This window comes from Comamonas thiooxydans, assembly GCF_002157685.2.
Taxonomy (GTDB): domain Bacteria; phylum Pseudomonadota; class Gammaproteobacteria; order Burkholderiales; family Burkholderiaceae_C; genus Comamonas; species Comamonas testosteroni_H.
This window is the reverse complement of record NZ_AP026738.1, coordinates 965068-1195753: the sequence shown is the minus strand read 5'-3', so window position 1 is coordinate 1195753 and position 230686 is coordinate 965068. Positions and strand designations below refer to the sequence as shown.

Below are 230686 nucleotides of genomic sequence, written 5' to 3'. Positions count from 1 at the left end.
GAGCTGCGCCCGCCAGGTCGGGATTGGACTGGGTCTTTTGCAATCATGGTCATTAAAGCTAAATATTTGCGTTAAAAAAGAATTAACGCAGAATACGCAAACGCAAAAATTTTGCTTTTATGGTAGCGGAGCCTGCTTTTCCATGTCCACATCCTCTGTATCCCTGACTGCGGCGTCCAGCACTCGCAATATGGCTGCTGTCGCCCTGACCCTGGCCAGTTTTCTGGCGGCGTCCAGCGCTCCCACGCCCTTGTATAGGCTCTACCAGCAGGCCTGGGGCTTTTCTTCGGGCATGCTGACGCTGATCTTCGCGGTCTACGCCTTCAGCCTGCTCGTCGCCCTGCTCACCATGGGCGCACTGTCCGATTACCTGGGCCGGCGCCCCGTCATTCTTGCCGCCCTGGGACTGGAGGCGGTCTCCATGCTGATGTTTGCCCATGCACAGGATGCGCAGGCCCTGCTCTGGTCGCGCGTGGTGCAGGGATTTGCCACCGGCATGGCCAGTGCAGCCCTGGGCGCGGCCCTGCTTGATATGGACCGTGAACGCGGTGCGCTGATCAATACGCTGTCTCCCATGCTGGGCATGGCAGCCGGCGTGTTCGGCGCCAACCAGCTGGCCAGCCACGGTCACGACGGGCTGCACCAGGTCTACTGGTGGCTGCTGCTGGTCTTTGCGGCATCGGCCTGGGCCATTGCCGTGATGCCCGAAACCGTCAGCCGCCGCAGCGGAGCCCTGGCCTCCATGCGCCCTCGCATCCGCCTTCCCGCGCATATCCGCCCGGCCTTCCTGCGCATGGCGCCGCTGGACATCGCAGCCTGGGCGCTGGCGGGCTTTTATCTGTCGCTAGGCCCCACCCTGCTGCGCGTGATCACCGGCTCCACCTTGATGGCAGGCCTGGCTGTGTGCATCAACACCTTGAGCGCCGCATCGGCCATCTGGCTACTTCGCCACTGGACGGCCCAGCGCATGCTGCGCTTCGGTGGTTCGGTTCTGCCGCTGGGCATCGTGATTCTTCTGCTGGGCGTGGCCAGCCACAGCCTGACGCTGATGGTGGCCGCCTCCATCATTGCCGGTGCGGGCTTTGGCGTGGGCTTTCAAGGGGCGCTGCGCAGCGTGCTGCCGCTGGCCGAGCCGCATGAACGCGGCGGCCTGCTGTCCACCATCTATGTGCTGAGCTATCTGGCCTTCAGCCTGCCTGCCATCGCGGCAGGCCTGCTGACCCAGAGCCTGGGGCTGGTGCCCACCACCTATGGCTATGGTCTGATGCTGATCGTGCTGGGCTTGCTGGCACTGGCTGCCACAAGGCAGAAAGCGGTCACCCGGCATGGCGCATAGGCTGTGCGTTGCGATCCTGCTCTGCCTTGTCCAGCTCATTCGTCCCCGGCCTCCATCAAAAAAGCCGTGCAGCAAACGCCGCACGGCTTTTTTGATCGGCATGGCGGCCTCAAGCCTGGATCGACTCGGCAGCCTTCCAGTCCGCGTAGCGGTTCAGAATGCGCTGCACTTGGCCATGGGTCCACTCACCGCCCCTGGCGGCCGCAATGCCCCGGGCATTGAGCTCGGCCGCCATGGCGCGGTGGGTCAGGCCTTGTTGCAGCAATTCGGCGAACAGCGCCTCGTGCTGCCTGGCAAAGGCATCGGCCGCCGATTTACGTTTTTCCACCGTGGCGCGGATATTGGTCGCACCGGCCGTGCCCAGCTTCACGCCGCGCTCACGCGCTTCAGCCAGAGCCTTGCGGGTGCGGGCGCTGATCTCTGGGTTCACTTCGGTAGACGGCGAATCGGCAACTTGGGTCATGGCATTACAGGGGGGATATAGCTCAGGGTCTGACCCAGGAACCATAACAGGAACAGCACCACGGGCGCATGAACCAGCAATTGCACAAAGTTGAAGCCGATCAGATCACGCGCCTTGAGGCCCAGCACGCCCAACAGCGGCAGCATATAGAAGGGGTTGATCAGATTAGGTAGTGCCTCAGCAGCGTTGTAGATCTGCACGGCCCAACCCAGGTGGTACTGCAGGTCATTGGCCACTTGCATCACATAAGGCGCTTCCACAATCCACTTGCCACCGCCCGAGGGCAGGAAAAAGCCCAGTACGGCAGAGTAGGTCCCCATCAGCAGCGCGTAAGTGTCATGCGTGGCAAAGCTGGTGAAAAAGGTCGAGATATGGTGGGCAATGCTGGCACCGCCGTCACCCTTGACGTCCGTCATGATGGCCGCAATCGCGCCGTACAGAGGAAACTGGATCAGCACGCCGGTCGTAGTGGGCACGGCACGTGCCACGGCATCGAGAAAGCTGCGGGGGCGCCAGTGCAGCAGCGCACCAGCCATAAGAAACAGCAGGTTGTAGGTGTTCAGCCCGGAGATCGCCTGAATGAAAGGCTTGCTCGAGAACTCCTCCACCATCCAGCCCACGGTCAGCGCCACCAGCAAGATGATGAGGATGGGGCTGTATTCAAGCCATTCGCCGGGGCGGCTGGGCTTTTTGACTTCCTGCACGACTTCTGTGCCCAGGTCGACCTGGCATTGGGCCGCATCACGCGCGGTCTTCTCACCGGGTGCCGTCATGTAAGCCACGACGATGGAGATCACCATCAGCACGCCCAGCATCACGCCGGACTGCCATAGGAAGATGGTCTGCGTGAACGGAATCACGCCAGTAATGGCCAGAATGCCGGGAGGCAGGCTGGCAGGGTTGGCCTGCAGCTGCGCTGCCGAAGACGAAATGCCCAGCGCCCACACGGCACCCAGCCCCAGATAGACAGCGGCACCGGCTGCACGGTAGTCCATCTTGATATCGGTGCGGCGTGCCAGTTCCTTGACCAGCAGACCGCCGAACACCAGGCTCAACCCCCAGTTCAGCAGCGAGGCGCTCAGCGCCACAAACGCCACCCAGGCCACGGCACCACGGCCGGTCTTGGGGATGCGGGCCAGTGCCTTGATGAGTGCAGATGCAGGCTTGGAGCTAGCCACCACATAACCGCCAATCACCACAAAAGCCATTTGCATGGTGAAGGGGATCAGACTCCAGAAGCCTTTGCCGAAGGCCTTGCTGGTTTCCTGCACCGGCGCACCAATGGCAAACGCTGCCAGCACCACGATGAAGATGCCGACTACGGCAAACACCCAGGAATCCGGGAACCACTTCTCCGCCCAGCTGGCGCAGCGCATGGCAAAGCGCGCAGAGCGGGTCTCCTCCATATTGACGTGAGTTGTCATGAGTAAGTGCTTTCTGTCTTTCTTGTAGAAAGCGCGGATTCTCCAAAATGAATCTCGTCAGATTCACGAAAACACGCCCAGGAAAACCCTAGTAAGCAATCTCACGATCAAGGCTGGCACCTGGAAACCGACAAACAGCAAAAAGGCCTGTGCAAGCGGTTTGCACAGGCCTTCTGTGGGCTTCAGGCTTCTTCAGAAACCGTTTTTAGAGGCTCAAAAGCGCTCAGAGACTCATCAGCCCCCCGTCACTGGCGGAAAAAATGCCACTTCGTCGCCATTGCTGAGCACAGCATCGGCATCACAGATATCCTGGTTCAGCGCCATGCGCACGGCCTTGCTGGCAGCCAGCACCTGGGCAGCCTCATCGCTGCGGCTCATCAGTTGCTCGCGCAATGCTCCCACGGTGGCTGCCGGGGTCTGCAGGCTTTCGCTGCCCGTACCCAAGGCTTCCCGGATAGAGGCGAAATATCGAATCGTAACGGTCTTCATCTCCAACTCCATCAGGCCATGAGCTCGGCAAACGGGATAAAGCGCACACTGTCGCCCATGGCAATCGTGGTGCCGGCAGGGTTGTCCACTACGCCGTCGCCCCAGGCCGTGGAAGTCAGCACGCCCGAGCTCTGGTTTCTGAACAGCTCAAGCCCGCCACGCTCGTTGTAGCGCACCCGTAAAAACTCTCTGCGCTTGTCACCCTTTGGCCACTCGAAATCGGCGCGCGCTTCGATGGCACGCGGCAGCACCTGCTGCACGCCCTGCAAACGCAGCAAAAAGGGGCGCACCAGCACCTGGAAAGTGACAAAGCTGGAGACCGGGTTGCCCGGCAGCCCGATGAAGTGCGCAAAGCCCGTGCCGGACTCGCGATTGACGCGGCCGTAGGCAAAAGGCTTGCCGGGCTTGATGTTGATCTGCCAGAGGTCCAGTTGACCCAGCTCCTGCACGGCAGGCTTGATATGGTCTTCCTCGCCCACCGAGACGCCGCCGCTGGTGACGATCACATCATGGTCCATGGCGGCATCGGCCAGCGCGGCAATCGTGGCCTCGCGGTCGTCGGGAACAATGCCCAGATCCGTCACCTCGCAGCCCATGCGCAGCAGCAATGCACGCAGGAAGAAGCGGTTGCTGTTGTAGATGCTGCCCGCCGGCATGTCCTGCGGTGCAACGGTGCCGGGCATGACCAGTTCGTCGCCGGTGGAGAACAGGGCCACACGCGGCTTGCGTGCCACCTGCAGGCGGGCAAAGCCCATGCTGGCTGCAAGACCCAGGTGGGCTGGCGTGAGGCGGGTGCCGGCTTCGATCACGGTGGCGCCCTGCGTGATGTCCTCACCCGCGCGGCGAATCCACTGCCCAGCCCTGGGCTGAGCCTTGATACGCACGCGGCCGTCCTCGAGTAATTCACAGTCCTCCTGCATGACGATGGCATCGGCCCCAGCTGGCACGGGCGCGCCCGTGAAGATGCGGGCGACGGAGCCAGCAGCCAGCGCCTCGGGCGAGGTGCCGGCGGGAATGCGCTGCGACACCGGCAGCACCGCAGCGCCGTCGGCACATTCGGCGGCGCGCACGGCATAGCCGTCCATGGCCGAGTTGTCCTGGGGCGGCACTTGCAGCGGCGAGACGGCGGCCTGCTGCAATACGCGGCCATCGGCATCAAAGGTGTCCACCATCTGTGTGCCGGCCTGGGGCTGGGCATGGGCCAGCAGCTCCTGCAGGGCTTCATCCAGAGGCTTGAGCGGCTTGCGAGGCGTCTGTGGTGCTTGCATTGCTGTGTCTTTCCTTAGTTCTTGTATTGCAGAGAGTCCGAATGGGCCAGCAGCCATTGCAGCACAAGCTGGGGCTGGTTCAGATCCAGCACAGGCTGGAGAGGCGCTTGCGGCAGGTCATGGGCCGCGTCGGTGGCAACTGCCAGCACCCGAGGGTCATGCGGAAACAGCGGCTCCAGGCTTTTGCCTCTATCCAGCCTGTCCTGCTGCTGCCGCCAGACCTCTATCTTGGGCAGCTCTCCATGCTTGAAGCCTTCGACCAGCACCCAGTCCACGCTGGGATCCAGCTGCGCCAGCATGTCGTGCACGCCCAACTGAGCAGGCTGCTCGTATTCGCGCATCAGCGCCATGCGTCTATCGGACGCGAGCAGCACTTCATAAGCGCCCGCCTTGCGGTGGCGCCAGCTGTCCTTGCCCTCGCGATCCACATCGAAGTCATGGTGGGCATGCTTGATGACCGAGACCCTGAGCCCGCGCTGCTTCATCAGCATCACCAGCGCCTCGACCAGGGCGGTCTTGCCCGCGCCCGAATATCCGGCAAAGCCTATGACCTTCATCTTGATTTCAATATGTTTTTGATAGCTACCAACGCTTTATGGGCAAGCGCAAAATACCAATTTTATCCAAATAAAAAAAGCACCTGTCGCCAAGCCACAGGTGCTTTTCAAGCTTAACGCCCCAGGGCCTTATCTGCAGTTTTCGGCGATAAAGGCCTTGATCTGGTCCACGTCGGAGGCCATGACGACCACCCGCTTGGGCAGGTCTTCGATGCCGTTGAACTTGGCGGGACGGTCGGGCTGGCGGCCCAGCGCTTCTTCGATCGTCGCGGCAAACTTGATGGGCAAAGCGGTTTCCAGCACCAGCATGGGTTCGGCGCCCAGATGCTCGCGCGCCACCTTCACGCCATCGGCGGTATGCGTGTCGATCATCTGATCAAAGCGCTCGAAAGTGTCCTTGATGGTGGCCAGACGGTCGGCGTGCGTGCTCTTGCCGCTCACAAAGCCGTACTTACCGGCGGCATCCTTGAAAGCGGGATCTGTGCTCAGATCGAACTTGCCCGCCTTGGCCACGCCTTCGGCGAACAGCTGCCTGGTGCGCACGCCATCGCGGCCCACCAGGTCGAACACAAAACGCTCGAAATTGCTGGCCTTGGAGATGTCCATCGAGGGGCTCGAGGTCTCGTAGGTGTTGGCCGAGCCACGCACCTGGTAGACGCCGGTGCGGAAGAACTCGTCCAGCACATCGTTTTCATTGGTGGCCACCACCAGCTTGGCAATCGGCAGACCCATCTGGCGCGCCACATGGCCCGCGCAGATATTGCCGAAGTTGCCGGAAGGCACGGTGAAGCTCACCTGCTGCTCGTTGGAGCGGGTGGCTTGCAGATAGCCGGCAAAGTAGTAGACCACCTGGGCCAGCAGACGCGCCCAGTTGATGGAGTTCACAGTGCCAATCTTGTACCGGGCCTTGAAGGCGTGGTCGTTGGAGACGGCCTTGACGATGTCCTGGCAGTCGTCGAACACGCCTTCGATGGCGATGTTGTGAATGTTCTCGTCCTGCAGGCTGAACATCTGCGCCTGCTGGAAGGGGCTCATGCGACCGTAGGGGCTGGTCATGAAGACACGCACGCCCTTTTTGCCGCGCATGGCGTACTCGGCCGCACTGCCGGTGTCCCCGCTGGTGGCACCCAGGATATTCAGTTCCTCGTTGCGGCGGGCCAGTTCGTACTCGAACAGATTGCCCAGCAGCTGCATGGCCATGTCCTTGAAGGCCAGCGTGGGACCGTTGGACAGGGCCTCGATGTGCAGCACGCCGTCCAGCTGGCGCACGGGCACGATGGCGTCGCTGCCAAAGACTTCCTTGGTATAGGTCCTGGCACACAGGACGCGCAGATCTTCGGCAGGAATGTCGTCGATATAAAGCGACAGAATCTCGAAGGCCAGGGCCGCGTAGCCCTTGGTGGCCAGCGTCTCGCGCAGCTGGCTCAGCTTGGCATCATCGATCTGGGGATACTCGACGGGCAGGTACAGGCCGCCATCGGGAGCCAGGCCTTCGAGCAGAATGTCGCAAAAACGCTTGCGGTCAGCATGGCCGCGGGTGGACAGATACAGCATCTCAAACTCGCCAAAAACTAATATTCGGAACGGGCAGCCAAACGGGCAGAAGTCATGCCGCCAAGCCGACCATTATCGGTCAGCAAGCCCGATTTGACTGCGCGCGAATGCAGAGACCGGCCAACGCCATTGCCTCATATCGCGCCGAACGGGGACTCAGGGCTGGAAATAGCGCTGCGCCCCCGGCTTGATATAGGGCTTGAGCTCCTTGAACGGGACGCTGACGCCGCTGCCCAGGCACACGCCCATGGCATGGCCTATGCCTGAAATCACGAAGCTCATCTTGTCGGGCTTGTCGAGCATCAGCGCCATGTACTGGGGCAGCAACTCGGTGCACTCCTTGTCATCCTCGGAATGCCGGTCCACTGCCTTGCTCAGAAAACGAGACAGCCGATCTCCGTATTCCAGCTTGTACTCGCCATATTTCACGTCCTTGAGCAGGCGGGTGAAGTCCAAATAGCCGCCCCTCAGCAGATCCAGCACAAAAGGGTCGTAATGATTGTTGGGGTGCGCGCCGCCGCAACCGGTTGAACCGGACTCCACCACACTCATCAAGGCGCTTGAGAGGTACGTCACCTTGATCGACTCGTTATTGAAGTCCCCCAGTGAGCCTGCCGCCGGGCCGGCGTTTTGGTAGATCGAGCCCACACAGGCCAGTGCCTCCAGACTCATGCCCCAGTGGCGCTGCTCCAGAACGGTATTGGTCTGCGCCAGAATTTTGGTATCCGGATGACGCGTGAGGCGCGGATACCAGAACTGGGTACGCGCATCGCGCACCGGCCTCCAGGCCAGAGTGGGGCTGACCACCACTTCCTTGCCCTGCTCCAGCTTTTGCTCGGCCACTTTCAGGTAGTCGTAGGGAGTGGCCTGTGCCGAGATGGCAACGCCCGATGCAATACCGCTGCCTGCACCTTGCACAATCGCCAACGTCACGGCCTCCACACCGAATGGCGCTATCTTTTCAGGGTCGTACTGCGCAATATGGGTAAGGGCGAGCGGCAGTTTTTTGCCATGAATACCATCCACCCATTCACCTGCCAGAGCACTGCCTTGCTGGCGCAGTTGCCAAACGATGCGGCGCTGTTGGGAGTCGGTCAACACGGGAGGCTCGCCACCGCTTTCACGCGCCCAGTCGTTATTCAAGGGACGCGCCTCAGACAGCGCATTCAGCGCGCCCCTGAGTGGAATATCCACTCCGTGTCGCAGATAGAAATAGCGCCCCTGGCGTTCACCATCCTCACCCGGCTTGCCCAGTTCCATCACCACCGCCGAGCCGCCCAGCGTGCCACGATAGACATCGACGGGCGCCGCTTGCGCACCCGCGGCTACCCAAAGCAAAAAGGCTGGCGCCATAGGGCGCCAGCCTTTGAACGGGTTTGCAATACCGACACCGCACTGAACAGGGAATAAACCGGTTTGAGTGCGACGGTACATGCTCAAGTCCTTAGTTCAGCTCTTCCTTGCGGATGCGGGTGATGGGAGCCAGCACCGTGGGCAGACCCTGGATTTCGGCCAGGGCCTTGTCCATATCCCCCTCGCGCGTGTCGTGCGTGAGGATGATCAGGTCGGTCTGGGTCGAGCCTTCGCCGCCCACTTCGTCGGCTTCGCGCTGCAGCACGGCGTCGATGCTGATGCCGGCACCCGCCAGCAGGCCGGTGATCTTGGCCAGCACTCCGGCTTCGTCGGCCACGCGGATGCGCAGGTAGTAGCTGGTCACGACCTCGGCCATGGGCAGCACGGGCAGCTCGTGGCCTGCTGCGGCCAGGGTGTGGGACTGGAAGGCCAGCGCAGGTACGCTATGAGCGGGGTCTGCGCCATGCAGGCGGGCAATGTCCACCAGATCGGCAACCACGGCCGAAGCCGTAGGCTCGGAACCCGCACCCTTGCCATAGTACAAGGTGGTTCCCACGGCATCGCCATTCACCACCACGGCGTTCATGGCGCCTTCCACATTCGCGATCAAGCGCTTGGCGGGCACCAGCGAGGGATGAACGCGCAGCTCGATACCCTTGTCGGTACGCTTGGTGATGCCCAGCAGCTTGATGCGGTAGCCCAACTGCTCTGCGTACTTGATGTCGGCACCGGCCAGCTTGGTGATGCCTTCCACATAGGCCTTGTCGAACTGCACGGGAATGCCGAAGGCAATCGCGCTCATCAGCGTGGCCTTGTGGGCCGCATCCACACCCTCGATGTCGAAAGTGGGATCGGCTTCGGCGTAACCCAGACGCTGGGCTTCCTTGAGCACCACGTCGAAGTCCAGGCCCTTGTCGCGCATCTCGGACAGGATGAAGTTGGTCGTGCCGTTGATGATGCCTGCCACCCACTGGATGGAGTTGGCGGTCAGGCCTTCGCGCAGCGCCTTGATGATGGGAATACCACCGGCCACGGCGGCCTCATAGGCCACGATCACGCCCTTCTCGGCCGCGGCCTTGAAGATTTCCGTGCCGTGCACGGCCAGCAGGGCCTTGTTGGCGGTCACCACATGCTTGCCGGCCGCGATGGCTTCCAGCACCAGGGCCTTGGCAATGCCATAGCCGCCGATCAGCTCGACCACTACATCGATACCGGGGTTGGCGATGACTTCACGTGCGTCGCCGACCACCTTGACCTTGTCACCCACCACGCTCTTGGCGCGTTCGGTATCCAAGTCGGCGACCATGGTAATTTCAATGCCACGACCCGCACGACGGCGAATCTCGTCTTGATTGCGTTCCAGCACATTGAAAGTACCGCTGCCTACGGTGCCAATGCCCAACAGGCCTACTTGGATGGGTTTCATAAGTTCTAAGGTCAAAAAAGCGCTGAAGCGCTTGAAAATCAAGCGCCATCAGCTATCAAAAAGATGTGTTACGCGGCTTTCTCAGCCTTGGCAGGCTTGAGTGCCTTTTCTGCCGGCACTGCCTTGGGCTTGTCCGTGCCATGACGCTTGCGGTACTTCTCAAGGAAGGCTGCCAAGCGGTTGATGGCCTCGCGCAGATCTGCCTCATGGGGCAGGAACACGATGCGGAAGTGATCAGGCTCGGGCCAGTTGAAACCCGTGCCCTGCACCAGCATGACCTTGGTTTCCTGCAGCACTTCGAGGAAGAATTCCTGGTCGTCCTGGATGGGGTAGACGGCGGGATCGAGGCGCGGGAACATGTACAGCGCGCCCTGAGGCTTGACGCAGCTCACGCCGGGAATGGCGTTGATCAGCTCCCAGGCCAGATCGCGCTGCACGCGCAGGCGACCGCCCTCCTGCACCAGGGCATCGATGCTCTGATGACCGCCCAGTGCCGTCTGCACCGCCCATTGGCCGGGCACATTGGCGCACAGGCGCATGTTGGAGAGCATGTTCAGGCCCTCGATGTAGTCCTTGGCGGGCTTTTTGTCGCCCGAGATCACCATCCATCCGGCACGGTAGCCGCAGGAGCGGTAGGCCTTGGAGAGGGAGTTGAAGGTGATGGTCAGCACATCGATGGACAGGCTGCCCAGCGGCGTGTGCTTGGCATCCTCGTACAGCACCTTGTCGTAGACCTCGTCCGCGAAGATGACCAGGCCATGCTCGCGTGCCAGCTCCACGATCTGCAGCAACAACTCCTTGGAGTACAGCGCACCCGTGGGGTTGTTGGGGTTGATGACGACGATGCCCTTGGTGCGCGGCGTGATCTTGGCGCGGATGTCGTCCATATTGGGCATCCAGCCATTGGACTCGTCACACATGTAATGCACGGGCGTGCCGCCGGACAGACTGGTGGCAGCCGTCCACAGCGGATAGTCGGGCGCAGGCAGCAACATCTCGTCGCCGTTGTCCAGCAGCGCATTGGTGGCCAGGCTGATCAGCTCCGAAGCGCCGTTGCCCAGGTAGATATCGTCCAGCGTCACACCCTTGATGCCCTGGCGCTGGGTTTCGTGCATCACGGCCTTGCGCGCCGCGAAGATGCCCTTGCTGTCGGAGTAGCCTGCCGAGTTGGGCAGGTTGCGGATCATGTCCTGCTGCACTTCCTCGGGAGCATCGAAGCCGAACACGGCCAGATTGCCGATATTGAGCTTGATGATCTTCTGGCCGTCGTCCTCCATCTTCTTCGCCGCGTCCATGATCGGCCCGCGGATGTCGTAACAGACGTTTGCTAATTTGGCGGATTTTTGAACGGTTTTCATGCGAATCAATGCAAAAGGATTTCAGGCACGCCAGGGCGCATTAAGTGCCATGGTGAAACCTATAATTTAAGCACAGTTCCGCGCTGCAGCAATGTCCCCACCCTCTCTGTATGGAGACAGCAGCCATCGCCCCCGTCCAGCGCGCCGATTGCGCACACTCTCCATCATGAAATTTCAGGCAGACAAATCCGATGCGCAAACCATCACCGGCTATGGCCCGGGCTGGATCGCGGTTGACAAGCAAAACCATGAAACCAGTCTGCTGGTAGGTGCCCGCGGCCTGCTGACCGAGTGGAACTGCGCCCGTTTCGAAGACCTGACGGCCGAGCATTTCGAGGAACTCGCCAAGCTGGATGCGGAAGTCGTCCTCTTTGGCAGCGGCAGCAAGAACCGCTTTCCACCCGTGGCCTGGCTCAAGCCGCTGATCGCCAAACGGATTGGCCTGGAGAGCATGGACACCGCCTCGGCCTGCCGTACCTATAACGTTCTGGCCAGCGAAGGCCGCAACGTGGTCGCAGCCCTGCTGCTCGCATAGCCTTCCGAGCTTACATTGAGAGAAATACGTATTTCAGGGTAAAATCGCAGGTTGCGGTTGGGGGCGATCGATTGATAAAAACAAAAATACCACCGACGCCCTCGGCATTTCAACGAACACACCCGAGAGATACAAGCGCATGGCGATCGTTGTCAACAAACCACTCCCAGAATTTGAAGCCAATGCCACCGGCGGCGTCAAGGTGTCCAACACCTCGCACAACGGCCAGATTCTGATCCTGTATTTCTACCCCAAGGACAACACGCCGGGTTGTACCACGGAAGCAATGCAATTCCGCGATAAGTACAAGGATTTCGTGAAGGCTGGCGCCACCGTGTTCGGTGTGTCGCGCGACAACATGAACTCGCACAACGACTTCAAGGAAAAGCTGGAACTGCCGTTCGAGCTGATCGCTGACACCGAAGAAAAGATGTGCCACATGTTTGGCGTGGTCAAGAACAAGATCATGTACGGCAAGAAGGTCAAGGGCATCGAGCGCTCCACTTTCCTGATCGGTGCCGACGGCATCCTGATGCAGGAATGGCGCGGCCTGAAGGTCCCCGGCCATGTGGACGAAGTTCTCAAGGCCGTCAAAAGCCTGAAGACTCAAGACAAGAAGGTGGCCTGAACCCCGCCCCGGACTGAAAACCTTGCAATTATCTACACGCAAAGTATTTCAAAGTCTTTAAACAAGGCAAAACAGGAAATACCGCCTCAGGCCCTCGCGGCCTATGCATAATGGGGCATGCCTCAGTGCTACGCAGTATTCTCTGTTCACCCCACCAAAGCCGCCTCGGTTTCCAGGCGGCTTTGTGCTTTTTGAATCTTGTTGAGAACGGTTCGTCCACTATGCCCCTGCCTCCCGCACCCGGCCACCGCGCCGCAAAGCTTTCCGCAGAAGCCTTTTCGTCCATCCGCAAGACTGCCAAGCAGACTGCAGAACTTGACGAGGATCTGAACCCCTCCAACGGAGCCGCCCTGAATGCGGCTCCAGAGACCGCCCCTGCGGTCACCAAGCCGCGCCGCAGCACCAGCAAGCCCGCCGCCGCCAAGCCGCGCAAGACCGCCACAACGGCTGGCGCAGCGCCGACGGCAGCAGCACCGACTGCCGCAGTACCTGCAAAACCCGCCGACGCAGCTGCCAAGCCTGCCCGCCGCGCCCGCAATACGCGCACCGGCCCGACCACGCTGTTCGTGCTGGACACCAATGTGCTGCTGCACGACCCCAGCAGCCTGTTCCGCTTTGAAGAGCACGACATCTTCCTGCCCATGGTGGTGCTGGAAGAGCTGGACAACCACAAAAAGGGCATGACCGAGGTGGCACGCAACGGCCGCCAGGTCAGCCGCACGCTGGACTCCCTGGTTGCCTCCCAGCCCGCCGATGGTCTGGAAAAAGGCCTGCCGCTGAACGCCACGGGTCAGCGCAGCGCCACCGGCACGCTGTACTTCCAGACCAACCCTCTGGATGCATCCCTGCCCGAGAGCCTGCCACAGGGCAAGGCCGACAACCAGATTCTGGGCGTGGTCGCAGCCTTGCGCGAGCAGCACAAGGATCGCGAAGTGGTGCTGGTGTCCAAGGACATCAATATGCGCGTCAAGGCGCGCGCCCTGGGCCTGGCCGCCGAGGACTACCAGAACGACAAGGTACTGGAAGACGGCGATCTGCTGTACTCGGGCGCACTGGCCCTGCCCCACGATTTCTGGGCCAAGGCCGGCAAGAATGTGGAGAGCTGGCAGGAAGGCGCCATCACCTACTACCGCGTCAGCGGCGCCATCGTCGACCAGTTGATGATCAACCAGTTCGTCTACTACGAAGCACCGGGCGAGCCCAGCCTCTACATGCGCGTGACTGAAATCCGCGACAAGACGGCCGTGCTCAAGACGCTGCGCGACTTCGGCAATCCCAAGAATGCCGTCTGGGGCGTGTCCACACGCAATCGCGAGCAGAACTTTGCCATGAACCTGCTGGTCAACCCCGAAGTCGACTTTGTCACACTGACGGGCACGGCAGGCACCGGCAAGACCCTGCTGGCCCTGGCCGCCGGTCTGGCCCAGGTGCTGGACGAGCGCCGCTATACCGAGATCATCATGACCCGCGCCACGGTGAGCGTGGGTGAGGACATCGGCTTCCTGCCCGGCACCGAAGAGGAAAAAATGGGCCCCTGGATGGGCGCCCTGGACGACAACCTGGAGTTCCTGGCCAAGGGCGACGGCGGCAATGCCGGCGAGTGGGGGCGCGCCGCCACCAACGAGCTGATCCGCAGCCGCATCAAGATCAAGAGCATGAACTTCATGCGCGGTCGCACCTTCCTGAACAAATACGTCATCATCGACGAGGCCCAGAACCTGACGCCCAAGCAGATGAAGACCCTGATCACCCGTGCCGGCCCCGGCACCAAGATCATCTGCATGGGCAATCTGGCCCAGATCGACACACCCTACCTGACCGAAGGCAGCTCGGGCCTGACCTATGTGGTGGACCGCTTCAAGGGCTGGCCCCACAGCGGCCACATCACCCTGGCGCGCGGCGAACGCTCGCGCCTGGCGGACTTCGCCAGCGAGGTGCTGTAAGTGGCGAGCTGGATCACGGCACTCAAGCTCGTACCCTGGGGCGAGGTCATCAAGGCCACGCCTCAGGTGGTGAAGGCCGCCCAGGGCATGCTCAAGAAGAAAGACGCCCAGGCCGAGGCGCGCGAGCAGGACGCCAGCGCGCAAAGCGCTGCGCAGCGCATTTCGCCGCCGGCTTCTGCCGGCGAGCAGGCGCTGCTGCTGATCCAGCAACAGGAGGAGCGCATCGCCCAGCTCGAGCAGTCGCAGCGCCAGTCGCTGGAGATCATCGAGAAGCTGGCCCAGCAAAATGCCCAGATCGTCGCAACCGTGGGCGCGCTGCGCACAGGTGCACAGCGCCTGGCCTGGGCCTGCGGCGTGCTGGGGCTGTGCGTGATCGGTCTTGGCGTCTACCTGTTCAGCCGCTAGCGCCGCAGCTGCTCAAAAAACAAAGCCCGCAAGGTCCGTGCCTTGCGGGCTTTTCTTATGTCCTTCAATTTGATAGCTGGCAGCACTTGATATTCATAGTTTTCATATTCATAGAGTTATGAAATCCATACTCAACAAGCGCTAGCAGCTATGATTTTTAGTATTCGTCCGTGCCGTAGCCCTGCGCCAGGTTCTCGAAACGCGTCTGGTTCTTCTGGAAGAAGAGCTTCACCGTCCCCGTCGGCCCGTTACGCTGCTTGCCGATGATGACCTCGGCAATATTGGGCTCCTTGCTCTCTTTGTTGTAGTAGTCGTCGCGGTAGATGAACATGATGATGTCCGCATCCTGCTCGATGGCGCCCGATTCGCGCAGGTCGGACATCATGGGGCGCTTGTCGGTACGCTGCTCCACCGAACGGTTGAGCTGGGACAGCGCGATCACCGGGCATTGCAACTCCTTGGCCAGCATCTTCAAGCCCCGCGAGATTTCACCCAGTTCGGTCGCACGGTTGTCGGAACTGGCGGCAGATCCCGAGCCGCTCATCAGCTGCAGGTAGTCGACCACGATCAGGCCCAGCTTGCCGCACTGGCGCGCCAGACGACGCGCATTGGCACGCAGCTCGGTCGGGGACAGGCCCGGCGTTTCGTCGATATGCAGCGACACGGTGCGCAAGCGCTCGATGGCCTCGGTCAGACGCGGCCACTCGTCATCGCTGAGCTTGCCGGTACGCAGATTGCCCTGATTGACGCGACCGATGGAGCCGACGATACGAACCGCCAGCTGGGCCGCGCCCATTTCCATGGAGAAGATGGCAACCGGCAAACCCTCGTTGAGCGCCACATGCTCGGCAATATTCACGGCAAACGAGGTCTTGCCCATCGAGGGACGCGCCGCCAGCACCACCATGTCGCCGGCCTGCAGACCCGATGTCATGCGATCCAGATCGACAAAGCCCGTGGGCACGCCGGTCACATCCATGGGGTTGTCAGCCATCTCCTGGACCCGGTCCAGCAGATCCACTACCAGCGTGTCCAGCGACTGGAAACCCTGTTTGTTGCGCGCGCCCTCCTCGCCGATCGCCATGATCTTCTGCTCGGCTTCGTCGAGGATGCGCTCCACCGTCTTGCCCTGAGGATTGAAGGCATTGGTCGCGATGTCGTCGCTGGCCGTGACCAGCTTGCGCAAGATGGCGCGCTCACGCACGATTTCCGCATAGCGGCGGATATTGCTGGCACTGGGCACATACTGCGCCAGCTGGTTCAGGTACATCAGGCCGCCGACTTCCTCGGCCTTGCCCATGCCCTGCAGATGCTCGTAGACCGTGATCACGTCGGCCGGCTTGCTGGCATTGATCAGCTTGCCGATGGCTTCGTAGATCAGCTTGTGCTCGTGCCGATAGAAGTCGCCGTCGCCGAGCAGGTCACCCACGCGCTCCCAGGCATTGTTGTCCAGCAGCAGACCGCCGAGCACCGAAGATTCCGACTCCATGGAGTGCGGCGGCACACGCAGTTGCGCCACCTGCTGGTCTGCAGGCGGAACCGGGGCGAATGCATCATCTTGCAGATCAAGCGGGGGCATTACTGACGACATGAGACTCCTAGAGACAAGTCCTCCATCGTAGCGGGAGGCGGTGGCGACGTCACGGCGGGTGACGAGAAAAACGCTGGCGAGACAAACAATTACCGGAAAACAAAAAACCGCCCGAAGGCGGCTTTTTGCCAATTCAGAACAGTGCCTGAATTAGGAGTGGTCGCCGTACACGGAGACAGCCACTTCTGCAGCCACGTCGGTGTGCAGAGCCACCACCACAGTGGCGTCGCCAACGGTCTTGATGGGGCCGTTGGGCATGCGCACTTGCGACTTGTTCACTGCGAAACCGGCCTTGACCAGTTCTTCAGCGATGTCGGCGTTGGTGATGGAACCAAACAGACGGCCGTCAACGCCAGCCTTCTGAGTGATCTTCACATTGACGCCATTCAGCTTTTCGCTCAGTTCTTGAGCGGCAGCCAGCTTCTCGGCAGCAGCCTTTTCCAGCTCAGCGCGCTTGGCTTCGAATTCAGCCTTGGCAGCAGCTGTTGCACGACGTGCAGCGCCGGAGGGGATCAGGAAGTTACGAGCGTAACCGTCCTTGACCTTGACGATATCGCCCAGGTTACCCAGGTTCACAACCTTTTCGAGCAGAATGATTTGCATAGTCTTGCTCCTTAGATCTTGTGCTGGTCAGAGTAGGGCAGCATAGCCAGGAAGCGAGCGCGCTTGATGGCTGTGTTCAGCTGACGCTGGTAGATGGCGCGCGTGCCGGTCAGGCGTGCGGGCACAATCTTGCCGTTTTCGGCGATGAAGTCACGCAGGGTGTCGACATCCTTGTAGTCGATTTCTTCGACGCCGGCGACTGTGAAGCGGCAGAAACGCTTGCGCTTGAACAGCAGCGACTGGGTGTTGCGCTTAGGACGCTTGTCCTTGTTGAATTTCTTGAACGTGGCCATTGCTGGACCTCTTGAAAATTAATTTTGTTGAATATCCTGAATGTGTAAAACCAGCATCTTGCTATTGCGCGGCGTGGCCAGAAAACCTTGAAAGGTCCATTGGCTACCGGGTGCTTGGCGGGCCAGCTTTTCAGCCAGGGCGCCAAAGGCAACAGCCTTGACAGATGCATTCACGTTGCGCGCATTGCCCAGCTCTTGTTGCTGCGAACTGTGTTCAATCCGCAAATCCAGGGCCGGCAATCCGGCGGGCGTGTAGCGCAAAGCAGCTTGCTCTGCGAGAAGGCCCGTCAATACAACGCGGTTTTCCACTCCTTCAGTGTCTGATGCTATTAAGCGTGCTCAGCCTGGTTGGCCTTGCGGGCTTCTTCGCGCTCAACGCTCTTCATCATGGCGGAAGCAGCTGTATCAGCCTTCTTCTTCTGCACAGTCAGGTGACGCAGCACGGCATCATTGAACTTGAAGGCGTGTTCCAGTTCAGCCATCACAGCCTGGTCGGCTTCGATGTTCAGGCACAGGTAGTGAGCCTTAGCGAGCTTGTTGATCATGTAAGCCAGCTGACGACGGCCCCAATCTTCTTCGCGGTGCACCTTGCCGCCACCAGCAGCAATCATGCCCTTGTAGCGCTCCAGCATCGCGGGAACTTGTTCGCTTTGATCCGGATGGATCAACAAAATGATTTCGTAATGACGCATAACGACTCCTTTTGGGTAAACGCCGCCCACTGCGTCTGTAGCGGTGCGGCAAGGCAAAACGTGAGATTCTAGCCGAGTGGCAGACTATCTGTACACTCTGGGGCCTATAAACCTGCGATTACCATTGGTCAATCAAGGCGAGAGGCGCTGAAATCACAAGTGCTCACTCTCCTGAAATGCCCCGTAAATCCTGCAGGCTCAGCCCAGTCGCTGCGCCCGCCGCCCTTTGTCGGGCGGCACGGGTCTTGAAATAGACCTGGCGGAGCGCATCTGGCAGACAGATTGTCTTAAGTTTTGAGAAACCTTCACCACCTATGACCGAGAACCACAACCCCAACACCATCAACGACGCCAGCCCCGAGGAACTGGAAGCGGCCCTGGCAGCCAATGCGTCGGACGAACTGGGACGTCTGCAGGCCGAGCTGGAAGAACTCAAGGCCAAGAGCGCCGATCTGGCCGACCAATACCTGCGTGCCAAGGCCGACGCCGAAAACATGCGCCGCCGCGCCGAAGAAGAGGTCGCCAAGGCACGCAAGTTCGGCATCGAGAGCTTTGCAGAAAGCCTGCTGCCCGTGATCGACAGCCTGGACGCGGCCCTGTCCATCCAGAACGCCACGCCCGAGCAGCTGCGCGAAGGCTCGGACGCCACGCTGCGCCAGCTGAATTCGGCCCTGGAGCGCAACAAGGTGCTCGCCATCAATCCCGCTGCGGGCGAGAAGTTCGACCCTCACCACCACCAGGCCATCTCCATGGTTCCCGCCGACCAGCCCGCCAACACCGTGGTTGCCGTGCTGCAAAAGGGCTATGTGATCGCCGACCGTATCCTGCGCCCCGCGCTGGTGACCGTGGCCCAGGGCTGAGCCGGCCAGACACCCCAAAAAACCACCGTCAGGGCAAAAAAATGTGAGTGACGGCTCTTGAAGCCGGCCACTACGCCCACAAGTGACGAATCAAGCAAACATTCAACAGATTACGGAGAGAATTATGGGAAAAATCATCGGTATTGACCTGGGTACCACCAACAGCTGCGTTGCCATCATGGAGGGTAACAACACCCGCGTGATCGAGAACAGCGAAGGTGCCCGCACCACCCCCTCCATCGTTGCCTATCAAGAAGACGGCGAAATCCTGGTCGGCGCATCCGCCAAGCGCCAGGCCGTCACCAACCCCAAGAACACCATCTACGCCGCCAAGCGCCTGATCGGCCGCAAGTTCGCCGAAGCCGAGGTGCAAAAGGACATCGACCTGATGCCCTTCCAGATCGTCAAGGCCGACAACGGCGACGCCTGGGTGCAAGTGCGTGACCAGAAGCTGGCTCCCCCCCAGATCAGCGCCGAAGTGCTGCGCAAGATGAAGAAGACCGCCGAGGACTTCCTGGGCGAGCCCGTGACCGAGGCCGTCATCACCGTGCCCGCCTACTTCAACGACGCCCAGCGCCAGGCCACCAAGGACGCCGGCCGCATCGCGGGTCTGGAAGTCAAGCGCATCATCAACGAACCTACCGCTGCTGCCCTGGCCTTCGGCCTGGACAAGGTGGGCAAGGGCGACCGCAAGGTGGCCGTGTATGACCTGGGCGGCGGCACGTTCGACGTCTCCATCATCGAAATCGCCGACGTGGACGGCGAAAAGCAGTTCGAAGTGCTGTCGACCAACGGCGACACCTTCCTGGGCGGCGAAGACTTCGACCAGCGCATCATCAACTACATCATCGACGAGTTCAAGAAGGAACAAGGCGTTGATCTGTCCAAGGACGTGCTGGCTCTGCAGCGCCTGAAGGAAGCCGCTGAAAAAGCCAAGATCGAGCTGTCGAACTCCGCACAGACCGACATCAACCTGCCCTACATCACCGCCGATGCCACAGGCCCCAAACACCTGAACATCAAGCTGACCCGCGCCAAGCTGGAGTCGCTGGTGGACGATCTGATCGAGCGCACGATCGCGCCTTGCCGCACCGCCATCAAGGATGCAGGCATCTCCGTATCCGACATCCACGACGTGATCCTGGTCGGCGGCATGAGCCGCATGCCCAAGGTGCAGGAAAAGGTCAAGGAATTCTTCGGCAAGGATCCCCGCAAGGATGTGAACCCCGACGAAGCCGTGGCCGTGGGCGCTGCCGTGCAGGGCCAGGTGCTGGGTGGCGAGCGCTCCGACGTGCTGCTGCTGGACGTGACTCCCCTGTCTCTGGGTATCGAAACCCTGGGCGGCGTCATGACCAAGATGATCAGCAAGAACACGACCATTCCCACCAAGTTCGCGCAGACCTTCTCCACGGCTGAAGACAACCAGCCTGCCGTGACCATCAAGGTGTTCCAGGGCGAGCGCGAGATCGCCAGCGCCAACAAGATGCTGGGCGAGTTCAACCTGGAAGGCATTCCGCCCGCAGGTCGTGGCGTGCCCCAGATCGAAGTGACCTTCGACATCGACGCCAACGGCATCCTGAACGTGTCCGCCAAGGACAAGGCTTCCGGCAAGGAAAACAAGATCACCATCAAGGCGAACTCTGGCCTGTCGGAAGAAGAAATCCAGAACATGGTCAAGGATGCGGAACTGAACGCAGCCGACGACAAGAAGAAGCTGGAACTGGTGACCGCAAAGAACCAGGGCGAAGCCGCTGTTCACAGCGTCAACAAGAGCCTGGCCGAGCATGGCGACAAGCTGGATGCCGCCGAAAAGAGCGCCATCGAAGCTGCCGTCAAGGAACTGGAAGAAGCGCTCAAGGGCGAGGACAAGGACGCCATCGACGCCAAGACAACGGCCCTGATGACGGTCAGCCAGAAGCTGGGCGAGAAGATGTACGCCGACGCACAGGCCGCTGGCGGTGCCGAAGCTGCTGCGGCCGCAGCAGCAGCCTCCGCCGGTGCCAGCGCATCGGCAGCCGCTGACGACAACGTGGTTGACGCCGAAGTCAAGGAAGTCAAGAAGGACTAAGCGCGGGCAGGTCCTGGCCTCAAACCATTGACCGCTTGCCGCCGCGCCGGGCTCCCAGGAGCTGGCGCGGCGTTCCTGTTCCATCCGACCGAAAACTCACATGTCCAAACGTGACTACTATGAAGTTCTGGGCGTTGCCAAAAGCGCCTCGGACGATGACATCAAGAAGGCCTATCGCAAGCTGGCGATGAAGTTCCACCCTGACCGCAATCAGGGCGAGAAGGCCAAGGAAGCCGAGGAAAAGTTCAAGGAGGTCAAAGAGGCCTACGAGATGCTTTCCGACAGCCAAAAGCGTGCGGCCTACGACCAGTACGGCCATGCCGGCGTGGACCCCAATCGCGGCATGGGCGGCGGCGAGGGCTTTGGCGGCTTTGCCGAGGCCTTTGGCGACATCTTTGGCGATATGTTCAACGGCGGCGGCCGCGGCGGTCGCGGCGGCCGTCAGGTCTACCGCGGCAACGACCTCAGCTATTCCATGGAAATCACCCTGGAAGAGGCTGCCAAGGGCAAGGATGCCCAGATCCGCATTCCAAGCTGGGACAGCTGCGACACCTGTAGCGGCAGCGGCGCCAAGCCCGGCACCAGCACCAAGACCTGCACCACCTGCAACGGCATGGGCACGGTACAGATGCGCCAGGGCTTCTTCAGCGTGCAACAGACCTGCCCGCACTGCCGCGGCACGGGCAAGATCATCCCCGAGCCCTGCACGTCCTGCGGCGGCCAGGGCAAGGTCAAGCGCCAGAAGACGCTGGAAGTGAAAATTCCTGCCGGCATCGACGACGGCATGCGCATCCGCTCGGCCGGCAATGGAGAACCCGGCACCAATGGCGGCCCGGCAGGCGACCTCTATATCGAGATTCGCGTCAAGGACCACGACATCTTCGAGCGCGACGGCGACGATCTGCACTGCAATGTTCCCGTGAGCTTCATCACCGCCGCCCTGGGTGGCGAGATCGAAGTGCCCACACTGCAAGGCAAGGCGGCGATCGACATCCCTGAAGGCACGCAAGCCGGCAAGCAGTTCCGCCTGCGCGGCAAGGGCATCAAGGGCATTCGCTCCAGCTACCCCGGTGATCTGTACTGCCACATCGTGGTGGAGACTCCGGTCAAGCTCACCGAGTACCAGCGCAAGCTGCTCAAGGATCTGGACGAATCGCTCAAGAAGGGTGGCTCCAAGCATTCGCCCAGCGGCGAGAGCTGGACGGACCGTCTGAAGAGCTTCTTCAGCTAAGCCCTGACGCTCACCCCCAAAAGCCCATCGGTCATGCCTGATGGGCTTTTTTCATGGGCAGCCCATCATTCCTTGCCCGGCTTCCAGTTACGCACCTCGCGCTGGACCCTCAGCCGCTCTGCGGGGCTCAATGCCTGCTCGGCCGTCTGCATGCGGCTTTGCAGCGAGGGATCCTTGGCATGGGCGATAGCCAGCCAGAAATAGGCCTTGCCCATGTCTTTCTGCACGCCCTGACCGCTGACATACATGGCGGCCAGGTTCGACTGCGCCAGGGTGTAGCCCTGCTTGGCGGCGCGATCGAACCAGCGTGCCGCCTGGCCTGCATCCTGCGGCACGCCCTGGCCGTTGGCATAGAGAAAGCCCAGAGACGACTGAGCCGCCGCATTGCCTTGACCGGCGGACTTCTCCAGCCACCGCGCCGCGCGCGTCAGATCCTGCGGCACCAGCGCACCTACGGCATAGATCATGCCGGTGTTGTACTGGGCGTCGGCATGGCCTTTCTCGGCCGCCTGTTCAAACCATTGCAGGGCGGCCCGACCATCCTCCTTGACGCCCCGGCCGCCGGAGAGCATCACACCGAGGCTGTACTGACCCGCGGCCTCGCCGCCCTTGGCCGAACGCTCGAACCATTGCACGGCCTGCGCATCATCGGCCGCCACGCCGCGGCCCTCGGCATACATCAGACCCAGATTGTTCTGGGCGATGCCGTCGCCCTGCTCTGCCGCCTTGCGGTACCAGTTCACGGCCTGCACTTCGTCCAGAGTCACGCCCCGCCCGTTGGCGTAGAGCACTCCCAGGTCGGACTGCGCGGGCGCATAGCCCTGGTCAGCCGACTGGCGATACCAGTGCACGGCCTGTGCCAGGTCCTGATTCACTCCTTTGCCAAAACGGTAGCGCGAGCCCAGCAGATACTGGGCCTTGGCGTCGCCCGTCTGTGCTGCCGCACGCATGGAGGCCAGCTCCTTGGCATCTTCGGCCTGATTGTTCCTGGCCTCCGGCGTCCAATGCTCACGACCCAGCGGAGCTGCCGCTGCCGCACCTGCTGCCGCAGCACCAGCGACCGCTGCGTTGCGGCCGGTGCGCCCTTTTTTACCGGCCTTGCCGGCGGACTTGGCCGATGAAGATTTGGCAGCACCTGCAGTCGTGCTCTTGGTGGACTTGGACGATTTGGCTGGCGCGGCCGCACTGGACTTGGCCGGGGTCTTGCCTTTGGCCACAGCTGGCAAGGCAGTGCCGCCCAGCGCCAGCGCAGCTGCCAGCAGGCAAGCCTGACCCCAGCAACGGCTGCGGTGCAAGAGTGGCGCTCCCGAAGCCATAACTGGCAACTCGGAAGGCTCACTGTCGGACATCGGATGGTTGGGAACTCTCATGACTCACATTTTTGCAGCGAATAGCGTCGATTCCTGGCTGCTTTACTGACGATTTACTTTGTAAAAAAATTCCGGCACTCAGGCACCAGGAAGACTTCCGCACCTCAGGCCGGATCAGGCTTGAACGATTCTGGCATCTAGAGTCTTCGCTATGAAAATGCAAGTACGCAAGACTGACAAATGCAACACCGCTTTCTCAAGCCTCGCCAAGTCATCGCAAAGCAAGAAATCACCCATCTCCAAAATTTACCCATCGCCAAGCAAGACATCTCATTCAAAGATGGATGCAGCTAGATTAATCGGTAAAAATGCTGAAAACTTCTCGAAACGAGAAGACTTGAGCCTACCCCATGAAGAATTCAGAGCGCAGTTTTGCGCGCCGCATCGATCTCACCTCGCTTCAGCTGTTCGTCGCCGTGTGCGAACTGGGCAGCATTGGCCGCGCCGCTGAACGCGAGTTCATTGCGGCCTCGGCCGTCAGCAAGCGCTTGTCCGACCTGGAAGCGACGGTGGACACCGCCCTGCTCTATCGCCACAGCCGCGGCGTGACACTGACGCCGGCCGGCGAGAGCCTGCTGCACCATGCGCGCAATGTGCTCTACGGGCTGGAGCGCATGCAGGGCGAGCTCTCCGAATACGCCGACGGCGTGCGCGGCCATGTGCGCATGCACGCCAATATGTCCGCCATCGTGCAGTTTCTGCCCGAAGACCTGGGGGCCTTTGCGCGCGAACACAGCCAGATCAAGATCGATCTGCAGGAGCACCTGAGCCCCGACGTGCTGAGCGCCGTGGCCGAGGGCACGGCCGATATCGGCATCTGCACGCTGGGCAATATCAGGAGCAGCGAAGGCAATCAGGCCACTGTGCAACTGACCCAGGGCAATGTGCCGCTGCAGTACCGCAGCTATCGCAAAGACCGATTGGTCGTCGTCGTGCCCGAGCGCCATGCCCTGGCCGACCGCGAAAGCGTCGCCTTCACGGAAGTGCTGGAATGGGACATCGTCAGCCTGCATGCCGGCTCCTCGATCAGCCTCGCCATGCGTGCTGCCGCAGCCCAGGCCGGCCACCCGCTGCACCAGCGCATTCAGGTCACCAGCCTGGACGCCATGTGCCGCATGATCGACAACGGCCTGGGACTGGGCTTACTGCCCGACCGCGCATTCGAGCTGATGCATGGCGTGGGCCATCTGCGCGCCGTGCAGCTCACCGACGACTGGGCGCACCGCGAACTCTGCGTGGTGGCCCGCGACTTTGAAGCGCTGCCGGTGACCACCCGCCTGCTGGTCGATCACCTCTGCCCCGCCAGTGCCAAGGCTTGAAGCATCGCATCAAGCCGCCACAGAATCCTCCCAACAAACCAACCTCACGAGACCACCATGGGACGCACCCTCTACGACAAGATTTTTGACGAGCACGTCGTTCACACCGAGGAAGACGGCACCTCCGTCCTCTATATCGACCGTCATCTGGTGCATGAAGTCACCAGCCCCCAGGCCTTCGAAGGCCTGCGCATGGCCGGCCGCAAGCTGTGGCGCGTCAGCTCGGTCGTGGCCACGGCCGACCACAACACCCCCACCGACGGCTGGGAGCGCGGCTACGACGGCATTGCCGATCCCATCAGCAAGGAACAGATCACCACGCTGAACAGCAATATCGCCGAGTTCGGCTCGGCCGCCTTCTTCCCCTTCATGGACAAGGGCCAGGGCATTGTTCACGTCATGGGCCCCGAGCAGGGCGCGACCCTGCCCGGCATGACCGTGGTCTGCGGCGACAGCCACACCTCCACCCATGGCGCTTTCGGCGCGCTGGCCCACGGCATCGGCACCTCCGAGGTCGAGCATGTGATGGCCACCCAGACCCTGCTGGCCAAGAAGGCCAAGAACATGCTGGTGCAGGTCAACGGCAAGGTCGCGCCCGGCATCACCGCCAAGGACATCGTGCTGGCCATCATCGGCAAGATCGGTACCGCCGGCGGCACGGGCTACACCATCGAGTTTGCCGGCGAAGCCATCCGCGACCTGAGCGTGGAAGGCCGCATGACGGTCTGCAACATGGCCATCGAAGGCGGCGCTCGCGCAGGTCTCGTGGCCGTGGACGACAAGACCATCAACTACATCAAGGGCCGCCCCCTGGCGCCCACGGGTGGCGAATGGGATGCCGCAGTCAGCTACTGGAAGACACTGCATTCCGACGCCGATGCGAAGTTCGACCATGTGGTGGAGCTGAACGCCGCCGACATCGTGCCGCAGGTGACTTGGGGCACCAGCCCCGAGATGGTGCTGGGCATCGATGCCGCCGTCCCCGATCCCGACAAGGAAAAGGACTCGAACAAGCGCGGTGCCATCGAACGTGCGCTGACCTATATGGCGCTGGAACCCGGCAAGCCCATCAACGACATCTTTGTCGACAAGGTGTTCATCGGCTCCTGCACCAACAGCCGCATCGAAGACATGCGCGAAGCCGCGGCCGTGGTCAAGAACCTGGGCCAGAAGGTCGCCAAGAACATCAAGCTGGCCATGGTGGTGCCCGGCTCCGGCCTGGTCAAGGAACAGGCCGAGCGCGAAGGCCTGGACCAGATCTTCAAGGCCGCCGGCTTTGAATGGCGCGAACCCGGCTGCTCCATGTGCCTGGCCATGAACGCCGACCGCCTGGAGCCCGGCGAGCGCTGCGCCTCGACCTCGAACCGCAACTTCGAAGGCCGTCAGGGCGCCGGTGGCCGCACCCACCTCGTCAGCCCCGCCATGGCCGCTGCGGCCGCCATCCACGGCCACTTCGTCGACATCCGCAAGTTCTCCTAAACCATTCTTTCAGCGAGACAGAGCATGAAGCCTTCCGTCACGATTCTTTTGATCGGCCTGGCCTTCACCATGGCCGCCTGCAACACCGTCAAGGGCCTGGGCCAGGACGTGCAAAGTGCCGGCAGCGCCATTGAACGTGCCGCTCGCTGAACCCTTGATCCCTGGAATTCACGCCATGCAAAAATTCACCGTGCACAAGGGCCTTGTCGCCCCCATGGACCGCGAGAACGTCGACACCGACGCCATCATCCCCAAGCAGTTCCTCAAGTCCATCAAGAAGACCGGCTTCGGCCCCAATCTGTTTGACGAGTGGCGCTATCTGGACCAGCCCGGCCAGCCCGGCGTGCCCGAAGCCGACCGCAAGCCCAATCCCGACTTCGTGCTCAACCAGCCCCGCTTCAAGGGCGCCAGCATCCTGATCGCGCGCAAGAACTTCGGCTGCGGCTCCAGCCGCGAGCACGCGCCCTGGGCCCTGGACCAGTACGGCTTCCGCGCCATCCTGGCCCCCAGCTTTGCCGACATCTTCTTCAACAACAGCTTCAAGAACGGTCTGCTGCCCATCGTGTTGCCCGAGGCCACGATCGACCAGCTGTTCAACGACGTCGCGGCCTTCCCCGGCTACGAGCTGACCATCGACCTGGAGCGCCAGGTGATCCTGAGGCCCCAGGGCGAAGAGATCGCCTTCGACGTCATCGCCTTTCGCAAGTACTGCCTGCTCAACGGCTTCGACGATATCGGCCTGACCATGCGCCATGCCGACAAGATCAAGGCCTTCGAGGCCGAGCGCCTGGCGCAGAAGCCCTGGCTGGCGCATACATTGATTCAGAAATAAAGCTCCCCCTGAGCCGCTTTGCCTAGGCGGCTCCGCGGCTTCCCCCAGAGGGGGACGACATCTTCGCTGCGAGGCGGCTCTTGCTCGATGTCTCTCACTTTGGGGCATGCCTTGCTTGGATTAGCTACCAATAAATGAGCTTCTAGCGCTTTCTATTCATGCATATCAGGATTAATTCAATCTGAAATCTATGAATAACGAGCGCTAACAGCTATCAAATTAATCAAAGGAACATCATGAAGATTGCAGTTTTGCCCGGTGATGGCATTGGTCCCGAAATCGTCGCGGAAGCCGTCAAGGTGCTTGAGGCCCTGAATCTGGGCCTGGAAATGGAAACCGCTCCCGTGGGCGGCGCCGGCTATGAAGCTGCCGGCCACCCCCTGCCTCCTGCCACGCTGAAGCTGGCCCAGGAAGCCGATGCCATCCTGTTCGGCGCCGTGGGTGACTGGAAGTACGACACGCTGGACCGCCCCCTGCGTCCCGAGCAGGCCATTCTGGGCCTGCGCAAGGCCCTGGGCCTGTTCGCCAACTTCCGTCCCGCCATCTGCTACAAGGAACTGACCCACGCTTCCAGCCTCAAGCCCGAGCTGGTGGCGGGCCTGGACATCCTCATCATCCGCGAGCTGACCGGCGACATCTACTTCGGCCAGCCGCGCGGCCGCCGTGTGGCTCCCGATGGTCACTTCCCCGGTGCCGAGGAAGCCTTCGACACCATGCGCTACACCCGTCCCGAGATCGAGCGCATCGCCCATGTCGCCTTCCAGGCCGCCCAGAAGCGCGACAAGCGTGTGACCAGCGTGGACAAGGCCAATGTGCTGGAAACCTTCCAGCTGTGGAAGGACGTGGTCAGCGAAGTCGCCAAGCAGTACCCCGACGTGGCCCTGGACCATATGTACGTGGACAACGCCGCCATGCAGCTGGTCAAGGAACCCAAGCGCTTCGACGTCGTGGTGACCGGCAATATGTTCGGCGACATCCTCTCTGACGAAGCCTCCATGCTGACCGGCTCCATCGGCATGCTGCCCAGCGCCAGCCTGAACGACAAGAAGCAAGGCCTGTACGAACCCAGCCACGGCTCGGCTCCCGACATCGCCGGCAAGGGCATCGCCAACCCCCTGGCCACCATCCTCTCGGCCGCCATGATGCTGCGCTTCAGCCTGGGCCAGGAAGCTGCCGCCCAGAAGATCGAAGCCGCCGTGCAAAAGGTACTGGCCGACGGCCTGCGCACTGCCGACATCTACAGCGAAGGCACGACCAAGGTCAGCACCCGTGAAATGGGCGACGCCGTGGTCAAGGCGCTGGCCGGCGTCTGAGAACGTATTGACGATCCAAGCCCGGAAACCGCTGATGTCCAGCCACTGCCGCAAGGCGGTGGCTTTTTGGTTTGACGCATTTTCCGGCATCAAACAAAACAAAACGTCAAAAATAAATCATTTATTTCGACGTTTTGACTAGAGTTTCGAGCACTTTTAACTCTTCAAGCTTTTTCTCTAGTCGCTAGAATGACAACTCTTATGTTTGCCGCACGCACCTTCGCTTCCGAGATCGACACACCCGCAAAGCTTGCCGGTGTGAATGCGCGCGCAATCACCATTAAGACGATTACAGGCTGACCCAGCCCGGTTCGTCGCGCGCCCCTTCCGGCCCTGACGAGCCGGCCGAAGCAGTCTCAAGCTACTGTTTTCAAAACTGAAAGGGCGTTTCAAATGAGCAAGCAATTGGTAGGTTTGGTGGGCTGGCGCGGCATGGTCGGCTCCGTGCTGATGGATCGTATGCAGGCCGAAGGCGACTTCGCACTGATCGAGCCCGTGTTCTTCTCCACCTCCAATGCCGGCGGCAAGGCTCCGGCCATGGCCACGGTGCACACCGAGCTGAAGGACGCCAACGACATCGCCGAGCTGTCCAAGTGCGCCATCATCATCACCTGCCAGGGTGGCGACTACACCAAGGAAGTCTTCCCCAAGATCCGCGCCGCGGGCTGGAACGGCCACTGGATTGACGCGGCCTCTTCGCTGCGCATGGAGGACGACGCCGTCATCGTGCTGGACCCCGTCAACGACGACCTGATCCAGCAAAAGCTGGCCGCCGGCGGCAAGAACTGGATCGGTGGCAACTGCACCAACTCCATCCTGCTGATGGGTCTGGGCGGTCTGTTCAAGGCCGGTCTGGTGGAATGGGTCTCTTCCATGACCTACCAGGCCGCATCGGGCGGCGGTGCCAACCACATGCGCGAGCTGCTCAAGGGCATGGGCGTGGTGCACGCCGCCGTCGCCGACGAACTGGCAACCCCTGCTTCGGCGATTCTGGAAATCGACCGCAAGGTCGCCCAGACCATCCGCGAAGATGTGCCCACCGAATTCTTCGGCGCACCTCTGGCCGGCGGCCTGATCCCCTGGATCGACGCACAGCTGCCCAACGGCCAGTCCAAGGAAGAATGGAAGGGCCAGGCCGAAGTCAACAAAATCCTGGGCACCGAAGCCACCATCCCCGTGGACGGCCTGTGCGTGCGTATCGGCGCCATGCGCTGCCACTCCCTGGCCTTGACCCTGAAGCTGAACAAGGACCTGCCCCTGGAAGAGATCGAAGCCCTGATCAAGGGCGGCAACCCCTGGGTCAAGTTCGTGGCCAACGAACGCGCCCTGACCGTCAAGGAACTGACTCCCGCAGCGACCACCGGCGGCCTTGACGTTGCCGTGGGCCGCGTGCGCAAGCTCAATATGGGCCCCGAATACGTCTCGGCCTTCGTGATCGGCGACCAGCTGCTGTGGGGCGCGGCCGAGCCTCTGCGCCGCATGCTGCGCATCCTGCTGGCAGCCTGATACCTGCCGCCATCAAGCCTGCTGATGGCTTGATCCAGCACAGCAAAGCGCCAGTCATCCTCGTGATGGCCGGCGCTTTTTTCATGTCCAAGCTCCAGGCTTGGGCGACAATTGCCCGCTTATTCGGGCGAATGCAAACCGTCAGCAAACCTACATTAGGTTTCATCTCGTTGCCAATCGACAACAATTGAGAGCCTTGCCAGCCATGCTTTTGCTCACATTGCAATAGCGTCGTTGACAATGCAAACTGTGTCCGCCGGGCCGAGAGACCTTTGCCGCCTGCTGGAATTTCCAATTTTTATGTGCACCGCAGCCACAAACCCGATCAAGAACAAGAGGGCTGTAGGCTGCACGAATCAAGTCTGAGCCCTATGCAACGCTGGAAACTTTCTGCGCTCGCCGCAGCCACCCTCGCACTGTCAAGCCTCCCGGCCACCGATGCATGGGCATTGGCGCTGGGTCGCATCACGGTGCAGTCGGCTCTGGGCGAGCCCTTGCGTGCCGAAGTCGAGATCCCTCAACTCAGCGCAGCCGAGGCCGACAGCCTGCAGGCAGCTATCGCATCGCCAGCTGCATTCCGTGCCCAGGGCATGGAATTCACTGGCACGGCCAACTCGGTGCGCGTGCAGGTGCAAAAACGCGCCAATGGCTCGGCCGTGCTCAAGCTCAGCAGCTTTCAGCCGGTCAACGATCCCTTTGTCGATCTGGTGATCGATGCCAACTGGGCATCGGGCAAGCTGCAGCGCAACTACACCTTGCTGCTCGACCCTCCTGCAACGCGTCGCCCTGCTCCTGCACCCACCACCGCTGCCCAGGCCACGCCTGCCGCGGCGCCTGCGCCTGCGCGTCCCGCCGTGACTGCACGCCCGGCGTCCAGCCCTGTCAACACGGCCGGCCGGGACCTGCGCAATGACCGCGATCAGGACGAAGCCGCTGCGAAGCCGCAGCGCAAGCGCCAGGCCGGCATTGCAGCACCGGCTGGCAGCAGCGATGAAGTTCGCGTCAGGACAGGCGACACCGCAGGTCGCATTGCTGCAGCGCACAAGCCAGCAGGCGTCTCGCTTGATCAGATGCTGGTCGCCATGCTGCGCAGCAACCCGCAGGCCTTTGTCAATGGCAATATCAACCGCATGCGCAGCGGCGCGGTGATTCAGTTGCCCGATCAGGCAGCCGCCCAGGCTACCTCGGCCAAGGAAGCCCGCCAGATCATGGCGGCCCAGTCTCAGGATTTCAACCAGTTCCGCCGTCAATTGGCTGGCGTGGCACCTGTGGCTCCTGTGGAAGCAGCATCGCGCAGCGCCTCCGGCCAGGTTCAGGCCCATGTCGCAGATGCCAAGGCCACCACCGCCGCCCCCGACAAGCTGACCCTGTCCAAGGGCTCCGTCAAGGGCGTGGCTGCCGATGAGCAAGTGGCCCAGCAAAAACAGGCCGCCGACCAGTCTGCGCGCGCCGATGAGCTCAAACGTAATATGGCCGAGCTGAGCCAGATTGCGGCAGCCACCAAACCTGCAGGTACGGCCGCGGCTCCCACAGCAAGCGCCCCGGCTGCAGCTGCACCAGCGGCAAGCCCTACAGTCACCGTACCCGCGGCCAGCGCCGCCAATGCTGCAGCGCCTGCCCCCGCTCCGGCCGCTGATGCGGCTGCAACGTCTACCCCCCCAGCCACACCCGAGGCTGCGGCAGCCGATGCCGGCAAGCCAGGCGACACCCTACCTGCACCAGCTCCGGCCGAAGGCGAACCGGCACAAGCCGCAGCCGAGCCTGCAGCGCCTGCACCGGCACCGGTTGCACCTCCCAAGCCTGTTGCGGCACCGGCCCCCATTCCCGAGGAGCCCAGCTTTATCGACAGCCTGATGGAAGACCCGACCATCCCGCTGGCTGGTGCAGCACTGCTGGCCCTGCTGCTGGGCTATGGCGGCTACCGTGTTTCTCAGCGTCGCAAAGCCGCTGCGGCAGGCGCGGACAGCACGCTGGGCGACAGCCAGTTGTCGGCGGACTCCTTCTTCGGCGCCAGTGGCGGCCAGCGCGTGGACACCACGACCAGCAGCAGCCAGATGTCGGGCCAGTCCATGCAGTACTCTCCCAGCCAGCTCGACGCCGGCGATGTGGACCCGCTGGCCGAAGCCGATGTGTACCTGGCTTACGGCCGCGACCTGCAGGCCGAGGAAATCCTCAAGGAAGCGCTGCGCAGCGACCCCAACCGCCTGGTGCTGCACCAGAAGCTGGCTGAAATCTATGCCAAGCGCCATGACCGCATGGCCTACGCATCTGTAGCCAACAACGTCTTTGCGCTGACCCAGGGCAAGGGGCCCGAATGGCAGCGGCTGGCCGATCAGGGCCGTATCCTGGATCCGGAAAATCTGACCTACCAGCTGGGCGGAGCTCCCCAGCCCCAGGCAGGCGCAACGGCTGCGCCCAACGCCTTCAGCCCTACCGATCCATCGACCGCCTTGCAAGGCGGTGTGGCCGCCGCCGTGGGCTTTGGCTCGGCATTGGCTGCTGCACAGGCCGCAGAAGCGGCGGCCAGCCGCGAAGGCCCTCCCACGGAGCCCGCCGGCATGGACTTCGACATGGATCTGGAGCTGCCTGCGGACCTACCTGACACCGCTGCCAGCGCAGCGCCTGTGGCCTCCGAACCAGTCTCCTTGCCCAACGAGCAGGACTTCGCGGCACTGGCACAGTGGGACACTCCTGCTGCCACCTCCGCAGAGCCGGCAATTGCAGCCGCAGACAACGGCCTGAACCTGGATCTCGATGATCTGGCCTCGTTCAGCCTGCCCGCCACCGCTTCTCAAGCCCCGGCCCCCGTCACAGCTCCCGCGCCCGCCGAGCAAAGCTCCCTGAATGCGCTCGAGTTCGACCTCGACAGCTTCACCCTGCCTTTGCAGGCACAGCCCGAGGCCGAGAGCGGACAGGAAACCGCGCCACTGGAGCTATCTTCCAGCCAGGAGCGCCTGGACACAGAGCAAGACATCGAAGCCCTGACCTTGCAGCAGCCGAGTGAAGAGGCCGCCAGCCCTGCCGCAGCTTCTGCGCAGGCCGATGTGACTTTCGACCTCAGCGGCCTGTCGCTGGATCTGGGCACATCCGATATCGCTGCGCCAATCGATGCCGTGCCAGCTCCCTCCGAACCCGAAGACCCGCTGGCCACCAAACTGGCCCTGGCCGAAGAGTTCAATGCCATCGGCGACAGCGACGGAGCGCGTACACTGATCGAGGAAGTGATCGCCGAAGCCCATGGCGATCTCAAGGCCAAGGCTCACAGCCTTCTCTCTCAGATTGGTTGATTGATTTGATGCATTCAGACCCCGCGCCGGGAGCCATGCCATGCGCATAGCTCTTGGCGTCAGCTACAACGGTCAGGCCTATCGCGGCTGGCAAAGCCAACCCGATGGCAACACCGTACAAGACAAACTCGAAGCGGCCCTGGGCCGCTTTGCTGCTCAAGAAGTCTCCACCATCTGCGCCGGTCGCACCGATTCCGGTGTGCACGGCCTGATGCAGGTAGTGCACTTTGACACCGAGTTGCAGCGCGCGCCCAACTCCTGGGTGCGCGGCACCAACACCTTCCTGCCCAAGGACATTGCCGTGCAATGGGCGGCCGAGGTGGCCGACGGCCCGGATGGCTTCCATTCCCGCGCCTGTGCCACCGCACGCCGCTATGCCTATGTGCTGCTGCAGTCTCCCGTGCGCCCCAGCGTGGACCAGGGCCGGGTGGGCTGGGTGTTTCAGGCCCTGGATGCGCAGCGCATGCGCGCAGCCGCCGATCTGCTGCTGGGCGAGCATGATTTTTCGTCCTTTCGCGCTGCGGGCTGCCAGGCCAAGAGCCCGGTCAAGACCCTGCGCCGCATCGACATCCACTACCGCCCCGCTGGCCAGGCGCCCATGCGCGATGCGCAGATGGAATGCGGCTACTGGCGTTTCGAGTTCGAGGGCAGCGCCTTTCTGCACCACATGATCCGCAACATCATGGGCTGCCTGATCTACGTGGGCCAGGGCTCCAAGCCCGTGGAATGGATGCAGCAGGTGCTGGAGGCACGCTCGCGCGAGGTGGCCGCCCCCACCTTCTCCCCTGACGGCCTGTACTTTCTCGGCCCCATTTACGATACACGCTGGGGTCTGCCTGCCGACACCCCTCCGTTTGCCTGGCTGCCCTGAGCGGCCACCTGCCAACGATTGCTGCAACGCCAGGGATTAGTCATGCCTTCAATTGCCTCCCGCACCCGCATCAAGATCTGCGGCCTGACCCGAGAGCAGGATGTCGACACCGCGGTGGCCGCCGGCGCCGACGCCATCGGCTTTGTGCTCTATGCGCCAAGCCCGCGTGCCGTGACGCTGCAGCGCGCGGCCGAGCTGGCCCGGCGACTGCCGCCCTTTGTCACACCTGTTTTGCTCTTTGTGAATGAAACAGCTACCAATGTGATAGCTGCCTGCGACCAAATACCGAACGCCTGCGTGCAATTTCATGGTGATGAATCGGCCGCGGATTGCGAAGCCTCCACCCGGGGCGTCCAGCCCTGGTTGCGCGCGGCGCGCATACCCCTTGGAGACGATGCGGCCCGGTTTGACCTCGTAGAATATGCCCAACGTTATTCAAAGGCCCAAGCCATCCTGCTCGACGCCCATGTCGATGGTTATGGTGGCGGCGGCAAGGCATTCAATTGGTCACTTCTGCCAACAAGCGTCGACTCTCACCTCGTTTTGTCTGGTGGACTCACGCCTGCAAACGTGACCGATGGCATCTTGCAAGTGCGCCCTCGCGGGTTGTCTCTGGCCGTTGATGTGAGCTCTGGTGTCGAGGCCGAAGGTCCCGACGGCAAGCCACTCAAAGGCATCAAGGATGCCCACAAGATTCACCGCTTCATTGCTGCCGTACGCGCAGCTGATGCCCAAATTTTGCAGACTGACACATGTTTGAATACCAGTATCCTGACGCCCACGGCCATTTCGGCCGCTACGGCGGCAGCTTCGCCAGCGAAACCCTGACCCACGCACTCACCGAGCTGCGTGAGGCCTACGCAAAGTATCAGAACGACCCCGAATTCATCGCCGAATTCCAGTCCGAGCTGGCCCACTATGTAGGCCGTCCCTCTCCCGTCTATCACGCCTCGCGCATGAGCCGTGAAATGGGCGGTGCGCAGATCTATCTGAAGCGCGAGGATCTCAACCACACGGGTGCACACAAGATCAACAATGTGATCGGCCAGGCCATGCTCGCCAAGCGCATGGGCAAGCCGCGCATCATTGCCGAGACGGGCGCCGGCCAGCACGGCGTGGCCACGGCCACCATCTGCGCGCGTTATGGCCTCGAGTGCATCGTCTACATGGGTGCCGAGGACGTGAAGCGCCAAAGCCCCAATGTCTACCGCATGAAGCTGCTGGGTGCGACCGTGGTGCCCGTGGAGTCCGGCTCCCGAACGCTCAAGGATGCGCTCAACGAAGCCATGCGCGACTGGGTGGCCAATGTGGACAACACCTTCTACATCATCGGTACCGTGGCCGGCCCCCACCCCTACCCCATGATGGTGCGCGACTTCCAGAAGGTCATCGGCGACGAGTGCCTGACGCAGATGCCCGAGTTTCTGGGCGCCGACACACAGCCTGATGCCGTGGTCGCCTGCGTGGGCGGCGGCAGCAATGCCATGGGCATCTTCTACCCCTATATCCCCTACGAGAACACCAAGCTGTTCGGTGTGGAAGCGGCAGGCGAGGGCCTGGAGTCCGGCAAGCACTCGGCTTCGCTGCAAAAAGGCAGCTCGGGCGTGCTGCACGGCAACCGTACCTTCATACTGCAGGACGAGAATGGCCAGATCACCGAGACCCACTCGGTGAGCGCCGGCCTGGATTACCCAGGCGTGGGCCCTGAACATGCCTGGCTGCAGGAAATCGGCCGTGCCCAGTATGTGGGCATCACCGATCAGGAAGCGCTGGACGCCTTCCACTATCTGTGCCGCGCCGAAGGCATCATCCCGGCTCTGGAGTCCAGCCACGCCGTGGCCTATGCCATGAAGCTGGCCAAGACCATGCGCGCCGACCAGTCGATTCTCGTCAGCCTGTCGGGCCGTGGCGACAAGGACATCGGCACCGTGGCCGACCTCTCGGGTGCCGAATATTTCGACCGCCCCTCCATGCGCGGTCTCACCGTCAAGGGCGCTCCCGGACATGATGCAGCCAAGGCTGCAGCAGGGGGCAACAAGTTATGAGCCGAATTACCGCCACCTTCAACAAGCTCAAGGAAGAAGGCCGCAAGGCCCTGATTCCCTATGTGACTGCAGGCTTCCCGTTCGCCGCCATCACCCCGCCCCTCATGCACGGCATGGTGGAAGCCGGTGCCGACGTGATCGAGCTGGGCGTGCCCTTCTCGGACCCCATGGCCGACGGCCCCACCATCCAGCGCGCGGGCGACAAGGCCATCGCCAACGGCGTGGGCCTGAGCCAGGTACTGGCCTATGTGGCCGAATTCCGCAAAAAGGACCAGACCACGCCCGTGGTGCTCATGGGCTATGCCAACCCGGTGGAGCGCTACGACCAGATCCATGGAGAGGATGCCTTCGTCAACCATGCGGCCGCTGCCGGCGTCGATGGCGTGCTGATCGTGGACTATCCGCCCGAGGAGTGCGAAGAGTTTGCAGCCAAGCTCAAGGCCTGCGACATGGACCTGATCTTCCTGCTGGCTCCCACCAGCACCGAGGAGCGCATGCAGCAGGTGGCGCGCGTGGCCAGCGGCTATGTCTACTATGTCTCGCTCAAGGGCGTGACCGGTTCGGGCGCTCTGGACACTTCGGCCGTGGAGGCCATGCTGCCGCGCATTCGCCAGCATGTCAGCGTGCCCGTGGGCGTGGGTTTCGGCATTCGCGATGCCCAGACCGCACAGACCGTGGGCCAGGTGGCCGACGCCGTCATCATCGGCAGCCGCATCATTGACCTGCTCGACAACCAGCCCCACGAGAAGATCGTGCCTCTGGCAATAGACTTTCTGCGTGGTGTGCGAAAGGCTCTCGACGCATAATGCACCCCTGAATAAGCCTCCCCCTGAGCGGCTGCGCCGCTTCCCCCTTGTAGGGGGACGACAGCTTCGCTGCGGGGCGGCCCTTGCTTGCTGTCCTTCCCTCGATGCACCCTGCTGCCCTCAGATGCTTCAGGTGACATGCAGAGCAACGGAAATTGAAAAGGAAATACCATGTCCTGGCTTGAAAAACTTCTGCCTGCAAAAATCCAGCAGACCAATCCGACGGAACGCCACCAGCAGATTCCCGAAGGTCTGTGGATCAAGTGCCCCAGCTGCGAAACCGTTCTCTATAAGACCGATCTGGAAAAGAACCAGAACGTCTGCCCGACCTGCGGCCACCACCACCGCATCGGTGCACGCGCGCGTCTGAACCATTTCCTCGACGCCGAAGGCCGCTATGAACTGGCCCAGGAAGTCATTCCTGTCGATCCGCTGAAATTCAAGGACAGCCGCAAGTACCCCGAGCGTCTGAAGGAAGCGCTGGAGAACACCGGCGAGACCGACGCACTGATCGTCATGGGCGGCTCCGTCAAGAGCATCAATGTGGTCGTGGCCTGCTTCGAGTTCGACTTCATGGGCGGCTCCATGGGCTCGGTGGTCGGCGAACGCTTTGTGCGCGGCGTGGAAACCGCCATCGAGCAGAAAGTGCCTTTCATCTGCTTCACTGCCACCGGTGGTGCCCGCATGCAGGAAGGTCTGCTGTCGCTGATGCAAATGGCCAAGACCAATGCTGCGCTGACACGTCTGGCCAAGAAGGGTCTGCCCTATATCTCCGTGCTGACCGACCCCACCATGGGCGGTGTGTCCGCCGGCTTCGCCTTCGTGGGCGATATCGTGATTGCCGAGCCCAAGGCCCTGATCGGCTTTGCCGGCCCCCGCGTGATCGAAACCACCGTGCGCGTGAAGCTGCCCGAAGGCTTCCAGCGCGCCGAATTCCTGCAGGACAAGGGCGCCGTGGACATGATCGTCGATCGCCGCGAGCTGCGCGACCGCATCTCCAGCTCGCTGGCCATGCTGCAACGCCTGCCTGCGGACGCCGTGGAATAAGCACCGGACGAGCAAAAAGCAAAACGGCTGACGCAGCATTCATCTGCGTCAGCCGTTTTTTTGTCGGTTTATCGCCTCGGGACATTCACAGAGCACCTCAGAACAGTCTTTGGTGCTGACGAGGTTTCGGCGATGCGGCTTTCCCGTCCCGGCGGGCAGCTCCCCTAGCGCACCCCGGCAATCATGGACAGGCCGCCAGCCTGCACATAGTTGAGCACCATCAGCAGCACCTGCAAACCGATCAGGGCAATCAACGCCGAAAAGTCCACATTGCCTATCAGGGGCACCACCTTGCGGATCGGTGCCACCAGCGGATCGGCCAGACGCTGCAGCACGCCGTAGATGGGCGAATAGGGCTGCACCCAGGACAGGATGGCGTAGATCAGCAAGATGCCCATCATGCCGGACAGAATGACCTTGATCAGCCCGCACAGCGCCAGCCACGGCAGCGCCAGAACCGAGCCCTTGGCACCCAGCAGCAGCCAGATCAGCAGCACCTGCGCCAGTTGCAGCAGCAAGGCCGCAATCAGACTGGACTTGTCCCAGCGGCCCTTGGCGGGAACGACCTTGCGCAACGGCATGACGATCCAGTCGCTCAGCGCAAAGACCAGTTGCCCCACGGGGTTGCCAAACGGCACACGCTGCGCCTGCATATACATGCGCAGCAGGCAGGCGCCGCTGATCAACCCGACGACGACATCCAGCAGAAACAAAACGATTTCAAACAGCATGTGACCCAATTCAGAAAACAGTGAGCAACTCACCCATTCGTGGGATGATAGCCGGGCACCATGACCGATACGCAAAGTCTGCATTCCCTGCCCCTGTTCCCGCTGAACACGGTGCTGTTTCCCGAAGGCCTGCTGAGTCTGCAGGTCTTCGAGGTGCGTTATCTGGACATGATCCGCAAATGCCAGCATGCCGACGCCCCTTTCGGCGTGGTGGCGCTGCAGACGGGTCAGGAGGTGCGCAAGGCCGGCGCCCAGACCGAGCGCCTGCACTCCGAAGGCGTGCTGGCCCGTATCGCCCGGCTCGACTCGCCCCAGCCCGGCCTGCTGCATCTGCAATGCAAGGGCACTCAGCGCTTTCACATCCAGCGCTGCTGGCAACTGCCGCATGGCCTGTGGGTGGCCGATGTCACCATGCTGCCCGACGACCCCAAAGTCACCGTTCCCAAGCATTTGCTCAGCACCTCCTATGCGCTGGCTCAGGCCTTGCTGAACCTGCACGACCACGACCCCGATCATGCTCAGTTGCCCACGCCGACGCAGATGCACGACTGCGCCTGGGTTGCCAATCGCTGGGCCGAGATGCTGCCCCTGCCGGTGCGGATCAAGCAGCAGCTGATGACGCTGGACGCCCCGCTGCTGCGGCTGGAGCTGATCGCCGATGTGCTGGAGCAAAGCGGCATTACCGGATCAGGCCCGCAGGAGGACGCCTGAATTTGGCTCCTTCCTTTAACGGCGGTGTAGAAACACTATTTTTTCGGCAGCATTCAGCTGGCTTGCCCGGCTGCAGTCTGGGCCATGGAGACGACATTCCGCAGTTCCTGCGAGAGCTTTGCCCGGTCGCTTACCGCTGACTCGGCAAAAAACTTAAAATCACCGGTTTCGGGCAGCGGCTATCCTTTCCGCGCCCCCATTCCTGGCCTCCAACCGGCGCTTGTCGCTGGCGCTCTCTTTTCATGACTGAACAAAACATCTCTTCTGCGGCAGAAAACACCGCCCCTCAGGACGAAAACAAACTCATCGCCGAGCGCCGCGAAAAACTCAAAGCCCTGCGCGAGTCCTCCAAGGCCAACGGCGGCGTTGCCTTCCCCAACGACTTCAAGCCCGAGCATCGCGCCGCAGCCCTGATCGCCGAGCACAGCGACAAGGATGCCGAAGCTCTGGACGCTGCAGCCGTTGCCGTCAGCGTGGCGGGCCGCATGATGCTCAAGCGCGTGATGGGCAAGGCCAGCTTTGCCACCGTACAGGACGCCACGGGTCGTATCCAGGCCTATGTCACCCGCGATGCCGTGGGTGAAGAGGTCTACGCCGACTTCAAGAAGTGGGATCTGGGCGACATCATCTCCGTCGAAGGCCAGTTGATGAAGACCAAGACCGGCGAGCTGTCGATCAAGGCCACGAAAATCCGTCTGCTCACCAAGAGCCTGCGCCCCATGCCCGACAAGTTCCACGGCATGGCCGACCTGGAGCAGAAGGTGCGCCAGCGCTATGTGGACCTGATGACCGACGAAGAAGCCCGCAAGCGCTTCGTGGCCCGCAGCAAGGCCGTGGCCGGCATCCGCGACTTCATGGTCGAGCACGGCTTCCTGGAAGTCGAGACCCCCATGCTGCACCCCATCCCCGGCGGTGCCAATGCCAAGCCCTTCATCACCCACCACAATGCGCTGGACCAGGAGATGTACCTGCGCATCGCGCCCGAGCTGTATCTCAAGCGCCTGATCGTCGGCGGCTTCGAGCGCGTGTTCGAGATCAACCGCAACTTCCGCAACGAAGGTATCTCGGTGCGCCACAACCCCGAGTTCACCATGATGGAGTTCTACGCGGCCTACTGGAACTACCAGGATCTGATGGACTACACCGAAAAGCTGATCCGCGACGCCGCCATCAAGGCCGTGGGCACGCTGGAACTGAGCTACGGCGGCAAGCCCGTGGACCTGGCCAAGCCCTTCGAGCGCCTGACCATCCCCGAAGCCATCGTCAAGTACACCGAAGCCGGCGACAACGTGGCCAACCGCGAGTGGCTGACCAATGCCCTGAAGAAGCTGGGCATGAAGGAAGACAAGGACAAGCTGTCCACCCGCACCCTGGCCAGCCTGCAGGTGCTGTATTTCGAAGAGGTGGTGGAAGAGAAGCTGTGGAACCCCACCTTCATCATGGAACACCCCACCGAGATCTCGCCGCTGGCGCGTGCCAACGACGAGCGTCCCGAAGTGACCGAGCGCTTCGAGCTCTACATCACCGGCCGCGAATTCGGCAACGGCTTCTCCGAGCTCAATGACGCAGAAGATCAAGCGGCCCGCTTCAATGCCCAGGTGGAAGCCAAGGACGGCGGCGACGACGAAGCCATGTACTTCGACCACGACTTTGTGCGTGCCCTCGAGTACGGCATGCCCCCCACCGGCGGCTGCGGTATCGGTATCGACCGCTTCATGATGCTGCTGACCGACAGCGCCAGCATCCGTGATGTGATTCTGTTCCCGGCTCTGCGCCGAGAACAGTGATGCACGGGGGCTGCTCCGCAGCCCTGCTGCCGACCGGCCGCTGCCGGCACCCATTGGCTAGGTGCCGGCAGCTTTTTTTTCGCGGCACCCGCACTCGGCCATAGGCCTAGGGCGTGTCATCAATCGCACTGACAGAAGCGTTGGAAGCTGGAGTAGAAATCAGCCAAGCCAATGAAACGCCGCTACGCTCTGCGAGACGACCAATGGGAACGCATTAAGGACTTGCTGCCCGGGCGGACCGGCCTTGCCGGAGCAACGGCGCGGGACAACCGTCTGTTCATTGACGCGGTGCTGTACCGCTATCGCGCAGGCATTCCCTGGCGTGACCTGCCCGAGCGCTTCGGGGACTTCCGGGTGGTGCACCTTCGCCACATGCGCTGGAGCCAAAGGGGGGCGCTCGCGCAAGCGATTGGACGCAGCCGAGGGGGCTTGAGCACCAAGATTCACGCTACGGTCGATGCTCTGGGCAACCCGACGGGGTTTCATCTGACGCCTGGACAGGCCAGTGACCTCGAAGGTGCGGATGCCTTGCTGTCGGGCAATGCGGCTCATACGCTCATTGCCGACAAGGCCTACGATGCTCACGAGCGGGTCGTGCGGCCACTGCTGGAGATGGGCAAGACAGTGGTCATTCCTTGCCTGCGCACCCGCAAGATCCAGCGTGACTACGACCGGCATCTGTACAAGGCACGGCACCTGATCGAAAACTTCTTTGCCCGCCTCAAGCAGTACCGAGCCATTGCCACGCGCTACGACAAAACCGCCGCAGCATTCCTGGGAGCCGTGCACTTGGTCGGCGCTATCACCTGGCTCAATTGATGACACGCCCTAGGCGGAGCGCATGTATGTCCGGCTCGATGTGGAACTAGCCTTGTGCGTGCAGGGGAATCCGGTGGTGCCTCTGACCGCCGAATGCCGTTACCGCAAGCTGTTCCTGCAAACGTCCCGAGCAGCCCGCCGATAGGACCGTTGGATCATCAGACGAACAGCGGGCTTAGCAGATGAGGTGCTTCATTCTTGATTAACCGGTATGTTCCCGGCCGAGCATGGCAAGTATCAAGCTGCTCAGCGCGAGGATCCCGCCGGCAACGGGAACTGCGTCATAGCCGAGATTCAGGCTGATGACACCACCACCAACCACCGCACCTACGGCATTGCCAAAGTTAAATGCGCCAGCATTGATTGACGCTGCAAGCCCTGGTGCCTCAGATGCCGATTGCATGACCCTGGTCTGCATGGGGGGGACGATGGCGAAGCTTGCGGCGCCCCATATCAGCAAAGCGAATGCAGTAAAGAGATGGTTTGGAAGTGCGAGCGGCATGGCGAGCATGATGACAACCAGCGTGCCGAGTATGATGCGCGTCGCCTTATCGATGGACCAGTCCGCGAGACGGCCACCGATCCCGTTTCCAATGGTAAATCCAACGCCGGTTAGAACAAGAGCGACGGTGATGAAGTATTTTGAGGCACCGGTAATATTGATCAGTATGGGAGCGATATAGGTATAGAGAGTAAACATCGCAGCGGACCCCGTCGCGGAGGTGGCAATCGCGATGAGCACTGATGGCCGGGCCAGAACGTGCAATTCTTGCCTGACATTGGGTACTTTTCCTGGGGCGCCCATTGGCAGCGTCAACCAGAGTGCCGCAATGGCGAGAAATCCCAGGCCGGCAGTGCCGGCAAATGCCCAGCGCCAGTTGATATATTGGCCAATCCAGGTTGCAGCAGGGACACCGCCGATATTCGCAATCGTTATTCCCATAAACATCATGGCAATTGCACTGGCTTTACGGTGTGGGGGGACCAGGCTCGCGGCCATGATAGAACCCAACCCGATGAATGCACCATGATTGAAGCTGGTCAGAAGCCTCGCGAGTAGCAGTGTCGTATAGCCGGGTGCCAATGCCGACAGCAGATTGCCGAGAGTAAAAATCACCATCGCAATCATCAAGGCAGTGCGCATTCTCAGGCGCATTAGCAGCAGGGTCATTATTGGGCCAGTCACCATAACGCCAATGGCGTACATGCTGACAATCTGCCCCGCCTTCGGAATCGATATCTGCAGGTCATCTGCGATAGACGGCAAAAAACCCATCGGCCCGAATTCCGTCGTTCCGATACCAAAGGTCGCGAACGCCAGCGCTATGAGAGGCCAACGGATACCGCCCCGGGATTTCTCATCATTTCCAGAAGCTACATCTTCTACTGATATTCCAGTTTCTCTCATGTCATGTTTTCTCTGTCGCAGGGGGCTGAGGTGTTTTTGATGGATGGGGGAATGTCATATCGATAAAAGTAAAACGCATATAGTGTTACGCTAGTGCATCCGTATGAACAATCCTGAAAAATGGAACTTAAGGTTCACATGGGCGAACAATTGTTGATTGACGATCTCAACCAGTTGCGTGTGTTCGCGGAAGTCGCGAGGGCCGCGGGCATCACAGGAGCGGCGAAGAGACTTGGCAAACCGAAGTCAACGGTCAGCCGCGACGTGGCGCGGCTGGAGAGCAGTTTGGGAACCCCCTTGCTTGCGCGCAACGGGCGACGGGTGGTACTGACCGAAGCCGGCGTGCTGTTTGCCGAGCGTGCCTTTCGGATACTGGCGGAAATCGATGAGGCAACCGATGCGGTGGCCAGCGCGACCGAAACTGCGCGCGGGGTGCTCACGGTGCAGGCTACCTACTGGCTGGGGCATTCGTTGCTTATTCCACTCCTCCCTAAATTCCTTACGCACTTTCCGAAGATTGACGTGGTTTTGGAATTGAAGGACTTCGCCAATCTTTCAACCCACGATTGGGATGTTCAGATCACGGCAGGAACACTGGCTGATTCGAGCTTTGCTGCCCGGCGAGTCGCAGAGATCAATCTGCGCCTGTATGCAAGTTCCGGGTACATTGCCCGATGCGGGACTCCGCAGTCGTTTGCCGATTTGATCAAACACGAAATCGTCGACAAGCATTGGGCAAACGGGACATCACCCTGGGTTAATTTCACGGGGATGCAACCGGCCGCCATCAAACCGAGATTGCTGGTTAATGACATGATTGCGATCCTGCATGCCGTTCGGGAAGGCGCGGGGATCGGGTGGATACCGTCCTTCTTCGCGGAGCAGGCAGAAGACGTCAATTCACTCATTCATATCCTGCCGGAATTCAAGGTTGAACCGATGCCGGTTTTCGCCATTTTTCCTCGCTGGCGAATCGTGAGTCCCAAGGTGCGGGCATTTGTCGATTTTGTTGCGGAATCGCTGGCCATCCAGGCACCGGTTTATCGCAGCCTAGTGAAATAGATTAAACGTCAGTCGACTGGCAAAGGCCTGGTAGGGTCACCAGGTTTGCTTTCAGACTCTGCTTCAGGCAGCCTGTTCGCGATGATTTGGGCTCAGGTATCCCAGGGGGCTTGCTGCCATCGTGCGGCCAGGAAATCGCTGAACGCGGTCAGGCGCCGCGGCACCGGTTCCCGGCGCGCTCGAACCAGGCTGATTTTGGAGGCCACACCCTCCCATTCGAGGAGCACGCGCACCAACTGGCCGCTACGCAGTTCGTCGTGTACGTCCCATGTCTCGCGCAGCGAAATCCCCAGGCCGGCCATGCACCATTCCCGCAATACCTCACCGTTGTCACTACAGAACGTTCCGTTGATGGTCACGGGTTTTTCGCGCCGGCCCTTGCGCAATGGCCAGGTGTTCTGCAGCAGCCCCGGATAGGCGAACATCAGGCAGTTCAGCCGCTCCAGGTCTTCAGGGCGTTGGGGGTGGCCTTGTGCTTCGAGGAAGGCCGGCAAAGCGACAAGGATGCATCGATTGTCCGCAACACGCCGGGCGAGCAGGCGCGAATCGGCGAGCTCTCCCATGCGGATAGCCAAATCGAAGTCACCGCTGTACAGGTCCTGTACCTGATCGGACAGGCGCAAATCAAAGCCGACCCGGGGGTGCAAGCGGCTGAACTCCGTGATCGCGGCTGCGACGTACTTCCTCCCAAACGGCGCTGGTGCCGTCAGGCGTATGTTGCCGGTCAACTCTTCGCTTCCACCGAGCGCAATTTCCTTGAGTTCCTCGAGGCCAGCAGCTCCTGTTTTTGCATTGCCATCGCAATGTGCTCTACCTCGTAAAAAAACTAAAACCATGGGTTTTGGCCTCTGGCAGCGCATTGACGATCCAGGGTCTGTTTCCTACGCTCACCAGCCTGCAGGCTGCGCCCATCCATGTCCGACAACCAGAACACCGCCGCAGCCGCACCGGCCGTACCCCAAGACGAAAACCAGCTGATCGCCGAGCGCCGCGAAAAGCTCAAGGCCCTGCGCGAGGCCCAGGCACAGGGCAAGGGCGTGGCCTTCCCCAACGACTTCAAGCCCGAGCACCGCGCGGCTGCGCTGCAGCAGGCCCATGGCGAGGCCTCGGCCGAAGCCCTGGATGCCGAGCCCATCGCCGTCAGCGTGGCCAGCCGCATGATGCTCAAGCGCGTGATGGGCAAGGCCAGCTTTGCCACGGTGCAAGATGCCTCCATGGGCCCCACCGGCGGCCGCATCCAGCTCTACGTGACGCGCGATGCCGTCGGCGAAGAAGCCTATGCCGACTTCAAGAAGTGGGACCTGGGCGACATCATCGGCGCCGAGGGCCTTCTGATGAAGACCAAGACCGGCGAGCTGTCAGTCAAGGTGACGCGGCTGCGCATGCTCACCAAGAGCCTGCGCCCCATGCCCGACAAGTTCCACGCCCACCGGCGGCTGCGGCATCGGCATCGACCGCCTGATGATGCTGCTGACCGACAGCACCAGCATCCGTGACGTGATTCTGTTCCCGGCTCTGCGCCGCGAGCAATAAGCCCGAAAATCGATAGCTGCCAGCGCTTGATGGGTGAGATTTTTAGGGTCTCTAGTCCCTAAAAATCAAGCTGAACAAGCGCTATGCGCTATCAAAGAATCAGCGAAGTGCAGGCTTTGCCCGGGTAGCGCCTGAAGCCGATCGGGTCAATCATGGCTTCTTGTCTACAAGGAGATCGCCATGTGTCGCTGGCTGGCCTATACGGGCAATCCTGTTTCCCTGGAAACAATGCTGTTCCACGCGCGCCATTCGCTGATCGACCAAAGCCTGCATTCGAGATTCGGAGCGACGACGACCAATGGCGATGGCTTCGGACTGGGCTGGTACCAGCATCCGCACGATATGCCCTTTCGCTATCGCAGCATCCAGCCGGCCTGGCACGATCACAACCTGCGCGAACTATCGCGTGCCGTGTCGGCGCCCATGTTTCTGGCGCATGTTCGCGCGGCAACGCATACGCCGGTGCAGGAGACCAACTGCCACCCCTTCCGCCACCGGCGCTGGATGTTCATGCACAACGGCATGATCGAGGACTTTCCCCTGGTACGGCGCGATCTGCTCGTGGCCATCGATCCGCAATTCTTCACCTCGCTGGAAGGCTCTACGGACTCGGAGACCATGTTCCTTCTGGCCATGAGTTTCGGGCTGGAGCACACTCCCGTGCCGGCCATTGCGCGCATGGCGGGCTTTGTGGAGGCCACGGCGCTCAGGCACGGAATAGCACACCCGCTGAGCATGACCGTGTGTGCCAGCGATGGCGAGCAACTGGTGGCCGTGCGCTACGCGAGCGAGGGCCAGTCGCCGCGCTCGCTCTATCACAGCACCTCCTTCAAGCATCTTCACGCGCTGTACCCCGACGACCCGCGCATCGCGGCCGTTGGTGACGATGCGTATCTGATCGTGTCCGAACCGCTGGTTGATCTGCCTCAGGCCTGGGCACAGGTGCCCGAGTCGACGGCGATCGTCGTGCGTGGCACGCAGATCGATTACCTGCCGTTCGCGCCCATTCAATCCTGAGAGCCTGCTCAGCCGCGCAAGCCAAGGCCCCACGCCGCGAACAGCAAGCCTCATCGCTTCCCGAACAATAGCAGCCGCCTTCACCAGCAAAGGCTGGCAGCTGTTTTCATATGTGATGCACAAAACAGGCTGGTCACGGCCCATGGCTATACTGGCTCACCATGCATATCCCTCAATACTGGGCACAAGCGCGGCTGCGCCATGCAACCGGCCAACGCCACGGCGCGACCGTCCAGCGTTGGGGCTGGTCCGACCACAGCCAGCAGGAAGCAGAGAACCATGCGCAGCAACGGGCCCAGGAAGCGCTGGACGCCGTGCTGGCCGCACCCGCCCAACGCCACCTCGATGCGGAGTTCGAGCGCATGGAGTGGCGTGGTGAATACGGGCTGGAGGGCGGCACGCCCATTCGCGAAGAGGTGCTGGAGCGGCGCGACGAATCCGTCATGACCCGCAACAGCTATGGCGCACATTGCCTGAACACAGAGAACGTGGCCATTGCCGACATCGACTTTCCGCGGCAGAAAAAGCCTGCCCGGTTCCCTATTATCTCGTCGCTGCTACTGGCGCTGGCCCTGCCCTGGCTGTGGGTGACCCCGCTGACCTGGAGTCTGGGTGCGGCACTGTTGATGCTGCTGGTAGCCAGCATCGGCCTGGTTTTCTGGTCGGGCCTGAAGCAATGGTTGCATGCCCGCCAGACGCTACGCGCCGAAGCCCTGCAGCCACCGCCCATCGATGCCGCGCTGGCAAAGGTTCAGGCTTTTGCAGCCGGGCACCCGGATTGGGGCCTGCGCGTCTACGAAACGCCCAAGGGCTTGCGCGTCATCGTCACTCACACCGAATTCAGTCCTTCCTGCGCAGAGGTTCAGAAGCTGTTCCAGCTGCTGGAAGTGGACCCGCTGTATGCCATGCTGTGCCATCAGCAGCAGTGCTTTCGCGCCCGCGTCAGCGGCAAACCCTGGCGCATGGGCCTGAATGGCCTGTCCACCCAGGAAAGACGCTGGCCCCAGCCTGAGGCCTCCCGAGCTGCACGCCAGCAATGGGTGTCGGCCTATGAGGCCAGATCGGCACGGTTTGCAGCCTGTCGCTTCATTGATCAGCTGGGCGCGACGACGCTGTGCTCGGCGGCACAGACTTTTGTCATCTGGCACGATGAAAGCAGCAAGGCGCACTCCACCCTGGAATTGGCCTGAGTATCTCCGTGACCATTCACAAAGCCTGTTGCTCAAAACCGGCGTATAAAGTAACAATATATTTCCCGGCACATGCCTGAACTACAGATGCGTCCGACCCTGATCTTCCTCCCATGACAGCTCTGCCATCTTCTGCATCAGCTTTGTCTGCCATCGAATCCAGCGGGGCACGGTTCTCGTCACCCGATTCTGCAACGCCGTTCTCCGTACTGGTCGTCGAGGATCAGGCAGTCATGCGAGCTGCTCTGGTGACCGAACTGCGCCAGGCCGGTGTGACACAAGTGCTGGAAGCCGAAAACGGCCGCACCGCGCTGGCACTGTTTCGCAGCGAAAGACCCGATCTGGTGCTGCTGGACATCCGCCTCCCCGGCGAAGACGGCTACTGGGTCGCGCGTCAGCTGCGCGAGGCCGAGCCCGGCGAGTGGACACCCATCATCTTTCTCTCCGGCCTGGACAACGATCTGGACGTCTGGCGCGGTATTGAGGCGGGCGGCGACGATTACCTAGTCAAACCCGTCAAACCCATTGTGCTGGTCGCCAAGCTGCGCGCCATGCGCCGCCTGCTGGACATGCGCCGTCGCCTGGTCACGGTCTCTGCAGAGCTGCATCTGGCGAATCAAAAGCTCAACGAAATGGTGGAGCTCGATGCGCTCACGGGTCTGGTCAATCGTCGAGGCCTCGATCGCATGCTGCATGCCGAAATTGCTGCGGCAAGGCGCGAGAGCAGGCCGCTGACGCTGATGCTTTGCGACCTCGATCACTTCAAGCACTTCAACGATACCTACGGCCATGTCCAGGGTGACGAATGCCTCAAGCAGGTCGGGCGTCTGCTGCGCGAAGTCTGCGTGCGCCCGCGCGACATCGCCGCACGTTATGGCGGTGAAGAGTTTGCCATGATCCTGCCCAATACCCCGCGCTCCGGCTCGATGACGTTCGCACGTGCTCTCGGCCAAATGCTCAAGTTCCTCAAGATTCGCCCGCCAGGAGCCACCGAGGATATTCCGCTGACCCTCTCCGGCGGGATTACCACCTGCATTCCCGACGAGCACACCAGCGCCGAGTCCATGCTGATGCGAGCCGACGAAGCCCTGTACGCGGCCAAGTCTCAAGGGCGCAACCGCTTCTTCAGCTTCGAGATGCAGATGGACACCATAGAGCAGAGACAGATCTAGTAGTTCGCCAGGCAGCGTTGCGGCTCTGGCTGCTGCGGCCTGGAGCCTGCAAGGTCGACACTTGTCAGCTCCGCTCTCAAGAGACGCTAGGATTGGCGCATTGTCCTGTCAGGCCCCTCGGGTCTGACCTCTGCCGTTTTTCTCGAGTGACTGGTTATGCGTCGTCTTCAAATGCACCTGCCCGATTGGATGCAGGACTGGCTTGAAATCCTGATTCCCGGGATTCAGATCTTTCTCATCATCCTGGTGGCCTGGCTGATCAACTGGCTCATCAAGCGCATCATCTCGCGCGCAGGCAAGGCCTATGACCTGCCGCATGAGCTGCTCATGCCGTTGCGCGGCGTGTTTCGCTGGATCATCATCGCCGCCGCCATACTAGCGATTCTGGAGCGCCTGGGCATGTCGGCCACCGTGCTCTGGACGGCCTTCACCGGCTTTGCCACCGTGGGCGCGGTTGCCTTCTTCGCGGCCTGGAGCGTGCTCTCCAACCTGTTCTGTGCGCTGCTGATCGTCACCGTCGGCCCATTCAGGCTGGGCGACTATATCGAGGTGCTCGACACCGCCGAGAAGCCCGGAGCCAAGGGCCGCGTGATCGACCTCAATATGCTCTACATCACCTTGCAGGATGACAGCGCACCGGCGGGCATGCCCAATCTGCTGCAGATTCCCAACTCCCTGATCTTCCAGCGCGTCATTCGCCGCTGGAAAGGCGGCATGCCGGTGGTGACGGAGAACACGCCGGCCACCAGCCAGGAAGAAGCCTGCGCCATGGCCATCACCACTCCCGGCAGCAGCGCCGCTGCCTCGGGCTGAGAGCGACCGATATCCGGCCTCATGCAAAAGGGCTTCCTGAGAAGCCCTTTTTTTGATTCCCTCAAGGCAGGCGTGGCTTGACCTTGCTGGCGGCCAGCTTGGCATTCACGCGGGCCTGCTCCACATCGCTGGCGCGCGCCAGGGCCACGCCCATGCGACGCTTGACAAAACTCTCGGGCTTGCCGAAGAGGCGCAGATCGGTGCCGGGCACTGCCAGGGCTTGCTCCACACCATCAAACACCAGGCCTTCGGCATCCTGACCACCGTAAATCACGGCACTGGCACCGGGATTGCGCAGGCTGGCATCCACAGGCAGACCCAGAATCGCGCGGGCATGCAACTCGAACTCGCTTTGCCATTGCGTGCACAGCGTCACCAGACCCGTGTCATGAGGACGCGGCGAGACTTCGCTGAACCAGACCTGCTCACCCTTGACAAACAGTTCCACGCCAAACAGGCCCAGGCCGCCCAAGTCGTCGGTGACGGCCTTGGCAATCTGGCGCGATTTCTCCAGCGCGGCAGGGTGCATGGGGTGAGGCTGCCAGCTTTCCACATAGTCGCCGGCCTGCTGGATATGACCCACGGGGTCGCAGAAATGGGTTTCGATCTGGCCATCCGCACCCTTGGCGCGCACGGTGAGCTGGGTGATTTCGTAGTCGAAATCGATAAAGCCTTCGACAATCACTCGGCCCTTGGCGACCCGGCCACCGGCCATGGCGTAATCCCAGGCCTTGGCCACATCGGCAGGGCCGTCGATCTTGCTCTGGCCCTTGCCAGAGCTGCTCATCACGGGCTTGACCACGCAGGGATAGCCGATGGCGGGCTGGCCGTCGCTGCCGTCGATCGCGGCTTGCAGCTCGACCAAGGAGTCGCAGAAACGATAGGGGCTGGTGGGCAGACCCAGGGTTTCAGCAGCCAGACGGCGAATACCTTCACGGTCCATGGTCAGACGCGCGGCGCGGGCCGTGGGAATGCAGGTGATGACGCCTGCGGCCTCCAGCTCTTCCAGCATGGGTGTGGCAATGGCTTCAATCTCGGGTACGACCAGATCGGGCTTGACCTCTTCGATCAGCGCCTTGAGCTGGGCCGGATCGCTCATGGTGATGGTGCGCGCATGGTGGGCCACCTGCTGGCCAGGCGCGTTTTCATAGCGGTCCACGGCAATGGTTTCCACACCCAGGCGCTGCAGCGCAATCAGCACTTCCTTGCCCAGCTCGCCGCTGCCCAGCAGCATGACTTTGGTGGCATTGGGAGAGAGAGGGGTTCCTAGGGTGGTCATGGTTGCATCCTGCATATAAGGGGCCGAGCCCCGATCATAGGCGAGCAGGCAAGCCTCTCATGACTGCAGCCTGGCAATTCGGCCGCTTTCAGCGCCGACCGGTGAAGCGCATGGCGCGGCCGATGGAAGATTCAGTGCGGCATCGGCGAGTAATGCTCGATGCGGCAGGCGCCGCGATTCTTGCATTGCCCGTCCAGATAGCGAAAGCGTACCGTCACGGCAGCACCGGGGCTGGGCCACTGCCTGCGCGGCAGCTCGCTTTGATAGTCCGCCGTTTCGGGCCTGAAGCTCAACGCCGTGCCCGGTTGCGGACATTCGGCTTCGCCGCTGGCCTTGGCTTCGAGCACGCGGGTCTGCAGCGCACGGCCACCGCTTTGCTTTTCTCGCACCTGCACCTTGAGATCGCAGATCTGCCAGTCTGCAGCCTGGGCGGCAGCGGCGCAGGCTGTCAAAGCCGTCACGATCAGAATTCGGAAAAGAGTCATCTGCCTACCTGCAAGTGAGTGGTGTCCATGGCCCGCATCTCTATCAAATCGATAGCTTCTATCGCTTTAAGGTAAAAGGATTAAGGCCAATTTCATGGAAATTCCCGGTGAGCATCAATGCGTCAGGCCGACAGCCTTGCCGCCACGCTGCGGAATGCTTCCTGCATCGAACCGCATCTCCGCCGTCCAGACCGCATCGTCCCAGACCCAGGGGCTGCTGGCCTGCTCCAGGCCCAGCACATGCACACCGCTCAAGTCCTTGACGCGTTCCTTGAGCCAGTCGATCTGATCGCTGCGCACAAACACCAGGCAGGCAATCTCCCAGTCGGGCTGCGTGATGCCCAGGCCGTGCAGCTGCGACAGCAGCGGGGCATACCATTTCTCGACCCGCTCGTTGAGACGGTTGACCAGCGCCAGCGGATAGCCGGAAGCCGATACCTCGACCACATAGACCTGGCGACGAGCCGGGCGCAATGCCACGAAAGCCGGGCATTGCCAGCCATCGGCCACCTCGTACTTGGGGGCCACAAAAGTCTCACCGTTGGCCGTGAGCAGCTGCATCACGGCTTCTTCATGTCGGTCCATGCTGAATTTCTCCGGCGCGCCGAAAGTGCGCGCAGGCTCACACCTTAGCGCAGCTCAGGCCTCGCCAAAGCAAATTCCGATATCGCGCGCCATGGTCAGCAGCGGACTGTCCAGCGGCACAGTGCGCTGGGTATTGGCCACATCGGCAATCGCCACACTGCCGATGCGGCCGTTCTGCAGCGTGACCATATGGCCCAGCTGGCCGCCCAGCACCAGTTGCGCCGCATGGTGGCCGAACTGCGTGGCCAGCACCCGGTCAAACGGCGTCGGATCGCCGCCGCGCTGCACATGCCCCAGCACCGTGGTGCGCACCTCGCTCTGGAGATGGGGTTGCAGGCGCTCGCGCAGCACATGGCCTACGCCGCCCAGACGCACGGGGTCGGGGCTGTGCGCAATCCGCTCGCGCACCGTCAGGCTCTGGCCGCTTTCCTTGGCACCCTCGCCAATGCAGATGATGGTGTAGCGCTGACGCCGCTCGCGCTCCTGGCAAACCTTGATGATGGACTGCAGGTCGTAATCGATCTCGGGCAGCAGAATGATGTCGGCAGCACCGGCGATGCCGGACTCCAGCGCCAGCCAGCCCGCGTGGCGACCCATGGTCTCCACGATCATCACCCGGTGGTGGCTCATGGCCGTGCTCTCGATGCGGCGCAGGCTTTCGGTCACCGTGGCCACGGCCGTGTCGAAGCCGAAGCTGCGCTCGCAGTTGGCAATGTCGTTATCGATGGTCTTGGGCACGCCTACGCATTGCAGGCCGACCTGCGCCAGGCCATGGGCCAGGCTCATGGTGCCGTCACCGCCGATGGCGACCACCACATCCAGTGCCAGCGCCTTGACGTTGCGCCCCACCTGGGCCAGCGTGGCCGCATCGCGCAATGGATTGGCGCTGTTGCTGGTGCCCAGGATGGTGCCGCCGATATGCAGAATGCCGCTGACTTCGTCCCAGCTCAGTGCTCTGACGCGCGGGCTCGCATCCATCAGCCCTTCAAAGCCGTCGGCAATGCCCAGCACCTCGCACTGGCCATGGTTGATCAGGGACTTGGTGACCGCACGGATCACCGCATTGAGGCCGGGGCAATCGCCGCCACCGGTCAGCACACCAACGCGCATGGGCTCGCTCTCCAAAGATTCTCGAATGCACATCATCCCACGAGAAAGACGCCGCCAAAGCCTCCCGGACCTGCACCGCGGTTGAGACTGCCTGTCCTCAAACCCGCCTGCTTCAGCGGCTCCCGGGCAGGTCGGCCTCCCGGATCCCTTGCTGCGGCTGCAGCAGCCAGCGGGCCGTGTGGAACTCCGTCACGCTGTCGCGGTGCGCCACCGAGACCAGCGCCCCGTCTTTGCTCTGCACCAGTTGCACCAGCCGACTGTAGATCTGCGCTTCGGCGGCATTGTCCAGCGCACTCGTGGCCTCGTCCGCAAACACCCAGGCCGGACCCTTGAGCAGGACCCGCGCCACGGACAGCCGCTGCTGCTCGCCTCCCGACAGGCTGCTGTTCCAGGCCGCCTGGCTGTCCAGCCGCTCCTGCAGCTGCGGCAGCTGCGCTTCGCGCAAGACCTGTTTGAGCTCGGCATCGCTGTAGCGTGCCGCCGGCTCCGGATAGGCCAGGGCGTCGCGCAGGCTGCCGTCGGGAAAATAGGGACGCTGAGGAATGAACATTGCATCCAGAGGCCGCTCCACCTGGCCTCGCGCATAAGGCCAGATGCCCGCAAATGCCCGCAACAAGGTGGACTTGCCGCTGCCCGAAGGCCCGCTGATCAGAAGCCTCTGACCCGGGCGTATCCGAAGGCTGGCATCCGTCACGATGCGACCGCCTGCGGGCAGGAAAACATCAAGCGCCCGGGTCTGCAACTGGGCCGACGGCACGAGCTGTACACCGGCCTGACTGTCCTCCTGCTCACGCAGGCTCTCGTCAAATCCCGCCAGACGCGCAGTCGTGGCCCGCCAGGCCGCGATATCGGAGTAGTTGTTGACGATCCAGCTCAGCGAGTCCTGCACCTGATTGAAGGCCGAGCCTATCTGCATCAGCTGACCCAGCTGGATGGCGCCACTGAAAAAACGCGGTGCGGCAATGATGAAGGGAAAGACCACGGCCGCCTGGCCGAAGAAATTGGTAAACCAGCTCAGGCTCTTCTGCTTCTTGATCAGGTCCAGGTAGTTGCCCAGAGCATCGCGAAAACGCAAACCGATCTGGATACCCTCCACGCGCTCGCCACCGTCTAGAGCGATCGCCTCGGCATGCTCACGCACACGGATCATGTGATGGCGGAAGTTGGCCTCCAGCTGCTGCTGGCGGTTGTTGAGTCGGACCTGGGGCTTGCCGATCCAGAAGGTGATCGCGCTGCCGACCAGACAATACAGCACGGCCATCCAGACCATGAAGCCGGAGACCTGCAGCTGCCCGCCGCCGAACAGGGCCGGCAGACCGATATCGACGACGGAACTCAGGCTCCACAGAATGCCGACGAAGCTCACAAAGGTGACGGCCGCATTCAGCAGCCCCATGGAAAGCGACACGGTATAGATGGTGAAGAGATTCAGGTCCTCCTGAATCCGCTGGTCGGGGTTGTCGGGAGCCTTGGCATTGCCGTCCACGCCATAGCGCCCCAGCTCCAGCCGATAGAACGCCTTGGCCGACAGCCAGCGCTGCAATATGTGCTCGGTCAGCCAGCGCCGCCAGTTGAGCTGCAGCAACTGCGTCAGATAGAACTTGTAGACCGCGATGACGATATATACCAGGGCCAGCCAGAGAAAGCGCCAGAGCTGATGCCAGAACACATCGGCCTGCTTGTTCTGCAATGCGTCATAGAACACCCGGTTCCATTCATTGATCTGCACCAGCATGAACACCGCGGCGAGATTGAGGCCCACGATGGCGGCCAGCAGCCCCCAGGCCCGCCATTTCTCTTCGGACTGGAAATAGGGCCGGGTCAGGGAAAAGGCCTGGCGCAGCACGCCTGGCAGGTGTTGACGGGACTCGAGTCCCAGGCTTTTGGAATTCATGCAGGCTTTCGGTGATTCATGAACAGCTGGCGCCGCGGCGATGCCGCTGCCAGGCTCCTGAGCTCACCCTAAGCCGGCTAGCTGAGGCCAGACTTAAATGCCTGCAGCCGCCCTGCCCAGCCTTCGAAAGACATAAAAAAATCCGCTGCCCTTGCGTCAAAGGCAGCGGATGGCGGGGCGGGGCCGGGCAAGTCCTGGTCTAGGGCAGCAGATCAAGCGCCTGCAGATAGGCAGGCTGGCGCATCAGGTCGTCCCAGGCCTGGGGTTCGGTGTCGGGCAGCAGCGAGACACGGCGCGATTCGGAGTCGATATCGGGCACCCAGCGGCCATCGCGCAGCGCGGCATCCATGCCGTCCAGCAGCTCGTCCACATGCTCGCCCAGACCCAGGCTCTGGTTGCACAGCAGCACCATGTCGCAGCCCGCATTCAGGGCCGTCAACGCGGCATCGGTGTAGCTGATGAGTGCGCCATCGATGCGGCGCGCGCCCTCCATGCTGAGGTCGTCGCTGAAAATGGCTCCGTCATAGCGCAAGCGGGCGCGCAGGATGTCCTTGAGCCATTTTTCGCTGAAGCCTGCCGGGCGCTTGTCCACCTTGGGATAGATCACATGGGCGGGCATGACAGCGGTGAGCACGCTGGAGAGCCAGGGATAGGGAGCGGCGTCTTCGTCGAGAATGGCCGTCAGGCTGCGCTTGTCGACGGGAATGTCCACGTGCGAGTCGGCCTTCACAAAGCCATGGCCGGGGAAATGCTTGCCGCAATTGCCCATGCCGGCCTGCAGCAGACCCTGCATCAGGCTCCTGGCCAGAGTGGCCACCACGCGCGGGTCGCGGTGAAAGCTGCGGTCGCCGATGACCGAGGATTCGCCGTAGTCCAGATCCAGCACAGGCGTGAAGCTGAAGTCCACACCGCAGGCACGCAGCTCCGTACCCAGCACATAACCGGCGGCCGTGGCGGCGTTCATGGCGCGCATGGCGCCGCTGCCTTCGCGGTGCTTTTTGCCCTTACCGTCATCCATCCACATCTCGCCAAAGGCACGCATCGGCGGGATATGCGTGAAGCCATCGGTGCGAAAGCGCTGCACGCGGCCGCCCTCGTGGTCCACGCTGATCAGCAGGTCGGGCTTGACGGCCTTGATATCGGCACACAACTGGACCAGCGCGCTGCGGTCCTGCCAGTTACGCTTGAAGAGAATGATGCCGCCCACCAGAGGATGGGAAAGGCGCGCGCGGTCCACATCGGTCAGCGATGTACCTGCAATATCAATGATGAGAGGGGCGTGCATGCTCATGAAGTACTTTGTTTTTGATAGCTGCTAGCGCTTATCCATTAAGCGCCAGTACCATATTTCATTCTTTTCTTTCGACGACACAAAAGCTGGCTGCGTAGTCGGACTCATCGGTGACGGACAGGTGCGCCGTCAGATTGTTCTTCTCAAACCACTCCTTGAGTTCGCCATGCAGACGAATCGCAGGCTGGCCGCTGGGCAGCTTGATGACTTCGCAATGGCGCCAGGTCATGGGCATGACCATGCCCATTCCCACGGCCTTGCTGAATGCCTCCTTGGCCGAGAAGCGCGTGGCCATATAGCGGATGCCGCGTTCGGGCCAGCGCTCGCTGCGCGCCTTCCAGGTCGCCAGCTCGCCATCGGCCAGAATCTTGCGGGCAAAGCGCTCGCCATGCTTTTCCAGGCTGGCGCGTATGCGGCGCACATCGCAGATATCGGTGCCAATGCCGTAAATCATCCATGGCTCCTTATAGAGAAAAAGACCTCAAACGCTTTACCATCAAGCGTTGGCAGCTACCTTTTCAGGAATTCTTCTGCGCCATGCCAGCATCGATGCAGGCCTGATAGGCCTTGACGGTCTCGGCATAGCCCAGCTCCAGCGCATCGGCGATCAGCGCATGGCCTATGGAGACTTCGGCCAGGCCGGGCACCCGGGCCACAAAGGCGGCCAGATTGTCGCGATTCAGGTCATGGCCGGCATTGATGCCCAGGCCGGCGTCCAGCGCGGCCTGCGCGGCCCTGGCATAGGTTTGCAGCTGCTGCTCCTGCTCGGCCTGGCCCCAGTTGGCAGCAAAAGGCTCGGTGTAGAGCTCCACGCGGTCGGCGCCGACGGCCTTGGCAGCCGCCATCTGCTCGGGAATGGGGTCCATAAACAGGCTCACGCGCACGCCCAGCGCCTTGCATTCGGCAATCAGCGGCTTGAGGCGCTCGGCATCCTGGGGAAAGCTCCAGCCATGGTCGCTGGTGAACTGGTCTTCGCTGTCGGGCACGAAAGTGGCCTGATGCGGACGCGTCTGACGGATGAAATCCATCAGATTCTGCGTGGGATTGCCTTCGATATTGAACTCGGCGTCAGGCCAGTTCTTGAGCAGCTCATGCAGCTCGAACACATCCTGCGCCCGGATATGACGCTCATCCGGGCGTGGGTGAATGGTGATGCCCTGCGCCCCCGCTTCAAGGCAGATCTGCGCCGCTCGCGTCACCGATGGAATGCCCAGATGGCGGGTGTTGCGCAACAGCGCCACCTTGTTGACATTGACCGAAAGCGCGGTGCGAGGGGAGGCGGAGGTATTCATAGCGATTGCAGATCCATCATCAGCTGGCGGGTGCGCAGCATGGTTGAGCCGCAATGGTATTGCAGAAGATGACGCAATTGCGGCTTCAGGGCCTGGGCCACTTCGGGCTCGGCCAGCGCATTCAGGGTTCGCGGAAATGGCTGCTCGGCCTGCAGCGCCAGCTCTATGGCCTGCCACTGCTGGCCGCTCAGCGCCGCGCGCTCGTAGCCGGCGGCCTGGCGCAGGCCGCCGTCGGCCACCAGGGTGTAACGCAAAACACTATTGAGCTGGCTGAGCGTTGCGCTTTCCTGCCTCAGATCGGGCAGATGGCCGAGTTCACGCAACAGCACCAGCTCGAAGGCCCGCAGCACGGGTTCGATGGCCTCGGTGGTGCCGCCATGCTGGCCAGCCAGCACACGCACCACGCCGGCATAGATATCGAACAGCGCCGTATAAGGGTCATCGCGCGCCAGCAGGCGCAGCAGCAGCTCGTTCAGGTACATGCCCGACCACAGCGCATCGCCCTGGGGCATGACATGGCCGCCCACCCATTCCGCCCCCTTCAGGCTATGAATCTCGGCATTGCCCTCTGCTCCCAGCGTGTAACTGAGCTTGAGCGGCTGCAGCGGCAGCAGCACAGGGCGAAAGTTGGAGGTATGGCGCTTGACGCCCTTGGCCGCAAGCGCCACGCGCCCGCGGTGGCGCGTGAACACCTCCAGGATCAGGCTGGATTCGCTCCAGTCGTACTGGTGCAGGATGTATGCGGGTTCGTCGCCGACGCGTTTGGCGCTAGCCATGACTTGCTCCGTACCACAACAAAAATGTGAAGGGGGCGGTTGTGCCGCCGGGTCGCCCCAAGGCAAAACCCGGCCTAAGCCGGGTCAGGACCCCCTCGGGGGGCAGCGAGCACACGCAGTGAGCGAGCGTGGGGGTCAAAAAGTTTTACTCGTAGCCGAAGGATTTGACCCGGGCCTCATCGTCGGCCCAGCCGGACTTGACCTTGACCCAGACTTCCAGGAACACCTTGGCGTTGAGCAGCTTTTCCAGCTCCTGACGGGTTTCGGTGGAGATGCGCTTGAGGCGCTCGCCGCCCTGGCCGATCACCATGGCCTTGTGGCCATCGCGCTCGACCACGATGGTGGCGGCAACGCGCATGAAGCGGCCGAACTTGGGGCTGGGCTCTTCCTCGAACTTGTCGATGACCACGGTGGAGGTATAGGGCAGCTCGTCGCCCGTGAAGCGGAACAGCTTCTCGCGCAGGGTCTCGGAAGCCAGGAACTTCTCGCTGCGGTCGGTCAGTTCGTCCTCACCGTAGAACCAGGGCTGCTGCGGCAGGTATTTGGCGCAGATGCCATACATGCGCTCGATATCCTTTTTGTTCTTGGCCGACATGGGCACGAACTCGGCAAAAGGATGGCGCTCCTGCATATCGCGCAGCCAGGGCGCGATCTCGGCGCGGCGACCCACGGTGTCAAGCTTGTTGGCGATCAAGAGCGTGGGAATGCCGGGCTTGAACAGGCTCAGCACCTTGGCATCGGCCAGCGTGAAGCTGCCCGCCTCCACCACGAACAGGATCAGGTCCACATCGCCGATCGCGCCCATCACGGTCTTGTTGAGCGACTTGTTCAGGGCGGTGGAATGCTTGGTCTGGAAACCGGGGGTATCCACAAAGACGAACTGGGTCTCGTCCTTGGTACGGATGCCGGTGATGCGGTGGCGCGTGGTCTGGGCCTTGCGCGAAGTGATGGAGATCTTCTGGCCCACCAGCGCGTTCATCAGCGTGGACTTGCCCACATTGGGCTTGCCGACGATGGCGATCAGGCCGCAGCGCTGCTCTTCGGGCGCGTAGACGCGCGCCGGAGCTTCTTCCTCCTGGTCGCGGATCGCGGTCGGCGTGCTACCGGGCTTGGCAGCGGCCAGCATGGCGCTGATGTAGTCCAGGCTGGGGTCGCTGATATCGGTAGTCACAGACTTGGGGCCCTTTGGGCCCTTGGCTTTTTCTGCACCTGCGGTGCCCGCTATCTTTTTCTTAGCAGCATCGGTCATGGATTTTTGGCTTTCACTTTTTCCAGCAAGGCAGCGGCGGCTGCCTGCTCGCCCATGCGGCGGGATGCTCCCGAGCCCTGGGCGCTGATATTCCATTCGGCAATCGTGCACTCGACCTTGAAGGTCTGCTTGTGCGCCGCGCCACTGATTTCCACCACATGGTATTGCGGCAGCTTCATGCGCTTGCCCTGTAGCAATTCCTGCAGTGCGGTCTTGGGGTCTTTGTCGGCCGCACGCATATGGGGGTTGATGTCCACGCCCTCAAAGAGGTGGTGGACGACTTTCTCGCCTGCGGCAAAGCCGGCATCGAGGTAGACGGCACCGATCAGCGCCTCCACGGCATCGGCCAGGATGGACGGGCGCTGCTTGCCGCCGGACTTGGCTTCGCCTTCACCCAGGCGCAGCAGATCGGGCAGCTGCAGCTTCAGCGCAATCTTGTGCAGCGTGCCTTCCTTGACGAGATTGGCCCGAACGCGCGAGAGATCGCCTTCGGGCATGGAGGCCAGCTTGGCATAAAGCAAGCTGGAGATGGCCAGACTCAGCACCGAGTCGCCCAGAAACTCCAGTCGCTCGTTGTTGTCGGCCGAAAAGCTGCGGTGCGTGATGGCACGCTGCAGCAGCGCCGGATTGGCAAATTGATGTTGCAGCCTTTGCTGCAGAGCGACTAGAGCAGGTTCCACCTGAAAGGTCTATTTCTTGAAACGGTAAACAAGGTAGGCAGAGCCTGCCAGATGAATCTCACGGGAATACTCGAAGCCCACGACGATCTTGTCGTTGACCTTGGTCACGTTCAGATCGTTGCCGGAGACGGACTTGAAATCATCAATGGAGGCCGAACGATCGAAGCTGGCCTTGACTTCGGCAACGGTACTGCCTTCAGCGGCGGCCTTGTTGGCCGCCTTGGTGATGGCCTGGTACTCCAGGAAGACGGGCACCGATTGTGCGCCAATTGCGGCAACTGCCACGATGATGGCCACGAGAAACACCAGACCGATGAAGGACAGACCACGCTGCCTGGAGCGCAATGCCAGATTTTTCATGCTTTTCCCCTCTCAAGCCGGGCATGTTTCTGCCCGTGTATCCCAGAAAATGACGAAACGATTGCTGGTGCTCAGTGGAAACGGCCGATACGGCTCAGGTCACCAAAGTTCATCCAGACAAAAAAGGCCTTGCCCACGATGTTCTGGTCGGGCACAAAACCCCAGTAGCGCGAGTCCAGCGAGTTGTCGCGGTTGTCGCCCATCATGAAGTAATGGCCCTCGGGCACCTTGCAGGTCACGCCCTCAACGCTGTAGCGGCAGTTTTCCTTGAAGTCGAAATTGCTCGCTCCCTGGATGAAGGCCGGCACATCGCTGTTGACGATGGCGCGGTGCGGCTGCTCGCCCAGCGTTTCCTCGAACTGCTTGAAGTAACGCATCACGTCACGGTCCAGAAAGTCCGGCAGCTCGCGGGTGGGCAGCTCCTTGCCGTTGATGCTCAGGCGCTTGTTGAGATAGGCCACCTCATCGCCGGGCACGCCCACCACACGCTTGATGTAGTCCAGCGTGGGCTGGGGCGGGTAGCGGAACACCATCACATCGCCGCGCTGGGGCTTGTTGCCTTCGGTGATCTTCTTGTTGATCACGGGCAGGCGGATGCCGTAGGTGAACTTGTTGACCAGGATCAGGTCGCCCACCATCAGCGTCGGAATCATGGAGCCCGAGGGAATCTTGAACGGCTCGAACAGAAAGGAGCGCAGCACGAAGACGATGGCGATCACCGGGAACAGACCGGCGGTCCAATCCAGCCACCAGGGTTGCATGAGGATGCGACCTTTGGCGTCTTCGGAGACTTCGATGTCGGTCTTGGCAATGCCCATGCGGTCCAGCTCGGCGCGGCGCTCGACTGCGGCCTGCTCCAGCGCAGCCGCAGCCGCGCGGCGTCGAGGCCAGAAGTAAAAGCGCTCGGCCAGCCAGTACACCCCGGTCACCATGGTTGCCAGAAACAGCAGCAGTGCGAAGTTGCCTTCGATGGAGCCGGTGTACCAGGCCGCGATATAGCCTACAAAGGCCGCCAGGATGGCGGCCGTGATCCACTGCATGACTTGCATCAATCCTCCACTTGCAGAATGGCCAGGAAGGCTTCCTGTGGCACTTCCACCGAACCGATCTGCTTCATACGCTTCTTGCCGGCCTTCTGCTTTTCGAGCAGCTTGCGCTTGCGCGTGATGTCGCCGCCGTAGCACTTGGCCAGCACGTTCTTGCGCATGGCCTTGACGGTCTCGCGCGCAATGATGTTGGCGCCGATGGCGGCCTGAATGGCCACGTCGAACATCTGGCGGCTGATGATCTCGCGCATCTTGGCCACCACGGCACGGCCGCGATACACGGACTGCGAACGGTGCACGATGATGGACAGGGCGTCGACCTTCTCGCCGTTGAGCAAGATATCGACCTTCACCACGTCGGAGGCGCGATATTCCTTGAACTCATAGTCCATGGAGGCGTAGCCGCGCGAGACGCTCTTGAGCTTGTCGAAGAAGTCCAGCACGATTTCGCCCAGCGGCATCTCGTAGGTCAGCATGACCTGACGGCCGTGGTATTGCATATTCATCTGCACGCCACGCTTCTGGTTGGCCAGCGTCATCACCGGACCCACATAGTCTTGCGGCATATAGAGATGCACGGTCACGATGGGCTCGCGGATTTCCTGGATGCGGCCGATATCGGGCATCTTGGAGGGGTTCTCCACGTCGATCAGCTCGCCGTCGCCCTTGATCACCTGGTAGACCACGCTGGGTGCCGTGGTGATCAGATCCTGGTCGAACTCACGCTCCAGTCGCTCCTGCACGATTTCCATGTGCAACAGGCCCAGGAAGCCGCAGCGGAAGCCAAAGCCCAGAGCCTGCGAGACTTCGGGCTCGAACTGCAGCGCCGCATCGTTGAGCTGCAGCTTTTCCAGCGCATCACGCAACTGGTCGTATTCAGAGGCTTCGGTGGGGTACAGGCCCGCGAAAACCTGGGGCTTGACTTCCTTGAAGCCCGGCAGAGGCTTGTCGGCAGGACCCAGGTTGTTGGGCAGCTTTTTTTCCAGCGTGATGGTGTCGCCGACCTTGGCTGCCTTCAGCTCCTTGATGCCGGCAATGATGTAACCCACCTCGCCGGCCCTGAGCATGTCGCGTGGCTGGTTGGCCGGGGTGAACACGCCGATGTTATTGGCTTCGTAGGCAGCTCCGCTGGCCATCATCTTGAAGCGCTCATTCTTCTTGAGCTCACCATCGACCACGCGCACCAGCATCACGACGCCCACATAGGGGTCGAACCAGCTGTCCACGATCATGGCACGCAGAGGGCCATCGGGATTGCCCTTGGGAGCCGGCACCTTGGCCACGATAGCTTCCAGGATCTCGTCGATGCCCATGCCGGTCTTGGCCGAGCAGGGAATGGCATCGCTGGCATCGATACCGATCACGTCCTCGATCTCGGCCTTGGCGTTCTCGGGATCGGCCTGGGGCAGGTCCATCTTGTTGAGGACGGCGAATACCTCCACGCCCAGATCAAGCGCGGTGTAGCAGTTGGCCACGGTCTGGGCTTCCACGCCCTGGGAGGCATCGACCACCAGCAGACCGCCTTCGCAGGCCGACAGCGAGCGCGAGACTTCGTAGGAGAAGTCCACGTGACCGGGGGTGTCGATCAGGTTCAGGTTGTAGACCTGGCCGTCCTTGGCCTTGTATTGCAGGGCCGCGGTCTGGGCCTTGATGGTGATGCCGCGCTCTTTCTCGATGTCCATCGAGTCCAGCACCTGGGCTTCCATATCGCGGTCGGCAAGGCCTCCGCAGCGCTGGATCAGGCGGTCCGCCAGAGTGGACTTGCCATGGTCAATGTGCGCAATGATGGAGAAATTACGGATGTGATTCATCAACGAGAAAGACAGCTTTGGAATTGAAAAAAGTGGCTTGCAGCAGCAAGAAAAAAGGGCGCGTCCCTCAAGCGGCGCGCCCTTAACCAACAATCTCTGGCAACTGCGATAGTTGGGACTTTATTGTAGGCAAAACTGGCCGCAAGCCAAGACCCAGCAAGGCTTGACAAGTTTCGGTTTGTGATCTTCGAATTCATTTATCAACAGATTATCCACAAACCAGAAAACACCGTTTAGCCATCAGCAGCCGGAGATTGCAAAGGCTTTTGCACCGCTTGAAAACCGCCTGTCAGCGTGATTTTTTGCGTCCAACCACCATGCATTTGCGTGGGATTCTACCCAATGGCATAGGGGCACTGACAGCCTGAGGGCTTGTTGTCATTTCAGATCACGAAATGGCAACAAGCCCATGCAGGCTTTTCACCACAGTTATTTGGCAGGGCGAATCAGCACATACTGCGCCCAGTCACCACGGCGCACCAGTACATTGACGGGCTTGGACTTGTCGGCCTTGGCCCATGCGGCCTCGAAGCTCTTAAGATCGGAGACTTCCACATTCGCCAATTGCAGAATCACGTCGCCTTCACGCAGGCCGGCACGGGCCGCAGCATCCACCGCAGCCGACACGCGCACGCCGCCCTTGATGGCCAGCTCCTTCTTCTGCGCAGCCGTCAGCTCGCTCAGCGTCAGGCCCAGAGCCTTGTTCTCCAGCGTGCCGGCGGGAGAAGTCTTGCCTGTCCCACCGCTGCCGGCCTTGGCCTTGGCCTTGGCAGATTCGTCGGAAGGCACTTCGGCAATCACCATGCTCAGCTCCTTGAGCTTGCCGCGGCGCAGCACGGTGATGGTGCTCTTGGTGCCGGGCTTGGTATTGCCCACGAGACGCGGCAGATCGGAGACCTTCTCGATGGCCTTGCCATCGAACTTGGTGATAACGTCGCCCGGCTCCACACCGGCCTTGGCCGCAGGAGAGTCCGGCTCGACAGCCGACACCAGTGCGCCCTCGGGCTTGCCAAGGCCGATGGACTCGGCCACATCCTTGGTCACGGGGCCGATCTGCACGCCGATACGGCCGCGCGTGACCTTGCCGGTGGCACGCAACTGATCGCTGACACGGATCGCTTCATCCACGGGAATTGCAAAGCTGATGCCCATGAAGCCGCCCGAGCGCGAGTAGATCTGGCTGTTGATCCCCACCACCTCGCCACGCATATTGATCAGCGGGCCACCCGAGTTGCCGGGGTTGATGGCCACATCGGTCTGGATGAAGGGCAGATAGTCGCCGGTATCGCGCTGCTTGGCCGAGACAATGCCGGCCGTCACCGAGTTTTCGAGTCCGAAGGGCGAGCCAATCGCCATGACCCACTCGCCCACGCGCAGCTTGCTCACATCGCCTATCTTGACTGCGGGAAGGCCTTTGGCATCGATCTTGACCACGGCCACATCGGTGCGCTTGTCCGCACCGACTATTTTTGCCTTGAACTCGCGTTTGTCGGTCAGCGTGACGATGACCTCGTCGGCGCCATCGACCACATGGGCATTGGTCATCACATAGCCATCGGCGGTGAGGACGAAGCCCGAACCCACGCCACGCGGCTGCTCTTCCTCGGACTGACCGCCCTTGGGCGTGCGCTGACGCGGCACATTGGGCACGGGCAGGCCGAAGCGGCGGAAGAACTCCAGCATGTCTTCATCCATGCCCAGAGCTTCGGCGCTGTTGTTGGAGACCTTCTCCAGCGTACGGATGTTGACCACCGAAGGGCCGACCTGATCGACCAGATCCGTGAAGTCCGGCAGGCCGCGCGCCGTTGCTGCACTTTGGGCATGAGCGGCGGTGACCGGCAGCATGGCTCCTGCGGCCAGGGCCGCGACCGCCATGGCGCTGGCCAGGGCTGTAGCCGAAACACGGGACTTGAGCGTCATCCGGGCGGGTGTGCGCATCGTTTCTATTCCTTGTTCGAATCGTCTGACACAAGCGGTCGTGAAATCAGACGCATGGGAGAGGCGGGAGGGAGCATCGAGCGTTCATTCTGGCAAAAGCCGGCATCGGCCGAAAGTGCCCTGCCCCATTGAGTTGACCGCAGATGAGACAGCATCTGCGGTCAACTGTATTGAAATCAATAGCAGCTTGCGTAGTCTGCACAAGACTCAAGGCCTGAAAACCATGAATCCCGACTGAGGACTGCCATACCCCGAAACATCAATGGCGGGTCGCCGTGGCAAAGCTTGCATTGCGCAAAAAGCTGGCAGGCATCTGCAGATTGGGCGCGCTGCTTTGCTGAGGGTGAGAAGCCAGCAGTTCGTCCAGACGCGGATCACGCAGCATCACGGTCTGGCCGTTGGGACCAGCAACGGCCACCACGGTGGAGGACTGGGCTTCCGAACCCAAGGGCATGGCGGTCTCTTCACCACCCGAACCGGGCTGACTCAAGCCCAGCGATGCGGCGGGCGCAGCGGCCACTACGACATTCGGGCTGAGAGCAGCGAGCTGCACCCCCCCCTGGCGACCGTACAGTCCCCCCGAGCCCGCAATCATGACCCCCCAACCAACGGCGGCCACGGCAGCAACCGAGGCAAAGCCGGCTGCCATCTTCCAGCGGAAGACCGATGCATTGGCTGCCTGGCGGGCAGGCAGGCTGACCAGGGTTGCGCCATTGCCCAGCGCCTGCCCACGCTCCTCGGCAGCTGTGATCTGCTCCAGACCGCCCACACTCAGTGAACTGGCCGCATCCGCGGTCACACCGGGCAGATGAATGCCGCGGATCGGCTCGCGCTCCATATGCGCGCGCACACCGCTCAAAATATCGTGCTGACTGTGATGTGCCAACTCGGGAGAACGCAGCACATCGCCAATCAGGTGGTACATGGCCCAGGACTGCTGGCCTTCGTCGCTTTCCGCATAGGAGAGCACGGCCTGCATCTGGAACGAGGAAGCCTCGCCATCCACCAGTGCCGACAACTGTTCCTGCTTGATCAGATCGTCATTCATGAAGTTCACCTGCTCGTCTTGCCTGTACTACCAACGCTTTCCACCCTGGCGCTCCAGCAAGGGCTTGACCCTGGCCGAAATCGCCTCGCGTGCCCGAAAGATGCGCGAGCGCACCGTACCTATGGGACAGTCCATCGCCTGCGCGATTTCCTCATAGCTGAGCCCCTCGATTTCGCGCAGCGTGACCGCCTGGCGCAAATCCTCGGGCAAAGCCTCCATGGCGGCATTGACGGCTTCGGCAATTTCACGCGCCGCCAACACTGTTTCCGGGGTTTCCTGAGTCGTTAGTTCCTGTCTGTGAACAGAAGTTTCATCCTCATCATCCCCAGTGTGTAACGCGCTCTCCGTCATCACCGGCGAGCGATGCATTTCCATCAAGGCCTTCTTGGCCGTATTGACGGCAATGCGGTACAGCCAGGTGTAGAACTGGGCCTCGCCGCGGAACTGGTGCAAGGCCTTGTAGGCGCGGATGAAGGTTTCCTGCGTGATGTCAGGCACCAGATCGACATCGCGCACCATGCGGCCCACCAGACGTTCGATGCGACGCTGGTATTTGATGACCAGCAGCTCAAAAGCCCGTGTGTCGCCAGCATTGGCTCGTTCGACCAGAGCCAGATCGCTGTCGGCAGAGGGAGTGGGAAAATCGGGTGGTGTCATGAAAGGCCAAGCGGCGTGCTGCCATAACCGGCGAAGGCCTAGCCTTGCTCTGCCAGCGGCACGATGGAGGAATATACCGCACGCCGCAAGTCTCCCCATTGCTCGGGGCTGTGTCGCTGAGACAGGAAAATCCATAGCACCCTGCGCCTGCCGCCCTTGGCCCTGAGCACCAGAACATCGGAAACGCTGAGCCAAAGCCAGTGGCCGCCATCAAACCCCACTCCCAACCGCACGGGCAATGACTGTGCAGTTGGCAGGTTTTCGGCCTCCAGCAACCAATGCTCGCCATTCCAGAGCAGACGTCCTTGGGGCCAGTTCCGCCACTGCGCGCAAAGCAGCGTCGCAGCCAGCATCAGGGCCGGCAGGGTCAGCAGCAGTTGCAGACCGTTCCCCCTGGCCTGCAGGCACCAGGCCAGCAGGGCCGTCAACAGACCAGCCCCAATCAGCAGCAGCGCCACGGCGGCCCAGACTGGCCGCTCGAAGGCGTAGGCAACTGCGGGAGCATGGTAGCGGGCACTCATGAGCAGACCATGTGCGAAAACCCGGCTGCCGCAAAGCTAGGGAAAGCACGATCAAGCCGCACATGGAACAAAGCCCGCAAGGCCAGGGCCTGTGCGGGCTTGTGCAGAAACGGCTCGAAGCGGCTTAAACGCGCTTGAAGACCAGCGTGCCGTTGGTGCCACCGAAACCGAAGTTGTTCTTCACGGCAACTTCCAGCTTGGCGTCACGCGCCGTGTTGGCGCAATAGTCCAGATCGCACTCGGGATCCTGGTTGATCAGGTTGATGGTCGGAGGAATCTTCTGGTCGTGCAGCGCCATCACGGTGAAAACGCTCTCGATGCCGCCCGCGCCACCCAGCAGGTGACCCGTCATGGACTTGGTCGAGCTGACCACCAGATTCTTCTTCGCAAACTCGCCCATGGCCGCCTTGATGGCATTGGACTCGTTCGCATCGCCCAGCGGCGTGGACGTGCCGTGCGCGTTCAGGTAGTTGACCTGATCCTGGTTCACACCGGCATTGCGCAAAGCGTTGAGCATGGCACGGCGCGGGCCGTCCATATTGGGTGCGGTCATGTGACCGGCGTCGGCACTCATGCCAAAGCCTGCCAGCTCCGCGTAAATCTTGGCGCCACGGGCCTTGGCGTGTTCGTACTCTTCGAGCACCAGCACGCCGGCACCTTCGCCGAGTACAAAACCGTCACGGTCCTTGTCCCAGGGGCGCGAGGCAGCCTTGGGGTCGTCGTTGCGCGTTGACAGCGCACGCATGGCAGCAAAGCCGCCCACACCCAGAGGCGAAACAGTGGCTTCCGTGCCACCGGCCACGACGATGTCTGCATCGCCGTATTCGATCATGCGTCCGGCTTCGCCGATGCAGTGCAGGCCTGTGGTGCAGGCTGTCACTATCGACAGATTCGGCCCCTTGAAGCCAAATCGCATGGACACATGCCCTGCCACCATATTGATGATGGAAGCAGGCACGAAGAACGGCGTGATGCGGCGAGGACCGCGGGCAGCCAGTTCTGCGTGAGTGTTCTCGATCAGCGGCAGGCCGCCAATGCCCGAGCCGATCACGCAGGCAATGCGTGTGGCCAGGTCTTCGGACAGGGCTTCACCTGTGGGCAGGCCTGCGTCCAGAACGGCTTGCTCCGCAGCCGCGATGCCGTAATGAATGAAGGTATCCATGGAGCGCGCATCTTTGGCGCTCATGTATTTCTCCACATCAAATCCCTTGACCTCACCTGCAATCTTGCAGGAGAAGTTCGACGCATCGAACTTGGTGATGAGGTCAATACCGGACTGGCCGGCCAAAAGATTGGCCCAGGCTTCGCCCACCGTGTTACCCACGGGGGAGATGCAGCCCAGACCGGTCACGACAACGCGACGACGGCTCATGCGTTCAAACCTTTAACTGATCGCTGAAAAAAGACCTTAGGCCTTTTGGTGGGTATTGGCGTAGTCGATGGCGTTTTGCACCGTCGTGATCTTCTCTGCGTCTTCGTCAGGGATCTCGATGCCGAATTCATCTTCCAGGGCCATCACCAGTTCCACTGTGTCCAGGGAGTCAGCGCCCAGGTCAGCCACGAAGGCCTTTTCGTTGGTCACTTGGGACTCTTCAACGCCGAGTTGTTCGGCAATGATTTTTTTGACACGTGCTTCGATATCGCTCATGGTTTCCCTCAGGGGGTTGTGAATGAACCCGCGATTCTAGCCGTTTCGGGAGAAGCCCCTTGGCGGCTGGCCGTCGCGAGGAAACGGCCACTGAACTTGCAAAAGTGTTCAGCTTCTGGCAGCAAGTGCGGCAAACACCACGCAAACTGCCGAAATTTCTTACATGTACATGCCGCCGTTGACGTGCAGTTCCTGCCCCGTCACATAGCCAGCGCCGACAGAGGCCAGATAGGCCACGGCATGCGCGATGTCGCTGGGCTGACCCAGATCACCCATGGCGATCTGTGCCTTGAGCGCAGCCTTCTGCGCCTCTGGCAGATCTGCCGTCATGTCCGTGGCGATGAAGCCCGGAGCCACACAGTTCACGGTGATGCCGCGGCTGCCCAGCTCCTTGGCCAGAGCACGGGTCATGCCAGCTACGCCAGCCTTGGCTGCAGCGTAGTTGGCCTGACCGGCATTGCCCGAGGCACCAACCACGCTGGTGATGCTGATGATGCGGCCGAAACGCTGCTTCATCATGGGACGAATAGCCGCACGGCTGACTCGGAAAACAGCCTTCAGATTGGTGTCGGTGACGGCATCCCAATCGTCATCCTTCATGCGCATTGCCAGGGTATCGCGGGTAATACCTGCGTTGTTGACCAGCACATGCAGGCCGCCGTCATTCTTGACGATGGAGTCGATCAGGGCATCCACGGCAGCGCCGTCGGTCACGTTCAGCGTGACACCACGGCCACCGAAGGCAGACAGAGCCTGGCTGATCTTTTCAGCACCGGCATCCGATGTGGCCGTGCCAATCACTTGATAGCCCTTGGAGGCCAGCTCCTGCGCGATGGCGGCACCAATGCCACGGGTGGCACCGGTGACCAGGGCAACCTGGGGCTTGGTCTGGTTATCAGTCATGCGAGCAATTCTTTCACGTCAGCCAGGGTGGCTGTATCAAACAGGGGAACACCCGTCAGGTCGGCGTCAATACGCTTGACCATGCCGGCCAGCACCTTGCCGGGTCCACATTCCACGATATGGGTCACGCCGCGAGCCTTGATGGCCTGGACGCACTCCACCCAGCGCACCGGCCCAAAGGCCTGACGATACAGGGCATCGCGAATCGCATCGGCATCCGTTTGGACGGTGACGTCGATATTGTTGATGACGGGAATCTGAGGTGCGGCCAGCGTCAGTTCGGCCAGCGCAGCCTTGAGCTTTTCAGCAGCAGGCTTCATCAGACTGGAGTGGAAAGGCGCGGACACGGGCAGAGGCAGAGCACGCTTGGCGCCAGCAGCCTTGACCGCTTCGCAGGCCTTCTCAACGGCCAGCTTGCTGCCGGCGATCACTGTCTGACCAGGGTCGTTGAAGTTCACGGCCTCCACCACTTCGGCACCGCCCAGCTGGGCCGTCACTTCGGCACAGACCGCCTTGACCTTATCCGCATCCAGCGCCAGCACGGCAGCCATGCCGCCCGTGCCAACGGGCACGGCATCCTGCATGGCAGCAGCACGCAGACGCACCAGCGGAGCTGCCTGAGCCAGCGTCAGCACGCCGGAAGCGACCAGCGCCGAGTATTCACCCAGGGAGTGGCCGGCCACGGCATCGGGCAACGCACCGCCTTCTGCCTGCCAGACACGCCAGGCCGCAACACCGGCAACCAGCATCACGGGCTGGGTATTGGTGGTCAGCGCCAGAGCTTCCTTGGGACCTTGCTTGATCAGCAGACCCACATCCTCGCCCAGAGCCTCGGAGGCTTCGGCCACAGTCTGAGCCACGACGGGATGATCCCCCCAGCCATCCAGCATGCCCACGGACTGCGAACCCTGGCCAGGAAATACAAATGCGAATTTCTTCATATTTCTTAGTATAAAAATTGCCTGAAACGCTTATTTATATTGCGTCTACAGCTACATCTTGAGGAGCACCGCACCCCAGGTGAAGCCACCGCCAACCCCTTCGAGCAGGACGGTCTGGCCTTTTTTGACCTGTCCGCTGCGTACACCGTGATCGAGTGCCAGAGGAATCGAGGCCGCCGAGGTGTTGCCATGCTGATCGACGGTCACCACCACCTTGTCCATGGACAGCTTGAGCTTGCGCGCCGTGCTTTGCATGATGCGGATATTGGCCTGGTGCGGGATCAGCCAATCGATGTCGGCATCCGTCAGACCCGCTTTTTCCAGCGCGGAGCGAGCCGCCTTGTCCAGCACGCTCACAGCCAGCTTGAAGACAGCCTGACCATCCATCTTGAGCAGGGGGTCACCCAGCACATTGCCGCCGGAGACATTGCCCGGCACGCAGAGAATGCCGACATGGCTGCCATCGGCGTGCAATTCGGTGGACAGGATGCCTGGCTCGTCGGAGGCCTCCAGCACCACGGCGCCAGCGCCATCACCGAACAGCACGCAGGTCGTGCGGTCGTTGAAATCCAGGATACGGCTGAAGACTTCGGAGCCCACCACCAGCACGCGCTTGGCAGCGCCGGTCTGGATCATGGAATCGGCCACCGTCAGTGCATAGACGAAACCGCTGCACACGGCCTGCACATCGAAGGCCGGGCAGCCATTGCTGATGCCCAGCTTGTGCTGCAGGATGGCTGCCGTCGAGGGAAACACCATGTCCGGAGTGGACGTGGCGACAATGATCAGATCGATATCCGAAGCCTCGATGCCTGCGGCCTCGATGGCCTTGCGGCTGGCCTCAAGAGCCAGGTCGCTGCTGGTCACATCGGGCTCGGCAAAGTGGCGTGCACGAATACCGGTGCGCTCGACGATCCACTCGTCCGAGGTTTCCAGTCCGCGCTGAGCCAGCTCGGCTGCGAGGTCGTGATTGGTCAGGCGGCGGGGCGGCAGGTAACTGCCGGTGCCAATGATGCGTGCGTAGCGTCTCATGTCTTCTATCAGGGCGCCGAAGTTCCAGATTCCGTCTGCGCTGCCAGCAGCAAAGGTGCGGCAGCAGCAATACGGCTGCGGACACGGTCAAGCAGGTTGTTGCGTGCCGCATCATACGCGCGGTTCAAAGCATGCTCGAATGCCATTGCATCAGCCGAGCCATGGCTTTTGAAGACCAGCCCGCGCAGACCCAGCAACGCAGCGCCGTTGTAACGACGATGATCAACACGCTTCATCAACGCAGATAACACCGGATAGGCAATGATGGCAGCAATCTTGGTGAAGATGTTGCGCTTGAACTCTTCCTTGAGAATTCCCGAGATCATCGAGGCAACCCCCTCGGTGGTCTTGAGTGCAACGTTACCAACGAAACCATCGCACACGACAATGTCCACCACACCCTTGAAGGTGTCGTTGCCTTCCACATTTCCGTAGAAGTTGAGATTGCCCGCATCACCTGCAGCGCGCAGCAGCTCGCCGGCACGCTTGATGACTTCGCTGCCCTTGATCAGCTCTTCACCGATATTGAGCAGGCCGACACTGGGCGCCTCCGTATTCTTGAGCGCAGACACCAGGGCCGAACCCATGACCGCAAACTGCAGCAGGTGCTCTGCCGTGCAGTCCACATTGGCCCCCAGATCCAGCATGGTGGTGTCACTGCCCTTGGCATTGGGCAAACCAAAGGCAATGGCCGGACGGTCAATGCCATCCAGCGTCTTGAGCAGATAGCGCGAGATCGCCATCAGCGCCCCGGTATTGCCCGCCGACACTGCAGCCTGAGCCGCACCATTCTTGACCTGCTGTACAGCCACGCGCATGGACGAGTCCTTTTTCTTGCGCAGCGCTATTTCCACAGGATCATCCATGCTCACCACCTCCGTGGCGGGAACAATGGTCACGCGCTCATGCTTGAAGCCGGCCAACTCCTCGGCCTTGCCGACCAGCAGCAGATGCGCATCGGGGTGTGAATTCAGAAACTGACGGCACGCGGCCAGCGTGACGCGGGGGCCATGATCGCCCCCCATGCAGTCAACAGCCAAATTAATCATGGGCGACTGACAAATCCAATTAGGCTTGGGATGATGAATTGAAGGATCCGAGGACCACAACAGAAGCTATTTGCAAAACCAGCGTTGAGATTTTGCAGCAAGGCCTGTCATGACAGGCTTTGCAAATATCTCCCATAAAAACAAAAGCCTGTTGCTACAAAAAATGTAGCAACAGGCTTTGCGAATGCAGTCGTCGCTTAGGCTTCGGACTTGTTCTTCAGCACTTGACGGCCACGGTACACGCCGTTGGGGCTGATGTGGTGGCGCAGGTGTGTCTCGCCGGTAGTGGCTTCAACAGCGATGCCAGGCACATTCAGTGCATTGTGCGAACGGTGCATGCCGCGCTTGGAGGGAGACTTCTTGTTTTGCTGAACAGCCATGATGGCTCCTGTGTATCTTGAAAGGGTTGGTAACACGACTCACACAGCAAGACCGGGCAAAAAACTCTGCCTTTCGACGCACCTACCGAGAGTAAGAGTGCGCCCTTGTCCGTGCAAGTCCTAAAAAAACGCGATCAGCCCATTAAAGACACGAGGGGGTTTCGCGCGAAGCTCACGATTATAGCGCAAACGCTTTTCGCGGCCCAGGCAAAATCAAATCCCCACCGTGCTATGGGATGGATCAGTCGGCAGACTTGCCTACATTGAGAGATTGCAGCACGGCAAAAGGGTTTTCCTTTTGCTCGTTGGCCTGCTCGAAGGCGTCATCGCTGACCTCCAGCTTGACGGGGACCGGGCAGACCTCATGGCGAGGCACTACAGGCACTTCCATCAGCAACTCGTCCTCGATCAGCTCCAGCAGATTGAACTCGCTGCTCAATGCCAGCACATCCTCATCGCTGTCATCATCTTCCAGTTCTGCCGTCGCTTCGTCCGGAACGAAGCGAAATGACCGATCCACGTAAAGGGGAATATCGGCCTCGGTCAGGCAGCGCTGGCAGGTCAGCGGCAAAGCCACCTCGGCACTCAGATGCAGCCATACGTGGCCGCTGCCGCCTTTTTGCTCCACCAGTTCGCCTTCGGCCTCCCAGTGCACCAAGGGCTGTTCGCCGGTAATCGCCAACGCATCGGCCGCCAGACGCTTGAAGTCCGACAATGGTGCCTGACCATGCAGATGACCTGCAGCCTGCGCGAAAGCACGCACATCCAGCCGGGTCGCAGAAAAATCCTTGCTCATGCAGCCAGTGTAAGAGAATCCCGCAATGCCCGACTTATTGATTGCCGGACGACTTGAGCGTCCATTGATTCTTGGCTCCACCTCGCGCTACCGCCGTGAGCTGCTCAGCCGCCTGCAACTACCGTTCGAGACGGTGTCTCCCGAAGTGGATGAAACCCCGCTCAGCGGCGAAACACCCCACGATCTGAGTCTGCGTCTGGCCATAGCCAAGGCACAGGCCGTGGCCCAGTTGCACCCCGGCGCCATTGTGATCGGCTCCGACCAAGTACCCGAGCTCGATGGCCAGCCCCTGTCCAAGCCCGGCACCCACGAGCGCGCCACCGAACAGCTGCGCCAGATGAGCGGCCGCCAGATGAATTTCCACACCGGCGTCTGCGTGAGCTGTGCCGAAACCGGCTTCACGGAATCCAGCGTGGTCACGGTGCAAGTGCGCTTTCGTGAACTGAGCGATGTCGAGATCGAGCGCTATCTGCGCGCCGAGCAACCCTATGACTGTGCAGGCTCGGCCAAGAGCGAAGGCCTGGGCATCGCCCTGCTGGATGCCATCGTCAGCGACGACCCCACGGCACTGATAGGGCTGCCGCTGATCCGCACCTGCCAGCTGCTGCGTGCCGCAGGAGTGGTTCTGCCATGAGTGAAACATCGAAAAGCAAAGCAGGTACCCTTTATCTGGTACCTGCTCCACTCGATTTCGGCTGCGAAAGCCAGACCGCTTTGACCGAGGTGCTGCCTGAGGGCACGCTGCGCCGCGCCGCCTCTCTGACTCACTGGATCAGCGAAAACGCCAAGACCGCACGCGCCTACCTCAAGCGCATCGACGCCTTGTTCCCGCTGGCTGCGCCGCTGCAGGCCCAGAACATTGCAGAGTTGCCACGCGAAGCCCACAAAAAAGGCGACCACGGCAACAAGGGCGGCGCCGTCTTCGACCCCAAGCCCCTGCTGGCACCGGCTCTGGCCGGGCAGGACATGGGTTTGATCAGCGAGGCGGGCATGCCCGCAGTGGCCGACCCCGGCAGCTCCATCGTGCGTGCCGCCCATGATCTGGGCATTCGCGTCGTGCCGCTGACGGGACCGGTCTCGCTGCTGCTGGGCCTGGCGGCCAGCGGCCTCAACGGCCAGAACTTCGCCTTTGTCGGCTATGTGCCCCAGGATGGCACCGAGCGAACGGCCCGCATCAAGGAACTGGAGAGCCTGGCCCTGCGCCATGGCCAGACCCAGCAGTTCATCGAAACGCCTTATCGCAATGCCGCCCTCTGGCAGGCCTTGCTGCAAACCTTGCAGCCGAATACCCGGCTGGCCCTGGCCAGCGGATTGACGCTGGAGACTGCACGCATTGAAAGCCACCTGGTGCGCGAATGGCGCCAGCGCAACGCGCCTCCCGACAACCGCACGCCTGTGGTGTTCGCCATAGGCCGTTGAACTCCAAGAAACAAAAAAGCCTGCGGCCAATACCGCAGGCTTTTTTTATAGCTACCAGCGCTTATCCAGAGAGTCCAGCAGCCCTCTGATGTTTGATCAGCGAATGCTTGGCACCAGGCCGCGCATGGCTTTGACCGATCCCTCGCCGATGGCGGCGCCAAAGCGCTTGGCCAGGCGCTCGGCCACATTGTCGCGGCGGGTGTAGTCGATGACTTCCTCGGCCTTGACTACCTCACGCGCCACATAGTCGAGGCTGCCCAGCTTGTCGGCCAGGCCCAGATCCACGGCCTGCTGGCCGGTCCAGAACAGTCCGCTGAACATTTCGGGGGTTTCATGCAGACGGTCGCCACGGCCGGCCTTGACCACGCCGATGAACTGCTGGTGAATCTGCTCCAGCATCTGCAGCGCAAATTCCTTTTGCTGCGCCGACATGGGGCTGAACGGATCGAGAAAGCCCTTGTTCTCGCCAGCCGTCAGCAGTCGGCGCTCCACCCCCACCTTGTCCATCACGCCGGTGAAGCCAAAGCCGTCCATGAGCACGCCGATGCTGCCCACGATGCTGGCCTTGTCGACGAAGATTTCGTCAGCCGCCGCCGCAATGTAGTAGGCCGCCGAGGCGCAAGACTCCTCGACCACCGCATACAGAGGCTTGTTGTACTTGGCCTTGAGACGCGTCATCTCGTCGTTGATGATGCCTGCCTGCACGGGGCTGCCGCCGGGCGAGTTGATCAGCAGCACCACGGCGCGCGAGCCCGAATCTTCAAAGGCGCTGCGCATGGCAGCCACCACGAACTCGGCGCTGGCGTCCGCTCCCGAGGCGATCTCGCCCTTGATCTCGACCACCGCGGTATGCGGCGAGGTGCTGGTCTTGGTGGCCGTGTCCTTGAAGAACACCGCCCACAGCACCAGCAGCACCACCACGGACCACAGCAGACGGCTGAAAAAGCGCCAGCGCCGCGCCGCCCGCTGCTCCTTGATGGAGGCGAACACCAGCTTTTCCAGCACATCGCGCTCCCAGCCCCCGTTCCCCGAGGCCTTGGCCGCGGCAGCGGGCGCCTCAGCGGACGCGGCAGGCGCCTTGGACCACAGGTCCGCGCCCGGCGTCACATGCGACTGGGAATCATGGTTGTCAGGAGTACTCATCTCAAAACTTCAGAGGTTTCAGTTGTGGCCCAGTATGCCAGTGCACCAAGCCGCCGCTTTCGCTCAAGGCGATTTTTACCAGCCCACCACGGCAAGGACCGCCTGCACAGGCACCGCTGTCAGGTTCGTAGGCAGCTCCGTGGGTAGAACACAACAGCCAGCGACCGGAATCGTCAAAAAACTGACCTTCCTGGTAGTCCATTTCCATGGGGATGTGGCTGCAGCGGTTCAGATAGGCATAGACCTGCCCCTGGTAGCGGATGGCAAAAGCGCGGCTGCTCTGACCCGCATAGAGCAACTCGAAGCCCACGGCCCGGCCGCCGTCGACGAGATCGGCACTGGCACACAGCTCCACGGTCTCGGTCATGGCCGCCCTCACGCGTTGGCCAGCAGCCAGACCCGCAGCTGCGCTGCGGAGTCGGCCACGAACAGCGGACCGAACTGGGCAAAGCCGTCGGGAGCATGGGCACCATAGGACACCCCCACACAGGCACAGCCGGCATTCTGCGCCATCTGCAAATCGTGCGTGGTGTCGCCAATCATTAGCGTTCGCTCGGGCTCCACACCGAATTCGGCCATCAGCTCGTGCAGCATCAGCGGACTGGGCTTGCCGGCGGTCTCATCGGCCGTGCGCGAACCGTCGAACAATCCCTTGAGCTGCGGATCCTGCAGCGCATGATTGAGCCCCATGCGGCTCTTGCCCGTGGCCACGGTCAGCCAGTGACCGCGCTCGCGCAGCTCGGCAAGCAGCGGCAATATGCCGTCAAACACACAGATATCGTCCTGATGCTTGAAGAAGTGAAAGCGATAGCGATTGGCCAGCTCAGGATATTTTTCGGGCGGCACATCGGGTGCCGCGCGGGCCAGGGCCGGCATCAGCGCCATGCCGATCACATAGGCAGCCTGCTCGTCGCTGGGCACGGTGCCGCCCACATCACGCACAGCCTCCTGGATGCTGCGACTGATGATGGCCGTGGAATCCGCCACCGTGCCATCCCAGTCGAATGCAATCAGATCGAAGCGGCGTGGTCGCCGGGCGCTATGGTTTTCAGTAGTCATGAAGCCTGTCAGTTCACAAAATCCGCCAGCTCCGGCGGCAGCTCGGCGCGCAGCTCGACACGCTCGCCGCTGGCGGGATGATTGAACTGTAGCCGCCAGGCGTGCAGAAACATGCGCTTGAGGCCCTGCTTTTGCACACGACGGTTGAGATCAAAATCACCATATTTGTCATCGCCCACGATGGGATGCCCCTGCGAGGACAGATGCACTCGGATCTGGTGGGTACGACCCGTCTTGATGGTCACCTCCAGCAGACTCATGGCAGGCAGCCCCTGCAAGGGGCGCGGCTCGATCAGCTTTCTGACCTTGACCAGGGTGATGGAACGCATTCCATCCGGGTCATCGGCCGTGGTCACGCGCACGCGGCGCTCGCCGTCGGCCTGCAGATACTTGTGCAGCGGCAGATCGATGACCTTCTTGTTGGCCGGCCAGGCTCCTTGCACCAGTGCCAGATAGGTCTTGCCGGTCTCGCGCTCGCGAAACTGGTCCTGCAGATTGATGAGTGCGGAACGCTTTTTGGCGACCAGCAAAATGCCCGAGGTTTCGCGATCCAGCCGGTGCACCAACTCGAGGAACTTGGCATCGGGACGCGCCTGGCGCAGTTGCTCGATGACGCCAAAGCTCACGCCCGAGCCTCCATGCACGGCCACGCCGGCAGGCTTGGACAATGCAAGCATGTGTTCGTCATCCAACAGTGCGGGAAAGTCCTTAGCCGGCGCCGGGCGTTCCGCTTTTTCAGCCACCTTGTCGGAAATCCGGACCGGGGGAAGACGCACCACATCGCCGGGCTGAACCCGGGTCTCTGCACTCACGCGCCCCTTGTTGATGCGCACCTCACCACTGCGGATGATGCGGTAGACATGGGTCTTGGGCACCCCCTTGAGGTGGCGCATGAGAAAGTTGTCGAGTCGCTGTCCGGCGGAGTCTTCATCGACCTCGATCAGCCGTACCGAGGCCGTGGCCGTATTCTGGGACCGGTCCTGTGCCGGTTTGCCCTCTATAATGTGTTTCACCTGTGCCGAGCTTAGTTGTAAGTGATTGATTCGCATGGAGTTTAGTCCAAACAATCATTTCCCACCGCACAGGCAGGTCGATGCCCGCCAGTTTTGCACACGCAAATTGCAGTCAAGATGAGCTGCAGCAGCCTGTGAGAGCCTGGCAAAGGCTGACGAATTGAAACACTGATACGGAATCTCATACCGTGCAGTTGTCCAGGCAAAAGCAGCCTGCAACTGTCGGTTCTCTCAACGAGCATGTGGATCTTTTGGACATTGCTGATCAACCTCTGGGGCAAGGCACGGCCGGCCCCCGGGACGAGTCATGTCTCGAAGAAACCACCCACCTCCCTAGCACGCGCGTCGGCTTCTTTTGTACCCCGTCTGCATGCGCGTCCTCTCCCGCTCGTCCCCCGGCCTGTACCTCCGCTACTGACTTGAGATCAGGCCAGTAGCGCCGTCCTGTACCGCCCCAGATTCCTCATCCGTTTCAACTCGTTCGTCTGGCATCACGGCTCCTGTTGAGCCTGTCTTTGATTACCAGTCAAAGGTGCGTTGGTCTGTGACCAACGTGCCTCATAAAACGAATAAAGGAAGTGCATCATGAAACGGATGCTGATTAACGCGACGCAGTCCGAAGAACGCCGCCTGGCCATTGTGGACGGCCAGAAGCTGCTGGACTACGAGATCGAAATCGAAGGTCGCGAACAACGCAAGGGCAATATCTACAAGGCCGTCGTGACCCGCGTCGAGCCATCTCTCGAAGCCTGCTTTGTGGACTACGGCGAAGACCGTCACGGCTTTCTGCCCTTCAAGGAAATCTCCAAGCAATACTTTGCCGAAGGCGTCTCGCCCAGCCAGGCCCGCATCAACGACGTGATCCGCGAAGGTCAGGAGCTGATCGTCCAGGTCGAAAAGGAAGAGCGCGGCAACAAGGGCGCAGCCCTGACCACCTTCATCTCGCTGGCCGGCCGCTATGTGGTGCTGATGCCCAACAACCCCCGTGGCGGTGGCGTTTCGCGCCGCATCGAGGGCGAGGATCGTGCTGAGCTCAAGGAGGCCATGGACCAGCTCGAGTACCCCAAGGGCATGTCCATCATTGCGCGCACCGCCGGCATCGGCCGCTCGGCCCCCGAGCTGCAGTGGGACCTGAACTATCTGCTCAAGCTGTGGAGCGCCATCGACGGTGCCGCCAAGGCCTCCAAGGGTGCTTTCCTGATCTATCAGGAATCCAGCCTGGTGATCCGCGCCATCCGCGACTATTTCAACAATGACATCGGCGACATTCTGATCGACACCGATGACATCTACGAGCAGGCCCAGCAGTTCATGGCACATGTGATGCCCGAGCACGCTGCACGCGTCAAGCGCTACCGCGATGACGCCCCCCTGTTCTCGCGCTTCCAGATCGAGCACCAGATCGAGTCCGCCTACTCGCGCACCGTGACCCTGCCTTCGGGCGGAGCCATCGTGATCGACCACACCGAAGCCCTGGTCTCCGTGGACGTGAACTCGGCCCGCGCCATCAAGGGCGGCGATATCGAAGAAACCGCGACCCGCACCAACCTCGAGGCAGCCGACGAAGTGGCGCGCCAGATGCGCCTGCGCGACCTGGGCGGCCTGATCGTGATCGACTTCATCGACATGGAAGAGGCCAAGAACCGCCGCGAGGTGGAAAACCGCCTGCGCGATGCCCTGCGCCAGGACCGCGCCCGCGTGCAGTTCGGCACCATCAGCAAGTTCGGCCTGATGGAAATGAGCCGCCAGCGCCTCAAGCCCGCCTTGTCCGAAGGCGCCCACATCAACTGCCCACGCTGCGGCGGCTCGGGCCACATCCGCGACACGGAAAGCTCGGCGCTGCAGATTCTGCGCATCATCCAGGAAGAGTCCATGAAGGACAACACGGCCGCCGTGCACTGCCAGGTGCCCGTGGAAGTGGCGTCCTTCCTGCTCAACGAGAAGCGCAGCGAAATCACCAAGATCGAGCTCAAGCAGCGAGTCAACGTGATCATGGTGCCCAACAAGTCCATGGACACGCCGCACTACAAGCTCGAGCGCCTCAAGCACGATGACTCGCGCCTGGAATCCATGGAAGCCAGCTACAAGCTGGCCGACGAACCCGAAGAGGTGACCACCGTCACCCGCCGCTCACAGGAGCCGACCAACAAGCAGACTCCCGTCATCAAGGGAGTGCTGCCCGATGCTCCCGCGCCGATTGCCGAGCCTCGTCCCCCCCGCCAGCCTCGCGCTGCCGCTGCTGCTGCGACGCCTGCTCCCGCTGCAGCCCGCCCAGTGGTGCGCGAGCAAGGCTTCTTTGCCTGGCTCAAGAATCTGTTCGGCTTTGGCGCGCCGGCTCCCGTGGCAGCGCCCGCTCCCGTGGCCGAGGCTCCCGCCCCTGCCGCCCGTGAAGGCAGCCGCGACGGCCGCCGAGGCGAAGGCCGTGGCGGTGACCGCAATCGCCGTGGCGGTGACCGCAACGAGCGCAGCGACCGCAACAGCGCGGAGCGCAATGGCAGCGAACGCGGTGACCGCAACAACCGCCGCAATGCCCAGGGCCGTGATGAGCAGCAACGCAACGAGCGTCCCGAGCAGCAACAGCGCCCCGAGCGCGGCAACCGCCGCGGTGGCGAACGCAACGAGCGCCGCGACGACCGCCAGCCCCAGGTGGCAGAAGCCGCGCTGAATGGCGAAGAGTTCAACGCAGCTCCCAAGCCCGAGCGCAACCGCCAGGAACGCGGTGAGCGTGCGGAACGCAATGAGCGCGGCGAACGTGGTGAAGGCCGCCGCGAGCGCCAGAATCGCAACGCCGATGCCCAGCCCGTCATGCAGGCCGTGTCCGACGAAGCGGTACTGAACACCGCCCAGGTCGAAGGTTCTGACGCTCAGGTGCAGGACGGCGCACAAGGCGGCGAGGCTCGCGAGCCCCGTCAGCGCCGTTCGCGCGACCGCTATGGCCGTGACCGCCGCGACCGTGCACCGCGCGATGCCCAGGCAGAAGGCCAGGCTGCCGAGCAGATTGCCGAAGCCCAGGCCCCGGTCGAAGTGCCTGCCGCAGACGCTGACGAGCAGCCGGCACGCCGCAGCTACTTTGATGCTGTGGCACCTCAGGCTCAGGCAGAGCCAGCGCCCGTAGCTGCAGAAGTGCAGGCGCCCGTGGTTGCAGCAGAAGCCGCGGTGGCTGTCGCTCCTGTGGCAGAACTCTCTCAGCCCGTGCAAGCAGAACCTGCGGCTACCGCAGAGCCTCAGGCTGCCGCTGTGGAACCTGTGGCTGAAACCGAGGCTCCTGCCCCGGCAGTCGCAACGCCCAAGGCTCAGAGCTATGCGCTGCCGATTGACGAGCTGCAAGCCCTGGCAGCCGCATCGGGTCTGGAATGGATCAACTCCGATGCCGAAAAGATCGCCGCCGTCCAGGCTGCGATTGCCGCCGAGCCCAAGCCCGTGCGCATTCCGCGCGAGCGCCCGCCCGTGGTGGTGCTCGACGAAGGCCCGCTGATTCTGGTCGAGACCCGCAAGGATCTGAGCCTGATGCAGCTGCCGTTCGAGAAGGAAGAACAGGCTGCAGGTATCAACGCCTAAGCAGACTGCCTTCCGGCATCACAGGGCCAAGGGGACCGTCCACTTCGGTGGATGGGGCCTTGGCCCTTTTTCATGCGCCCTTTCTTTGATTGAGTGAACGTCAAGCCATGTTGTTTCTGATCTCTCCGGCCAAATCGCTGGACTATGAAAGCCCTGTTTCCGCCGAGTTGCCGCACACGCTGCCGGTTTTCAAAAAGCAGCCCCTGGAACTGATCGCAGTGCTGCGCGAGAAATCGCCCCAGCAGATTTCCGAGCTCATGAGCATCAGCGACAAGCTGGCCGTACTCAATGTGGGCCGCTACGAAGCGTTCAGTTCCAAGTTCACCACCAGGAACTCGCGCCAGGCCGTGCTGGCCTTCAATGGCGATGTCTACGAAGGTCTGAATGCCGCCAGCCTCAAGCCCAGGGAGCTGGACTGGGCCCAGGAGCATGTCGTGATCCTGAGCGGCCTCTACGGCGTGCTGCGCCCGCTGGACCTGCTGCAGCCCTATCGCCTGGAGATGGGCACCCGGCTGGAAAACGCCAAGGGCAGCAACCTCTATCAGTTCTGGGGAACCCAGATTGCCGACTACCTGAACGAGCGCAGTGCCACTCAAGCCGAGCACGGTGACGCCCATGCCGAGCGCATTGTCGTCAACCTGGCATCGCAGGAATACTTCAAGGCCGTTGATCTCAAGGCACTCAAGGCCCCCGTGGTCGAATGCGTTTTCGAGGACTTCAAGGGCGGCAAGTACAAGATCATCAGCTTCCATGCCAAGCGCGCACGCGGGCTGATGGTGCGCTGGGCCGTTCAGCACAAGGCCAGGAAGGTGGCCGACCTGCGCAAGTTCGATCTGGAAGGCTATGCGCTGGCCGAGCAGGCCAGCACGCCCGGCAAGCTGGTGTTCCGCCGCAAGCTGCAAGACTGACGCCGCGCATTGAAATCGGCATCAGTGCACACTAGCATTGTCGACATGAGCACCTCCACCCAAGACGAGTTCGTCACACCTCCCGGCCTGACACCCGAGCTGATGCAATGGGTGCGCGCGCAAAGCGCCTCCGGCGTGCCGCTGCCATCGCTGCTGCAATCCATGCGCAAGGCTGGCTGGGCCGAGCATCTGGCGCGCCGCGCGCTGGCCCTGCCCGAAGAGGGTGAACTGCCCCTGCCTTTCGCAGCAGCCAGGCCCGAAGCCGAAGTGGCAGTGCAAGTCCATGAGTCGGGCGTTCCAGAGCCCGACCTGCTGACCGATCCCTGCTGCGTCCATGCCGGCGATCGCGATGTCCATGTACTGATGAGCGTGCGCCATCCACGCGTGGTGGTGTTCGGCAATCTGCTCTCCGACGAGGAGTGCGATGCCATCATCGCAGCAGCCCGCCCGCGCATGCGGCGCTCGCTGACCGTGGACAACCAGAGCGGTGGCGAGGCCGTCAACGACGACCGCACCAGCAATGGCATGTTCTTCCAGCGCGGAGAAAACGATCTTATCGGCCGTGTGGAGCAGCGCATTGCCAGGCTGCTGAACTGGCCGCTGGAAAACGGCGAGGGCATGCAGGTGCTGCACTACCGCCCAGGCGCCGAATACAAGCCGCATTACGATTACTTCGCACCCGACGAGCCCGGCACGCCGACCATACTCAAGCGTGGCGGCCAGCGCGTGGGAACCCTGGTCATGTATCTCAACGAGCCCGCGCGCGGCGGCGCAACCACCTTTCCCGATGTAGGGCTGCAGGTCGTTCCGCGCCGTGGCAATGCCGTATTCTTCAGCTATAACCGGCCCGACCCGGCCACCAAGACCCTGCACGGCGGCGCTCCCGTGCTGGAAGGCGAAAAATGGATTGCCACCAAGTGGCTGCGCGAACGAGAGTTCAAATAAAAACAGGCTCCAGCCCTTACCCATAAAGTGCCAGCAGCTATCTTTTCTACTGCTGGCCATTTTGTTTTTGAATCATGCACACCCCTGAACAATCGCAGCTGGGCAAAAGCTCGGCCTATGTGGACCAGTACGACGCGTCCCTGCTCTTTCCCCTGCCACGCCTGACCAAGCGCGAGGAAATCGGCGCCGCCATCAACCCACCGTTCTTTGGCGCCGATCTGTGGACTTCATTCGAAGTTTCCTGGCTCAATCTGCGCGGCAAGCCCCAGGTAGCGCTGGCGCATTTCACCATCCCCTGCGAAACGCCCAACCTGATCGAGAGCAAGTCCTTCAAGCTGTATCTGAACAGCTTCAACAACACCCGTTTTGCCGACGCCAGCGAGGTGCTGGCGCGCCTGCGCACCGATCTGTCCGAGGCCACCTGGCGCGGCAGCGAGGCAAAGGGCAGCGTGGGCGTGCGGCTGCTGCAGGCGGACCAGTTCGATGCCCAGCAAGTGCATGAGCTGGACGGTCTACTGCTGGACCGCCTCGATGTGGAGTGCACCCAGTACACGCCGGCTCCCGAGCTGCTGCGCGCCAACCACGACGAAGCCCCCGTCAACGAAACCCTGGTCAGCAACCTGCTCAAGAGCAACTGTCTGGTCACCGGCCAGCCCGACTGGGGCAGTGTGCAGATTCAATACAGCGGCGCGCAAATCGACCAGGAAGGTCTGCTGCAGTACCTGGTGAGCTTTCGCAACCACAATGAATTCCATGAGCAATGCGTGGAACGCATCTTCATGGACATCTGGACTCGCTGCAAACCCATCAAGCTGGCCGTCTACGCCCGCTACACACGCCGCGGCGGCCTGGACATCAACCCCTTCCGTACCAGCCACCCGGGCGCCCTGCCCGCCAATGTGCGTACGGCACGCCAGTAGCACCGGCACGACCCAATCAAAGGCAGCAGCCCCGTCCCAAGGCTGCTGCCCCTCAGGGAGAAGCCGCAAAGCGGCTCAGGAGGATCAACCCTTCCAAGGGCAGTCATCCTGCCCCAGCAAAGCCTCGGCATAACGCAGATCCTGAATGCGCAGCCACAGCCCGTTCATGCCCTGGCGCAGAGGCTCGACGGCAGCACGCTGCCAGGTCTGCGCCACCACCAGCTGACGCGACGCCGCCGACTCTGTCCGAGACTTTTGAACCGCGTTCGCCCCGCCCTGCTGCAACTCAGCATCGGGCAAGGGCAGATCCTGCCAATGCAGGCCCTGAGCATCCCAGCCCTGCAGCACCGGCATGCGCGCCTTGATCGCCAGCGTACGCACTTCCTTTTCCACGGGGTTGAGCCAGTGCAGCTGCCACTGCCCCAGCTCGCCATAGCGTGTCTCCACGGGCTCCAGCAAGGCCCAGCCTTCACCTGAAGGATGGGGACAGGCGCAGGGCCCGACGCCGCAAAACGCCAGGCCGCTGCGCGTCATGATCACGCCGTCCTTGCGAGGTTCATCATGCTGCCAATAGTGGTTGACGCGCTCGTTCACGCCACCCCACCACCAGACGGTGTCGCCGCGTACCTCGTCACGCCAGACATAGTCGCCGTCGGAGCAGGGGTGCTGAATCTGTCTCACCTCGCGCCAGCGCGGCAGCAATTGCCAGCGCCCTTGCGCATCGGGCGCCAGCTCGCGCTCTGAGTAAAGCGGACGCCAGTCGGGTCTTGCCAGATGACTGGCTGATACGGATTGCAAAGGCCAGCGCCAGGATGCGGTGGCGGGGTCCCAGTCCTTGTCCGCCAGACTGGCCGTCAGCGCCAGCACGCGCATGCGAGCGGCCATACCGCTCTTGACGGATGGAACAGCGGCCAGCCGCACCACGGGCCAGGGCAGGTCCACGCTTTGCAGGCGCTCCCCGTCCCAGACCTGCAGGCTGCCGCTTCCACCGCGAATCGGTGCACGGCCGTGCGGCATGAGAATCGCCCAGCGCCCCTGCACGATCACATGCTCCAGCGCCCAGGTGCCGGGCAGATGGCGCTCGCCCCATTGGAGGTTGTAGGCCGCCGTTTCGCCCAGCTCCTCCCTGGCAGGCTTGGACAGGGTCCAGATCAGGCGCTGGCCCTTGAGCGGCTCACTCTGCGCGCGCCACAGCGCGGGCTGCGCCGGATCACGCAGCCAGTCGAAGCTCACGGGTAGCGAGGGTTTGATGATGGGCTGGCCATCGCGCTGATGGGCGACGCAGACATCCACCTCGCTCATGGCGCAGCTGATGCTGGTGCCATCGTGCAGACGCTCGGTCTCGGGCATATCGAGCTGCACTTTCTGCAGCAGCAGCTCATTGAGCCAGCTCAGCGGCAAGACACCGGACTCCTGCTCATCACCCGACCAGGCCAGGCCCAGCGCCCAGGGTTTGCGATCCTCGGGCATCAACTCCGGCCATTGCTGCCAGCCGCGCTCCATGGTCCAGACGGCCAGCCGCAGGCTGGCCTGGCTGGCATCGCCCTGAGTGGGATAGGCATAGAGCGCAAAGGCCTGGGCATCGGCACGCCAGACCATGCTGTGGCTCTCGTCCAGCACCCAGGGCTGGGCGGATTCACCCAGCATCAGTTGCCAGTGCGGATTCTGCAGCGGGGCCATGGGGTAGCGCAGCTTGCGCAGCGAAGCCGGCCAGTGGCGCTGCAGTGTCACCGGCGGCACCGGGGTGGGCTGAGCCGGTTGCGGCAGAGTCGGCATGGGCCGGGCGACTTCGGCCGGCAGGCAGTCTGCCGGCACCCAGAGATCCACCACCTGCAGCAGGGACTGCGGCTGCGCAGCCATATGCTCGCCCAGCCAAGCCTCGAAGCTTGCATCGGACATGATCACATGCGCGTCGTCGGCAATGCCGCTTTCGTTGATGCTCTCGCCGCTCCAGCGCGGCATGCGCCAGTGGATGGCATCCAGCAACTCGCCTTCCGGCTTGCTGATCACCCAGCTACGACGTGATTTGCGATCGACCAGATGGGCGGTCTCGCTGTCATAAAAGCCCGTGCGCAGCCAGCGCCCGTCATAGGAGGTGTGCATGTCCATCTCCCAGACATGGGGCAGATAGACGCCGTCCGCACACAGCACATCGCCATAGATGGGACCGCCCATGCCGCGCTCGCCCTGGGGGCGAAAATTCACATCCCTGCTGGCCTCTGACGCCATATCCGCCTGCGCCGAAAGCTCCTGGCCGGAGGCCGTCTGCGCCGCCGCCTCCGGCAGGGCTCTGGCCTGGCCCGCAGGCTGATCGGCCTCCTGCCCGGCAGTTGCAGACGACTCGGGTCTGGCGTCAGCGCGCAAACGCGATATCAGCCAGATCAGCAAACACAGGGCCAGCGCCGCAATGGCGATCAGGGTCAGCACAACACTCATGCCGCAATCCTACCGAAAGCCGATGTGAAAAAGGCAGCTCCGCGGCTGCCTTTTCAGAGCAATGTGGCAAAAGCCTAAAGATGGAACACGTCCACCGAACGCTCCAGCGTACTGGCACTCTGGCGCAGCGATTGCGCGGCACTGGTCGACTGCTCCACCAGAGCCGCATTCTGCTGGGTCACCGAGTCGAGCTGGGCCACGGCCTCGTTGACCTGCGAGATGCCTATCGATTGCTCGCGCGTGGCAATGCTGATCTGGTGCACCAGGGAGCCGACCTTGTCCACGGCCTGCACCATCCCGTCTATGGTCTGACCCGCGGCACGCATGCGCGCATTGCCGTCATTGATGCCGTCGACCGTGCGGTTGATGAGCACGCTGATCTCCTTGGCCGCTTCGGCGCTGCGCTGGGCCAGTGCCCGCACCTCGCCCGCCACCACGGCAAAGCCGCGACCCTGCTCGCCGGCCCGCGCCGCTTCCACGGCCGCGTTCAGTGCCAGCAGATTGGTCTGGAAGGCAATGCTTTCGATCACGCCGATGATCTCGCTCATGCGGGTGGAGGAGCCGCGGATATGCTCCATGGCCAGTCCCACTTCGCTGATGGCCGCGCCGCTGCGGCTGGCCACCTTGCTGCTCTCGTCGCTGGCACCAGCCATGAACTGTGCCGTATCGGCCGTCTGCGACACGGTGCCCGAAATTTCCTCCATCGAGGCCGCCGTCTGCTGCAGGCTGGTGGCCTGCGATTCGGTACGCCCCGCCAGATCGAAACTGCTCTGGGCGATTTCATGGGCGGTCTGGGCAAAGCCCTGCACCTCGGTGCGCACATCGCCCACCACGGCGCGCAGATTGATCTGAATCTGCTGCAGCCTGAGCATCAGCGCCCCCACGGCACCGCTGTAGCTCTGGCTGCATTCGGTGCTCAGATTGCAGGCCGCCACATCGGCCGCAAAGCGGCTGGCTTCCTCCAGTCCCGCCACGCAGCGCCGTTGAAAGCGCCACAGCACGAATGCGCCGCCCGCCACCAGGCTTGCAGCACGCCAGCCCCAGGCAGTTGCACCCTGCCAACCCAGCATATCGGGCAGCATGGCGATCAAGGCCATGATGGCCAGCAACCAGGCCATGCGCGCCACCAGGCCCACATCCTTGCGACCATCCCACCAGCCCATCAGCCCCAGACGGCGCACCGCGCCCGCGCGCAGGCGGAAGCTGGCCCGGGCCTGCTTTTCCTCGTTGCGCATGCGCGCGTACAGCGCTTCGGCTTCGGCCACTTCCCTGGCCGAAGGCTTGGTACGCACCGAAAGATAGCCGCTTGGCTTGCCGCCCTCCATGATGGGCGTGACATTGGCGCGCACCCAGTAGTGGTCGCCGTTCTTGCGGCGGTTCTTGACCAGTGCCGTCCAGGGATAGCCATGGGCAATGGTGCGCCACATATCCTTGAAGGCAGCGGCCGGCATGTCGGGGTGGCGAATCAGATTGTGCGGCTGGCCGATCAGCTCTTCGTAGGCATAGCCGCTGACACGCACGAAGGCCGGGTTGCAATGAGTGATCTCGCCCTTGGTGTTGGTGCTGGAGACCAGCAACTCATCACCTGGAAAGTCGTAGTTTTGTTGAGATACCGGCAGGTTCAGGCGCATGCTTTGCACTCCTCCAATAAGCCTGTTTAGTTTTTGTTCGAGAGTGAGCGATCAGGCATCCCGTCGACAGCTGGTTAACCAGATACACAAATTCACACTTGGATCATCGCACAGTGATGATTCCCGAGCCCCCAGGCTCAGAACAGAGATGCGGTATAGGGATCCGAATGCTTGACCGAGGTCAAACCATGAGGTCTGAGCAGCAGTTCGCGAGCCGCAGGATCGCCGGCACTTGCCTGCCAGAGCTGCTCGGCAATCAGGCCCGAGACCTTGACGCCCAGAAGCCTGATGCGCTTGCCAAGCGGCACGCGCTTGAGGCATTGGCCCGCGGCCAGGCGGATGGCTGCCGCATCCTGTATAGGCAGGTTCAGGGTCTGGTCCCGCGTGGCGATCCTGAAATCGTCATAGCGCAGCTTGATGCCCACGGTGCGCCCCACATAGCCCTTGCGCTGCAGATCCTCTGCCAGACGCTCGCACAGGTCCGTGAAGATCGCGCCCAGTTCGGCCTTGTCGCGTACGGCATGCAGATCGCGCTCGAATGTGGTTTCCCGACTCATGGAAACCGGCTCGCTCTCGGTCACCACGGCACGCTCGTCCCGCCCCCAGGCCGACTCGTGCAGCCAGTGGCCATAGCTTTTGCCAAACCAGTGCAGCAGCTGCGGCAGGCTTTGCGCGGCTAGGTGGCCAATGGTTTCTATGCCCAGGCTCTTGAGCTTGGCATCGGCCTTGGGCCCTATGCCGTTGACCTTGCGGCAGGCCAGCGGCCAGATCTGGCTTTGCAGATCTTCGGGCTGGACGATGGAGATGCCGTTGGGCTTGTTGAATTCGCTGGCCATCTTGGCCAGCAGCTTGTTGGGAGCCACACCGACCGAGCAGGTCAGGCCCGTGGCATCGAAAATGGCTTTCTGGATCAGCCGGGCCAGCACGCGTCCGCCTTCGCGCTGGCCACCGGGCACGTCGGTGAAGTCGATGTAGACCTCGTCCACGCCGCGGTTCTCCATCAGCGGAGCAATCGACACGATGATCTCTTTGAAGGCCCGCGAAAAGCGCCTGTACTCGCCAAAGTCCACGGGCAAAAGAATCGCCTGCGGGCACAGCCTGGCGGCCTTCATCATGCCCATGGCCGAGCCCACACCGAACTGCCGTGCCGGATAGGTGGCCGTGGTGATCACGCCGCGCCCCGTGTAATCGCGCAGCAGCGGAAAGTCCGCCACCGGGATCTCGGACAGCGGCCGCCCCGCATGCCGCGCCAGCAGCTCTTCGTCAAAGCTGCGCCTCCCGCCGCCGATCACCACCGGCAGCCCCTTGAGTTGCGGGTAGCGCAGCAGTTCCACGGAGGCGTAGAACGCATCCATGTCCAGATGCGCGATGCGCCTGGGCCTGGAATCGGGGCTGGTGGGAAGATCGCTCACAGTGCCGATTTTGCCTGCGCCGGCAGGAACCGGCAGCCATGCGCCAAACAAACACACAGGCACCGGGAAACGGCAAGCAGCGCACCCCCGGCCCTGCTGCCATCCCCTCCCGAACAGAGAAGGGAAGGCTCAAGCCGCCTCAGGACGAAACTTTGCCCTGCTTGATGTCTTCGAGCTCGTCAAAGCGCATATCTGCATAGCTGACCCAGGTCTTGCGCTTGACCAGCCAGTAACCCAGCCAGAACAGCAGGAACAGCGGAATACCCAGATAGGTCGACACCACGCCACCCCAATCGATGCGATCTTCCAGGAAGGCCTGATAGTTCTGGCCCAGCGTCACCACCAGACACAGTACAAAGGCAAAGATGGGACCGAAGGGGAAGGCGCCGGCCTTGTAGGGCAGAAGGCCCACATCGTGACCATGCATGACATAGCCGCGACGGAAGCGGTAGTGGCTGACGGCAATGCCCAGCCAGACGATGAACTCCGTCATGCCGGCCAGATTCAGCAGCCAGATATAGACGGCCTGCGGGCTGTAGAGCGAGGAGAACAGGCACAGGCTGGCGACCAGCGTGCTGCCGATCAAGGCCACCAGCGGCACGCCGTTCTGGGTCAGCCGGGAGAAGATGCGCGGCGCATTGCCCTCGGTCGCCATGTTGTAGAGCATGCGCGTGGCCGCATACATGCCGGAGTTACCAGCCGACAGCACCGAGGTCAGGATCACCGCATTCATCACCGTGGCCGCCGACAGCAGGCCTGCGTGCTGGAACACCAGCGTGAACGGGCTCACGGCGATATCGGCCACATCGGTGCGCAGCAACTGCGGATCGGTATAGGGAATCAGAAAGCCGATGACGACAATGGCCAGCACATAGAACAGCAGGATGCGCCAGAACACCTGGCGGATCGCGCGCGGCACGTTCTCGCGCGGATTCTCGGATTCGCCCGCCGCCACGCCCACCAGCTCCGTGCCCTGGAAGGAATAGGCCACGATCATGGCCACGCCCACAAAGGTCGCGAAATTGCCAACGAATGGCGCATCGCCCGTGGTCCAGTTCTCGAAGCCGGGTACATGGCCGTTGCTGATGATGCCGAACAGAATCAGCACGCCGGTGATCAGAAAGGCCACCACGGCCAGCACCTTGATCAGCGCGAACCAGTACTCGGCCTCGGCAAAGCCGCGCGCGGAAAACGCGTTCAGCCCTACCATCAGCAGCAGGAACAGACCGCTCCAGAGGATGCCCGGCACATCGGGAAACCAGTAGGCCATGACCAGCTGCGAGGCCACCAGATCCACCGCCACCACCACGGCCCAGCTGAACCAGAAATTCCAGCCCAGCGCAAAGCCGAAGCCGCGATCCACATAGCGCGAGGCATAGGTGGAGAAAGAGCCGGCCACAGGCATGAAGGCGGCCAGCTCGCCCAGGCTGGTCATGATGTAGTAGACCATGATGCCGATGAGCAGATAGGTGAGCACGGCACCGCCGGGGCCGATCTGGGCGATGGCCGAGCCGGAGGCCACAAACAGGCCCGTTCCGATGGCGCCGCCAATGGCGATCATGCTCAGGTGGCGCTGCTTGAGCACCCGGTGCAAGCGGGGCTGGTTATCGTCACCATCGCCAGTCGGCGCGAGCTGCTGGCTTGAGTTGGGTTGGGACATAAATGTCTTGTTGTAATGGTTTGCGCCCATCCGGACAAAACACCCAACCATCCCGCAGGCGCTGCGACAGGCAACGCAAAAAGGCGACCATGACGGTCGCGGGCAACAAGGACAAAGGAACGAAGCCATGACAGCAGAACGCCATGGCGGATAGGCCAGTTGCATCCTGAATCGGCAGCCACCCCAGTCGGGCGCTTCAATGGCAAAGCGGTGATATCGCCGGGCCCATTGACAGGCAAAGACGATATTTTGCCCAAATCCACCGCCGACCATAGCCCGCCATGCCAATGCAGGGGCTGACTCTGGGGCTGCTCGGCGGCACTTGACAGCGTCTATCGCTATGAATTTAGAAGCAAGCCGCGCTTTAATAGATTCATTTTCATAGACAAATAATCAATATTTCCTTGAAAGATAGGCGTAAAGCGCTATCAAATAGCATGAACCCGACATGAGCAGCCATGGCTGGGCCCTGGTGTAGAAGTCTAGAAAACCCGTATATCCAGGCGCCGCCGTTCTTCCTACATTTGCCCACAGGCTCTCAGCCTAGTGATGCCGAGAGAGACTGCAGCGCAAACTTGGCGCATGCAGCGCCGAAGGAGCAACCGCCCCGGAAACTCTCAGGCCAAAGGATCGGCATCGCTTTCACACACTCTGAAGAATGTCTGGACGTCATCGTCCGCCGGGCATACCGAAGGAGCAAGCGAGCAGCGCCCCATGGTGCTGCCTCGTGAATCTCTCAGGTCCAGAACAGAGGGGGCGTCCGCTGCGCATGTTGCGCACGGGCTCCACCCTTGACGTTTCTGGAATCTGAATCATGAAGACAATCGCCGTCATCGGCGGTGGCATCACGGGCGTGACCACCGCCTACGCCCTCGCACGCCGCGGATTTTCCGTCACCCTGTTCGAGAAGCAGCGCTATGCCGCCATGGAGACCTCGTTCGCCAATGGCGGCCAGCTCTCGGCCTCGAACGCCGAGGTCTGGACCCATTGGTCCACCATCGTCAAGGGCCTCAAGTGGATGCTCAAGAGCGATGCTCCGCTGCTGCTCAACCCCAGGCCCAGCTGGCACAAGATTTCCTGGTTCTGCCAGTTTCTCTCTGCCATCCCCCATTACGAGAAAAACACCGTGGAGACCGCCAGGCTGGCGATTGCGGCACGCGAGCACCTGTTTGACTGGGCGGCCAGCGAAGGCATTGACTTCGATCTGAAGCAAAAAGGCATCTTGCATATCTACCGCGACCGAGCAGGCTTTGAACATGCGGGCAAGGTTTCCCAGTTGCTGGCCAAGGGCGGTCTGGAGCGCCGCGCCGTGACACCGCAGGAAATGCGGTCCATAGAGCCGACCCTGTCCGGAACCTTCTATGGCGGCTACTTCACCGAGAGCGACTCCACCGGCGACATCCACAAGTTCACCAGCGGCCTAGCTACCGCCTGCGAGCGACTGGGCGTGCAATGCCGCTACGGCCAGGAAATCGTGTCGGTGAACAGCAATGGCAAACAGGCCAGCGTGACCGTGCGCCAGGGTCTGGAAACCGAGACCTCGACTTTCGACGCCATGGTGGTCTGCGCAGGCACGGCCAGCCGCGCCCTGGCTGCCCAGCTCGGCGACAGCGTCAACATCTATCCGGTCAAGGGCTATTCCATCACGGTCAATCTGCCGGACGAAGCCAGCCGCGCCGCAGCCCCCGTGGTGAGCCTGCTGGACGACGAGACCAAGCTGGTCACCAGCCGCCTGGGTGATGATCGCTTCCGAGTTGCCGGTACGGCGGAGTTCAACGGCTACAACAAGGACATCCGTGCCGACCGCATCCGCCCGCTCATCGAATGGGTTCAGCAGTGCTTCCCGGGCGTCAGCACGCGCAGCGTCGTGCCCTGGGCGGGCCTGCGCCCCATGATGCCGGACATGCTCCCGCGCGTGGGCCCTGGCAACAAGCCCTGCGTGTTCTACAACACCGGCCACGGCCATCTGGGCTGGACCTTGTCGGCGGTCACCGCCGACATGGTCGGCGACCTCGTGCTGCATTCCATGGGCAGCGCCAGCAGGCAGCCCCGACCGGCCACGCTGACCACCGCCAGCGCCTGACCACCACCTGAAAACCTCATCAACAAGCCAGACACGGCAGCCGCAGCGCCCCGTGAGGGACAGCTGTTGCCGTGTGAATGGCAAAACGGAGACATACAACATGAGTCGAAATCATCCAAGCGCAGCCAGGGAGTCGCTGCAGCAGACAGGGGAGCTGGAGCGCGGCCTCAAGGACCGGCATATCCAGCTGATCGCCCTGGGTGGCGCCATCGGCGTGGGCCTGTTCCTGGGCTCGGCCAAGGCGATCCACAAGGCCGGGCCGCTGCTGCTGGTCAGCTACGCCATCGCGGGGCTGGCCATCTTCTTCATCATGCGGGCACTGGGCGAGTTGCTGGTGCACCGCCCGGTGGCCGGCTCTTTTGCCACCTATGCCGAAACCTATGTCAGCCCCTGGGCCGGATTCGTCACCGGCTGGACCTACTGGTTCACCTGGGTGGTGACGGGCATGGCGGAGCTCACCGCCATAGGCATCTACACCCATTACTGGTTTCCGGCCATTCCGCAATGGGTTCCGGCGCTCGCCACCCTGGCCGTGCTGCTGGGCGTGAATCTGATTGCGGTCAAGGTTTTCGGCGAGCTGGAATTCTGGTTCGCGCTGATCAAGGTCGTGACCATTGTTGCCACGCTGGTGTTGGGAGTGGCCATCATCACCACGGGCTGGGGACCGCTGGGCCAGACGGCAAGCTTCACCAACCTATGGTCACATGGAGGCTTTGCACCCGTGGGCATGGTGGGCGTGGTCTTCACCTTGCAGATAGCCTGCTTCGCCTATACCGGCGTGGAATTGATAGGCGTGACGGCCGGCGAGGCCGAGTCGCCCGAAAAAGTTCTGCCCAAAGCCACCAACAGCATCGTCTACCGCATTCTGATCTTCTATATCGGCGCCCTGGTCGTCATCATGTCGCTGGTGCCCTGGAACGAGCTCAGCCCCGACATGAGCCCCTTCGTCCATGTCTTCGACAAGCTGGGCATTCCCGCCGCTGCCGGCATCATCAACTTCGTGGTCATCACCGCCGCAGCCTCTTCGTGCAACAGCGGCATCTTCAGCACGGGCCGCATGCTCTATACGCTGGCGCAATTCAAACAGGCGCCCGCCAGGCTGGGCCGTGTCAATGCGCGCCATGTGCCTGCGGCCGGCATTGTGATGTCTGCGGCATTCATGCTGCTTGGCGTGGTGCTGAACTATCTGGTGCCCGAGGAGGCCTTCATCTACGTGACCAGCATTGCCACCATCGGTGCCGTCTGGACCTGGGGCATCATCGTCTTTTCCCATCTGCGCTATCGCCGCGCCGTCAGGCTGGGTCATGCCGCAGCCGTGGCCTACCGCATGCCCGGCGCGCCGTTCACCAACTGGTTTGTGCTGGCCTTTCTGGCCGTGGTGCTGGTCTGCCTGTCGCTGGATGCCAGCACCCGCGTGGCGCTATATATCGCGCCCCTGTGGTTTGCGCTGCTGACGATCGGCTACCGGCTCTACGCGGTCAAGCCCGAGCAACGCCAACGCCTGGCGCAAGCGCAACAGCAAGCCGCCTGAGGCGCAGCACAGCCGCGGTGGCACGCTATTGATTCAGAAGCTTCTTGCGCCTTCTCATAGTTCATTTCAAGGACTTTTAGCTTTGAAAACGAGCACAGGAAAGCGCGGGAAGCTCTTGAAATCAGAGCTGCAGACAGATCAGCACCAGGCCCAGCATCATCAGCGCCATGCCCAGCTTTTCCGTCAATGAGAGCTTCTCGCTGAACACCTTGCGCGAGACGATATAGCTGAACACCACCTCCACCATGCCCAGGGTGCGCACGGCGGCCGCCCCCTGCATGGCATAGGCGGTGAACCAGGCCAGCGAGGCCGCAGCGCCCATGCTGCCGGCCAGCAGCGAGATGCGCCAGGCCTTGAAGATGGGGCGCAGGCCCTGCTCATGGGTTCTGGCAATCCAGGCGCTCATGACGACGGACTGCATGGTCTGCGCGATCAGCACGCCCCAGGCCCCGGACAGCCAGGGCGAGCTCACGCCCAATGTTGCGATCTCGACCGCACCGCCGCGAAAGCCCACCGTGGCCAGCGCAAAACAGGCGCCGCAGATCAGGCCGTAGACCGAGGATTTGCTGGTCCAGGCCGAGAACGTGAACAGTTGCCCGCGCGGCGGCAGCGACAGCATCAGCACGCCCACGGTGGCAAGCACCATGGCCAGCAGCGCCAGGCGGGTCGGCAGCTCGTGCAGAAACATGGCGGCAAACAAGGCCACCTGCAGCACCTCGGTCTTGGACAACGTGACCGCCACGGCAAAGTTACGTTCCTTCATGGCCACCAGCAAGGCAGCCGTGGCCGCGACCTGAAAGAAGGCACCAAGCGCAATCCAGCCCAGATAGGCGGCGCTGAACTTCGGCAGCACCAGGGACGGATCGCCCAGCGCATACAGCGCCAGCAGATAGATGGCGGCAAACGGCAGGCCGTAGAGAAAGCGCACCAGCGTGGCCGGCAGCGTGCCGACCTGCGCCGTCAGCGAGCGCTGGGCCGTGTTGCGCACCGTCTGCGCCGCCGCCGCAAACAGCACCACGCCCACCCACAAATATTCCATTCCTATGCCCGACATGACACGCTTTCTCTTTCGTTAGCGCGCCAGCATAGCGCCGGCTGCCGGACGGCGCTGACGCGATTCGTGCAGCCCACCCGCTTGAGGCAAGGTGACGCTAAGCGCGAGAGGCAACCGTCCTGATGGCGAGGTCTCTTTCCGCGCAAATAAACCCCATATCCAGACCATTGCTGCGTCTTTAGCTACAATTTCAGCCGGGTGCCCGTCACACAAGGTGGCGATGGCAGGTGAATGTTCATGCGCAGGTCGGGCCGCCAGCGCACCGTCGTCTTGCAATGCAGACGGCACCATCAGGCATGGTGCATCTGTCAGCGGGCGGCCTCAGACACCACCACTACATGGACCCACAAACACTTGTGCAGGCCCCTGCGCCCTCTGCATCTCAAAAATCCTCCCGCATCCCCGCGCTGCAAACTGCCACCGAGCGCGTGCAGGCACAGATCTCGCACCTGCTGCATATCGAATCCTTTGCCGGCATGGTGCTCATGCTGGCCGCTGCCGCCGCCCTGATCTGGGCCAACTCCGCTGCGGCGCCAAGCTACTTTGCACTGTGGCATGCCCCCGTCGCGCTGACGCTTGGCCCATGGAGCTTCAGCACCGATCTGCATTTCATCGTCAACGATGTGCTGATGACGGTGTTCTTTCTGGTCGTGGGCATGGAGATCCGGCGCGAGCTGCACAACGGCGCGCTGGCCAGCCTGCGCCAGGCCAGTCTGCCGCTGATCGCCGCCATCGGCGGCGTGGCCGTACCCGCACTCATCTACGTGGCCCTGGCGGGCAACGACAGGACGCTGCTCAACGGTTGGGCAATTCCGACGGCGACCGACATCGCGTTTGCCGTGGGCGTGCTGGCCTTGCTGGGCCGCAATATCCCGGGTGCACTGCGTATCTTCCTGTTGGCCCTGGCCATCATCGACGACATCGTGGCCGTGCTCATCATTGCCTTCTTCTACTCGGGCGGTCTGCAGGCCATGGGCTTTGTGGTGGCCGCAGCCGGCGTGCTGCTGGTGCTGCTGTTCAACCGCATGGGCATTGCCGCCGCGCCCCTGTATGTGCTGCCCGGAGCCATTCTCTGGTTCGGCCTGCTCAAGACCGGCGCTCACCCCACGCTGGCAGGCGTGGTGCTGGGTCTGATGACGCCCGTGTTTGCCCGCCCCGCCCCCATGCCGCCGCTGATCACGGCACAGACGGCCATGCGCAAGGCCGGCGAGCAGATGCTGAGCGGCCGGCCCGATCCACAGCACCTGATGCAGGAGTTGCGTACTGCCCAGTTCGCACAGCGCGACCTGCTGCCGCCCGCTCTGCGCCTGCCCATGATTCTTCATCCATGGGTGGCTTTCTGCATCATGCCCATCTTTGCGCTGGCCAATGCCGGCGTGCAGTTTTCGGGCATCGACCTGAGCGCTGCCGCACCGCAGACCACGGCCATGGCCGTGCTGGTGGCCCTGGTGCTGGGCAAGCCCCTGGGGGTCTTCATCTGCACCTGGCTGGCCGTCAAGAGCGGGCTGTGCAGCCTGCCCGAGGGCCTGAACTGGCGCGGCGTGCTGCTGGTGGGCCTGCTGGCCGGCATCGGCTTTACGATGTCCATCTTTGTCGGCGGCCTGGCCTTCGCGGATGCCTCATTGCTGGGGGCGGCCAAGCTGGGCATTCTGGCCGGCTCGGCCATGGCAGCCTTGCTGGGACTGGGCTATGGCTTTGCCATGCGCAAGCGCCTGCAGCACGAATAAGCACTTCTCGATCACGATGCCCGGTCGGGCTCGGGGCTAACAAGCGTCCCTGATCAACGAACTGCAGCCGCCAGGCGCGATGAGCGACTGGCGGCTGCAGCTTTTTAGATGACTAGAATGCTCCTCGCTCTGCCCCGCAATCAGCACATCGGCCTGCTCCATTGACGGCAATGACCAGTGCTCCAGAGGCTCCCGATCCATGGCCCGGCGTGAATCAGCCGGGACCCGATGATTGGTGGTTTCGCCGTGCGGCCTCCCTGCACGTTCACGCACAGCGAACCGCTTCACTGCGCCCCTGCACCGGCAGACCTCAGGGCAGCCTGAAGTGATGGCGAGCTTTGCAGCTGCCAACCGAACACAGCGCCTCTATCTCAAGAACATCAGGAAAAAATGCAGAAAAACATGGCTCACCTTTACTCCGCTGCCGCACTGCTGCTGGCCAGCACCTTGGCCATGGCCCAACCCGCGGACCTGCTGCACAAAGCGCAAGCGGGGGATGCCCAGGCACAGCTGGATCTCGGCCAGATATACGTGGAAGGTCGTGGCGTGGCAAAAAGCGACGAGAGAGCCGCTCATTGGTTTGGTCTTGCGGCAGCACAAGGCAATGCATTGAGCCAGAGCAATCTCGGCTTGATGTATGACCGGGGCCGTGGCGTGAAGCAAAGCGACCAGGAGGCCGTCAAGTGGTACCGCCTTTCGGCAGCGCAGGGAGAGGCCAACGGCCAGTTCAACCTGGGCGTGATGTATGAAGATGGACGTGGCGTCGAGCAAAGCGATGAGGAGGCCGTCAAGTGGTATCGGCTCGCTGCAGCGCAAAACCTTCTCGATGCCCAGTACAACCTGGGACTGATGTATGTCAACGGCCGCGGCGTGGAACAAAACGATCAGGAGGCCGCCAAATGGTTTGGCATAGCGGCTGCAAAAGGCCATGACTCGGGCCAGGCCAACCTCGCCGTGATGTATGCCACCGGTCGCGGCGTGCCGCTCGACGAAAAGAAAGCGGCCAGACTGCTGGGCCTGGCCGCGGAACAAGGCAATGCGACGGCCCAGGTCAACCTCGGCACGATGTTCGAGGAAGGCCGTGGCGTCAGACGCAGCCTGTCTCAGGCCTATTTCTGGTATGCCCTGGCAGCCGCCCAAGGCCTGGAAGACACGGTGTCGCTGCGCGATGCGGCGGCCCACAAGCTCAAGCCCGCAGAGCGTGCTGCACAGGACTCGCGAATCGGCAACTGGAAACCCAGGCCGCAAATTCGCTGAATCTGCACGCTCGCAACCGCAACGCCTCAACGACAAGCAAGCCATGAAAAAGCCCTTCAGCAGTCTCTTTTGCGTAGCCGCCTTGCTGCTCTGCAGCACTTTGGCCGTCGCACAATCGCCCGACCTGCGGCAAGCAGCCGAGGCCGGTGACGCCCAGTCACAGTTCAAACTCGCAGCCGCCTACCTCACTGGCCGTGGTGCCCCCAAAAACGATGAGGAAGCAGCCAAGTGGTTCATGCTGGCGGCAAAGCAGGGCCACGCCGAGAGCCAGTCCAATATCGGCCTGATGTACGGCCGCGGGCGCGGCGTGCCGCAAAGCGATGAAGAGGCCGTCAAATGGTATCGCCTGGCCGCAGAACAAGGCGATGTCGATGGCCTGTTCAACCTCGCAGTGATGTATGACGACGGTCGTGGCGTGGCCGAGAACCCGGAGGAAGCCGTCAGGCTGTATCGCCTTGCCGTGGCGCAAAACCATGTCTCGAGCCAGAGCAATCTCGGCTATATGTACGACCATGGCCGTGGCGTGGCGCAAGACAGCAAGGAGGCCTTCAAGTGGTACATGATTGCGGCAGAGCAAGGAGATGCCAATAGCCAGTTCAACGTCGGCTCCATGTATGCGCTGGGCCGTGGCGTTCAGCAAAGCTGGCCCCAGGCCTATTTCTGGGCACTGCTGGCGGCCAAGGATGGCGAGAAGGATTCGGCCAAGCAGCAGGAAATCATCGCCAAGAAATTGAAGCCGGCGCAACGGGCCAAGATCCAGCAGCAGGTGCAGGAGTGGAAGCCCAGGGCCAGCAACTCCTGACCTCCGGCCAGAGGTCGCGGCAGCTCGCAACGCAGCAAGCCGCCTACAACATGGATCAGATCACGGCAAACGGCTTGGGATAAGTCCCTGGCAACAGAATCTCTTTGCCGACCTGGTTGATATTGGTGTGCCCGCAGAAGGCCATGGTGGTGTCCAGCTCCTTGTGGATGATCTGCAGCGCCTTGCTCACACCGGCCTGGCCATAAGCACCCAGACCGTAGAGGAAGCTGCGACCGATCATCGTGCCCTGCGCACCCAGTGCGCGGGCCTTGAGCACGTCCTGACCGCTGCGAATGCCGCCATCCATCCAGACTTCGATGTCCTTGCCCGCAGCCTCTGCAATCGATGGCAAGGCCGCAATCGAAGAAGGCGCACCGTCGAGCTGGCGGCCGCCATGGTTGCTGACCACCAGTGCGTCAGCACCGCTTTGCGCCGCCAGACGCGCATCTTCGGCATCCATCACGCCCTTGAGAATGATCTTGCCGCCCCAGAGCTTCTTGATCCATTCCACATCGCTCCAGTTCAGTGACGGATCGAACTGATCTGCCGTCCAGGACGACAGCGAGGACACATCGCCCACACCATCCACATGGCCGACGATATTGCCGAAGCTGCGGCGCTTGGTGCCCAGCATGCCCAGGCACCAGTGCGGCTTGGTCGCCAGGTTGATGAGGTTTGCCAGCGTGGGCTTGGGCGGGGTGGACAGGCCATTCTTGATGTCCTTGTGGCGCTGACCCAGGATCTGCAGGTCCAGCGTCACCACCAGCGCCGAGCAGTTGGCCGCCTTGGCACGATTGATCAGGCGCTCCATGAAGGCCTTGTCACGCATCACATAGAGCTGGAACCAGAACGGATGGCGATCGGTGTGCTCGGCTATGTCCTCCAGCGAACAGATGCTCATGGTGGACAGCGTGAACGGCACGCCAAAGGCCTTGGCGGCCTTGGCTCCAAGAATCTCGCCATCTGCATGCTGCATGCCGGTCAGGCCCGTGGGCGCAATCGCCACCGGCATGGCGACCTCCTCGCCGATCATGGTGGTGCGCGTGCTGCGCCCTTCCATGTTCACGGCCACACGCTGACGCAGCTTGATGGTCTGGAACTCGTCTTCGTTGGCCCGATACGTGCCCTGCGTGTAAGAGCCCGAATCGGCGTAGTCATAGAACATGCGCGGCACACGACGCTTGGCCACCACACGCAGGTCTTCGATACAGGTGATTTTGGAAAGATCGCTCACGACTTCTAGCCTTGTAATTGGAATTGAACCCGATGGTAGCCCTCATCGCCGTCATCGGCAGTGCGCTATGGTTTGAAGTGATTTATGCCGGTTTTGAAATTTTCTTCAGCCAGGAAAAATCAAGGGCTAATGCTAGGTATGCAAGCTTATTCGTCCAGCGACCATCCTTGTTATCACAACAAGCAGGAGACAACAGAGATGGTTTGGCAACAGGTCTATGACCCCCTATCGAATATGTGGCTATCCACATTGCTGGCGGCCATTCCGGTCGTGGTGATGCTGGTGGGCCTTGGTTTTCTGCACATGAAGGCCCATCTGGCCGCAGGAGCTGGCCTGATTGCCGCGCTGCTGATTGCAATTTTTGTCTACAACATGCCCGGCGAAATGGCAGGGCGCGCAGCCTTGTTCGGCGGCTTTACCGGCCTGCTGCCCATTGGCTGGATTGTGCTGAACATCATCTTCCTGCATCAGCTGACCGAGCAGAACGGCAGCTTCAAGGTGCTGCAGGATTCACTTTCCGGAATCACCGAAGACCGCCGCATCCAGCTGCTGCTGATTGCCTTTTCTTTCGGTGCCTTTTTCGAAGGCGCTGCCGGCTTCGGCACGCCCGTGGCCGTGACGGCCGCCATCCTGATCGGCCTGGGCTTTTCGCCGCTGGCGGCATCCGGTCTGTCGCTGATCGCCAACACCGCTCCCGTAGCCTTTGGCGCCCTGGGCACGCCCGTCATCACGCTGGCCAAGGTCCATGGCTACGATCTGATGGAGGTGACCGCCATGATCGGCCGCCAGCTGCCCTTCTTCTCGGTGCTGGTGCCGTTCTGGCTGATCTGGGCCTTTGCCGGTCGCAAGGGAATGATGGAGATCTGGCCCGCGATTCTGGTCACCGGCCTGTCGTTTGCGATTCCTCAGTATCTGGTCTCCAACTTCATCGGCCCAGAGCTGGTGGACATCATCGCGGCCATTGTTTCCATGGCCAGCCTGATCCTGTTCCTGCGCGTCTGGCAGCCCAAGAAGATCTGGACTTCGGCCTCGCTGCGTGGCAAGGATGTCAGCGCCTCCGAAGTCAAGCCGCCCCAGCCTGTGGCCAAGCACAGCAGGAGCGCGCTGATCGCCGCCTGGACGCCATGGATCATTCTCTCGGTGTTTGTGTTCATCTGGGGCCTGCCGCCGGTCAAGGCCTGGCTCAACAGCCTATTTGCCCCCGCTTTCCCCATGACCGGCCTGCACAATCTGATCGAGAAAATGCCGCCCGTGGTGCCCCAGCCGACCAAGGAAGGTGCTGTCTACACGCTGAACCTGCTGTCTGCCACCGGAACAGCCATTCTGTTCTCTGCCATCGTCAGTGCCTTCGTCATGAAGTACAACCCGGTGACCATAGTGCGCACCTTCTTCAAGACCACCTGGCTGGTGCGCTACTCGCTGCTGACCATCGTGCTCATGCTGGCCCTGGGCACGCTGACACGCTACTCGGGCACCGACACCACCCTGGGTCTGGCCTTTGCCAATACCGGTGTGTTCTACCCCTTCTTCGGCACGCTGATGGGCTGGCTGGGTGTGGCACTCACAGGCTCGGACACAGCGTCCAACGTGCTGTTCGGCGGCATGCAGAAGGTCGCCGCCGATCAGTTGGGCCTGTCCCCCAACCTCATGGGCGCCGCCAATAGCTCGGGCGGCGTGATGGGCAAGATGATCGATGCGCAATCCATCGTCGTGGCTTCGACCGCCACACGCTGGTTCAACCGCGAAGGCGACATCCTGCGCTATGTGTTCTTCCACTCGATTGCCCTGGCCTGTCTGATGGGCCTGTTCGTCACCATGCAGGCCTATGTCTGGCCGTTCAAGCTGATGGTCAATTGAGTCCCCGAGCCGCTTCGCGGCTCGCCTCGACCGAGCGCCCCGGGGAATCCGAGCAGGCCATCTAGGCCGCTCGGTATCTCCGGCCCGGACTGAGGCGGTTTTCCGCCGCCCCCTTTCTCAGCCCATCAAGTGGGCACCCCAGCAGCCGCAGCGCCTTCGGCGCCTGCGGCTTTTTTGCGCTCTTTGAGAAGGATCGGTGGAATACCAACTCACATATTGGTATTACCAATTAATTCCATAAATCAAGGGAAAACCACTAATTTATGAGTAAAACCTCATTTCTATAATCCATCCGATCCAAAACCGCTGCGCATTGGTCATACCAATTTAACAGACGGAGCCGAACCAGATTGCATGTCAGCGTCCGGCTCAGGGTGACACGGTTGTTCAAAGAATTGACGGGGAAGCTTCTGGACGCTCAGGAGGGTTGCCCTCCCCGCACATATCCAGGAGATCAAGGCAATGCAAGAAATCTGGTCGCAAAACTACGACCCCGCAGGCAATGTGTGGGTGTCGGCGCTGGTGGCGCTGATACCCATCATCTTTTTCTTTCTCGCGCTGACCAAGCTGCGCCTCAAGGGCTATGTGGCGGGCACCATCACGGTGGCGCTGTCCCTGGCCGTGGCGCTGCTCTTCTATCGCATGCCCGTGGCCAATGCGCTGGCCGCAGGCGTTTACGGCTTCTTCTACGGCCTGTGGCCGATTGCCTGGATCATTGTCGCGGCGGTCTTTCTCTACAAGGTCTCGGTCAAGACCGGGCAGTTCGACATCATCCGCTCGTCGATTCTGTCGGTCACCGAAGACCAGCGTCTGCAGCTGATCCTGGTGGGCTTTTGCTTCGGTGCCTTCCTTGAGGGAGCCGCCGGCTTCGGCGCCCCCGTGGCCATCACGGCAGCGCTGCTGGTGGGCCTGGGTTTCAGGCCTCTGTATGCAGCCGGCCTGTGCCTGATCGGCAATACCGCCCCCGTGGCCTTCGGCGCCATGGGCATTCCCGTCATCGTGGCCGGTCAGGTCTCGGGCGTCGATGTCATGGCCATCAGCCAGATGGCCGGCCGCCAGCTGCCGTTCATGACCATCATCGTGCTGTTCTGGCTCATGGCCATCATGGACGGCTGGCGCGGCGTGAAGGAAACCTGGCCTGCGGTGCTGGTGGGTGGCGGCAGCTTTGCACTCGGACAGTTTCTGACGGCCAACTACATCGGCCCCGAACTGCCGGACATCACCTCGGCCATCTTCGCCCTGGTGACGCTGACCACTTTCCTCAAGTTCTGGCAGCCCAAGCGCATCTTCCGCTTCGACACCGAGCCGGGCGCAGCAAAGATCCAGACGACGGCCCCTGCCAAGCTGACGACCGGCATGGTAATCAAGGCCTGGTCGCCCTTCATCATCCTCACGGCCATGGTGACCATCTGGAGCCTCAAGCCCTTCAAGGCGCTGTTCGCCTCGGGTGGCGCGCTGTCCGGCACGGTCTTCAGCATTCCCGTGCCCATGCTGCACAATCTGGTGCAGAAAATGGCGCCCGTCGTTGCCACGCCCACGCCCTATGGTGCGGTCTACTCCTTCAACTGGCTGTCCGCCACGGGAACCGCGATCCTGATCGCCGCCGTGCTCGCCATTCTTTTGCTGCGCCTCAAGCCAGCCGTCGCGGTCAAGACCCTGGGCGAGACCTTCAGGGAGCTGGCACTGCCCATCTACTCCATCGGCATGGTGCTGGCCTTTGCCTTCATCGCCAACTATTCCGGCCTCTCCACCACGCTGGCCATGGCGCTGGCCCATACGGGCAAGGCCTTTGCGTTCTTCTCGCCCTTCCTGGGCTGGGTCGGCGTATTCCTCACGGGCTCCGACACCTCGGCCAATGCGCTGTTCGGCGCCCTGCAGGCCACGACGGCCGCCCAGCTGGGATTGCCCGAGGTGCTGGCCGTGACGGCCAACACCACCGGCGGCGTGACCGGCAAGATGATTTCGCCCCAGTCCATCGCCATTGCCTGCGCAGCCGTGGGCCTGGCCGGCAAGGAATCGGACCTGTTCCGCTTCACTGTCAAGCACAGCCTGGCCTTCCTGGTGCTGATCGGCATCATCTGCACGCTGCAGGCTTATGTGTTTCCGTGGATGATTCCCACCACCTGAAACTCCTGCCCGACCTCATGCCTGCCATCCGCCTGTCCGACCGCGTTGCCCAGCAGTTGCTGGAGCTGATCCAGAGCACCCAGCTCCAGAGCGGCGCCAAGCTGCCGACCGAGCGGGCGCTGGCCGAGCAGCTGGGTGTCTCGCGCACGGCGCTGCGCGAGGCCATACAGAAGCTTTCCAGCCGCGGCGTGCTGGAAAGCCGCGTGGGCGCCGGCACCTTTGTCGGCTCGCGCCAACCGCTGTGGCACGAACAAGCCGTCGCGCCGCTGGAGTCCTTGCTACGCGACGACCCCCAGTATCGCTACGACGTGCTGGAAGCACGCCAGGCGCTGGAGCTCAGCACGGCCTGGTATGCGGCCCAGCGTGCCACCGACAAGGACAGGGACCGCATCCGCCGCTGCTTTGACGACATGCTGCGCCACCAGCAGGCGCGCGATGCCGCCAGCGCGGCCCGCTCCGACGCGCAGTTCCATCTGGCGATTGCCGAAGCCTCGCACAATGCCGTGCTGGTACAGCTCATGGGCAGCCTCTTCGAGCTGGTGCTGGGTACCGTGGCCCAGAACCGGCGCCTGATGTTCGTGCATGATGATCTCTCGACGCTGGAGCATCTGACTGCGCAGCACCACAATCTCATGCAGGCCATTGTCGACGGCGAGCCGGAGCAGGCCAGAAGCGCCATCGGCCAGCACCTGGCCTATGTTCACGAAAAGCTGTCCGAGTCGGATGCCGAAGCGGCCCGACGCAAGCGGCTGGATCGTTTCTCCTCTTCCTCCGCCATTTTTTCATGATCATCTCCTCCACCACCGACTACCGCGCGGCTGCGCAAAAGCGCCTGCCGCCCTTTCTGTTTCACTACCTCGACGGCGGCGCCTATGCCGAGAAGACGCTGGCTCGCAATGTCGACGACCTGGCCGACGTGGCCCTGCGCCAGCGCGTGCTCAAGGACATGAGTCAGCTCGATACCGGCATCGAGCTGTTCGGCGAGAAGTTCTCGATTCCCGTGGCACTGGCTCCCGTGGGGCTGACCGGCATGTTCGCCCGCCGTGGCGAAGTGCAGGCTGCCATGGCCGCCGACAAAAAGGGCATTCCCTTCACCATGTCCAGCGTCTCGGTCTGCCCCATCGAGGAAGTCGCGCCCAAGCTGGGCCGCCCGATGTGGTTCCAGCTCTATGTGCTCAAGGACCGGGGCTTCATGAAGAACGCGCTGGAGCGCGCCCAGGCTGCGGGCGTCTCCACCCTGGTCTTCACCGTGGACATGCCCGTGCCCGGCGCCCGCTACCGCGATGCACACTCGGGCATGAGCGGCCCCAACGCCGCCATGCGCCGCTACCTGCAGGCTGTGACCCATCCGCACTGGGCCGTGGACGTGGGCCTGATGGGGCGCCCGCACACGCTGGGCAATATCTCCACCTACAAGGGTCAAAACGTCTCGCTCGAAGACTATATGGGCTATCTGGGCGCGAACTTCGACCCCTCGATCTCGTGGTCGGACCTGGAGTGGATCCGCGACTTCTGGAAGGGGCCCATGCTCATCAAGGGCATCCTCGACCCCGAGGACGCCAGGGATGCCGTGCGTTTCGGGGCCGACGGCATCATCGTCTCCAACCACGGCGGGCGCCAGCTCGATGGCGTGCTCTCGTCGGCACGCGCCCTGCCTGCCATTGCCGATGCCGTCAAGGGCCAGATCAAGATCCTGGCCGACTCGGGTGTGCGCAACGGCCTAGACATCGTGCGCCTGCTGGCCCTGGGCGCGGACTGCACCATGATAGGCCGCGCCTTCGTCTACGCGCTGGCCGCAGAAGGCGAAGCCGGCGTGACCAACCTGCTGAACCTGCTCGAAAAGGAAATGCGCGTGGCCATGACGCTGACCAGCGTCAAGAAGGTCTCGGAGATCACGGGCGATCTATTGGTGCGCTGAGCGCCTCTGTGAGACGGCGCTGCTGCCTCCCGATGGCTTGGCTTGAGGACAGGCATGTCCAGCGGCCATGCCCCGTCTGCAAACCGCTGGCCCCAACCAGCGGTTTTTTCATGTCTATCTTTTTTTCTTGATGTCCTCGGGGCCGGCAACCAGTGCCCCGGCACCGCGCACCTCAAGCGCAATGCTGTCCAGCACCTTGCCGGAGGCATCGAGCAACTCCAGCTTGTGGCGCCCCGGCCAGGGCAGCCAGCCCAGCTGACTGCCGCGCCCCAGCTCACGCGGCACCTCTCGCATCACGGGTTGGGCGTTCTTGTCTGCTGTGGCGGGCGCTCCATACTGCCGGGTCACCAAGCGCCAGCGCAAGCTGCTGTCACGCCAATCCTGCTCGGCCGCCATGCCAGCCTGGCGCGCCACCAACTGTACGCGCTGACTGTCGGGCGGAATATCGGGATCCAGCGCCAGAATCGTGCCATTGGCCGGACGCGAGATGCGGACAGCGGTCGCAGCTACAGCGTTGCCGGACTTGCTGCCTTTTTGTCTGGCAGGGCTTTTCGGCTCTGCGCTGCCAGCCACGTGATCCATGGCAAACAGGGATTGCTGCGTGCCTTCCACAAACCATTCGCCACGCGTGCTTTCAATGGGCGTGCCGCCGCCGGCCAATGCACCGAACTGCACTTGCTGCTGCAGCACGCCTGCGGGTGGCCGAGGTGCATGACTGGCCAGGTTGCGATGCAGAAAGCCCATGATCTCGGCCCAGATGGGCGCTGCGCCGCTGGTGCCGCTGACCGAATGCATGGCCTCGCCACCCGCATTGCCCACCCAGACGCCCACGGTGTAGCGCTCGGACCAGCCCACGGCCCAGTTGTCGCGCATATCCTTGCTGGTGCCGGTTTTCACGGCCGTCCAGAAGCGCGTGGCCAGCACGCTGTCGGTGCCGAAGGTCGGGGCCCGCGCCATATTGTCGGAAAGAATGTCGCCGACGATGAAGGCGGCCCGCGCATCCAGTGCCTGCACCGCGTCGTCGCCGGTTTTGCCGCCGGCCTTGCGACTTTCAGCCTGAGGCAAGGCCCAGCTCACGGGACGATATTGACCGCTATTGCCCAGTGCCCGATAGGCATTGGTCAGATTGAGCAGCGCGACCTCGCTGCTGCCCAGCGCCAGGCTGAAGCCGTAATAGCCCCCGCTTTCGCGCAGCGGCAGACCCAGCTTCTTGAGCTGCTCGAAGAAGGCGTCGGGCGTGACCATGACCAGCGTGCGCACCGCAGGCACATTGAGCGAGGACGCCAGCGCCGTGCGCGCCGACACCCAGCCCTTGAAGCGCCGGTCGTAGTTCTGCGGAATGTAGAGGCCGTTCTGCGTGGGAATATGGGCCGATGAATCCTCGATCAGCGAGGCGGCCGTGATGCGCTTTTCGGCAATCGCCTGGGCGTAGAGAAAAGGCTTGAGCGTAGAGCCGGGCTGACGCAGCGCGGTGACGCCATCGACCTCGGACGCCTGGCTCAGCGTGCCCGAAGAGCCCACCCAGGCCAGAATCTCGCCTGTTCGGTTGTCCAGCACCACGGTCGCACCATCTTCCACATTGCGGCCCTGCAACTCGCGCAGATGCTGCTGCAGGCTGGCCACGGCAAAGCGCTGCAAGGGTGCGCTCAAGGTTGAGCGCACCTGCTCCTGCCCCCTGTTCTGGGGTAGCGCCAGCCAGCGCCGCGCGAAATGCGGGGCCACGCCCTCGCTGGCCAGCCATTGACGCCGCTGCAGCACGCTGGAGGTATAGAGCTGCATGGCCGAGCAATCCCTGGCCGCCACATCATCGGGCACCATCACTTGCAGCACCCCGCAGGCACGCTGGGCCACCCGCTCCACCGAGGCATTGGGCGCACGCACCAGGGCTGCGGCAATGGCGGCCTCGCGCGCATCCAGCCCGTGTGCGGCCTTGCCGTACAGGCTTTGCGACAGTGCAGCGATACCCACGATCTCGCCGCGGAACGGCACCAAGTTCAGATAGGCCTCGAGAATCTGGTCCTTGCGCCAGCGCCTGTCCAGCACCTGGGCTGCCACGGCCTGCCCCACCTTCTGCACCACGCTTCGCCCACCCGGTCCTTGACGCCAGTCGCCATCCAGCAGACCGGCGAGCTGCATGGTGATGGTGCTCGCGCCACGCGTGCGTGTGTTCCAGAGGTTGCCCCAGGCGGCTGCGGTGACGGCGGCCCAGTCCACGCCGCTGTGCTCGTAGAAACGCTTATCCTCGCTGAGCACCAGGGCCGTGCGCAGTGCCGGCGATACATCGGCCAATGCCACCCAGGGACCGCGGCGCACCGTGCTGTCGGTGCGCAAGCGCTGCAGCACCTCGCCTTCTCGCGAAAGCAGCAGGGTCTCCGACGAGCGATGGTCGCTGCGCACCTCGTCGTAGCTGGGCACGGCTTGGCTGCTGGCGGCAAGACCCAGCCACAAAGCGGCCGTCAGGCCAACGGCTCGCCAGGACGGCTTCATTCTCTGGGGCTGGAAATACCGCTGCATGCCTTGTTTCATGTCTTTGTGCGCTGTTGGAAGTCAGCAGGCATTGTCCCAAAGATGGCATGGCAAACTGTCTGCTCAGACAAGCTCCAATAAAAAAGCGGCTTCTGCGAGCCGCTTTTTTCCGGTGCCACCGCCTTTCCGGAGCCACCGCCTTCTTCAGGCCGTGAACTTCTTGATCTTGAACGCCAGTATCACCATCAGCACGCCAAAGATGACGGCATAGGTCGCCAGCACCCACAGCATGGCCATCATGCCCGCGCCGGGTTGCATCAGCACGAAGATGCCGAACAGCACCGAGAGCAGCCCCCCGAGCACCAGCACCCATTCGCCTTGAATTTCCTTGCGCAGACGCAGCGCTGCGACGATCTGCAGCACGCCAGTCATCAAGGCCCAGACGCCGATATAGATGGTCAGAACCAGCGCAGTAATCGCGGGATTGATGACCGTGAGCACCCCCACCACCACACCCGTCAGCCCCCACAGCAAAACCACCCACCAGTGGCGCGACTGCTGGCGGCTCTTGATGGCGGTGTAGATGCCCAGCAGGCCGTCGACAAACACATAGGCACCAAACACCAGCACCAGCGCGGCGGCGGATGCTGCGGGCTGCATCCAGGTCAGCACGCCGAAGATGATGGCGGCGGCGCCACGCAACAACAGCACCCACCAGCTACGGTGCAGCATGATGGACATGGACGGAATTTCTACAGGCATGAAGACTCCTTTCTTTTAGAACGTGTTTACGTTCTGAGGGTTTCACAACAGTGCGACTTGTGCAGCCACCCGTCTCTCGACTCCAGCTCCGACCCTAGCAAGAAGCACAGCCCAGCGTCAACATCACAGGCTGGTGGTCAGACGCCTGTGTGGCGCTGTCCACACTCCAAGTGTGCAATCTCTGACACAAGCTGTCGCTGACCCATATCAAGTCACAGGCCCCGGGCTCTGCTCCCCAGGTTCGATCCACCAGTCTGAAGGTCGGCGGCTGCGGTTGCCCGGGATACAGCACATCCCAGCTATTGCGCCACTGCCCGGCCTGCAGACAGCCTTCCTCACCGGCAACCCAAGGAGCGGACAAAACGGCATATTCGGGATCATGCGGCTCGAAGTTGAAATCCCCGCAAAGCACGGCATGGCGAGTATGCGGCTTGGTTTGATAGGGCGAGCCATCGCTGGCCGGCTGCGGCGGGGCATCGGCCAGCGCACAGGCCTGCATCTGCAGGGCACGCAGTGCGCCGGCCTGCGCCATGCGCTGACGCGCCGAGAAATATTCGAGATGCGTGGTCATGATGCGTACCGGCCCCAGCGCCGCATCATCGACCGTGACCACAGAACACATGCGCTGCATGCAGCGCATATCGGCCTCTGCCGGCATGGGCAACAGATAGTGCTGAACCAGCAGCACCGGCAGCCGCGTGGCAATCAGATTGCCAAAACGCTGACGGCCTCGGGGCGTGAACTCATCGACCGATGCGCCAAAGAAAATCTGCCAGCCCGGCAACAATGCCTTCAGCTCGGCCGGTTGGTCACCGGGCCTGCCTTGCAGATCGGGGTAGTTGACGGCGATTTCCTGCAGGCACAGCACATCCAGTCCGCCGGACTGCTCGCCCATTTGCAGCGCGTGACGCACGATGCGTTCCACACTGACCAGTCCATCCATGCCGCAGCACCATTGCACATTCCAGGTCAGGATATTCATCTTGTCGCGTCTTTCCAGATTGAAAATGGCTGAAGCCCTGGCAACCACTCTTTTTACAGCAGCTGATCAGGCCAAGTTCTCGCGCAACTGGAATACATTGCCTTCCTTGTCCATGGCATTGCAGGCCGCAAAGCCAGGACCTTGCCAACGCTCGTCAAACACCTGCCCGCCCAGCGCCTGTGCTGCGCTTTCGGCTTCGGCAATCGCCGGCACGGTGACGAAGAACTTGAGTGCCACATCGGCACGGCGCTGCGGTGGCGTGCCGATCTTGACCCGCGCCGCAATATCGGCAGGCAGGGCGTGAATCACCAGCTGCAACGCTGCGGACTCCAGCACGATGACGTTCGCATCTTCATGCAGTCGCCGCATGCCCAGAACCTGCTCATAAAAGCCTGCCAGACTCTGGAAATCCTTGGCATAAATCAGCACACCAGCAGCAGCGGGACCGGGCATCGTCAACTCCTCAAATGATTTGACTGTATCCCAGTCACTTGATGCCCGCACGCATGAAGCTTTGCACGAACTGGCGCTGGAACAGCAGGAATGCAATAAGCAGCGGCCCTGAAGTCATCAGTGTGGCGGCGCAGATGGTCGACCATTCCACGCCCGATTCCACGCTGGAGAAAACCTGCAGGCCCACGGTGAGCGGACGCGACTGCACGCTGTTGGTGATGATCAGAGGCCAGAGAAAATTATTCCAGTGAAAGCTCACCGAAACCAGCGCAAACGCCGTGTAGACCGGCCTGGCCAGCGGTACATAGACACGCCAGAGAATCTGCAGCGTGCTGGCCCCTTCCACGCGCGCGGCTTCGTCCAGCTCGCGGGGTATGCCCATAAAGGTCTGGCGCAGCAAAAAGATGGCAAACGCCGAGGCGAAGTACGGCAGACCTATGCCAGCCAGAGTATCGACCGCTCCCAGCCCTGACATGGTCTGATAGTTCGCAACCAGCAGAATGTCCGGCATGATCATCAGCTGTATCAGCACCAGCGCAAACGCTAAATTGCTGCCGCGAAAGCGCAGACGTGCGAAGGCAAATGCAGCCAGCGTGGACAGCAGCAGCTGCACCGCCAAAATCATGGCCACCAGCAAGATGGTGTTGAGGAAGTAGCGCGCAAACGGCGCGGCGTCCCAGGCATGGCGGAAGTTCTGCAGCGTCCAGGGCGCGGACAGATCCAGGCGCGTGGACGCATCGGAGGGGTGAAACGCCGTCCAGACCGCATAGGCCAGCGGCAGCAGCCACAGCAGCGCCAGCGTCCAGGCGGCCAGGGTGTCCAGCCATGAAGCGCCATAAAAGCTCACGCCCCGGTCCGTCCTGGCGCTCCTGCGCGCCGATGGAAATGCAGCAGCGGTCATTGATAGTGCACCTTTTTGTCCAGCACGAAGAACTGGAACAGCGCCATGGCAGCCAGCACCAAAACCAGCACCACGGTGATGGCCGCGGCATAGCCGGTATCCCAGAACTTGAAACCCACTTCGTAGAGGTGATAGAGCAGCAGCGTGGAGGCATTGTCCGGCCCGCCGCGCGTGAGGATGAACACATGGTCCACCAGCCGGAAGGCATTGATCACGGCGTTGACCAGGATGAACAGCGTGGTCGGCATGAGCAGCGGCCACTGCACGCGGCGCAGGAAATACCAGCGCGATGCGCCTTCGATGACCGCTGCCTCCTTGAGGCTGGGATTGAGCGTCTGCAGCGCGGCCAGATAGAAGATCATGAAAAAGCCGGCCTCCTTCCACACGGCCACCAGCGTGATGCAGGCCAGGGCCGTGGATGGATCGCCCAGCCAGTTGTGCGCCTCCAGACCCAGTGCGCCGCGCAACTGCTCCAGCAGTCCGTACTGAGGCGTGTAGAAGAACAGCCAGATATTGGCCACTGCAATCATGGGCAGCACTGTGGGCGTGAAATAGGCCATGCGCAGCAAGGCCCGCCCCGCGAGCTTCTCGTTGACCCACAGCGCCATCAGCAAGGCCAGTCCCATGGACAGCGGAATGGTGGCTGCGGCAAACCAGAGGTTGTTGCGCACGGCCTGCCAGAACACGGGGTCGTCGACCATGAGCGCATAGTTTTCCAGCCCCACCCATTCTCCGGACTGGCCGCCACGACCCGTGGCATGCAGGCTGTCGATCAACGTGGACAAGGCCGGCCAATGTGTAAAGCCCAGCAGCAGCACCAGCGCCGGCATGAGCAGCAGCCAGGCATGCACGGCCTGCTTTCGTGCTGCGGCCTGCGCCAGCCCGCGGGCGGCCCTGGATGGCAAGGGCGCAGACATGGCGCCCTTGCCGGGTTCAAGCGCCGGACTGCTCATTACTTGTAGCGACGCAGAATGCGGTCGGATTCCTTCTGCGCGTCGTCCATGGCCTGGGCTGCGGTCTTGGTGCCGTTCAGGGCCGCCTGGATCGCATCGTTGAGCACCTTGGTCACGCGCTGGTTCTCATGGGTGGAATACTCGGCCACCGACACGGGCAACTGGTCACGCGCCACCAGGGCCTGAGGAAATTCCTGGCCGTACTTCTTGAGCGCAGGCGTCTCGTAAGCCGCAGGCGAGACCGCCACATAGCCGCTGTCCATGCTCCACTGGGCGGCACGCTCGGGCTGGGTCACCCATTTGGCAAACTCGAACGCAGCCTGCTGCTGCTCCCTGGGCGCGTTCTTGAAGATGTAGAAATTGCCCCCGCCCGTGGGCGAGCCCTTGCGGACATTGCCGGCGATCTGGCCCACGCCGAAGTCGAACTTGGCATTGGCACGGATATTGGTGAGATTGCCCGTGGTCGTCACGATGATGGCGGCCTTCTTTTCCATGAAGTCCCTGGGCGTCGTTCCCCACTCCACCACACCTGCCGGGTGCACGCCATCCTTGACCAGGCTGACCCAGAAGTTCAGCGCTTCCACCACCTTGGGGTGGTTGAGCATGACGCGGGTGCCAGACTCGTTGGCCAGCAGCACATCATTGGGCGTGGTCAGGGTCTGCAGCATCCAGTAGCCAAAGCCGGTGGACGGAATCTGGATGCCGTATTGCACGACCTTGCCGCTGGCGTCCTTCCTGGTCAGCTTGTGGGCTGCCTCCTTGAGCTCCTTCCAGTTCTGGGGCGCCTTGTCGGGGCTCAGGCCAGCCTCCTTGAAAGCTTCCTTGTTGTAGTACATGACCACGGTGGAGCGCTGAAAGGGCACGCCCCAGGTCTTGCCACCGGTCTGGCTGTTGGCCATGAAGGCCGGGTAAAAGCCCTTGAGCCAGGCCTTGTCGGCATCGGTCTTCACGAAGTCGTCGATGGGCGCAATCGCGCCCTCGTCCATCAGCGTGAACATATCGGTGGACAGCAGCACCGAGGTCGCTGGCGCCTTGCCCGCCTTGTGCGCCGTCAGCGCCTTGACGATGGTTTCCTGATAGGTGCCCGCATAGATGGGCGTGAGCTTGTACTGCGGATGCGCCTTGTTGAAGTCCGCCGCATAGCCGTCTATCACCTTGGTGATGGGGCCGCCCACGGCCACGGGGTAATAGAAAGGCACTTCCAGCGGGGACTGTGCAAGAGCAGTGCCCGCCAGGCCAAGGCCGGCGGCAGCGGCGAACAGGCCGTGAACAAAGGTTTGACGACGCATGGGAATCTCTCCTCGGGATTTGCAGACAATGGAAAACGCCGGCGGCTCAGGCTGCGGCCAGCAAGGAGCGGGCGGATTCCACCGCCTGCCCGCACACATGAATGCGCCCGCCCTGGGCATCGAACCAGTGCGCAGCCTGCTGCGGCCAGCACAGGAACACGGCCTGCCCGGGCCGCAGATCGGCATGGGCATGGCCGGGCACGCGCACCGTCAGCAGCTCGCTGCCCACCCGGCAGCGCAGCACCAGATCGGCGCCCAGATATTCAAAGCCCTGCACGGTGGCCTCAATGTGCTTGCCATCGCCCTCGGCGGCGCCATCGGCATCGCGCGCCACGGCAATCACCTCGGGCCGCACGCCCAGCGCCTGCGGATAGGCTCCGCCCGCCACCAGATCCGGGGCCACGACCACATCGCTGCCGGCAATCCGGTTGCCCTGCAGGGCCACGATGTTCATGGCGGGCGTGCCGATAAAGCGCGCGGCAAACGTGGTTGCGGGCTTGGCATAGATCTCGCGCGGCCCGGCGGCCTGTTCCACCAGGCCCTTGTTGAGCAGCACCACCTGATCGGCCATGCTCATGGCCTCGGCCTGATCGTGGGTCACATAGACCACCGTGAGGCCCAGACGCTGCTGCAACTCGCGCAGCTCGGCGCGCATTTCCTGGCGCAGCTGGGCATCGAGGTTGGACAGCGGTTCATCCATCAGGCAGACCCTGGCCTGCGCCACCAGCGCACGGCCCAGCGCCACGCGTTGCTGCTGGCCGCCCGAGAGTTGCCCGGGCCGGCGCTCCAGCAGCGCCGTCAGTCCCAGCAGCTCGGCCGTTTGCCTGAGACGCTGCTCGCGCTCGGCCTTGCCGACCTTGCGCACCTGCAGACCGAACTGGATGTTGTCGGCCACGCTCAGATGCGGGAACAGCGCATAGTTCTGGAACACCATGGCAATGCCGCGCTCCGCTGGCGGCAGATGGGTAACGTCGCGACCATCGATGCGCACCGACCCCGAGCTGGGCATGTCCAGCCCGGCAATCATGCGCAAGGTGGTGGATTTGCCGCAGCCCGAAGGGCCGAGCAGGACGCAGAACGAGCCTGGTTCAATGCGCAGACTCACGGCATGCAGGGCCGTGGCGTCACCCCAGGATTTGGCGACGTTCTCCAGCTCGATCAAAGACATCGCGCCAGTCTAGAAAGACTGGATGACAGCCGCGTGTCAACTTGAGCGCTATCAAAAACAGGAGCTGTTTGTGCTCTCCATTCATAGATTTCAGATTGGAATACCTTTGAATCAGGCTGTTCAAAGGCGCAAGCAGCTTCCCTATCCATAGCACCAGTGCATGAAAAAGCCCCGGCTGCTGGCGCAGACCGGGGCTTGGCGCAGGGCCGATAAACCGCTAAGGGCTTACTTGGGCATCACCACCTTGAGCTTGGCGTTGGGAATCTCGCCAAACATCTCGGGCGCATACAGCGCTTCGGCACGCGTGGGCGGCAGGGCGAATTCACCGGCGTTGTTCAGGCGCACCGTGTATTCGACCTTGGTCGTCCCTGCGGGCAGGTACTGGTAGTAGGCGCGGTAGGACTCGAAGCTGCGCTCTTCGTAGGCCAGCCAGCCGGCGCCTTCCTGCTTCTCGCCCTTGGACGCGATCTCCGAATCACGGCCCAGGCCGCCACCCAGAATCGTCGCCCCCGTGGGGATGGGGTCAGTGATGGCCACCCAGGTCATATCGGTCTTGGCCTGCACCTCCAGCGTCACGCGCAGCACATCGCCGCGCGTGTACTGGCCGCCACCAAACAGACCCTTGTCCGCCTGCTCCACCGGCGTGACGGTCTTCTTGATGGTGTAGCCGGCGCTGAACGGCGCCTTCAGCTGCACGGCCGCCACGGACTGCACGGTCAGCCAGGGCTTGCCCGTGCCTTGCTGCGTCACGCTGAGCTGTCCCTTGCCGGCCTTGGCCCAGGGCATGAACATAGTGTTGTTCATCAGACCGCCGGCGCGCACGGGTTCACCGAAAACGCTGTTGGCATGGGCCGTGCCCTGCGCATCCTCGGACGTGGCACGCCTGACATCGGCCCAGTTCACCTTGGCTTCGTTGCCGTTCATGCTGGCCACGGTGCTGCCGGCCACGGGCTCGGACTCGAACTTCTGCGAGAAGCGGCGCAGCGCCAGAGCGCCCCAGAGGTTGGCCGTGGTCGTGTTCCAGGCACCGGCCTGCTGGCGCGCGATAAAGCCACTGACCAGACGCGGCATGTCCTCGGTCCAGGCCGGATCGTTGATGGTCGCCAGAATCAGGCGCGCCAGATTCACGTCAGGGCCCTGCATCAGCCACCACCAGCCATCGTCCTGCTCGGTCGAGAAGCCGGCACGCGTGCCGTTGAAGGTCAGGCGGGCACGCAGGATCTGCATGGCCTGGGCCAGGCGCTCATCGCGCTGCGGCGCATCGCTCATGCGTTGCAGCAGCATCACCCAGTCGATGACCGTGTGCGTGGGCCACTGGTTGGGCGTGGCATTGATGCTGTCCAGCATGCGCGGCGTGGCCTTGCCCGACAGTGCCAGCGCGCTGATGGCGGCCAGCTTGCGCATTTCCAGATCCTTGCGCGGGCTCCAGAAGTTGCGCTGGATGCGGCCTTCCACGAACGCGATCAGGCCGTCCTCCATGCGCGCGCGCTCTGCGGCCGGGACCACGAAGCGCTTGTCAACGCCCTGTGCCATGGCCGACATATTGAGCAGATGCGCGGTCAGCGTGTCGCTGCCGCGGCTGGCAGAGCCATCCTGCGGCGGGAAGTAGTTCGCCAGGCCGTCACCGTCCAGATAGTTGGGCAGCTGGGCCATGGTGCTTCCCCACAGCTCGGCGTTGTTCATGCCAACGGCCTTGCTGGTGGTCTGCTCCAGGCAGGAGTAGGGGTAGCGGGCCCACCAGTCGCGCACGCCGGGCAGACCTTCGGTCAGCTTGGGCACCAGCGACATCTGCAGGCCGCCACGACCGGGCAGCGCGTCGGCGGGCGGATTCACGGGCACGCTGTAGTTGCCGTTGACCTGCACCAGCGTGGCCTGCTGCACCGACAGCGGCACGGCGGGCACGATGCGCTGGCTGATCTTGAGCGCATCCTGCGCCACGTCGGCGCCACCAGCGGTATCGCGCGCGGAAATCTCCCAGATCAGCGCTTCGGCACGCGTGCCGGAGAGCTGGGCCGGAGCCTTCACATCCCAGGCCACTTCACGCGCCTCGCCAGCGGGGATTTCCACGGTCTGGGCCTTGAGCTCCAGCATGGTGGCGCGCGGCGTGACCTCCACCTTCATGGCCTTGGCCGAGGTGTTGCGCAGCGTGACCTGGGCGCGGAACTGATCGTCCTCGCGCACCAGGGGAGGCAGGCCGCTGATGATCTGCAGATCCTGCGTGGTGCGGATCGCCGCCTGGCCGGTACCGAACAGGCTCACGCCCGCATCGGCCACGGCCACCACCTGGAAGGTGGTCAGGGCATCGTTGAGCGGCACCTCGATCAGGGCCATGCCGTTGCCGTCCAGCACCACATCGTGCTTCCACAGCAGCAGGGTGTCCAGCAGTTCGCGTGTGGGGCTGCGGCCACCGCCGCCGCCCGCAGGCACGGCCTTCTTGCCATAGTGGCGCCGACCGATCACCTCCATCTGGGCGGTTGCCGTCTGCACGCCCCATTCGCGGCGCGTCAGCATGGCATCGAGCAGATTCCAGCTGCTGTTGGGCATCAGCTCCAGCAAGGCCTGGTCCACGGCCGCCAGCGCCACATGGGCACCTGCAGCAGGCTTGCCATCGGGCAGCGTGGCCTTGATGGTGACCTTGGCCGTGCCACGCACCTTGTAGCTGGACTTGTCCGAGGACACCTTGACGTCCAGCGTATTGCTCTTCAGGCCCACGCGAATTTCGGACATGCCGAAACGGAAGGCGGGCTTGGAGAGGTCCACCATGGAAGTCGGGGCGATGAATTCCTTGCCGTCATTCCAGAAGGCACGCCACCATTCCAGCGGCGACTTGAAGCCCCAGGTGAAGAAGCTGTACCAGGGCACTTCCATCAGGCGGCCACGCAGCGCCAGCACGCTGACATAGGCGTTGGGACCCCAGTTGTCTTCGACCTTGACGTCCACCGTGGGGTTCTCGCCCGTCAGCTCCACCACCTGGGTGCTGACGATGCCTTCGCGCTCCACGGCCACCAGCGCCGTGGCGCGGCGGAAGGGCATGCGCACCTGGAAGCGCGCGGTCTCGCCGGGCTCGTAGCTCTTGCGCTCGGACAGCACATCCATGCGGTCATGGTCTTCGCCACCGAACCAGAGCTCGCCCTGGCCCGTGACCCACACCGAGGTCGCGGCCTGGCTGCTGCGGCCGTCCTTGTCGGCAGCCTTGACGATCAGTTCCACCTCTCCGGGCTGGGACAGCTGGGCCTCGCATTGCACCAAGCCATGGCTGTCGCTGGTGCCCGAGCAGACGGTGCCCAGATTCTTGAGCGTGGTCTGGTTGTCGTAGCTGTAGAAGCCGCCCACCAGTCGCTTGCGGCTGGAGGTGGTGATGCGCGCCACGGCCTCGACCTTGACGGGCACGCCGGCCTGGGCCTTGCCTGCCGTATCCAGCGTCAGCGCCTGAAAGCGCAGCTTGCGATCCACCGAAATCCAGTTCTCGGAGCGCACGCCCGCCACCACCGCGGCAGGCCAGATGGTGCGCGTGCTGCGCAGGGTCTGCACCTCGCCATTCGGATCGGCGTAGGTCGCTTCCATCAGCAGCTCGCGCGGCTCGCCGGACTTGGGCAGCTTGTCGATAGCAACCTTGCCCAGACCATTCTTGTCCAGCGTCACGGGCAGTTTGTCGGCCACGACCTTGGTGTCGTCAGCCGCGGTGCTTTCCTCGTCATCACTGCTGCCCACGTCCTGGGCACTGCGCGGCGGGTTGAAGCTGAAGCCATCCCAGCCCGCGAAATCCAGCGATTTGGAGCGCAGCAGAGCCGACACCTTGACCGGCAGATTGGCGGCAGCGCCGCCCGAGACATAGTTGATCTGCACTTCGGCAGGCACGCTGCTGACAGCGTAGAGCTGCTCCTTGCCGGCCGGGCCCACACGCCCCTCCATCACGGGAAGGCGGAACTCTTCGACACGGAAGATGCCAGTGCTGAAGCTGGAGCGGCGGCCGCTGCCATTGGTATAGCCCAGCTCCACCGCATATTCGCCCAGCTTGGCGGCCTTGGAGATGGGAAACTCGCTGCTCGCGCTGCCATTGGCATTCCAGCTCAGGGCCTGGGTAAAGCGCTGGCCACTGCCCAGATGGGTGATAGTCAGGCGGTCAGGCTTGTCCTGGGTCTGCTCAAAGCCCGTGGAGTTCTTGCCGGGGCCCGTCAGGGCACGCAGAAAATGCTTCATGGACACGGTTTCGCCGGCACGGAACAGCATGCGGTCAAACACCGTATGCGCGACTTCGTCGCGCTTGTTGCTGGAGCTGGTCGGCACATTGAAACGCCAGGACTCTATGCCCTTGTTCCAGTTGCTCCAGACAAAGGCCAGCTCCTCGCCAGCCTCGGTCTTGGCCCGAGCACTCACGAAATAGGAGCTGCTGCGGTAGTAGCCTTCTTCGTTGCTGCAGGAAGGCGGATTGGGATTGAGGCCGTTAAAGGTCACCAAACCCTGGGCATCACTGACGGCCGAAGCAATCGCCTGACCGTTGCAGTCCGAGACCTGCACCGTGGCGCCCGGCACCACCTTGCCCTTGTCCAGCGTCGTCACCCAGGCCACGGAGTTCTCTCGCCCAAGCTTGAAGTGCACGGCCAGATTGGTCACCAGCACCGAGGTGCGCACATACATGGTGCGGCCCGCTCCATAGCCTTCGTCGAGCAGAGACTGGCCCAGCATGGGCGAGGCGATCTCCACTACCTGGAAGCCCGGGTTCAGCGGAATGCCGACGACCTCGAAGGGGCGCGGGTCGCTCTTGGCCGCCTTGGGCAGCTCCAGCGTCTGGGTCTGGCTCTGGCCGTCCAGCAGCGACAGCATGCGGGTCTGCACCCAATGCTTGTCGTCGTTGATGACAGGAGGCAAGACCTTTACATCACGCGCAGCGCGCTTGCGCTCCACGCTGTAGCTGTCATAGCGCTCGACCTTTTTGAGCCAGGCGATGATGTCGGCGTCCGAGCCGCCCTTCTTGGTGCGCACCACGCTGGCGTCCAGCGACTTGCCCAGAAGCTGCGGCTCCACATTGCGCAGCGTCACGGGCAGCAGCGCCGGGCCCTTGGGGCCTTCGGCAAAGCGCTCGACGATGCCGAAGGGTGCGGCGGCAAACTTCACCAGCGGCGGCATATTGCCCGTGGCCGTGGCCAGCGGGAACATATTGGCATTGCTCAGCGTGCGACCCGCGGCATCCTTGAACTGCGGCGGCAGCTCCACCACATACTTGGAGTTCGGCTGCATGGTGGCGGGGAAGGTCACGCTGTCCACCAGCGAATCCTCGGCCAGCTTGTCGCCGTTCTGCTCGATGATGGGTGCCACGGCCGAGGCACCACTCTTGAGGCGTATGCCTTCGATCAGCTTGCGCGGCACCGGCGCGCTGAAGGACAGACGCATGGGGCGAATCGGCAGGCAGGCGGCGTTGGCGTTCTCGCGCTCGCAGCTGAAGTCGGCGCTGAAGGGCTGCCGTACCTGGTACTCATAGCGCTGCTCGTCCTTGCTGACCAGGCCATTGGCCATGGCCACGCCCTTGCCATAGACCAGGGTCATCTTGCTGCCCGAGGTCAGACGGCGGTTACAGGCCAGCACCGCGAAGTTCTGCGGGTTCTTGGCAGCATCCTTGTCCCAATGACGCTGCTGGAGCACGGCCTCGCGGTCCTTGCCCTCGATCAGTTGCACGGGAATGCGCTCGCCCACTCCTTCGGAGGTACACCAGACGCGCTGCTTGAGGCTGTCCACGGATGCCGCACCCGTCAGGCGCAGGGCAAAGTACTGCTGCTCGTCCACCTCTTCATAGGTGTCGGGCGCAATGCTGGCCACCTGCGGACCGCCTGTCTGAAATTGATAGCTGGCCGCGCCCGTCAGGGCCCCACCCGAAACGCTCTTGAACTGCGGGTTGATCTGGGCCGTGCAGCGCACGCCTGCGGGCAGGTTCTGGGCAAAGTCGAAGACCCATTCCTTTTCGCTGTTCCAGCGCCCCGTGCCCTTGGCGGCCTGGGCATTGCTGCACTGCAGGTTGACCGGCGCAGCGGCCTTGGGGTCGCCAAAGCGCACGGCAGCTGCATCGAACTGCACCACCACCTGACCCACCTTGCTCACATCGCCCTGCGGGCTGAACTGGCGCACCCCCACGGCATGGGCCGCCGTGGCCGCCAGGCCCCATAACAGACCTGCATTCAGCAATTTGCGCCAGTGCGGCACAGTCTGCTCCCTCTTCCTTCCCTCTGCATAAGGCACAGTCATACAGTCACTTTCTTTTCGGGCAGGCATGTCGCCGGCCCTGGCTGTTTGAATCTGAAGTCTGGAATCAGCGACGCAGCAGTGCTGGGGCGGCAGAATGCAAAAAGCCCTGCCTCACAAGTGAAGCAGGGCCTTGAGCAGGTGCCGCACGCGCGAAACTACTGCGGCTGGAAACCGCTGCGCTGAATGATACCGGCCCAAACCTTGGAATAGGCGGCCTCACGCTCCCCCAACTGGCGGGGATTCATGTATCCAACTGTAAGTCCCAGCGCCGTCAACTGCGCGTAGACATCACGCTGCTTGAGCACATTGCCCACGGCTGCAGAAAAGCGCTCGACAAAGGCCTGGGGCACGCCCTTGGGTGCAAAAATGCCGTAGTAAGGCATGTCCTCGAAGCCCTTGATGCCCTGCTCCAGCAAGGTCGGCACTTCGGGCATGGAGACCTGGCGCTTGGCGCCCAACACGCCGATCACGCGCAACTTGCCAGCCTTCTGGTTCTCCATGAAGTCCGGCACCGAGGCAATGCCGGCAGGAATCTGATTGCCCAGCATATCGGCCAGCAAGGGGGCACTGCCGCGATACGGTGCTGCCACCAGATCAAGCTTGTAGTGGTCGGCCAGGATCTTGACCAGAAATTCGGGCGTCGATGCCGGAGCCGGAATGCCGATGGTGCCGTTCTTGGCACTGCCCCTGGCCCAGGCCGCGTACTCGGCCAGATTCCTCACCGGCGTGTTGCTGGACACAGCCAGCGCATTCACAAAAGTGGCGACCCCGGCCACGGGAATGAAGTCTTGCTGCGGATCGAAGCCCGGCTTTTTCACGACCTTGGGCAGGATGGAGATGGTGTGGTCGTGCGTGAGAAACAGCGTATGACCATCGGCAGGCGAGGCCTTGAGCAGTTGCGCTGCAATCTGGCCGCCGGCCCCGGGACGATTCTCCACCAGCACCGTCACGCCGCCCAGTTCGTCCTTGAGCTTGTCGGCCAGCAGGCGCGCAATCGCATCCGAGCCACCGCCGGGTGGAAAGCCCACCAGAATGCGGATGGGCTGGCCCGACGAGGCCCAGGCCAGCGGGCCCAGGGCCGATGCTGCCGCCGCTCCCGCACCGGCCTTCAGCCATTGACGACGAGTTTGCGTCATGTGTTTTCTCCTTATGCTTTTTCCAGACTAACCAAAACAAAAGCGCCCGGCAAAGGGCGCTTTCAGGGCGTGAACGTTACGCCACAGTGCCGGGGCTCATCAGGCCAGACGAGCCTGGTGCTTGGCCAGTTGCGCACGCACCTGCGCCGGAGCCGTACCGCCCAGCGTGTTGCGGGCATTGAGCGAGCCTTCCAGGCTCAGGGCTTCGAACACATCGGCCTCGATATTGGGGTTGAAGGCCTGCAGCTCGGCCAGCGGCAGCTCGGTCAGGTCCACGCCCTTCATGGTGGCCAGCTTCACGGCGTGAGCCACGGTTTCGTGGGCGTCACGGAAGGGCAGACCCTTCTTGACCAGATAGTCGGCTAGGTCGGTGGCCGTGGCATAGCCCTTCAGGGCAGCAGCGCGCATGTTCTCGGCATTCACGGTGATGCCGCCTTCCTTGACGCCGCTGGCGGGGTTGAGCTGGCCGCCGATCATCTCGGCGAAGATGCGCAGCGTGTCCTTCAGGGTGTCCACCGTGTCGAACAACGGCTCCTTGTCTTCCTGGTTGTCCTTGTTGTAGGCCAGTGGCTGGCCCTTCATCAGCGTGATCAGGCCCATCAGATGACCGACCACACGGCCGGTCTTGCCGCGTGCCAGCTCGGGCACGTCGGGGTTCTTCTTCTGGGGCATGATGGACGAGCCGGTGGTGAAGCGGTCGGCGATCTTGATGAAACCGAAGTTCTGGCTCATCCAGATGATCAGCTCTTCCGACAGGCGGCTCACGTGCACCATGCACAGCGAGGCCGCAGCGGTGAACTCGATGGCGAAGTCGCGGTCGGACACGCCGTCCAGCGAGTTCTGGCTCACGCCTTCCATGCCCAGGGTCTTGGCCACGCGCTCGCGGTCCAGCGGGTAGGTGGTGCCGGCCAGGGCGGCAGAGCCCAGGGGCAGCACGTTGACGCGCTTGCGCACGTCCAGCATGCGCTCGGCGTCGCGCTTGAACATTTCCACATAGGCCAGCATATGGTGGCCGAAGCTCACGGGCTGGGCCACTTGCAGATGGGTGAAACCGGGCAGGATCACGTCCACATTCTTGGCAGCCACGTCGACCAGCGAACGTTGCAGCTCCTTGAGCAGGCCTTCGATCAGGTCGATCTCGCTGCGCAGCCACAGGCGCACGTCGGTGGCCACCTGGTCATTGCGGCTGCGGCCGGTGTGCAGGCGCTTGCCGGCATCGCCGACCAGCTGGGTCAGGCGTGCCTCGATGTTCAGGTGCACGTCCTCCAGATCCAGCTTCCACTCGAAAGTGCCGGCCTCGATCTCGGCCGTGATCTGCGCCATGCCCTTCTGGATGGAGGCGAAATCTTCGGCTGCAATGATCTTCTGGGCCGACAGCATTTCGGCGTGCGCCAGAGAGCCCTGGATGTCGGCCTGCCACATGCGCTTGTCAAAGAACACGCTGGAGGTGTAGCGCTTGACCAGGTCGCTCATGGGTTCGGAGAACAGGGCAGACCAGGCTTCGGCCTTGGAATCGAGCTGGTTGTGCGAAGGAGCAGATGTAGACATGTGAGGGCAACAATCCCGTAAAACCACAGGCCGCCCAATGCAGAAGTTTGGCGTGACGGCTGTGCAAAGCAGAAACAGGGATTTTATCGGCCTGACCCGACACCGGCGCCAGAGCACCCCAGAGCCATTGCCGGCCACTGCGACAAAGCACTGTTCATGCCCCGAAAACTCACTAATCAATAGCACCATGTACTTGATGGGAAAGGCCTGCAAGCCTTATTTCCCCAAACCGGAAAATCCGGCTGCAGCCGCCCGGTTTCTGGCTTGCGCGGACAATCACATCGTCCCCGTTCACTTCCCTCCCAGGCCGCTGCCCAAGCGGCTGACGCGCCTCCCGGCATGCATTCCCGCTCTTCCCTGATTTCCGGCCTCGGTTTTGCGCTGGCCGCCTGCGCGCTCTGGGGCGCGATTTTTCTCGTGCCGGCCATGCTGCCGGAGTTCTCGCCGCTGCAGATCACCTTTGGCCGCTTCGTGCTCTATGGCGTGGTGGCCTTATGCGTTTTTCTGCCTCGGGCCACCAGGCTGCTGCCCAGGCTGCAAGCGGCCGATATCCGGCATCTGGTCTGGCTGGCCCTGACGGGCAATGTGGTGTACTTTGCCCTGGTTGCCACGGCCGTGCAATGGATAGGCATGGCCGTGACCTCGCTGATCGTGGGCCTAGTTCCCGTCACCGTGCCGCTGCTGGGCCGCAACACCCATGGCGCGCTTCCGCTGCGCCGCATGCTGGCGCCCATGGCGCTGATTCTGGCCGGCATCGTGCTCGTCAACGCCCATGCGCTGACCACAGGGCCCGAAGGCAGCCAGGGGCGCTATCTGCTAGGCGTGCTGATGGCCGTACTGGCCATGCTCTGCTGGAGCCGCTACGCGCTGGACAACACCCGCTATCTGGCGCAGAGCCGCTTCAACGGCACGGAGTGGTCCACGCTCTGGGGTCTGGTCGTAGGGCTGATCAGCGCCTTGCTCTGGGCACTGCTCTGGCTGGTATCGCCGGAGGCCAGCGGCGCCAACAACCCCGACATTCCAGCCCAGCGCTGGCAGCTGTTCTGGCTGTTGAATCTGGCCGTGGCCATTCTCTCGTCCTGGCTGGGCAACTGGATGTGGAATGCCGCCAGCCAGCGCCTGCCCATCACCTTCGTGGGCCAGCTGCTGGTGTTCGAGACCCTGTTTGCCCTGGCCTACCACTTCCTCTACGAGCAGCGCCTGCCCCAGCTCGCCGAGCTGGCGCCCATGCTGCTGATTCTCGCAGGCCTGGTCTGGTCGCTCAGACGCTTTCGGGCCGCAGGCCGGGGTGCTGCCTCGGTTTGAGTCAGCACAAACGCTGATGCATCAAACCGACAGATGCCGCGCGAATTGCCGCTGCAGAGCAGCTGCTGGCCAATAATCGCAGGACTTGCGCCAGTTCGGACCGGGCATGCTGTCCTGTGGGCAGGATTGCCCTTGGTGCATTTTCAGTTCGCCCCAGTCTGCATCCCAAACACCGTCCTGCGCCCGACCGCCCGTGCCCATTTCACCGCTCATCGCCGCCACACCCTCCTCGGCCCGCACGGTCCTGGTGTTCGACGCCTGCAATGCCGGTGTGGTCCTGCGCGCCGTGCTGTTTGTACAAGTGGTGGTGAGCACGGCCGCCATCTATGGCGCGGACTCGCTCTGGGAGTGGTTTTCCAGCGCCGCCCTGCTCACCGGGGCTTGCCTGCCCGGCACCCTGGTCTGGCTGATAGCGGCCTGCAGCCTCAAGCACCAGTTGCAGCGCCTGAGCACGCGCGGCCAGTATCTGGCCGGCGTGCTGCTGGGTGCCCTCGCAGGCCTTTACGCCTGCGGCATGCTGTTCTTCATAGGCATAGCCAAAGCCCCCTGGCTGGCCAGTGCCGTCACGGGAGGCCTGCTAGCCGCGCTGCTGGTGACGGCACTGGTGCTGCGCGCGCGCGGCAACACGCCGGCGCAGACCCAGGCCCGTCTCACCGAGCTGCAGTCACGCATCAGACCGCATTTTCTGTTCAACACCCTTAACAGCGCGATTGCGCTGGTGCGTGCCGAACCCGCCAAGGCCGAGGCCTTGCTCGAGGACCTCAGCGACCTGTTTCGCTATGCGCTGGCCGAACCCCATCTGACCACCACGCTGGCGCAGGAGATAGAGCTGGCCCAGCGCTATCTGTCCATAGAGCAGGTTCGCTTTGGCGAGCGGCTGCAGATGCAGTGGCAGCTCGATGAAAGCGTGCACGGAGCGCTGCTGCCGCCGCTGCTGCTGCAGCCGCTGGTGGAGAACGCCATCCGTCACGGCGTGGAGCCCAATGCGCGCGGCGGCAAGCTGCAGGTCCGCACCGAAAGACGCGGCAACGAGGCGCTGATCCAGATCATCAACACCTTGCCGCCGGCCAGCGCCGAGCATCAAAGCACGGGCCATGGCATGGCCCTGGACAATGTCAAGGCCAGGCTGTCGCTGCTGCACGACCTGCAAGGCAGCTTCAGCGCCAAGGTACGCGACGGGCTGTATGTGGTGCGCCTGAGCGTGCCTTTGCTGCAGACCGACCCAAAACCGGGACAATCCCGCCATGCACATTCTGATCGTTGATGACGAAGCCCTGGCCCGCACCAGGCTGCGCACTCTGCTCGGCGACTGCGCACATGGCCCGCACCATATCCAGGAAGCCGCCGATGGCGAACAAGCCCTGCAGATGCTGCAGGCCGCACAGCCGGCCTCGGTGCAACTGGTGCTGCTGGACATTCACATGCCGGGCCACAACGGGCTGCAACTGGCAGCGGCTCTGGCCGAACTGCCCAACCCGCCCGCCATCGTCTTCGTGACAGCGCATTCCAGCCATGCGCTACAGGCTTTCGAGCTCGATGCAGTGGACTATCTGACCAAGCCCGTACGCCTGGAGCGCCTGCAGCAATCGCTGCAAAAGGCCGAGCGCGCACTGAGCATGCGCAGCGTCGTCGACAACGGTCCCGTGCTGCTGATCCAGGAGCGCGGCGGCACGCTGCGGCTGCCGCTGTCCGAGGTGCGCTTTCTCAAGGCCGAGCAGAAATACATCACCGTGCGCACCGTGCAGCGCAACTACATCCTCGACGGAGCGCTGGCCGATCTCGAAACCCGCCATGGCGAGCACCTGCTGCGCATACACCGCAACGCCCTGGTGCTGCGTGCGGCCCTGCGCGGCCTCGAGAAATATGACGACCCGCAGGAAGGCGAAGGCTGGGGCCTGCGCCTGCAGGGCGTGAGCGAGCTGCTGCCGGTCTCGCGCCGCCAGCTGGCGGCGGTCAAGACCGAGCTCAAAGATATAGGACTTACGCAAACAAGAGTGCTGCAACAGCCTGCCTCCTGATTCAGTCGTCTAGCCTGAACCCGCTTTGCGTAAGTCGTGAGACATTTCCTGAATGAAAAAACCGGCTTCCAGCCGGTTTTTTCTGTGCCGCACGCGCCATCAATGCTCATGCTTGTGCGCCGCTTCATGGGCAGCCGCGGGCGCTGGGGCGGGGGCGGGCTCGTGCGAATGCCCGACCTCGGCGCCATGATCGTGCTCATGCTCGTGTCCATGGTTGTGCGCCGCACCGCTCATCACCGTCACGATGACGATGCCCAGCAGCAGCCAGAAAACCTGAGCTGCGGTTTCCTTGGCGCTCAGGCGCTTTTGCAGCTGGGGAATCAGGTCGGCCAGCGCCACATAGATGAAGCTGCTCGACGCAACGACCAGGAAATACGGCAGCAGCTCGTGCAGCTGACCGATCAGGAAATAGCCGGCCACCCCGCCCAGCGTGGTCACGGCTCCCGCCATGGACACCTTGATCAGCGCCACGCGGCGATTGCTGCTGGACTGGCGCAGCACCACGATATCGCCCATGTGGTGAGGCACCTCGTGCGCCAGCACCGACAGGGCGGCAATCAGGCCCAGACGGATATCGGCCACGAAAGCCGATGCAATCAGCACGCCATCGCCAAAACAATGCACGCTGTCGCCCGTCAGAATGGCCCAGCCGCCCTTGCCATGGCTGTGACCATGCGCGTGCTCGCCATGGTCATGGTGGGCGTGACCATGCTGATGGTCGTGGCCATGACCGTGAGCATGGTGCACGGCCACAGGCTGGTGGGCATCGCCATGCGAATGCTCATGGCCATGGTGCCAGAGCTCGGCCTTGGACAGCAAAAAGAAAAACACCAACCCGATCAGCAGCACCACGAACAGATCATGGGAACTGCCGTGGCTCTCGAACGCTTCGGGCAGCAAATGCATGAAGGCCGTGGCGAGCAAGGCTCCCGCAGCCAGGCTCAGCAGACGCTGGGGCATCAGCCCTGGCGTGCGCCCCCCTCCCAGACTCATCAACAACGCGGCCACCCAGACACTGCCGATACCAGCAGCCAGGGTGGCCAGAATAATTGCTACCAATGTCATAGCTTTATATGGCTTAACCGCAACCTTTTACAGGCGAATCTTGAGGATTTTCGCAGAATGCGCCGCCCAACGCGGCCCGCTTGCGACTATCCCCATACCGTCAGCCCCGGATGCGCATGACGTGCATGGCATGCCGGGACTTCTTTCACCTTAGCAAAGCTGTCAAGCCCCCCGGGCCGAAAATTTCAGCGTATGAGGCATCAGGCCACGCCATGCTGGTTGAACCAGGTCAGCATGCGCGTCCAGCCGTCCTGTGCGGCCTGCTCGCGGTAGCTGGGGCGGTAGTCGGCATGGAAGGCATGGGGCGCCTCGGGGAAGATCACGAATTCCGAGGCCCTGGCCGCCGCAGAGCCGGTCTTGAGCGCGGCCTTCATGGCCTCGACCGACTCCAGCGGAATGCCCGTGTCCTTGCCGCCGTACAGGCCCAGCACAGGTGCCTTGAGCTGCCCCACCAGATCCAGCGGATAGCTGGGCTGCAAATCGTTCTTGTTGCCCTGCAGACGCCCGTACCAGGCCACGCCGGCCTTGAGCGGGGCATGTGCGGCATACAGCCAGGTGATGCGCCCGCCCCAGCAAAAGCCGGTGATGGCCAGCTTCTTGGTGTCGCCGCCCTGGGTGCCTGCCCATTGCACGGCAGCGTCCAGATCGCCCATGGCCTGGGCATCGGGCACCTTGGCGATCACCTCGCTCATGAGCTTGGCCATCTCAGCATAGGCCATGGGATCGCCCTGGCGCACGAACAGGTCGGGCGCTATCGCCAGATAGCCGGCACGAGCTAGGCGGCGGCAGGTATCGGCAATGTATTCGTGCACGCCGAAGATTTCCGAGATCACCAGCACCACGGGCAGATTCTGCTTGCCCGCAGGCATGGCCCGGTAGGCCGGCAGCTTGAAGCCTTTGACATCGATGCTGACCTCACCCGCCGTCAGGCCATCGACCGGGGTCTTGATGGCCGTCTGTGCCATGACCGGGCCAGCGGCGCAGGCATAGCCCACGCCCAGGCCGGCCCCCAGGGCCGCACGCAAAGCCGTGCGGCGGCTGGGCAGGGCATCGGCGCGGCCGCCAAGCAACCCCTGCATATCCTGAGCGATGTCTTCGTACTTCATGGATCCTCCTTGGTTGATGGAATCACAAGCCAGTCCGGCCCGCGCAGCAAGCCGGGCTGGCCATGCAGTCTAAGGCCAGTGCGTTGCAGCCACCTCAGGCCAGCCAGCGCAGCAGCGCCGCAGCCACGGCCCCCAGAATCACCACCAGCAGGAACGGTGCCCGCAGCCACAGGGCCAGCGCCGCCACCAGCAAGGCGCCCAGGCGCGCATCAAGACCGATGCGCGTGCCGCTGGCCAGGGTGTTCATCACCGTCAGCGAAGCCAGCAGCGCCACCGTCAGACAGGCAGCGACCTGGGCCATGCGCGGGCTGCGCATCCAGCGCTCGGGCAGGCTGTAGCCCAGCAGCTTGGTCACAAAGGCCAGCGCACAGGCCAGCAAAATCCAGTGCCACAGGGACAGCGTCATTGCTCGGCCTCCGAAGGGCGCACCCAGCCCCAGAAGGCACCCAGGGCCGCGGCCAGCAGAATCGGCACGCCTGCGGGCACCCAGGGTATGGCCAGGGCCGTGACCAGCCCGCAACCCAACGCCAGCGCCACCGGCTCGCGCGCATTCAGGCGCGGCCAGAGCAGGCCGAGAAAGGCCGCCACGGCCGCCCCGTCGAGACCGAAACGGCGCGTGTCGCCCAACGCATTGCCCATCAGCGCGCCCAGCAAGGTGAACAGATTCCAGAGCACAAACACGCCCGCCCCTGCGACCCAGAAGCCGCGCCGCTGCTCGGTCAGCTCTTCCTGCCCCGATGCCGTGGCCGCGGATTCGTCGATCGTCCAATGCGCCGCCAGCCAGCGCTGCAGCCCTGTGACGCCCAGCAGGCGGCTCATCTGCATGCCGTAGATGGCATTGCGCACGCCCAGCAGCGAGGCCGCGCTCACGGCCGCCATGCCGCTGCCGCCGCCCGCAACCACGCCGATGAAGGCGAACTGCGAACCGCCCGTGAACATCAGCGCACTCAGCGCCATGGTCTGCCAGAGGCTGAGGCCCGCCGCCACGGACAGCGCGCCGAAGGAGATGCCGTACAGCCCCGTCGCCACCGAAATCGACAGCCCCATGCGCACGGCGGGCGTCATTGCAAAGCCTTTGAACAAGATATTTCCCGCAACAACCTAAAACAATTCAGGAGCTTATAGCGCCTGCAAACAAAGCACTTCAGGTCAAAAACAACCTGAAGTGCTTTTTCAAAGAGCGCAAGCAGCTCTCTTTTTTAAGGAGCCACCATAGGCGCGCCTTTGGGTGAAAAGCTCAATGCGCCTTTTCCCAGCTGCTGCCAAAGCCGATCTCGGCCAGCAGCGGCACGGACAGGTCGGCCACGCCGGCCATGATGGAAGGGATCTCGGCCTGCACCCAGTCCCTGGCGGACTCGGGCAGTTCGAACACCAGTTCGTCATGCACCTGCATGATGACCAGCACCTCGGGCTTTTCGGCATCCAGCCTGGCCTGCACGGCCACCATGGCCTTCTTGATCAGATCGGCCGCCGTGCCCTGCATGGGGGCGTTGATGGCGGCGCGCTCGGCCGCTTTCTTGCGCGGGCCGTTGCCGCCGTTGATCTCGGGCAACACCAGGCGGCGACCAAAGACGGTCTCCACATAGCCCTGGGCGTGGGCCAGCTCCACGGTCTGGTCCATATAGCGCTTCACGCCGGGATAGCGCTGGAAGTACTTGTCGATATAGGCAGCCGCCGCCTTGGTTTCAATGCCCAGGTTCTTGGCCAGGCCGAAGCTGCTCATGCCGTAGATCAGGCCGAAATTGATCACCTTGGCATAGCGGCGCTGCTCGCTGCTGACCTCGTCCACACTCACGCCGAAGACTTCGGCCGCCGTCGCACGGTGCACGTCCAGGCCGTTCTTGAAGGCGCTCAGCAGGGCCTCGTCGCCCGACAGATGAGCCATGATGCGCAGCTCGATCTGCGAATAGTCGGCGCTGGCAATCAGCTTGCCCTCGGGTGCCACAAAGGCTTCGCGCACGCGGCGGCCTTCGGGCGTGCGCACGGGAATGTTCTGCAGATTGGGGTCATTGCTGGACAGGCGCCCCGTCACCGCCACGGCCTGGGCGTAGTGGGTGTGCACGCGGCCATCGCTGGGCAAGGCCATCTGCGCCAGCTTGTCGGTGTAGGTGCCCTTGAGCTTGGACAGCGAGCGGTGTTCGAGCAGCTTGGCGGGCAGCGGATAGTCCTCGGCCAGCTTCTCCAGCACTTCCTCGTCCGTGCTGCGCGCGCCGGTGGCGGTCTTCTTCACGACGGGCATGCCCAGCTTGTCGAAGAAGATCTCGCCCAGCTGCTTGGGCGAGGACAGATTGAAGGGCTGGCCCGCAATCTCGTAAGCCTCTTCCTCGAGCTTCAGTATGCGTGCGCCCAGATCGTTGCTCTGGCGTGCCAGCTCGCCCGCATCGATGCTCACGCCATTGCGCTCTATGCGCAGCAGCGCTTCGCTGGTCTGCATTTCCAGCTCGTAGATATGCAGCAGCCCGGCATGGGCCTGGATGCGCGGCCACAAGGTGTGATGCACATCCAGCGTCTGGTCGGAATCCTCGCAGCTGTACGCCGCAGCCTTGTCCACGGGCACCTGGGCAAACGGAATCTGGCTCTTGCCCTTGCCGCACAGGTCCTCGTAGCTGATGCCGCTGCGATTCACATGGCGCAGCGCCAGGCTGGTCAGACTGTGCGGGCGGTCGGCTTCGAGCACATAGGACTGTAGCATGGTGTCGTGCGCATAGCCGCGCACGGTGATGCCGTGGTTGGCAAACACATGCTGGTCATATTTGACATGCTGGCCCAGCTTCTTCCTGGACGCATCTTCCAGCCAGGGCTTGAGCCTGGCCAGCACCATGTCCATATCCAGCTGCTCGGGCACGTCCATGCCTTCGTGGCGCAGCGGAATATAGGCGGCCTCGCCCACGGCCACGCTGAAGGAGATACCGACGATACGGGCCACCATCTCGTCCAGCGAATCGGTCTCGGTATCCAGCGCCGTCAGCTCGGCGGCGCTGATCTTGGCCAGCCATTCGTCGAACTGGGCCTCGCTCAGAATCGTGGTGTAGAGCACATCGCGCTGCTGGGCCGCCACGGCGACTTCGGTAGTCGCCGCGTCATCTGCATCGAACAGGCCGCCCTGAGCACTATCGACCTTGGCAGCCTTGCTGGGCTTGGCCGCCTTGGCTTCGGCCGCCGTGGCGCCCAGCGTGCGCACCAGCCCCTTGAAGCCGTATTTCTCGTAGAAGGGCGCAAGCGCTGCGCTATCGGGCTCGGCCAGCGTGACGGCATCAAGCTGCGGCAGGCCATCGATGTAGGCGGTCAGATCGCAATCGGTCTTCATGGTCACCAGCTGGCGGCTCAGCGCCAGCTGACCGCTGGCAATCGCATCGCGCAGATTCTGACCGGCAACGCCCTTGATATCTGCGGCATGGGCGATCAGATTGTCCAGCGAACCATGCTCCTCCAGCCACTTGGCGGCGGTCTTGGGCCCGACCTTGGTCACGCCGGGCACGTTGTCCACGGTGTCGCCCACCAGGGCCTGGTAGTCGATCATCAGCGCCGGCGGCACGCCGAATTCGGCCGTCACCCCGGCCACGTCGCGCTTCTTGCCATTCATGGTGTCGATGATGGTCACATGCTCGCCCACCAGCTGGCTCAAATCCTTGTCGCCGCTGGAGACGATCACGTTGATGCCCTGGGCCGCCGCAGTCTGCGCCAGCGTGGCGATCACGTCGTCGGCTTCCACGCCGGGCACGGCCACCACCTTCCAGCCCAGCATGGCCACCACCTCGTGGATGGGCTCGATCTGGCTGCGCAGGTCGTCGGGCATGGGCGAGCGCGTGGCCTTGTACTCGGTGTACATCTCGTCGCGGAAGGTAGGCCCCGAGGCATCGAACACGCAGACGGCGTAATCGGCCTGCACGTCCTTCCTCAGCGCCTGCATCATGTTCACCATGCCGCGGATGGCACCCGTGGCCGGGCTGGCCGGGTCGCCGGGAATCGCCCGCAGATCGGGCATGGCATGGTAGGCGCGGTAGAGGTAGCTGGAGCCGTCCACCAGCACCAGGGTCTTGGAATTGCTCATACCCCGGATTGTGCACGCGTGCCCGGCTCCTGCGGTCTGCAGCCCAAAGACAGGCTGCGCCTGGTGGGACAATTCGAAGTCGCCCTACAATCTATGCATCATGCGCGCTGCACCACTTTTCATCATCCTGAGCCTGGCTGCCGGATCCGTTCTGGCCCAGTCCCCCACCCCTGCTCCGGCCAATGCCGTGGTCGCTCCTGCGCCCCAGGGTCAGCAGGACAACGCGGCGCCGACCGGCAAGCACAACCAGCGGATCGAACATATCCGCGTGGAAGATGCTGGCAGCCGTGTGGATGAAACCCGTGTGGGCGGTCAGACCCAGAGCATCACCGTGCAACCCAAGGTAGGCTCCATGCCCGAGTACGAGGTGCAGTCCAACGACGGCGCCCGCGCAGCCCGCAACCGCGACAACAACAGCGGCGACACCACGGGCACCCGCGTCTGGAATTTCATCAAATTCTGAAGCGCTGCGCGCTTTTCCCCATTCATGACAGGGCAGTGCTTCACTGCCCTGTTGCATATAGACACCTTCTCCCCGCTAGTTCGGTCGGTCGCCCCAGACCGGCGTATTCACCATGGCTGTTTTCACCGAAGTTTCCGATAAAGATGCGCGCGAGCTGCTGCGCCGCATGTCCCTAGGCGCGTTCAAGGAATTGCGCGGCATTCAAGGCGGTATTGAAAACACCAACTATTTTCTGACGACCGACCAGGGAGAGTGGGTGCTGACACTGTTCGAGCGCCTGAGTGCCGAGCAGCTGCCTTTTTACCTGTACCTGATGAAGCATCTGGCACAAGCCGGGATTCCCGTGCCGGACCCGCAGGGCGAGACACGCAGCGGTGACATTCTGCTCAAGGTCTGCGGCAAGCCCGCATCCATCGTCAACCGCCTGGCCGGCAAGAGCCAGCTGACCCCGGCTGCCGTGCACTGCGCTGCCGTGGGCGAGATGCTGGCGCGCATGCACCTGGCCGGTCAGGACTACAACCGCCAGCAGCCCAATCTGCGCGGCCTGCCCTGGTGGAATGAAACCGTGCCCGTGGTCCTGCCCCATCTGGGCGAGGAAACCGCCGCCATGCTGCGCGCCGAGTTGGCCTATCAGAACCATGTCGCCGCCTCGGCCAGCTATGCAGCCCTGCCGCGCGGCCCCATCCATGCGGACTTGTTCCGCGACAACGTGATGTTCGACGGCGACCGGCTGACCGGCTTTTTCGACTTCTATTTCGCGGGCGTGGACACCTGGCTCTTCGATCTTGCGGTCTGCCTCAACGATTGGTGTATCGATCACGCAACAGGTGCACATGATGCCGAGCGCGCCAAAGCCATGCTTGCGGCCTACCAGGCCGTGCGTCCGCTGACCGGGCCCGAGCGCGAGTTGCTCAACGCCCAGTTGCGTGCCGGCGCCCTGCGTTTCTGGATCTCCCGCCTCTGGGACTTCCATCTGCCGCGTGAAGCCGCACTGCTGCAGCCTCACGACCCCACCCACTTCGAGCGTGTGCTGAGCCAGCGCATCGCACATCCGCTGACGCTGGACTGAGTACCAGGCAAGCTGATTGCTCCGGGGCTTTTGATGGCCCCGCTCAGCCGTCTCGGGTACAGTGCAAGAAGCGACTTTTGCACGCTCTCGCAAAAGTATTTCAGCCTCTTCCATGAAACTTCAAATCGTTCCACCCGGCACCGGTCTGCAATGGGTGCTGCAGGGCCTGCGCACCTTCAAAAGCCAGCCCCTGGCCCTGGCCGCCCTGTTCTTTCTGGGCATGGCCAGCATGTCTCTGATCTCGGCCCTGCCGCTGATCGGCCCCGTCATTGCACTGGCACTGCTGCCATGCATCTCGCTGACCATGATGGTCGCGGCATCCGAAGCCGCCCACGGCCGCAAGCCCACACCGGCGCTGCTGCTGGTGGCTTTCCGCTCCGGCAGCCAGCATCTGCACTCCATGCTGATGCTGGGCGGCCTCTATGCCGCAGGCTTTTTGCTCATCATCGGTGCCTCCAGCCTTGTGGACGGCGGCACGTTTGCCAGCGTCTACCTGGGTCAGACTCCCATGACCCGCGAACTGGCCGAAGAGCCCGAGTTCCAGTCCGCCATGTGGCTGAGCATGTTTCTCTACCTGCCGCTGTCGCTGGCCTTCTGGCATGCTCCGGCGCTCATCCACTGGCATGGCATCAGCCCCGTCAAATCGCTGTTCTTCAGCTTTGTCGGCTGCATTCGCAATATCGGTGCCTATCTGGTGTTCGGTGTCTGCTGGATCGGCGTGTTCATCGTCTCCGGTATGGCCCTGGCCATCGTGACCGGCATCCTGGCCATGCTCATCGGCAGCATTGCCGGTGGCCTGATGGTGGCAACGGCACTGATGCTGGCAGCCATCTTTTTTACCTCGATTGTGTTTACCTTCCGTGACAGCTTCAGCCCGCCCGATGACGACCAGACTCTGACCGACTCCTCGTCGGGCACAGCGCCGCCATCATCGGATTCCTAAGCTCGAGCACTGCCCAGCACCAGCCCCGACCCAGGTCGGGGCTTTTTTATGGGCTGAACACAGGCCCGCCCAGCAGATCATTCATCCCGGCGTCATCAAGCCGCCACGGCACTGTCATATTCGTTTCCTAGGATTCGCAGGACTGACCAAGGCATGCATCTCATGTCCTGGCATTCATCCAATTCAGCGCGGCCCCAAGTCTGCGCTTCACCCCACACTGCGAAACTCTCATGGCACAAAATCTGCTCAGCCGTCGTAAGGCCCTGCAACTCTTTTCCGGCGCTCCTCTGCTCCCACTGGGTTCGGTCGTGTCCGCATCCAGCCTGCTGGCCGCATGTGGTGGTGGAGACGATGACAACACAACGCCGACAACGCCTCCTGTCACCAAGAATTATGTTTCCGCCACCTTCACCAGCATGGCCGCGCCTACGCTGAGCACCCCTGACAAGATGGCGACCATGTATGCGGCGTCCCAGCTCAAGGTCGCTTTCGACGACAAGAGCGAACAGGTCTACGATCTGGGCTACCAGCCTTTCTTCGTGACCGGCGACATGGTCTCCAACGGCAAGGGCGACCAGGTGCTGGCCGGTGGCTACTACGACATCTACAACAACAAGATCATCGACAAGACGGTCGCAGGCAAAGAGCGCCACTTCTTCTCCGATTCGCCCGACGGCACCTCGCTGCTGACCGTGCCCAATGCCAAGGTGGATGGCGTCAAGGGCAAACCCGTCTTCGCCGTGGTGCAGTTCGAGTACACCACCTGGGCCCAGGACGGCAAAACCGACATGTACGGCAAGCTGCCCTCGCCCATCGCCGTGCTGACGCTGGACCAGGACCAGACCACCGGCAAGCTGAGCCTGGTCAAGTACCACAACGTGGACACCTCCAAGGTCCACGGTCTGTGGATCACCTGCGGTGCCAGCCTGTCGCCCTGGGGTACCCATCTGTCGTCGGAAGAGTACGAGCCCGATGCCTTCAGCATCGCCAGCAACACCATGTTCCAAGCTTACAGCGAGAACCTGTATGGCGACAAGAACAAGGCCAACCCCTACCACTACGGCCACATGCCCGAAGTGATCGTCAATGTCGACGGCACGGCCACCATCAAGAAGCACTTCTGCATGGGCCGCATCTCGCATGAGCTGGTGCAGGTCATGCCCGACCAGCGCACTGCGCTGATGGGTGACGACGCCACCAACAGCGGCTATTTCGTCTTCGTGGCCGACAAGGAAAAAGACCTGTCCTCGGGCACGCTGTATGCCGCCAAGGTCGGCGCGGGCTTCTCCATCGACCCTGCAGCCAAGAGCGCTGCACCCCTGACGTGGATCAAGCTGGGTTCTGCCACCAGCGCCGATATCGAGAACCTGGCCAACACGCTCCAGCCTGCGGACATCATGACCGTGCTCAAGGCCGACCCCAACGACTCCAGCTACACCAAGATCGTGACCAACGGCAAGACCGAGTGGATCAAGATCAACGCCGGCATGGACAAGGCCGCCGCCTTCCTCGAAACCCATCGCTATGCCGCCTTCAAGGGTGCCAGCCTGGGCTTCACCAAGATGGAAGGCACGACCGTCAACGCCAAGGACAAGATCGCCTACTCCGCCCTGCAGAACGTGCAGTCCTCCATGGTGGCCGGCAATGCCGCCAACGTGGCAGGCAACGGCGTCTCCGTGCCCAAGCAGCTGGTGGCAGGCGTGGTCATGGCGCTGAACCTCAAGGGTGGCCAGAAGGATACCGACGGCGCAGCCATCAGCAGCGAATGGATGCCCGTGGACACCGCCCCCCTGCTGGCTGGCGAAGATCTGCTGGACACCGACGGCAAGACCCTCAAGGGCGACGCCCTGGGCAACACCGCCAACCCCAACAAGATTGCCAACCCCGACAACCTCAAGTTCTCGGAAAAGATGCGCACCCTGTTCATCGGCGAGGACAGCAGCCAGCACGTCAACAACTTCATGTGGGCCTACAACGTGGACACCAAGCAGCTGTCGCGCGTGCTGTCCGTGCCCGCAGGTGGTGAATCCACGGGCCTGCATGCCGTGGACGAAATCAACGGCTGGACCTACATCATGAGCAACTTCCAGCACGCTGGCGACTGGGGTGGCATCCACGCCAACGTCAAGACCCAGCTGGATCCGCTGATCAAGGCCAACTACAAGGACAAGTTCGGCTCCGCCGTGGGCTACATCACGGCCTCGCCCGCCCAGATGAAGCTCAGCGCCAAATAAGCGCCAACGCCTCATAAAAAAAGCCGCCTTCTACAAGGCGGCTTTTTCCTGGGCAAAGGCGCTATGCCTCAGTCCACGATCGTCAGCTTGGCAATCGCCAGCGCCAGCCACTTGGTGCCATGACGGCCAAAGCTGACCTGTGCGCGCGCATCGTCACCCGTGCCTTCCACCGCCAGCACCTTGCCCTCGCCGAACTTGTTGTGGAACACCGCGATACCGGCCTTGATGCCGTGCGCGGGCTCGGCCTTTTGCAGCGGCACGGGCGGGCTGGCAAAGACTTCGGTCTGCTTGCCGCCCCAGCCCGAGCCGTATTGACCTCCAGCCCTTGATCCCCAGGCGCCACCAGCGCCTGAAGAAGGGGCGAAGCTGCCAAAGCCGCTCTGCCGCGGCGTGATCCACTTGAGCGCTTCCTCAGGCAGCTCGTCAAAGAAGCGGCTCTTGACGTTGTAGCGCGTCTGGCCATGCAGCATGCGCGTCTGCGAATGGCTCAGATACAGACGCTTGCGCGCACGCGTGATGGCCACATAGGCCAGGCGCCGCTCCTCCTCCAGGCCGCCACGGTCCATCATGGCGTTCTCGTGCGGGAACAGGCCTTCCTCGACGCCGCCGATGAACACGGCGTCGAACTCCAGGCCCTTGGAGGCATGCACGGTCATCAGCTGCACGGCATCCTGGCCGGCCTGGGCCTGGTTGTCGCCAGCCTCCAGCGCCGCGTGCACCAGAAAGGCCTGCAGCGGCGACAGTGTCTCGCCGGTGTCGGCATTGACCATGGAGGCCGCCGTACCGGCCGGCGCCCTGAGCGCCTCGTCCACCAGGGGCTGATTCGGGTCCAGCCCCTGGCTGACAGGCGACTGGCTCAGCTGCGGCGCATGCTGCTGCTCGTCCAGCGGCATGGCCACGGCATCGCGGCCAAAGCCTTCCTGGGTCACAAAGCTCTCGGCAGCCGTGACCAGTTCCTGCAAGTTCTCGATGCGGTCCGCGCCTTCCTTCTCGTTGCGGTAATGCTCGATCAGCCCGCTTTGCTCTTCCACGGTTTCGATGATTTCACGCAGCGTGCGACCTTGCGTCTGCTCGCGCAGCACATCGATCTGTGCCACAAAGCCCTGCAGCTTGGTGCCGGCCGCGCCGCCCACGGCGGTGACGGCGTCGCTCAGCGAAGTGCCGCTGCTGCGCGCCGTGTCCTGCAGGACTTCGATCGTGCGCGCGCCGATGCCGCGTGCGGGGAAGTTCACCACGCGCAGGAAACTGGTGTCGTCGTGCGGGTTCTCCAGCAGGCGCAGATAGGCCAGGGCGTGCTTGATTTCGGCACGCTCGAAAAAGCGCAGGCCGCCGTAGACCCGGTAGGGAATTTTGGAGTTGAACAGGGCCGATTCGATCACCCGGCTCTGCGCATTGCTGCGGTAGAGCACGGCGATTTCCTGGCGCGTGAAGCCATCGTTTCTGACCAGTTGCTTGATCTCGTCGACCATCCACGCGGCCTCGGCCAGATCGCTGGGTGCTTCGTAGATGCGCACCGGCTCGCCCGGGCCCTGGCTGGTGCGCAGGTTCTTGCCCAGACGGTTGCTGTTGTGGCTGATCAGCGCATTGGCGCAATCGAGGATGTTGCTGAAGGAGCGGTAGTTCTGCTCCAGCTTGATCTGGTTTTTGACGTCGAACTCGCGGATGAAGTCCGCCATATTGCCCACGCGTGCGCCGCGAAAGGCATAGATGCTCTGGTCGTCGTCGCCCACGGCAATCACGCTGGCGGCCGACTCGTAGCGCCCGCCCACATCGTCGCCCGCCAGTTGCTTGAGCCACTGGTACTGCAGCTTGTTGGTGTCCTGGAACTCGTCCACCAGAATATGCTGGAAGCGGCGCTGGTAATGATGGCGCAGATGGGCGTCGTCACGCAGCAACTCGTAGCTGCGCAGCATCAGCTCGCCGAAATCGACCACACCTTCACGCTGGCATTGCTCTTCGTAGAGCTGATAGATCTCGACCTTTTTGCGCGTGTCGGGGTCGAGCGCCTGCACATCACCGGGGCGCATGCCCTCTTCCTTGCAGCCCGCGATGAAGTACATCAGCTGCTTGGGCGGAAAGCGCTCGTCATCCACATTGAACTGCTTGCACAGGCGCTTGATGGCCGAGAGCTGATCCTGGGTGTCCAGAATCTGGAACGCCTGCGGCAGCCTGGCGGCCTGGTAGTGGGCACGCAGCAGACGGTTGCACAGGCCGTGAAACGTGCCTATCCACATGCCGCGCACGTTGTAGGGCAGCATGGCCGACAGGCGCGTCAGCATCTCCTTGGCGGCCTTGTTGGTGAAGGTCACGGCCATGATGGAGCCGGGCGTGGCCTGCCCGGTCTGCAGCAGCCAGGCGATGCGCGTGGTCAGCACGCGCGTCTTGCCCGAGCCGGCGCCGGCCAGAATCAGCGCATGGCCGGCAGGCAGGGTCACCGCGGCCAGCTGCTCGTCATTGAGGCCGGTCAGCAGGGGCGAGTGAGAGGCGGGATTGGCCCCGGAATTTGCACCGTCTGGCGCGGAGTCAAGCAGGTCGATCGGGAACATAGCCTCCCATTGTAGAAATGCTGGCGACTCCCTGCGATCTGCTGCTGCTTTCGCGGCATAACGCTCCTGAAAGAAAAGCTGCTTGCGCCTGATGCATATAGGTTTCAGACATCTTCATATCTGAAACTCATGTATATCAATCGCAAGCAGCTATCAATTCACTGAAGCCGCGGCACTCAGTGGCCGCCAGCACCGGGATCGACCACGCGGGTCGGCCTCGGTGCCAGCCAGATCGCGCAGGCCGCCAGCACAAAGCCGCCCGCGATGATGAACATGATCTGGTTGGTGGCCAGCATCACGCTCTGGCTGGTGACGAGCTGATCGAGCGCCGACAGCGCCGCATCGGCACTCATGCCCGACTGCTGCAGCCCGTGCAGCACCTCGCCGCCGCCATCGCTCAGGCCCACCAGTTCTGCATGCTTGCGCGTCGTGCCGTTCTCCCAGGCCGTGTTGACCACGGAGACCGCGGCCGCGCCCGACAGGGTGCGCAGAAAGTTCATCAGACCGGCCGCGTTGTCCATCTCCTGCGGCTCCACGCTGGCCAGCGCCAGTCCGGTGGTCGGAATGAAGAAGAACGGCAGACCCAGCCCCATGAACATCAGCGGCAGGGCGATGTCCCAATAGCCCATGTCCGTCGTGGCGAATGCCCGCCAGCAGGTGATCACCCCCATCCAGAACACGCCGCCAAAGATCAGCCGGCGCGGGTCCACCCTGGCCGCCAGCCCGGCCGCGGCCGGCGCCACGAACAGCGCGAACAGCCCCGTCCATGCCGTGACCAGACCCGCCAGCGTGGCCGTGTAGCCCATGAAGCTCTGCAGCCACAGCGGCGTGAGCACATTGACGGCGAAGAAGGCCGCAAACGCGAGGCTGATAGTCAGCACGGCCATGGAAAAGCCGCGGTGCCTGAAGACGCGCAGATCCACGATAGGGTGCTCTGCATGCAGCTCCCAGATCATGAAGGCCGCAAAGCCCACCACGGCCACCGCAGCCAGTGCCACGATCATGGGCGAGGCAAACCAGTCCAGGTTCTTGCCTTCATCAAGCATCAGCTGCAGCGAGCCTACCCAGACGATGAGCAGAATCAGGCCCACGGTGTCTATGGGGTTCTTGAGCAGCGGCTGCTCGTAGCGCCTGACCAGATGCCAGACCGCAAACGCGCAGACTAGGGCCACCGGGATGTTGATCAGGAAGATCCAGTGCCAGGTGTACTCGTCGCAGATCCAGCCGCCCACGATGGGGCCCAGCACGGGGGCGATCAGCGTGGTCATGGACCACAGGCCGATGGCCGCAGGCGCCATGCGCGGCGGGAAGATGCGCAGCAGCAGCGACTGGGACAGCGGCATCAGCGGGCCGCCGGCCAGACCCTGCAAGATACGCGCGAACACCAGCATGCCCAGGGAATTGGCCAGGCCGCACAGCAGCGATGCCAGACCGAACAGGCCCATGGCCGTGGCAAACACGCGCACCGCGCCGAAGCGCACCGCCAGCCAGCCGGTCAGCGGCACGGTGATGGCCTCGGCCACCGCATAGCTGGTGATGACCCAGGTGCCCTGGCTGGTAGTCGCGCCCAGATTGCCGGCGATGCTGGGCACGGAGACATTGGCCACCGTCATGTCCAGCACAGCCATGAAATTGGCCGCAGCCAGCACCAGGGCCGCCAGCCACAGCGTGCCCCCCGTCAGCGGCACCATGCCGGCGGCCATGGGCACGGCAGGCGCATCGGCCGCTGCGGCCGCACTTGCGTTGTGATCGCTCATGAGGCACTCACTGCGCGGCCGTGGTCGCCACGCCGGCTGCGTCGGCAGGGCCGCTGCGGGTGTCCACCGTCACATGCATGGACAGGCCCACGCGCAGCGGGTTGCGGGCCAGCTCGGCGGCGTCCAGCTGAATGCGCACGGGCAGGCGCTGAACCACCTTGATCCAGTTGCCCGTGGCGTTCTGCGCGGGAATGGCCGCAAACGCCGAGCCGGAGCCGCCGCTGAAGCCCACCACAGTCCCGCTGTACTTCACATCGCTGCCGTACAGATCGGACTGCAGCTGCACGCGTTGGCCCACGCGTACCCTGCCCAGCTGGCCCTCCTTGAAGTTGGCATCCACATAGATCCGCTGCACCGGCACCACCGTCATCAGGGGCGCGCCGGCCTGCACGCGCTGCCCGACCTGCACGCTGCGCTTGGCCACCACGCCATCGACGGGAGCGCGCACCGTGCTGCGATCCAGATCGACCTGGGCCTGATCGCGGCGCGCCTGCGCCAGCTGCACCTCGGGATTGGTCTGGGCATCCGCGCCCTCGATCAGCGCGGCGTTGACCTGCTTGGCGCCCACGGCCGCTTCGCGGTTGGCCCTGGCCTGGGCCTGTGCGGCCACGGCCGATGCCAGCTGCGCCTTGGCTGCGGCAAACGCGTTCTGCGCCTGCGTCAGCTCCTCGCCCGAGACCGAACCGCTCTTGGCCAGGGCCTGGCGACGCTGCAGGTCGATGGTGGCACGCGCCATATCGGCCTCGGCCGCCAGCAGTTGCGCGGCCGCGCGCTTTTCATCGGCCTCGCGGGCCGTCACCTGGGCCTTGAGGCCGCCATCATTGGCCACGTAGCCCTTGACGCGGCGCGTGGCGCGGGCCAGCTCGGCCTCGGCCTGGGCCAGTGCCAGCCGGGCGTCCGTGGGATCGATGCGCACCAGCACATCGCCTTGCTTGACGGCCTGGGTGTCCCTGACCAGCACCTCCAGCACCGTGCCGCCAATGGATGGCGTGACCTGCGCCACCTCGGCCGCTGCATAGGCGTTGTCGGTGGAGACGAAGTGGGAGGCATGCAGCCACCAATAGGCGCCGGCAGCCGCACCGGCAAGCAGCACCACGCCTGCCAGCCCGGCCAGCAGCCGGTTGCGGCGCTGTTCGCGCACGGCAGGATTCGCGCTCACGGAAGAAGCGTTTTCAGTCATACAAAACCTTGGAAATATTCATGGGACCTACGCAAACAGGAATGCAATCACGGCCTGCCGCCTGCGGCAGTCGTCTTGCCGGAACCCGTTTTGCGTAAGTCATTCAGTTCAGGAAAGCGGCTCAGGCCTTTGGCGCAGCCGCATCAGGGGCGCCGGCGGACTCGCTCCAGCCGCCGCCCAGTGCGCGATGCAGACCGATATCGAGCGTCAGGGCGCGCGACTGCACGTCGACCAGCTGGCGCACGCTGGCCAGCAGCTGGTCTTCCGCCGACAGCACATCGAGATAGCGCGCCAGCCCGCCCTCATAGCGGTTGCGCGCCACACGATGCGCCTCGGTCGCGGCCGTCACGGCCTGCTGCATGGCCGTCAGCTGCTGCTGCAGCGCTAGCTGGCTGACGGCGTTGTCCGCCACCTCCTGCAAGGCCCGGTTGAGCGTGCTGCGGTACTGGGCCACGGCCTCGTCATAACGGGCACGTGCGGCCCCCAGTTGCGAGCGCAAGCGGCCGCCATTGAAGATCGGCAGGCTGATGGCCGGCCCCACGCTGGCGATGCTGGAGCCGCTTCGGGTCAGCATATCCAGGCCCAGCGACTGCACGCCGACAAAGGCGCTGAGATTCACATCGGGATAGAACTCGGCCTGCTGCGACGCCACGCGCGACTCCAGCGCCTGTGCCTGCAGACGGGCGGCCACCACATCGGGGCGACGGCCCAGCAGGTGCGCTGGCAACTGCTGCGGCAAGGCCCATTGCTGCTGCCACGGTGATTGCAGGCGCCCGGCATCCAGCGCGATGGCCGCACCACGATCGGGAGCGGCTCCGATCAGCGCAGCAATGCTGTTGCGCTGCAAAGAGACCTGTTCCTGCATCTGAGCCAGCTCGGCCTGCGCGGCTGCCAGACGCGCCCTGGCGCTGTGCACGCTGCCCTGGTTTTCCAGTCCGTTGGCATAGCGCTGATCAAACAGCTCGGCCGTGGTCCGGCGGACCTTCACGGATTGCTCCAGCGTCTGCGCATTGGCGGCCAGACGCAGCAGCTGCGCATAGGCCAGGGCCACATTGCTGGACAGCACGAGACGCGCCTGGGCTGCATCGGCCTCGCGCGCTGCCAGCTCGCCGGCAGCGGCGGCCACGGCGGCACGCTGCTTGCCCCACAGGTCCAGCGACCAGTTAAGGTCCAGTGTCGCGCGGCCATAGTCATTCATACCGCGCGGCGCGAAGGCCTCTGGCGTCAGATGGTTGTAGCTGAGCTTGTCCTCGCTGACCGAGACGCGGGTGGAAAGCTGCGGCGCGGAGGCCGCTTCGCTCACACCCAGCATGGCCCTGGCCTGCTGCACGCGGGCGGCGGCCACCGCCATATCGGGAGCGCCCTCCAGGGCCTGGTCGATCAGCTGATCGAGCTGTGCATCGCCATAGCGCTGCCACCATTGCTCGGTGGGCCAGTCCATTGGCGGGGCATGGTTTGCAGCCTGCAGAGTCTCGGGCACGGGCTGCGCCAATACGGCCTTGCCCTCCCATTCGGGAATCTGGGCGCAGGCTGCCAGAACCGCCGGCAAACCCAGAACCCACCAGCCATGGCGCCCGCGCCGAATCCTCTGCGGCGCGGCGGCTATGCATTGAGTCATGAAATACTTTGATAATGAACTGTACGGTACAGTATATGTTTCCAGCATTCGAGATCGCAAGCGCTACACTGAAAGACATCACCACCGCCCCAGGACATTTCGCCCCATGCGCACCAAAACGGAAGAAAAGCGACAGGCCATCATTGACGTTGCAGCAGCCACCTTTGGCGAACTGGGCTTTGAGCGCACTTCCATGTCCGAGATCTGCACCAGGCTGGGCGGCTCCAAGGCCACGCTCTACAACTACTTTCCGTCCAAGGAAGCGCTGTTTCTGGAGGTGATGTTCCAGGCCTCCGAGGCCGACTTCCAGAACACCATGCTGGCGCTGCAGGCCGGCAATGACGATGCGGCGCAGACGCTGCGCAACTTCGGCCAGCGTTTCCTGGGCTTGCTGTACTCGCCGGAGGTGATGGCCGTGCGCCGCCTGCTGGTCTCCGAAGGCGGTCGCGCCAATATCGGCCAGCGCTGCTGGGACATGGGGCCGGCGCGCGGCAATGCCGCCATCAACGCCTTTTTGCAGCAGGGTATCGAGCGCCGGCTGCTGCGCAATGCCGACACCGAGGTCATGCGCCATCATCTGCTGGCGCTGCTGGAAGCCGAGCTGCTGCCGCGCTTCATGTTCCAGCACCTGCCCGCCCCTACTGCGCAGGAGATTGCCCTGTGCACCGAGCGCGCCGTGGATGCCTTCATGCGGGCCTATGGCACACCGGGTGACACACAGGGCAAAAGCGACTCTATAAGAAAATCCTTATAACCATCATAACGATGTCGGAACATACGATTTGCGCCATCGCCGTATAGAATCAATCACCGGGCCCAAGTTTTTTGAGGTCCGGTTTTTTTTGCCTGCTGCATGCCGGCACTGCCGAAAACCGGGCTCCAAGCCAAGCGCCTATCCTTGAAAATTGAGGTGGGTGAGATTCCCGCCGTGACCTTTTCCGGAGCTTGGAACCATGGAAATCTTCGACTACGACAACATTCTTCTGCTGCCCCGCATGTGCCGCGTGGAAAGCCGTTCGGAATGTGACACCAGCGTGGTGCTGGGCAACCGCAGCTTCAAGCTGCCTGTGGTGCCCGCCAACATGAAGACGGTGGTGGACGAGAAGATCTGCACTTATCTGGCACAAAACGGTTTCTTCTATGTGATGCACCGTTTTGACATCGACAACGTGGCCTTCACCAAGGACATGCAGTCCAAGGGACTGTTTGCCTCCATCTCTCTGGGCGTCAAGCAGCCGGACTACGAAACGGTGGACCGTTTCGTGGCCGACGGCATCTGCCCCGAATACATCACCATCGACATTGCCCACGGCCATGCCGAGAGCGTGAAGAACATGATTGCCTACATCAAGGCCAAGATCCCTGCGGCCTTTGTGATTGCCGGCAACGTCGCCACGCCCGAGGCAGTGATTGACCTGGAAAACTGGGGAGCCGACGCCACCAAGGTCGGCGTGGGCCCCGGCAAGGTTTGCATCACCAAGCTCAAAACCGGCTTCGGCACGGGCGGCTGGCAGCTGTCGGCGCTCAAGTGGTGCGCCCGCGTGGCAACCAAGCCCATCATTGCCGACGGCGGTATCCGCAGCCACGGCGACATCGCCAAGAGCATCCGTTTCGGTGCCACCATGGTGATGATCGGCTCCCTGTTTGCGGGCCATGAAGAGTCGCCCGGCAAGACCGTGGAAGTGGACGGCCAGTTGTTCAAGGAATACTACGGCTCGGCCTCAGACTTCAACAAGGGCGAGTACAAGCATGTGGAAGGTAAGCGCATTCTGGAGCCCGTCAAGGGCCCGCTGATGAACACGCTGGTCGAGATGCAGCAGGACGTGCAGTCCTCCATCAGCTACGCAGGCGGCACCAAGCTCATGGACATCCGCAAGGTCAACTACGTCATCCTCGGCGGCGACAACGCCGGCGAGCATCTGCTGATGTAGGCCGTAAAGCGCGACTCACCAGCGCGAAGGTGAACCTCCAAAAAAAACATCAAGGGCAGCTCAGGCTGCCCTTGCTGTTTTCGGCTTTTCATTTTCCGCATCCTGCGCGCACAACTGATCTGTGGTCATGACCGCGATTGCGGGCTGCTTCAGGGCTTAGCATGTCGTCATTCACAAGAACGTGTTGACGTTCCGAAACTCCAGGGAAACAACGCCATGAACACATTGAAGATCGCAGTTCTGGGCACGGGCATGATGGGCCTGCCCATGGCCCGCCGCCTAGCTCAGGCCGGCCACGAGGTCCACGCCTGGAACCGTACCCGCGCTAAGGCCGAGCCGCTGGCTGCCGATGGCGTGAACATCCACGACAGCGCGGCGGATGCCGTACGCGGCGTGGACTTTGCCGTGAGCCTGCTGGAGAGCGGCGCCATCGTGGGCGAGGTGCTGTTCGAGCTGGGCGTGGCCGATGCCCTGCCCAAGGGCTCGCTGTTCATCGACATGGCCTCCATCCAGCCACGCGAAGCGCGTGAACATGCCGGCAAGCTTGCCGCGCTGGGCGTGCGGCATCTGGATGCCCCCGTCTCAGGCGGCACGTTGGGTGCGGAAGCCGGCACGCTGGCCATCATGGCCGGTGGCGAGGCTGCGGATTTCGAACAAGCCCTGCCCCTTTTTGCGGCGCTGGGCCGTGCCACCCATGTGGGCCCGCATGGCGCAGGCCAGTTGGCGAAGCTGGCCAACCAGATGATCGTGGGCATCACCATCGGTGCCGTGGCCGAAGCCCTGCTGCTGGCCGAACGCGGCGGCGCCGACCCTGCCAAGGTGCGCGAAGCCATCTCCGGCGGCTTTGCCGACAGCCGCATTCTGCAAGTGCATGGCGAACGCATGGTCAAGCACGACTTTGCACCGCGCGGGCGCATGACGGTGCAGCTCAAGGACATGCGCAATGCCATCGCCACGGCCGAGGAAATCGGCTTTGACGCGCCCATCACCGGCCTGCTGGAGCAGCTCTATGCCGAGGGCGTGAAAAACGGCCTGGGCGACCTGGACCAGGCGGGCCTGTTCGTCGAATTGCAACGCCGCAACGCACTGGATTAAAAAAACCTGCGGGTTTTCCTGCAAGCCATCCAAAATTAGCGCATAATTGCGGTCTTGCTTGCAGCGCAGGCATCGCGTGGGGCTCTTAGCTCAGCTGGTAGAGCAGCGGACTCTTAATCCGTTGGTCGAGTGTTCGAATCACTCAGGGCCCACCAAATTTCTTCAGTCTGATTCTTCAGATTGATCCTCCGGATTTACTCCGGCGGGCTCTTAGCTCAGTTGGTAGAGCAGCGGACTCTTAATCCGTTGGTCGAGTGTTCGAATCACTCAGGGCCCACCAAAAATTTCTTCAGTCTGATTCTTCAGATTGATCCTCCGGTTTATCCGGCGGGCTCTTAGCTCAGTTGGTAGAGCAGCGGACTCTTAATCCGTTGGTCGAGTGTTCGAATCACTCAGGGCCCACCAAAAATTTCTTCAGTCTGATTCTTCAGATTGATCCTCCGGTTTATCCGGCGGGCTCTTAGCTCAGTTGGTAGAGCAGCGGACTCTTAATCCGTTGGTCGAGTGTTCGAATCACTCAGGGCCCACCAAAATCAGCAACCCGCTGTTCGCAAGAACAGCGGGTTTTTTGTTTTTGTTTTTTTGATTTACCCTTCCCCTACTCCAATCGCCGCCCTATTTCATGATTTTCATTGATTAAAACAATGTCAATTCTTCAACATTAATAAAAAACTATTACCAGCGCATACCAAAATATCGATGCAAGCATGACTTGGTGTATCTGCCCATCCAGCCAACAAATCAGTTTGAGGAGCAAAAGTGTCCCCAATTCCGAATAAATCCAACATTCCTCATTGGGCTCTTGCCGCCATCGGACTGACTCTGCTGACTCCCGCCGTCTGTGGCTTTGCGCAGGAACAACCACCCAGCGCCCCCACAGCCGCCGCACTGGCAGCCAACCCGCTTGCAGGGCTCCCGCGTCGCGAACTCACTCCAACCTTCCAGCAATTGGGTCAGGGCAGCTCCATGATGCTGCGAGGCGTGGAAAGCGAAGGCAGCGTCAGCATCAGCGTGCGTCGTGACGAACTGGTCGAATCCGCCCTTCTGCGCCTGACCTTTACACTGTCCCCATCCCTGATTCCGTCGCTGTCACACATCAAACTACTGCTCAACGAGGAGTTGCTGCAGACTATCTCCTTGCCCAAGGAGCAGCTGGGAGTCCCACAAAAGCTGGAAATCCCCATTGATCCGCGCCTGTTCACGGATTACAACCGGTTGCGCTTTCAGTTCGTCGGCCACTACACGATGGACTGCGAGATGCCAAACCACACCAGCTTGTGGGCATCCATCAGCAACGACAGCCAACTTGATCTGACGCTGCGCCAGTTGCCGCTGAGCGATTCCCTGGAGCTTCTACCCGCCCCTTTCTTCGATTCGCGCGACAACCAGATTGTCAACGTCCCCTTCGTCTTTGCCGATGCCAAGGATATGGGTCAGCTCAAGGCCGCAGGCTCGGTGGCCAGCTGGCTAGGCATGCTGTCGGGCTACCGGGGCAACCGCTTCCCGCTTTTCGAAAACCAGCTGCCCGAGCGTAACTCAGTGGTCTTTGCCACCAACGACCACCGCCCAGACTTCCTCAAGGAACAGCCACCCGTCACCCAGCCCACGCTGACCATGATGTCCCACCCCGAGCATCCAGCCATCAAGCTGCTCGTGGTACAGGGCAAGGACAATGCCCAGTTACAGCAGGCTGCCGACGCCCTGGCATTGGGCAAAGCCGCGCTGAGCGGCAGCAGCATGCAGGTGACCAAGCTGGAATACCCCGAAAAGCGCAAAGCCTACGACGCGCCACGCTGGCTGACCACCAAGCGCCCCGTGCTGCTGTCCGAGCTGGTGAACAATCCATCGGACCTGCAACTGCATGGCTATGCGCTCAACAACACGATCAACATCCCTGCGCGCATGGCGCCGGACCTATTTTCCTGGAATGCCCGCGGCGTTCCGCTGCAGCTGAACTATCGGTACACCCCGAACTCGTTATCACAGCACGGTTCGCTCAGCCTCTCCATCAACAACCAGTTCATCAAGGCTTATCCGCTGCGTGCCGCGGATGACGACAGGAGTGGCAAAAGCACCATCATGCTGCCTCTGTTCGAGGACGGAAGCACTCAGGCCAGCTCGGACTTTCGCATCCCCTCCTTCCTCGTTGGCGGAGACAACCAGCTGCAGTTGGGCTTTCAGCTGCCTGCCACTGATCTTGGCCAGTGCCGCTCCACCCAGCCAACGGAGCTGCGCGCAGCCATAGACCCCGAGTCCAGCATCGATCTGCGGGGCTTCAGGCACTACCTGCCCATGCCCAATCTTGCGGCCTACGCCAACAGCGGTTACCCCTTCACCAAATATGCCGATCTGAGTCAAACCTCCATCGTCCTGCCCAGTCACCCCACTGCAGCCGATGCCGAGGCCTATCTGACCGCTGTGGCCCGCATGAGCGCAGCCACGGGCCTGGCCGGCATACGTTTCAACCTGATGAATGCAGACCAGATCGAGAAGGCTCGCGATACGGACATTCTGCTGATCTCTGCGGGCGACAAGGATGGCCTGCTGCAGAAGTGGTCGCAAGACATTCCGGCCCTGATCGTCGCAGGCAAGCGCACCACCCACCTGCTGGAGCGAGCCGTAAGCTCGCTCAGCGAACTGTTCCAACATGCCTCGGATGCACCCAATCCCGGCAGCAGCGGCTTGGCCACGCTGGAAGGCAAAGGGCCGCTCGCCGCCATCGTGAGTTTCGAGTCCCCATTGAAGAAGGGGCGCAGCGTCGTCGGCTTTACCGCCAGTGACGACATTGCCATGGCACAGATCTACCGGGGTCTGAGCGACTCAGGCAAGATCAGCGCCATGCGTGGCGACCTGAGCTTTCTGCGCGCCGACCAGGTGGAGAGCTTCCGGGTGAACCCCATCTACTACGTGGGCGACCTGCCCTGGTGGCAACGTATGTGGTTCCATCTGCACAGCCACCCTGTGGCACTCGCTCTGGCAGGCATCGTCACGGGCCTGCTGCTCACCTTCCTGGTCTACGGCGCGCTGCGCTCCCTGGCTGCACGCCGCCTTGGGGGCAATAACAATGCCTGAGCGGCAGCTCAAGCGCCGCAGCTGGCTGCTATCGGCAGCCAGCCTGACCATGGCCGGGCCGCTGGCCTGTCTGACGACACGACCTGTGCAAGCTGCAACGACGCCCTGGCCGATGTGGGAAGAGTTCAAGCGCAGTTTCATGACCCAGGACGGGCGCATCGTCTCTGACGATGAGAAGGGCGGCCAGACCTATTCCGAGGGCCAAGCCTACGCCCTGTTCTTCGCGCTGGCGGCCAATGATCGCCCGACCTTCGAGTTGCTGCTGCAGTGGACGGAAAACAACCTGTGCGCGGGTGACCTGAGCACCGCTCTGCCCGCGTGGTTATGGGGCAAAAAACCGGATGGCAGCTGGGGCCCTCTGGACACCAATGCAGCCTCCGACGCCGATCTGTGGATCGTCTACCTTCTGGCCGAGGCCGGACGGCTATGGAATGACCGGCGCTACCGCGCGATGGCCTCGGTCATGGGCGCCCTGCTGCTGGACAAGGAAACCGATGACCTGCCTGGACTGGGGCCTACGCTACTGCCCGGCCCCCAGGGTTTCAAGCTCGGCGAGGGCCAATGGCGCCTCAACCCCAGCTACGTGCCGCTGCAGGTACTGGACTGCCTTGCCCAGGCCCTGCCCCGGCAGCCCCGCTGGAAGGCACTGCGTGCCAGCTCTCTCAGGCTCACGGTGGACTCTGCTCCCAAGGGTATCTCGCCCGACTGGGTGATATACGACACAAAGCAGGGCTTTCTGAGAGACACGGACAAAGACAAGGCCATGGGTGCCTATAACGCCATCCGCGTCTATCTCTGGGCTGGCATGCTGCACCCCGAGGCTGCAGCACGCGCCCAGGTACTGACCGCACTGCGCCCCATGGCCAGGCTGGTGCGCGACACCGGTCGTCCACCTGAGCGCATAGATCCCATGAGCGGTGAAAGCATGGGCATGGCGCCCAGCGGTTTCAGCGCCGCCATGCTGCCCTTTCTGCACGCCCAGGGGGACGAAGAGGCCGCGCAGGCCCAACAGACCCGTATCCAGGATCAGCCCCTGCGGCCCACGGCCTACTATGAACAATGCCTGGCCCTGTTCGGGCTTGGCTGGATGCAGCAGCAATTCCGTTTTGGCAGGCTCGGCGAGTTTCAGCCCAGGTGGATCACCCAACCATGAGTCCTTTCTCTTGCACGTATCAGCCGCTGGGCGTCATTGCAATGGCCACCCTGCTGTGCTGCACCGCCTCCATGGCACAGCCCGGCTCCACCCAGGCCGTGGAGGCCGAGTTGCTGCGCACAGCCCAGATGTGGAACAGCCGCCAGCGCGCAGACCTGGCGCGTCAGTCAATAGAGAAGCTGCTGACCATCAACCCACGCTCGCCTCAAGGCCTAGCCACGCTGGGAGATATCGCGCTGCAGGAAGGCAAGACCCAGGAGGCGCAAAGCCTCCTCGCCCGCCTGCAGAGCTCCAGTCCCTCAAGCCAGTCGACGCGCGATCTCACGGCATTGATCAATGCCTACGGCCCAGGCAAGCAGCAACTCGCCCAGATGCGGCTCATGGCCCGTGCGGGACGCAAGACCGAGGCCGCCGCCATTGCCCGTCAGCTTTTCCCTGCAGGCCCACCACAGACCGGCAGCCTGGCGCGCGAGTACTACCAGATCGTTGGCGAAGGCCCTCCACCCGACGCACAGCCTGCGGCGCAGGTGGCGGTGCAACCCTCTGCACCGAACACGGCAGACGCGGCCCTGACACCCGAAAAAATAAAGCGCCCGTCTGGCAGCGCTCCATTCCGTCAAACCCAGGCCGTGCGCGACCCTGCCGACATTGCACTCAGGACCGGCCTGGCTGCACTGGACAAGGAACAGTTCGAACTGGCCGAGCGCAGCTTCGACCAAGTGCTCCAACGCAGGCCTCGCGACGCTCAGGCACTGGGCAACAAGGGCTTGCTGCGCATGCGCCAGGGCCGCCATGCCGAAGCACTACCGTTGCTGGACCAGGCCTACGCCATAGACCATCAGAGTAAATGGCAAGACCTGCGCACCACGGCCCAGTTCTGGGCCCATCTGCGCGCCGCCGAAGCCGCACTGCAGGTCGATGATCTGGCATCGGCACAGCAGTTGTCGCAGCTGGCCCTGCAACAGCAACCCGACAATTTGCAAGCGCTGATGCTGGCCGGTGAGATCAAGGCCCGCGACCAGGATGCGGCCGGCGCCGAAACCTATTACAAGCGGGCTCTGCAACGCAATCCCGGCAATGTCTCCGCCCTGACGGCCCTGGCCGATCTCTACGCAGCCCAGGGCCAGCCCGAGCGCGCACGCCAGTTGCTCGAAAAGACCGCGCAGCAGCAGGCCAGCCTGGCCCAGGACCTTCAGCCCTTGCAAGCCAGTCTGCTCGACCGCGAAGCCAATACCGCGCTGGAGGCCGGCCAATTGAGCAAGGCGCTGGGCCTGCAGGAACAGGCTCTGAAGCTTACCCCTGCCGATCCCTGGCTCAGGCACCGGCTGGCACGTACCTATCTGCGCATGCAGCAACCCGAATCGGCGCTGCAGGTCATGAACGCTGGCATAGACCTCGCCCCTACCGAGCCGGACATGCGCTATGCGCGAGCCCTGATCCGCAGCGCCGTCAATGACGACGAGGGCGCACTCTCCGACATGCGGAAAATCCCCGAAGCCCAGTACAGCGACTCCATGCGCAGCCTGCTGAACAGTGCACAAATCCATACTTACATTGCCCAGACTTCAAGCGATCCTGTGCAGGCCAAGGCGCGGCTCGAAGCCGCCGAGCGCGCAGCAGGCAACGACAGCGACCTGCTATACGCGGTCTCCAACGCCTGGTTTCGCATGAACCAGCCCCAGGAAGCCGTAGCAGTCTTTGACCGTCGTATGGCCAGACTCCCCGCCCCAGACCCCGCTGACCAATTGCGGCTGGCTCAGTTGCTCGGCCGCGCGGCCGAGGACAACCGGCTGCAATCTCTGCTTGCGCAGCTGCTGGCACGAAAGGACTGGACAGCCGATCAGGATGCGGACCTGTTGGGAATTCAGGCCAGCCACCTCGAACGGCAGGTGGATCAGGCCACAAGCCAGGCTCGCCTGGCGCAGGCACAGCGGCTGGCAGCCTCGCCCCTGCATCAGGGCCAGACCACTCAGGCCCAGCGCAGTGCAGCCCGCGCCCGCCTGATGCTCGCGGCCAATGAAAACGCCGCAGCCCTCGAACAGTTCGACATCGCACTCAAGGACTCGCCCGACAGCTACGACCTGCACATAGGCCGCGGCAATGCGCTCGCGCGCATGTACCAGCTAGAAGCCGCCCGTGCGGAAGCACAGTGGGCCCAGCAGCGTGCGGCCAGCCAGGAGTCCTATCGCCAACTCGCCCTGGTACGGCTGTGGCAACGGATCGGCCAGCCCGATGAGGCCAGGGCACTGCTCGCCTCGCTGAAGGCCGGTAACCCCGACGACACCGAGGTACTGCTGCACAGCGCGCGCCTGGAGCGTTCGGAAAGCCACTACGCCCAGGCCCTGTCCTCCTACCGGGACGCACTGGCCATCGAGCGCCGCAGCCTGCCTGCAGACGGTACCGCTGCCCCCCAGCCCAGCTCCGTGACCAAGATCGAATCGGACATTGCATCCATAGAAGGGCGTCGCCAGAGCTGGGTCGAAGTTGGTCAGACCGGACTGCGCAAGTCGTCCACCGATGGCATCTCCTCCCTGCACGGCTGGGAGCGCCCCGCCGTGGCATGGTTCCCGCGCGGCTATGACGGTCTCTACTTCCTGCATGTGGACCAGGTCCATCTCGATGCCGGCGCCCTGCCCAGAAACGCCAGCGATGCGATGAGCTACGGCCAGGTAGCAGCCTGGCCCTCGGCCCGATATCCGACCACGGGAGCTCACTCCAAGGCAGATGGCTTCAACGTGGGCTTCGGCTACCAGGCCGACCGCTGGCAATGGGATATAGGTACGACCGGAGCCGGCATGCCTGTCACCAACGTGGTCGGCGGCGTTGCGCATACCGGCGATTGGCGCGATGTCGGCTACCGGCTCGAGGTGTCGCGCCGCCCGCTGACCGGCAGCCTTCTTGCCTATGGCGGTGCCCATGACCCCATCACCGGCCAGACCTGGGGTGGGGTAGTCGCTACAGGCGTGTCTGCACGCGCCTCCACCAATGTGGGCGGCTTTGGTGCCTCGCTCAGTGGCAACTACGCGGCCCTGACCGGCAAGAACGTGCGCAGCAACACCCGCTGGCAGCTGCGCGCGGCCTTGGACCGCGATGTCTGGCGCACCCCCAACCAGCTCGTCAACCTGGGCGCAGCCCTGTCTTTCTGGGGTTATGCACGCGACCTGTCCGAATACAGCTGGGGCCATGGCGGCTATTACAGCCCCAACCGCTACGCCTCCATCGCCCTGCCACTGGAATGGAGCGGCCGCGAAGGCAAGTGGACATGGCTGCTGCGTGCCTCGGTTTCCTTCTCCAGCAGCTCCAGCAACGCCATGGACTATTTCCCCACCGACCCACGGCTGCAGGCTCAGGCAAACGCGCTGGGGCGGTCGGCCGTTTACACGGGGGGCAGCAGCACGGGCTTTGGCAGATCGCTGCGCGCGGTCGTCGAGCACCAACTCACCTCCAACCTGGCCCTGGGCGCGCAGTTCGAAATGGACAGATCGGCCTACTACGCGCCATCCAGCCTGATGCTCTATGCGCGCTTCCTGCTCGATCCGGTAACCGCACCGCTCGTGAACCGCCCCCGCCCTGTACAGCCCTACTCAAGCTTCTGACATGCAACAGACGACCATGGCCCACACCAGCCCCGTTCTTGCCGCCGGCAACCTGGGCGTAGACGGCCTGCCGGATGATATGGGAAAGCTGCCGCACAGCGGCGTGATCGCGCTCGCTGGCTCGTCCGGCCCGGCTTTCGAGAACTGGCGCCGGCATCTGGTCCAGGACCTGTGTCGGGATTTTCCCACCATGCTGGTGGCTCCTGACGCGCCCCTGCTGGACCGTCTGTTCGCCACCCAGCCGGACAATCACACAGCCCTCCGTCCCGACGCTTGGGTACTGCCAAGCACCGCCCAAAGCCAGCTGCAGGAGGCCGGCTTTGCAGCCCTGCACAAGGATCTCAAGCGCGCGGGCCTGAAACCGCAGCAGGCGCTGTGCCTGCTCGACGCCTCACCCCTGTTCACCGGCGCCTCCCTGGAGCGTATCCACCGTCTGGCCGGCCAGCTCCACCAATGGGCAAGCCAGCGCAAGGCGCCCGTGATACTGTGCTTTGAAGCACCGGGCGACGAAGTGCATGGCATGCTGACCAGCTTTGCTCATGCCTTCCCGTACTACGCCCTCCTGAAGCAGGACGGCAACGAGCTGGCTCTGAGCCTGGAGCGCTGGAACAGCGCACAGGGGGCCGTCTTCGCCATCCGGCTGGGCCTGCAGGCGCCAGACTGGGCCGATACCGCCCAACGCCTGCACGCCAACGGCGTCGTCATGCAGGGAGCCTCCGCACAGCTCATACACGCGCCCGACGAACTGGATGTTTATGCCACTCAGGCCGCCGTTGCGGACCAGCGCCAGCCGCCTGCGTCCTGGCATGTGGTCGAGACCCGGGAACTGATCCCCGAAGCCGTGCAACAAGCCATAGGTGCAACCGTGTTGCTGGACGCCGGCAGCAGCGTCGAATTCGAAGCCCTGGCTCGCATGGTTCACCAGTTGCGATGCAGCCATCCGCAGGCGCTCAAGATCGTGGTCCGCGAAACCGTGGGCAAGCTACGCCTGAACAGCGAGCAGGCGCTGCTGCGCTTGGGTGCCAACGACGTCATCTACCGCGAGCTGAGCTTTTCCCGGTTGCTGCAGCGACTGCGGGAACTGCAGTCCCAGCGTTTCTCGCGCCAGGTTCCCGAAAGCTACGAGCAGGCCCTGGACGCCTTTCTGCCCATTCCGGAACGGGGCTATCAGCAACCTGCGTATTTCTGCACCCTGACCCTGAACATGCTGCGCAAGACGCAACCCATGGGCCTGAGTCATAGCCTGATCCAGTTGCGGCTGCTAAGCCATGCCTCCCATATCCAGGCCATAGAAGCCTATCGCCCCTCACGCGACGGAGACCTCATCACCGCCGACCATGATTCCATCTACGTCTTCCTGTTCGCCTGTGGGGAGTCCGATATCGACACCGCCCTGCCCCGTCTTTTCCTGCAGCCCTTGGCCCAGTTGTTCAGTTCCCAGACTTCAGACAGTAGCCACGAAGGCATGCTGCAGATGCTGGGTCGCCTGCAATCGGCCGCCGAGGCCGGGCTACCCGACTACACCGCAGTGACAACGCCAGGCACGACTGCCCGTCCCCCGATTGACGTACAGATGCACAACTCCGTGCAGCCATCTGCAAACCTGCCCCGTATCGCACCAGCGACAGGTGCAGCCACAAGCGCATCGGTCATGGGCCACAGCCCCATCCCCAGACGTCCTTCCCCGCCTCACAGCGCCTAGGAATACGCCATGTCCTTTTTCCTGTTCCTCACCGGTATCACTGCTGGCATCGCCATCGCCGTGGCACTGTGGCTGCTCGGACGCATCGAATCCGGCAGCAAGCTGCTGGGCCGCCTGCGCAAGCCCCGCTATCTCCAGCCCTACCAGCCAGGACCATCGGCGCGTCCTCCAGGAAAAGGCTAAGCCTCATGCAACGTCTTGTCTTTATCTCCCCCCTCGGAGGCGCAGGCTGTACCACTCTGGCCGCCCATTTTTCGGTACTGGCTGCGCAACGCGGCAGCGACTGCCTGGCCCTGGACCTGAGCCCCGGCAACATGCTGGGACGTTACCTAGGTCTGCCTTCCTGCGCCGCACAGGGCTGGAGCAATGCGCTGCTGCAGCAACAGTGGTGGGGCCTGGCTGCAATGGCCAACTCTGCGGGCTTGCAATACCTGCCGCGCGGTTACCTCAATGACCAGGAATGCAGCCGCCTGCAGGCGCACTGGCATAGCCATCCCAACTGGCTGTCCGAAAACCTGCAGGCATTGGACCTGTCATCCTCCACCCTCGTAGTCATGGACGCACCCTCTCCATGCTCACCCCTGGGCCGTCAAGCCCTGCAGACTGCCGACCTGGCGGTCGTGGTGCTGGACGCATCCGAGCGCACCTTGCAGGCGCATGCGGCCATACAGGCGCTGCAGCAAAGCCTGGCGCCCCAGACGCGGCTGCAACTGGTCGTGAACCGCTATTCACCGCGCCGCCCGACCCAGCAGGCCGCGCTGGAGCAGTTGCGCCAGCAATGGGGGGAGGCCCTGCTGCTGGATCTGGTTCATGATGACGAAGCCATCTGCGAAGCCCTCTCGCAAGGCCTGTGCGTACACCAAAGCCTGCCCGAAGCGCAGTCCGCCCACGATTTCCAGGGACTGGCCTTCAGGCTGTTGTCAGGCCTCGCCCCCCTGCCCCAGGATCCGCTATGAATCCTCTGCACTTCAGCGCCCTCTGGCTGGCCAATCAGTTGCAAGTCGAGCAGCCCGCGCAGTGGTCCTCGTGGGCCAGGCGACTGTTCGTACTGCCCCGCCGCACGCAGGCCTGGATGCCTCTGACTTCCGCACAGGTGCCCGACCCGCTGCAATGGCTGGCGCACCAGTTGCAACTGGATTCCGGAGCCTCGCCGCAGCAATGGCTGCTGGCCCTGTTCCTTCGCCCCAACCCTTCAGGCCGCCAAGGCGGCATGCAACTGGAAAACCTGCTGACCGCAGTGCTGCTGCCCATTTTCCAGGCGCTGGCCTGGATCTGGAGCGGCGTGTGGCTGCTGCTGCGCCCCCTGCTGCTGATCCTGTCCTGGCCCATACGCATGGCCATGCGCAGCGCCGAACGCGTGGCCTCGCGCATCGATTCGGACGCCTTCGGCCGTCAGGCAGACTCGCTGCTGCACCCGCTGTTCGCCATTCCTGGCATGCGGTGGGTGGTGCTGGGCGCAGGCGCTGCCGTCACGGCCGTTGTCATGACCACGCCCCTGAGCTGGGCCGGGCAGCTGCTTTTCCTGATCATTATCTGGCTGCTCTCCCTGGTCCTGCGCAAGCTGCCGGGGCGCTTCCCGTCGCTGGCGTTGTCCACACTGAGCCTCATGGCCATGGGCCGCTATGCCTGGTGGCGCATGAACAACACGCTGCAGTTCGACAGCCCCCTGGAGGCGGCACTGGGCTACGGCCTGCTCGCCGCCGAGGCCTACACTTGGCTCATCGTCATACTGGGCTTCATACAGACGGCCTGGCCGCTGCAGCGCAAGCCCGCCCCGCTGTCCGGATCACCCTCGAGCTGGCCCACAGTGGATGTCTTCATCCCCACCTACAACGAGCCCCTGAGCGTGGTCCGACCCACGGTGCTGGCCGCCATGGCGCTGGACTGGCCCGAGGACAAGCTCAAGGTCTACATTCTGGATGATGGCCGTCGCGAGGAATTCCGCGACTTCGCCAGCCAACTGGGCGTGGGCTACATCAGCCGCACGGATAACCGTCACGCCAAGGCCGGTAACCTCAACCATGCCCTGGCCCAGACCCATGGCGATCTGGTTGCCATCTTCGACTGCGACCACATTCCCACGCGCAGCTTCCTCAAGACCGCCGGCGGCTGGTTCCAGCGCGATCCGCTGTGCGCCATGCTGCAGACGCCGCATCACTTCTTCTCGCCCGACCCTTTCGAGCGCAACCTGGGCACCTTCCGCCGCGTGCCCAACGAAGGGGCGCTGTTCTACGGCCTCATTCAGGACGGCAACGACTTCTGGAACGCCACCTTTTTCTGCGGCTCCTGCGCCGTGCTGCGGCGCGGCCCCCTGCTGGAAGTCGGGGGCATTGCCGTGGAGACGGTGACCGAAGATGCCCACACTGCGCTCAAGCTGCACAGCAAGGGCTACAACACGGCCTATATCAATGAAACACAGGCCGCGGGCCTGGCCACCGAAAGTCTCTCTGCCCACATCGGCCAGCGCATCCGCTGGGCGCGTGGCATGGCGCAGATCTTCCGGCTGGACAACCCCTTCCTCAAAGCCGGTCTGAGCCTGTGGCAGCGCATCTGCTATGCCAATGCCATGCTGCACTTCTTCTTCGGCCTGCCGCGACTGGTGTTCCTGACGGCCCCCATGGCCTATCTGTTCTTCGAGCTGCACATCATCAACACCAATGCCTTGTTGCTGATGCTCTATGTGCTGCCCTATATATTGCAGACCAACATCGCCAACGCCCACGTACAGGGCAAGTTCCGCCACACGTTCTGGGCCGAGGTCTATGAAACCGTACTGGCCTGGTACATCGCCCTTCCCACCACGGTGGCCCTGCTGTCGCCACGCCATGGAAAATTCAACGTCACGGCCAAGGGCGGGCTTGTCACCCACAGCTATTTCGACTGGGCCATCTCCCGGCCCTACACGGTACTGGTGCTGCTCAACATTGCTGCCTTCCTTGTGGGCGTGTGGCGCCTTGTCTACGCCAACTCCGATGAGCCGCTGACCGTGTTGCTCAATATGGTCTGGACGGCCTACAGCATCTTCATGCTGGGCACGGCGCTGGGCGTGGCCACCGAGTCCAAGCAGGTACGCCGCATGCACCGCGTGGCATCCGAACTGCCAGCCACGCTGTACCTGCCTTCGGGTCATGTGCTCAAGACCAACTGCACCGACTTCTCCATGTCCGGTCTGGGCCTGCAGGCCGCGCCGGGCCTGATCCTGCCGCCTGACAGCAACCTGGATGTCGGCCTGTGGTTCGACCAGCGCGAATGCGTCTTCCCCGCACGCGTCATCGCCTGCCATGCCAACGGTGCCATAGGGCTGGAGTTCGGCGAACTGAACAAGTCCCAACAGATACAGCTGGTGCAATGCACGTTCGCGCGCCCCGCCGCCTGGCGCGAATGGAGCAACGAACACGACACCGACAAACCCCTGCAGGGCCTGTTCGAACTCGGCATCCTGGGCCTGCATGGATACCGCAAGTTCTGGCGCTCCCTGGTTGCGGACATGCGCAGCGCCCGACAGTCCCTTCTCACGTCTTCTAAGAGCACGCCATGAGCTACTGGAGTTTCTATTTTCTCGCCAAGGTCGGCCTGCACTACGCCGGCTACCTGAGCCTGCATTGGCTATTGAACCTGCTGCTGGCCGTCGTTGTGTTCTGGCCACTGCAATCACGGCTATGGAAGAGCCTGCGCCTGGCCGTGGGCCTGATCGCGGCCATCGCCCTGCTGTACTACGACACGCACTTCCCGCCCATCTCGCGCGTGCTGTCCCAGGTCTCGGCGCTGGCCGGCTTCAGTGCCAGCTACATGCTCGAGCTGGTGCAGCGCGTCGTCTCCTGGCAGGCCCTGCTGGGCTTTGTCGTTCTGCTGGCGCTCTACAGCGTGCTGGCGCGCCGCATCCGCTTTGCCACGTTTGCACTGCTGGCCATTCTGAGCGTTCCTCTTGTCACCCGCCTGCAACAAGGACCTGCCAAGCCCGTGCTTGCCCAGACCCAAGACAGCGCCCAGCCCGGTGCCGCCGCACCCGCAGCCACGCCCGATGCCTTGCTTGCCAACTTCTACGCCAGTGAACACCAGCGCCGCCTGAACTTCGCCTCGGGCACCACACCGCCCTTCGATATCGTGCTGCTGCATGTGTGCTCACTGGCCTGGGACGACATGGAGTTCGAAGGCATGCGCAACACACCTCTGCTGCAGCGCTTCGACGCCGTCTTCACCCAGTTCAACAGTGCGGCCAGTTACAGCGGCCCGGCCCAGTTGCGCGTGCTGCACGGCAGCTGCGGCCAGATGCCGCACGAGGCCCTCTATGAGGGCACGGACGCAGCCTGCAACGTCTTCCCCAGTCTGGAACAGGTCGGCTACCACACCAGTGCCCTGCTCAACCATAACGGCGTCTTTGACGGCTTTGCCCAGTCGCTGCAGGAGCGCGGCGGCTTCGCAGGCAAGATGGAGAAGAACCAGGGCGCACCCGAAGCCATGCAGAGTTTCGACGGCTCTCCCGTCTACAGCGATCTGGCCCTGCTGTCGCAGTGGTGGAAGGAACGCCAAAGCCGCGGCAACGAGCCCGTGGCCCTGTACTACAACACCATCACGCTACACGACGGCAACCGGGTGCCCGGCATTGCATCGCGCAACAGCCTGCAAACCTACAAGCCACGGCTCACACAGCTGCTGTCTGACCTGGACCGCTTCATCAGCTTCCTTGAGTCCAGCGGCCGCCCCGTGCTGCTGATGCTTGTGCCCGAGCACGGCGCCTCGCTGCGGGGTGACAAGATGCAGATCTCTGGCATGCGCGAGATCCCCGGCCCGCGCGTGACCCTGGTGCCCACGGCCATCAAGCTCATCGGCCTGCCGCATCCAGCCGGTGCGACTGGAGCAGCCCCTGCCGGTCAGCCCTCCGCCCAAACCGGCCCTGTGATCGTGAACAAGCCCACCAGCTACTTCGACCTCTTCACGCTGGTCAACAACCTCATGCAGGACAGCCCCTATCGCCCCGGAGCCACGCCACTGGCCAACCGGGTGGCTCAGTTGCAGGGCACGCGCTTCGTTGCAGAAAACGCGGATGTCGTCGTCATGCATGACGACAGCGGACAATATCTGCTCAAGTCCGGCACTGACGCCTGGATCCCCTACACCAACTGAGCGGCGCAGCGCACAGCAAAGCCTGCCGCAGTTGTGGCATGCTCGGAAGCACTGCGGCGCAGTAGCCGCAGGCTTCCAACTGATCTCCTATGCAACATTTCTGGCGCGGTCCACGCTGGACACTGGCCGTTCTCCTGGCCATCCTCGGCATGCTCGGGCCGTTTTCCGTAGACACCTATATCCCTGCCTTCTCCGGCATCGCCCAGGCACTAGGTGCCACGCCCATAGAGATGCAGCAGACGCTGTCTGCCTACCTGCTGGGCTTCGCCTTCATGAACCTGTTCCATGGCGCGCTGGCCGATAGTTTCGGCCGCCGCCCTGTGATTCTCTGGGGGCTGGTAGCCTTTGCACTGGCCTCTGCGGGCTGTGCCCTTTCCCGCGATATCACCCAGCTGGTGATATTCCGCACGCTGCAAGGCCTGTCCACGGGCGCCGGCATCGTAGTCTCGCGCGCCATCGTGCGCGATATCTTTCCGCCCGCCCAGGCCCAGGGCCTGATGGCACAGATCACCATCTTCTTCGGCATCGCCCCCGCACTCGCTCCGGTGATTGGTGGCTGGCTGTTCGTGCACCTGGGCTGGCAGTCGGTGTTCTGGTTTCTGACCGCGGTTGGCGTGCTGCTCTGGGCTATCAACATCAAATTCCTGCCCGAGTCTCTGCCCCCGGAAAAACGTCAGCCCTTTCGCTTCAAGCCACTGATGCAAGGCTATGGCGTTCTGCTGACCGACCCACGCTTTCTGCTGCTGGCCCTGGCCAGCGGCATTCCGTTCAACGGCATGTTTCTCTATCTGCTGTCGGCGCCGGCTTTTCTGGGCGATATCCTGCAGCTGGAGCCCACGCAGTTCTTCTGGTTCTTCATCGCCACCATCGGCGGCATCATGGCCGGCAGCTGGACCAGCGGCCGGCTGGCCGGACGCATCCCGCCCAAGCGCCAGATCCGGCACGGCTTTCTGGTGATGTGCGTGACCTCCATCATCAATCTGGTGGCCAATCTGATCTGGCCCGCGCATGTGAGCTGGGCCTTGATTCCCATCAGCCTGTTCGCCTACGGCTGGGCGCTGATGGTGCCCGTGGTGACGCTGCTGGTGCTGGACATCCACCCTGCGCGGCGCGGCCTGGCCTCTTCGCTTCAGGCCGTGGTGGGCTCGGTGGCCAACGGCTTTGTGGCTGGCGTGATTGCGCCGCTGGTCATGCATTCGGCCGCATTGCTGGCCATGGGCTCGATTCTGATGATGCTGATCGGTCTGATCGCCTGGATCTATCTGCACCACCACTGGCCGGACATCGGCCGCCATGCCTCCGAGCATTAAGAAAAGAAGCTGCTACTGAACGTCATTCATAGACTTCAGATTGAAAAGCATCTGAAATCCTTGAATGACATGCGCTAGCAGCTCACTTTTTAAGAAGGATCCAGCCCTGCACGGGCAACAAAAAGCCGGCTGCTAGAGCCGGCTTTTTTCATGCTTCGGGCCGCAGCCCGAATCAGCGATCAACGCTCGTCGCGACGCGGTGCGCGGGGCTTGCGCTCGAAGCTGCGCTCGCCACCACGTTCGCCATGGGGCTGGTAAGGCTTGCCGGCACCCTGGCCAAAGGCGGGACGACGATCGCCGCCGCCGAAGCCGCGCGATTCGCCACCACGGAAGCCACCTTCGCGGGGAGCGCCGGCATGAGCGCCTTCACGGCCACCGCCAAAGCTCTTGCGACCGAAATCGCCGCCTTCACGGCGCTGGGCACCACCAAAGCCGCCACGCGATTCGCCGCCGCCAAAGCCGCGCTCTTGACGCTCGCCACCACGGAAACCGCCGCGATCGCCACCAAAGCTGCCGCGATCATCACGACGCTCGAAGCTGCGCTCTTGACGCTCGCCACCGAAGCTGGGGCGGCCACCGCCGAAGCCGCGATCACCACCACGGTCGCCGCCGCGATCAGCAAAGCGATCACTACGAGGTGCACCAAAACCAGGGCGATCACCACCGCGATCGCCGCCAAAGCGGTCACCGCCGAAGCCACCGCGATCATTGCCACGGCCACCGCCGAAGCTGCCGAAGCCGGACTTGCGACCGTAGCCTTCGCCATCGCGACGACCACCGAAGCCACCGCGACCACCGGCGCCGCCACCACGGCGACCGTCACGCTCGCCAGAGGCGGGGAAGCGCTGCTGGGGTTCCATGCCGGGAATGGTCTCGGCCTTGAACTGCTGGCGGGTATAGCCTTCGATGTCGAACACGCGGCGACGGTCGCGGAATTCCGCAAACGTCACGGCCACGCCTTCGCGACCGGCACGACCGGTACGGCCGATACGGTGGGTGTAGTCTTCAGCCTTCATCGGCAGGCCGTAATTGAAGACGTGGGTGATGGTAGGCACGTCGATACCGCGAGCAGCCACATCGGTGGCCACCAGGATCTGCACCTGACCGTTGCGCAGCGCCATCAGGCGGCGATTGCGCAGGCCCTGGCTCAGAGCACCGTGCAGGGCCACGGCAGAGAAGCCGTCCTGCTGCAGGTCGTTGGCCAGACCGTCACATTCCACCTGGGTGGACGCAAACACGATGGCCTGGTTGATGCTGCTGTCACGCAGCCAGTGGTCGAGCAGCTTGCGCTTGTGCTGCATGTTGTCAGCCCAGAACAGCGCCTGCTTGATGTTGGCGTGCTTTTCCTGTGGCGTGGCAATCGTGATCTTCTTCACGTTGGCGCCGCCGTCGTGCATCACGCGCATGGCCAGCTGCTGAATGCGGGGAGCAAACGTGGCGCTGAACATCATGGTCTGCTTGCGCTCGGCCGTCAGTTGATTGACTTCGGCCAGATCGTCGGAGAAGCCCAGATCCAGCATGCGGTCGGCTTCGTCGACCACCAGGAACTGCACCTTGTCCAGCTTGATCTGCATGGAACGCTGCAGGTCCAGCAGACGACCGGGAGTGGCCACCACCAGATCGGCGTTCTGCAGCTTGGCGATCTGCAGCTGGTAAGGAATGCCGCCCACCACGTTGGCGATGCGGATGCCGCGGCAGTGCTTGACCAGTTCGATGGCGTCATGCGCCACCTGCTGGGCCAGCTCACGCGTGGGGCACAGCACCAGGGCGCCGGGCACGGCGGCCTTGAAGTTGCGGGCGTTGGTGGGGTCCTTGCGCTTGTTGCGCTTGGGAGCGGGCTCGCCCTTGGCGGCAGCTTCGGCGCACAGGCGCTCGAATTCAGCCTTGGCGGCCGCATCAGCCACGGCACGCTGCTTGATCAGGGTGTGCAGCACGGGCAGCAGGAAGGCAGCGGTCTTGCCCGAGCCGGTCTGGCTGGACACCATCAGGTCGATAAAGCCGTCGGCATCGGCACCTTCACCCATGGCCAGGGGAATGGCTTGCAGCTGCACAGCGGTAGGCTGGGTATAGCCCAGGTCGGTCACGGCCTGGATCAGTTCGGGGGCCAGACCCAGTTCAACGAAGCCATTGGGTACGTCGGCGGCTTCCGTTTCTTCGGCAACTGCATCTTCCGCGTCCATGTCGGCCAGCATGGCGTCCAAACGGGAATCGATTTCAGGCGAAGACAAAGCAATATCAGCAGCGGCCACTTGGCCCTGCTCCAGGGAGTTTTCTGTCATGAATAGCTCACGCAAAAAGCGACGCAGTCAGCGTGCTGCTCGCTTCTTTGACGGTTGGTTATCAACATCCACCGTCAGACTTTGACTGGCCCGTTCGCAAAACGGGGCAGATGGGTGTTATGGCTTGTCGTGTCGGCGCTGGGCAGGCCGTTGCACGCAAGTAAGAACCCGGTGTGTGATGGAGATGCGCAAAAATTACCCATTGATCGGGTAAGCACTGCATTGTCGCATGCACCGGGTTTTCCCGCAAGTGGCAGGGCTATACCGCCCCGCCACCGCGCCATCAGACGCTGAGCAGTTGCTGGCGGTAATGCTGCAACTCGTCGATAGACTCGTGCACATCGGCCAGGGCCGTGTGGCGCTGCGCCTTCTTGAAGGAGGTATAGGCCTCGGGCTTCCAGCGCTTGGCCAGCTCCTTGAGCGTGCTCACGTCGATATTGCGATAGTGAAAGAAATTGTTGAGCTTGGGCATGTAGCGCTCCATGAAGCGCCTGTCCTGACCGATGCTGTTGCCGCACAGCGGCGTCTTGCCCTTGGGCACGTATTTGCCCAGAAAGGCAATCAGCGCGGCCTCCGCCTCGGCTTCGCTGATGGTCGAAGCCTTGACCTTGTCGATCAGGCCGCTCTTGCCATGCGTGCCCTTGTTCCAGGCATCCATGCCGCCCAGCAGCTCGTCGGACTGATGGATGGCGAACACTGGGCCTTCGACGCGAATCTGCAGATCGGAGCTGCTGACCACCACGGCAATCTCGATGATGCGGTCGCGGTCGGGGTTCAGCCCCGTCATTTCGCAGTCCAGCCACACCATATTGAGATCGGATTTGGGCAGAACCGGTGGGGTAGCGGCCACGGGGGCGGCGCTGACGGAATTCGTACAGGAAGCTTCAGACATGGCGCAAATTGTCGCCTACACTGCCAATACATGGCTTCCAGACTAGATTTCACATTGGCACTTTCGCTGCTGTTTGCGACGGCCGTGGCCCTGCAATGGCTGCTGCGCGTGTGGCTTGTTTCGCGCCAGGTGCGCCATGTGGCCACCCATCGCGGCGCCGTGCCACCGGCATTTGCCCATCGCATCAGCCTGTCCGCCCACCAGAAGGCGGCCGACTACACGCTGGCCAAGGCCAGGGTGTCGCTGATCGACATCACGCTGTCGGCCGCCGTGCTGCTGTGCTGGACGCTGCTGGGCGGGCTGGACTGGCTCAACCGCTGGCTGCTGGAATTCATCAGCCCCGGCCTGTGGCAGCAGCTGGCGCTGCTTGCCAGCTTTGCCGTGATCTCGGCGCTGATCGAGCTTCCCCTGTCGCTCTATCAGACCTTCAGGCTGGAGCAGCGCTTCGGCTTCAACCAGATGACGCCAGCTCTATGGCTGGGCGATCTGCTCAAGTCGACGCTGGTGGCTGCCATCATCGGCCTGCCGCTGGCGGCCCTGATTCTCTGGCTCATGGGCTCGACCGGCTCTCTATGGTGGCTCTGGGCCTGGGGTGCCTGGACGGTCTTCAATCTGCTGCTGATGTGGATTTTCCCCAGCTTTATCGCACCGCTGTTCAACAAGTTCGAGCCGCTGGCCGATGAAAGTCTCAAGAGCCGCGTAACCCTGCTGATGGAGCGCTGCGGCTTTGCGGCCAAAGGACTGTTCGTGATGGACGGAAGCCGCCGCTCGGCGCATGCCAACGCCTATTTCACGGGTTTCGGCAATTCCAAGCGCGTGGTCTTCTTCGATACCCTGCTCAGGCAGCTCAGCCCCGGTGAAGTCGAAGCCGTGCTGGCGCACGAGCTGGGCCACTTCAAGCACAAGCACATCAGCAAGCGCATGGTCCTGATGTTTGGCGTCTCGCTGCTGGGCTTTGCACTGCTGGGCTGGCTCAGTCAGCAACTCTGGTTCTACACGGGACTCGGAGTCTCGGTGCTGCTGGGTCCGAACATCGACGTGGCTGCCGACAACAATGCGCTGGCCCTGCTGCTGTTCATGCTGGCAGTGCCGGTGTTCAGCTTCTTCGTCACGCCGCTGATGTCCGCCATGTCGCGCCGCGACGAGTTCGAGGCCGATGCCTATGCCATGCAGCAGGCCGATGGTGCACAACTGGCTTCGGCACTGCTCAAGCTTTACGAGGACAATGCCTCCACACTCACGCCAGATCCATGGTATGTGAGCTTTTACTATTCACACCCTCCTGCCGTGGATCGCCTGGCGCGCATGCCGGCACCTGCAGGCAGCTTGTAACACCACAACGAATTCAGACATGAGCACACCCACACTGCAACAGAAAGACTGGTCCCAACTCAAGCGTAGCGCCTTGAGCATAGAGCAGGTGCAAGAGCAGCTGACAAGCCTCGAGGGCTGGGAGCTGCTGGCCGGTCACGCGGCCATCAGCAAGACCTTCCGTTTCGTGAATTTCTACGAAACCATGGCCTTTGTGAACGCGCTGGCTCTGATTGCCCATCAGCAGGACCACCACCCCGATCTGGAGGTGGGCTACAACCGCTGCAAGGTCAGCCTCAATACCCATGATGTGGGCGGCATCTCCGAGACCGACATCGACTGCGCACGCCGCATCGAAGCACTGCTGAATCCGGCCTGATCCTTATGGCAAAACAAGGACGGCGCCCAGGCGCCCAAGCAACAGGCGAGACCCAGACAGGCCTGGTGGTCGCCAGCTATGGCCGCCACTGCGTGGTCGAGACCCCGGACGGCGAGCGCCGCATCTGCCACCCGCGCGGCAAGAAAAGCCAGGCCGTGGTGGGCGACCATGTGCAATGGCTGGCCCCCCCACCCGGCCAGGGCGATGAGGGCACGATCGAGAAAATCGTGGAGCGCCGCAACGTCTTCTACCGCCAGGATGACATTCGCACCAAGACCTTTGCCGCCAACCTGGACCAGCTCCTGATTCTGATAGCCGCCGAGCCGGTATTCAGCGAAGTGCAACTCGCCCGTGCGCTGATCGCCGCCGAGGCCGCGCACATCAAGCCCATCATTGCACTCAACAAGATGGATCTGGAAGAGCCGTTCCTGCGTGCCTGGCAGCGGCTGGAGCCTTACCGGACCATGCGTGATGCCGCGAACGATGCGCCGCACTATATGGTGCTGCCGCTGTCGCTGGAAGATGCAGACGATGAGGATCGCGACGCCATCATCGGTCTGCTGCAAGGCAAGACCACACTGGTTCTCGGCCCTTCGGGCGTAGGCAAGAGCACCTTGATCAACTTGCTGCTGCCCGATGCCAGGGTGGCGACCAACGAAATCTCGCAGGCGCTGAACACCGGCAAGCACACCACCACCAGCACCACCTTGTACTGGGTGGATGAGGCACGCACCACCGCCATCATCGACTCGCCAGGATTTCAGGAGTTCGGCCTCTATCACATTGCCGCCACGCAACTGGCCGCCTGCATGCCCGACATCGGCGCGCTGGCAGACCAGTGCAAGTTCTACAACTGCACGCATCTGCATGAGCCTGGCTGCGCCGTCATGGCCCAGGTCGAAGCGCAGGACAGCCCCCATTCCATCAGTGCCAACCGCTACCGGATCTATGGCGAGCTGTTCGATGAGCTGAGTCAGGAACCCCGCTACTGAGCGCGAGACCAGCCAAGCCGGAGGGCCGTGCCAGATGAGAGCAATTTCAGCGTTTGCCACGCAGCCACTCCAAGCTCGATGAGCGTCGGCACAAGTGCCCCGCCTCCGGGATCGGCTGCCGGCCACAACCCGGTGTTCACGTCATGAAACCCAGAGTTTTTCAACCCTGTTTGCAAGCCGTCCTCGCCGTCGCGCTGTCTGCGGGCCTGGGCTTGACCTGGGCCCAGGGCACGGACTCCGCCCCCAGCTGGGAGGACGAGCCACCCACGCTGTCTCGCTGGATCGAAGAAGGCTACAAGGCCGAGCTGAGCCGGCAGCCATGGCGCGCAGCGCAGCGCTATTGCGCGGCAGCACGCTATGGCAGCCTCGAAGCCCAATACCGGCTGGGCCGGTTGCTGATGCTGGGGCGAGGCATGACGCCCGACCCTGCCACGGGCACGACGCTGCTGGCCCTGGCCGCCCAGCGCGGCCATGAGAAAGCCCGCTTGCTGCTGGCCGGCAAGCTGCCCGGCGATCGGCTGCCCGACTGCCTGACCCAGGGCGATGCGCCCGCACAGGAGTTTCTGGAGGCCAGCCAGGAGGCCGTCCCTCACGAAGTGGTGGCCAGCTATGTGAGCAGTCTGCCCAGGGAGAAGCGGCGCATGGCCGAACTGGTGCAGCGCCTCGCGCCCCGCTTCTCGATCGATCCGCGGCTGGCACTGGCCATCGTGCGCTCGGAGTCGAATTTCGAGGCGCAGGCGCTGTCACCGCGCAATGCCCAGGGCCTCATGCAACTCATTCCCGAAACGGCCGAGCGCTTTGGCGTGCGCGATGCCTGGAATCCCGAGCAGAACGTGCGCGGCGGCCTGGCCTACCTGCGCTGGCTGCTGGAGCGCTTCGAGGGCGATGTGGCATTGGTATCGGCAGCCTACAACGCAGGCGAGAGAACCGTGCAACAGTATGGCGGTGTGCCTCCTTATGCGGAGACGCGTGAATATGTGCGACGCATACTCAGCTTCTATCGTGCCAAGCGCCACGAGCGCCCTGCTCGCTGATGGCACCTTGAACAGTGCCCGGCATGCCCTCTGCACCAGAGCCACCTTGGGATGTGGCACTGCGCCACACAGGACTTCAGTGACCCGCTCCGGCTTGAGCGCTCATGCGCCAAGCTGCTGCCACGCAGAAGGCGATGTCCGAGTGCTCACCCGAGCAGACGGGCAAAGGTCAGCAAGGCCAGCAGCAACAGCCAGACCACGACCGAACGCCAGACCAGCCCCACCACACTGCGCAAATGAGCCATTTCCGGCTCTCGCCCCGGAGTGACATCGCTGCCCGTCCACTGTGCATCGTCGCCCTCTTCGCCGTCAGCCGCATCACGGCGGCGCAAGGCTTCGCCCCCCAGGCGTACATTGATGGCACCCGCAGTGGCTGCCAGAATCACGCCATCGTTGTCATTGGGAAAGCGCTGGGCATAGATGCGCCAGTTGTCTATGGCTTCCTCGAAGCTGCCCACCATGGCAAAGGACAGCGCCGTCAGTCGCGCCGGCAGCCAATCGATCACATACCAGGCCTTGGCTGCTGCGGACTGCAAACGCTCGCTGGTCGGTGCCCGAAGACCTTCCGCTCCCTTGCGCGACCAGGCTCGCGACAGATATTCAGCCATGCGGTAGAGAATGGCACCCAGCGGTCCCAGTCCCAGAGCCGAGAGAATCGAAAACCAGAACAGCACGCCAAACACATGACGGTGTGCTGCCAGCACCGAGTACTCGATGACATGGCGCACTACTTCGCTGCGTGGCACCTCGCTGGCATCGACCTGCTGCCAGTCGGCCAGGGCCTGACGGGCGGCAAATTCATCACCGGCATCAAGCGAATCGCGGATCCGCGTGAAGTGGTGGCTGAACTGGCGAAAGCCCAGCGTGACATAAAGTACCGCGACATTCCACAGCATGGCTGCAGGCCAGCCTATGAACTCCATCAACGCCCAGAATATGCCCAACACGATAACGCTGGGCAGCAGCACGGCCATCGCCCAGGCAAGCCAGCCATGGTGGGGCTTGCCCGCATCAAAGTTGCTGCGCACGGTCACGGTCCAGGCGCGATAACCGGCCTGCACCAGGTTGGATCGGGCCAGCGGGCGCGCCTGTTCCAGCAGCAGTGCGATCAGGATGGCAAAAAAGCTCATTGCTTCATCATAGCGGCGCTGTTTGTCGGCTTGTTACAACTGCAGCCTCAAGCCGCCAAAAAACGGTAAAGATTGCGCAACATGCCCGCTGTCGCTCCCCAGATGTAGCGTTGCTGCTCACCATCCTGATAGGGCATGGCAAACCATTCGCGATCCACCCCCTGCCACAGCATGGCATGGCGCTCATGATGTGCGGGATTGAGCAGATAGGACAGCGGAACCTCGAACAGATCCGCCACCTCTCCGGGATTGGGAAAGTAGCTGGCCTGAGGGTGGACCAGGGCCACCACAGGGGTGATGTGAAAGGCCGTACCCGTCACGTAAATAGGCAGACGACCCAGCACCTCGACATTCTTGGGAGCCAGTCCCACCTCCTCATGCGCCTCGCGCAATGCCGTGGCCTCGGCCGAAACATCCTGCGGGTCACGTTTACCGCCGGGAAAAGCCACCTGACCCGAGTGCGTGGACAGCCTGGCCGAGCGCACGGTCAGCAACACGGTGGGCTGCTCGCGCATGACGATGGGTACGAGCACGGCCGCATCGGAAGGCTGCTTGGCCGTGATGCGCTTTTCCTGCATGGCCTCGGGCAGCCACTGCGGTGGCTGGGCAAAGCGCGTGCGCAAGGCCTGAGGCGTCTGAGCAGCCAGCGGCACAGCCGGCAACTGGCTATCAATGCCCAGAAGGCGAGCCTTGCGCGGATCAACAATGCCCAACACGGGGAGCGAAGAATTATCAGATGCAGGCATGTATGTGCTCGGCCAAACCCCAAAGCAAGAATCACGAACCAAGGCAGACATAAAAAAAGCCGCCACAGCGAACTGTAGCGGCTTTTACGGAATCACTTCCGATGCGTGTATTACTCGGCTGCAGCAGCAGTCTTGTTAACACGCTGGGGCAGCTTTTCCTTGATACGAGCAGACTTGCCGCTACGCTCACGCAGGTAGTACAGCTTGGCACGGCGCACATCACCGCGACGCTTGACTTCGATCTTGGCGATCAGGGGAGAGTAGGTCTGGAACGTACGTTCCACGCCTTCGCCGCTGGAGATCTTGCGCACTGTGAAGCCGCTGTTCAGGCCGCGATTACGCTTGGCAATCACCACGCCTTCGTAAGCCTGCACGCGCTTACGGCTACCTTCCACCACATTCACGCTCACGATGACGGTGTCACCGGGGGCGAATTCGGGGATGGTCTTGTTCAGGCGAGCGATTTCTTCTTGCTCGAGGGTCTGGATCAGATTCATGATTTAGTCCACCTTGATCTTGTCCGCGCCAGAATTGGCAAGCACCGGGATTGGTGCTATTGCTGCATTACGAGAACCGCCGAAAGCGGCTCCGCCATTCCTTGCAGCGGCCGGATAGAGGATCAAAGAGCCTGCGATTATAGCTTGGACGCTGTTTTTGCCAAAAACCCTTCATCCTTGGCATTGAGCAGCCCCTGTTGGCGGGCTTGCTCTATCAGCTCGGGCCTGTGTTCTGCCGTGATGCGCAGGCGTTGATCGCGACGCCAGCGCTCGATATTGGCATGATGGCCGGAGAGCAGTTCCACCGGCACCTCCTGGTCATTCCAGACCTCCGGGCGCGTGTAGTGGGGGCAGTCCAGCAAACCGTCAAGTGCAGGATTGAAGCTGTCCTGTTGAAAGCTGCCTTCATCGTTGAGCACACCGGGCTGCAGACGCGCCAAAGAGTCCAGCAGCACCATGGCTGCCAGTTCACCGCCCGAAAGCACAAAGTCACCCAGACTCAGTTGATGGGTGACATTTCTATCAATGAAACGCTGGTCAATGCCCTCATAGCGACCACAGAGCAGCACCGCCCCCCGGCTTTCGGCCCAATCGGCCACCACGGCATGCTTGAGGGTCGTACCTATGGGTGAGAACAACACCACAGGGGCAGGCTCTGCCTGCTCCCGCGCATCAGCCTCGACGCGGGCTGCGCGAATCGCCTCAAGGCAATGCTGCAGCGGCTCGGCCATCATCACCATGCCGGGGCCTCCGCCAAATGGACGATCATCCACACGGCGGTAATTGCCTTCGGCCCAGTCACGCGGATTCCACAGATGCACTGCCACCTGGCCAGAGCTGTAGGCACGACGTGTCACCCCACTCTCAAGAAACGGTGCGAACAGTTCAGGGAACAGTGTAATGATGTCAAAACGCATGATCTAAAAGCGCTTGAAGCTACAAAATTAATAGCTACTGCGCATTCCAATTCAATAGTCAGGCTGCCAGTCGGCCACGATTTTCTTGCCCGCCAGATCCACCGAGTCCACATAGGCATCGACAAAGGGAATCAGGCGCTCCTGCTCCTTGCCGTCCTGTTCATAGCCCAGCACCAGCACGGTCTGTGGGCCTGTGGCCATCAAGTCCTTGACCACGCCCAGTGCCACGCCTTCGCGGTTTACCACCTGCAGGCCCATCAGGTCCACCCAGTAGAACTCGCCGTCATCGGTCTTGGGGAAATGCTCGCGCGCCACAAAGATGCGGGCGCCGCGCAGTGCCTCGGCGGCATTGCGGTCGGCAACCTCCAGCGAGGTGGCCACGATGGTGTCGGCATGGAAGCGGGCCTGCTTGACGGGCAGAACCACGGTGCCCGCGAAATGCTTGGCCCCTTTTTCCGCCGGCTGCAAAAACCAGTCCTTGGCGGCAAACAGGGCTTCGGGGGCGCTGCTGAAGGCATGAACCTTGAACCAGCCCTTGATTCCCCAGGCATCGGCAATGCGACCGACTTCGATGGCATCAGCAGGCAAGCTCGTGGCTTGAAGAACAGGCATGTGGCTCATGGGATCAGCAGAGAAATTGCAGAAATTCAATAAAAAACGGGTCCCGTCAGGCAAGCCAACGGAACCCGCTTTGGTAAAGGTGCCTAGAGAGCAACCGCCTAAATTAGGCAGCAACCTTCTTTGCAGCTTCCTTGATCAGGCGTTCAGCCGTATCGGAAGTTTGAGCACCAACGCTCTTCCAGTAGTTCACGCGGTCCAGAGCCAGACGCAGGCCTTCTTCGGCGCCACGAGCGCTAGGGTTGTAGAAACCCAGACGTTCGATGAAAGCACCGTCGCGACGCACGCGCTTGTCAGCTGCAACGATGTTGTAGAAAGGACGAGCCTTAGAGCCGCCGCGGGAGAGACGAATAACAACCATGATGTTTCCTTCGGGTGGTTACAGCCAGTGCCATCAAAAATTTGACCAGCTGCGCAGGTTTTCTTACAGCGTTTGAGACACGCGACATGACCACCCGGCCAGCGACACGCCGTAAAACCCGAAATTATATCGAGTTCTGCCGAAGCTGCCTATAGCTGCGGCAAATGGGCATGGTCAGCACAGAGGTCTCCCTGAAAATGAAGCGCAATTGCCCTGAGCCCCGTCATTCACGCGAAGGGAATAATGGACGGGTTCTTTCGTTTTCTGCCCGTGCATCAGACCATGAACCAACTTGCTCCCGCCTCGACCCCGGCCCCTCGCCCCAAAAACAAGACGATCGCCTCCTGGCTGGCCTTGATCGGCGGGCCGCTGGGGCTGCATCGCTTCTACCTGCACGGACTTGGGGACTGGCTGGGCTGGCTGCTGCCCATTCCCACGGCACTCGGCATCTACGGCATCGAGCGCGTACAGCAGCTGGGGCAGGACGACAGACTGAGCTGGCTGCTGATCCCACTGCTCGGCTTCACCATTGCGGGCTGCGCCCTGCGTGCCATTCTCTATGGCCTGATGGAGCAGGGAAACTGGAACCGGCTCTTCAATCCCTCGATAGAGGCCGACGCGCCCGCGGGACGTACCCGATGGGCCACGATTTTTGCCGTAAGCCTGTCCCTGATGCTGGGAGCCACCGTGCTGATGGCCAGCATCGCCTACAGCTTCCAGCACTACTTCGAATATCAGGTCGAAGAGGCGCGCAAGATTTCGCAGTAGCTGCAGCGCTCCGAACCAGGGGCTCTCACCCACGCCGAAGCGGCTTCGGCCTCGCCGTTTTTGTAAGCAAAAGTCTAATTTTTCACCTACTGGGCGCAAAGCGGCGCCTGCCGATTCCCCAGAACTCACAATGCCCAACTGACGAACATCTTGCAAAGACTGCATCCAAGCAGTATTCGCACTACGACGGCTTTGCTGCACCAGTCCGAAGAGGTCTTATGTCTGCAACCAACGAAAAGTCTGCCAGATCCGAAGTGCATGGGCAAAACGCCTTTCCGGCTGCCACCAGTCTGGTGGGTGTGTACGGAGAACAGCTTTTCCGCATTCTTGAGCAAACCAGCAGCGGCTATGTGTTGCTGGATGCCCAGAACCGGGCTCAGCGCTGGAATGATGGCTATCTGCAGATATTCCCCTGGCTGGCTTCCGTCCTCAAGGTAGGCATACCTCTGCAAACCGCTCTGCAAGCTGCCGCAACAGCAGCCCCGGCCAACGCTGCACCGGCCCTGAACCATATCGCCGAAAGTCATCAAACCCTGATTGCGCGCCAGCAAGCCAATGCCCAGTTTCAGCTGCCCAATGGGCGCAAGCTCAATCTGTCGGCTCACGCCCTATCGGCCAATTACACCGTGCTCGCCTGCAAGGAGCTGCTGCCTCATGGCAACGAGGCAGAAGGCCTTTCCTTCTTCGATGTGCTGACCAACCTGCCCAACCGGCGCCTGCTGCTGGACAGGCTGTCCCAGGCCATGATCCAGTCCGAGCGCACGGGCTGGCGCGGCGCCTTGCTGACCATAGACATGGAGCCGGTGGCGGGCCCGGCCACCAGCACGGGAGACAGCCGAGACAGCCAGTCCTGCCTGGCACCGAACATCGCACAGCGCCTGCTCGGCTGCGTACGGTCCTGCGATACCGTGGCCAGACTGGATGCCGCGCACTTCGTCATCATGGTCTCGGATCTGTCCCCGGATACCGAAATGACCACGGTGCTGGTGGAGCGTCTGGGAGAGCGTCTGCAGGAAAGCCTGAACGGGAGCTACCAACTCGGCAACAAAAGCGCGATGCTGGAGGCCAATATAGGCGCCACCCTGTTCGGCCCGCACTCCCGCTCGGCCACCGAGTTGCTGCAGCAGGCAGAGATTGCCATGTACCGTCTGCGCGATGAAGAGGCTCGCGGCCTGCACTTCTTCAGCCCCGAACTACAGGTTCCGGCCAACGACCGCTGCCGCATGGAACAGGATCTGCGAGAAGCCCTGCGCCTCGGCCAGTTCGAGCTGCATTACCAGGCCCAATACTCTGCCAGCGGCGAAGTCAACGGCCTGGAAGCCCTGCTGCGCTGGCGTCATCCCAGGCGAGGACTGGTACCACCGAGCATCTTTCTGTCCGTGGCAGAGGAGACCGACATCATCGTTCCGCTTGGTCGCTGGAGCATTCAGGCCGCCTGTGAACAATTGACCAGATGGAAAGCCGAGCCGCAACTGGGCAAGCTGCCCATCTGCGTCAACATCAGCGCCAAGCAGCTTCGGCAAGCGGATCTGGCCGAGCAAGTGCAGAGCATTCTCAGCCAAACAGGGGCCGACCCTGCACTACTGCTGCTGGAGCTTTCCACCCAAGCGCTGACCCCCTCGCACGCGGATATCGTTCCGACCCTCACCCATCTTCGCACCATAGGTGTGCGGCTGTCACTCGACGATTTTGGTGGCGGCTCCCATATGCAGGAAGCGCTGCAGCAGCTCCCCCTGAACCAGCTCAAGCTCTCGCATTCCCTGGTGCAACGCCTGGGCCCCAACAATGCCGCCGAGGCCGCCGTGCAGGCGGCCATCGCGCTGGCTGCCCGCCATCAGATGACGATCGTCGGCGCAGGGGTTGAAACCCTGGAGCAGCGTGCCCTGCTGGCGCAGCATGGCTGCGAGCACTTCATGGGCTATCTGCTCAGCCCCCCGACACCGGTCGGCCAACTCAGGTCGCTGCTGCAGCGACAGGTTGTATCCAGCCTGCAGGAAACCGTGGCCTGAGCCGATGTATCAGCCATGAAAAAAGGCTTCGCAATGCGAAGCCTTTTTGGCGTCAATCCCTTGATTGAAAATCCTCAACAGCTATCAATCAAGGAGTACACAAACTCAATACAGTTGCAGGCTGACCCAGTAGGCAATGGATGCCACAAAGGCGCTGGCAGGGATCGTCAGAATCCATGCCCAGACGATATTGCCTGCCACTCCCCAGCGCACGGCACTCGCGCGCTGCGTGGAACCCACGCCCACGATGGCACCGGTAATGGTGTGTGTGGTCGAGACGGGAACCCCCAGGAAGGTGGCGAAGAACAATGTCAGTGCGCCACCGGATTCGGCGCAGAAGCCACCAACGGGCTTGAGCTTGGTGATCTTCTGACCCATGGTCTTGACGATGCGCCAGCCGCCAAACATGGTGCCCAGACCGATGGCCAGATAGCAGCTCACGATGGTCCACAGGGGAGGCTCGGCATCACCGGCATTGGCATAACCCGTGGCAATCAGCAGCAGCCAGATGATGCCGATGGTCTTTTGCGCATCGTTACCACCGTGACCCAGACTGTAAGCACCGGCAGACACCAGTTGCAGACGGCGGAACCACTTGTCCACGCGATTCGGGCTGGCCCGGCGGAAAATCCAGGCCACCAGCACCATCATCAGCGAACCCAGCAAAAAGCCAAGCACGGGAGAGACGAAGATGAAGGCCACTGTCTTCCAGATACCGCTGGCGATCAGCGCGCCCGCGCCGGCCTTGGCAATCACCGCACCCACGATGCCGCCAATCAGGGCATGCGAGGAACTGCTGGGAATGCCGTAGACCCAGGTGATGACGTTCCAGGTGATGGCACCCACCAGAGCACCGAACACGACATGCGTGTCCACAATGCCCGGCTGAACAATACCCTTGCCCACGGTTGCCGCCACACTGAGGTGGAAGACGAAAACCGCCACAACGTTGAAGAACGCGGCAAATGCCACGGCCTGAGTAGGCTTGAGAACCCCCGTGGAAACCACGGTGGCAATCGAATTGGCAGCGTCGTGAAAGCCGTTCATGAAATCGAACAGCAAGGCGAGCACCACCAGCAAAATCACAACCCAGAGGGCTGCCTGTACCGGCTCCATGATCGGGCTCCTGCGAGAATCAGGAATTCTCGAGGACGATGCCCTCGATCAGGTTCGCCACGTCTTCGCAGCGGTCCGTGATGGTTTCCAGCAGCTCATAGATGGCCTTGAGCTTGATCACCTCACGCACATCGGGCTCTTCACGGAACAGCTTGCTCATGGCCGCGCGCATCACGCGGTCGGCATCGCCTTCCAGGCGGTCGATTTCGTCGCAGGTCTTGCTGGCGGCATCCACGATCGTGGGATCGGAGAGGCGGTCCAGCAGCTTGACGGCATCACGCAGACGCTCGCAGCAGCGCACGCACAGATCGGTCAGACGAGTGATTTCGTCTGTCATATGACGCACGTCATACAGGGCCATGGTCTCGGCAGAGTCCTGAATCAGGTCGGCCACGTCGTCCATGGTGTTGATCAGCGAGTGGATATGTTCGCGATCCAGGGGCGTGATGAATGTCTTGTGCAACAGCTTGGTGACGTCATGGGTCACACGGTCGGCTGCGCGCTCGGCGTTGTCCACATCGGCGTTGTATTTTTCGCGCAGATGGGGATCGTTGTAATTTGCAACGAGTTGCGAGAAAGCATGAGCTGCTTCAACGATGCGGTCCGCATGTTGATTGAACATCTCGAAAAAATTGCCTTCGCGCGGCAATAGCTTGCCAAACAGCATGAATGCTCCTTACCGGGGAAAAGAAACCAGGCGACTCACTGCAAAAAAAGTGCATGGTTCCCGGCTTAAACGGGGCGGAGTTTACTCTTGAGTCATTGTGCGTTTCAGCGCGTCTTCAAGACACCCCTTCGGGCACCACGAAAAATAAAACACAAGCTCCGCGCCATGCTAGGCGCTGTCACAAAGCCTGTGATTCCTCCAGACAACACCGGAGAGCAGCGATCCGCCCACCCAACGTGCCGACTCCCTGAGCATGTCACCGAGCCACGCGAAAACGTTCCAAATACTTCTTTTTGTAATAAGCAAATTCTATTCAATGACAAAAAAGAATTAAAAGGAACTAAAAAGAAATGAATAAAACAATCAACGAGCCCTGAAAAACGTCATTTTTTTGTCATTTTCTTGAATTTAAGGGGAATTAGGGTTCACCCTTGACTGCAGCAGAGCGTCACGGCTGGATAGCGCACAGCGATCAAAGGCGCCAGCCGCCTTGTCGAGGCTTACTCACCCAGGTAGGCCGCTCGCACGCGCGGATCGCTCAGCAAGGTCTGGCCCGGCCCCGTCATGGTGATGATGCCGGACTCCATGACATAACCTCTATCGGCCAGCGCCAGCGCGCGACTGGCGTTCTGCTCCACCAGCACCATGGTCACACCCAGCGCATAGACATCGCTGACCACCTCGAAGATCTTATCCACCATGATGGGTGACAGGCCCATGGACGGCTCGTCCAGCAGCAGCACCTTGGGCTGGCTCATGAGCGCGCGCGCCATGGCCAGCATCTGCTGCTCGCCCCCAGACATGGTGCCCGCCAGCTGATCCTTGCGCTCCTTCAGGCGCGGAAAGATGCCGAACATACGCTCGATATCCGCCTGTATGCCAGCCTTGTCCTTGCGCGTGTAGGCACCCATGAGCAGGTTTTCGGTAATCGTCATGCGTGCGAACACGCCGCGCCCCTCGGGCACCATGACCAAGCCTTCGGCCACCAGATCCCAGGCGCCCTTGCCCTTGATGCTTTGGCCCAGATAGAGAATTTCGCCATCGGCAATCGGCAGCCCTCGCGTGACGGCCTTCATGGTCGTGGTTTTGCCCGCGCCGTTGGAGCCGATCAGCGACACCAGCTCACCCTGATGCACCTGAAAGTCCACGCCCTTGACAGCCTGAATGCCGCCATAGCCCACCTTCAGGCCCTTCACCTGCAGCAATACCGGGGCTGCGGATTTGGAGGCCTGCGCCTGTTCCAGCACTTGATCCTGCATCTTCAATGGCCTCCCGTGCCCAGATAGGCTTCAATCACTTTTTCATTCTTCTGCACTTCGGCAGGCGTGCCTTCGGCAATCGGCTTGCCATAGTCCAGCACCGTCACGCGGTCGCACAGGCCCATGACCAGCTTCACATCATGCTCGATGAGCAGGATGGTGCGGTGGTCGTTGCGAATGCGGTCAATCAGCTCACGCAGTTGCAGCTTCTCGGTCGCGTTCATGCCGGCGGCCGGCTCATCCAGCGCAATCAGCTGCGGGTCCGTCGCCAGTGCACGGGCAATCTCCAGGCGGCGCTGATCGCCATAGGACAAGGTGCGCGCCTTGAAATCCGCATATTTGCCAATGCCGACATAGTCGAGCAACTCACGGGAGCGGGCGCGAATCGCGGCCTCCTCGGCCTTGAAGCCCTTGGTGCGGAACACCGCCCCGAGCAGACCGGAATGCGTGCGCACATGGCGCCCGACCATGACGTTCTCCAGTGCCGTCATCTCGGCAAACAGCCGGATGTTCTGGAAGGTCCGTGCAATGCCGGCCCTGGCTACCTTGTGCACCGCCGTCGGCTCATAGGGCTTTCCGGCCAGCTCGAATTTGCCGGTGTCTGGCGTATAGAGGCCGGTGATCACGTTGAAAAACGTGGTCTTGCCTGCGCCATTGGGGCCGATCAGGCCATAGACCTGGCCTCTATCAATCTTCATGCTCACACCGGACAGTGCCTGCAAACCGCCAAAGCGCTTGGAGATGTCCGAGACATGAAGGACTGCGGAAGTCGTGCTCTCTGCCATATCAGTTCACATTCCTTGTCTGTGCAGTCATCAGGACTGACGGTCCAGGCTTTTGGCATGCTCGGGCGTGGGCCACAGGCCGCGCGGGCGCATCAGCATGATGACGATCATGGCCAGGGCAATCAGCAACTGGCGCAGGATGGAAGCATCGAGGCGTCCATCGGTCATCTGCTGCAGCGGCCCGGCCACATAGCGCAGCACCTCGGGCAGGGCCGAGAGCAGCACCGCCCCCAGAATCACGCCGGGAATATGGCCCAGACCGCCGAGCACGACCATGGCCACAATCATCACGGACTCCATGAGGCTGAAGGACTCGGGCGATACAAAGCCCTGGAAGGCGCCGAACATGGAACCTGCCACGCCGCCAAACGAAGCGCCCATGCCGAAGGCCAGCAGCTTCATATTGCGTACATTGATGCCCATGGCCTTGGCGGCGATTTCATCCTCCCGGATCGCCATCCAGGCACGGCCTATGCGCGAATCCTGCAAGCGGTAGCAGATCACGATGGTGGCCAGCACCAGCACCAGAAACAGGTAGTAGTACAGCGTGACGGAGGAGATGTCGTAGCCGAAGATCTCATGCCGCTTGGCCAGGTCGAAGCCGAAGATCTTGACCGAATCGATCTGGCCAATGCCCTTGGGGCCGTTGGTGATGTTGACGGGCTGGTCCAGATTGTTCAGGAAGATGCGGATGATCTCGCCGAAGCCCAGCGTCACGATGGCCAGATAGTCCCCGCGCAGCCGCAACACCGGCAGCCCCAGCAACACCCCCGTACAGGCAGCCAGCAGCATTCCTAGCGGAATCACCAGCCAGATCGAGGTGTGCAGCCCGTTGGGAAACATGGCCACAAAGCCTTCGAAGGTCTCGGCCAGATGCGGCGATGCCATGAGCGCAAACATATAGGCGCCCACGGCATAGAAAGCCACATAGCCCAGATCCAGCAGGCCGGCGTAGCCGACCACGATGTTCAGGCCCAGCGCCAGCATCACGTAGAGCAGGGCCAGATCGGCAATGCGCACCCAGGCATTGCCGAAATACTGCAGGATCAGCGGCAGCACCAGCAGGCCTATGCCGCCCAGAATCCAGTGGAGTGTCTTGTTGTTCTTCATGGGCACTCCTCAGGCTCGGTCCGCCACACGCTCACCCAGCAGGCCCGAAGGGCGCAGCGTCAGGATGATGATGAGCACGATGAAGGCAAAGATGTCGGTGTACTGACTGCCCAGCACACCGCCCGTCAGATCACCGATATAGCCGGACCCGATGGACTCGATCAGCCCCAGCAGCAGGCCACCCACCACGGCCCCGGCCAGATTGCCGATGCCGCCGAAAACGGCGGCCGTGAAGGCCTTGAGACCCGGCAGAAAGCCCATGGTGTGATGAGCCGTGCCGTAGTTGGAGGCATACATGATGCCGGCAATCGCCGCCAGCACGGCACCGATGATGAAGGTGGCGGAAATCACCATATCGGGCTTGACGCCCATCAGCGCCGCCACACGCGGGTTCTCGGCCGTGGCCCGCATGGCGCGCCCCAGCTTGGTGTAGTTGACCAGGTACATCAGCGTGGCAAGTGCAACCGCCGTGACCACCAGCACCAGAATCTGCGTGGGCGTGATCACCGCCGTGCCGATTTCATAGGGTGTGGACGACAGCAGTGTGGGATAAGCCTTGTAATTGGGCTTCCAGATGATCATGGCCAGGGTCTGCAGCAGGATGGAGACACCGATGGCCGTGATCAGCGGCGCCAGACGCGGGCTGTTGCGCAGCGGCCGGTATGCCACCTTCTCTATCACGAAGTTCAGCGATGCGGCCACCACGCAGGCGATGATGGCGGCTATCAAAAGCATGAGCCAGCCCGGCAGATAGGGCATGGCCTCCTGCATCAGGCCGATACAGCTCCAACTGGTCAAAGCCCCCACCATCAGCACCTCGCCATGCGCGAAGTTGATCAGCTGAATGATGCCGTACACCATGGTGTAGCCCAGGGCTATCAAGGCGTACATGCTGCCTAACACCAGACCATTGATGATCTGCTGCAGCAAGATATCCATAAGCGCGCTCCCCTTCCCTCGATCCAAGACGGAGACACTGCGAGCCTCTCATCCCGAACGACGGAGCCAGCGATGCCATGGTTCCCCTTCTGCAGTCCGCCGCTTTGTGGGCCGCTTGTCGCAAAAGAGTGAATCGATTCTAGGGAGCTGTTTTCAGGACTCAGGGCCGGGGTTTCCCGTGCGCAGACCAAAAATGCTGCATCGCAACAATTTCATCAACAGAGCAAGTCCAATAAATACAGGCACTTAGTCATGTGCTGCCACTCAATCTAGCGAAAAACCCTGAAAACACCGCAAAAAATGCAGCATTCAACTAGTGTCAGTGGTGCAACACCTGGGCAACTCGCTCTTTACAAGCCTGCCGGCTCGTCATCTGCCGCACGAGCGGCGTCGTTGAGCGCCTTGAGTTCCGCCAGCTTCTGGCCGATCTTGATTTCCAGCCCACGCGCCACGGGCTGGTAGAAGCCCGGATCTTCCATTCCTTCAGGCAGATAGCGCTCGCCCGCCGCAAAGCCGCCCTCCTCGCTGTGGGCATAGCGGTAGTCCCGCCCATAGTCCAGCTGCTTCATCAGCTTGGTGGGGGCATTGCGCAGATGCAGCGGCACAGGCCTTGTGGTGTCGCCCTTCACAAAAGCCTTGGCCTTGTTGTAGGCCATGTAGCCGGCATTGCTCTTGGGCGCCACGGCCAGGTAGATCACGGCCTGGGCCAGGGCCAACTCGCCCTCGGGACTGCCCAGGCGTTCATAGGTCGCAGCAGCATCGTTGCACATCTGCATGGCACGCGGGTCGGCAAGTCCTATGTCTTCCCAGGCCATGCGCACGATGCGGCGGGCCAGATAGCGCGGATCGGCCCCGCCGTCCAGCATGCGGCAAAACCAGTAAAGCGCCGCATCGGGGTCCGAGCCGCGCACGGATTTGTGCAGCGCGCTGATGGTGTCGTAGAACTGCTCGCCGCCCTTGTCATAGCGGCGCATACGCTCGCCCAGCACCTTGAGCAGCCAGGCATCGGTGATGCTCTGCACCCCGGCCTGCTCGGCCGTGATGGACAGGGTCTCCAGCGTGTTCAGCAAGCGCCGTGCATCGCCGTCGGCATAGGCAATCAGGCGCTCCAGCGCTTCATCTTCGATGGCGGGAACCGCCTTGATGGCATGGGCTTTGGCCACAATCTGCTTCAGATCGTCGGTTGTCAGGCTTTGCAGCACATAGACAGCCGCCCGCGACAGCAGGGCCGAGTTGACCTCGAACGACGGGTTCTCCGTGGTCGCGCCGATGAAGGTGAACAGTCCGCTTTCCACATGGGGCAGAAAAGCGTCCTGCTGGCTTTTGTTGAAGCGGTGCACCTCGTCCACGAACACGATGGTGCGCTGCTGCAGCAGTCCGCTCTGGGCGGCCTGCGCCTGCTCCACGGCCTCGCGGATGTCCTTGACGCCGCCCAGCACGGCGCTGATGGAGATGAACTGCGCATCAAAGGCATCGGCCATCAGGCGCGCAATCGTGGTCTTGCCCACTCCCGGCGGCCCCCAGAGTATGCAACTGTGCGGGCGACCCGACTCGAAGGCTAGGCGCAGCGGCATGCCCTCTCCCAGCACATGCTGCTGGCCGATGACTTCGGCCAGAGTGTGCGGCCGCAGGCGCTCGGCCAGAGGCTGATGGGGAACGGCTGGGGAATGGGAATTGATGTGCGTGACCATGACCCCTCAAGTATCCAACGCTACGGCCGCCTGTGCAGCCAAATGGGTCGGGACTGTTTTACGCGCCGGATTGCAGCAGGCGGCAAACACGCTTAACCCCATCACTCTTATCAGAATTTTTCATAAGAGAAAATAGCGTTTTAACGGATTAAATCTCTCCATTAACGAGGCCACCCCTCGCCTTCATGGAGGTACTGCCCCATCCGGTCTGCCAAAAGCCAGGCCCGGCAGCGCGTTTAGATTCATTGCAGGCCGCCTCATCTGCGCCGCGCAATGCCTGTGCCTGATAGGGCTACCGCCATCAGCCAGAAATCAATCGAAAGCATCCGCAACTTTCCTTGGTTCCACATTGCTCCAGGGCGTGCCAGCGCTGCACGCCTGAGCCTACGCGTATGAAAAAACTCAAGACCTGGGACATTTTTGCCCTCGGTTTCATGACCTTTGCCCTGTTCCTCGGGGCGGGCAACATCATCTTCCCTCCCATGGTGGGCCTGGCCGCCGGTGAAAACCTGCTCGGAGCCTCGACCGGCTTTCTGCTGACCGGCGTCGGCCTGCCCCTGCTCGGGGTGATCGCCCTGGCCCGCGTGGGCGGCGGTCTGGACACCCTGACCAGCCCCATAGGCCGCATTGCCGGCCTGGTGCTGGCCGTGGCCATCTATCTGACCATAGGCCCTCTGTTCGCGACGCCGCGCACGGCCACCGTATCCTTCGAGATGGGCCTGGCCCCCTTCGTCGGCAACACGCCTGCCATGCTGCTGGCCTTCACCATCGCTTACTTTGTGGCCGTGGCGCTGCTGTCGCTGTTCCCCGGCAAGCTCATGGACAACGTGGGCAAGATCATCACGCCCGTGCTGATTCTGGCGCTGGCCGTGCTCGGCGGCTCCGCCGTGCTGGCCCCCGTGGATGGCTACAGCGTCAGCACCGAGGCCTATGCCACGCAGGCTGCCGCCTTCTCCGAAGGCTTTCTGCAGGGCTATCAGACCATGGACGCCCTGGCCTCGCTGATCTTCGGCATCGTCATCGTCAACGCCATCAAGGCCGCCGGCGTGAGCGACAGCAGGCTGCACACGCGCTACTGCATTTACGCCGGCATCATTGCCGCGACCTGCCTGGGCCTGGTCTACGTCTCGCTGATGTATCTGGGCGCCACCAACAGCCAGCTGGCCGTCAACGCCTCCACCGGCGTGCAGATTCTCACGGCCTTTGTGCAGCAGACCTTCGGCCCCGCAGGTCTGTGGCTGCTGGCCACCGTCATCATGCTGGCCTGCCTGACTACCGGCGTGGGCCTGATCACGGCCTGCAGCAGCTTCTTCAGTGAGCTGACCGGCATCTCCTATCGCACCATGGTCATCGGCCTGTCGATCTTCAGCACTGCCGTGGCCAACCAGGGACTGGCCCAGCTGATTGCCGTGGCCGTGCCTGTGCTCGTGGGCCTGTATCCCGTGGCCATCGCCCTGATCGCCCTGAGCCTGCTGCACCGCTGGAGCCAGCCGGCGCGCGTCTATATCCCCGTGATGAGCACCTCACTGGTCTTCGGCCTGTTTGATGCTGCCAAGGCAGCCAAGCTCGACTTCCTGGTTCCCGCCTGGCTGGACATGCTGCCCGGCGCCGCCCTGGGCATGGGCTGGGTCACCCCGGTGGTCTGCGTGCTGGTGCTGGCAGGCCTGCTGGATTTCGCCTTCGGCAACAAGCAAGCTGCCGCAAACGCCACACGCGCCTGATCGCAAACTGGCGGATAGCTTCCAAAAGCATAGCTATCTGTGCTTTAACCACAAGGGATTAGCCCTTGTTTTACACAAAAAAGGCCTGCGGACATCATCCGCAGGCCTTTTTGCTGGTGCGTGCCGCGCTTTTACTGCTTGAGCACGTCGGCCCCCTTGGGCACCGTGAAGTGGAAGGTCGATGCCGGCAGCGAAGCCTGGGTCTGCAGGCCCTTGAACTGCATCAGCGAGCGCTGGCCAAAGCTGTCCTCGATATCCAGCGCTGCCAGCTTGCCTTCGGGTGTGAAACCTATGCGCACGCTCTTGAGCTGACCGCCCTTCTGCCTGGGGCTGGCCAGCACCCATTCCAGGCCATCGGCATCAGGCTGATTGCCCAGCTCGAAATCGGCCTTCAAGGCCTTGAGGTCGGTGGCCGAGGTCAGAATGGCCGCCGGTGTGCTGCCCAGCACCTGGGCCTGGGCACGCTGCGTCACCTGGTTCAGGTCGGCGTCGTACAGCCACAGTGTCTTGCCGTCGGCCACGATGAGCTGCTCGAACGGCTTGGTGTAGTTGAAGCGGAACTTGCCGGGCCGCTGGAATTCGAAGCTGCCGCTGGACACCTTGGTACGCGCTTCCTGCCCGGACTTGGGCGGCGAGGTCACAGACTGGGTGAAGTCGGCCTTGCCCGCCTGGGCGTTCTTCATGAAAGACTCAAGGCTTTTCAGGCCATCAGCCATTGCAGCACTTGCGCTGCCAGCTATCAAAATTGCAGTCAAAAGACGTTTCATGACTCTCCTTCTTGTGCGCGGCTCACTCGCTGCGAGCCGGAACTAGAACATCGCGCTGCCCACTGGATGTGAGCGAGCTGACCAGGCCGGCCTTTTCCATCTGCTCGAGCAGATTGGCCGAGCGGTTGTAGCCGATGCGCAGTTTGCGCTGAACATAGGAAATGCTGGCCTTGCGGTCCTTCAGCACGATTTCGACGGCCTGATCGTAGAGCTCGTCCTTTTCGCCGCCGCCCTCGCCATCGTCATCGCCGCCCTCGCCGTCGACAGAGCCGCCTTCCAGGATGCCTTCGATGTAGTCGGGATCGCCCTGTTCCTTGAGATAGCTGACCACACGGTGCACCTCGTCGTCGGAGACAAAAGCGCCGTGCACGCGAATCGGCAGGCCGGTGCCGCTGGCCATGTACAGCATGTCGCCCATGCCCAGCAGGGTCTCGGCCCCCATCTGATCCAGCACGGTGCGGCTGTCGATCTTGCTGGAGACCTGGAAGGCAATACGGGTCGGAATATTGGCCTTGATCAGGCCGGTGATCACGTCCACGCTGGGGCGCTGGGTCGCAAGAATCAGATGAATGCCGGCCGCACGCGCCTTTTGCGCAAGGCGGGCGATGAGTTCTTCGATCTTCTTGCCGACCACCATCATCAGGTCGGCCAGTTCGTCGATGACAATGACGATGTGGGGCAGGCGCTGCAGCGGCTCAGGCTCCTCTGGCGTGAGGCTGAAAGGGTTGGGAATCGACTCCTCGCGCGCCTTGGCCTCGTCGATCTTGCTGTTGTAGCCGGCCAGATTGCGCACACCGAGCTTGCTCATGAGCTTGTAGCGGCGCTCCATCTCGGCCACGCACCAGTTCAGGCCGTTGGCCGCCTGCTTCATGTCGGTGACCACGGGGCACAGCAGATGGGGAATGCCTTCATAGACCGACATTTCCAGCATCTTGGGGTCGATCATGAGCAGGCGCACATCGCGCGCCTCTGCCTTGTAGAGCAGAGACAGAATCATGGCGTTGATACCCACGGACTTGCCCGAGCCGGTCGTGCCGGCCACCAGCACGTGGGGCATCTTGGCCAGGTCGGCGACCACGGGGTTGCCCACGATATCCTTGCCCAGTCCCATGGTCAGCAGGCTCTTGGCGTCGTGATAGACCTGCGAGCCCAGCACCTCGGACAAACGGATCGACTGGCGCTTGGCGTTGGGCAGCTCCAGCGCCATATAGTTCTTGCCGGGAATGGTCTCGATCACACGAATCGACACCAGGGACAGCGAACGCGCCAGGTCCTTGGCCAGATTGACGATCTGCGAGCCCTTGACGCCCGTGGCAGGCTCGATCTCATAGCGCGTGATCACAGGGCCGGGCATGGCCGCAACCACCCGCACTTCCACGCCAAAGTCCTTGAGGCGCTTTTCAATCAGCCGGCTGGTCATCTCCAGTGTCTCGGCAGACACCAGCTCCTGGCGCTGCTGGGCCTGGTCCAGCAGGTCCACCTGAGGCAGCTTGCTGTCCGGATGATCGGTGAACAGCGGCTTCTGGCGTTCCTTCACCACCCTGGCGCTGGGCTGACTGGTCTCCTGCAGCACGGGTTCGATGATCTGCACAGGCTGATGCACCGGTGCAGCAATCGCACCTTCTGTGCGGTCAAACACCACTTCCTCGCGTTCTCGGGCCGCTCTCTTGCCGACAGAGACATCCTTGGCAATTTCACGACGCTCGCGGCCAAACTGCACCATGCCGTCCAGACGTGCGCCCAGGCCTTCGGCCAGCTTGCCCCAGGAAAAGCCGAACACCATGGCAGCGCCCAGCACGAACAGGCAGATGCCGATCAGGCCCGAGCCCGCAAAACCCAGCCACTTGAGGGCATTGAAGCCCATCATGTAACCAAACACGCCACCGGCAGGGCCGGGCAGCAGGTTCTCGAAACGGTACAGACGCGTCCATTCCAGCGCGCAGCTGGCAATCATCAGAATGGCCAGACCGCCCCAGAACAGAAAGCGGCGGCGCCACAGCGGCATCAGCGCCAGAGGGCTGCCGTCCTTGTTCACCCCGCCACGCATCCAGCGCACCAGCGATGTCACCCAGGTCTGCACGGCGGCCAGCACCAGCCACCAGATGGACATGCCGAAGCCGAAGTAGCAGGCGTCGGCCAGCCAGGCACCCACACGGCCCATCCAGTTGTGCACAAACGGCCTCTGCCCGGCGCCCGAAGTGGACCAGGCTGCGTCTTGCGGCGAGTAGGTGAACATGGCCATGAGCCAGAACACCAGCGCCAGCAGGCCGATCAACAGCAAAACCTCCTGGCTGAAGCGAATCACTCCATAGCGCGGAGTCGCAGCGCGGGATTTTGATTTGCTGGAAGAAGACGCGTTCGAAGCGTTCAATGTATATGTCATACGCAGGCGCAAGCTTACCTTAGGCCCTTATCCAAGCGGTGCATTCGGCCAAGACGATCGCTCAGCGTAATGCAAGCACATGCAACAAAACTGCCATACGGCAGCCCGATTCGCTTCATCACTATCATTTTTAACAATTCCGGTGATTAAAAACAGCTGCACGCGCAGACCTTGATCCGGAGCGATACTCCCACATCTTCCCAATGTTTTCATGACCGCGCGCCGGTTGTCGGCCTGCTTTTTTCAGAGTTCCGCTCCATGTCCTCTACCAAACACGCACAAGTTCTCATCCTCGGCTCCGGCCCTGCCGGCTATACCGCCGCCGTATACGCGGCCCGTGCCAATCTCAAGCCCCTGCTGATTACCGGCATGGCCCAGGGCGGCCAGCTGATGACCACCACCGAAGTGGACAACTGGCCCGCCGACGTCATGGGCGTGCAGGGCCCCGAGCTGATGCAGCGTTTTCAGGAACATGCCGAGCGCTTCAAGACCGAAATCGTTTTCGACCACATCAACCAGGTCGACCTCTCCAAGCGCCCCTTCACCCTGACCGGCGACAGCGGCGTCTATACCTGCGACTCGCTGATCATCGCCACCGGCGCATCGGCCAAGTACCTTGGCCTGCCCTCCGAAGAAGCCTTCATGGGCCGCGGCGTGTCCGCTTGCGCCACCTGCGACGGCTTTTTCTATCGCGAGCAGCCTGTCTGCGTGATCGGCGGCGGCAACACGGCCGTGGAAGAAGCTCTCTACCTGTCCAACATCGCCAGCAAGGTCACCCTGGTGCACCGCCGCGACAAGTTCAAGGCCGAGCCCATCCTCGTGGACAAGCTGATGGACAAGGTCAAGGAAGGCAAGATCGAGCTCAAGACCCATTTCACACTGGATGAAGTGCTGGGCGACCAGAGCGGCGTGACCGGCATCCGCATCAAGAGCACGCAGGACGGCCACACGGAAGAGGTCAAGCTGCAAGGCGCCTTCATTGCCATCGGCCACCACCCCAACACCGACATCCTCCAGGGTCAGCTGGAGCTGGAAAACGGCTACATCGTCACCCAGGGCGGCCTCAAGGGCTTTGCCACACAGACCAGCGTGCCCGGCGTGTTCGCCGCCGGCGACTGCCAGGACCATGTCTACCGCCAGGCCATCACCAGCGCCGGCACCGGCTGCATGGCAGCCCTGGATGCCCAACGTTTCCTGGAACAGGAATCCTGATGACGCCAGGACGCCTCGGCGTCTGAGCGGCTGTTAGCGCATGTTCGGCGCAAAAGCCCTTGGGTTTGGCCAGTTTTGGCCGGCACCAGGGGCTTTTTTGCGAGAACGCTATAATCGCAGACTTTGCTGAATTCCAGGTTCGCGCTTTACCGTGCTTCGGGACTTCCGCAATCGGGCTACCGCCACCCATTACAAACTGGCGAGGTGAGGTTGTCGGCACCTCCTGCTCCCGCAGGATTCCAGAGCCGGCGGCCGATTCAACTATCGGAGTGTCCCAATGGCACGCGTATGTGAAGTTACGGGCAAGAAGCCCATGGTGGGCAACAATGTTTCCCACGCCAACAACAAGACCAAGCGTCGTTTCCTCCCCAACCTGCAATACCGCCGCTTCTGGGTGGAGAGCGAAAACCGTTGGGTGCGCCTGCGCGTTTCCAGCGCTGCTCTGCGCCTGATCGACAAGAACGGTATCGACTCCGTGCTCGCAGACATGCGCGCTCGTGGCCAAGCTTAATTTCCTGAAGGAGAAACACCATGGCTGCTAAAGGCGGACGCGAAAAGATCAAGCTGGCTTCCACTGCTGGTACCGGTCACTTCTACACAACGACCAAGAACAAGAAGACGATGCCTGAAAAGATGTCGATCATCAAGTTCGACCCCAAGGCTCGCAAGCACGTCGAGTACAAGGAAACCAAGCTGAAGTAATTCGGCCTGTTTCTTGAAAAACCGCCTCACGCAAGTGCAGGCGGTTTTTTTATGCCTCCGCCATGCCTGCCCGGCGCGAGGGCTGGCGCCGCGCCCCTCCCTATACTTGGCACGTTGCAACGAACAGGGATGGATCACATGAATCACAGGACGCTGAGCACATTGCTTTTTTCGCTTGCCGTGTCGCCAGCCGTCTTCGGCCAGACCTTCATCTGCCCCACGGGTCCCGGCCCCGGCCAGCGCCAGGTCGGCATGACAGGCGGCTCACCGGGTCTGGCCTCGGTGCCCGTCTGCGAGCAGTTCAGCTCCGCGCCCGCCGCCACCCAACGCGCCGAACCGTCGCCCGCCGATGCCCTGGGGGGTCTGGCGCGCAGCCAGCTGGAGCTGCTGCGCGAGGGGCAGGAACTGATCAAGGAAGGACAGAGAATTGCACAAGACCCGCAGTATCAGAAGCTGCGCAAGGGCTACTGGATGTTTTCGCAGGACGAGAAAAACCCGCGCTCCGGTCTTGAATGTGCGGCGATCTTTGGCAGCATGTCCGGTGCCGTTCAGCTTTCCGGCCCCACGGCCAAGCACAACGGTGCCCTGCTGACCTTTCTGGGCATGGACATTCCCCAGCCCGCCAGCCCGCGCAAGATCAGAACCACTCTGACCCAGAACCAGGACCGGCCCCAGGAGGTTGGCGCCATCAACTACACCATGTCCAATGGCAAATGGGGAGCCATCGTCTACGCGCTGGGCGGCCCCGAAGCACTGGTCAAGGAGCTTGGGGAAGAGGAAGAAGCCCGCTTCAAGGTCTCCGTGGAAGGCAAGGAGGTCATCAGCACCTTCTACAAGGAGGGCGGCAAAGCCCGTGACTTCCTGCGCCAGTGCATGGCCGGTCAGCCGACGAAATAAAGGACTTTGGTCAGCGCTAGCTGCGCGGACTCTGCCCCAGCTGCCGGCAGGCCATCGCGCCCAGATCCTGCATCGCCCTCTCCATGAGTTCGTCGACCGGATGGGTGCAGGCCAGCCGCATGCAGTGCTCATACCGGCCGGAATTGGAAAACATGCTGCCCGGTGCAATGCGTATGCCGCGCGCCAAAGCTGCCGTGAACAAGTCCGAGGTGGACATCTGCGCGGGGAACTCCAGCCACAGACACAGGCCGCCGCTTGGCAGACTCATGCGCGTGCCCAGCGGAAAATGGCGCGCCACCAGTCTGGCCATGGCCTCGCGCTGTCGCTTGAGCTGCTGCCTGAGCTTTTCCAGGCTGCGCTGATGGGTGGGTGAGCCCAGCACCTCGGCCACGACCAGCTGCCCCAGCGTCTGGGTATTGCGGCTTTGCGCAAATTTCAGCATCTGGATACGGCCGTGCCATTGGCCGCCATTCATCCAGCCCTGACGCAGACCCGGCGCCAGACTTTTGTTGAAGGCCTGGCAATAGATCACATGCCCGGAGACACTGTCCCAGGCCTTGAGCGGCTTCACCGGCAGCCCTTCGACAAACAGACCATAGGAGTCGTCCTCGATCAGCGCCGCCCCATGGGCTGTACACAGGGCCACGAGTCTGGCCTTGTTCTCGTCCGGCATGCGTGCGCCCACAGGCATCTGCAGATCCGGTACCACCACCACGGCCTTCAGGCGCGGCTGGGTCTGAAAGGCCAGCTCCAGCGCCTCGATGGACATGCCGGTGCGTGGGCTGCAGGGAATCTCCAGCGTTTTCAGCTGCAGGGACTCCACCACCTGCAGCAGACCGTAATAGGTTGGCGATTCGACGGCCACCATATCCCCGGGAGACGCCACGGCAGCCAGCGCCAGGCTCACCGCTTCGGAATTGCCGGTGGTTGCCAGCACGTCTGCAGGCGCCACACGGATACCGGAGGCCAGCGCCCGTCTGGCCATGGCCTGCTGAAACAGCGGATGATTGCCCTGATTGGCCAGCAGAGAGCGCCCCTGCGAGAGCAGTGTCGGATGCTCGCGCAGCAGCCTGGCGACGGTCTTGTTCAGATAGTGATGATCGAACAAGGACGCAGGCGGCGTGCAGCCACCGATGTCCATATAGACCTCGGCCTGACGGCCGCGCTCGAGCAGCAGAGAAATATGCTCGTTGATACCCACGAAATGCGCATGCGCGCCGGGAGATAGCGGCTGGCTCAGGTCCGGCTCGCTGGTCAGAGGAATATCACCCGTCCTCGTCGCGCACACAAAGTAGCCCACACGGGGCCTGGCCTCCAGACAGCCCTGCGCCTCCAGAAAACGCAGCACCTGCAAGGCCGTCGAGAGGCTGATGTCATGTCGAGCCATCAACTCGCGCACCGACGGCATGCGCTCCCCGGGTTTCAGACTCCCCAGCTCTATGGCTGCGCTGTAGTGCGCGGCCAGCCGTTGATACAGCGGCAGCAGCACATCGCTTGTCGCATCATCGACAGGCTGTGATTCGGAGATGTTGGAAGTCAGCATGATGACAAAAACGCAGAACCGGGCAGGCATCATGCCAGCAAGCCCTGTTCTGGAACAGATACAGATTGTCAGCAAACATGGCAGAACAGATGCACCGGAATCCGCGCTGCTACGCCTGCACGGAACGCTTGCTGTGCCTGTTCCGCCAAGCCGCGCTTCCCTAAGCTTGAGGGCCTGAATCACAGACCCCTAGCCACCATGTCACAGCCGGATCCCACCCCGAAAACACATAGACTCAACAGCGGTCAAGCTGCATCGCTGCTGTTTGAACCAGGCAGCGAACTGTTCTGCCAGCAAGGGCCGCTGCGTCTGGCCATCGGGCCGCTGAGCTTCACCGACAATCATTTCGGCCAGGTCACGGTGCTGCAAACCGGGCAAAGCTGGCGTTGCCCCAGCCGCACCTGGGTGCAGCTGAGCACGCCAGCAGGCGCGGCCTGGATTCAATATCCGGCGGCACGGACACAGCAAAGCCGCCCCTACCCGAACAGGTCAGCGCAGCGGCTTGAAGAGGGAAAAGGCCTGAGCTTCGCGCTTGCCAGAATCTGGCAGCAGCTTGGCAAGCTCGGCCTCAGACGTGGGCAGCGCGCAGCTTGATGGAGAAATCCTTGAGTGCCGCAATGCCGCTGGCTTCGGCCCTCTGGCACCAGGCCTGCAACTGGCCGGTCAGCTGCTCGCGGCTCAGGCTGGTGTTGAGCCACAGCTGACGCAGCTCTTCGCGCATGACCAGCATCTGGTCAATCACCGGATGCGCAGCGCGCGCCTGCGCCAGTTGACTCTGGGCACGCTCGGGCACCTTGTCGGCATCGCGGTGCAGCCAGCGTTGCACGCCTTTGAGCAGGGAAACATCCGACTTCTGCGCCTGCTTCTGCTTGAGCAGATCCAGCTCGTGCCGAACCGCCGTGCGCACGCCACGCGCATAACGGGCCATGACCTCGTAGCGATTGGCAATGATGGCTTCCAGCGTCAGCTCGTCGGCCACGGGCTTGACGGCGCCCATGCGCAGGCGCGGCGGGGTCTTCTTGACCTTGGCCCAGCCCAGCTTCTGCATGAGGCTGATATAGACCCAGCCGATATCGAACTCGTAGGGCTTGACGGAGAACTTCGCGGAAGTGGGAAAGGTATGGTGGTTGTTGTGCAGCTCTTCGCCGCCAATGATGAGGCCCCAGGGCACCAGATTGGTGGAGGCATCTGTCGCCTCGTAGTTGCGATAGCCCCAGAAATGCCCCACGCCGTTGACCACGCCCGCAGCCCAGAATGGAATCCAGACCATCTGCACGGCCCAGATCGACAGGCCGATCGCGCCGAACAACGCCACATTCAGGATGAGCATCAGCGAAGGGCCCATCACCGAATGGCGATAAATATTGCGCTCCATCCAGTCGTCGGGCGTGCCGTGACCGTATTTCTTGATCGTTTCCTCGTTCCTGGCCTCGGCGCGGTAGAGCTCGGCACCTTCGCGCATCACCTTGGCCAGACCGCGGGTCTGCGGGCTGTGCGGGTCATCCGCGGTCTCGCACTTGGCGTGGTGCTTGCGGTGGATGGCCACCCACTCCTTGGTCACCATGCCCGTGCCCAGCCAGAGCCAGAAGCGGAAGAAATGCGAGGGAATAGGCCCCAGATCCAGCGCCCGGTGCGCCTGGCTGCGGTGCAGATAGATGGTGACGCCCGCAATCGTGAAGTGGGTGGTGACCAGGGTGTAGAGCAGCAATTGCCACCACGACAGATCCCACAGGCCATTGGCCATCCAATCCACGACGGAATTCCAGATCGAGGCTATATCCAGCGACATAAATAACAAAGCCTTTGGCAAAAAACCACGCCCACTCGACAAGCACGGTCGTGCCATTTTAGGTGAGCCGCCGACCGGACTGCTGCCGATTCCCCGACAGCAGATACCGGATTTGCACCGAAGTTACGCCTTTTTCACCCAAACAGCCGCGAAAAATCCGTCTGTCTCGTGCTGATGTGGCCACAGACGCAGATAACGTCGGCCCTCCTCACCACCGCTGCAAAGCTTGTCGCCGTCAGCAATCTTGAGCTGTTCCAGCACCTCGCCCGCGTCCAGAGGAACGAACTCGGGGTGAGCGGCGCTGAAGGCTTCGGCAATGGCCTCGTTTTCCTCTGGCAGGATGGAGCAGGTGGCATAGATCAGACGACCGCCGGCCTTGACCAGGCGCGCGCTGCTTTCCAGGATGGCAGCCTGTTTCTGCGTCAGCTCCTGCACCGCCTTGACGCTCTGGCGCCACTTGAGGTCGGGATTGCGGCGCAGCGTACCCAGGCCCGAGCAGGGAGCATCGACCAGCACGCGGTCGATCTTGCCGGCCAAGCGCTTGACGCGCTCGTCGCGCTCGTGGGCAATCGCGGCAGGGTGGACATTGGAAAGACCCGAACGCGCCAGACGAGGCTTGAGCGCATCGAGACGATGACCCGAAACGTCGAAGGCATACAGACGGCCGGTATTGCGCATGGCCGCGCCAATGGCCAGGGTCTTGCCGCCGGCACCGGCGCAAAAGTCCACCACCATTTCGCCACGCTTGGCGTCCAGCATCAGTGCCAGCAGCTGCGAGCCTTCGTCCTGCACCTCGATGGCGCCGCGGTTGAAGGCATCAACCTTGGCCAGCGCAGGCTTGCCGTCCACACGCAGACCGATGGGCGAGAACGGCGTGGGCTCGGCCTTGATGCCGGCTTTTTCCAGTTCCTTGCGCAGATCGGAGCGCTTATCGTTGAGCGTGTTGACACGCAGGTCTAATGGAGCAGCCTGCTCCATGCTGGCGGCCAGTGCCCAGAATCCATCGCCCAGCTGGGCCTTGAGCGGCTCGACCAGCCATTCGGGCAGATTGTGGCGGTGCGCCTCCATCAGCTCTTCGGGCTTGACGCCGTCGCAGGCAGCCAGCCACTTGAGTTCCTGGGGCGTCAGCGCGGCCTTGATAAAGGTCTCGCTGTCCTGGCCGTCCTTGTTCTTGACCTTGCCTTCCTTCTTGGCCTGCTCGCGCAGCACGGAGGCAAAGCCCAGGATGGCCAGCCGGCGCTCGCGTGCGCCGCTGCCCGAATGCGCGAGCGCTTCAAACAGCAGCTTCTTGCGCAGCACGGTGTAGACGGTTTCGGCCAGGGTGGCGCGCTCGCGCGGGCCCAGATAGCGGTTTTCGCGGAAAAAGCGGGACACCACGGCATCGGCCGGGTGTTCAAATGTCAGGGCGCGCTTGACGAGTTCAGAGCAAGCGTCGAGAAGGGCTTTGGGATGCATGGGCGCAATTGTCCCACTCTCGCCCTGGCCCTGGCTGGCACCAGAAATCTATGCGAGCGCACTGTGCTGACTGATTCATAGTAAAAACAGGCTCCAGCCCTTTTCCTTCAAGCGCTGACAGCTCATCTTTTTAAAGCATCATGTCCGACCACGATCTGCCTGCACTCATCACCACCGAGCCCGGTCTCTACGAACACTACAAAGGCATGCGCTATGAAGTCATAGCCACCGTGCGCCACAGCGAAACGCTGGAGCCCATGACGCTTTATCGCGCGCTCTATGGCGAGCATGGCCTGTGGGTGCGCCCTGCGGCCATGTTCAACGAAACGGTGGTGATCGACGGCGTGGAGCGGCCACGCTTTCGCCGCCTGCCCGCCGAGGAGCAAAAATCCGCATAAGACGGGCTCTATCGCTTACCTATAAATAGATAGAAGCTATCAAATCTGATCAAGCCTTGATCAGATTGAGCACGGCTTGCGGATAGATGATGTGCTCCTGCACCAGCACGCGTGCAGCCAGCAACTCGGCCGTGTCACCCTGCAGCACGGGCACCACGGCCTGCTCCAGGATGGGGCCCACGTCGAGTTCGGCCGTCACGCGGTGCACGGTGCAGCCCGCAAACTTGCAGCCCGCATCGATGGCACGCTGATGGGTGTGCAGACCGGTGAAGGCCGGCAACAGCGAGGGATGGATGTTGATCAGCCGACCCTCATAGTGCGCAACAAAGCCCGGCGTGAGAATGCGCATGAAACCGGCCAGCACCACCAGATCGGGCGCATGGCGATCGATAACCTGCGTCAGTTCGGCATCAAAGGCCTCGCGGCTGTCGAACTGTTTGTGATCCAGAACCTCGGTGGCGATGCCGTTGCTGCGCGCGAACACCAGGCCTTGGGCCTCGGCCTTGTTGCTCACCACGGCGCTCACGCGGGCGTTGTACTGCTTTGCCCAGTTCTGCTGCTGGGATGCACGCACAATGGCAGCCATGTTCGAGCCGCCGCCCGAGATGAGGATCACGATGTTTTTCATGGGCGGCGATTGTCGCATTGACGGACAAACCCCATCGGGTTTGCACCAGTTCCTGTGCGCGGCCCTAAGACTTTAGAGGAGATCCCATGCCGTTTGACCCACGCAACACCCCTTTGAGCGCCATCGAGGCCCGCGTTCTGGCCACGCTGATGGAAAAGGCACGCACCGTGCCCGACAGCTATCCGCTCACGCTCAACAGCCTGGTCACGGGCTGCAACCAGAAATCCAGCCGCGACCCGGTGATGGAGGTCAGCGAGGGCGAAGCCCAGGAGGCACTGGACAGCCTGCGCCTCAGGACCCTGTCGGTGCAGATCAGCAGCGTGCGCTCCACGCGCTGGGAACACAACTTCCCGCGCGGCATTGGCGTACCCGACCAGTCGGCCGTGCTGCTGGCCCTGCTGATGCTGCGCGGCCCCCAGACCGCTGGCGAGCTGCGCATCAACTCCGAACGCTGGCACCGCTTTGCCGACATCTCCTCGGTCGAGGCCTTTCTTGACGAACTGCGCGAACGCAGCGAGGAAAAAGGCGGCCCGCTGGTCGTGCAGCTGCCGCGCGCCCCCGGTGCCCGCGAACAGCGCTGGGCCCATCTGCTTTGCGGCCCGGTGGATGTCAACGCCCTGGCAAGCACCGGCAGCGCCAGCACGGGCGGCAATGCATCGGCCCTGCAGCAGCGTGTGGATGCGCTCGAATCCGAAGTCGCCCAGTTGCGCGCCACCGTGCAGATGCTGTGCGAATCGCTGGGCGTGGAACCGCCTGCGGCCCCGGCTGAATAAGTCCCAACAGAAACTGATAGCTGCCGGCGCTTATCCAATAAGTGCTGGCGGCCTGTTTCATTACAAACGACGCGCCAATGCCAAAAACTGGCGCGCGCCAGGCAAGGGAAAGCAGGCAGGCGCAGCCGCTCGGGGACACATCCCTGGGGTTTCCCGCCATTTGTCGCAACCCGGACAGCCAGAAAAAGAACGTGCGTGCTACAAATCTCCAGCATTTGCAGGAGACAACGCATGGACTTGGCATTCACCCCTGAAGAACAGGCTTTTCGCGAAGAGATCCGCAGCTGGGTGCGGGCAAATCTGCCCGAGGATATTGCGCACAAGGTGCGCAACGATCTGCACCTGACGCGCGATGACATGCAGCGCTGGGCCAAGATTCTGGGCAAAAAAGGCTGGCTCGGCTACGGCTGGCCCAAGGAATTCGGCGGCCCCGGCTGGAGCGCCGTACAAAAGCATCTGTTCGAGGAAGAATGCGCACTCGCCGGCACGCCGCGCATCGTGCCCTTCGGCCCCGTGATGGTGGCGCCGGTCATCATGGCCTATGGCACACCGGAGCAGCACCGGCGCTTTCTGCCCGGCATCGCCAGCGGCGAAGTCTGGTGGAGCCAGGGCTATTCCGAACCGGGTTCGGGCTCGGACCTCGCCAGCGTCAAGACCCGCGCCGAACGCGTGGGCGACAAATACATCGTCAACGGCCAGAAGACCTGGACCACACTGGGCCAGTACGGCGAATGGATCTTCTGCCTGGTGCGCACCAGCAACGAGGGCAAGCCCCAGACCGGCATCAGCTTCCTGCTGGTCGACATGAAGTCGCCCGGCGTGACCGTGCGCCCCATCAAGCTGCTGGACGGCTCGCATGAAGTCAACGAGGTCTTTTTCGACAATGTGGAAGTGCCTGCCGACCAGCTGATCGGCGAGGAAAACAAGGGCTGGACCTATGCCAAGCACCTGCTGTCCCACGAGCGCACGAATATCGCCGATGTGAACCGTGCCAAGCGCGAGCTGGAGCGCCTCAAGCGCATTGCCAAGACCGAAGGCGTCTGGGAAGACCAGCGCTTCCGTGATCAGATCGCCCTGCTGGAGATCGATGTGATCGCGCTGGAAATGCTGGTGCTGCGCGTGCTCTCAGCCATGAAGTCGGGCAAGAACCCGCTGGACATCGCCGGCCTGCTCAAGATCAAGGGCAGCGAGATTCAGCAGCGCTACTCCGAGCTGATGATGCTGGCCGCCGGCCCTTATGCCCTGCCCTATATCCAGCAAGCCATGGAAGCCGGCTACCAGGGCGACTTTCCCGGCAACGTGCTGGGCAATGCACCGCTGGCCGCGACCTACTTCAATATGCGCAAGACCACCATCTATGGCGGCTCCAACGAGGTGCAGCGAAACATCGTCGCCCAAACCGTGCTGGGCTGATTCAGAAGCAGTGAAGGCGACGATGTTTCGCTTGCGCGAATTCGTTCTGCTCCCCCGCGCCCCCTCCGGGAGGGGGTTCTAGATTGAGCTTCGCTGGGCTGGTTTGGCGCTTCGCGCCAATTGCGGCCCGGTGGCAGGAGACAACTATGGATTTCGATTTTTCCGACGACCAGCAACAACTGCGCGATGCCGTGGCCCGCTGGGTGGACAAGGGCTATACCTTCGAGCGCCGCCAGGGCATTGCCAAGCAGGGCGGCTTCTCGCGCGAGGTCTGGAACGAGCTGGCCGAACTGGGCCTGACGGCTCTCACCGTGCCCGAGCAATATGGCGGTCTGGGCCAGGGTGCGGTCGATGTGATGGTGGTCATGGAGGAGCTGGGCCGCGGTCTGGTGATGGAGCCGCTGACCCAGGCCTTCGTGGCTTCCGCCCTGCTCGGCCAGTTCGGCGACCAAGCCGTCAAGCAAGCCTGGCTGCCCCTTATCGCCAGCGGTGAAAAGCTGGTGGTGCTCGCTTCACAGGAGCGCAAGGCGCGCTATCAGATTGATGTTTGCGCTGCAAAAGCCTCTAAATCTGGCGATGGCTACACGGTAGATGCTACGAAAAACATTGTTCCTGCAGGCGACCAGGCCGACGCCTTCATCGTGCCTGCCCAGCTCGACGGCAAGATTGCGCTGTTCCTCGTCGAGAACGGTCGCGAGGGCGTGATCAGCAAACCCTATGCCACCCAGGACGAAGGGCGCGCGGCCGATCTGGTCTGCCGGTCGGCTGCTGCCACCCTGATCACCACCAACGGCGTGGCGGCACTCACCCTGGCGCAGGATGTGGCCAATGCCGCGCTGTGCGCCGAAGGCGTGGGCGTGATGGAGCAGACACTCAAGCTCACCACCGAGTACATGAACCAGCGCAAGCAGTTCGGCGTGGTGATCTCCAGCTTTCAGGCCCTGCGTCACCGCGTGGCCGACATGAAGATGCAGCTGGAGCTGGCCCGCTCCATGAGCTACTACGGCACGCTCAAGCTGGTGGCACCTGCCGAGGAGCGCCATGTCGCCATCGCCCGCGCCAAGGTGCAGCTGGGCCAGTCCATGCGCTACGTCGGGCAGCAGGCCGTACAGCTGCATGGAGGCATCGGCGTGACGGACGAATATGTGGGCAGCCACTACTTCAAGCGCCTGACCCAGATGGAGATGACGGGTGGCGACACCTTGCACCACCTGGGCACGGTATCGGCCCATATGCAGGACAGCGCCGGCGTCTTTGCCTAAAAGCCTGCATCAACATTCATCAAAATCACGGCAACTGCATTCAACCCAAAACTAAAAGTCAACAGCACGCTTCGGCGTGCTGTTTTGCTTCCAGCATGCACTATGAAACCTGCCGGTCTTCCTATGATCTTTGCGCCATTCACAAAGATCAAGGAGACATGCATGAGCACCCGAGACAGCGAAAAGTATCTGCTGGAGTCCATCCGCCTGGCCATGGGCAATGTCAAGGGCCGCGAATCCGCGACCTGGCCCTTCGGCGCCGTGCTGGTACGCGACGGCAAGATCCTGGCACGCGCCGTCAACCAGGTCGATGATCTGTGTGATCCCACGGCCCATGCCGAGATGCAGGCACTGCGCATTGCCGCCAAGGCCCTGGGCAGCACCGATCTGTCGGGAGCCGTCATGTATGCCAGCGGCTATCCCTGCTCCATGTGCCACACCGCCATGCTGCTGGCCGGTGTGAAGCAGGTGTATTTCGCCTATTCCAACGAGGACGGCGAGCCCTACGATCTGTCGGCCGCGCGTGGCTACGAGGAACTGGCCCGCCCCGAAGGCCGGCGCGAACTGCCCGTCATCAGCCACCGCGTGCGCGATGCCGGCGAGGACCTGTACCAGGCCTGGCAAAAGGCCGTGGACGAAGATCGCGCCACGGTATAGGCAGAACTAGCGTCAGCCGCCATCAAGAACAAAGCCCTGAATGAGGAGTTCAGGGCTTTGTATTGCGAAGAGTCTCAGGTCAGCAGATAGTCCACCGGCTTGAGTGGTGCCGGCACCTGGGGATCGCCCAGAGACTGGCTGAGGCTGATCTCGATACTGCGGCAGATGCTGTCCAGCGCCAGGTCGTTGCTTTCCATGCCGAACGGCTCCTCCAGCTCGTCACCCAGCACATCGAGACCGTAGAAGGTATAGGCCACGATAGCCACGACAAACGGCGTCATGAAGCCCGTGATGTCCACCAGGCCGAAAGGCAGCAAAAAGCAGTACAGATGGGCCGTGCGGTGCAGCAGCAAGGTGTAGGAAAACGGAATCGGCGTATTGCGGATGCGCTCGCAGGAGGCTGCGGCCGTCGTGAAGCCATTGAGGGTGCGGTCCAGCTCCACGGCCAGACAGGGGTCTATGCGCCTGTCGCGCACGCACTGGCCCAGATCCTTGCCCATGGCCAGCATCAGCGCATCGGTACGCTGATTCAGCGGCAGCAGCTGCAGGCGCTGCCACTCGGCATGGGTCAGCCATTGCTGGGCAGCCACATCGTCCTTGAGGCCGCGCAGCTGGGCCCGCAGCACATGAGAAAAAGCCACGGCCCGGTGCACCATTCGCACCCGCACATCGCTGGCCCGCTGGCGCGGGTCTATGGGGTGATCGAGCTCGATCAGGCTCAGGCACTGGCGCGCCAGCGTGCGCGCATAGATCACGATCTCGCCCCAGAGCTTGCGTCCCTCCCAATAGCGCGCATATGCGGTGTTGTTGCGAAAGCCCAGAAAAATCGCCAGCGGCAGGCCGATCAGGGTGAACGGAATCGGCGTGATGGGGATCTTGGTGTGAAACAGCGTGCCATGCGCCACGGTGACGATGATGGCCAGGACGATATTGACGGCAAGCACGCCTTTGATGCGTTGCAGCACCGAGCCCCGGACAATCCACAGCAGCTTGAAGCCCGACGGGCGATCTCTGACGATCATGAAAACGAGAAATGAGGTCTAAACCCGAATTCAATCACAAGCATGCGGGGATTTCAGCCAGCGCCGAGAACTCCCACTGCGGCAGTAGGCAGCCCGAGCCGCGCCAGCATGCTCCATGCGGCATCTGCTGCACATGGGCAGCGAACCCCGACAGACAGTGCCAAGCGGCCAGCCAGCATAAGAAAAGCCCCGCATTGCGGGGCTTGGGCGGCGATAGGGGCTCAAGCAGCCTGCAGGCTGGCGGCGCTCACGCGCTGCGCCAGGCGCAAACGGCTGATGAAACCGATCTGGCGCAGGGCTTCGGCAAACTCCTGCTCGGTGCCGCGCTCGGTGCGCGAGGCCAGCTCGGCAAACAGGCCGGCGCGCGTGTAGTGGCGCACGCAGGCGATGAAGGGAAAGCCATGGCGCTTGCGATAGGTCTCGTTGAGCAAGGCCAGGCGCTCGCCCTGAGCCTGCTCCAGATCACCCAGCCCCGCGCTTTGCTGCTCCTGCTGGGAGTCAACGGTCAGCGTGCCGGAGCGCACGGCGCTGGCCGACAGCTCGGGGTGGCCACAGAGAAAGCGCAGGGTCTGCTCATGCGGGCTGCCATGCACGGCAGCCAGCATGGCCTGGTGCAGTGCGTCCAGGCTGGCAAAGGGACGCTGCTGCGCGGCCGCCTCGGCCACCCAGGGGGCGTATTCAAAAACCTCGCCGAGCGCAGCCGCAAAGTCTGCGTGCGTCATGACGTTGAGCTCGTCGAGCGTGGGGATGGAGGAGGTAGTGGTGCTAGTCATGAGGCCAGTGTAGGAAGCGCGTTTGCCGCCTCACAGTGCTGGCTTGTTATAGCCCGTATAGCAGCCGGCTACGTCAACGCCGTCAGCACCTGCGAGGCCTGATTGAGCAGAGCGCGCAACCAAATATGGGAGGCATCCCGGTGCCGGGATGAATGCCAGAGCTGGTAGAAGCGCATGACGCGGTTGCCCATGGGCAGAGGCACCATGGCCAGCGGCAGCCGCCTGGCGTGATAGGCCGCGAAATGGCGGCTGGTGGTCAGCAGCAGGTCGGTGCCCACCAGCAGGTCCGGCGCCATCGAGAAATGCGAGCACTGCACGCGGCCGTCACGGCTCACGCGCATGGTGCCCAGACTGCTCTCCACCACGCCGCGCTGATCGGGCGAATAAGGCGTGAACACCACATGCGCGGCCTGCAGATAGTGCTCGGCCGTGAGCCGGCCCGGGCCGGCCAGGGCATGCTTCTCGTCGAGCAGGCAGACCACCTCGTCCTCGAGCAGCGTGGACATGTGCAAATGCTCGGGCGGGCTCGGCCAGTTGCCGATGACGATATCCACCTCGCCGCTTTGCAGGGCCTGCTCGTAGTCGAAGTTCTGGCCCAGCGGCAGCAGGACCAGCCTCGCGCCAGGAGCCTGCGCACGCATGAGCTGGACCACACGCGCCATGAAGGGCGGGGCCAGATAGTCGGGCATGGCGATGGTGAAGCGCTGTTGCGTGGTCTCGGCCACAAATTCCTTGCCGACGCTCAGCAGCCCGTCGATCAGGCCCAGCGCCGCACGTGCCTGCTCCACGGCCTGAAGCGCGCGTGCCGTCGGGACCATGCGGTTCTTGTCCCGCACCAGCAGAGGGTCGTTGAAGATGGCCCGCAATCGCCGCAGCGCCGCGCTGATGGCAGGTTGTGACTGATTGAGGCGTATTGCCGCGCGCGACACGCTTTTTTCGCTGATCAAGGTGCACAGCACGCGCAGCAAATAGGTATCGAACGGTTCTTCGCTGCGAGACACGTGTTTTCCCTAGAGATATGCATTTTGCTATGCGGCTCATAGCAGGCGCTTAGTTTCGCATATCGCCACAAGTCGCGACCATGCAAGTGTCCGCAAACCCAACAACAAATTTCCGAGACAAGGACTTGCCATGAGTGCTCACCATGTGCCGATCAGCGGCACTGCCGCTTCCGTCGATCAGGTCGACGCCACCTACTCCAAGATTTCCTGGCGCCTGCTGCCCTTTCTGGGCGTGCTGTGGGTGCTGGCCTGGCTGGACCGCGTCAACATCGGCTTCGCCAAGCTGCAGATGCTCGACGACCTGAAGTTCAGCGAAGCCGTCTACGGCCTGGGTGCCGGTATCTTCTTCATCGGCTACTTCCTGTTCGAAGTACCGTCCAACATGTTGCTGCAGAAGATAGGCGCCAAGAAGACGGTGATGCGCATCACCATAGGCTGGGGCCTGATCTGCATCTTGCAGGCCTGGGTGACGACACCGACCCAGTTCTACATCCTGCGCTTTCTGATGGGCGTGTTCGAGGCCGGCTTCTACCCCGGCATCATCCTCTACCTGACCTACTGGTATCCGTCCAAGCGCCGCGCCAAGGCCTTCGGCACCTTCATGTCGGCCTCGGCCATCGCCGGCGTCATCGGCGGCCCGCTGGCTGGCGGCATCATGACCTGGGCTGCAGGCGCGCACGGCATGCACGGCTGGCAGTGGCTGTTCATCATCGAAGGCATCCCCTCGGTGCTGGCCGGCATCTTTGCCTACTTCTACATGACCGACCGTCCCGAGGAAGCCAAATGGCTCACCGACAAGGACCGCGCCGTCGTGCGCCAGCAACTCGAGATCGACCAGAAGGCCCAGGGCGAGCGCCACAGCGACTGGCGCACCCTGTTCGGCAACCCCATGGTGTGGCTGCTGATCGCGGTGTTCTTCTGCCTGCTCTGCGCCAACTCCACGCTGACCTTCTGGATTCCCACCGTGATTCGCGAAGCGGGCTTCACCTCGCCCATGCAGGTGGGATGGATCGCCGGTGCCGCCTATCTGCTCGGCGCGGCCGGCATGATCATCAACGGTCGCCATTCCGACCACCGTGGCGAGGTACGCTGGCACTTCGCGGGCTCGGTCCTGCTGGGCGCTGTGGGCATGCTGGCCCTGGCCTTCACCATGGGCATGGACAGCATCCCCGTGATCGTGGCGCTGACGGCCATGGTCCTGGCACTGGTGGGCACCATGAGCGCGATTCCCGTGTTCTGGCAGATGCCCAATATGCTGCTCAGCGGCGGCGCGGCCGCCGTGGGCGTGGCGCTGATCAACTCGGTGGCCAATCTGGCCGGCTTCGGTGCCCCCTATCTGATGGGCGTGATCAAGGCCTCCACCGGCAAGGTCGCTCCGGGCCTGTACCTGGTGGCCATCGTGGAAGCGCTGGCGGCCGTTCTCGCCATTGCCTTCGTCGCCCGCATCCAGCGCCGCAAGAACGTCTGAAGGAGTCATCCCGCATGCATCCCACACCCACACCGACCCCGTCGCGCCGACAGTTCGCACTCTCGGGCCTCGTGCTCGGCGCCTCGGCCCTGACGGGCACACACGGCGCGCTGGCCGCCGACACCCTCCCGGCAGTGCCGGCCCAGGCCGCCGGTCCCATCGTGCTGCATGGTGTCAGCCCGCGCCTGACCATGCATGCCGTGGACACCTTCCATGGCTCTGCAGCCACGGGCTTGCGCATCGACTTTTCGCGCTTCGACGGCGAAACCTATGTGCCGATACGCAGCTTTGTCGTGAACGCCAACGGCCGGGCCGACGAACCGCTGCTGATCGATGACAGCTACCGCAGCGGCCGCTACGAAATGCTGCTGCACGTAGACGAGTACTTTGCTGCCAAGGGCGCCAAGCTGCCGCGCCCGGCCTTTCTGTCCAAGGTGCCGGTGCGCTTCCAGATCGTGAACACGGCAGAGCGCATCCATCTGCCCATCCAGTTCGGCCCCTGGAGCTACACCTATTCACGCGGCAGCTGAGCCGGCATATCCACGCTCTATCGCAACCCATCGAAAGACCACTATGGCAGGCATCAGCACCCATGTACTCAACCTCACCACCGGTCGCCCCATAGCCGGCATGCGGGTGGAACTCTACGACCTGGCGCAGACCCCGGCGCAGCGTCTGAACAGCACCCGTACCAATGCCGACGGTCGCACCGACGCCCCCATGCTGCCCGCCGCCGGGGCCCGCACCGGAGACTTCGAGCTGCGCTTTTACACAGGCGAGCATTTCAAGGAACCCACGGCGCTGTCGGAAGAAGTGCTGGTGCGCTTTTCCATCTTCGACGCGGCCCAGCACTACCACGTGCCCATGCTGTGCTCGCCGTGGTTCTTCAACACCTACCGCGGCAGCTGATTTTTTTACCAAGGAGAACGACTCGATGAACAACGAAAACGACAGCGGCAAATACCTGCTTGAATCCATACGCCTGGCCATGGGCAATGTCAAAGGCCGCCAGCAGCCCACCTGGCCCTTCGGCGCCGTGCTGGTGCGTGAGGGCAAGGTTCTGGCGCGCGCCGTCAATCAGGTCGATGAGCTCTGCGACCCCTCGGCCCACGCCGAGATGCAGGCCCTGCGCATAGGAGCCAAGGCCCAGGGCAGCACCGATCTGTCGGGCGCCGTCATGTATGCCAGCGGCTACCCTTGCTCCATGTGCTACACGGCCATGTTGCTGGCCGGCGTGAAGCAGGTGTATTTCGCCTACTCCAACGAAGACGGCGAGCCCTACGATCTGTCGGCCGCGCGCGGCTATGTGGAACTGGCCAAGCCCGAGGAGCAGCGCGAGATGGCCCTGATCGGCCAGCGCGTGCGCGACGAGGGCGAAGACCTCTACGAAGCCTGGCAAAAAGCCGTCTCCACCACCGTCTGAACGCGTTTCTGTCCTCTTGCTCCTGCCCCGCGGCGCCAGCCCGGGGCTTTTTTACGTCCTAGCTGCGCCAGCGTGATCCACGCGGCACATGGGCCACGAGAAACTCCATCTGGTCGGCCAGAATGCGGCGGTTTCTCAAGATGAAGTCCTCCCACAGCGTGGGCGTGTAGGGGGTGTAGAGCAAGGGCATGCGAGCCTGCTCCGGCGTTCTGGCCCCCTTGCGGTGGTTGCAGGCGCGACAGGCCGTGACCAGATTCATCCAGCTGTGCTGTCCGCCGGTGCTCACGGGGACAATGTGCTCGCGTGTGAGATCGCTCTCATGGAAGCGCCGCCCGCAATAGGCGCAGACGCAGCGGTCACGAGCAAAGAGCTTGCCATTGGTCAGACCCGGCAGCAGCTCATGCGGGTTGATGTTCGGCATGCCCTTGGTGCCGATGATGGAGTTGATGTGAATGACTGACTGCTTGCCGGTCACCGCATTGTGGCCACCGCGAAAGCAGGCGATTTCGACACCGGCTTCCCAGCGCACATCTTCTGCTGCGTAATGCAGCGCCGCCTGCTCCAGCGTTACCCAGGACTGCGGCAGCCCCTGGGCTGTCAGCTTCAAGACTTTCACAACCAGCCTCCATACAGTCAAACTTGGACCACGGAAAACGGACAAGCGTCTTGGCGCTTTTGAGCACAATCGTGCAGCCTCCACAGCTGCCTGATTTGAAGCAATATACTCTGAAACTATGTCAAATTGACGGCTTGTGTCGCATGCATCGGCGCCAGTTGCTATAAATAACAAAGCAGTCCATGAAGATTTTCCGCGGCATCAATCATCCCGGCCTGGCCCCGGCCTGCGCTGTGACCATTGGCAATTTTGATGGTGTACACCGGGGACATCAAGCCATGCTGGGCCTGCTCAAGGCCGAGGCGGCCCAGCGCGGCATCCCCAGCTGCGCCATGACCTTCGAGCCGCACCCGCGCGACTACTTCGCGCAGAAGCTGGGCAAGCCAGAGTTGGCGCCGGCCCGCGTGGGCACGCTGCGCGACAAGCTCAGCCAGCTCGAGGTCTGCGGCGTCGATCAGGTCGTGATCCTGCCCTTCAACCAAGCCCTGGCCAGCCAGAGTCCCGAGGACTTTATTCAGGATGTGCTGATCTCGGGCCTGGGCGCCAAATACGTGCTGGTGGGCGACGACTTCCGCTTTGGCGCCAAGCGCGCCGGCGATTACGCCATGCTGGACAACGCCGGCCAGGCCCTGGGCTTCGATGTGGCGCGCATGAACAGCTATGAGGTCCATGGGCTGCGCGTCTCCAGCACGGCCGTGCGCGAGGCCCTGGCTGCCGGCGACATGCAGCAGGCCGCCAAACTGCTGGGCCACCCCTACCGCATCTCGGGCCACGTGGTGCATGGGCGCAAGCTGGGCCGCAAGCTGGCCGAATCAATGAGCGGAGCCGAGGACGGCTTTCGCACGCTGAATCTGCGTTTCGACCACTGGAAACCGGCCGCCAGCGGCATTTTTGCCGTGCTGGTGCATGGGCTGACGGACCAACCGCTGCAGGGCGTGGCCAACCTGGGCGTGCGCCCCTCGCTGGACCCCAATGACATCAACGGCGGCCGGGTGCTGCTGGAGACCCACTGTTTCGATTGGCCCGCCCAACTGGGTGGAGAAGGTGCCTACGGTAAAATCATCCGCGTGGAACTTCTGCACAAACTGCACGACGAGCTGAAGTATGACAGTCTCGATGCCCTGACGGTCGGCATCGCCAAGGACTGCGATGACGCGCGCGCGTTTTTCGCCTCGGCCCACATACCGTCTCACACCTCGTCGCACACAGAGACTCGTCGCCAGACCACGCGCGACCGAATTTGAAGCTCGCTGCTCGCACGTCCCAGTCGCAGCAGCGCACTGGCGCTCACCTCACCATTCACGCCCAGGCAGAACTGCCCGGGCCTCGCATTGCTTTCAAGGTTTCCCATGTCTGATTCGAAGTCCAACAAGCCCGAAGCGTCCGCCTACCGCGCCACGCTGAACATGCCCGACACCCCTTTCCCCATGCGCGGCGACCTGCCCAAGCGCGAACCCGCCTGGGCCAAGGAATGGGATGACAACGGCATCTACAAGAAGTTGCGCGACGCCCGCAGCGGCGCGCCCAAGTTCATCCTGCACGACGGCCCTCCTTACGCCAACGGCAAGCTGCACATCGGCCATGCGGTGAACAAGATCCTCAAGGACATGATCGTCAAGAGCCGCCAGCTCGAAGGCTTCGACGCGCTCTACGCACCGGGCTGGGACTGCCATGGTCTGCCCATCGAGAACGCCATCGAAAAGCTGCATGGCCGCAATCTGCCACGCGACGAGATGCAGGCCAAGAGCCGCGCCTTTGCCGCCGAACAGATCGAGCAGCAGATGGTGGACTTCAAGCGCCTGGGCGTGCTCGGCGACTGGGACCACCCCTACAAGACCATGAACTACGCCAACGAGGCCGCCGAGCTGCGCGCCTTGAAGAAGGTGATGGAGCGTGGTTTTGTCTACCGCGGCCTCAAGCCCGTGTACTGGTGCTTTGACTGCGCCTCCTCGCTGGCCGAGTTCGAGATCGAATACGCCGACAAGCAAAGCCAGACCCTGGACGTGATGTTCCCTGCTGCCGAGCCGGCCAGACTGGCCGCAGCATTCGGCCTGGACAAGCTCGACAAGGAAGCCTTCATCGTCATCTGGACGACCACGGCCTGGACCATCCCCGCCAACCAGGCGCTGAACGTCAACCCCGACCTGGAATACAGCCTGGTGGACACCGAGCGCGGTCTGCTGATCGTGGCCTCCGCCCTGGTCGAGAAGTGCCTGACCCGCTGGAAGCTGGAAGGCCGCGTGGTCGCCACCGCCAAGGGCGAAAAGCTCGACCACATGCCCTTCAAGCACCCGCTGGCCCATGTGGACAAGGGCTTTGACCGCATCTCGCCCGTGTACCTGGCCGAATACGCCACCGCCGACGACGGTACCGGTATCGTGCACTCGGCCCCTGCCTATGGCGTGGACGACTTCAACAGCTGCATGTCCAACGGCATGGACTACAAGCAGATCCTGAACCCCGTGCAGGGCAACGGCGTGTACGCGGCCGATCTGCCCATGTTCGGCGGCCAGCATATCTGGAAGGCCGTGCCCGTCATCCTCGACGCCCTGAAGGTCGCGGGCCGCCTGATGGACACCACCACCATCAGCCACAGCTATCCGCACTGCTGGCGCCACAAGACGCCCGTCATCTACCGCGCTGCCGCCCAGTGGTTCATCCGCATGGACGAAGGCGAAGGCGTGTTCACCGATCCCGCGCAAAAGCCCGAGAAGACCCTGCGCCAGATCGCGCTGGATGCCATCGAGCAGACCAACTTCTACCCGCAAAACGGTCAGGATCGCCTGCGCGCCATGATCGCCGGCCGTCCCGACTGGTGCATCTCGCGCCAGCGCAGCTGGGGCGTGCCCATCCCCTTCTTCCTGCATGTGGACACGGGCGCACTGCACCCGCGCACCATGGAGATCATCGACCAGGCGGCCGCCATGATCGAGCAGGGCGGCATCGAGGCCTGGAGCCGCGTGAGCACCGAAGAGATCCTGGGCGCCGAAGAGGCCAAGAGCTACACCAAGAGCACCGATATTCTGGAAGTCTGGTTCGACTCCGGCTCCACCTTCTGGCATGTGCTGCGCGGCACCCACCCAGAGCACCACCACGACAAGGGCCCCGAGGCCGATCTGTACCTGGAAGGCCACGACCAGCACCGCGGCTGGTTCCACAGCTCGCTGCTGCTGGCGTCGGCCATCTTCGGCCGCGCGCCCTACCGCGGCCTGCTGACCCATGGCTTCACCGTGGACGGCCAGGGCAAGAAGATGTCCAAGTCGCTGGGCAACACCGTGGCCCCGCAGGACGTGTCCAGCAAGATGGGCGCGGAAATCATTCGTCTGTGGGTGGCCTCGACCGACTACTCGGGCGACCTGGGCATCGACGACAAGATCCTGGCCCGCGTGGTGGACGCCTATCGCCGCATCCGCAACACGCTGCGCTTCCTGCTGGCCAACACCAGCGACTTCGATGCGAGCAAGGACGCCGTGGCCTACGGCGAGATGCTGGAGATCGACCAGTTCGCGCTGGCCCGCTCGGCCCAGCTGCAGCAGGAAATCCTGGCCCACTACAAGGTCTACGAGTTCCACCCCGTGGTCGCCAAGATCCAGCTGTTCTGCTCCGAAGACCTGGGCGGCTTCTATCTGGACGTGCTCAAGGACCGCCTCTACACCAGCGCCTCCAAGAGCCTGGCACGCCGCTCGGCCCAGACCGCGCTCTACCAGATCACCCAGGCGCTGCTGCGCTGGATGTCGCCCTTCCTGTCCTTCACGGCCGAGGAAGCCTGGAAGATCGTGGGCCACAGCGAATCCATCTTCCTGGAAAAGTTCACCGAGCTGCCCACCGGCGACGAAGGCCTGCTGGCCAAGTGGACACGCCTGTGCGAGATCCGCAACCAGGTCAACAAGGACATCGAAGTGGTGCGCACCACCGGCGCCGTGGGCTCGTCCCTGCAGGCCGAAGTCACGCTCACGGCCGAGCCCGAAGACCTGGCCCTGCTGCAAAGCCTCAAGGACGATCTGAAGTTCGTCTTCATCACCTCGGCAGCGACTGCCGTGGCTGGCGATGCCCTGACCACCACCGTGAAGGCCAGCGAGCACGCCAAGTGCGAGCGCTGCTGGCACTACCGCGAAGACGTGGGCGTGAACCCCGAGCATCCCTCGATCTGCGGCCGCTGCGACAGCAATCTGCACGGCACGGGCGAAGTTCGCACCAAGGCTTGATCCATTAAAAAGTGAGCTGCCAGCGCCTGCTGGCAGCCATTTTCAGCATTGAATCTTGCTGAAATTCTTTTGAATCAAGCGCTAACCGCTATTAAAAAAACCTAGCAAAGAGCTGCCATGAGCAACACCCAGACATCCTCCGCAGGCCTTGGCCGCATCTGGCCCTGGCTGCTGTGGGCGCTTGTCATCATCGGCGTGGATCAGATCACCAAGCAGATGATTCTGAGCCACTACCAGTATGGGGACTGGACGCCCATCACCGGCTTCTTCAACATCGTGCGCGCGCACAACACGGGTGCTGCCTTCTCCTTCCTCGCGGGCGGCAGCGGCTGGCAGCGCTGGCTGTTCGTGGCCATAGGCGTGATTGCCACCGTGCTCATCGTCTGGCAGTTGCGCAAGCATCCCGGCGAGAAGATGTTCTGCCTGTCGCTGTCCAGCATCCTGGGCGGCGCCATCGGCAATGTGGTGGACCGCCTGCAGCACGGCTATGTGGTGGATTTCCTGGACTTCTACTGGGGCAGCAGCCATTTCCCGGCCTTCAACGTCGCCGATATGGGCATCACGCTGGGCGCCATACTGCTGATCCTGGATGAACTCCTGCGCGCAAAACGCGCCAAGAACCAGAGCTTGTAAGCGCCAGCCGCTTTCCATCGGCAAGGCCCGCTGCCTCTCCAGCAGACAGCGGGCCTTGCTTATTGCGCCCCGCTCCGGTCGGATTCGGCCGACTCGTAGACAGACTCAGCAGCACCTTCAGTGCATATCGCGCCGAATATGGCTGCCCGCATACAAGGCGATGTCACCCCGGACCACGGACTGAAGCAGCGTGATGTGCGTCGGCAGTTCTTGCTTGACCATCTGCTGCGCCTGCCGCTGGTCGATCCATGCAATCTGTGCCGACCCCAGCAGCGTGGAGATGGGCAGCGATACCGCCACCACCCATTGCCAGATGCGCAGCGGCAGCCCGGGCTGGCCGCGCCGCAAATGCCATAGTTGCCATAGTTGCCATAGTTGCCATAGTTGCCATAGTTGCCAGGGCTGCCAGCAGCATCAAAAGAAAGCCCACCGCAACAGCACCGGGCATGACCGGAATCATGAACCCACCTTTTTAATAGCATCGAACGCAATACCGATATACGGAAAACTCGGTCACCTCTGAAATCCCATCCGTAGAAACGATGTTTCAAGCAATTCGTTTTTGTTCTATTGTGTTCCTTATTCCGCACTTATTTGTGCGTGAAGAGTGAGCCATCCGGGCAGACCAGTCTCACTCAGGGGTATATTAGGTCGCTCCTTCGCGGGCAGAACATGAAGCATTTATTGAATCTTTTAGCAGCCATTGCCCTCTTGATCTGGGGCTCTCAGATGGTTCGCACCGGCGTTCTGCAGGTCTTCGGCGCAAACCTGCGCAATATTCTCGCCCGCAGCATGAGCAACCGTTTCTCGGCTGCGCTATCTGGCATGGGCGTCACGGCCCTGGTGCAATCAAGTACGGCCACCTCGCTGATGACCTCGTCCTTTGTAGGCCAGGGTCTGATCACCTTGCCCTCGGCCCTTGCCGTGATGCGCGGTGCCGATGTCGGCACGGCTCTGATGGCTGTGCTGTTCTCCACTGATCTTTCCTGGCTGTCGCCGCTGTTCATCTTTGTCGGCGTGGTGCTCTATATCTCGCGCAAGGATTCCAAGCCCGGTCGTATCGGCCGCGTGCTCATCGGCCTGGGCCTGATGCTGCTGGCCCTGCGCCTGGTGGTGGAAGCCACCGAGCCCCTGCTGCAGGCCCCTGCCGTGCGCACCCTGCTGGCCTCGGTCAGCAGCGATCTGTTCATGGAATTGCTGCTGGGCGCGGTACTGGCCGTGCTGGCCTACTCCAGCCTGGCCGTGGTGCTGCTGATTGCGGCCATGGCCAGCTCCGGCGCCATTCCGCTGGATGTGGCACTGGGCCTCACCCTGGGCGCCAATCTGGGCAGCGGCCTGGTCGCGGCGCTCACCACCGCCAAATCGGCGGTGGAGGAGCGCCAGGTCACCGTAGGCAATCTGCTGTTCAAGATCATGGGCGTGGCCATCGTCGCGCCCTTCATCGGGCTGTGGTCGCAGTACGCCCAGCCCTATCTACCCAACGCCGGCCAGAACGTGGTGATGTTTCATCTGGCGTTCAATGTCTTCAACAGCCTGTGCTTCATCGGCCTGACTCAGCTCGTGGCCCGCTGGGTGACCGCCATGCTGCCCAAGCCCGAGGAAGAAAGTGCGGCCAAGCTGCTGCGCCCCCGCCACCTGGACCCCTCGGCCCTGTCCACCCCTTCGCTGGCCATCACCTGCGCCGTGCGCGAGTCACTGCACCAGGCCGACGTGGTGGAGTCCATGCTGATCGGCCTGCAGAAAGTCGCCGAGACCGACGATGCCAAGCTGTCCGAGGAAGTGCGCCACCTGGAAGCCACGGTGGACGATCTGTACTCGGCCATCAAGTACTACATGACCAAGATCTCGCGCGCCGAACTCGACGAGCGCGAAGGTCAGCGCTGGACGGAAATCATCAGCTTCACCATCAATATGGAGCAGATCGGCGACATCATCGAGCGCGTGCTGCTGGATCTGGAAGACAAGAAGATCAAGAAGGGCCGCCAGTTCTCGGCCGCCGGCAAGCAGGAGATTCACGAGCTGACCCAGCATCTGCTGGACAATCTGCGCCTGGCCATGAGCGTCTTCCTCAACGGCAATGTGCGCGAAGCACAAAAGCTGCTCGAGGAAAAAGCGCGCTTTCGCGATCTGGAACTGGCCTACTCGGCCACCCATCTGGAGCGCCTGTCACAGCACACGGTATCGAGCATAGAGACCAGCTCCCTGCATATCGACATGATCAGCGACCTCAAGCGCATCAACTCGCTGCTGTGCTCGGTGGCCTACCCGATTCTCGAGCAGGCCGGAGCCCTGGCACCCAGCCGGCTCAAATCCACCGCACTGGAGAACCAGCGCTAGCTGCTCTGCCGCCCTACCAGCCCATGTAGGCGGCAAGCACCAGGGAAGCCTCGGGGGTGAAACGACTCTGCAGCATCCAGCCCTGGACCTCGGTCAGCTCCAGCCGCTCGAAACGCTGTACCTCGCCATCCTGATTCACAGGCTGCAGCGCATCGGGCACCAGGGCCGAGAACCAGTCTATGCGCTCGACCATATAGCCCTGTCCCTCTGCTTCATCGCTGGGTCTTGCAAACATCACATTTCCACCGAGCCGAAGCTCGCCCAGCTCGGCCACCCGCAGACCGGCCTCCTCCCAGGTTTCACGCGCCAGCGCCTCGGCCAGACTGTCTGCCGCCGAGACCATGCCGCCCATCAAGGTGTCCCACATGCCGGGGTTGTTGGCCTTGTCCTCCGAGCGCTGCTGCACCCAGATCGAGCCATCCGCGCAAACGCCCACCAGATGCACGGCCCTGGTGGCAATGCCCAGCGGCCGCACGGCGCCGCGTTCGACGGTGGCCAGTTGCCGGCCCTCGGCATTGCAGACCGCCAGTTGTTCGTTGCGCCAGGCACCGGCAAGACCGGCGCTGCGCATGGCCTGTGCCAGCCGGTTCAGATTGTCCGTCGCCCCGCCCTGGCCTTCCAGCCGCCATTGCCCGGCCAGCAGCCTCAGCGCTATTCCGTGGGCCGCCAGCAGATCGAGCCCCAGCTTGCACGCAAAGTCTTCCTCGATACTGCCGATCTGTTGCTCATCAATGCACAGTGGCTGGCGCGGGCGCAGAGGCTGCCTGTTGGCCATGGCCTGCTGTGACTGCAGCCATTGCTGCTGGAGCGACGTGGTTTGCTGCTTCATGAAAAATCTCCCAGGCCTGCATTGTGCTCAGCTTCGCAAAACGGGAAGGCTTGCATCACTATTGGTGGTCGCCAGTTTGCCGGCAACAGCCGCTGCCACACAGCGCTGCAGGTCCGGAGGCCAGTTGCCGCGCGTTACAGTGACAACCCATGAATTCCCCCCTGAAACCCGCCACGGTCGCCATGCTCAGCCTGGCTCCGGCACTTTGGGCCGGCAATGCCATCGTGGGCCGCCTCGCTCACGATCTGATCTCGCCCTTTGCACTCAACTTCCTGCGCTGGTGCATCGCCTTTGTGCTGCTGCTGCCGCTGGCATGGCGGGTGCTACGCAGGGACAGTCCGATCTGGCCGCTGTGGCGGCAGTACATGCTGCTGGGACTGCTGGGCATAGGCTGCTACAACGCCTTGCTGTACTTGGCGCTCAAGACCTCGACCCCGCTGAATGTGACGCTGGTGAGCTCCAGCATGCCGGTGTGGATGCTGGCCATAGGCCGGCTGTGCTGGGGCATTCGTGTCAGCCGCCGGCAAATGGGCGGAGCCCTGCTGTCGGTGCTGGGCGTGGCGGTAGTGATGTCGCGCGGCGACTGGCAGACGCTGCTTGCTCTGCGTTTTGTGCCCGGCGACCTGTTCATGATGCTGGCCACCATCGCCTGGGCTTTCTACACCTGGTTGCTGTCGCGCAGCACCGGCCCCCAGGAAGTGAAGTCGCACTGGGCCAGCTTTCTGCTCGCGCAGATCGTTTTCGGCCTGCTCTGGTCTGGCCTTTTCACGGGCGGCGAAGTCTTGCTGGGCGAGTTCCGCCTGGTGCCGGGCTGGCCGCTGCTGGGCAGCCTGCTGTTCATCGCCGTGGGCCCGGCCATTCTGGCCTACCGCTTCTGGGGGATGGGCGTGCAGCGTGCCACGCCCGCCATTGCGGGCTTCTTCGGCAATCTGATTCCGCTGTTCACGGCCCTGCTGTCGATTCCCGTGCTCGGCGAAACCCCGCACCTCTACCACGCGCTTGCGTTTGTGCTGATCGTGACCGGCATCGTCGTGTCGTCCCGCAAATAAACGGCTGCCCCCCAGACAAAAGCCCCGCATTGCGGGGCTTTTGTCGTTTCGGCCTTCGATCAATGATCAGTAAGTGCCAGGATACAGACCGCCGTCGGGCAGGATGTTCTGGCCCGTCATATAGCCAGCCTGGCGACTGCACAGGAAGGCACAGATGGCACCGAACTCTTCGGCCGTGCCAAAGCGCTTGGCAGGGATCTGGGCAGCCTGGGCCTGGCGCACGGAATCCAGGTCCTGGCCGGTCTTGTTGGCCGCTGCCTGATGGGTTGCCACCAGACGGTCGGTGTCGAACTTGCCGGGCAGGATGCTGTTGATGGTCACGCCCTTGGCGGCAATGCCCGAACGCGCCAGGCCGGCCACAAAGCCCGTCAGGCCGCTGCGCGCGCCGTTGGACAGGCCCAGGATGTCGATGGGCGCCTTGACCGCGCTGGAGGTGATGTTGACGATGCGACCGAAGCCACGCGCAGCCATGCCATCCACCGTGGCCTTGATCAGCTCGATGGGGGTCAGCATATTGGCGTCCACGGCCTTGATCCAGGCCTCACGATCCCAGGTACGGAAGTCGCCGGGAGGCGGGCCACCGGCGTTGGTCACGACGATGTCGTAATCCTTGCCCGGGCCGCCGGCAGCTTCGAACACTGCGGTGCGACCTTCTGGCGTGGTGATGTCTGCAGCGACACCGATGACCTTGACCTGAGGAGCAATGGCTTGCAGCTTCTGCACGGCCAGCTGCAATGCCTCGTCATTTCTGGCGTTGATGACCAGATTCACGCCCTCTTCGGCCAGCGCCTTGGCGCAGCCAAAACCCAACCCCTTGCTGGCGCCGCAGACCAGAGCCCAGCGCCCGGCGATACCAAAGTCCATGTCAGTGTCCTTTCACACAGTTTCCAAGCCGGACAAACTGCCCGACGCTATCAAAATCAATGACTGCTAGAGCTCTATCAGAAAGCGCTGGCATCCAATTTCATGCTCAATGACTGCGACCATGAAACAGCTTGTGGTGCAGCCTGCGCAGCGACCACCAGACGCCCAGTGCCACGACCGGAATGGCCACGGCCGCCGTCGACTCGGGCGACCAGGGCCAGCCCAGCTTCTGCCCACCCTTGGCCAGATAGCTGATCAGGCCGGTGATGTAGTAGGTGATGGCCGCGACCGACAGGCCTTCCACCGTGGACTGCAGCTTGAGCTGGGTGCCCTGGCGGTCGTTCATCGTGCCCAGCAACTGCTGGCTGCTTTGCTGCTGCTCGATCTCGACGCGCGTGCGCAACAGACTGCTGACACGAGAGACTCGCTCGGACAGCGCATTCTGGCGGCGTGTCGCCCATTCGCAGGTTGCGCGCGCAGGTGTAAGTCGCCGGTCCATGAATTCACGGATGGTCTGGATGCCATCCACCCGCGTTTCCTGAATTTCCTGAATACGCCTGTCTACCAGTTCGAAATAGGCGGAACTGGCCGAAAAGCGCGAATGCGTGGCCGCATACTCGCTCTCCACCTGGCCGGCCAAACGGGTCAGTCGGTCCAGCAACGCCGGCTCGGTGTCCCGGTCTGCAGCGCGAATGGCATTGGCCAGCTCGGCCAGTTCACGCTCGGCCGTGGCCAGCACGGCTGCTGCCTTGCGTGCGGCCGGCAAACCCAGCAACGCCGCCATGCGATAGGTTTCGATCTCCAGCACACGCTGCACCAGACGGCCCAGGCGGCGCGGAGACAGATCGGCGCCCGCAAGCAGCAACATGCGCGAGAAACCATCGGGGTGAATCGCAAAGTCGGTATAGATGGCCCCCGCACCGCCGGAGACGCGCGAGCCGACCAGGGTATCGGCCTGCAACATATGACGCATCAGATAGTGCGGATCCACATCCTGCTCGTTCAGCGCCCACAGATGCAGACTGCTCAGGCACTGCCCTGGCAGAGCGGCCAGCCAGTCGCGCGGAACGGCGTCGATGGCCGTCTCGGGCTCACGCACATCGGCCACGCCGGCTTGGGCCATGGGCGTGGTGAAGGTCCAGGCCACGAACTCGGTGTGCTGCTCCCAACGCAGGCGAAACGCCCCCAGGTCAATCAGCACATGGGTGGTTGCCGCATCGGGCAGAGGGCGATGGTGGTTGCGCAGCAGGACCGCTACATGTTCTCGGCTGGCTTCACGCTGGGCCGCATCGGTGAGCATCACGATATGCGTGATGGCCAGAGGAGCCTGCATGATTTCCGCAGGACGGGCATGAATTTCGTTGTGCAGCAAGACCCGCTGAGGGTGCTGCGCGGGCAATAAAGACAAGGCCATGCAATCTTTCGAATAACTGCAGCTATTTTGCCGCCCTAATCCATAGTCCCAGAAACAAAGGTCCTCATATCAAAAAAGCGGCCCCAAAAGGGCCGCTTTAACGATGATCAGCGATCAGGTTGACGATCAGTCTTCCACGAAAGCTTCTTCACGCTTGTTCTTCACTGCAGGCATCAGCACGATCACCAGCAGCACCAAGGCGGCAGCCAACAGGCAGGCGGAGATGGGACGCGTCACGAACACGGACCAGTCACCACGCGACAGCAGCAGGGCTCGGCGCAGGTTTTCTTCCATCATCGGGCCCAAAATGAAGCCCAGCAGCAGAGGAGCAGGTTCGGTACCCAGCTTGTGGAACACATAGCCGATGAAACCGAAGATACCTACCATCCACACGTCCCAGGCGTTGTTGTTGGTACCGTACACGCCGATAGCACAGAACAACACGATGGACGGGAACAGCCAGCGGTAAGGCACGGTCAGCAGCTTGATCCAGACGCCGATCAGCGGCAGGTTCAAGATGATCAGCATCAGGTTGCCAATCCACATGGAGGCGATCAGACCCCAGAACAGTTCTGGGTTGCTGGTCATCACCTGAGGGCCGGGCTGGATGTTGTGAATAGTCATGGCACCCACCATCAGCGCCATCACGGCGTTGGGAGGAATACCCAGGGTCAGCAGAGGAATGAACGATGTCTGCGAACCGGCGTTGTTGGCCGACTCGGGAGCGCACACGCCACGGATATTGCCTTGACCGAAAGGAACTTCGCCGGGCTTCAGCTTGGTCTTCTTTTCGATGGTGTAGGCGGCAAAGGCCGACAGCATGGCACCGCCACCGGGCAGGATACCCAGGGCCGAACCCAGGGCCGTACCGCGCAGCATGGCAGGAATCATGCGCTTGAAGTCTTCGCCTGTGGGCATCAGACCGGTCACCTTGGCGGCGAACACTTCGCGCTCGTCGTCGGGCTTGGACAGGTTGGCAATGATTTCGCCGTAACCGAACACACCCATGGCGATCACGACGAAGTCAATGCCGTCGGTCAACTCAGGAATGTCGAAGCTGTAACGAGCCACGCCGGAGTTCACGTCGGTACCGACCATGCCCAGCAGCAGACCCAACACAATCATGGCGATCGCCTTGAGCAGCGAGCCGGAGGCCAGCACCACGGCACCAATCAGACCCAGGGTCATCAGCGAGAAGTACTCGGCAGGGCCGAACTTGAAAGCGACTTCGGTCAGCGGAGGAGCGAAGGCAGCCAGGATGACGGTACCCACGCAACCAGCGAAGAAGGAGCCGATACCGGCTGCCGCCAACGCGGGCCCCGCCCGGCCCTTGCGCGCCATCTGGTAGCCGTCGATCACGGTCACCACCGACGAGGATTCACCTGGCAGGTTCACCAGAATGGCGGTGGTGGAGCCACCGTACTGGGCACCGTAATAGATACCAGCCAGCATGATCAGCGCCGCCACAGGGGGCAGAGCGTAAGTGGCGGGCAGCAGCATGGCGATGGTCGCCACTGGGCCAATACCTGGCAGCACACCGATCAGCGTACCGAGCAGACAGCCCACAAAGCAGTAGATCAGGTTCTGGAACGTGAAAGCCACGCCAAAACCCGTCGACAAGTTCTGAATCAGATCCATGGACGATGCTCCTGATTAGCCAGCGATGAAGCTAGGCCACACGGGGAACTGCAGATTCAGCGCCCACACGAAAGCGAAATAGCTGCCCACGGCCAGGATGGTGGCCAGGACTGCTGTTTCCTTGAGGTTGAAAGTCTGACCTGCCAGGCTGGCGATGAAGACCAGCGCGTAGATGGCGATGATCAGACCGAACTGAGGGATACCCACAGCAGGCACGCCCACCAACAAGATGCCGAAGGCAAAGTTGGCAGCCAGGATGAAGAACACAGGCTTCCAGGCCCACTTACCGATCTTGTCACCACCTTCGGGGCCCTTGGTCAGGCCGCCGATGCAGATGGCTGCACCCAGGATGGCCATGAGCACACCCAGAATCAGCGGAAAGTAACCAGGTCCCATGCGGGCACCGGTGCCAATGGTGTAGTTGGATGCGCCGATCGCAAATGCGAGACCGACGACCAAGAACATCAGACCGGAGAAAAAGTCTTTTTGGCTCTTGATTTTCACAAAAATGTCCCCTTACGGAAATCACGACTTGGCGATTCTCGTTTCATACAAATGCCAAATTGATGTGGATTCCACCTACAAAGGGCTTACCCTAGGGCTGACGTTTTGTACGCATTAGCTGTATGCAAAGCGCCAAATTGCTGCTTGTTTTTACTACCCAAAACAAAAAGCAAGCACTCGCATTCAATTCGTCAGATTTCGCTCATCAGCGGAGTGCAGGCCAGCACCTCGGGCAAGGTGGTCACGCCCTCGGCAACGCGCAAAGCCCCGGCCAGGCGCAGAGGGCGCATGCCATCCTGCACGGCCTGACGGCGCAGAACGTCCATGGATGGGGCATCATGAATCTGCTTCTTGAGGGCCTCGGTCACCATCAGCAACTCGTACAGACCCATGCGGCCGCGGTAACCTGTCATGCGGCAGTCCTCACAACCCACAGGCTTGTAGGGCTGGTAACTGCCGGTCAGCTTCCAGGGCTTGACCGATTCGGCCAGATCCTCGGGCTTTGCGTCTTCATCGCGCACCTTGCAGCTGGAGCACAGCGTACGCACCAGACGCTGGGCCAGCACGCCCAGCAAGGTGGCGTTGATCAGATAGGAGGGCACGCCCAGCTCCATCAGGCGGCTGACGGCGCTGGGAGCATCATTGGTATGCAGCGTGGAGAAGACCAGGTGGCCGGTCAGTGCAGCCTGCACCGCCATCTCGGCGGTGGCCAGATCGCGAATCTCGCCCACCATGATGATGTCCGGGTCCTGACGCATCAGCGCACGCAGGCCTTCGGTGAAGCCGAAGTCGAGCTGGGGCTGAACCTGGGTCTGATTGAAGCTGGGCTCGATCATTTCGATGGGGTCTTCCACCGTGCTGACATTGACCTCCTCGGTCGCCACACGCTTGAGCGTGGAGTACAGCGTGGTGGTCTTGCCCGATCCCGTGGGGCCGGTAACCAGGATGATGCCGTGTGGGCGCTTGACCAGATCTTCCCAGCGCTGCGCGTCATGGGCACTGAAGCCCAGCGCATCCAGGTTCTTGACCGTATTCTCCGGGTCGAAGATACGCATCACCATCTTCTCGCCAAACGCCGTGGGCAAGGTGGACAAGCGCATTTCCACTTCCTCGCCGCGCGGGTTGCGCGTCTTGATGCGGCCATCCAGCGGGCGGCGCTTTTCCACCACATCCATGCGTCCCAGCAGCTTGACGCGCGCCACCATGGCATTCAGCACGCCCATGGGCATCTGGTAGACCGGATGCAGCACGCCGTCGATGCGAAAGCGGATCACGCCCTGCTCGCGCCTTGGCTCCAGATGAATGTCGCTGGCCCGCTGGTCGAAGGCATACTGCCACAGCCAGTCCACCACGCGCACCACGCCCTGGTCGTTGGCATCGAGCTGCTTGTTGCTTTTACCCAGCTCTACCAGCTGTTCAAAACTGGCGCCGCCGGTCGCACCACCGGCTTTCTCTGCCGCACGCACGGACTTGGCCAGGGCGAAGAACTCTGCCGTATAGCGCTTGATATCCTGCGGATTGGCCACCACGCAGCGCACGCTGCGGCGTGCCTGCCGTTCCACCTCGCTCACCCAGTCGCTGATGAAGGGCTCGGCCGTGGCAATCACCACCTCCTTGGCCGTCACCTGCACGGGCAGCACCTTGTGGCGCTCGGCATAGCTGGCGCTCATGACCTCGCCCACTCGGCCCACATCCACGCGCAGCGGATCGATGCGCAGATAGGCCAGACCGCTACGCTGCGCCAGATACTGGGTCAGGGTCTCCAGGTCCAGCGGCTGACGCGTCTGGGCGCTGACAACACCGACATTGGCGAGCCGCACCAGCGGCAGCTGCGCGCTTTCTGCGGCCGAGCAGCGCGCAACCGTGCGCTCGGCCTCCTGCGCCGTGATCACAGCGTCTTCCTGCAACCATTGCACCAGCTTGCGCCAGTCCAGCGGTCCCTGGTATTTAGCAGGCTTGATGGACTGGGACAGAAGGGATTCAGTCAATGACATGGGCGGCAGTGGCAACAAAACTGCCTTGACTGTACCGCCATCGGCCCACGCTCCTGACTAGGACGATACAAAGCAGGCGGACGATGGCATTCATCCCTGATGCAGCTCAGGCGTATTCGTCCACCAGACCGCCCAGCCCGCCCTGGCCCGGATTGCCGCGACTTCTGCTCTGCACCTGCTCATCCCGCTTTTGCTGGACTGCATCGGTCCCCCGCTGGGCAGCCTGCTGGGCTTGCTGTGCCTGCTGGTTCTGCAAGGCCTCTATCTGGGCCTGCAGCATCTGGATCTTGGCCTGCAGCAGCTGCGCCTGCCGCTCCTTGGTTTTGGCATCAGCGTCGCTGTTGGCAACTTCCTTGAGTTCGTTGGTGGCATCCTTGATCTGCTTTTGCAGCTGCTGGATACGCGATGCCACACCAGCCCCCGAAGGGGCCGAACCGGCAGAACTGGAGGAGATGGCACTGATCGTCATGTCCATATCATCGGCAGAAAACCGCAACCATCAAGGCCGACACAATCACTTTACTCAGGCTTTGCAATTACACGGTAGCGCCCCGGCCGATGCGGCTGACTTTGGCTTTGGCCGTCTTGCTGCCTGCCTCTGCATCGCGTGCAGGCACAAACACCTTGGCCCAGCGGGTGGTGTTCAGGTCCCAACGGGCCTGCACCTGATCGCAGGCCTGATCCAGCTCGGCGCCCTGCAGAACACGCGGTGTGCGCTGTGCCAGCACCACGGTATTGCCTTCGCGTGTGGGGCGGAAGGCCCAGAGCGCGTCCTCGCCAAAGGCCTGAGCCATCTGATCCAGGCTTTTGTCAAAGCTGGAGGAGCGGCCAAAGAGGTTGACGGTCATGATGCCGTCCTCGGTCAGAAGATTGCGGCAATCGGCATAGAACTCGGCGCTATCGAGCACGGGAGCCGCAGCCTCATGGTCGTACAGATCGACGGCCAGTGCATCGACCGTGCCCTGCCACTCGGTCTTTTTGATCTCCTGAGCTGCATCGGCCAGCACCACCTGCAGCGTGCTGCTGTCGGGCGGCAGCTTGAACCAGCTACGGCACACGGCCAGAACCTGAGGGTTCAGCTCAACGGCCGTGGTCTTCATGCGCAGCTTCTTGTGACAGAACTTGGTGATGGCGGCCGCTCCCAGACCCAGTTGCATGGCGTGCATCCGAGGCACTTCGGCAGGCTCGGCAAACAGCAGCCAACCCATCATGCGCTGCACATACTCCAGGTCGATATCAAAAGGATCGCGAATACGCATGGAGCCCTGGACCCAGGGCGTGCCCAGATGCAGATAGCGGATATCGCCGTCGTCGGAGACGCTGACTTCTGGCAGCTCCTGCACGCTGGCCACATTCTTGTCTTGCGCGGATTTGGCACCGCCACGGGTTTTACGGATCACGTTTCACACCAATCTTCAAAGCAGGCCATGGGCCGCCAGCGCATGGTGCCAGGCCTGCAGTTTTCTATCGAACGACCAGCCGGCATTGGCCGGGCTGGTGGATGGCAGCTTGAGGGCGATCAGCCCCAGTGCCTCTGTCTGACGGGCATGCTTGTAGCTCTCGCCGCCGTTGTGCAACGCCAGCTGCAGATCAGGACAGCGCTGACGCAGTCCGGCAAAGTCGTTGACCTGGGCTGCGCGAATGGCGCTGTCCAGACTGCCCTCGCGCTCGCAGCTCGCATACACATCCCACAGACCCAGCCCGCGTGCCAGCAGCCATTCGCAGCGGCCCGCGTAATCAGTACGTGCCGGCTGCAGGTGCTGAGGCCACAAGGCCTGCAGCAGCGGCCAGAACTGGTTTTGCGGATGGGCATAGTACTGGGCCTGCTGCAGCGACTTCAGGCCCGGAAAGCTGCCCAGAACCAGCGCACGCGTGCGCTCATCGGCCACGGCCGCCAGCCCCTGCCAGCGCAGGCCAGTCTCTGTTGGAGTGGCGGAAGAATCCTCGGTCATGCTCTATTGTCGCCCAGTCACCATCGACCTGGCTCTTGGGCTGATATTCAAAAAGATGAGCATGAGCCTCTTTGCCTGCAAAGGATAGATGCCACCCATCTACGGGAGTGCCGGCAGCCCTTTGAGTGCCTTACGTGCATTGGCCGTGCAAGCCTGCGCCAGTTGCTCAATGCCTATGCCACGCAGCCGCGCGATCTCCACCGCAATGCGCGGCAGCTCGGCGGAGCTGTTACGCCCCTGGGGCTGACCGGCCGCACGCTGTTCGGCCGTGGTGTAGAGCCAGTGCGGCGGAATATCGGGAGCATCGGTTTCCAGAACCAGCGCCTCCAGCGGCAGGCTGGCCGCCAGCTCACGCAGCTTGAGCGCGCGTTCATAGGTGACGGCGCCGCCAAAGCCCAGCTTGAAGCCCATATCGATGAAGGCCTGCGCCTGCTGGGCGCTGCCGTTGAAGGCATGGGCAATCCCCCCCACGACCCTGTGCTGACGCAAGGTCTTAAGCAGACGATCGCTGCTCTTGCGCACATGCAGGATGACGGGCAACTCGAACTCGCATGCCAGCCGGATCTGCTGCTCGTAGAACCAGATCTGGCGCTGCTCGTCCAGTCCGGGGACAAAAAAGTCGAGGCCGATTTCGCCCACCGCCACCAGATGCGGGTCCCCGCGCTGCTGGCTGAGCAGCTCGCGCAGCGCCGCGATATCGGACTCCTGCGCGCCGGGCGTGTAAAGCGGATGAATGCCCAGCGCATAGCTGTCGCCATGGCGATGGGCAAGCGCAATCACGTCCTGCCAGTGGCTGCGCTGCACGGCAGGAATGACCAGATGCGTGACGCCTGCGGCCTGCGCAGCGGCGCGCACGACATCTCTGTCAGGCGCGAATTCGGGTGCATCCAGGTGGCAATGGGTATCTATCCAGGTGGGCATCTGCACATCATGCATCGGCCGGGCTGCCAGCGCAGGGCGGCATCGGCAGA

The 230686-nt window shown here is 62.5% G+C and carries 201 protein-coding genes, 4 tRNA genes, 1 pseudogene and 1 riboswitch (1 of these 207 cut by a window edge); of the genes and pseudogenes, 95 read left to right on the top strand and 111 right to left on the bottom strand.

Features of this window, described 5'->3' with window-relative positions:
- Positions 1–47, bottom strand: partial view of a TetR/AcrR family transcriptional regulator gene (locus CTR2_RS05420; protein WP_254913435.1) — the 5' end (the start) only. 532 nt of this gene lie to the left of the window's left edge; 47 of the gene's 579 nt are visible here — the first part of the coding sequence; it begins with the start codon at positions 45–47; the stop codon falls past the left edge of the window.
- A gap of 95 nt (positions 48–142) precedes the next feature.
- Here CTR2_RS05420 and CTR2_RS05415 point away from each other — a divergent pair, with 95 nt between their 5' ends.
- Positions 143–1336 (top strand): MFS transporter, encoded by a 1194-nt coding sequence (locus CTR2_RS05415; RefSeq protein ID WP_254913436.1) that lies wholly within the window; start codon positions 143–145, stop codon positions 1334–1336.
- Between the two features lie 109 nt (positions 1337–1445).
- Here CTR2_RS05415 and CTR2_RS05410 read toward each other — a convergent pair whose 3' ends face one another.
- The 9 genes from CTR2_RS05410 to CTR2_RS05370 all read right to left on the bottom strand — a co-directional run bounded on the left by CTR2_RS05410 (position 1446) and on the right by CTR2_RS05370 (position 11228).
- Entirely contained in the window at positions 1446–1799 is a 354-nt protein-coding gene (locus CTR2_RS05410; protein WP_087084787.1) for a recombinase family protein, read from the bottom strand.
- Entirely contained in the window at positions 1796–3223 is a 1428-nt protein-coding gene (locus CTR2_RS05405) for a short-chain fatty acid transporter (protein ID WP_087084788.1), read from the bottom strand. The genes CTR2_RS05410 and CTR2_RS05405 overlap by 4 nt, the downstream gene beginning before the upstream one ends.
- A 234-nt stretch (positions 3224–3457) precedes the next feature.
- Entirely contained in the window at positions 3458–3712 is a 255-nt protein-coding gene (moaD, locus tag CTR2_RS05400) for a molybdopterin converting factor subunit 1 (protein WP_087085232.1), read from the bottom strand.
- Between the two features lie 11 nt (positions 3713–3723).
- Positions 3724–4980 carry a molybdopterin molybdotransferase MoeA gene (locus CTR2_RS05395; RefSeq protein WP_087084789.1) on the bottom strand — a complete coding sequence of 419 codons (1257 nt, stop codon included), beginning with the start codon at positions 4978–4980 and terminating at the stop codon, positions 3724–3726.
- Positions 4981–4994: 14 nt separating this feature from the next.
- Positions 4995–5537, bottom strand: coding sequence for a molybdopterin-guanine dinucleotide biosynthesis protein B (mobB, locus tag CTR2_RS05390; RefSeq protein WP_087084790.1), 543 nt, complete (start codon positions 5535–5537; stop codon positions 4995–4997).
- Between the two features lie 129 nt (positions 5538–5666).
- A complete protein-coding gene (thrC, locus tag CTR2_RS05385; protein WP_087084791.1) occupies positions 5667–7091 on the bottom strand; it encodes a threonine synthase in 1425 nt (474 codons plus the stop codon).
- Positions 7092–7247: 156 nt separating this feature from the next.
- Entirely contained in the window at positions 7248–8444 is a 1197-nt protein-coding gene (locus tag CTR2_RS05380) for a hypothetical protein (RefSeq protein WP_087084792.1), read from the bottom strand.
- Positions 8445–8535: 91 nt separating this feature from the next.
- The gene (locus tag CTR2_RS05375) at positions 8536–9870 is read right to left on the bottom strand and encodes a homoserine dehydrogenase (protein ID WP_087084793.1); all 1335 of its coding nucleotides are present in this window, start codon (positions 9868–9870) and stop codon (positions 8536–8538) included.
- Positions 9871–9938: 68 nt separating this feature from the next.
- Entirely contained in the window at positions 9939–11228 is a 1290-nt protein-coding gene (locus CTR2_RS05370) for a pyridoxal phosphate-dependent aminotransferase (protein WP_034389376.1), read from the bottom strand.
- Positions 11229–11394: 166 nt separating this feature from the next.
- Between CTR2_RS05370 and CTR2_RS05365 the strand changes: the two genes are divergently transcribed.
- The 4 genes from CTR2_RS05365 (at position 11395) to CTR2_RS05350 (ending at position 14739) form a co-directional block, all read left to right on the top strand.
- Positions 11395–11763, top strand: a complete 369-nt coding sequence (locus CTR2_RS05365; protein ID WP_003064306.1) for an Mth938-like domain-containing protein — start codon at positions 11395–11397, stop codon at positions 11761–11763.
- A 139-nt stretch (positions 11764–11902) separates the two neighbouring features.
- Positions 11903–12391, top strand: a complete 489-nt coding sequence (locus tag CTR2_RS05360; RefSeq protein WP_003057908.1) for a peroxiredoxin — start codon at positions 11903–11905, stop codon at positions 12389–12391.
- A gap of 221 nt (positions 12392–12612) precedes the next feature.
- Positions 12613–14334, top strand: a complete 1722-nt coding sequence (locus tag CTR2_RS05355) for a PhoH family protein (protein WP_087084794.1) — start codon at positions 12613–12615, stop codon at positions 14332–14334.
- A complete protein-coding gene (locus CTR2_RS05350) occupies positions 14335–14739 on the top strand; it encodes a hypothetical protein (protein WP_087084795.1) in 405 nt (134 codons plus the stop codon). It abuts the gene before it with no gap.
- Positions 14740–14896: 157 nt separating this feature from the next.
- Here CTR2_RS05350 and dnaB read toward each other — a convergent pair whose 3' ends face one another.
- The 5 genes from dnaB to rpsF all read right to left on the bottom strand — a co-directional run bounded on the left by dnaB (position 14897) and on the right by rpsF (position 17918).
- A complete protein-coding gene (gene dnaB / locus CTR2_RS05345) occupies positions 14897–16330 on the bottom strand; it encodes a replicative DNA helicase (RefSeq protein WP_087084796.1) in 1434 nt (477 codons plus the stop codon).
- 150 nt (positions 16331–16480) lie between these two features.
- On the bottom strand, positions 16481–16933 hold the full coding sequence (gene rplI, locus CTR2_RS05340; RefSeq protein ID WP_003064296.1) for a 50S ribosomal protein L9: 453 nt from the start codon (positions 16931–16933) through the stop codon (positions 16481–16483).
- Between the two features lie 11 nt (positions 16934–16944).
- Positions 16945–17226: a 30S ribosomal protein S18 gene (gene rpsR, locus CTR2_RS05335; RefSeq protein WP_003057920.1), complete on the bottom strand. Its 282-nt coding sequence runs from the start codon at positions 17224–17226 to the stop codon at positions 16945–16947.
- A gap of 18 nt (positions 17227–17244) precedes the next feature.
- Positions 17245–17535 carry a primosomal replication protein N gene (priB, locus tag CTR2_RS05330; RefSeq protein ID WP_087084797.1) on the bottom strand — a complete coding sequence of 97 codons (291 nt, stop codon included), beginning with the start codon at positions 17533–17535 and terminating at the stop codon, positions 17245–17247.
- A gap of 20 nt (positions 17536–17555) precedes the next feature.
- Positions 17556–17918: a 30S ribosomal protein S6 gene (gene rpsF / locus CTR2_RS05325; protein WP_003057922.1), complete on the bottom strand. Its 363-nt coding sequence runs from the start codon at positions 17916–17918 to the stop codon at positions 17556–17558.
- A 314-nt stretch (positions 17919–18232) separates the two neighbouring features.
- On the opposite strand from rpsF, the gene grpE reads away from it, so the two are divergent.
- From grpE to dnaJ, 3 genes are all read left to right on the top strand, one after another.
- The gene (gene grpE, locus CTR2_RS05320; RefSeq protein ID WP_045838327.1) at positions 18233–18778 is read left to right on the top strand and encodes a nucleotide exchange factor GrpE; all 546 of its coding nucleotides are present in this window, start codon (positions 18233–18235) and stop codon (positions 18776–18778) included.
- A gap of 124 nt (positions 18779–18902) precedes the next feature.
- Positions 18903–20846, top strand: a complete 1944-nt coding sequence (gene dnaK / locus CTR2_RS05315; RefSeq protein ID WP_087084798.1) for a molecular chaperone DnaK — start codon at positions 18903–18905, stop codon at positions 20844–20846.
- A gap of 100 nt (positions 20847–20946) precedes the next feature.
- The gene (gene dnaJ, locus CTR2_RS05310; RefSeq protein ID WP_003064279.1) at positions 20947–22077 is read left to right on the top strand and encodes a molecular chaperone DnaJ; all 1131 of its coding nucleotides are present in this window, start codon (positions 20947–20949) and stop codon (positions 22075–22077) included.
- Between the two features lie 65 nt (positions 22078–22142).
- Here the strand turns inward: dnaJ and CTR2_RS05305 are convergent, their stop codons facing one another.
- A complete protein-coding gene (locus CTR2_RS05305; RefSeq protein ID WP_176391749.1) occupies positions 22143–23426 on the bottom strand; it encodes a tetratricopeptide repeat protein in 1284 nt (427 codons plus the stop codon).
- Between the two features lie 371 nt (positions 23427–23797).
- Between CTR2_RS05305 and CTR2_RS05300 the strand changes: the two genes are divergently transcribed.
- The 12 genes from CTR2_RS05300 (at position 23798) to accD (ending at position 37952) form a co-directional block, all read left to right on the top strand.
- The gene (locus CTR2_RS05300) at positions 23798–24766 is read left to right on the top strand and encodes a LysR family transcriptional regulator (RefSeq protein ID WP_003064272.1); all 969 of its coding nucleotides are present in this window, start codon (positions 23798–23800) and stop codon (positions 24764–24766) included.
- 57 nt (positions 24767–24823) lie between these two features.
- Entirely contained in the window at positions 24824–26245 is a 1422-nt protein-coding gene (gene leuC, locus CTR2_RS05295) for a 3-isopropylmalate dehydratase large subunit (RefSeq protein WP_087084800.1), read from the top strand.
- Between the two features lie 24 nt (positions 26246–26269).
- Positions 26270–26395, top strand: a complete 126-nt coding sequence (locus tag CTR2_RS05290; RefSeq protein WP_043007199.1) for an entericidin A/B family lipoprotein — start codon at positions 26270–26272, stop codon at positions 26393–26395.
- 25 nt (positions 26396–26420) lie between these two features.
- Positions 26421–27077 carry a 3-isopropylmalate dehydratase small subunit gene (leuD, locus tag CTR2_RS05285; RefSeq protein ID WP_003057935.1) on the top strand — a complete coding sequence of 219 codons (657 nt, stop codon included), beginning with the start codon at positions 26421–26423 and terminating at the stop codon, positions 27075–27077.
- A 236-nt stretch (positions 27078–27313) separates the two neighbouring features.
- Positions 27314–28390, top strand: a complete 1077-nt coding sequence (leuB, locus tag CTR2_RS05280; RefSeq protein WP_087084801.1) for a 3-isopropylmalate dehydrogenase — start codon at positions 27314–27316, stop codon at positions 28388–28390.
- A gap of 393 nt (positions 28391–28783) precedes the next feature.
- Entirely contained in the window at positions 28784–29896 is a 1113-nt protein-coding gene (asd, locus tag CTR2_RS05275; RefSeq protein WP_087084802.1) for an aspartate-semialdehyde dehydrogenase, read from the top strand.
- A 371-nt stretch (positions 29897–30267) separates the two neighbouring features.
- Positions 30268–33183 carry a motility hub landmark protein FimV gene (locus CTR2_RS05270; protein WP_087084803.1) on the top strand — a complete coding sequence of 972 codons (2916 nt, stop codon included), beginning with the start codon at positions 30268–30270 and terminating at the stop codon, positions 33181–33183.
- A 40-nt stretch (positions 33184–33223) separates the two neighbouring features.
- On the top strand, positions 33224–34054 hold the full coding sequence (truA, locus tag CTR2_RS05265) for a tRNA pseudouridine(38-40) synthase TruA (RefSeq protein ID WP_087084804.1): 831 nt from the start codon (positions 33224–33226) through the stop codon (positions 34052–34054).
- A 42-nt stretch (positions 34055–34096) separates the two neighbouring features.
- A complete protein-coding gene (locus CTR2_RS05260; RefSeq protein ID WP_087085233.1) occupies positions 34097–34882 on the top strand; it encodes a phosphoribosylanthranilate isomerase in 786 nt (261 codons plus the stop codon).
- Positions 34807–36099 (top strand): tryptophan synthase subunit beta, encoded by a 1293-nt coding sequence (gene trpB, locus CTR2_RS05255; RefSeq protein WP_087084805.1) that lies wholly within the window; start codon positions 34807–34809, stop codon positions 36097–36099. Before CTR2_RS05260 ends, trpB begins: the two co-directional genes overlap by 76 nt.
- Positions 36096–36905, top strand: coding sequence for a tryptophan synthase subunit alpha (trpA, locus tag CTR2_RS05250; RefSeq protein ID WP_087084806.1), 810 nt, complete (start codon positions 36096–36098; stop codon positions 36903–36905). Before trpB ends, trpA begins: the two co-directional genes overlap by 4 nt.
- Positions 36906–37076: 171 nt before the next feature.
- Positions 37077–37952 carry an acetyl-CoA carboxylase, carboxyltransferase subunit beta gene (gene accD, locus CTR2_RS05245; protein ID WP_003076614.1) on the top strand — a complete coding sequence of 292 codons (876 nt, stop codon included), beginning with the start codon at positions 37077–37079 and terminating at the stop codon, positions 37950–37952.
- Positions 37953–38116: 164 nt separating this feature from the next.
- On the opposite strand, the gene CTR2_RS05240 is transcribed toward accD, so the two are convergent.
- A complete protein-coding gene (locus CTR2_RS05240) occupies positions 38117–38683 on the bottom strand; it encodes a YggT family protein (RefSeq protein ID WP_046461217.1) in 567 nt (188 codons plus the stop codon).
- Between the two features lie 60 nt (positions 38684–38743).
- On the opposite strand from CTR2_RS05240, the gene CTR2_RS05235 reads away from it, so the two are divergent.
- The 3 genes from CTR2_RS05235 to CTR2_RS05225 all read left to right on the top strand — a co-directional run bounded on the left by CTR2_RS05235 (position 38744) and on the right by CTR2_RS05225 (position 42000).
- Positions 38744–39394: an LON peptidase substrate-binding domain-containing protein gene (locus CTR2_RS05235; RefSeq protein WP_087084807.1), complete on the top strand. Its 651-nt coding sequence runs from the start codon at positions 38744–38746 to the stop codon at positions 39392–39394.
- 242 nt (positions 39395–39636) lie between these two features.
- On the top strand, positions 39637–41181 hold the full coding sequence (gene lysS, locus CTR2_RS05230) for a lysine--tRNA ligase (protein ID WP_087084808.1): 1545 nt from the start codon (positions 39637–39639) through the stop codon (positions 41179–41181).
- Positions 41182–41352: 171 nt separating this feature from the next.
- Positions 41353–42000 (top strand): IS5 family transposase, encoded by a 648-nt coding sequence (locus CTR2_RS05225; protein WP_087084809.1) that lies wholly within the window; start codon positions 41353–41355, stop codon positions 41998–42000.
- 202 nt (positions 42001–42202) lie between these two features.
- Here the strand turns inward: CTR2_RS05225 and CTR2_RS05220 are convergent, their stop codons facing one another.
- Positions 42203–43408 carry an MFS transporter gene (locus CTR2_RS05220; RefSeq protein WP_087084810.1) on the bottom strand — a complete coding sequence of 402 codons (1206 nt, stop codon included), beginning with the start codon at positions 43406–43408 and terminating at the stop codon, positions 42203–42205.
- Between the two features lie 138 nt (positions 43409–43546).
- Between CTR2_RS05220 and CTR2_RS05215 the strand changes: the two genes are divergently transcribed.
- Positions 43547–44470, top strand: a complete 924-nt coding sequence (locus CTR2_RS05215) for a LysR family transcriptional regulator (protein ID WP_310223189.1) — start codon at positions 43547–43549, stop codon at positions 44468–44470.
- Between the two features lie 92 nt (positions 44471–44562).
- Here the strand turns inward: CTR2_RS05215 and CTR2_RS05210 are convergent, their stop codons facing one another.
- A complete protein-coding gene (locus CTR2_RS05210; protein ID WP_254913437.1) occupies positions 44563–45306 on the bottom strand; it encodes a substrate binding domain-containing protein in 744 nt (247 codons plus the stop codon).
- 78 nt (positions 45307–45384) lie between these two features.
- Here CTR2_RS05210 and CTR2_RS05205 point away from each other — a divergent pair.
- From CTR2_RS05205 to CTR2_RS05185, 6 genes and pseudogenes are all read left to right on the top strand, one after another.
- Positions 45385–45945 (top strand): annotated as a pseudogene (locus tag CTR2_RS05205) (OB-fold nucleic acid binding domain-containing protein); the annotation flags it as partial.
- Positions 45932–46003 (top strand): hypothetical protein, encoded by a 72-nt coding sequence (locus CTR2_RS27515; RefSeq protein WP_087085234.1) that lies wholly within the window; start codon positions 45932–45934, stop codon positions 46001–46003. The pseudogene CTR2_RS05205 and the gene CTR2_RS27515, both read left to right, overlap by 14 nt.
- A gap of 180 nt (positions 46004–46183) precedes the next feature.
- The gene (locus tag CTR2_RS05200) at positions 46184–47020 is read left to right on the top strand and encodes a class II glutamine amidotransferase (RefSeq protein ID WP_087084813.1); all 837 of its coding nucleotides are present in this window, start codon (positions 46184–46186) and stop codon (positions 47018–47020) included.
- A gap of 161 nt (positions 47021–47181) precedes the next feature.
- Positions 47182–48210: a hypothetical protein gene (locus CTR2_RS05195; protein ID WP_087084814.1), complete on the top strand. Its 1029-nt coding sequence runs from the start codon at positions 47182–47184 to the stop codon at positions 48208–48210.
- A 113-nt stretch (positions 48211–48323) separates the two neighbouring features.
- Entirely contained in the window at positions 48324–49382 is a 1059-nt protein-coding gene (locus tag CTR2_RS05190; protein WP_087084815.1) for a GGDEF domain-containing response regulator, read from the top strand.
- A gap of 156 nt (positions 49383–49538) precedes the next feature.
- Complete coding sequence (locus CTR2_RS05185) at positions 49539–50195, top strand: mechanosensitive ion channel family protein (protein WP_087084816.1); 657 nt, start codon at positions 49539–49541, stop codon at positions 50193–50195.
- 61 nt (positions 50196–50256) lie between these two features.
- Here CTR2_RS05185 and purT read toward each other — a convergent pair whose 3' ends face one another.
- The 26 genes from purT to CTR2_RS05055 all read right to left on the bottom strand — a co-directional run bounded on the left by purT (position 50257) and on the right by CTR2_RS05055 (position 74966).
- A complete protein-coding gene (gene purT / locus CTR2_RS05180) occupies positions 50257–51474 on the bottom strand; it encodes a formate-dependent phosphoribosylglycinamide formyltransferase (protein WP_087085235.1) in 1218 nt (405 codons plus the stop codon).
- A gap of 131 nt (positions 51475–51605) precedes the next feature.
- A complete protein-coding gene (locus CTR2_RS05175) occupies positions 51606–51959 on the bottom strand; it encodes a hypothetical protein (protein WP_087084817.1) in 354 nt (117 codons plus the stop codon).
- A 114-nt stretch (positions 51960–52073) separates the two neighbouring features.
- Positions 52074–52544: a hypothetical protein gene (locus CTR2_RS05170; RefSeq protein ID WP_087084818.1), complete on the bottom strand. Its 471-nt coding sequence runs from the start codon at positions 52542–52544 to the stop codon at positions 52074–52076.
- A 54-nt stretch (positions 52545–52598) separates the two neighbouring features.
- Positions 52599–53654: a 6-phosphofructokinase gene (locus CTR2_RS05165; RefSeq protein WP_003057959.1), complete on the bottom strand. Its 1056-nt coding sequence runs from the start codon at positions 53652–53654 to the stop codon at positions 52599–52601.
- A 112-nt stretch (positions 53655–53766) separates the two neighbouring features.
- Positions 53767–55548: an ABC transporter ATP-binding protein/permease gene (locus tag CTR2_RS05160; RefSeq protein ID WP_087084819.1), complete on the bottom strand. Its 1782-nt coding sequence runs from the start codon at positions 55546–55548 to the stop codon at positions 53767–53769.
- Positions 55549–55747: 199 nt separating this feature from the next.
- Positions 55748–56839, bottom strand: a complete 1092-nt coding sequence (gene nagZ, locus CTR2_RS05155) for a beta-N-acetylhexosaminidase (RefSeq protein WP_087084820.1) — start codon at positions 56837–56839, stop codon at positions 55748–55750.
- Between the two features lie 58 nt (positions 56840–56897).
- Positions 56898–57293, bottom strand: coding sequence for a holo-ACP synthase (gene acpS / locus CTR2_RS05150; protein WP_034378694.1), 396 nt, complete (start codon positions 57291–57293; stop codon positions 56898–56900).
- Between the two features lie 64 nt (positions 57294–57357).
- Positions 57358–58131 carry a pyridoxine 5'-phosphate synthase gene (locus CTR2_RS05145; RefSeq protein ID WP_087084821.1) on the bottom strand — a complete coding sequence of 258 codons (774 nt, stop codon included), beginning with the start codon at positions 58129–58131 and terminating at the stop codon, positions 57358–57360.
- The gene (gene recO / locus CTR2_RS05140) at positions 58128–58907 is read right to left on the bottom strand and encodes a DNA repair protein RecO (RefSeq protein ID WP_003064206.1); all 780 of its coding nucleotides are present in this window, start codon (positions 58905–58907) and stop codon (positions 58128–58130) included. The genes CTR2_RS05145 and recO overlap by 4 nt, the downstream gene beginning before the upstream one ends.
- Positions 58908–59052: 145 nt before the next feature.
- Positions 59053–60156: a GTPase Era gene (era, locus tag CTR2_RS05135; protein ID WP_087084822.1), complete on the bottom strand. Its 1104-nt coding sequence runs from the start codon at positions 60154–60156 to the stop codon at positions 59053–59055.
- The gene (rnc, locus tag CTR2_RS05130; RefSeq protein ID WP_003057967.1) at positions 60153–60836 is read right to left on the bottom strand and encodes a ribonuclease III; all 684 of its coding nucleotides are present in this window, start codon (positions 60834–60836) and stop codon (positions 60153–60155) included. Before rnc ends, era begins: the two co-directional genes overlap by 4 nt.
- Before the next feature lie 9 nt (positions 60837–60845).
- Positions 60846–61196, bottom strand: a complete 351-nt coding sequence (locus CTR2_RS05125) for a DUF4845 domain-containing protein (protein WP_087084823.1) — start codon at positions 61194–61196, stop codon at positions 60846–60848.
- Between the two features lie 71 nt (positions 61197–61267).
- Complete coding sequence (lepB, locus tag CTR2_RS05120; protein WP_087084824.1) at positions 61268–62245, bottom strand: signal peptidase I; 978 nt, start codon at positions 62243–62245, stop codon at positions 61268–61270.
- A complete protein-coding gene (lepA, locus tag CTR2_RS05115) occupies positions 62245–64053 on the bottom strand; it encodes a translation elongation factor 4 (protein ID WP_087084825.1) in 1809 nt (602 codons plus the stop codon). Before lepA ends, lepB begins: the two co-directional genes overlap by 1 nt.
- Positions 64054–64482: 429 nt before the next feature.
- The gene (locus CTR2_RS05110; protein ID WP_087084826.1) at positions 64483–65991 is read right to left on the bottom strand and encodes a DegQ family serine endoprotease; all 1509 of its coding nucleotides are present in this window, start codon (positions 65989–65991) and stop codon (positions 64483–64485) included.
- A gap of 259 nt (positions 65992–66250) precedes the next feature.
- The gene (locus tag CTR2_RS05105) at positions 66251–67039 is read right to left on the bottom strand and encodes a sigma-E factor negative regulatory protein (RefSeq protein ID WP_087085236.1); all 789 of its coding nucleotides are present in this window, start codon (positions 67037–67039) and stop codon (positions 66251–66253) included.
- Between the two features lie 27 nt (positions 67040–67066).
- Positions 67067–67696, bottom strand: coding sequence for an RNA polymerase sigma factor RpoE (rpoE, locus tag CTR2_RS05100; protein WP_003064186.1), 630 nt, complete (start codon positions 67694–67696; stop codon positions 67067–67069).
- A gap of 38 nt (positions 67697–67734) precedes the next feature.
- The gene (locus tag CTR2_RS05095; protein ID WP_087084827.1) at positions 67735–68217 is read right to left on the bottom strand and encodes a hypothetical protein; all 483 of its coding nucleotides are present in this window, start codon (positions 68215–68217) and stop codon (positions 67735–67737) included.
- 124 nt (positions 68218–68341) lie between these two features.
- Positions 68342–69589, bottom strand: a complete 1248-nt coding sequence (gene fabF / locus CTR2_RS05090; protein ID WP_003057981.1) for a beta-ketoacyl-ACP synthase II — start codon at positions 69587–69589, stop codon at positions 68342–68344.
- Positions 69590–69625: 36 nt separating this feature from the next.
- On the bottom strand, positions 69626–69865 hold the full coding sequence (gene acpP / locus CTR2_RS05085) for an acyl carrier protein (RefSeq protein WP_003058049.1): 240 nt from the start codon (positions 69863–69865) through the stop codon (positions 69626–69628).
- A gap of 159 nt (positions 69866–70024) precedes the next feature.
- On the bottom strand, positions 70025–70768 hold the full coding sequence (fabG, locus tag CTR2_RS05080; RefSeq protein WP_046461207.1) for a 3-oxoacyl-ACP reductase FabG: 744 nt from the start codon (positions 70766–70768) through the stop codon (positions 70025–70027).
- The gene (gene fabD, locus CTR2_RS05075) at positions 70765–71709 is read right to left on the bottom strand and encodes an ACP S-malonyltransferase (RefSeq protein WP_087084828.1); all 945 of its coding nucleotides are present in this window, start codon (positions 71707–71709) and stop codon (positions 70765–70767) included. The genes fabG and fabD overlap by 4 nt, the downstream gene beginning before the upstream one ends.
- A 51-nt stretch (positions 71710–71760) precedes the next feature.
- The gene (locus CTR2_RS05070) at positions 71761–72741 is read right to left on the bottom strand and encodes a beta-ketoacyl-ACP synthase III (protein ID WP_087084829.1); all 981 of its coding nucleotides are present in this window, start codon (positions 72739–72741) and stop codon (positions 71761–71763) included.
- Between the two features lie 8 nt (positions 72742–72749).
- Positions 72750–73790, bottom strand: coding sequence for a phosphate acyltransferase PlsX (gene plsX / locus CTR2_RS05065; protein WP_034364877.1), 1041 nt, complete (start codon positions 73788–73790; stop codon positions 72750–72752).
- A gap of 197 nt (positions 73791–73987) precedes the next feature.
- Positions 73988–74170: a 50S ribosomal protein L32 gene (gene rpmF, locus CTR2_RS05060; protein ID WP_003058062.1), complete on the bottom strand. Its 183-nt coding sequence runs from the start codon at positions 74168–74170 to the stop codon at positions 73988–73990.
- 241 nt (positions 74171–74411) lie between these two features.
- The gene (locus tag CTR2_RS05055) at positions 74412–74966 is read right to left on the bottom strand and encodes a YceD family protein (RefSeq protein WP_087084830.1); all 555 of its coding nucleotides are present in this window, start codon (positions 74964–74966) and stop codon (positions 74412–74414) included.
- A 25-nt stretch (positions 74967–74991) separates the two neighbouring features.
- Between CTR2_RS05055 and CTR2_RS05050 the strand changes: the two genes are divergently transcribed.
- The gene (locus tag CTR2_RS05050; RefSeq protein ID WP_087084831.1) at positions 74992–75600 is read left to right on the top strand and encodes a Maf family nucleotide pyrophosphatase; all 609 of its coding nucleotides are present in this window, start codon (positions 74992–74994) and stop codon (positions 75598–75600) included.
- Positions 75597–76385, top strand: a complete 789-nt coding sequence (locus tag CTR2_RS05045; RefSeq protein ID WP_087084832.1) for an SAM-dependent methyltransferase — start codon at positions 75597–75599, stop codon at positions 76383–76385. The genes CTR2_RS05050 and CTR2_RS05045 overlap by 4 nt, the downstream gene beginning before the upstream one ends.
- Positions 76386–76481: 96 nt before the next feature.
- On the opposite strand, the gene CTR2_RS05040 is transcribed toward CTR2_RS05045, so the two are convergent.
- From CTR2_RS05040 to CTR2_RS05025, 4 genes are read right to left on the bottom strand one after another with little or no spacing between them, the layout of a single operon-like run.
- Entirely contained in the window at positions 76482–77528 is a 1047-nt protein-coding gene (locus CTR2_RS05040) for a S49 family peptidase (RefSeq protein ID WP_087084833.1), read from the bottom strand.
- A 1-nt stretch (position 77529) separates the two neighbouring features.
- Positions 77530–77895, bottom strand: coding sequence for a Rieske (2Fe-2S) protein (locus CTR2_RS05035; RefSeq protein ID WP_087084834.1), 366 nt, complete (start codon positions 77893–77895; stop codon positions 77530–77532).
- Positions 77896–77903: 8 nt separating this feature from the next.
- On the bottom strand, positions 77904–78587 hold the full coding sequence (locus tag CTR2_RS05030) for an HAD family hydrolase (protein WP_087084835.1): 684 nt from the start codon (positions 78585–78587) through the stop codon (positions 77904–77906).
- Positions 78588–78595: 8 nt separating this feature from the next.
- The gene (locus CTR2_RS05025) at positions 78596–79600 is read right to left on the bottom strand and encodes an RluA family pseudouridine synthase (protein WP_034400767.1); all 1005 of its coding nucleotides are present in this window, start codon (positions 79598–79600) and stop codon (positions 78596–78598) included.
- Positions 79601–80185: 585 nt separating this feature from the next.
- On the opposite strand from CTR2_RS05025, the gene CTR2_RS05020 reads away from it, so the two are divergent.
- The 4 genes from CTR2_RS05020 (at position 80186) to queF (ending at position 85931) form a co-directional block, all read left to right on the top strand.
- On the top strand, positions 80186–83158 hold the full coding sequence (locus CTR2_RS05020) for an Rne/Rng family ribonuclease (protein WP_087084836.1): 2973 nt from the start codon (positions 80186–80188) through the stop codon (positions 83156–83158).
- 107 nt (positions 83159–83265) lie between these two features.
- Entirely contained in the window at positions 83266–84066 is an 801-nt protein-coding gene (gene yaaA / locus CTR2_RS05015) for a peroxide stress protein YaaA (RefSeq protein ID WP_087084837.1), read from the top strand.
- A gap of 45 nt (positions 84067–84111) precedes the next feature.
- Positions 84112–85011, top strand: a complete 900-nt coding sequence (locus CTR2_RS05010; protein WP_087084838.1) for a 2OG-Fe(II) oxygenase — start codon at positions 84112–84114, stop codon at positions 85009–85011.
- Positions 85012–85085: 74 nt separating this feature from the next.
- A complete protein-coding gene (gene queF, locus CTR2_RS05005) occupies positions 85086–85931 on the top strand; it encodes an NADPH-dependent 7-cyano-7-deazaguanine reductase QueF (RefSeq protein WP_087084839.1) in 846 nt (281 codons plus the stop codon).
- Positions 85932–86015: 84 nt separating this feature from the next.
- Here the strand turns inward: queF and CTR2_RS05000 are convergent, their stop codons facing one another.
- From CTR2_RS05000 to CTR2_RS04985, 4 genes are all read right to left on the bottom strand, one after another.
- Positions 86016–88367 (bottom strand): hypothetical protein, encoded by a 2352-nt coding sequence (locus tag CTR2_RS05000; protein ID WP_087084840.1) that lies wholly within the window; start codon positions 88365–88367, stop codon positions 86016–86018.
- Between the two features lie 74 nt (positions 88368–88441).
- Positions 88442–89998, bottom strand: a complete 1557-nt coding sequence (locus CTR2_RS04995; protein ID WP_087084841.1) for a methyl-accepting chemotaxis protein — start codon at positions 89996–89998, stop codon at positions 88442–88444.
- Between the two features lie 137 nt (positions 89999–90135).
- Entirely contained in the window at positions 90136–91353 is a 1218-nt protein-coding gene (gene dinB, locus CTR2_RS04990; protein WP_254913466.1) for a DNA polymerase IV, read from the bottom strand.
- Positions 91354–91549: 196 nt separating this feature from the next.
- Positions 91550–93070: an amino acid permease gene (locus tag CTR2_RS04985; protein ID WP_003067734.1), complete on the bottom strand. Its 1521-nt coding sequence runs from the start codon at positions 93068–93070 to the stop codon at positions 91550–91552.
- A gap of 543 nt (positions 93071–93613) precedes the next feature.
- Positions 93614–93713: riboswitch (glycine riboswitch) on the top strand.
- 171 nt (positions 93714–93884) lie between these two features.
- Between CTR2_RS04985 and CTR2_RS04980 the strand changes: the two genes are divergently transcribed.
- Both CTR2_RS04980 and CTR2_RS04975 read left to right on the top strand, forming a co-directional pair.
- Entirely contained in the window at positions 93885–95153 is a 1269-nt protein-coding gene (locus CTR2_RS04980; protein ID WP_087084842.1) for a D-amino acid dehydrogenase, read from the top strand.
- 100 nt (positions 95154–95253) lie between these two features.
- Complete coding sequence (locus CTR2_RS04975) at positions 95254–96684, top strand: amino acid permease (protein ID WP_087084843.1); 1431 nt, start codon at positions 95254–95256, stop codon at positions 96682–96684.
- 121 nt (positions 96685–96805) lie between these two features.
- Here CTR2_RS04975 and CTR2_RS04970 read toward each other — a convergent pair whose 3' ends face one another.
- Positions 96806–97738 (bottom strand): DMT family transporter, encoded by a 933-nt coding sequence (locus CTR2_RS04970; protein WP_087084844.1) that lies wholly within the window; start codon positions 97736–97738, stop codon positions 96806–96808.
- A gap of 338 nt (positions 97739–98076) precedes the next feature.
- Between CTR2_RS04970 and nhaA the strand changes: the two genes are divergently transcribed.
- The 3 genes from nhaA to CTR2_RS04955 all read left to right on the top strand — a co-directional run bounded on the left by nhaA (position 98077) and on the right by CTR2_RS04955 (position 101524).
- The gene (gene nhaA, locus CTR2_RS04965) at positions 98077–99465 is read left to right on the top strand and encodes a Na+/H+ antiporter NhaA (protein WP_087085238.1); all 1389 of its coding nucleotides are present in this window, start codon (positions 98077–98079) and stop codon (positions 99463–99465) included.
- 402 nt (positions 99466–99867) lie between these two features.
- Positions 99868–100722: a tetratricopeptide repeat protein gene (locus tag CTR2_RS04960; RefSeq protein ID WP_254913439.1), complete on the top strand. Its 855-nt coding sequence runs from the start codon at positions 99868–99870 to the stop codon at positions 100720–100722.
- Positions 100723–100765: 43 nt separating this feature from the next.
- The gene (locus CTR2_RS04955; protein ID WP_087084845.1) at positions 100766–101524 is read left to right on the top strand and encodes a tetratricopeptide repeat protein; all 759 of its coding nucleotides are present in this window, start codon (positions 100766–100768) and stop codon (positions 101522–101524) included.
- Between the two features lie 55 nt (positions 101525–101579).
- Here the strand turns inward: CTR2_RS04955 and CTR2_RS04950 are convergent, their stop codons facing one another.
- Positions 101580–102758, bottom strand: a complete 1179-nt coding sequence (locus CTR2_RS04950) for an alpha-hydroxy acid oxidase (RefSeq protein ID WP_087084846.1) — start codon at positions 102756–102758, stop codon at positions 101580–101582.
- A 32-nt stretch (positions 102759–102790) separates the two neighbouring features.
- Between CTR2_RS04950 and CTR2_RS04945 the strand changes: the two genes are divergently transcribed.
- The 5 genes from CTR2_RS04945 (at position 102791) to lldD (ending at position 108660) form a co-directional block, all read left to right on the top strand.
- Complete coding sequence (locus CTR2_RS04945) at positions 102791–102979, top strand: hypothetical protein (protein WP_140401076.1); 189 nt, start codon at positions 102791–102793, stop codon at positions 102977–102979.
- Positions 102957–104615, top strand: a complete 1659-nt coding sequence (locus CTR2_RS04940) for an L-lactate permease (RefSeq protein ID WP_087084847.1) — start codon at positions 102957–102959, stop codon at positions 104613–104615. The genes CTR2_RS04945 and CTR2_RS04940 overlap by 23 nt, the downstream gene beginning before the upstream one ends.
- Before the next feature lie 462 nt (positions 104616–105077).
- A complete protein-coding gene (gene lldP / locus CTR2_RS04935; RefSeq protein WP_087084848.1) occupies positions 105078–106742 on the top strand; it encodes an L-lactate permease in 1665 nt (554 codons plus the stop codon).
- A gap of 17 nt (positions 106743–106759) precedes the next feature.
- Positions 106760–107530, top strand: coding sequence for a transcriptional regulator LldR (gene lldR, locus CTR2_RS04930; RefSeq protein WP_087084849.1), 771 nt, complete (start codon positions 106760–106762; stop codon positions 107528–107530).
- On the top strand, positions 107527–108660 hold the full coding sequence (gene lldD, locus CTR2_RS04925) for an FMN-dependent L-lactate dehydrogenase LldD (protein WP_087084850.1): 1134 nt from the start codon (positions 107527–107529) through the stop codon (positions 108658–108660). The genes lldR and lldD overlap by 4 nt, the downstream gene beginning before the upstream one ends.
- A 114-nt stretch (positions 108661–108774) precedes the next feature.
- Here lldD and pbpC read toward each other — a convergent pair whose 3' ends face one another.
- The 11 genes from pbpC to argH form a co-directional block, all read right to left on the bottom strand.
- Positions 108775–111174: a penicillin-binding protein 1C gene (pbpC, locus tag CTR2_RS04920; RefSeq protein ID WP_409021374.1), complete on the bottom strand. Its 2400-nt coding sequence runs from the start codon at positions 111172–111174 to the stop codon at positions 108775–108777.
- Between the two features lie 156 nt (positions 111175–111330).
- A complete protein-coding gene (locus CTR2_RS04915) occupies positions 111331–111888 on the bottom strand; it encodes an HdeD family acid-resistance protein (RefSeq protein ID WP_012837236.1) in 558 nt (185 codons plus the stop codon).
- Between the two features lie 94 nt (positions 111889–111982).
- Positions 111983–112870, bottom strand: a complete 888-nt coding sequence (locus CTR2_RS04910; RefSeq protein ID WP_087084852.1) for an endonuclease/exonuclease/phosphatase family protein — start codon at positions 112868–112870, stop codon at positions 111983–111985.
- Between the two features lie 66 nt (positions 112871–112936).
- Positions 112937–113323 carry a VOC family protein gene (locus CTR2_RS04905; RefSeq protein WP_087084853.1) on the bottom strand — a complete coding sequence of 129 codons (387 nt, stop codon included), beginning with the start codon at positions 113321–113323 and terminating at the stop codon, positions 112937–112939.
- A gap of 34 nt (positions 113324–113357) precedes the next feature.
- The gene (locus CTR2_RS04900; RefSeq protein WP_087084854.1) at positions 113358–114224 is read right to left on the bottom strand and encodes a carbohydrate ABC transporter permease; all 867 of its coding nucleotides are present in this window, start codon (positions 114222–114224) and stop codon (positions 113358–113360) included.
- Positions 114221–115141 carry a carbohydrate ABC transporter permease gene (locus CTR2_RS04895; protein ID WP_087085240.1) on the bottom strand — a complete coding sequence of 307 codons (921 nt, stop codon included), beginning with the start codon at positions 115139–115141 and terminating at the stop codon, positions 114221–114223. The genes CTR2_RS04900 and CTR2_RS04895 overlap by 4 nt, the downstream gene beginning before the upstream one ends.
- A 35-nt stretch (positions 115142–115176) precedes the next feature.
- Positions 115177–116466 carry an ABC transporter substrate-binding protein gene (locus CTR2_RS04890; protein WP_087084855.1) on the bottom strand — a complete coding sequence of 430 codons (1290 nt, stop codon included), beginning with the start codon at positions 116464–116466 and terminating at the stop codon, positions 115177–115179.
- Between the two features lie 46 nt (positions 116467–116512).
- Positions 116513–117634, bottom strand: a complete 1122-nt coding sequence (locus tag CTR2_RS04885; RefSeq protein ID WP_087084856.1) for an ABC transporter ATP-binding protein — start codon at positions 117632–117634, stop codon at positions 116513–116515.
- Positions 117635–117859: 225 nt separating this feature from the next.
- Positions 117860–123871: an alpha-2-macroglobulin family protein gene (locus CTR2_RS04880; RefSeq protein ID WP_087084857.1), complete on the bottom strand. Its 6012-nt coding sequence runs from the start codon at positions 123869–123871 to the stop codon at positions 117860–117862.
- A 155-nt stretch (positions 123872–124026) separates the two neighbouring features.
- Entirely contained in the window at positions 124027–125007 is a 981-nt protein-coding gene (locus CTR2_RS04875; RefSeq protein ID WP_087084858.1) for a Bug family tripartite tricarboxylate transporter substrate binding protein, read from the bottom strand.
- 99 nt (positions 125008–125106) lie between these two features.
- Positions 125107–126555 carry an argininosuccinate lyase gene (gene argH, locus CTR2_RS04870; RefSeq protein WP_087084859.1) on the bottom strand — a complete coding sequence of 483 codons (1449 nt, stop codon included), beginning with the start codon at positions 126553–126555 and terminating at the stop codon, positions 125107–125109.
- 339 nt (positions 126556–126894) lie between these two features.
- Between argH and CTR2_RS04865 the strand changes: the two genes are divergently transcribed.
- From CTR2_RS04865 to CTR2_RS04855, 3 genes are all read left to right on the top strand, one after another.
- Positions 126895–127860 (top strand): DMT family transporter, encoded by a 966-nt coding sequence (locus CTR2_RS04865; RefSeq protein ID WP_087084860.1) that lies wholly within the window; start codon positions 126895–126897, stop codon positions 127858–127860.
- A gap of 193 nt (positions 127861–128053) precedes the next feature.
- Positions 128054–129124 (top strand): sensor histidine kinase, encoded by a 1071-nt coding sequence (locus CTR2_RS04860; RefSeq protein WP_087084861.1) that lies wholly within the window; start codon positions 128054–128056, stop codon positions 129122–129124.
- A complete protein-coding gene (locus CTR2_RS04855) occupies positions 129105–129878 on the top strand; it encodes a LytR/AlgR family response regulator transcription factor (protein ID WP_087084862.1) in 774 nt (257 codons plus the stop codon). The genes CTR2_RS04860 and CTR2_RS04855 overlap by 20 nt, the downstream gene beginning before the upstream one ends.
- A 99-nt stretch (positions 129879–129977) precedes the next feature.
- Here the strand turns inward: CTR2_RS04855 and CTR2_RS04850 are convergent, their stop codons facing one another.
- The 5 genes from CTR2_RS04850 to polA all read right to left on the bottom strand — a co-directional run bounded on the left by CTR2_RS04850 (position 129978) and on the right by polA (position 136100).
- Positions 129978–130943 carry a ZIP family metal transporter gene (locus tag CTR2_RS04850; RefSeq protein ID WP_087084863.1) on the bottom strand — a complete coding sequence of 322 codons (966 nt, stop codon included), beginning with the start codon at positions 130941–130943 and terminating at the stop codon, positions 129978–129980.
- Between the two features lie 200 nt (positions 130944–131143).
- On the bottom strand, positions 131144–132049 hold the full coding sequence (locus CTR2_RS04845; protein ID WP_087084864.1) for a dienelactone hydrolase family protein: 906 nt from the start codon (positions 132047–132049) through the stop codon (positions 131144–131146).
- 94 nt (positions 132050–132143) lie between these two features.
- Complete coding sequence (locus tag CTR2_RS04840; protein WP_087084865.1) at positions 132144–132455, bottom strand: AzlD domain-containing protein; 312 nt, start codon at positions 132453–132455, stop codon at positions 132144–132146.
- On the bottom strand, positions 132452–133132 hold the full coding sequence (locus CTR2_RS04835; protein ID WP_217896255.1) for an AzlC family ABC transporter permease: 681 nt from the start codon (positions 133130–133132) through the stop codon (positions 132452–132454). The genes CTR2_RS04840 and CTR2_RS04835 overlap by 4 nt, the downstream gene beginning before the upstream one ends.
- Before the next feature lie 154 nt (positions 133133–133286).
- Positions 133287–136100 carry a DNA polymerase I gene (gene polA, locus CTR2_RS04830; RefSeq protein ID WP_087084867.1) on the bottom strand — a complete coding sequence of 938 codons (2814 nt, stop codon included), beginning with the start codon at positions 136098–136100 and terminating at the stop codon, positions 133287–133289.
- Positions 136101–136200: 100 nt separating this feature from the next.
- On the opposite strand from polA, the gene CTR2_RS04825 reads away from it, so the two are divergent.
- The 4 genes from CTR2_RS04825 to CTR2_RS04810 all read left to right on the top strand — a co-directional run bounded on the left by CTR2_RS04825 (position 136201) and on the right by CTR2_RS04810 (position 140809).
- Entirely contained in the window at positions 136201–136563 is a 363-nt protein-coding gene (locus tag CTR2_RS04825) for a hypothetical protein (protein WP_087084868.1), read from the top strand.
- 112 nt (positions 136564–136675) lie between these two features.
- A complete protein-coding gene (locus CTR2_RS04820) occupies positions 136676–137632 on the top strand; it encodes a homoserine kinase (protein WP_087084869.1) in 957 nt (318 codons plus the stop codon).
- A gap of 112 nt (positions 137633–137744) precedes the next feature.
- Positions 137745–138575 carry a BPSS1780 family membrane protein gene (locus CTR2_RS04815; protein ID WP_034408545.1) on the top strand — a complete coding sequence of 277 codons (831 nt, stop codon included), beginning with the start codon at positions 137745–137747 and terminating at the stop codon, positions 138573–138575.
- A 230-nt stretch (positions 138576–138805) separates the two neighbouring features.
- The gene (locus tag CTR2_RS04810) at positions 138806–140809 is read left to right on the top strand and encodes a PhoX family protein (protein ID WP_087084870.1); all 2004 of its coding nucleotides are present in this window, start codon (positions 138806–138808) and stop codon (positions 140807–140809) included.
- 68 nt (positions 140810–140877) lie between these two features.
- Here CTR2_RS04810 and CTR2_RS04805 read toward each other — a convergent pair whose 3' ends face one another.
- The 4 genes from CTR2_RS04805 to CTR2_RS04790 all read right to left on the bottom strand — a co-directional run bounded on the left by CTR2_RS04805 (position 140878) and on the right by CTR2_RS04790 (position 147910).
- Complete coding sequence (locus CTR2_RS04805; RefSeq protein ID WP_087084871.1) at positions 140878–143355, bottom strand: UvrD-helicase domain-containing protein; 2478 nt, start codon at positions 143353–143355, stop codon at positions 140878–140880.
- A gap of 176 nt (positions 143356–143531) precedes the next feature.
- On the bottom strand, positions 143532–145112 hold the full coding sequence (locus CTR2_RS04800; protein ID WP_087084872.1) for a DHA2 family efflux MFS transporter permease subunit: 1581 nt from the start codon (positions 145110–145112) through the stop codon (positions 143532–143534).
- Between the two features lie 7 nt (positions 145113–145119).
- Entirely contained in the window at positions 145120–146292 is a 1173-nt protein-coding gene (locus tag CTR2_RS04795) for an HlyD family efflux transporter periplasmic adaptor subunit (RefSeq protein ID WP_087084873.1), read from the bottom strand.
- A gap of 121 nt (positions 146293–146413) precedes the next feature.
- Positions 146414–147910 (bottom strand): efflux transporter outer membrane subunit, encoded by a 1497-nt coding sequence (locus CTR2_RS04790; RefSeq protein WP_087084874.1) that lies wholly within the window; start codon positions 147908–147910, stop codon positions 146414–146416.
- 106 nt (positions 147911–148016) lie between these two features.
- On the opposite strand from CTR2_RS04790, the gene CTR2_RS04785 reads away from it, so the two are divergent.
- From CTR2_RS04785 to CTR2_RS04710, 16 genes are all read left to right on the top strand, one after another.
- Positions 148017–148664, top strand: a complete 648-nt coding sequence (locus tag CTR2_RS04785) for a TetR/AcrR family transcriptional regulator (RefSeq protein ID WP_087084875.1) — start codon at positions 148017–148019, stop codon at positions 148662–148664.
- Positions 148665–148863: 199 nt separating this feature from the next.
- Complete coding sequence (locus CTR2_RS04780) at positions 148864–149841, top strand: GMP reductase (protein WP_012837214.1); 978 nt, start codon at positions 148864–148866, stop codon at positions 149839–149841.
- 216 nt (positions 149842–150057) lie between these two features.
- Positions 150058–150936 (top strand): NAD(P)-dependent oxidoreductase, encoded by an 879-nt coding sequence (locus CTR2_RS04775; RefSeq protein WP_087084876.1) that lies wholly within the window; start codon positions 150058–150060, stop codon positions 150934–150936.
- 79 nt (positions 150937–151015) lie between these two features.
- Positions 151016–151091 (top strand) — tRNA-Lys (locus tag CTR2_RS04770).
- Between the two features lie 49 nt (positions 151092–151140).
- Positions 151141–151216 (top strand) — tRNA-Lys (locus CTR2_RS04765).
- A 49-nt stretch (positions 151217–151265) separates the two neighbouring features.
- Positions 151266–151341 (top strand) — tRNA-Lys (locus CTR2_RS04760).
- Positions 151342–151390: 49 nt separating this feature from the next.
- Positions 151391–151466, top strand: a tRNA-Lys gene (locus CTR2_RS04755).
- 229 nt (positions 151467–151695) lie between these two features.
- On the top strand, positions 151696–154008 hold the full coding sequence (gene bcsB / locus CTR2_RS04750; RefSeq protein WP_238707585.1) for a cellulose biosynthesis cyclic di-GMP-binding regulatory protein BcsB: 2313 nt from the start codon (positions 151696–151698) through the stop codon (positions 154006–154008).
- Entirely contained in the window at positions 154001–155161 is a 1161-nt protein-coding gene (gene bcsZ, locus CTR2_RS04745; RefSeq protein ID WP_087084877.1) for a cellulose synthase complex periplasmic endoglucanase BcsZ, read from the top strand. Before bcsB ends, bcsZ begins: the two co-directional genes overlap by 8 nt.
- Positions 155158–158757, top strand: a complete 3600-nt coding sequence (locus CTR2_RS04740) for a cellulose synthase subunit BcsC-related outer membrane protein (RefSeq protein ID WP_176391739.1) — start codon at positions 155158–155160, stop codon at positions 158755–158757. The genes bcsZ and CTR2_RS04740 overlap by 4 nt, the downstream gene beginning before the upstream one ends.
- A gap of 16 nt (positions 158758–158773) precedes the next feature.
- Positions 158774–160459: a cellulose biosynthesis protein BcsE gene (gene bcsE, locus CTR2_RS04735; protein WP_176391740.1), complete on the top strand. Its 1686-nt coding sequence runs from the start codon at positions 158774–158776 to the stop codon at positions 160457–160459.
- 9 nt (positions 160460–160468) lie between these two features.
- Positions 160469–160642 (top strand): hypothetical protein, encoded by a 174-nt coding sequence (locus CTR2_RS04730; protein ID WP_153260311.1) that lies wholly within the window; start codon positions 160469–160471, stop codon positions 160640–160642.
- Between the two features lie 5 nt (positions 160643–160647).
- Entirely contained in the window at positions 160648–161415 is a 768-nt protein-coding gene (bcsQ, locus tag CTR2_RS04725) for a cellulose biosynthesis protein BcsQ (protein ID WP_087084880.1), read from the top strand.
- Positions 161412–163997, top strand: coding sequence for a UDP-forming cellulose synthase catalytic subunit (gene bcsA, locus CTR2_RS04720; protein ID WP_087084881.1), 2586 nt, complete (start codon positions 161412–161414; stop codon positions 163995–163997). Before bcsQ ends, bcsA begins: the two co-directional genes overlap by 4 nt.
- Positions 163994–165583: a cellulose biosynthesis protein BcsG gene (gene bcsG, locus CTR2_RS04715; protein ID WP_087084882.1), complete on the top strand. Its 1590-nt coding sequence runs from the start codon at positions 163994–163996 to the stop codon at positions 165581–165583. The genes bcsA and bcsG overlap by 4 nt, the downstream gene beginning before the upstream one ends.
- Positions 165584–165672: 89 nt before the next feature.
- Entirely contained in the window at positions 165673–166893 is a 1221-nt protein-coding gene (locus tag CTR2_RS04710) for a multidrug effflux MFS transporter (RefSeq protein ID WP_087084883.1), read from the top strand.
- Between the two features lie 179 nt (positions 166894–167072).
- Here CTR2_RS04710 and CTR2_RS04705 read toward each other — a convergent pair whose 3' ends face one another.
- Both CTR2_RS04705 and orn read right to left on the bottom strand, forming a co-directional pair.
- Positions 167073–169172 (bottom strand): DEAD/DEAH box helicase, encoded by a 2100-nt coding sequence (locus CTR2_RS04705; RefSeq protein WP_087084884.1) that lies wholly within the window; start codon positions 169170–169172, stop codon positions 167073–167075.
- Positions 169173–169455: 283 nt separating this feature from the next.
- The gene (gene orn / locus CTR2_RS04700; RefSeq protein ID WP_003067823.1) at positions 169456–170064 is read right to left on the bottom strand and encodes an oligoribonuclease; all 609 of its coding nucleotides are present in this window, start codon (positions 170062–170064) and stop codon (positions 169456–169458) included.
- 30 nt (positions 170065–170094) lie between these two features.
- Between orn and CTR2_RS04695 the strand changes: the two genes are divergently transcribed.
- From CTR2_RS04695 to CTR2_RS04680, 4 genes are all read left to right on the top strand, one after another.
- Positions 170095–171396, top strand: coding sequence for a M48 family metallopeptidase (locus CTR2_RS04695; RefSeq protein ID WP_087084885.1), 1302 nt, complete (start codon positions 170095–170097; stop codon positions 171394–171396).
- Between the two features lie 19 nt (positions 171397–171415).
- The gene (locus CTR2_RS04690) at positions 171416–171754 is read left to right on the top strand and encodes a 4a-hydroxytetrahydrobiopterin dehydratase (RefSeq protein ID WP_087084886.1); all 339 of its coding nucleotides are present in this window, start codon (positions 171416–171418) and stop codon (positions 171752–171754) included.
- Between the two features lie 5 nt (positions 171755–171759).
- On the top strand, positions 171760–172746 hold the full coding sequence (gene rsgA, locus CTR2_RS04685) for a ribosome small subunit-dependent GTPase A (RefSeq protein ID WP_087084887.1): 987 nt from the start codon (positions 171760–171762) through the stop codon (positions 172744–172746).
- Between the two features lie 143 nt (positions 172747–172889).
- Positions 172890–173780, top strand: coding sequence for a transglycosylase SLT domain-containing protein (locus CTR2_RS04680; RefSeq protein WP_087084888.1), 891 nt, complete (start codon positions 172890–172892; stop codon positions 173778–173780).
- 146 nt (positions 173781–173926) lie between these two features.
- On the opposite strand, the gene CTR2_RS04675 is transcribed toward CTR2_RS04680, so the two are convergent.
- The 6 genes from CTR2_RS04675 to rpsP all read right to left on the bottom strand — a co-directional run bounded on the left by CTR2_RS04675 (position 173927) and on the right by rpsP (position 178049).
- Entirely contained in the window at positions 173927–174910 is a 984-nt protein-coding gene (locus CTR2_RS04675; protein ID WP_087084889.1) for a CobD/CbiB family protein, read from the bottom strand.
- 47 nt (positions 174911–174957) lie between these two features.
- Positions 174958–175656, bottom strand: coding sequence for a CoA pyrophosphatase (locus CTR2_RS04670; RefSeq protein WP_087084890.1), 699 nt, complete (start codon positions 175654–175656; stop codon positions 174958–174960).
- 110 nt (positions 175657–175766) lie between these two features.
- A complete protein-coding gene (gene rplS / locus CTR2_RS04665; RefSeq protein WP_003058206.1) occupies positions 175767–176153 on the bottom strand; it encodes a 50S ribosomal protein L19 in 387 nt (128 codons plus the stop codon).
- A 137-nt stretch (positions 176154–176290) separates the two neighbouring features.
- Positions 176291–177070, bottom strand: coding sequence for a tRNA (guanosine(37)-N1)-methyltransferase TrmD (trmD, locus tag CTR2_RS04660; RefSeq protein ID WP_087084891.1), 780 nt, complete (start codon positions 177068–177070; stop codon positions 176291–176293).
- Positions 177071–177121: 51 nt separating this feature from the next.
- On the bottom strand, positions 177122–177691 hold the full coding sequence (gene rimM, locus CTR2_RS04655) for a ribosome maturation factor RimM (RefSeq protein WP_087084892.1): 570 nt from the start codon (positions 177689–177691) through the stop codon (positions 177122–177124).
- Positions 177692–177794: 103 nt separating this feature from the next.
- A complete protein-coding gene (gene rpsP, locus CTR2_RS04650) occupies positions 177795–178049 on the bottom strand; it encodes a 30S ribosomal protein S16 (protein ID WP_003058210.1) in 255 nt (84 codons plus the stop codon).
- Positions 178050–178331: 282 nt separating this feature from the next.
- On the opposite strand from rpsP, the gene CTR2_RS04645 reads away from it, so the two are divergent.
- Both CTR2_RS04645 and CTR2_RS04640 read left to right on the top strand, forming a co-directional pair.
- Positions 178332–178817 carry a TM2 domain-containing protein gene (locus CTR2_RS04645; protein WP_087085242.1) on the top strand — a complete coding sequence of 162 codons (486 nt, stop codon included), beginning with the start codon at positions 178332–178334 and terminating at the stop codon, positions 178815–178817.
- A 218-nt stretch (positions 178818–179035) separates the two neighbouring features.
- Positions 179036–180826 carry an EAL domain-containing protein gene (locus tag CTR2_RS04640; protein WP_087084893.1) on the top strand — a complete coding sequence of 597 codons (1791 nt, stop codon included), beginning with the start codon at positions 179036–179038 and terminating at the stop codon, positions 180824–180826.
- Between the two features lie 105 nt (positions 180827–180931).
- Here the strand turns inward: CTR2_RS04640 and CTR2_RS04635 are convergent, their stop codons facing one another.
- The 7 genes from CTR2_RS04635 to CTR2_RS04605 form a co-directional block, all read right to left on the bottom strand.
- A complete protein-coding gene (locus CTR2_RS04635; protein ID WP_087084894.1) occupies positions 180932–181942 on the bottom strand; it encodes an inorganic phosphate transporter in 1011 nt (336 codons plus the stop codon).
- Positions 181943–181961: 19 nt separating this feature from the next.
- A complete protein-coding gene (locus tag CTR2_RS04630; RefSeq protein WP_003067851.1) occupies positions 181962–182609 on the bottom strand; it encodes a DUF47 domain-containing protein in 648 nt (215 codons plus the stop codon).
- 500 nt (positions 182610–183109) lie between these two features.
- Entirely contained in the window at positions 183110–183868 is a 759-nt protein-coding gene (locus CTR2_RS04625) for an ABC transporter ATP-binding protein (RefSeq protein WP_087084895.1), read from the bottom strand.
- A gap of 2 nt (positions 183869–183870) precedes the next feature.
- Positions 183871–184653 carry an ABC transporter ATP-binding protein gene (locus tag CTR2_RS04620; RefSeq protein WP_003067855.1) on the bottom strand — a complete coding sequence of 261 codons (783 nt, stop codon included), beginning with the start codon at positions 184651–184653 and terminating at the stop codon, positions 183871–183873.
- Between the two features lie 30 nt (positions 184654–184683).
- Positions 184684–185763, bottom strand: coding sequence for an ABC transporter permease subunit (locus CTR2_RS04615; RefSeq protein ID WP_087084896.1), 1080 nt, complete (start codon positions 185761–185763; stop codon positions 184684–184686).
- A 9-nt stretch (positions 185764–185772) separates the two neighbouring features.
- Positions 185773–186702 carry a branched-chain amino acid ABC transporter permease gene (locus tag CTR2_RS04610; RefSeq protein WP_087084897.1) on the bottom strand — a complete coding sequence of 310 codons (930 nt, stop codon included), beginning with the start codon at positions 186700–186702 and terminating at the stop codon, positions 185773–185775.
- Between the two features lie 350 nt (positions 186703–187052).
- A complete protein-coding gene (locus CTR2_RS04605; protein WP_087084898.1) occupies positions 187053–188393 on the bottom strand; it encodes a replication-associated recombination protein A in 1341 nt (446 codons plus the stop codon).
- A 392-nt stretch (positions 188394–188785) separates the two neighbouring features.
- On the opposite strand from CTR2_RS04605, the gene brnQ reads away from it, so the two are divergent.
- Positions 188786–190114 (top strand): branched-chain amino acid transport system II carrier protein, encoded by a 1329-nt coding sequence (brnQ, locus tag CTR2_RS04600; RefSeq protein ID WP_087084899.1) that lies wholly within the window; start codon positions 188786–188788, stop codon positions 190112–190114.
- Between the two features lie 131 nt (positions 190115–190245).
- Here the strand turns inward: brnQ and lolA are convergent, their stop codons facing one another.
- On the bottom strand, positions 190246–190881 hold the full coding sequence (lolA, locus tag CTR2_RS04595; protein ID WP_087084900.1) for an outer membrane lipoprotein periplasmic chaperone LolA: 636 nt from the start codon (positions 190879–190881) through the stop codon (positions 190246–190248).
- Between the two features lie 22 nt (positions 190882–190903).
- Positions 190904–193264, bottom strand: a complete 2361-nt coding sequence (locus CTR2_RS04590) for a DNA translocase FtsK (protein ID WP_087084901.1) — start codon at positions 193262–193264, stop codon at positions 190904–190906.
- Positions 193265–193522: 258 nt separating this feature from the next.
- Between CTR2_RS04590 and trxB the strand changes: the two genes are divergently transcribed.
- From trxB to CTR2_RS04570, 4 genes are all read left to right on the top strand, one after another.
- Positions 193523–194476: a thioredoxin-disulfide reductase gene (trxB, locus tag CTR2_RS04585; RefSeq protein ID WP_087084902.1), complete on the top strand. Its 954-nt coding sequence runs from the start codon at positions 193523–193525 to the stop codon at positions 194474–194476.
- Between the two features lie 277 nt (positions 194477–194753).
- Positions 194754–194987: a 50S ribosomal protein L28 gene (gene rpmB, locus CTR2_RS04580; protein WP_003058229.1), complete on the top strand. Its 234-nt coding sequence runs from the start codon at positions 194754–194756 to the stop codon at positions 194985–194987.
- 20 nt (positions 194988–195007) lie between these two features.
- Complete coding sequence (rpmG, locus tag CTR2_RS04575) at positions 195008–195178, top strand: 50S ribosomal protein L33 (RefSeq protein WP_003058233.1); 171 nt, start codon at positions 195008–195010, stop codon at positions 195176–195178.
- 138 nt (positions 195179–195316) lie between these two features.
- Positions 195317–196075: a hypothetical protein gene (locus CTR2_RS04570; protein ID WP_087085243.1), complete on the top strand. Its 759-nt coding sequence runs from the start codon at positions 195317–195319 to the stop codon at positions 196073–196075.
- A gap of 16 nt (positions 196076–196091) precedes the next feature.
- On the opposite strand, the gene CTR2_RS04565 is transcribed toward CTR2_RS04570, so the two are convergent.
- The gene (locus tag CTR2_RS04565) at positions 196092–197618 is read right to left on the bottom strand and encodes an aminotransferase-like domain-containing protein (RefSeq protein ID WP_254913443.1); all 1527 of its coding nucleotides are present in this window, start codon (positions 197616–197618) and stop codon (positions 196092–196094) included.
- A gap of 198 nt (positions 197619–197816) precedes the next feature.
- On the opposite strand from CTR2_RS04565, the gene CTR2_RS04560 reads away from it, so the two are divergent.
- The gene (locus CTR2_RS04560; protein ID WP_087084903.1) at positions 197817–198212 is read left to right on the top strand and encodes a hypothetical protein; all 396 of its coding nucleotides are present in this window, start codon (positions 197817–197819) and stop codon (positions 198210–198212) included.
- On the opposite strand, the gene CTR2_RS04555 is transcribed toward CTR2_RS04560, so the two are convergent.
- Positions 198187–199407: a DesA family fatty acid desaturase gene (locus CTR2_RS04555; RefSeq protein WP_087084904.1), complete on the bottom strand. Its 1221-nt coding sequence runs from the start codon at positions 199405–199407 to the stop codon at positions 198187–198189. The two genes, CTR2_RS04560 and CTR2_RS04555, sit on opposite strands and share 26 nt — an antisense overlap.
- Positions 199408–199530: 123 nt before the next feature.
- Entirely contained in the window at positions 199531–200862 is a 1332-nt protein-coding gene (locus CTR2_RS04550) for an RsmB/NOP family class I SAM-dependent RNA methyltransferase (RefSeq protein WP_087084905.1), read from the bottom strand.
- Between the two features lie 140 nt (positions 200863–201002).
- Between CTR2_RS04550 and CTR2_RS04545 the strand changes: the two genes are divergently transcribed.
- Complete coding sequence (locus tag CTR2_RS04545; RefSeq protein ID WP_087084906.1) at positions 201003–201260, top strand: DUF1653 domain-containing protein; 258 nt, start codon at positions 201003–201005, stop codon at positions 201258–201260.
- A gap of 49 nt (positions 201261–201309) precedes the next feature.
- Here the strand turns inward: CTR2_RS04545 and purN are convergent, their stop codons facing one another.
- Complete coding sequence (purN, locus tag CTR2_RS04540; protein ID WP_087085245.1) at positions 201310–201888, bottom strand: phosphoribosylglycinamide formyltransferase; 579 nt, start codon at positions 201886–201888, stop codon at positions 201310–201312.
- An 86-nt stretch (positions 201889–201974) separates the two neighbouring features.
- Between purN and CTR2_RS04535 the strand changes: the two genes are divergently transcribed.
- The 4 genes from CTR2_RS04535 to CTR2_RS04520 all read left to right on the top strand — a co-directional run bounded on the left by CTR2_RS04535 (position 201975) and on the right by CTR2_RS04520 (position 205993).
- Positions 201975–202661: a YceH family protein gene (locus tag CTR2_RS04535; RefSeq protein ID WP_087084907.1), complete on the top strand. Its 687-nt coding sequence runs from the start codon at positions 201975–201977 to the stop codon at positions 202659–202661.
- Positions 202662–202892: 231 nt separating this feature from the next.
- On the top strand, positions 202893–204074 hold the full coding sequence (locus CTR2_RS04530) for an acyl-CoA dehydrogenase family protein (protein ID WP_087084908.1): 1182 nt from the start codon (positions 202893–202895) through the stop codon (positions 204072–204074).
- Between the two features lie 146 nt (positions 204075–204220).
- Positions 204221–205336: an acyl-CoA dehydrogenase family protein gene (locus CTR2_RS04525; RefSeq protein ID WP_087084909.1), complete on the top strand. Its 1116-nt coding sequence runs from the start codon at positions 204221–204223 to the stop codon at positions 205334–205336.
- A 162-nt stretch (positions 205337–205498) separates the two neighbouring features.
- Positions 205499–205993: a nucleoside deaminase gene (locus CTR2_RS04520; RefSeq protein ID WP_087085246.1), complete on the top strand. Its 495-nt coding sequence runs from the start codon at positions 205499–205501 to the stop codon at positions 205991–205993.
- A gap of 74 nt (positions 205994–206067) precedes the next feature.
- Here the strand turns inward: CTR2_RS04520 and CTR2_RS04515 are convergent, their stop codons facing one another.
- From CTR2_RS04515 to CTR2_RS04505, 3 genes are all read right to left on the bottom strand, one after another.
- Positions 206068–207015 carry a bestrophin family protein gene (locus CTR2_RS04515; protein WP_087084910.1) on the bottom strand — a complete coding sequence of 316 codons (948 nt, stop codon included), beginning with the start codon at positions 207013–207015 and terminating at the stop codon, positions 206068–206070.
- A gap of 221 nt (positions 207016–207236) precedes the next feature.
- Positions 207237–207788 carry a 2-oxo-4-hydroxy-4-carboxy-5-ureidoimidazoline decarboxylase gene (gene uraD / locus CTR2_RS04510; protein ID WP_087084911.1) on the bottom strand — a complete coding sequence of 184 codons (552 nt, stop codon included), beginning with the start codon at positions 207786–207788 and terminating at the stop codon, positions 207237–207239.
- 68 nt (positions 207789–207856) lie between these two features.
- On the bottom strand, positions 207857–208789 hold the full coding sequence (locus CTR2_RS04505) for a LysR family transcriptional regulator (RefSeq protein ID WP_087084912.1): 933 nt from the start codon (positions 208787–208789) through the stop codon (positions 207857–207859).
- Between the two features lie 130 nt (positions 208790–208919).
- Between CTR2_RS04505 and CTR2_RS04500 the strand changes: the two genes are divergently transcribed.
- Genes CTR2_RS04500 through CTR2_RS04485 form a run of 4 tightly spaced genes read left to right on the top strand, consistent with a single transcriptional unit; the run spans position 208920 to position 211680 of the window.
- Positions 208920–210257 (top strand): MFS transporter, encoded by a 1338-nt coding sequence (locus CTR2_RS04500; RefSeq protein WP_087084913.1) that lies wholly within the window; start codon positions 208920–208922, stop codon positions 210255–210257.
- A gap of 14 nt (positions 210258–210271) precedes the next feature.
- The gene (locus tag CTR2_RS04495; RefSeq protein ID WP_087084914.1) at positions 210272–210787 is read left to right on the top strand and encodes a hydroxyisourate hydrolase; all 516 of its coding nucleotides are present in this window, start codon (positions 210272–210274) and stop codon (positions 210785–210787) included.
- A 43-nt stretch (positions 210788–210830) separates the two neighbouring features.
- Positions 210831–211166 (top strand): hydroxyisourate hydrolase, encoded by a 336-nt coding sequence (uraH, locus tag CTR2_RS04490; protein WP_087084915.1) that lies wholly within the window; start codon positions 210831–210833, stop codon positions 211164–211166.
- 25 nt (positions 211167–211191) lie between these two features.
- Positions 211192–211680 carry a nucleoside deaminase gene (locus CTR2_RS04485; RefSeq protein WP_087084916.1) on the top strand — a complete coding sequence of 163 codons (489 nt, stop codon included), beginning with the start codon at positions 211192–211194 and terminating at the stop codon, positions 211678–211680.
- Positions 211681–211738: 58 nt separating this feature from the next.
- Here CTR2_RS04485 and CTR2_RS04480 read toward each other — a convergent pair whose 3' ends face one another.
- Positions 211739–212296 (bottom strand): HNH endonuclease, encoded by a 558-nt coding sequence (locus CTR2_RS04480; RefSeq protein ID WP_003066139.1) that lies wholly within the window; start codon positions 212294–212296, stop codon positions 211739–211741.
- Positions 212297–212478: 182 nt separating this feature from the next.
- Here CTR2_RS04480 and CTR2_RS04475 point away from each other — a divergent pair, with 182 nt between their 5' ends.
- The 3 genes from CTR2_RS04475 (at position 212479) to lspA (ending at position 217134) form a co-directional block, all read left to right on the top strand.
- Complete coding sequence (locus tag CTR2_RS04475) at positions 212479–213540, top strand: bifunctional riboflavin kinase/FAD synthetase (protein WP_087084917.1); 1062 nt, start codon at positions 212479–212481, stop codon at positions 213538–213540.
- A gap of 105 nt (positions 213541–213645) precedes the next feature.
- Positions 213646–216501, top strand: coding sequence for an isoleucine--tRNA ligase (ileS, locus tag CTR2_RS04470; RefSeq protein ID WP_087084918.1), 2856 nt, complete (start codon positions 213646–213648; stop codon positions 216499–216501).
- Positions 216502–216618: 117 nt separating this feature from the next.
- Positions 216619–217134, top strand: a complete 516-nt coding sequence (lspA, locus tag CTR2_RS04465) for a signal peptidase II (protein ID WP_087084919.1) — start codon at positions 216619–216621, stop codon at positions 217132–217134.
- Between the two features lie 117 nt (positions 217135–217251).
- Here the strand turns inward: lspA and CTR2_RS04460 are convergent, their stop codons facing one another.
- Complete coding sequence (locus CTR2_RS04460) at positions 217252–217482, bottom strand: hypothetical protein (protein WP_087084920.1); 231 nt, start codon at positions 217480–217482, stop codon at positions 217252–217254.
- A 324-nt stretch (positions 217483–217806) separates the two neighbouring features.
- On the opposite strand from CTR2_RS04460, the gene CTR2_RS04455 reads away from it, so the two are divergent.
- Entirely contained in the window at positions 217807–219471 is a 1665-nt protein-coding gene (locus tag CTR2_RS04455; protein ID WP_087084921.1) for a Na/Pi cotransporter family protein, read from the top strand.
- Between the two features lie 13 nt (positions 219472–219484).
- Here CTR2_RS04455 and CTR2_RS04450 read toward each other — a convergent pair whose 3' ends face one another.
- Complete coding sequence (locus tag CTR2_RS04450) at positions 219485–220300, bottom strand: NUDIX hydrolase (RefSeq protein WP_087084922.1); 816 nt, start codon at positions 220298–220300, stop codon at positions 219485–219487.
- A 149-nt stretch (positions 220301–220449) separates the two neighbouring features.
- On the opposite strand from CTR2_RS04450, the gene CTR2_RS04445 reads away from it, so the two are divergent.
- Positions 220450–221349 carry a DMT family transporter gene (locus CTR2_RS04445; protein WP_087084923.1) on the top strand — a complete coding sequence of 300 codons (900 nt, stop codon included), beginning with the start codon at positions 220450–220452 and terminating at the stop codon, positions 221347–221349.
- Between the two features lie 66 nt (positions 221350–221415).
- Here the strand turns inward: CTR2_RS04445 and CTR2_RS04440 are convergent, their stop codons facing one another.
- The 9 genes from CTR2_RS04440 to CTR2_RS04400 form a co-directional block, all read right to left on the bottom strand.
- Positions 221416–222213 (bottom strand): SDR family oxidoreductase, encoded by a 798-nt coding sequence (locus CTR2_RS04440; protein ID WP_087084924.1) that lies wholly within the window; start codon positions 222211–222213, stop codon positions 221416–221418.
- A gap of 106 nt (positions 222214–222319) precedes the next feature.
- The gene (locus CTR2_RS04435; protein ID WP_087084925.1) at positions 222320–223627 is read right to left on the bottom strand and encodes a DUF3422 family protein; all 1308 of its coding nucleotides are present in this window, start codon (positions 223625–223627) and stop codon (positions 222320–222322) included.
- A gap of 126 nt (positions 223628–223753) precedes the next feature.
- Positions 223754–225265, bottom strand: a complete 1512-nt coding sequence (locus CTR2_RS04430) for a tripartite tricarboxylate transporter permease (RefSeq protein WP_087084926.1) — start codon at positions 225263–225265, stop codon at positions 223754–223756.
- A 15-nt stretch (positions 225266–225280) separates the two neighbouring features.
- Entirely contained in the window at positions 225281–225769 is a 489-nt protein-coding gene (locus CTR2_RS04425; protein WP_012837169.1) for a tripartite tricarboxylate transporter TctB family protein, read from the bottom strand.
- Between the two features lie 191 nt (positions 225770–225960).
- The gene (tfpB, locus tag CTR2_RS04420; RefSeq protein WP_087084927.1) at positions 225961–227763 is read right to left on the bottom strand and encodes a type IV pilus assembly ATPase TfpB; all 1803 of its coding nucleotides are present in this window, start codon (positions 227761–227763) and stop codon (positions 225961–225963) included.
- Between the two features lie 106 nt (positions 227764–227869).
- Positions 227870–228232, bottom strand: a complete 363-nt coding sequence (locus CTR2_RS04415; RefSeq protein WP_087085247.1) for a FlxA-like family protein — start codon at positions 228230–228232, stop codon at positions 227870–227872.
- Positions 228233–228299: 67 nt separating this feature from the next.
- Complete coding sequence (locus tag CTR2_RS04410; RefSeq protein WP_087084928.1) at positions 228300–229163, bottom strand: spermine/spermidine synthase domain-containing protein; 864 nt, start codon at positions 229161–229163, stop codon at positions 228300–228302.
- Between the two features lie 15 nt (positions 229164–229178).
- Positions 229179–229715: a DNA-deoxyinosine glycosylase gene (locus tag CTR2_RS04405; RefSeq protein ID WP_087084929.1), complete on the bottom strand. Its 537-nt coding sequence runs from the start codon at positions 229713–229715 to the stop codon at positions 229179–229181.
- A 99-nt stretch (positions 229716–229814) separates the two neighbouring features.
- The gene (locus CTR2_RS04400; protein WP_254913445.1) at positions 229815–230636 is read right to left on the bottom strand and encodes a TatD family hydrolase; all 822 of its coding nucleotides are present in this window, start codon (positions 230634–230636) and stop codon (positions 229815–229817) included.
- Positions 230637–230686 lie beyond the last annotated feature (50 nt).

Excerpts from the sequence above, each read along its gene's own strand:
- CTR2_RS05415 (WP_254913436.1), top strand. The coding sequence starts at position 143 with ATGTCCACATCCTCTGTATCCCTGACTGCGGCGTCCAGCACTCGCAAT.
- CTR2_RS05410 (WP_087084787.1), bottom strand. The coding sequence starts at position 1,799 with ATGACCCAAGTTGCCGATTCGCCGTCTACCGAAGTGAACCCAGAGATC.
- CTR2_RS05405 (WP_087084788.1), bottom strand. The coding sequence starts at position 3,223 with ATGACAACTCACGTCAATATGGAGGAGACCCGCTCTGCGCGCTTTGCC.
- moaD (WP_087085232.1), bottom strand. The coding sequence starts at position 3,712 with ATGAAGACCGTTACGATTCGATATTTCGCCTCTATCCGGGAAGCCTTG.
- CTR2_RS05395 (WP_087084789.1), bottom strand. The coding sequence starts at position 4,980 with ATGCAAGCACCACAGACGCCTCGCAAGCCGCTCAAGCCTCTGGATGAA.
- mobB (WP_087084790.1), bottom strand. The coding sequence starts at position 5,537 with ATGAAGGTCATAGGCTTTGCCGGATATTCGGGCGCGGGCAAGACCGCC.
- thrC (WP_087084791.1), bottom strand. The coding sequence starts at position 7,091 with ATGCTGTATCTGTCCACCCGCGGCCATGCTGACCGCAAGCGTTTTTGC.
- CTR2_RS05380 (WP_087084792.1), bottom strand. The coding sequence starts at position 8,444 with ATGGCGCCAGCCTTTTTGCTTTGGGTAGCCGCGGGTGCGCAAGCGGCG.
- CTR2_RS05375 (WP_087084793.1), bottom strand. The coding sequence starts at position 9,870 with ATGAAACCCATCCAAGTAGGCCTGTTGGGCATTGGCACCGTAGGCAGC.
- CTR2_RS05370 (WP_034389376.1), bottom strand. The coding sequence starts at position 11,228 with ATGAAAACCGTTCAAAAATCCGCCAAATTAGCAAACGTCTGTTACGAC.
- CTR2_RS05365 (WP_003064306.1), top strand. The coding sequence starts at position 11,395 with ATGAAATTTCAGGCAGACAAATCCGATGCGCAAACCATCACCGGCTAT.
- CTR2_RS05360 (WP_003057908.1), top strand. The coding sequence starts at position 11,903 with ATGGCGATCGTTGTCAACAAACCACTCCCAGAATTTGAAGCCAATGCC.
- CTR2_RS05355 (WP_087084794.1), top strand. The coding sequence starts at position 12,613 with ATGCCCCTGCCTCCCGCACCCGGCCACCGCGCCGCAAAGCTTTCCGCA.
- dnaB (WP_087084796.1), bottom strand. The coding sequence starts at position 16,330 with ATGTCGTCAGTAATGCCCCCGCTTGATCTGCAAGATGATGCATTCGCC.
- rplI (WP_003064296.1), bottom strand. The coding sequence starts at position 16,933 with ATGCAAATCATTCTGCTCGAAAAGGTTGTGAACCTGGGTAACCTGGGC.
- rpsR (WP_003057920.1), bottom strand. The coding sequence starts at position 17,226 with ATGGCCACGTTCAAGAAATTCAACAAGGACAAGCGTCCTAAGCGCAAC.
- rpsF (WP_003057922.1), bottom strand. The coding sequence starts at position 17,918 with ATGCGTCATTACGAAATCATTTTGTTGATCCATCCGGATCAAAGCGAA.
- grpE (WP_045838327.1), top strand. The coding sequence starts at position 18,233 with ATGACCGAGAACCACAACCCCAACACCATCAACGACGCCAGCCCCGAG.
- dnaK (WP_087084798.1), top strand. The coding sequence starts at position 18,903 with ATGGGAAAAATCATCGGTATTGACCTGGGTACCACCAACAGCTGCGTT.
- dnaJ (WP_003064279.1), top strand. The coding sequence starts at position 20,947 with ATGTCCAAACGTGACTACTATGAAGTTCTGGGCGTTGCCAAAAGCGCC.
- CTR2_RS05305 (WP_176391749.1), bottom strand. The coding sequence starts at position 23,426 with ATGTCCGACAGTGAGCCTTCCGAGTTGCCAGTTATGGCTTCGGGAGCG.
- CTR2_RS05300 (WP_003064272.1), top strand. The coding sequence starts at position 23,798 with ATGAAGAATTCAGAGCGCAGTTTTGCGCGCCGCATCGATCTCACCTCG.
- leuC (WP_087084800.1), top strand. The coding sequence starts at position 24,824 with ATGGGACGCACCCTCTACGACAAGATTTTTGACGAGCACGTCGTTCAC.
- CTR2_RS05290 (WP_043007199.1), top strand. The coding sequence starts at position 26,270 with ATGAAGCCTTCCGTCACGATTCTTTTGATCGGCCTGGCCTTCACCATG.
- leuD (WP_003057935.1), top strand. The coding sequence starts at position 26,421 with ATGCAAAAATTCACCGTGCACAAGGGCCTTGTCGCCCCCATGGACCGC.
- leuB (WP_087084801.1), top strand. The coding sequence starts at position 27,314 with ATGAAGATTGCAGTTTTGCCCGGTGATGGCATTGGTCCCGAAATCGTC.
- asd (WP_087084802.1), top strand. The coding sequence starts at position 28,784 with ATGAGCAAGCAATTGGTAGGTTTGGTGGGCTGGCGCGGCATGGTCGGC.
- CTR2_RS05270 (WP_087084803.1), top strand. The coding sequence starts at position 30,268 with ATGCAACGCTGGAAACTTTCTGCGCTCGCCGCAGCCACCCTCGCACTG.
- truA (WP_087084804.1), top strand. The coding sequence starts at position 33,224 with ATGCGCATAGCTCTTGGCGTCAGCTACAACGGTCAGGCCTATCGCGGC.
- CTR2_RS05260 (WP_087085233.1), top strand. The coding sequence starts at position 34,097 with ATGCCTTCAATTGCCTCCCGCACCCGCATCAAGATCTGCGGCCTGACC.
- trpB (WP_087084805.1), top strand. The coding sequence starts at position 34,807 with ATGTTTGAATACCAGTATCCTGACGCCCACGGCCATTTCGGCCGCTAC.
- trpA (WP_087084806.1), top strand. The coding sequence starts at position 36,096 with ATGAGCCGAATTACCGCCACCTTCAACAAGCTCAAGGAAGAAGGCCGC.
- accD (WP_003076614.1), top strand. The coding sequence starts at position 37,077 with ATGTCCTGGCTTGAAAAACTTCTGCCTGCAAAAATCCAGCAGACCAAT.
- CTR2_RS05240 (WP_046461217.1), bottom strand. The coding sequence starts at position 38,683 with ATGCTGTTTGAAATCGTTTTGTTTCTGCTGGATGTCGTCGTCGGGTTG.
- CTR2_RS05235 (WP_087084807.1), top strand. The coding sequence starts at position 38,744 with ATGACCGATACGCAAAGTCTGCATTCCCTGCCCCTGTTCCCGCTGAAC.
- lysS (WP_087084808.1), top strand. The coding sequence starts at position 39,637 with ATGACTGAACAAAACATCTCTTCTGCGGCAGAAAACACCGCCCCTCAG.
- CTR2_RS05225 (WP_087084809.1), top strand. The coding sequence starts at position 41,353 with ATGAAACGCCGCTACGCTCTGCGAGACGACCAATGGGAACGCATTAAG.
- CTR2_RS05220 (WP_087084810.1), bottom strand. The coding sequence starts at position 43,408 with ATGAGAGAAACTGGAATATCAGTAGAAGATGTAGCTTCTGGAAATGAT.
- CTR2_RS05215 (WP_310223189.1), top strand. The coding sequence starts at position 43,547 with ATGGGCGAACAATTGTTGATTGACGATCTCAACCAGTTGCGTGTGTTC.
- CTR2_RS05210 (WP_254913437.1), bottom strand. The coding sequence starts at position 45,306 with ATGGTTTTAGTTTTTTTACGAGGTAGAGCACATTGCGATGGCAATGCA.
- CTR2_RS05200 (WP_087084813.1), top strand. The coding sequence starts at position 46,184 with ATGTGTCGCTGGCTGGCCTATACGGGCAATCCTGTTTCCCTGGAAACA.
- CTR2_RS05195 (WP_087084814.1), top strand. The coding sequence starts at position 47,182 with ATGCATATCCCTCAATACTGGGCACAAGCGCGGCTGCGCCATGCAACC.
- CTR2_RS05190 (WP_087084815.1), top strand. The coding sequence starts at position 48,324 with ATGACAGCTCTGCCATCTTCTGCATCAGCTTTGTCTGCCATCGAATCC.
- CTR2_RS05185 (WP_087084816.1), top strand. The coding sequence starts at position 49,539 with ATGCGTCGTCTTCAAATGCACCTGCCCGATTGGATGCAGGACTGGCTT.
- purT (WP_087085235.1), bottom strand. The coding sequence starts at position 51,474 with ATGACCACCCTAGGAACCCCTCTCTCTCCCAATGCCACCAAAGTCATG.
- CTR2_RS05175 (WP_087084817.1), bottom strand. The coding sequence starts at position 51,959 with ATGACTCTTTTCCGAATTCTGATCGTGACGGCTTTGACAGCCTGCGCC.
- CTR2_RS05170 (WP_087084818.1), bottom strand. The coding sequence starts at position 52,544 with ATGGACCGACATGAAGAAGCCGTGATGCAGCTGCTCACGGCCAACGGT.
- CTR2_RS05165 (WP_003057959.1), bottom strand. The coding sequence starts at position 53,654 with ATGCGCGTTGGTGTGCTGACCGGTGGCGGCGATTGCCCCGGCCTCAAT.
- CTR2_RS05160 (WP_087084819.1), bottom strand. The coding sequence starts at position 55,548 with ATGAATTCCAAAAGCCTGGGACTCGAGTCCCGTCAACACCTGCCAGGC.
- nagZ (WP_087084820.1), bottom strand. The coding sequence starts at position 56,839 with ATGAGCATGCACGCCCCTCTCATCATTGATATTGCAGGTACATCGCTG.
- acpS (WP_034378694.1), bottom strand. The coding sequence starts at position 57,293 with ATGATTTACGGCATTGGCACCGATATCTGCGATGTGCGCCGCATACGC.
- CTR2_RS05145 (WP_087084821.1), bottom strand. The coding sequence starts at position 58,131 with ATGAATACCTCCGCCTCCCCTCGCACCGCGCTTTCGGTCAATGTCAAC.
- recO (WP_003064206.1), bottom strand. The coding sequence starts at position 58,907 with ATGGCTAGCGCCAAACGCGTCGGCGACGAACCCGCATACATCCTGCAC.
- era (WP_087084822.1), bottom strand. The coding sequence starts at position 60,156 with ATGACCGATGCTGCTAAGAAAAAGATAGCGGGCACCGCAGGTGCAGAA.
- CTR2_RS05125 (WP_087084823.1), bottom strand. The coding sequence starts at position 61,196 with ATGAAAAATCTGGCATTGCGCTCCAGGCAGCGTGGTCTGTCCTTCATC.
- lepB (WP_087084824.1), bottom strand. The coding sequence starts at position 62,245 with ATGCAAGTCATGCAGTGGATCACGGCCGCCATCCTGGCGGCCTTTGTA.
- lepA (WP_087084825.1), bottom strand. The coding sequence starts at position 64,053 with ATGAATCACATCCGTAATTTCTCCATCATTGCGCACATTGACCATGGC.
- CTR2_RS05110 (WP_087084826.1), bottom strand. The coding sequence starts at position 65,991 with ATGCGCACACCCGCCCGGATGACGCTCAAGTCCCGTGTTTCGGCTACA.
- CTR2_RS05105 (WP_087085236.1), bottom strand. The coding sequence starts at position 67,039 with ATGAATGACGATCTGATCAAGCAGGAACAGTTGTCGGCACTGGTGGAT.
- rpoE (WP_003064186.1), bottom strand. The coding sequence starts at position 67,696 with ATGACACCACCCGATTTTCCCACTCCCTCTGCCGACAGCGATCTGGCT.
- CTR2_RS05095 (WP_087084827.1), bottom strand. The coding sequence starts at position 68,217 with ATGAGTGCCCGCTACCATGCTCCCGCAGTTGCCTACGCCTTCGAGCGG.
- fabF (WP_003057981.1), bottom strand. The coding sequence starts at position 69,589 with ATGAGCCGTCGTCGCGTTGTCGTGACCGGTCTGGGCTGCATCTCCCCC.
- acpP (WP_003058049.1), bottom strand. The coding sequence starts at position 69,865 with ATGAGCGATATCGAAGCACGTGTCAAAAAAATCATTGCCGAACAACTC.
- fabG (WP_046461207.1), bottom strand. The coding sequence starts at position 70,768 with ATGACTGATAACCAGACCAAGCCCCAGGTTGCCCTGGTCACCGGTGCC.
- fabD (WP_087084828.1), bottom strand. The coding sequence starts at position 71,709 with ATGAAGAAATTCGCATTTGTATTTCCTGGCCAGGGTTCGCAGTCCGTG.
- CTR2_RS05070 (WP_087084829.1), bottom strand. The coding sequence starts at position 72,741 with ATGAGACGCTACGCACGCATCATTGGCACCGGCAGTTACCTGCCGCCC.
- plsX (WP_034364877.1), bottom strand. The coding sequence starts at position 73,790 with ATGATTAATTTGGCTGTTGACTGCATGGGGGGCGATCATGGCCCCCGC.
- rpmF (WP_003058062.1), bottom strand. The coding sequence starts at position 74,170 with ATGGCTGTTCAGCAAAACAAGAAGTCTCCCTCCAAGCGCGGCATGCAC.
- CTR2_RS05055 (WP_087084830.1), bottom strand. The coding sequence starts at position 74,966 with ATGAGCAAGGATTTTTCTGCGACCCGGCTGGATGTGCGTGCTTTCGCG.
- CTR2_RS05050 (WP_087084831.1), top strand. The coding sequence starts at position 74,992 with ATGCCCGACTTATTGATTGCCGGACGACTTGAGCGTCCATTGATTCTT.
- CTR2_RS05045 (WP_087084832.1), top strand. The coding sequence starts at position 75,597 with ATGAGTGAAACATCGAAAAGCAAAGCAGGTACCCTTTATCTGGTACCT.
- CTR2_RS05040 (WP_087084833.1), bottom strand. The coding sequence starts at position 77,528 with ATGAGTACTCCTGACAACCATGATTCCCAGTCGCATGTGACGCCGGGC.
- CTR2_RS05035 (WP_087084834.1), bottom strand. The coding sequence starts at position 77,895 with ATGACCGAGACCGTGGAGCTGTGTGCCAGTGCCGATCTCGTCGACGGC.
- CTR2_RS05030 (WP_087084835.1), bottom strand. The coding sequence starts at position 78,587 with ATGACTACTGAAAACCATAGCGCCCGGCGACCACGCCGCTTCGATCTG.
- CTR2_RS05020 (WP_087084836.1), top strand. The coding sequence starts at position 80,186 with ATGAAACGGATGCTGATTAACGCGACGCAGTCCGAAGAACGCCGCCTG.
- yaaA (WP_087084837.1), top strand. The coding sequence starts at position 83,266 with ATGTTGTTTCTGATCTCTCCGGCCAAATCGCTGGACTATGAAAGCCCT.
- CTR2_RS05010 (WP_087084838.1), top strand. The coding sequence starts at position 84,112 with ATGAGCACCTCCACCCAAGACGAGTTCGTCACACCTCCCGGCCTGACA.
- queF (WP_087084839.1), top strand. The coding sequence starts at position 85,086 with ATGCACACCCCTGAACAATCGCAGCTGGGCAAAAGCTCGGCCTATGTG.
- CTR2_RS05000 (WP_087084840.1), bottom strand. The coding sequence starts at position 88,367 with ATGAGTGTTGTGCTGACCCTGATCGCCATTGCGGCGCTGGCCCTGTGT.
- CTR2_RS04995 (WP_087084841.1), bottom strand. The coding sequence starts at position 89,998 with ATGCGCCTGAACCTGCCGGTATCTCAACAAAACTACGACTTTCCAGGT.
- dinB (WP_254913466.1), bottom strand. The coding sequence starts at position 91,353 with ATGGATGCGTTCTACGCCTCCGTGGAACTGCTGCGCTACCCGCAACTC.
- CTR2_RS04985 (WP_003067734.1), bottom strand. The coding sequence starts at position 93,070 with ATGTCCCAACCCAACTCAAGCCAGCAGCTCGCGCCGACTGGCGATGGT.
- CTR2_RS04980 (WP_087084842.1), top strand. The coding sequence starts at position 93,885 with ATGAAGACAATCGCCGTCATCGGCGGTGGCATCACGGGCGTGACCACC.
- CTR2_RS04975 (WP_087084843.1), top strand. The coding sequence starts at position 95,254 with ATGAGTCGAAATCATCCAAGCGCAGCCAGGGAGTCGCTGCAGCAGACA.
- CTR2_RS04970 (WP_087084844.1), bottom strand. The coding sequence starts at position 97,738 with ATGTCGGGCATAGGAATGGAATATTTGTGGGTGGGCGTGGTGCTGTTT.
- nhaA (WP_087085238.1), top strand. The coding sequence starts at position 98,077 with ATGGACCCACAAACACTTGTGCAGGCCCCTGCGCCCTCTGCATCTCAA.
- CTR2_RS04960 (WP_254913439.1), top strand. The coding sequence starts at position 99,868 with ATGGCTCACCTTTACTCCGCTGCCGCACTGCTGCTGGCCAGCACCTTG.
- CTR2_RS04955 (WP_087084845.1), top strand. The coding sequence starts at position 100,766 with ATGAAAAAGCCCTTCAGCAGTCTCTTTTGCGTAGCCGCCTTGCTGCTC.
- CTR2_RS04945 (WP_140401076.1), top strand. The coding sequence starts at position 102,791 with ATGGTAGCCCTCATCGCCGTCATCGGCAGTGCGCTATGGTTTGAAGTG.
- CTR2_RS04940 (WP_087084847.1), top strand. The coding sequence starts at position 102,957 with ATGGTTTGGCAACAGGTCTATGACCCCCTATCGAATATGTGGCTATCC.
- lldP (WP_087084848.1), top strand. The coding sequence starts at position 105,078 with ATGCAAGAAATCTGGTCGCAAAACTACGACCCCGCAGGCAATGTGTGG.
- lldR (WP_087084849.1), top strand. The coding sequence starts at position 106,760 with ATGCCTGCCATCCGCCTGTCCGACCGCGTTGCCCAGCAGTTGCTGGAG.
- lldD (WP_087084850.1), top strand. The coding sequence starts at position 107,527 with ATGATCATCTCCTCCACCACCGACTACCGCGCGGCTGCGCAAAAGCGC.
- pbpC (WP_409021374.1), bottom strand. The coding sequence starts at position 111,174 with ATGCAGCGGTATTTCCAGCCCCAGAGAATGAAGCCGTCCTGGCGAGCC.
- CTR2_RS04915 (WP_012837236.1), bottom strand. The coding sequence starts at position 111,888 with ATGCCTGTAGAAATTCCGTCCATGTCCATCATGCTGCACCGTAGCTGG.
- CTR2_RS04910 (WP_087084852.1), bottom strand. The coding sequence starts at position 112,870 with ATGAATATCCTGACCTGGAATGTGCAATGGTGCTGCGGCATGGATGGA.
- CTR2_RS04905 (WP_087084853.1), bottom strand. The coding sequence starts at position 113,323 with ATGCCCGGTCCCGCTGCTGCTGGTGTGCTGATTTATGCCAAGGATTTC.
- CTR2_RS04900 (WP_087084854.1), bottom strand. The coding sequence starts at position 114,224 with ATGACCGCTGCTGCATTTCCATCGGCGCGCAGGAGCGCCAGGACGGAC.
- CTR2_RS04895 (WP_087085240.1), bottom strand. The coding sequence starts at position 115,141 with ATGTCTGCGCCCTTGCCATCCAGGGCCGCCCGCGGGCTGGCGCAGGCC.
- CTR2_RS04890 (WP_087084855.1), bottom strand. The coding sequence starts at position 116,466 with ATGCGTCGTCAAACCTTTGTTCACGGCCTGTTCGCCGCTGCCGCCGGC.
- CTR2_RS04885 (WP_087084856.1), bottom strand. The coding sequence starts at position 117,634 with ATGTCTTTGATCGAGCTGGAGAACGTCGCCAAATCCTGGGGTGACGCC.
- CTR2_RS04880 (WP_087084857.1), bottom strand. The coding sequence starts at position 123,871 with ATGACTGTGCCTTATGCAGAGGGAAGGAAGAGGGAGCAGACTGTGCCG.
- CTR2_RS04875 (WP_087084858.1), bottom strand. The coding sequence starts at position 125,007 with ATGACGCAAACTCGTCGTCAATGGCTGAAGGCCGGTGCGGGAGCGGCG.
- argH (WP_087084859.1), bottom strand. The coding sequence starts at position 126,555 with ATGTCTACATCTGCTCCTTCGCACAACCAGCTCGATTCCAAGGCCGAA.
- CTR2_RS04865 (WP_087084860.1), top strand. The coding sequence starts at position 126,895 with ATGCATTCCCGCTCTTCCCTGATTTCCGGCCTCGGTTTTGCGCTGGCC.
- CTR2_RS04855 (WP_087084862.1), top strand. The coding sequence starts at position 129,105 with ATGCACATTCTGATCGTTGATGACGAAGCCCTGGCCCGCACCAGGCTG.
- CTR2_RS04850 (WP_087084863.1), bottom strand. The coding sequence starts at position 130,943 with ATGACATTGGTAGCAATTATTCTGGCCACCCTGGCTGCTGGTATCGGC.
- CTR2_RS04845 (WP_087084864.1), bottom strand. The coding sequence starts at position 132,049 with ATGAAGTACGAAGACATCGCTCAGGATATGCAGGGGTTGCTTGGCGGC.
- CTR2_RS04840 (WP_087084865.1), bottom strand. The coding sequence starts at position 132,455 with ATGACGCTGTCCCTGTGGCACTGGATTTTGCTGGCCTGTGCGCTGGCC.
- polA (WP_087084867.1), bottom strand. The coding sequence starts at position 136,100 with ATGAGCAATTCCAAGACCCTGGTGCTGGTGGACGGCTCCAGCTACCTC.
- CTR2_RS04825 (WP_087084868.1), top strand. The coding sequence starts at position 136,201 with ATGCGCGCTGCACCACTTTTCATCATCCTGAGCCTGGCTGCCGGATCC.
- CTR2_RS04820 (WP_087084869.1), top strand. The coding sequence starts at position 136,676 with ATGGCTGTTTTCACCGAAGTTTCCGATAAAGATGCGCGCGAGCTGCTG.
- CTR2_RS04815 (WP_034408545.1), top strand. The coding sequence starts at position 137,745 with ATGAAACTTCAAATCGTTCCACCCGGCACCGGTCTGCAATGGGTGCTG.
- CTR2_RS04810 (WP_087084870.1), top strand. The coding sequence starts at position 138,806 with ATGGCACAAAATCTGCTCAGCCGTCGTAAGGCCCTGCAACTCTTTTCC.
- CTR2_RS04805 (WP_087084871.1), bottom strand. The coding sequence starts at position 143,355 with ATGTTCCCGATCGACCTGCTTGACTCCGCGCCAGACGGTGCAAATTCC.
- CTR2_RS04800 (WP_087084872.1), bottom strand. The coding sequence starts at position 145,112 with ATGAGCGATCACAACGCAAGTGCGGCCGCAGCGGCCGATGCGCCTGCC.
- CTR2_RS04795 (WP_087084873.1), bottom strand. The coding sequence starts at position 146,292 with ATGACTGAAAACGCTTCTTCCGTGAGCGCGAATCCTGCCGTGCGCGAA.
- CTR2_RS04790 (WP_087084874.1), bottom strand. The coding sequence starts at position 147,910 with ATGACTCAATGCATAGCCGCCGCGCCGCAGAGGATTCGGCGCGGGCGC.
- CTR2_RS04785 (WP_087084875.1), top strand. The coding sequence starts at position 148,017 with ATGCGCACCAAAACGGAAGAAAAGCGACAGGCCATCATTGACGTTGCA.
- CTR2_RS04780 (WP_012837214.1), top strand. The coding sequence starts at position 148,864 with ATGGAAATCTTCGACTACGACAACATTCTTCTGCTGCCCCGCATGTGC.
- CTR2_RS04775 (WP_087084876.1), top strand. The coding sequence starts at position 150,058 with ATGAACACATTGAAGATCGCAGTTCTGGGCACGGGCATGATGGGCCTG.
- bcsZ (WP_087084877.1), top strand. The coding sequence starts at position 154,001 with ATGCCTGAGCGGCAGCTCAAGCGCCGCAGCTGGCTGCTATCGGCAGCC.
- CTR2_RS04740 (WP_176391739.1), top strand. The coding sequence starts at position 155,158 with ATGAGTCCTTTCTCTTGCACGTATCAGCCGCTGGGCGTCATTGCAATG.
- bcsE (WP_176391740.1), top strand. The coding sequence starts at position 158,774 with ATGGCCCACACCAGCCCCGTTCTTGCCGCCGGCAACCTGGGCGTAGAC.
- CTR2_RS04730 (WP_153260311.1), top strand. The coding sequence starts at position 160,469 with ATGTCCTTTTTCCTGTTCCTCACCGGTATCACTGCTGGCATCGCCATC.
- bcsQ (WP_087084880.1), top strand. The coding sequence starts at position 160,648 with ATGCAACGTCTTGTCTTTATCTCCCCCCTCGGAGGCGCAGGCTGTACC.
- bcsA (WP_087084881.1), top strand. The coding sequence starts at position 161,412 with ATGAATCCTCTGCACTTCAGCGCCCTCTGGCTGGCCAATCAGTTGCAA.
- bcsG (WP_087084882.1), top strand. The coding sequence starts at position 163,994 with ATGAGCTACTGGAGTTTCTATTTTCTCGCCAAGGTCGGCCTGCACTAC.
- CTR2_RS04710 (WP_087084883.1), top strand. The coding sequence starts at position 165,673 with ATGCAACATTTCTGGCGCGGTCCACGCTGGACACTGGCCGTTCTCCTG.
- CTR2_RS04705 (WP_087084884.1), bottom strand. The coding sequence starts at position 169,172 with ATGACAGAAAACTCCCTGGAGCAGGGCCAAGTGGCCGCTGCTGATATT.
- orn (WP_003067823.1), bottom strand. The coding sequence starts at position 170,064 with ATGTCTGAAGCTTCCTGTACGAATTCCGTCAGCGCCGCCCCCGTGGCC.
- CTR2_RS04695 (WP_087084885.1), top strand. The coding sequence starts at position 170,095 with ATGGCTTCCAGACTAGATTTCACATTGGCACTTTCGCTGCTGTTTGCG.
- CTR2_RS04690 (WP_087084886.1), top strand. The coding sequence starts at position 171,416 with ATGAGCACACCCACACTGCAACAGAAAGACTGGTCCCAACTCAAGCGT.
- rsgA (WP_087084887.1), top strand. The coding sequence starts at position 171,760 with ATGGCAAAACAAGGACGGCGCCCAGGCGCCCAAGCAACAGGCGAGACC.
- CTR2_RS04680 (WP_087084888.1), top strand. The coding sequence starts at position 172,890 with ATGAAACCCAGAGTTTTTCAACCCTGTTTGCAAGCCGTCCTCGCCGTC.
- CTR2_RS04675 (WP_087084889.1), bottom strand. The coding sequence starts at position 174,910 with ATGAGCTTTTTTGCCATCCTGATCGCACTGCTGCTGGAACAGGCGCGC.
- CTR2_RS04670 (WP_087084890.1), bottom strand. The coding sequence starts at position 175,656 with ATGCCTGCATCTGATAATTCTTCGCTCCCCGTGTTGGGCATTGTTGAT.
- rplS (WP_003058206.1), bottom strand. The coding sequence starts at position 176,153 with ATGAATCTGATCCAGACCCTCGAGCAAGAAGAAATCGCTCGCCTGAAC.
- trmD (WP_087084891.1), bottom strand. The coding sequence starts at position 177,070 with ATGCGTTTTGACATCATTACACTGTTCCCTGAACTGTTCGCACCGTTT.
- rimM (WP_087084892.1), bottom strand. The coding sequence starts at position 177,691 with ATGAGCCACATGCCTGTTCTTCAAGCCACGAGCTTGCCTGCTGATGCC.
- rpsP (WP_003058210.1), bottom strand. The coding sequence starts at position 178,049 with ATGGTTGTTATTCGTCTCTCCCGCGGCGGCTCTAAGGCTCGTCCTTTC.
- CTR2_RS04645 (WP_087085242.1), top strand. The coding sequence starts at position 178,332 with ATGAACCAACTTGCTCCCGCCTCGACCCCGGCCCCTCGCCCCAAAAAC.
- CTR2_RS04640 (WP_087084893.1), top strand. The coding sequence starts at position 179,036 with ATGTCTGCAACCAACGAAAAGTCTGCCAGATCCGAAGTGCATGGGCAA.
- CTR2_RS04635 (WP_087084894.1), bottom strand. The coding sequence starts at position 181,942 with ATGGAGCCGGTACAGGCAGCCCTCTGGGTTGTGATTTTGCTGGTGGTG.
- CTR2_RS04630 (WP_003067851.1), bottom strand. The coding sequence starts at position 182,609 with ATGCTGTTTGGCAAGCTATTGCCGCGCGAAGGCAATTTTTTCGAGATG.
- CTR2_RS04625 (WP_087084895.1), bottom strand. The coding sequence starts at position 183,868 with ATGCAGGATCAAGTGCTGGAACAGGCGCAGGCCTCCAAATCCGCAGCC.
- CTR2_RS04620 (WP_003067855.1), bottom strand. The coding sequence starts at position 184,653 with ATGGCAGAGAGCACGACTTCCGCAGTCCTTCATGTCTCGGACATCTCC.
- CTR2_RS04615 (WP_087084896.1), bottom strand. The coding sequence starts at position 185,763 with ATGAAGAACAACAAGACACTCCACTGGATTCTGGGCGGCATAGGCCTG.
- CTR2_RS04610 (WP_087084897.1), bottom strand. The coding sequence starts at position 186,702 with ATGGATATCTTGCTGCAGCAGATCATCAATGGTCTGGTGTTAGGCAGC.
- CTR2_RS04605 (WP_087084898.1), bottom strand. The coding sequence starts at position 188,393 with ATGGTCACGCACATCAATTCCCATTCCCCAGCCGTTCCCCATCAGCCT.
- brnQ (WP_087084899.1), top strand. The coding sequence starts at position 188,786 with ATGAAAAAACTCAAGACCTGGGACATTTTTGCCCTCGGTTTCATGACC.
- lolA (WP_087084900.1), bottom strand. The coding sequence starts at position 190,881 with ATGAAACGTCTTTTGACTGCAATTTTGATAGCTGGCAGCGCAAGTGCT.
- CTR2_RS04590 (WP_087084901.1), bottom strand. The coding sequence starts at position 193,264 with ATGACATATACATTGAACGCTTCGAACGCGTCTTCTTCCAGCAAATCA.
- trxB (WP_087084902.1), top strand. The coding sequence starts at position 193,523 with ATGTCCTCTACCAAACACGCACAAGTTCTCATCCTCGGCTCCGGCCCT.
- rpmB (WP_003058229.1), top strand. The coding sequence starts at position 194,754 with ATGGCACGCGTATGTGAAGTTACGGGCAAGAAGCCCATGGTGGGCAAC.
- rpmG (WP_003058233.1), top strand. The coding sequence starts at position 195,008 with ATGGCTGCTAAAGGCGGACGCGAAAAGATCAAGCTGGCTTCCACTGCT.
- CTR2_RS04570 (WP_087085243.1), top strand. The coding sequence starts at position 195,317 with ATGAATCACAGGACGCTGAGCACATTGCTTTTTTCGCTTGCCGTGTCG.
- CTR2_RS04565 (WP_254913443.1), bottom strand. The coding sequence starts at position 197,618 with ATGCTGACTTCCAACATCTCCGAATCACAGCCTGTCGATGATGCGACA.
- CTR2_RS04560 (WP_087084903.1), top strand. The coding sequence starts at position 197,817 with ATGTCACAGCCGGATCCCACCCCGAAAACACATAGACTCAACAGCGGT.
- CTR2_RS04555 (WP_087084904.1), bottom strand. The coding sequence starts at position 199,407 with ATGTCGCTGGATATAGCCTCGATCTGGAATTCCGTCGTGGATTGGATG.
- CTR2_RS04550 (WP_087084905.1), bottom strand. The coding sequence starts at position 200,862 with ATGCATCCCAAAGCCCTTCTCGACGCTTGCTCTGAACTCGTCAAGCGC.
- CTR2_RS04545 (WP_087084906.1), top strand. The coding sequence starts at position 201,003 with ATGTCCGACCACGATCTGCCTGCACTCATCACCACCGAGCCCGGTCTC.
- purN (WP_087085245.1), bottom strand. The coding sequence starts at position 201,888 with ATGAAAAACATCGTGATCCTCATCTCGGGCGGCGGCTCGAACATGGCT.
- CTR2_RS04535 (WP_087084907.1), top strand. The coding sequence starts at position 201,975 with ATGCCGTTTGACCCACGCAACACCCCTTTGAGCGCCATCGAGGCCCGC.
- CTR2_RS04530 (WP_087084908.1), top strand. The coding sequence starts at position 202,893 with ATGGACTTGGCATTCACCCCTGAAGAACAGGCTTTTCGCGAAGAGATC.
- CTR2_RS04525 (WP_087084909.1), top strand. The coding sequence starts at position 204,221 with ATGGATTTCGATTTTTCCGACGACCAGCAACAACTGCGCGATGCCGTG.
- CTR2_RS04520 (WP_087085246.1), top strand. The coding sequence starts at position 205,499 with ATGAGCACCCGAGACAGCGAAAAGTATCTGCTGGAGTCCATCCGCCTG.
- CTR2_RS04515 (WP_087084910.1), bottom strand. The coding sequence starts at position 207,015 with ATGATCGTCAGAGATCGCCCGTCGGGCTTCAAGCTGCTGTGGATTGTC.
- uraD (WP_087084911.1), bottom strand. The coding sequence starts at position 207,788 with ATGACTAGCACCACTACCTCCTCCATCCCCACGCTCGACGAGCTCAAC.
- CTR2_RS04500 (WP_087084913.1), top strand. The coding sequence starts at position 208,920 with ATGAGTGCTCACCATGTGCCGATCAGCGGCACTGCCGCTTCCGTCGAT.
- CTR2_RS04495 (WP_087084914.1), top strand. The coding sequence starts at position 210,272 with ATGCATCCCACACCCACACCGACCCCGTCGCGCCGACAGTTCGCACTC.
- uraH (WP_087084915.1), top strand. The coding sequence starts at position 210,831 with ATGGCAGGCATCAGCACCCATGTACTCAACCTCACCACCGGTCGCCCC.
- CTR2_RS04485 (WP_087084916.1), top strand. The coding sequence starts at position 211,192 with ATGAACAACGAAAACGACAGCGGCAAATACCTGCTTGAATCCATACGC.
- CTR2_RS04475 (WP_087084917.1), top strand. The coding sequence starts at position 212,479 with ATGAAGATTTTCCGCGGCATCAATCATCCCGGCCTGGCCCCGGCCTGC.
- ileS (WP_087084918.1), top strand. The coding sequence starts at position 213,646 with ATGTCTGATTCGAAGTCCAACAAGCCCGAAGCGTCCGCCTACCGCGCC.
- lspA (WP_087084919.1), top strand. The coding sequence starts at position 216,619 with ATGAGCAACACCCAGACATCCTCCGCAGGCCTTGGCCGCATCTGGCCC.
- CTR2_RS04455 (WP_087084921.1), top strand. The coding sequence starts at position 217,807 with ATGAAGCATTTATTGAATCTTTTAGCAGCCATTGCCCTCTTGATCTGG.
- CTR2_RS04450 (WP_087084922.1), bottom strand. The coding sequence starts at position 220,300 with ATGAAGCAGCAAACCACGTCGCTCCAGCAGCAATGGCTGCAGTCACAG.
- CTR2_RS04445 (WP_087084923.1), top strand. The coding sequence starts at position 220,450 with ATGAATTCCCCCCTGAAACCCGCCACGGTCGCCATGCTCAGCCTGGCT.
- CTR2_RS04440 (WP_087084924.1), bottom strand. The coding sequence starts at position 222,213 with ATGGACTTTGGTATCGCCGGGCGCTGGGCTCTGGTCTGCGGCGCCAGC.
- CTR2_RS04435 (WP_087084925.1), bottom strand. The coding sequence starts at position 223,627 with ATGGCCTTGTCTTTATTGCCCGCGCAGCACCCTCAGCGGGTCTTGCTG.
- CTR2_RS04430 (WP_087084926.1), bottom strand. The coding sequence starts at position 225,265 with ATGGATCTGATTCAGAACTTGTCGACGGGTTTTGGCGTGGCTTTCACG.
- tfpB (WP_087084927.1), bottom strand. The coding sequence starts at position 227,763 with ATGTCATTGACTGAATCCCTTCTGTCCCAGTCCATCAAGCCTGCTAAA.
- CTR2_RS04415 (WP_087085247.1), bottom strand. The coding sequence starts at position 228,232 with ATGACGATCAGTGCCATCTCCTCCAGTTCTGCCGGTTCGGCCCCTTCG.
- CTR2_RS04405 (WP_087084929.1), bottom strand. The coding sequence starts at position 229,715 with ATGACCGAGGATTCTTCCGCCACTCCAACAGAGACTGGCCTGCGCTGG.
- CTR2_RS04400 (WP_254913445.1), bottom strand. The coding sequence starts at position 230,636 with ATGCCCACCTGGATAGATACCCATTGCCACCTGGATGCACCCGAATTC.